This window comes from Bradyrhizobium sp. LA6.1 (genome assembly GCF_040547805.1).
Taxonomy (GTDB): domain Bacteria; phylum Pseudomonadota; class Alphaproteobacteria; order Rhizobiales; family Xanthobacteraceae; genus Bradyrhizobium; species Bradyrhizobium barranii.
Genome location: NZ_JBEPQK010000014.1, coordinates 1 through 223095 on the forward strand (window position 1 = coordinate 1; position 223095 = coordinate 223095).

Below are 223095 nucleotides of genomic sequence, written 5' to 3' on the forward strand. Positions count from 1 at the left end.
TGTGTTGTGGGGGGGGGGGGGGGGGGGGGCGGCGGGGGGCCCGCCCCCCCCCCCCCCCCCCCCCCCCCCCCCCCCCCACACCGGGTATTTGGCACGCATCTGTTTCCACATCGTCATTGCGAGCGAAGCGAAGCAATCCAGAATCTTTCCGCAGAGGGACTCTGGATTGCTTCGTCGCTTGCGCTCCTCGCAATGACGTGGAGAGAGCGGTACCTCAGCCGCGCCGCTTGGCATTCGCGGCGATGGCCATCAGCGTGCGCTGGGCTATGGCGGCGGCGAGGGTGGATTGCTTGCGGGTGTCGAGCGCGGCGGTCGCGAGCTGCTCGATGATTGCGGCGAGCCGCGCCACGCTGAAATTGCGCAGCGCCGTTTCCACCGCGGGCTTTCGCGAAAAATGCAGGCGCGGATAGCCGCCCTCGAGCACGGCGGAGGCAGGCTGGCCGTCGGCGATCGCGAGCGCAGATTTGTGCAGCCACGCGGCCTGGCGCTGCGCGGCGGAGATGATCACGCCGGGATAGGTGCCGGCGATCATGGCCTTTGCAAATTCGGTCTCGACGATGTCGGGCCGGCCGGCGAAGGCGCCGTCGACGATGGGATCGAGTTTCAGCTCGGACGCGTCGGCAACGACGGACATCACATCATCCAGCGTGATCTCGCCTTTGCCATGCGCATAGAGCGTCAGCTTGCGCAGCTCATTGCGCGAGGCCTGGCGGTCGCCGCCGAGGAATGACATCAGCGCCGCGCGGGCATCCTGCGCGATGCGCAGATTGGCGATGCGGAGCTCGTCGTCCATCAGCTTGGCAAGGTCGCGCTCGGTGTCGGGATAGCAGCCGATCGCCACGGCCGTCTTGGCCTTCTCGCAGGCCTTGCGCAGGGGCGATTCCGGGCGCAGCTCGCCGGCTTCGATCACGATGCGGCAATCCTTCACGCCCATCTCCGCCAGCGTATCGATACCGCTGGCAAAGCTGCGCGAGCCGGCGCGGACGCGGATGGCGCGGCGGCCGCCGAACAACGGCACCGTCATGGCTTCATCGACGAGCCGCGACGGCTCGGCGGAGAGTTCGTCGCCGTCGAGCTTGACGAGCGAGAAGGGATCGTTGGGGTCGTCGACGGCCGAGGCAATCAGCGCATCGGCGCGCTCGCGCACGAGGCCGGCATCGGGACCGTAGAGCAGGATGATCGGTCGGCCCCCGTCGGGACGGGCGAGGAAGGCGTCGATCTCTTTTCCGCGCAGCGCGACCATCGGACCTGACTGTCATTCCAGGGCGCACGAAGCGCGAACTACGGCGCGCAATTGCGCGCCTGAGAATCTCGATCAATAATCTCTGGATTCCGGATCCGCCCTGCGGGCGCTCCGGAATGACGGGGATGACTTAAGTGCCGGCGATGAAGAACGAGGCGAGGCGAGTGTTGATGTTCTCGGCGATCTCGTTGGCGGCACGATCCTCGGCATCGCGAAGGGCCCGGTTGCGGGCAAAGCGCTGGTAGGAGCCGGGCATGTCATAGGACACGCGCGCGAACGTCGTGCCGGTCATGACCGACTTGCCGCTGACGACCTCGATCAAATTGTACTGGGCGTCGATGCCGTAGTTTTCACTGTTCGGCAGGCCGGTATTGGGATCGACGATCAGCGACGTTTTGCTGCTCGCGAAGCGAATCTCCAGGCGATGGGTCGGCGGCATGCCCGTGGCCGTGCCGTAGAGCTTGAAGGCCAGGGCGTTGCGGACCTCGACGCCGACACGGGCCTCGCGGGAGGCATTGGCCTTGTTGATCGGCGGAAGGTCGACCCCCATCAGCTTCTCGCGCAGGCCGGGGGTGCCGTCACCACGCTCGGCATACATCGGCTGGAAGCAGCCAGCCGTCAGCGCCGCCAATGCGGCGACCGCCAGCAAGCGGGCAACGATCCGGATCCTAGCCGACAACATTCACGATCCTCTTGGGGACGATGATCACCTTGCGGACGGTCTTGCCGTCCAAGGCCAGTTTTACCGCATCGAGGGCCAAAACGGCAGCCTCGATTTCCGGATTCTGGGCCACTGTTGCAACTGTGACCTCACCCCGCTTCTTGCCATTGACCTGGACCACCAGGGTCACGGCGTCTTCAACCAGCAAATCGCGTTCGATTTGGGGCCAATCGGCCTCGGAAACCAGCCCGCTATGGCCCAGAACCTGCCAACACTCCTCGGCCAGATGCGGCATCATCGGGGAGAACAGCTGAACCAGGATCTGGCTGGCCTCCCGGACCGCCCAGGCGAGGTCAGGTGAGGACTGGCCGGGGCGCTGGAGCACCTCGGAGAACGCATTGGCGAATTCGCGGATATGGGCAAGGCAGACATTGAAGTGCAGCCGCTCGATGCCAGTGGTGACCTTGTCCAGCGCGCCATGGGCGGCCTTGCGCAAGGCGGTCGCATCCGGGCCGAACGAGCCCGGACGATCCGCCGGCGCGGCCTGGCCGAGTTCCACTGTATCGTTCACCAGCCGCCACAGCCGCTGCACGAAGCGCGAGGCGCCCTGAACGCGCTCGTCGCTCCAGATCACGTCGCGGTCGGGCGGGGAGTCCGACAGCATGAACCAGCGGGCGACATCGGCGCCGTAGGTCTCGATGATGTCGTCGGGGTCGACCGTGTTCTTCTTCGACTTCGACATCTTCTCGATCGGACCGATCTGGATGTCTTCGCCTGACGTCAGCAGCGTCGCGCGCCGGCCGTTGCCGCCGACCTCGATCTTCACCTCGGCCGGCTGCACATAGGTGCCGTCGGCCTTCTGGTAGGTCTCGTGCACCACCATGCCCTGCGTGAACATGCCGGCGAACGGCTCGTCCAGCGCGATGTGCCCGGTCGCCTTCATCGCGCGGGTGAAGAAGCGGCTGTAGAGCAGATGCAGGATCGCGTGCTCGACGCCGCCGATATACTGGTCGACCGGCAGCATCCGGTTGGCGACGGCTGGCGTCGTCGGCGCGTTCTCGTTCCAGGGATCGGTGAACCGCGCAAAATACCAGGACGAATCCACGAAGGTGTCCATGGTGTCGGTTTCGCGCTGGGCCTTGCCGCCGCATTTGGGGCAGGTGACGTGCTTCCAGGTCGGGTGATGGTCGAGCGCGTTGCCCGGTCTGTCGAAGGTCGCGTCATCAGGCAGCGTCACCGGCAGGTCGGCGTCCGGCACCGGCACCACATCGCACTTTGGACAATGGATGACGGGAATCGGGCAGCCCCAATAGCGCTGCCGTGAAATACCCCAGTCGCGCAGGCGGAAATTGACCTGACGCTCGCCGACCGGCGCGTTGCCGCGCAGTTCGCCTTCCAGGCGCTTTGCGACCTCGTCCTTGGCCTGCTCGATGGTCATGCCGTCGAGGAAGCGCGAATTGATCATGCGGCCATCACCGTCATAGGCGGTGTCGGTGATGACGAAGGTCTTCGGGTCCTGGCCCTCGGGGCAAACGACCGGCGTGTTGCCGAGATTGTACTTGTTGACGAAGTCGAGGTCGCGCTGGTCGTGCGCGGGGCAGCCGAAGATCGCGCCCGTGCCGTATTCCATCAGCACGAAGTTCGCGACATAGACCGGCAGCTTCCAGCTCGGGTCGAACGGGTGCACCGCGCGGATGCCGGTGTCAAAACCCTGCTTTTCCGCGGTGTCGATGATCTCTTGCGCGGTGCCGATCTTCTTGATGTCGGCGATGAACTGGGCAAGCTTCGGGTTCTTCGCGGCTGCCGCTTGAGCCAGCGGATGATCCGACGAGATCGCCATGAATTTGGCGCCGAACAGGGTGTCCGGGCGCGTCGTAAAGATCTTCAGCTCGCTCTCGCCGGCGGGCGTCGTCGCCTGATCCAGCGCGAAGCGGACCAGCAGGCCCTCGGAGCGGCCGATCCAGTTGCGCTGCATCAGCCGCACCTTGTCGGGCCAGCGGTCGAGCCCATCCAGCGCGGACAGCAGTTCCTGCGAGTACTTCGTGATCTTGAAGACCCACTGGCTCATTTCCCGTTGTTCGACAACGGCACCCGAGCGCCAGCCGCGGCCGTCGATCACCTGCTCGTTGGCGAGCACGGTCATGTCGACCGGATCCCAGTTGAGCTTGCGCTTCTCACGCTCGGCGAGGCCGGCGGCGAGCATGTCCAAAAACATCTTCTGCTGATGCTTGTAGTAGCTGGGGTCGCAGGTCGCGAATTCGCGCGACCAGTCCAGCGACAGCCCGATCGAGCGGAGCTGCTTCTTCATCGCGGCGATGTTGTCGTAGGTCCAAGCCTTCGGCGCGACCTTGCGCTCGATGGCGGCGTTCTCGGCCGGCAGGCCGAACGCGTCCCAGCCCATCGGGTGCAGCACGTTGAACCCCTTGGCGCGCATGAAGCGGGCCAGCACGTCGCCGAGCGTGTAATTGCGGACATGGCCGATATGGATGCGCCCGGACGGGTAGGGGAACATCTCCAGCACGTAGTATTTCGGCCGCGAATCGTCGTTCTTGGAGACGAAGATCGCCTGTTGGTCCCAGGCGGCTTGCCAGCGCGGTTCGGCGTCGCGGGCGTTGTAGCGTTCGGAGGTCATGGAATCGTTGGGTTTTCGTGGATTCGGCCGTCTAAAGACGGCGGACTAGGCCATAGAAGTCCTTAGGGGGTCAATGGGTTGCCGCTGGCGGCGGCCCCCCCGCAAGGCTGCTCCGCTAAAGTACGGACGGCCCATTGGGATCGGATTAAGGGGTCGGTGCGAGGTTGGCCGCCGACAGCACCCCGCCAGGCGATGGAATCAGGCTTCGACGATCTCGATTACGACTATGCCGCGTCCGTCGCCGGACGGGCGGTGCGGAGCATGGCCGAGCAGCGGATTCCGCCGACGCCGACCAATTTTGCCGTCTGGTTCCACTATTTCGCAGGCAGCCATGACGACCTGCGCAATGCCATCGATCTCCTGATCGACCACAATCGTCCCTTCGACGCCAGGACCAACCAGGATCTGTTCGAGACCTATGTCGCGCCCAGGGCGGGCGCCATCGCCTCCGAGACGTCCGATAGGCTGCATGCCCTCATGGGGACGGCGAAGGAGTTTCTGGCGACGGCCATGGCCGACAATCGTTCCCAGATGCAGGCGATCAGCGAGGTCGCGGATCGGGGCAGGGCCGGCGTCGATCCGAAGGCGCTGGTCGCCCAGCTCATGAATGAGCTGGCGCGGGCCGCCACGAGGGCGACCCGGCTCGAGGCCGGTTTTGCGGAAAAGACCCGCGAGCTCGACGTGATCCGCGACTCGCTCTCCAAGTCCGAAGAGCGCGCCCGGACCGATACGCTGACGGGGCTGGCAAACCGGCGGGCGCTCGATGAATTCCTGCGCAAGGCACAGACGACCGCGGATTGGGGCGAGCCGCTTGGCGTGCTGATGCTCGACATCGACCACTTCAAGACCTTCAACGACAATTTCGGCCATGGTGTCGGCGACCAGGTGCTGCGCCTGATTGCGAAAGTGCTGCGCGAAAAAGTTCGCGAGCAGGATCTGTCGGCCCGCTATGGCGGCGAGGAGCTGATCGCCGTGCTGCCGGATGCCGATCTCGCCACTTGCGCCGAGATCGCCGAGAGCATCAGGCGCGCGATCGCCGAATGCACGATCACGCGCCGCTCGACCGGGGAGACGCTGCCCGGCATCAGCGTGTCGATCGGCGTAGCGCAGTATCGTGCGGGCGAGACGATCACCGATCTCATCGAGCGCTGCGACCGCGCGCTCTATCTCGCCAAGGGCGGCGGCCGCAATCGCGTGGTGACGGAGGTCGAGCTCGATCGCGCCGCGGCTGCAGGCTAGGCGCTCGCCGCCAGCATCATGGCGGCCGCGCCGTTCTCGATCACCTGGATGCCGTGCTCCATGACATTGTTGCGGCCGCGGTGTTTTGCGGCGTAGAGCGCGGCGTCGGCAGCTTCGATGAGATCGCCGGGGCGCAGCGTCTCGTTCGGCTTCGTTGCGGCAACGCCGATCGAGACGGTGACGATCATGTGGGCGGAGGTGATGTGCGGCAGGCACAGCTTCAGCACCGCCGCGCGCACCTGTTCGCCGATCTCGACGGCGCGGTTCACGTCGGTGTTCGGCAGCAGCAGGCAGAACTCCTCGCCGCCATAGCGGGCCGCAAAGCCCATCGTGTCGGCGGCGATGCCGGACAACGATTCGCCGAGCCGGGTCAGGCAGGAATCGCCTTCGAGATGGCCATAGGTGTCGTTGAACAGCTTGAAGTGGTCGACGTCGATCATCAGCAGCGCAAGCTCGCTGTCATATTGCTGCGCGCGCATCCATTCGAAGTCGAGCCGGCTCTGGAAGCCGCGGCGATTGGCCAGCCCCGACAGCATGTCGATCGAGGCCATCACGGTGAGGCGGTCGTTGCTCGCGATCAGCTCGCGCTCGCGCTGGCTGAGCTGCGCGGCCATCGCGTTGAAGGCGCGGGCCAGCGGCACGAACTCGGCCGGCAGACGGTTGCGTGCGGCGCGGGCCGAGAGGTCGCCCTCGCCGAGGCGTTTGGCCATGTCGGCCAGCATCTCGATCGGCTTGATCACGAGCTTCTCGGCGGCGATCAGCGCGCCGAGCAGGACGAACAGGACGACGAACGCGAGCTGGAGATAGGCGGTGCGGATGTCGCGGCTGACCGCCGCGGACACCTTGTCCTCGTCGATGCTGGCAATCAGGCGGGCGTTAGTGCCGGCGATGCGGATATAGCTCACCGCGCGGCGGGAGCCGTCGGCGGCGAGGAAGGAGAGTGAGCCCTCGTCCTGGTCCGAACGCAGCGCCCTGTCGGCGATCGCCGACATCAGCGGCATGTTGTCGAGCGGACGGCCGATTGCGCTGTGCTGGTCAGCCGGCGCGGCGAGCACGGTGCCGGCGCTGTCGACCAGCACGGCAGTGATGCCGGCACGGCCGCCGAGATTGCTCATGACCTTCGACATCCAGTCGAGGTTCACGGTGGCGAGCACGACGGCATCCGCCACACCGCTGAAGGCCGACACCGGATAAACCGCCATGACGGTCGGCGACGGCACGGGCCGCGACAGGATGAAGTCGCTCAGCACGAAGCGGCCGGTTTCCTGCGCCTGCTGGAAGTAAGGCCGGTCGCTGAGGTCGAGGCCGACATACATGTTGTTGGTGGCGCACTGGATGCGTCCGTCCTGGCCGGCGATCAACAGCGTGCGGATCCAGGGAAGGTTCGACGGCAGGCTCGCGCGCAGCACGTCGCAGCTCTTGCTGATGCCGCCGGCGGAGGCGCGGATGAAGGCTTCAGATTTCAGGATGGTTTCGACCGACGAGATCACTTCGCGCTGCGCATCGGCGCTGTGTCTTGCAATGGTGGTGAATTCGGTCGCGGCCTGCGCGATCTGCCGCGCGCGCGTGTCCTCGAGCGAACGGATGCGCTCGAACATCAAGGGCGTCACCAGAATCACCGCGAGCAACGCAAGCCGTGCCCGGATTCCGAGAACCTGCTTGAGTTTCACTCGTTTGCGGTTGAAACTGACGTTTGCCATCTTCGCTGCCCACCCCATCGGCCAAGGTAAAGCGAAGGGTTCAAAAACTCTTTCTTGAACTCGGTAAAATTAGAACTAGCTCCGCAACAATCCAGTCCGAACCGACGTCATGACCGAAACCAACGCCACGCCGGTAACCGGCCATTCACCAAACGCGCTCGCTGCGGTCGAAGCCGAAATTGTCCGCGCCTGCAAGGAAGCGCGGCGCGATCGCGCCTCCGTGACGCTGATCGCGGTGTCCAAGACGTTCGCCGCGGATGCAATTATCCCGGTCATCGACGCCGGACAGCGCGTATTCGGCGAAAATCGGGTGCAGGAGGCCAAAGGCAAGTGGCCGGCGTTAACGTCCGCCTATTCCGGCATCGCGCTGCATCTGATCGGGCCGCTGCAGTCCAACAAGGCGAAGGAGGCGGTGGCGCTGTTCGATGCCATCCATTCGGTCGACCGCCCGAGCATTTGCCAGGCGTTAGCCAAGGAAATCGAATCCCAGAACAGGCACCCCGAACTGTTCGTCCAGATCAACATCGGCGAGGAGCCGCAGAAGGCCGGCATCGCTCCCGGCGAGGCCGATGCCTTCATAGCGAGCTGCCGCGACAGCTATGGGCTGACGATCTCCGGGCTGATGTGCATCCCGCCGGTCGACGAGCCGCCGGCGGCGCATTTCGCGCTGACCGCCAAGATCGCGGCGCGCAATGGATTGAAGAATCTCTCGATGGGCATGAGCGCGGATTTCGCCACCGCGATCATGCTCGGCGCCACCCATGTGCGCGTCGGGAGCGCGATCTTCGGGCACCGGTGAAGCCGGCAGCACTCGCAACGACGGCGGTGGTTACGCAAACCCCACCGACACCTGCCCCAGTACGCCGAAATCCACCGTGAAATGATCGCCGGCCTGGATCGGCAGCGGCGGATGGCACGTGCCTGTCGTCACCACCTCCCCTGCCCGCAAGGTGATGCCGAGCCCGCGCAGCTCGTTGGCAAGCCAGGCCAAGGCAACACGGGGATCGCCGAGCACGTTCTTGCCGTGGCCGAGATAGCGCTGGCCGCGCAGCGTGATCTGCGGCCGCTCCTCGACGAGATCCATGGCGCGCCAGTTCGCAGTCGTCGCTGCGCCCAGCACGAACAGATGTGCGCAGGCATTGTCGGCGATGAGCTGCGCCTCGCCGGCGCTGGCGAAATCGCCAAAGCGCGAGTCGGGAATCTCGATCGCGGGATGCAAGGTGTCGACGGTGGCGAGCACGTCGTCGACACTGTACGGCGTCGCGCGCGGCGACAGATCGCGGCCCATGACGAAGGCGAATTCCGGTTCGCCGACGCGCATCTCGTTGCCCTTCATCGACGCCGTGCCGCCGTCGGCGATCACGGTGTCGCTCATGATGCGGCCGGCCAGCGGTCCCGCGACGTTGATGTGCTTCTGTCCGGCCTCGCTTGTCGCCGCGATCTTCCAACCGAACAGCTTTCCAAGCGATTGGTTTTCGAGGACGGCCTGGATGGCATAGCCATCAGCGCGGCTCTGCGGCCGCAACCGCGGCTCCAGCGCGTCAAACTTGGTGCCGTCGCGCCAATGTTTGACCAGGACCTGCGATGCGGCGGCGATCTGATCCTTGTCGAGCATGTGCCCTCACCCGATGATGATTCTTGTTCTTGGTCCCAGTCGCTGCAGCAATTGCAGCATCGCCGCTTTGGTCATCGAAACGCAGCCCGCGGTCGGCCCGAAATTGTCGCGCGCCAGATGCAAAAACACCGCACTGCCGCGGCCGGCGATACGCGGTCTGGTGTTGTGGTCGATTTCGATGATGAAGTCATAGAGATGGTCGGTCCGCTTGAGACGGTCACCGCCCTGCTCCGGTCCGAGCCGGATCGCCTGATTGTAGTGGCGATCTCCGGCGTCCTCGCACCAGGCGTCCGTGTCGCCGATGGTCCGGGCCGGAAGAAAGGTCCGCGGACGGCTGTGTCGGTCGCCCCGCCACCATAATTGCCTGGGACGGAAGCTGCCCCTCGGGGTGCCGCCATCGCCCTCGCGCTTGTTTGCCAGGATTCCGCCCCGCCCCAGCGCCACCGGGATCGTCAGCGCGCCGGCCGTCAGCCAGCCCCGGCGCGGATTCCCGGCAGCAGGTTTAACGCGGATCGCTTGAAGCGGTCCGGAGCTTCGATTCTTTGGGTAACTAACTGAATTCGCTTTGTTTTTCATGTGAACGTGCGATGTCGAATTCATTACAGGACATTCATCAAAACGGCCTGAGATTTTGAGTTAGAGTGCTTCTGGCTTGTGAATCGGTAACAGCCCACTACTTCAACACGAACAACAATAATAACGGCGACCCCCCTAACTTTCCCTCGCGGCTGGGTGCAGCATGCATGCGCGCCGAGCCGGACTCCAAAAGGATGACCCCCTATGGCCAATGCCCGCAAGATCCTCATCGTGGATGACGATACCGATCTGCGCGATACGTTGGTGGAGCAATTATCGCTGCACGAAGAATTTGAGGCCTCCGCCGTCGATACCGGCGCCAAGGGTGCGAGCGCCGCGAAGGCCAATGCCCCCGATCTCGTCCTGATGGATGTCGGCCTGCCCGACACCGATGGCCGCGAGGTGGTTCGTTCCTTGCGCAAGGGCGGCTTCAAGGCCCCGATCATCATGCTCACCGGGCATGACACCGATTCCGACACGATTTTGGGGCTGGAATCCGGCGCCAACGACTACGTCGCAAAACCCTTCCGTTTCGCCGTGCTGCTGGCCCGGATCCGCGCCCAGCTCCGCCAGCACGAGGCGAGCGAGGACGCGGTGTTCTCGGTCGGCCCCTACTCCTTCCGCCCGGGCTCGAAGATGTTGACCGCGGCCAATGCCCGCAAGGTCCGGCTCACCGAGAAGGAAACCGCCATCCTCCGTTTCCTCTACCGGGCCGGCCAGATGCCAGTCTCGCGCGAGACCCTGCTCCAGGAGGTCTGGGGCTATAATTCCGGCGTCACCACCCACACGCTGGAAACCCACATCTACCGCCTCCGCCAGAAGATCGAGAAGGACGCCGCCAATCCGGAGATCCTGGTCACGGAAGCCGGTGGCTACAAGCTGGTGCCGTGATACGCTTTAGGGGCGTGCGAATCGTTTTAGATCGCATGCCCTTTGAGCCCCGGACCTGAATGTCAATCGACGACGACGTAGCGCTTCTCGAGCGTGTCCCGACACTGCGCTTGTTGGGAGACGCGTCGTTGCGCATGCTGGCGATCGGCTCCGAGCAGCGTAATTTCGTCCGCGGCGACGTCCTGTTCAATCTCGGCGACGACGCCGATGCCGGCTACGTGGTTCAACGCGGTGCCTTTCGGGTCGACGACGGCGCCGGCGCGGAGATGATCGCAGGTCCCGGCGCGCTGATCGGCGAGCTCGCGCTGGTGGTGCCGATGAAGCGCCCGTCGAGCGCGGTCGCGCTGGAGCACGCCTCCGTCATCCGCGTCGCGCGCAGCTTGTTTCAACGCGTGCTCGAGAGTGACCCGGCGGCTGCCGTTCGCCTCCGCGACGAATTCGCGGTGCGCTCCAGCCAGATCGCGAGCGATATCCTGATGGCGGGCGCGAAGCTGACGTCGTCGTAGCCCGGACGGCGCCGTCAAACCTCCAGCGTCACCGTCACCGGCACGTGGTCCGACGGGCGCTCCCAGCTCCGCGCGTCGCGCAGGATCTTGAAATCGCTGACCGCGTCCTTCAATGCGCGCGAGACCCAGATGTGGTCGAGCCTGCGGCCGCGATCACCGACGGTCCAGTCGGCGGAGCGATAGCTCCACCACGTATAGACCTTCTCCGACATCGGAAAACGCTCGCGCGCGACGTCGACCCACTCACCGGCTGCCAGCGCGGCTTGCAGCTTCTCGGTCTCCACAGGTGTATGCGAAACCACTTTCAGAAGCTGCTTGTGCGACCACACGTCGTTCTCGTGCGGCGCGACGTTGAGATCGCCGACCAGGATGTGGCGATCCTCCCCGCGCGGATGCAGCGGCTCGCAGGCCTTCATCTCGTCGAGGAAGCGAAGCTTGTGGTCGAATTTCTCGTTCAGCGCGGGATCGGGAATGTCGCCGCCGGCGGGCACGTAGAAATTATGCAGCACCAACGGCTTTGCGATGCTGGCTTTCTCGCCGAACGAGACCGAGATGTGGCGCGAATCCACCTTGTCGCAGAAGGTGCGGATGTCTTTCGATTCGAACGGGATCCTCGAGACGATGGCGACGCCGTGATAGCCCTTCTGCCCGTTCAGCGCGACATGCTCATAGCCCAGCCGCTTGAAACGCTTCAGCGGAAAGGCATCGTCGATGCACTTGGTTTCCTGGAGGCACAGCACGTCCGGCCGCGCGCTCTTGAGAAACTTCGCGACCAGGTCGATGCGCAGCCGCACCGAATTGATGTTCCAGGTTGTCAGGGAAAGACGCATGAGGGATGCGTCTTAGCAAGCTCTCGTAGGGTGGGCAAAGGCGCAAAGCGCCGTGCCCACGTCTTTTCGGGTTTGGGTGCAAGGTTCGTAGGGAGCCCTCGTAGGGTGGGCAAAGCGAAGCGCGCCCACCAATGCCTGCCGCAGGGAGAGATGGTGGGCACGGCGCTAATGCGCCTTTGCCCACCCTACGGCAGTAGAGCTTTCAACCCGGCGATGGGCCGTAATTGGTGAAATCGATCTTGAACATGGCAGGATCGAGCTTCTTGCCCGCATCGAGATTGTAGACCGCGATCGTGGTGTCGTAGCCCTGCGGGTCGGTGACGGTCCACTGCTTCAACTGGCCGTCCTTGGCGCCGAACATCAGCAGGAGGCGGCTGGTGCCGACCAGCGCCTGCTTCTCCTCGATGGTGACGCTGACGAAGACGTCATCAGCCGAGACGTTGACGACATTGGTGTCCTTCATCAGGTCGATGCGATCGGACAGCAGGAAGCGCAGCGGCGTCTGCGACAGCGGATAGACGTCCTGGGTCGCGAGCTTGCGGTCGCGCACCACCAGCGAGGATCCGTCGGCGACGATGTCGATCGGGCTCGGCGCGTCATATTCGAAGCGCACCTTGCCGGGCTTCTGGATGTAGAAGTCGCCCTGCGTCTTGCTGCCGTCGGGGCCGACCTGGACGAAATTTCCAACCAGCGTCGACAGCGAGGACAGATAGGCGCTGACCTTGGCCGCCTGCGCCTTCTGGTTGGCGTCGAAGGTCTGGAAGATGCTGGTCGGCACGTTGCGGCGCGGATCCGGGATGACCGGGTTCGGCGGCGTCTGGGTCGCGCCAGTGACAGCGGGGCCTCCGCCATCGCGGCCCTTCGGCGCGGGCTTCGGCACAGGCACGGTCTGCGCGAACGACGCCGCGGTCACCATCGCGGCGGTGACGAGAAGCACACCGGCCATGCGCGCGCTTCGCGCAGCGATGGTGGCAGCGAATCGAATGTCCGGATGTCTGATCAACGCGTCGTCCTGTGTGGCTGGGCGCCCTTTTAGCGTGATTTCGCTACTGCAGATATCGATTTTGCGTGAAATTATGTTCAGAGGCGGCTCGCCTCACATGTGGCTGTCTTCTTCCTCGACCAGAATCTCGCGCTTTCCGGCGTGGTTGGCGGGTCCGACGATGCCCTCGAGTTCCATGCGCTCCATCAGCGAAGCGGCGCGGTTATAGCCGATCTGGAGCCGACGCTGGATGTAGCTGGTCGAGGCCTTGCGGTCGCGTTTGACGATGGCCACGGCCTGTTGGAAGAGATCGCCGCCGCCATCCGCGCCCATGCCGCTGGCGTCGAACACGGCGCCACCGTCCTCGTCCTCGGTCGGCTCTTCGGCCGTGACGGCCTCGAGGTATTCGGGCTGGCCCTGCGTCTTGAGGTGACGCACCACCTTCTCGACTTCCTCGTCCGACGCGAAAGGTCCGTGCACGCGGCTGATGCGGCCGCCGCCCGCCATGTAGAGCATGTCGCCCTGCCCGAGCAGCTGCTCGGCGCCCATCTCGCCCAAAATGGTGCGGCTGTCGATCTTGGACGTCACCTGGAAGGCGATGCGGGTCGGGAAGTTCGCCTTGATGGTGCCGGTGATGACGTCGACCGACGGGCGCTGCGTCGCGAGGATCACATGCAGGCCGGCGGCGCGCGCCATCTGCGCGAGACGCTGCACCGCGCCTTCGATGTCCTTGCCGGCGACCATCATCAGGTCGGCCATTTCGTCGACGATGATGACGATGTAGGGCAGCGGGTCGAGCGAGAGCTTCTCTTCCTCGTAGATCGCCTTGCCGGTTTCCTTGTCGAAGCCGGTGTGCACAGTGCGCGTCGGTTCTTCGCCCTTGGCCTTCAATTCGAGCAGGCGCGTATTGTAGCCGTCGATGTTGCGCACACCGAGCTTGGCCATGTTCTTGTAGCGCTCTTCCATCTCGCGCACGGCCCATTTCAGCGCGACCACCGCCTTCTTCGGGTCGGTCACAACAGGCGTGAGCAGATGGGGAATGCCGTCATAGACGGAGAGTTCGAGCATCTTCGGATCGACCATGATCAGGCGGCACTGGTCCGGGCGCAGCCGGTAGACCAGGCTGAGGATCATGGTGTTGATGGCGACCGACTTGCCGGACCCGGTGGTGCCGGCGATCAGCATGTGCGGCGTGCGCGCGAGGTCGATGATCACGGGGTCGCCGCCGATGGTCTTGCCGAGGCAGAGCGGCAGCTTCGCAACCGAATCGACAGTCTCCTTGGCGACCAGCAGCTCGCGCAAATAGACCTTTTCGCGATGCGCATTCGGTAGCTCGATGCCGATGGCGTTACGGCCGGGTACGACGGCGACGCGTGCCGACAGCGCGCTCATCGAACGGGCGATATCGTCGGCGAGACCGATCACGCGCGATGACTTGATGCCGGGCGCCGGCTCCAGCTCGTACAGTGTGACCACGGGACCCGGATTGGCTTTCACGATCTCGCCGCGCACGCCGAAATCCTGCAGCACGCCTTCGAGCGAACGCGAATTGGCTTCCAGCTCAGCCTTGCTGAGCGGCTGGCGATCGCCAGCCTTGGGCGCGGCCAGCACGGACACGGACGGAAGCTCGAACTTGTCGGAGGATTTCTTGGAAGCGGCCTTTGGTGCAGCCTTCTTGCGCGGGGCGCGCGCGGCCGGCTCCTCCTCTTCCTCTTCCTCCTCCTCGTCTTCCTCTTCTTCGTGCTCGTCCTCGTCAATTTCGTCTTCGGACTGCGGCGAGATCGACGGCGCGGCGCGGCCGGCGCCGAGATTCGGCTCCTGGCGGCTGAACGCAACGGCTTTGGTCTTCGGTCCGCTCGAGACCAGCGAGCGGTAAGCGGTGCCGAGCAGCCAGATCAGCCGCGCCTTCGTGCTCATCAATGCGTGGAACAGCCACCCCAGCGACACCGAGCCGCGATCGCTCTCCTCGTCTTCGTCGAGCGGCTTGTCGTCGTCCTCGATCTCCGCGAACTCGTCGTCATGCGCGCGCGCGCCGAGGCCGCAGGCGATCAGGAAGGTCGCGCCCATCGCGGCGAACAGGATCGTGCCCAGCACCATGCGATAGATCGTGCCCGCCGGTCCGAAAATCACCGCGGGCGCGCGCACCAGCGCATCGCCGACCACGCCGCCGAGGCCGGTCGGCAGCGGCCAGGCGCCGCCATGCGGCCAGCAGCTGGCAAAGCCCGCAGCGATCACGGTGCAGAGAATCCAGGAACCGAGCCGCAGCGCCTCGCGGTCGAACGGGCGATGGGTCATCATGCGCCAACCCCAGACCGCGACCGTCAGGACCAGCATGATCGCGCCGAGCCCGAGGATCTGCATCGCAAGGTCGGCGCCGATCGCGCCGGCATAGCCGAGAATGTTGCGGATCGGCCGTGAGGTCGCGTGGCTGAGGCTTGGATCCTGCACCGACCAGGTCATCAGCGCGGCCGAGGCGACGCCGGACAATGCAATCAGGCCGAAACCGGTGAGCTCGCGCATACGCCGCGCCAGCCCCTCGCGGATCGAAGGTGGCAGATGGCCGACCAGTGGAATGACACGTTCGATTGCCGACATGCTCATGGGCCCCGCCTAACCCAGAGTCTCGACCAGGCGGTGCAGCGCCTGCGCCGTGGTCTCGCCATCCTGCACCAGCGCAAGGCGAATGAAACCTGCGCCCGGATTGAAGCCGTCGGGCTGGAGCCGCGCCAGATAGCTGCCGGGCACCACGCGTACGCCTGCTTCCTTGAAGAGCCTGAGCGTGATCGACACGTCGTCGCCGAGCGCGGACGTGTTGAGCCAGACGCAGAAGCCGGCGTCAGGCCGGCGATAGCCGTAACGATCGCCGATGATCTGGTCGGCGAGATCGAACTTGATCCGGTAGAGCCTGCGGTTCTCCTCGACATGCGCCTCGTCGCCGTAGGCAACGGTCGCGACATGCTGGAGCGGCACCGGCACCTGCGGCGCCGCGATGTTGCGCAGCTCGAGGAACATGCCGATGAATCGCTTGTCGCCGGCGGCGAAACCGACGCGCAGGCCCGGCAGGTTGGAGCGCTTCGACAGCGACTGGAACGCAACCACGCGGGTGAAATCAGGGCCGGCGCATTCGAGCGCGCTGCCCGGGGCCTCGCGGGTGTAGATCTCGGAGTAGCACTCGTCGCTGAGGATGACGAAGCCGTAGCGGTCGGCGAGCTGCTTCAACCGTCTGAAATAATCGGGCTTGGCGACCGAGCCCTGCGGATTAGCCGGTGAGGCCAGATAGAACGCCACCGTGCGCGCCAGCGTCGCTTCGTCGATGGCATCGAGATCGGGCAGAAAGCCGTTTTCGACGGTGGTCGGCAGGTAGACCGGCTCGCAGGCCGCGGCGCGGGCGCCGGCGCCATAGACCGGATAGAACGGGTTCGGCATCAGGATGGCGGGCTTGCCGGGGCGCGGGCCGACATAGCGCGCGGCCGCGATCGCGGCGAGGAACAGCCCCTCGCGGCTGCCATTGAGGACGAGAATCTCGTTCTCGGGGTCGAGCGGCCGCGGCAGCTTGAAGCGCGACGACAGCCAGGCGCCCGCTGCCGTGCGAAAGGGGTCGGTGCCCTTGTTCGCCGGGTAACGGCCAAAATCGGCGATGTGCTTGGCCAGCACCGGGCCGACGAAGTCAGGCACGGGATGCTGCGGCTCGCCGACTGCAAGCGTAATCAAGGGCTTACCCGGCTGATGGGGTGCCAGCAGCTCGTTCAGCCGGACGAAGGGCGAGCGTTCGCTATCGGAGCTTCCACTGTCCTGCGGCGTACGGGATGAAGCGGTTATAGCCATTCTGGACGCCAGCACTCTTGGAACAGCCGGTCGCACCAAGGCGCCGGCGGGAAGCGGTTCACTTCACCATAGATAGGGCGAGGTTAAGACGCGATTAACCATCGGCTTTCCGCGCCATCAAGAGTCATTTCCGTGACCCGGATTTGAGGCCCGGCCCGTTCAGAGCGGGAATAATGAGGCCGGATACAACGGGATGCGGGGCGGGCCTGGGTCTCGTCATGGCCGGGCTTGTCCCGGCCATCCACGGCCTTCCTGCCACGCCCCAGGAACGTTCATGCCCGGGCCTTCGCCTCGCCGAAGCGGGCTTCGGCCGCGCAGGCGGGGCAAGCCCGGGCATGACGAGTTTCCGGATATGGGCGCGCCTAGTGCCCCGGCAGCTTCTCGAATGTCTTCATGCCCACCGGGATCGCGTGGAACTCCTGCATGTCGCAGGTGTAGATCGCCATCTGCGGATGGAACTGCGCGGGCTCGTCTAAGGTGCCGACCTTCAGGATCGCCGCCGGCAGGCCCGGAACCTTGGTCACCAGATGGGTGCCGCATTCGGCGCAGAATTCGCGCGTGACGGCGCGCTCGAGATCCTTGCGCGTGAACTGCTTGGGCTGCCCGGTGATGTAGCTGAAGCCGGCCACCGGCATTGCGATGAAGGTGTTGGGCGCGCCGCCCGAGATGTACTGGCACTCGCGGCAATGACACTGGGCCTGCATCATCGGATCGCCTTCGGCCACGTAGCGCACTTCGCCGCAATAGCATCCGCCTTCCAAACGCATGACGACCTCCCGATTTGTTTTTCGTTGTGGTCGATATTTCTGCGCCGGCAATCTGAAATGGCAATCGCTTTCTTTGTCGCGCAGGACAAAAGAAGGCAAAAAGAAAGGGGCTCCAGCTTGCGCTGGAGCCCCTCAACGGTCGGGACATTGCCGGGTATGTGCCCCAAACCGTAGTTGTGGGCACGGCCCCCGCGGAGGCCGCGCCCGGGAGGAGAGTTACATGTTGTAGGCGCGCTCGGTGTGCTCGGTGATATCGAGGCCTTCACGCTCGGTCTCGACATTGGCGCGGAGGCCAACGATCACATCGACGACCTTGTAGAGGATCGCCGAACCGATGCCCGACCACACCAGCGTGGTGCAGACGCCCCAGAGCTGGGAGACCATCTGCGCCGCGAAGTCGTAATCGGCAACCTTCGGCGGGATCGCGGTGTAGTCGATGATGCCCGCACCACCCAGCGCCGGATTGACGAGGATGCCGGTGCCGAGGGCGCCGACGATGCCGCCGACGCAGTGCACGCCGAACACATCGAGGCTGTCGTCGTAGCCGAGCGCGTTCTTCACGACGGTGCAGAAGAACAGGCAGACCACGCCGACCACGAGGCCGAGGACGATCGCACCCATCACGCCGGCGAAGCCGGCGGCAGGCGTGACGGCCACGAGGCCCGCGACAGCGCCGGAGATGACGCCGAGCACCGACGGGTGACCCTTCACGATCCACTCCGCGAACATCCACGACAGCGCGGCGGCCGCGGTGGCGACGAAGGAGTTGGTCATGGCGAGGGCTGCGCCGCCGTTGGCTTCGAGGTTGGAGCCGGCGTTGAAGCCGAACCAGCCGACCCAGAGCAGCGAGGCGCCGATCATCGACATGGTCAGCGAGTGCGGAGCCATCAGCTCCTTGCCGTAGCCGACGCGCTTGCCGATCAGCAGAGCGCCGACGAGACCTGCGATGCCGGCGTTGATGTGCACCACGGTGCCGCCAGCGAAGTCGATCGCGCCCTTCTTGAAGATCCAGCCGGCGTCGGCGTTGATCTCGTCGAGCTTGGCCTGCGCCGCGGTCTTCGCAGCCGCATCAGTGGCAGCAGCGAGTGCCTTGGCAGCGTCCTGGATCATGTCCGGGCCGGGCCAGTACCAGACCATGTGCGCGATCGGGAAGTAGATCAGCGTGACCCAGAGCGGGATGAAGAGCGCGATTGCCGCGAACTTCATGCGCTCGGCGAAGGCGCCGACGATGAGGGCCGGCGTGATCGCCGCGAAGGTCATCTGGAAGCACATATAGATGAGCTCCGAGATGTTGGCGTCGACCGAGAAGGTCGCGGCCTTCGAATCGGTGGTGACGCCCATCATGAAGGCCTTGGAGAAGCCGCCGATGAAGTCGGAACCGCCGGTGAAGGTGAGACTGTAGCCGTACACGGCCCAGATTACGGTGACGACGCAGACGGTGTAGAACACCTGCATCAGCACGGAGAGCATGTTCTTGGAACGGACGAGACCGCCGTAGAACAGCGCGAGGCCGGGGATCGTCATCAACAGCACGAGCACTGTCGATGTCAGCATCCAGGCGTTGTCTCCCTTGTTGACCGTTGGCTCGGCATAGGCCGCGGTCGCAGCGAACATGCCGACTGCGAGAGCCGCCAATCCCGCGCCATAGGGACGCTTAAACGTCATTTTATTCACTCCTGATTGGTAAAGGTTGAGCGCGAAATCAAAGGGCCGCGGCATCGGCCTCGCCGGTGCGGATGCGAACCGCATGGTCGAGGTTGATGACGAAGATCTTGCCGTCGCCGATCTGCCCGGTTTTCGCGGCGGACGTGATGGCGTCGATGGTCTTGTCGACCTGGTCGGAGGCGACAGCGACCTCGATCTTGATCTTGGGCAGGAAGCTCACGGCGTATTCGGCACCGCGATAGATTTCCGTATGGCCTTTCTGGCGGCCATATCCCTTGACTTCCGTCACCGTGAGACCGTGAACGCCGATGGCGGTCAGGGCGTCACGGACTTCTTCCAGCTTGAATGGCTTGATAATCGCCATAACAATTTTCATGGGTCCTATCCCCGCTTGGCCCGGTCCGGACGTGGCCGGGCGTTTCTCGACTGGTTCGCCACGAGGGAGAAGTTCACTACGCGGGCACAGCCAGCACCCTTAGAATCAAATGCCGTGCCAGATCGGGCGCGTTGCCTAACGGACTATGAAAACGGGTGTTTTCGCGTTTGACGCGTGCTGCGGTGCAGTGCGCTAATACGTCGCGCTCAAAACGTGGTCACGCCTGATCAAAAAGCGGGCACGACAGGCTGTCGACACAATTGCTGCTCACGTGTCGGGCAGCAAGAAGGTATTTTATTACAGAAGGGGCCCGACAAAGGGCCCCGCCGCCCTGCGAAATATCGAACCGGCCCTCGGCGTGCTCACGGGATGCGCGCAACCGGCCTGAATCGTCAGGCGGCCTCGCGCTCCGCAAAGACCCGGTCGATCAATCCCCACTCGACCCCCTGCTGCGCGGTCATGAAGTGGTCGCGGTCCAGGGTCCGTTCCACCTCCGCCTCGGTGCGCCCGCAATGCTGCGCGTAGAGCCGGGTGATGCGCCGCTTGGTCTCCTGCATTTCGTTGGCATGGATCAGGATGTCGGACGCCTGGCCCTGGAAGCCGCCGAGCGGCTGATGCACGTGAAGGCTCGCATTGGGCAGCGCGGCGCGGTGACCTGGCTCGCCGGCCATCAGCAGGAACGAGCCCATCGAGCGCGCGGTGCCCATGCACAGCGTATGAACCGGCGCCTTGATGAACTGCATGGTGTCGTACATGGCGAGACCAGAGGTGACCACGCCGCCATAGGAGTTGATGTAGAGATTGATCGGCCTGTTCGGATTCTCCGCCTCCAGGAACAACAATTGCGCGCACACCAGTCCGGACATCGCATCATTGACCTCGCCGTTGAGGAAGATGATGCGCTCGCGCAGGAGCCGCGAATAGATGTCGAAGGATCGCTCGCCGCGGGCGGATTGCTCGACAACCATAGGGACGAGCTGAAGCATGTCGCGCATTGGCGACCTCCATGTTTGCAGGTGACGAAGTCTTGTTGGTGTTTAAGCCGCCGCGCGCATCAGGCAGCAATTGCTGTTGGCCGGCTGCGGCAGCTTTGTTCGCTCTTCGCAGGCTTGCTGGATGATGCGGAAGCGCGTGCCGCCGTCCTCGTTCGGCTCGATCCGGAAGATGACGTGGCTCTCGCGAAACGGCGGCTCTGAATCGCGAAGCCGGTAGCGCACCTCTTCGCCTGCGATCGTTGATTCAGGCTCGGCGCCTGCAAGGTCGCAATCCGGCAACCAGCGCTCGCGCAAGGCCGGAATGGTGACGGCGCGCCAGACCTTTGCTGGCGGCGCGTCGAATTCATATTCGAGCACCAGTTTTGCGTCGGAGGGATCAGGTTTCGCTGCGTCGCTCATTGATCCATGTCCTTGAGGAGATCGGCGAGTGCTTCCATGCGCTTCGGCCAGTAGGCACGGTAGCGCGCAAGCCATGTGCCGATGGCCACGATTCCGTCCGGGTCGACTTCGTAATTCACGAAGCGGCCCTGCCGCTGTTCGCGCACGAGGCCTGCCGCGCGCAGCACCGAAAGATGCTGCGACATCGCCGGCTGGCTGATCTCCAAACCGTCGCGCAAAGCGCTGGCATTCAGGCTTCCGCCAGCGAGCTTCTCAAAGACTTTTCGGCGCGTCGGGTCGGCCAGTGCCTTGAAGATGTCGGCTTCGATCATGCCAACACATAAGCATTTACTTATGTGTTGCGCAAGCCCCGATTACTGAAGCGCTTCTCCGTGCTGCGAAATATCCAGCCCCTCGAGCTCGTGCTCACGGGATACGCGCAGGGGCACGAACAGGGAGACGAGCTTGAGCAGGACGAAACTCACGCCGGCCGCCCAGACGAAGGTGACGGCGACCCCGTAGAGCTGGATCAGCAATTGCTGCGGATGGCCCTCGATCAGGCCGGCGGTGCCGCCGATCGCGCTGGTCGCGAACACACCGGCCAGCAGCGTGCCGGTCAGGCCGCCGATGCCGTGGACGCCGAACACGTCGAGGGAATCGTCATAGTTGAAGCGGTGCTTGAGCCAGGTGCAGGCCCAGTAGCAGACCGCGCCGGCGACGATGCCGATGACGATGCCATGCCAGGGCGCAACGAAGCCCGAGGCCGGCGTGATCGTGCCGAGCCCGGCGACCGCGCCGGAGATCATGCCGAGCACCGACGGCTTGCGGCGGGTCGACCATTCGATCGCGCCCCAGGTCAGCGCGCCGGAGCAGGCCGCAAGATGCGTCGCGATGATCGCCAGCACCGCGCGTGAATTGGCTGCGCCCGCCGAGCCGCCGTTGAAGCCGAACCAGCCGACCCACAACAGGCCGGTGCCCATCACCGCGAGCGACAGATCGAATGGCGACAGATTTTCGGTGCCGTAGCCGTGGCGGCGGCCCATCACCTTGGCGGCGACGAGGCCGGCGGTGCCGGCCGACAGATGCACGACGAGGCCGCCGGCGAAATCCAGCACGCCCATGCTGGCGAGGAAGCCGCCGCCCCACACCCAATGCGCCAGCGGAATGTAGACGAAGATGAACCAGGCGACCGAGAACACCAGATAGGCGGAGAATCGCATCCGGTCGGCGACCGAGCCCGCGACCAGCGCCACCGTGATGATGGCAAAGGTCATCTGGTACAGCATGAACAGCGCTTCCGGGATCGTCTTCGCCGCCGGGTTGACGCTGTCCATCGTCATGCCCGCGAGGAACCAGCGGTCGAGCGTTCCGATCCACGGCCCGTCGCCGACGAAGCACAGCGAATAGCCGAACGCCACCCAGAGGATCGAGATCATCGTCACCGCGGCGAGGCTCTGCGCCATGGTGGCGAGCACGTTCTTCTTGCGCACCATGCCGGAATAGAACAGCGCCAAGCCGGGGATCGTCATCATCAGCACCAGCGCGGTGGCGACGATCATCCAGGCGGTGTCGGCGGTGTTGATCTCGGAATTCGCGGCCTGCGCAGGCGCGGCAATGATCGACATAAATCCGGCCGGCGCAGCCATAGCAGCTGCGCGGCGCAACAATCCCGCCATGTCATTCCCCCCGGCATCAATTGGCGTCGCACGCTGTGGCGTCGTTGCCCGGTGCGATCGAAGAAGGATCAAAGCGTTTTCGAGCGAAGTGGATACCGTTTCGCGTGAAGAAAACGCGTCAAAACGAAAAGCCTTAAAGCGCGTCGCTGTCGGTTTCGCCGGTGCGGATGCGCAGCGCGTGGTCGATCGGCGTGACGAAGATCTTGCCGTCGCCGATCTGGCCGGTGCGCGCCGTCGCGGTGATCACGGCGACCGCCTTGTCGGCGACGTCGGAGGCGACCGCGATCTCGATCCGCAGCTTCGGCAGGAAGTTCACGACATATTCCGCGCCGCGATAGATCTCGGTATGACCCTTCTGGCGGCCGTAGCCTTTCACCTCGGTCACGGTCATGCCGTGGACGCCGATCGCGGTCAGCGCCTGGCGGACTTCATCGAGCTTGAAGGGTTTGATGATCGCGACGACGAGTTTCATGGTCAGGCCTATTCCCCGGGGATGCGCCACGCCGTATGTCCCCGGCGCAGCGTCAATCTGGCATCTTTCCGGGCAAATGGCATAAAAAACTTGCAGACTGAAGCGGAAAAACGTTTGGCCATGTGAACCGCCGCCTCTGTACAGGGCATCCGTTCATCCTTCACAATGCGTTTTTGGCATGGATGCGGTGAACCGAAGCGTCCCGGCCGGTACAAAAGTATGTTTGAGGGGGACGCTTCATGGCGAGTTGGTTCTACGCATCCGAGGGCAAGCAACAGGGACCCTATCCGGAAGGGCAATTCCGCGACCTGGTCGCGCAGGGAGTTGTGCGCCCGGATACGCTGGTGTGGTCCGAGGGCATGGCCGGCTGGCAGAAGGCCGCCGAAATTCCCGGCCTGATCGGCGGTGGCGGTGCGCCCCCGATGATGCCGGCCGGCGGTCCGCCGATGATGGGCTCCGGTGGTTACGCTGGCGCCGGCTACGCTGGTGGTGGCGGTGGCAGCGGAGGAGCGCTGTCGGTCGATTTCGGCATCCTCGAGTTCACCTGGCGCAGCATCGTGATGCTGATCGGCATGTGCCTCATCATTCCGGTGCCGTGGGTGTTCGTCTGGTACACGAAATGGATCGTGTCCTGCGTGAAGGTGCCCGGCCGGCCCAATCTCAGCTTCACCGGCAATGCGATGACGCTGGTGCCCTGGTTCTTCGGCTTCATCGTCCTGGCGATCGCGATCGGCGTCATCGGCAGTGCGCTGCTCAGCAATCTGCTGTTCATCGCGCAGATCGTGCTCTACTGGCTGCTGATCAAATGGATGGTCGCGAACCTCGCCTCCAACGAGCAGCCGCTCGGGCTCAGCTTCTCCGGCTCAGCTTGGGCCTATATCGGCTGGAATCTGTTGTTCGCGATCTCGATCATCACGATCATCGGCTGGGCCTGGGTCGCCGCGGCGCAGATGCGCTGGTTCTGCCGCAGCATCGAAGGCACGCGCCGTGAGATCGTGTTCAAGGGCAGCGGTCTCGGCATTCTCTGGCGCGGCATCGTCGCCGCGATCCTGTCCAGCCTCATCATCCCGATCCCGTGGGTGTATCGCTGGATCATGAACTGGTTCGCGTCGCAGACCGAGCTCGCTCCGCGCGGGTCGCTCGGAGCTTGATCGCAAATCCCAGGCGCGACGAACTCGCGCCTGGGCGCTAGGACTTCCGCTCGCGCACAGAACCTTCCTGCGCGACGGAGGCCACCAGCGTGCCGTCGGGCTTGAAGATCGAGCCGCGGGTCAAGCCGCGGCCGCCGCGTGCGTTCGGCGAATCCTGCGCGTAGAGCAGCCATTCGTCGGCGCGAAACGGGCGATGAAACCACATCGCGTGGTCGAGGCTCGCGGGCATCATGCGCTTGTCGAACAGCGTGCGGCCGTAGCGCGCCATGATCGCGTCGAGCAGCGAAAAATCCGAGGCATAGGCCAGCGCGCACATGTGCAGCGCCGGATCGTCCGGCAGCTTTGCCGCGGTCCTGATCCAGACGTGAATGCGGCCGTCCTCGATCTTCTGGCCGAAATAACGGCCGAGCTCGACCGGGCGCAGCTCGATCGGACGATCGGACTCGTAGTAGCGGCGGATGAACTCCGGCATCTCCTTGAACATCGGCTGCTTCGCCACCTCCTCCGCCGTCAGCTTTTCCGGCGGCGGCACGTCGGGCATCTTGTCCTGATGATCGAACGCGCTCTCCTCGTCGGTGTGGAACGACACCATGATCGAGAAGATCGCGTTGCCGTGCTGGATCGCGGTGACGCGGCGGGTCGAATAGCTCTTGCCGTCGCGCAGGCGCTCGACCTGGTAGATGATCGGGATCTGCGGATCGCCCGGCAGGATGAAATAGCAATGCAGCGAATGCGGCAGCCGGCCCTCGACCGTGCGGCAGGCCGCAACCATCGCCTGCCCGATCACCTGGCCGCCGAACACCCGCTGCCAGCCCGTCTTCGGGCTGTTGCCGCGGAACAGATTCACCTCGAGCTGTTCGAGGTCGAGAATCGAGATCAGGTCGATCAGGCCTTTGGACATGATGGTGCTTTCGAAGCATCTCGTCATTCCCGGGCATCGCGACAGCGATGACCCCGGAATCCCGAGCCGATAACCTCTGGATTCCGGGTTCGCGCTTTTGCGCGCCCCGGAATGACGGAATGAGGCAGTTCCGCCCTTGTTTCACCGCACTGTTTCGCCCACCTCAAGTCTGCTAGCAAGGCCTGGAAAAGCCGAAGTGTGAGCCAGGAATTTGGTATGCCGGTACAGGGTAGCATTGTCATTGGTGGCGGCGCGTTTGCCGGCCTCGCGCTGGCCCTGGCGCTGCGCCAGGGGCTCGGGCCCGAGATTCCCGTCATCGTCGCCGACCCCGCGCTCGCGACCCGTCCGAGCCGCGACCCGCGCGCGACCGCGATCGTGGCCGCCTGCCGCCGCCTGTTCGAGGCCATCGGCGCCTGGGACGCCGTCAGGGGCGAGGCGCAGCCGATCCTCGACATGGTCGTCACCGATTCAAAGCTGGAAGACGCCACCCGTCCGGTTTTTCTGAACTTTGCCGGCGATGTCGCGCCGGGCGAACCGTTTGCGCATATGGTCGAGAACCGCCGTTTGATCGACGCGCTGGTGGTGCGGGCCGAAGCCGAGGGCATCGATCTCCGCGCCACGACGGTCGCGTCTTATGACGCGCGCCCGGAAGGCGTCGACGTGACGCTTGGCGACGGCAGCGTGATTGCGGCAAGCCTGCTGGTCGCCGCCGATGGCGCGCGGTCGAAACTGCGCGAGCGCGCCGGTATCGTCACCCATGGCTGGGAGTACGATCAATCCGGCATCGTCGTCACCGTCGGCCATGAGCGCGATCACGACGGCCGCGCCGAGGAGCACTTCCTGCCCGCGGGTCCCTTCGCGATTCTGCCGCTCTCCGGAAAACGATCCTCGCTGGTGTGGACCGAGCGCCGCAGCGAGGCCGCGCGCATCATCGCGTTGAGCGACGAGGAGTTCCACGGCGAGCTCGAGCGCCGGTTCGGCCTGCATCTCGGCGAGGTCAAGGCGCTCGACAAGCCGCGTGCGTTCCCGCTGTCCTATTTCGTGGCGCGCTCCTTCATCGCCGAGCGTCTCGCGCTGGTCGGCGATTCCGCGCATGTCATCCATCCGATCGCGGGCCAGGGCCTCAACATGGGGCTGAAGGATGTCGCAGCACTGGCCGAAGTCGTGGTCGATGCCGCGCGGCTCGGCATGGATCTCGGCGGCGTCGACGTGCTCGAACGTTATCAGCGCTGGCGCCGCTTCGACACCATGGCGATGGGCGTTGCCACCAACTCGCTGAACTTCCTGTTCTCCAACCAGTCGACGCTGCTGCGCACGGTGCGCGACATCGGCCTCGGCCTCGTCGACCGCGCCCCGCCGCTGAAGAACCTCTTCATCCGCCAGGCCGCCGGTTTGACCGGTGAGATCCCGCGGTTGCTGAAGGGTGAGGCGTTGTAGCAATCGCGCAAGCTCTAACTCCTCATCCTGAGGAGCGCGCTTGCGCGCGTCTCGAAGGATGAAGGCCGAGGTGAGAGAGCCGGGCTTTCATGGTTCGAGACGGCGCTATCGCGCCTCCTCACCATGAGGGCCGCCTGATCAATCGATCTTGCGCGCCTCTTCCGGCAGCATGATCGGGATGCCGTCGCGGATCGGGTAGGCCAGCTTGGCGCTGCGCGAGATCAGCTCCTGCTTTGCGGAATCGAACTCCAGCGGACCCTTGGTCAGCGGGCAGACCAGGATCTCCAGCAATTTGGGATCGACGCTGGTTTCGGGGCGTTCGGTGGGAGCGTTCATTGGGGTCTCCGAAGATCGCTTGCCTCTAGCACAGAAAATCGCGGTCGCCCATTGCGCCAACAGAGCGTTTTCGAGCGAAGTGGGTACCGGTTCGCATAAAGAAAACGCGTCAAAACAAGAATCTAGGCAGAGACCATCCGCATGATCTCGTCGAGCAGGCCCTGGAGCCGTGCCGCCGGCACCGGCGTGCCCGACAAGGCAAAGCCCAGGAATGTCCAGTACAGGATCTGCGCGCGCGCCTGCGCCTTCGCCGGCTCAAGCCCCCGCATCGCAAGCAGCGTCTCGATATAGTCGATCCTGCGGCGGTCGATCGCGCGGACCGCGCCTTGCGCGGCCGCATCGAACGCCGCCCAGCTGCGCACGGCGCGCTCGAGGTCGAGCCGGGCGCCAAAGGATCTCCGCAGCAGCGCCTTCAGCGGCTCGTCGCCAGCGGCCTCGACGTCGGCGATGATCTGTTCGGCCGCGATCTCGCGCCAGCGCTGCAGGACATCGGCGTGGAACGCGCCGAGATCGGCGAAATGCCAATAGAAGCTGCCGCGCGAGACGCCCATGGCCCTTGCGAGCGGATCGGCTTTCAGGGCCGTGAAGCCGTTCTTGGCCAGCGCCTTCAGGCCCTGTTTGATCCAGTCGTCGGCGGAGAGTTGTTCGGTCATGACCGGTTCCGGAAAAGTGGCCATACACTAGTGTATTGACAGGCGGCGAGCCAGCGCCTATCTCACCATACATAACTGTATGGACGAAGCTTCAGGGAGCTGTTCCGATGCGTGATCTCTTGCTCCAGTGCTCCGGCGTCGTGGCCATTGCCGTGGCGCTCATCCATGGCGTTCTCGGCGAGACCAAGGTCTTTGCCCGCGCCCGCATCGAGCCGGAACGGCTCCGCACCCTGATTCGCCTGGTCTGGCAGGCCTCGACCGTCGCCTGGATCGGTGGTGGTGTGCTCCTGATCGCGGCGCCCTGGATGGAATCGGAGCTGGCGCGCCGCTGGATCGTCGTCACCATGGTCTGTGTGTTCGGTTTCTCGGCTGTCGCCAACGCGTGGGCCACGCGCGGCCGCCATTTCGGCTGGATGGCGCTCAGTGCCGTCGTTGCGATGGCGGTTGCCGGCTATTGAGGTGCCGCGCACAGAATGCCGGCCGTCAAACCGTGAGGCGTAAGGCCGCAGCGGCCGCTCAAATGCCAGCTGCCTACGGAGCCAACTGATCTTTTCCGGATCGTTAGAATAACTCTAAAGCCATCTCCGTCCAAACCGGATTGACTTCATTATCTCCTTTGCTTCCTTCGGTCCCGCTTCGCGGCTCCGCGCAGCGCCCACGACAGAGGAGGAGACGTTCGTGAAGGTCATTCGTGTAGTTGCCATTGCACTGACGATCGGAATTGGCATGGGATCGGCGGCCATGGCCGACGGGTTCAAGGACTGCACCAAGCTCGACAAGGCGTCGTGGAAGCCGGCCAGCGAAGCCGAAGCCAAGGCCAAGGCGCTCGGCTACGAGGTGCGGCGCTCCAAGATCGAAGGCTCGTGCTATGAGGTCTACGGCGTCAAGGAAGGCAAGCTCTACGAGCTGTTCTACAGCCCCGAAGATCTTAGCCTGAAGAAGACGGTTGCCAAGTAAGGTTTCAAGCAAGGTCTTGAGCAAGGCTTGAGGATAGTCACGGCTTGATCGACGAAGCGGTGCCAGAAACGCGCGGGGCGTCCGACGGGACCCCCGCGGATCGAACGGCTTCGCGGACGGTCGCAGTCTGGGACCTCCCGCTACGCCTCTGGCACTGGGCCCTCGCGGTCAGCATCTTGGCCGCGTGGTTCACGCCCACCGTCTACGATACCCTTCACCGCATCGTCGGCTATACGGTGCTCGGGCTTCTCGCCTTCCGCCTGGTCTGGGGTTTTTGGGGAAGCCGCTATTCGCGCTTCCGCATGGTCGGCGTCCGGCTTCGGGTCGCGCCACACTATCTCTGGAATCTACGCCGCGGCATGACCGGCCGCTATATCGGCCTCAATCCAGCCGGCACCTTGATGCTGGTAGCGCTGCTGCTGGCGATCGCCATCTCGGCCATCACGGGGGCGATGTCGGTGACCGTCACCTTCTTCGGCCTGTGGTGGGTCGAGGACACCCACGCGATAGCATCCGACGCCGTCATCGTGCTGGCCGTGGTACACGTGCTGGGCGTCGTGCTGATGGGGCTTCTCCAGCGCGAGAACCTGATCCGCGCGATGTTCACCGGACGCAAGCGCATCCGCCATCATCAATAGGGTTTTTGAGGCGGCGCTCTCTCCTGGTCATGGCCGGGCTTGTCCCGGCCATCCACGTTCTTTTGTGCCTCTCAGACGTGGATGCCCGGGTCATCGGCGAGCGAAGCGACGCCGTCCTTCGGACGGCTATGCCCGGGCATGACGGAGCGTGACGCGGCAGCGCGCCCCTTACTGCAACGGCGGATCGCCGCTGGTGCGCTTCTTGGCGAGATCCATCTCGGTCACCGCGATCAAGATTTCGGCGCGGGTCTTCAAATCCGGCGCCTCCAGCATGGCCTGCTTTTCCGCGGGGCCATAGGGCGACATCATCGCCAGCGCGTTGACGAGCGCTTCGTTGGGCGCGCTCTCGACGCCTTCCCAGTCGACCTTGAGATTGTTGGCCTTCAGGAAATCCGCCAGCACGGTCAGCAGCGCCTCGCGATCGACCTCGTCCTCGCCCATGCGCGCGGTGAAGTCGTCGAGGAAGGTGAAGAAGTCCACCTTGCACTGGCGGTAGGCGGTCAGCACTTCGAGCTCCTTGACCACCTTGAAGCGCGAGACGCCGGTGAGCTCGAGGAGGTAGCGGCCGTCGCCGGATTCGGCGAGCTGGGTGATGCGGCCGACGCAGCCGACGCGGAACAGCGCCGGCCTGTCGGAATTCTTCGGCGAGTGCGCGACGTCGGGCTGGATCATGCCGATCAGGCGATGGCCGTCGCGCAAGGAATCGTCGACCATCGAAAGGTAGCGCGGCTCGAAGATGTTGAGCGGCATCTGGCCGCGCGGCAGCAAAAGCGCGCCCGGCAGCGGAAATACCGGAATGATCTCCGGCAGGTCGGCGGGGCCGCGATATTCGATGTTGATCGGCATCTGGACCCCGCTAGACTCGCTAGAGCATGATCCGGAAAAGTGTGAAGCGGCTTTCCGACAAGATCATGCTCCAACAATAACCCTTACGAAAACAGGATCGTCGACAAGCGCTTTCGTCCCTCGACGGTAGCATCATCCGTGCCACCCCAGGCCTCGAAGAATTGCACGAGCTGCTTGCGAGCGCCGTCGTCGTTCCACTTGCGGTCGCGCTTGATGATCGCCAGCAACTGCTCGGTGGCCGCCGCCCGGTTGCCTTGCGCATTCAGCGCGGTCGCAAGGTCGAAGCGAGCCTGGTGATCGAGCGGGTTTGCGGCGACTTTCTGTTCCAGCTCGGCCACCGGCCCCAGCTGCTCCGCCTGCTCGGCGAGATCGATCGCGGTCTGCACGGCCTTCACGGCGGGGTCGTTGCGCTTGGATTCCGGCACCATCGCCAGCGTCTGCTTGGCCTGCTCCATCGCGCCCGAGACGGCGTAGCATTTCGCGAGTCCGGCGAGGGCCGCGATGTTGGTCGAATCGTGCTGCAGCACCTCGGCATAGATCTGCGCCGCGGCGGCGGCATCCCCCTCGGCGAGCACCGCCTCGGCCTCTTGCAGGATCTCGGCGATATTGGGCTCGCCCGGCGCCGTCACGCCTTTGGTCACCTTTTCGATGAAGGCATTGACCTGGCTCTCCGGCACGGCGCCCATGAAGCCGTCGGCCGGCTGGCCGTTGACGAAGGCGATCACAGCCGGGATCGACTGGATGCCCATCTGGCCCGGGATCGCCGGATGCTGGTCGATGTTCATCTTGACCAGCTTGACCTTGCCCTTGGCCGCCTTGACCGCCTTTTCCAGCACGGGCGTGAGCTGCTTGCAGGGGCCGCACCACTCCGCCCAGAAGTCGATCAGCACCGGCTGGCGCTTGGATTCCTCGATGACGTCCTTCACGAAGGTCTGGGTGGTGGTGTCCTTGATCAGATCGGCCGCGGCCGCGCCCGCCGCTCCGTTACCCTGGTCGATGATCGTCACGGGATCCCCTCGTCTGATGTCTGGAATGGCGGCTCTTTAGCACGTCGCCAAATCATATGCTTCGTTGTCGGCTCCTAGATTGGGCCGAATGGGCCGAATTTCAATCCATCAGGGCCGATTCGCCGGTTCCGGCGCGTTTTCGGACGATTTGGCCGCATTCGGGGTCCATATAGGGCCTTCGAAACCGAATCTATGCTGCCGGTAGCTGTTGCATTCGCCGCCCGCTTTTGGCATACGACAGCCGTTGCCGGCGCGTCATGCGACCGACACAGGATGCGGGTGTAGCTCAGTGGTAGAGCACGACCTTGCCAAGGTCGGGGTCGAGGGTTCGAGCCCCTTCGCCCGCTCCAATTTTTCCCAAAGCATCCAGCCAAACCGGGTCGGGCCGTGGTTTTCCACGCCGCTGGCGGCTGTATTGGGTCTCAAATGACATTTCTGGTCACGGGCAGCGCGGGCCACCTTGGGGAGGCCGTTCTCCATATGCTCCGGGGACGCAGTTTCCCCGCGCGTGGGATCGATCTGAAGCCATCGCCCTTCACCGATGCCGTCGGCTCGATCGTCGATTCCGACTTCGTGCGGCGCCAGATGGAGGGCGTCACCGCCGTGATCCACACCGCGACGCTGCACAAGCCGCATGTGGCGACCCACAGCAAACAGGATTTTGTCGACACCAACGTCACCGGCACGCTCAATCTGCTCGAGGCGGCCATAGCCGCCGGCGTGCGCAGCTTCGTCTTCACCAGCACCACCAGCGCATTCGGCTCGCAGCTTCGACCCGGAGCCGGACAGGCTGCGGTGTGGGTCACCGAGGATCTGGCGCCGGTGCCGAAGAACATCTACGGCACGACCAAGCTGATGGCCGAGACTCTGTGCGAGCTGTTCTTTCGCGAGCGCGGCCTGCCCGTCGTGATCTTGAGGACCTCGCGCTTCTTCCCTGAGAACGATGACGATCCCGCGATGCGCTCGGCTTACCCGCTGGACAACGCACAGGCCAACGAGCTGCTCTATAGACGGCTGGATATAGCGGACGCGGTGAGCGCCCATCTCCTCGCCGTCGAGCGCGCGCCGAAGATCGGTTTTGCCCGTTACATCATCTCCGCGACGAGCCCGTTCGAGCCCCGTCATCTCGCGGCACTCGCGCGCGACGCGGCCGGTGTCGTGCGCGAGCTCTACCCGGATTGCACGCAGCTCTATGCGGCGCGTGGATGGCGGCTATTCCCCGAGATCGACCGCGTCTATGTCAACGACCGTGCGCGGCACGAGCTAGGCTGGCGACCCGAATTCGACTTCGCGCATGTCCTGAGCAGCCTGCGCGATGGCCGCGATTTTCGCAGCACGCTGGCGCGCGAGATCGGGTCGAAAGGCTATCACGACACGGTATTCGACGACGGACCCTATCCCGTCGCCTCGTAATCGCCGTCTTTGCCGTTTTGCTCGACGCATCAAATGTCTGCCCGGCATCACCGGGAGCAGACCGGGCTGAGCCGTTCTACTGTGCATGGGGTTGTTTTCGCAATTTTGTGCGACCGCCCCTCCCGCTGCCTGCAAATCAGTCACGCGCCATTTTTTGATTCCGCGTTGCAGCGAGACCGTGATCGTCGCCGTGCAAATCTTCGTGGCATTCAGTCTCAATTTCTATTGAGTCTGACTGCAGTGCTCCCGACGCGCTTCTCACCGTCCGCAGATGTGCTAACCTTTTTGCGTCTGTCGTCCTGACAGAGTTCGAACTTCGCCTCTCGACTAGCAAAACAAAATAACGTGCAGCCCTGACGGCTGCCTTAGGGGAGTGACGCGATGAAATTCCATCGATCCGTCTTTCAATCCGTCCTGGCGCTTGCAGCGGTTGCCCTTCTTGCGGGGACAAGCGCCGGTCATGCGCAGGACAAGAGCAAACCGCTCAAGAAGTACGAATCCGGCACCAAGGAATTCTGGACCCATCCACCGGATGACTGGTTCCTCGGCGACGAGACCGAGGCGCAGAAGGGCCTCGCGCCGCCATCGGGGCCGCCGACCGGCGCGTCGGAGGCCGAGCTCGCCGCGATGATGAAGAAGATCAAGCTGCCGGCCGGCTTCAAGATCGAAGTCTATGCGCCCGGCGTTCTCGCCGCGCGGCAGATGGCCTGGGGTGACAAGGGCACGCTGTTCGTCGGCTCGTTCGGCCTCGGCAACGTCTATGCCATCAAGGACAACAACGGAAAGAAAGAGGTCAAGACCATCCTCAAAGGGCTGAACATGCCCACCGGTCTCGCCTTCAGGGATGGCGCGCTCTACGTCATCGCGGTCGACAAGCTGATCCGTTACGATAACGCCGAAGCCAATCTCGACAAGCTCGGCGACGGCAAGGTCGTCTATGATGACATGCCCTCCTATGCCGCGCATGGCTGGAAGTACATCGCGGTCGACAAGGAAGGCTGGTTCTACCTGCCGTTCGGACCGCCGTTCAACGTCGGCGTGCCCCCGACCAGCGTCTCGCAGATCCGGCGCGTCGATCCCAAGACCGGCAACGCCGAAATCTATGCGCTCGGCGTTCGCAACTCGGTCGGCGGCGACGTCGATCCGCGCACCGGCAAATACTGGTTCACCGAGAACGCGCGCGACTGGATCAGCGACGATCTGCCCTCAGACAAGCTGAACATGATCTCGAAGATCGGCGAGCATTTCGGCTATCCCTACTGCCACCAGGGCGACCTGCTGGATACGAAGTTCGCGATGGGTCACAAGTGCTCCGAGTTCACGCCGCCCGTGCTGAACCTCGGCGCGCATGTCGCTCCGCTTGGTATGAAGTTCTATACCGGCGATCAATTCCCCGCCGAGTACAAGAATAACATCCTGATCGCCGAGCATGGCTCGTGGAATCGTCACAAGTACCAGGGCGGCAATATCACGCGCGTGATCGTCGGCCCCGACGGCAAGAACGCCAAGAAAGAGGTGTTCGCCTCCGGCTGGATCGAGGGTGACCAGGGCTATCTCGGCCGTCCCAACGACATCATCCTCGCCAAGGATGGCTCGATCCTCGTCGCCGACGACTGGGCCGGCGCGATCTATCGCATCAGCTACAGCAAGAAGTAGCGTAAGACGACACGAGGCTGCGACCGGACGACGGTCGCAGCCTCTTTTGTTTGTGACAGGCTTGCAGCGGAACGCGTTCGTCATGCCCGGACTTGATCCGGGCATCCATCAAACGAGAAACCTCTTTGCAAACGGGATGGATTGCCGGGCCTACGCCAAGCAGGCGGGTCAAGCCCGGCAATGACAGTCGGAGAAATCAGCCATGCGAGTCGTTCGGTTTGGAATTCTGTCTGTGACGCTATCGCTCGCAGCACTTGCAATCGTCCGCGCTCAGGCCGCTGATAATGCCGCGATCCAGGAGAAGGCCGCCGTCTGCTCCGGCTGTCACGGCGAGAACGGCATTTCGCAGACGGAGAACATCCCCTCGCTGGCCGGCCAGCCCGATCAATTCATCCAGTGGCAGCTCGTGTTCTTCCGCGCCGGCTCGCGCAAGAACGACCAGATGCAGCCGATCGCCGAGGAGATCACCAACGAGGACATCCGCAATTTCGGCGCCTATTTCGCGCAGATGACGCCGCCGAAGGCAGCGGAAGACGCGGATCCGGACCTGTCGAAAAAGGGCGCGCAAGTTGCCGTCGGCCGCCGCTGCGCCTCGTGCCATACGGATAGCTTTGCCGGCACCAAGGCCGTCGCGCGGCTCGCGGGCCAGCGCGAGGAATACCTGGTCAAGGCGCTGCACGACTACAAAAGCAGCCAGCGCGTCGGCGGCGGCGGCGCTGCGATGGCCGATGTCGCCTATCACATGAGCGATGAGGAAATCACCGCCGTCTCGCACTATCTCGCGTATTTCAAGTAACGACGGAGTCGTTGCGGCAAACGCCGCTGTCGTCCCGGGGCGCGACGAAGTCGCGAGCTACGATGCGCAATTGCGCATCTGAGGACCCATAGCCACAGGATCAAGTTTGGCGAAGACTCGTGGTGACCAGCTCGCGTCATAACCACTCCCTGTGGTTATGGGTCCCGGGCTCGCGCTCTGCGCGCCCCGGGACGACAGCGAAGTTTGGAGCTACCCCGCCCGCTGCCTCTCATACGCCTTCAGATGCGTATACGCTATGCGCAGCTTCGGCACCGGCACCTTGGCGGCGTCGGCGCGCGCGATGAGGTCGCCGATGACGTGATCGGCCTCGACCGGCAGGCCCGCCTTGATGTCGCGGAACATGGATGCCGTCATCGGCGATCCCTCGGTGGTGAGGTTGCCCTTCACGCGCTCGAAGAACGGGCCGCCCGGCGTGTAGCCCGACGCGGTGGCGATCGCGCTGGTCTCGTCCAGCATGCCGAGCAAAAAGTCTCGGCCGCCGGGGGCTGCGAGGATGTTGCCGACGGAGGTGCGCATCAGGCTGGTGCTTGCGGCGAGCGAAGACAGGAACACCCACTTCTCCCACATGTCCTGCATGATGTTCTGGCTGGCGGCGGCGCCATTGATACCGCTCTTGAAGGCCTCGTCGATCGCCTTGACCCGGTCCGAGAGCTTGCCGTCGCGCTCGCCGTAACTGAGCGACTGCATCGGCTGGAGCTGCACCACTTCGCGCTTCTCGTTCAGGGTCGCCGCGATGGCGCAGAGGCCGCCGAGCACGCGCTCCTTGCCGAATTTTTCGTCGAGCGTGTCGAGATGCTTCATGCCGTTGAGCATGGGAATGATCGCTGTATCTGGCCCGACCGCCGCCGCGAACGATTTGATGGCGTCGTCGAGGTCGAATGCCTTGCAGCTCAAGAGCACGACGTCGAACTTTTCCTTGAGCGCGTCGGCCTGAACGGTCGGCGGATTCTTCAGCGTCACGTCGCCGTTCGGGCTCTTGATGACGAGGCCGGCGCTCGCGAGCTCGCTGGCGCGCCGCGGCCGGACCAGGAAGGTGACGTCGCGGCCGGCCTGTAACAGCCTGCCACCAAAATAGCCGCCGATGGCGCCGGCGCCGACCACGAGGATACGCATGGGAGAACTCCGTTTTTATTCTTGGCTTTGTACTTGGCTTTATTTTTGGCGGATGGCGAATAGGAAGTAGCGAATAGCAGGCGCGATTTCCAATCGCTATTCGCTACGCGCCATTCGCGCGCTTCACTTTCCCGACACCATCTCCTCGACCTCGCGCAGCTGCTCCTTGCCGAAGAACATCTCGTTACCGACGAAGAAGGTAGGCGAGCCGAACGCACCGCGGGCAACGGCGTCCTCGGTGTTCTTGATCAGCTTGCCCTTGACCTCGGGCTCCTGGGCGCGGGCGAACAGTTTTTGGGCATCGAGGCCGGAGGACGCCAACGCCTTCGCTGCGACTTCCGGGTCGTCCATCTTCTTCGGCTCGCGCCACATGTGGTGGAAGGCGGCCTCGACATATTTTTCGAACACGCCCTCGGCCTGTGCCGCGATCGCCGTGCGCATCAGGTTCAGCGTGTTGACCGGGAAGAACGGATTCATGACATAGGGCTGGACCTTGAAGCGCTTGACGAAGCGCTCGGTCTCGACCGCCTGGAATTCGCGCTTGTTCTTGATGCCGGCGAGCGTCTCGGCCGGCGACTTGTTGTTGGTCGACTTGAAGATGCCGCCGAGCAGGATCGGCACGTACTCGAATTTGACGCCGATGCGCTGCTCGATCGCCGGGATCGCGAGATGACTGAGATAGGCGTTCGGGCTGCCGAAATCGAACAGGAATTGCGGGGCTGTGCGGGTCAAAATCGTTCTCCCTGACCTGGCTTTTAATCTGGCTTTTCATGCATTGTGGCGCAGGGCGCGCCACGGGTCCACCGTTTAATGATGGTCATAATATCTTGATGATCCGGTCAGATCAGACGCCGAATCGCGCGCCTGCGCCACACCGCGAGGTAATAGCCCATCTGCAAAACGAACATGGCGCAGAACACGATCGGATAGGCGGCCCACACACCTTTCAGGCCGATCGTGCGGCTCAGGATCACAGCGGCCGGCAGCTCGATTGCGACAATGGCGAAGATCGAGAGCAGCATTGGCGTCAAGGCGACGCCGGCCGCGCGCATGGCTCCGGAAAACACGGTAGCCAGGCCGAACGGCACCGAGCTCCACAGCGCGATGTGAAGCAGTCCCCCGGCGAGGTCGAGCACGGCACTGTCGGTGATGAAGAGGCCGAGCACGGTCCGCGGCGCCAGATAGATCAGCCCCACCAGCCCGCCGGTCAGGACGATGTTGAACATGAGGCCGGTGCGCACGATGCCATCGAGCAGCGTCCTGTCGCCGCCGCCGATGGCCTGTGCGCCGAGGATCGAGACCGCGATCGAAATCGACATTGCCGTGAACTGCGTGTAGCCCATCACCTGGTTGACCGCGCCATACGCGGCGGTGGCATCCGATCCAAAGCCATTGACGAGCCCGAGCAGCACCAGCTCGGCGATCGCCATCACCACCATGCCGACCGCGCTCGGCAGTCCGATGCCGAGGATCTTTCCGAGCACGGCACGATTGAGCCGCAGATGACGCAGCAGCGCGCCATCCGGTGCCAGTGCATGCTTCGTCCGCAGCAGATAGACGGCCAGCGCGAGCAGCGTCAGCGCGTTGGCAATCGCGGCCGCCCAGGCCGGACTGGTGATTCCGGCGGCAGGCATCCCGAACGCGCCGCGGATCAGCATCGGCGTCAGGATCAGTCCGATGGTGGTCGACAAGGCCAGCGCCAGCAGCGGCGTCACGGCGTCACCGACGCCGCGGATCATCGCCGTCATCAGCAGGAAGACGAAGCCGAGCGGCATGGTGAGCAGCATGATGCGCGCATAGGCACTCGCCTGGTCGAGGATGTCCGGAGGCGTCGCGAGCATCGTCATTAATTGCCGGCTGAAGAAGCCGCCGGCCAATGCAACCGAAAGCGAGAGCAGCAGGCCGATCGCGAGCGTCGTGCCGACGACGATCCTGATCCTGCCGTGCTCGCCAGCGCCAAAGGCCTGGCCGATCAGCACAGTGGCTCCGGTGCTCAGGCCCATGACGAAGGCGAACAGGAAGAACATCACCGGGAAGAACGCCGACACCGCTGCGAGCGCGTCGACGCCGATCATCTGGCCGAGATAGACGTTGCTGACGGTCCCGAACAGCGATTGCAGCGCGTTGCTCAGCACCAGCGGCGCGAGGAAGCGGAGGAATGTCGTCCAGAGCGGTTTTGGCGCGGACATGGATTGGCCTTTCATCAGGGCGTGCGAAGCCGTTGCCGCGCGATGCACGCGCGGCTTGGCCGTCGATGGGGTGAGAGAAAGTGCTGCGCCTAAGCGCGGTCGCTGTAGGCGAGCTTGACGATGTGGTCGCGGACGTCGACCGGCCAGTCGGCGATCAGTCCGGTGAAGCGCCGCCGGTCATCGGCGAACAGGGCGCGCGAAGCTTCCTCGAACTGCGGCAGATTACCGGCCATGGTCGACATGAAGTGATAGGCCGCATCGCGGGCCTGCCGCTCGCGGTCCTTGTCGCCGCTGACGCGTCTTGCCTCGTCGACGAGCTTTCGCAGCGCGACCGAGGCGCCGCCCGGCTGGGCTCCGAGCCACTCCCAGTGCCGCGGGAGCAGCGTCACCTCGCGCGCGACCACGCCGAGCTTGGGCCGGCCGCGCCCGCGGGGCTCGCTCGGTGGCGCGGTCTCCTCGACCGGCGGCGGGACAAGCTTCGCCACCCGCGCCAGCACCTCGCGATCCCCGCCGCGCAGATCGAAGTCGATCGGTCGGCCCGTGCTGTCCTCGAAGATGATGATGGGCTCGTCCGGCGGTGACGTCATCCGCTTGACGACCAGCGCGACCTCTCCCGCTGGCCCGGACGCCAGGCGGCGATGACCCTGGAACGCCGTGAAAGTCCGTTGCATTGAAATCATTGCCATATTGATGACGTTGGCCTTTTAATATCCGGGTAAATTGCTGACGTCAATATACCCGGGTGAAATTATCCGTCTGGATGGCTCGACATTGTGTTCCCGGGCTGGCACGAACGGCGCGGCCGACCGACCACGCCTAGCCTGGGGACCTCAACGATGCTGACCGTTCACCACCTCAACAATTCCCGCTCGCAGCGGGTGCTGTGGCTGCTCGAGGAGTTGGGCGTGCCCTACGAGATCGTGCGCTATCAGCGCCAGCCGGATATGCGCGCGCCGAAGGAGCTGCGCGCCATCCATCCGCTCGGCAAGTCGCCCGTCATCACCGACAACGGCAACACCATCGCCGAGTCAGGCGCGATCATCGAATATCTCATTGCGACCTACGGCAACGGCCGGCTGATTCCGCCGCCGAACACGCCGGAGCGGCTGCGCTTCACTTATTGGCTGCACTATGCGGAGGGCTCGGCGATGCAGCCGCTGCTGCTCAAGCTGCTGTTCACGCTGATGCCGAAGCGCGCACCCGCGCTGCTTCGCCCACTGGTGCGCAAGGTCTCGAACCAGGCGCTCACCGCGCTGGTCAATCCGCAGCTCAAGCAGCACATGGATTATTGGGAAGGCGAGCTCGGCAAGAGCGAGTGGTTCGCCGGCAGCGAGTTCACCGCCGCCGATATCCAGATGAGCTTCCCGCTCGAAGCCGCGCAAGCGCGTGGCGGGCTCGAGCTCGGCCATCCCAAGGCGATGGCATTCCTGGAGCGCATCCACGCGCGGCCGGCCTACGCCAGAGCGCTGGAAAAGGGCGGGCCGTATCAGGTGGGACGGTAAGTTTCCTCACCGCCCCGGTATGACCTGCTAATCCGCGTGCAGCACGCGCCCGCGCGTCTCCGGCAGCGCGAAGGCGGCAATGAAGAACAGCACGTAAGCCACCACCGCGAACATCGCGATCGCATTCGCGAGCGACGTCGTCGCCGAGAGTGCGCCGACCAGGAATGGAAACAGCGCGCCGATGCCGCGGCCGAAATTGTAGCAGAAGCCCTGGCCGGAGCCGCGCAACCGCGTCGGATAGAGCTCGGTCAGGAACGCGCCGATCCCTGAGAAATAGCCCGAGGCGAAGAAGCCCAGCGGGAAGCCGAGCACCCACAGGATCTCGTTGGTCAGCGGCAGCTGCGTGTAGAGCAGCACCACGGCCATGGCGCCGATCGAGAAGATCAGGAACAGATTGCGCCTGCCGATGCGATCCGCGAGCCAGGCCCCGACGAGATAGCCGATGAAAGAGCCGATGATCAGCGTCGAGAGATAGCCGGTCGAACCGACGATCGACAGGTGCCGCTCCTTGGTCAGGAACTGCGGCACCCAGAAGGTGACGGCGTAGTAGCCGCCCTGGCAGCCGGTCGCCATCAGCGAGGCCAGGATCGTGGTCTTCAGGATCGGGCCGGCGAAGATTTCCCAGAGCGCCGGACGATCGCCGCTCGCGGCCTGTTTTGCGCGGGCCTCGGTAGCGATCTCGGGTTCGGTGACGGAGCGGCGGATGTAGAACACCAGCAGCGCCGGCAGTGCGCCGATCACGAACATCCAGCGCCACGCCGTCTCCGGCGGCAAAGCCGAGAACAGGATTGCCTGCGACAGCACGGCGAGACCCCAGCCGACCGCCCAGCCCGACTGCACCGAGCCGACTGCGCGTCCGCGATATTGCGGCCGGATCGCCTCGCCCATCAGCACGGCGCCCGCCGCCCACTCGCCGCCGAAGCCGAGGCCGAGCACGGCGCGTGCGATCAGGAGCTGGTCGAAATTCTGCACGACCGCGCAGACCAGCGAGAAGAACGAGAACCAGATGATGGTGATCTGGAGCGTCCTGACACGTCCGATATGATCGGAGAGATAGCCGCCGAGCCAGCCGCCGATCGCGGAGGCCAGCAGCGTCACGGTGCCGGCGAGTCCGGCCGAGGCCGCATCGACCTTCCACAGCGCGATGATGGTGCCGATCACCAGCGGATAGATCATGAAGTCCATGCCGTCGAGCGCCCAGCCCGCCGCGCAGGCCCAGAACGTCCGTCGCTCCGGCGCGTTCATGTCGCGATAGAAGGCGAGAAGGCTGGTGTCTTCGATCTCCGCGCGCTCAATGCGCTGGGTCGGATCGGCTGTGCTCATGTGCGTTTCCCCGGCGGTCCCTTAAAGCTGCGCGGTGGTAGCACGCACGGCAGCCCGCGCAAGCAGGCGCGCGCTGCCGTGCCATGCAACGGCAAGACTACTGTCCCGCGGCTTCCGCGCCGCGGGTACGCGGATCGGGCGCGCCGAGCGGCCCGTTCGGCGTCACCAGAATCGAATTGGCCGAGGTCTGTCCCATCGGCTCGACGATGAGGTGATCCATCGCCTTCAGCTCGAACAGCACATTGCCGGGAAAGCCGCTCTCGACGCGCACCTCGTCCGGCAGCCATTGATGGTGCAGCCGTGGCGCAGCGACGGCGGCGGCAACATCCATCTTGTAGTCGAGCACGTTGACGATGACCTGGAGCACGGTCGAGATGATGCGGCTGCCGCCGGGCGAGCCCGTCACCAGCACCGGCTTGCCGTCCTTGAGCACGATGGTCGGGGACATCGAGGACAACGGCCGCTTGCCGGGTCCGGGCAGATTGGGCTCGAAACCGACGAGGCCGTAGGCGTTGGAAGCGCCGACCGCGGCGGTGAAATCGTCGAGCTCGTTGTTGAGCAGCACGCCGGTTCCTTCGGCAACGAGGCCGACGCCATAGCTAAAATTCAGCGTGGTGGTGTTGCTGACGGCATTGCCGCCGGCGTCGACGACGGAAAAGTGCGTGGTGTTGGTGCCCTCGCGCGGCGCGGGAGGGGCAGAGACGAGCTGCTTCGACGGCGTGGCGCGCTCCGTGGAGATGCCGGCGCGCAGCTTGGCGGCGTAGTCCTTTGCAGTGAGCGTGTCGATCGGCGCATTGACGAAGGCGGGATCGCCGAGATAGCGCGCACGATCCGCATAGGCGCGCTTCATGGCTTCGATCAGCAGATGCAGCGAGGCCGGCGACCCCTGTTTCAGATCGGCCAGCTGAAAGCCCTCGAGGATGTTGAGCGTCTCCACCAGCACCACGCCGCCGGAGGACGGCAGCGGCATCGAGACAATGTCGTAGCCGCGATATGTGCCGCGCACCGGGGCACGGACCACGGCCTGATAGGATTTCAGATCGGCCGGCGTCATGATGCCGCCGGCGTCAGTCACGGCCTTGGCGAGCTTGTCCGCGACCGGTCCCTCATAGAAGCCGCGCGGCCCCTGTGCGGCGACGGCCGATAGCGTTTCGGCGAGATCACTCTGCACCAGCCTGTCGCCTTCGCCGAGCGGTGTGCCGTCGGGGCGCGAGAAGATCCTGGCCGACGACGGCCAGCGCGCCAGCCGCCGGTGCCAACCCGGCAGCGTGTCGGCAAGGTCGTCGGTGACAACAAAACCGTCGCGGGCGAGCCCAATCGCGGGCTCGAGCAGCTGTGCCAGCGTGAACCGGCCCGAGCCGTATTTTTCCAAGGCCAGCACAAGACCGGCGACGGTGCCGGGCACGCCGACGCCGAGCGCGGAATCCCGCGACTTCGCCGCATCGGGCTTGCCGTCAGCGCCGAGGAAGATCTGCGGGGTGGTCGCAGCCGGCGCGGTCTCGCGATAGTCGATCGTGATGTCCTCGTTGCGCTCGGCCGAATGGATCACCATGAATCCGCCGCCGCCGATATTGCCGGCGCGCGGATACGTCACGGCCATCGCAAAGCCGGTGGCGACCGCGGCATCGACCGCGTTGCCGCCGCGGCGCAGGATGTCGGCGCCGACTTGCGCCGATATCTTTTCCTGCGCCACCACCATGCCGTGCTCGGACGGAACGGCGTGCACCGTGTCGAGCGCGGGTGGGACATAGGCTCGCCGCGCATCCTGTGCGGTGGCAGACGAAAAACCAAACGCCAGAGTGGCAATGAAGGCGAAAAATGTCCGCCGTGTCGGATATGACGACATCATCAAGCTTCCGTCGCGGCCTCAGGCCAGTTCCCACGCGTCGCTTCAATGCTATACGCTTTGCCCCAACAGAGGCAAAACTGTTCGTGATGGGGACTGGAATATGACGACGATCGCCTCGGATGCGCGCTTGGCCGGCGCGCAGCGGACCTATCCGCCGCGCGCCGCCGTTATCAGCTGGATCTTCTTCGATTGGGCCGCGCAGCCTTACTTCACGCTGATCACGACCTTTGTTTTCGCACCCTATTTCGCCACCAGCATTGCGCCAGATGCCGCCACCGGCCAGTCGTTGTGGGGCTTTGCGATGGCGGCCGCAGGCCTCGCGATCGCGCTGATGTCGCCGGTGCTCGGCGCCATTGCCGATGCCTCGGGCCGCAGGAAGCCGTGGATCGCTGGATTCGGCGCACTGCTGGTGCTGGCGGCCTGCACGCTGTGGATCGGCAAGCCCGGCGATCCCGCCATCATTGCGCCGCTGCTCACGGCGGTCGCGCTCGCCAGCGTCGGCGCGGAATTCGCCACCGTCTTCAACAACGCGATGATGCCGACCCTGGTGCCGCCTGAGCGGATCGGCCGGCTCTCCGGCACCGGCTGGGCCACGGGTTACATCGGCGGCATCGTCAGCCTCGTCATCGTGCTCGGCTTCCTCGCCGCCAATCCCGAGACCGGCCGCACGCTGCTCGGCTTCAAGCCGCTGTTCGGGCTCGATCCGGTCAGCCACCAGGGCGATCGCATCGTGGGACCGCTGACCGGGCTGTGGTTCATCATCTTCGTGACGCCATTGTTCCTGTTCACGCCGGATTATCCGGCGAAGCATCCGGTGCGCGAGGCGCTGCGCGAGGGATTGTCGGATCTCAAGCAATCGATTAAGGGCCTGCCGCAGCGGAAATCGCTCGCGGCATTCCTGCTCGCCAACATGATCTACACCGACGGCCTGGTGTCGCTGTTCGCGTTCGGCGGCATCTATGCCGCCGGCACCTTCGGCTGGCACACGATCCAGATCGGCACCTTCGGCATCATGCTCGCGATTGCCGGCGCCCTTGGCGCATGGCTTGGCGGCAAGCTCGACGATGGTCTCGGGCCGAAGCGCGTCATCGCCGGCAGCCTGCTTGTTCTGTTGCTGGCGGTGGCGGCGATTCTTCTGGTCGACAAGGACAGCGTCCTGTTCGTCAAGGTTGCGCCGCCTCTTCCGGGCGCGCCCCTGTTCTCGAGCGCGGCCGAGCGCGCTTATCTCGTTTTGGGTTGTCTCATCGGCGCTGCCGGCGGCCCGCTTCAGGCCGCCTCGCGCACTCTGTTGATCCGTCTCGCGCCGAAGGATCGCATCGCGCAGTATTTCGGCCTGTTCGCGCTGACGGGGAAGGTAACGTCCTTCATCGGCCCGCTGCTGATCGGCATGATCACCGCGGTGACGGCGAGCCAGAAGGCCGGCATGGCCGTGCTGGTGGTGTTCTTCGTCGCGGGGCTGGGGTTGTTGATGCGGGTACGGGATTAGTGGCGTAGCCCGGATGGAGCGAAGCGCAATCCGGGGCCGCTGTCGCTGAGACGTGAAACCCGGATTTCGCTGCGCTCCATCCGGGCTACGCAAATCGCGTTAGTGCCGGAAGTGCCGCGTGCCCGTGAACACCATGGCGATGCCGTGCTCGTTGGCGGCCTTGATCACCTCGTCGTCGCGCATGGAGCCGCCGGGCTGCACCACGGCGGTGGCGCCGGCCTCGATGCAGGCGAGCATGCCGTCGGCGAACGGGAAGAACGCATCCGACGCCACCACCGAGCCCCTGGTGAGCGGCTCTGCGAGCTTGAGCTCATTCGCCGCGTCCTGCGCCTTGCGCGCCGCGATCCGCGCCGAATCCACCCGGCTCATCTGGCCCGCGCCGATGCCGACGGTGGCCAGATCCCTGGCGTAGATGATGGTGTTGGACTTGACGTGTTTTGCCACGCGGAACGCGAATTTAAGATCGCGCATCTCGGCGTCGGTGGGCGCACGTTTAGTCACGACCTTGAAGGTCATGTCGTCGACCACCGCGTTGTCGCGGCTTTGCACGAGGAGGCCGCCGGCGACCGTCTTGGCGGTGAGGCCAGGCGCGCGCGGATCGGGCAGGCTGCCGGCGAGCAGCAGGCGCAGATTCTTGCGCGCGCCGATGATGGCGATCGCCTCCTCGCTGGCATCGGGCGCGATGATCACCTCGGTGAAGATCTTTGTGATCTCGCGCGCGGTGTCGGCGTCGAGCGCGCGGTTCATTGCGATGATGCCGCCGAACGCCGAGGTGGAATCGCAGGCCAGCGCCTTGCGATAGGCGCTGACGAGATCGGAGCCTTCGGCGACGCCGCACGGATTGGCGTGCTTGACGATGACGCAGGCCGCGGTGCGCTTGGCGTCGAACTCGCCGATGCACTCATAGGCCGCATCGGTGTCGTTGATGTTGTTGTAGGAGAGCTCCTTGCCCTGGAGCTGGCGCGCGGTCGAGACGCCTGGCCGCTTGTCGGGCGTCGCATAGAACGCCGCGGTCTGGTGCGGGTTCTCGCCATAGCGCAGCGACTGGATCAGTCTGCCGCCGAAGGCGCGGAAGTCAGGCGCGTCGATTTCGAGCTGGCGGTTGAACCAGTTCGAGATTGCGGCGTCATAAGCTCCGGTGCGCGCATAGGCCTTTGCGGCAAGCCGCCGGCGCAGTTTCAACGTCGTCGATCCGTTGTTGGCGGCGAGCTCGTCGAGCACGGCCTTGTAGTCCTCGGCCTCGACCACGACGGCGACGTCGTCATGGTTCTTCGCCGCGGCGCGGATCATTGCGGGGCCGCCGATGTCGATGTTCTCGATGCAATCCTCGAAGCCCGCGCCTTTGTCGACGGTCGCCTCGAACGGATACAGGTTGACGACCAGGAGATCGATCGGCGCGATGCCGTGCGCCTTCATCGCCTCCGCATGTTCCTTGTTGTCGCGGATCGCGAGCAGGCCGCCATGCACCTTCGGATGCAGCGTCTTGACGCGGCCGTCCATCATCTCGGGGAAGCCGGTGAGGTCGGAAACGTCCTTCACCTTGAGGCCGGCCGCGGCGATCGCCTTGGCGGTGCCGCCGGTCGAGACCAGCTCGACATCGTGCGCGGCAAGCGCCTTTGCGAACTCGATCAGGCCGGTCTTGTCGGAGACGGAGAGAAGAGCACGGGTGACGCGGCGGGGATGGTCAGTCATGAGCAAGATCCTCTGTCTTAAGGAGTGTCTATGCCCAGGCGCGCGGCTTCTGTATCCCGCGCTTCCCGATGGTGCTCCATCCAAGGTCGCCAGTCGCGCGAGCGAGGGCTCGATAGCAGCTTTCGGCCGTTTTCACAACGATGAGATGGGGCCGAATCGTGCGCGTTTACAGCGGAAGTTCCGGCTCGCGCCGGGCGTTGCGGCGGGCATTGGTGACCGCAGGCGATGCAGTGGAGCGGACGAAGCTCCAGCGGATCGACGGCGCCTGCCGCGCATCCTGCCGGATCACGATCTGCGCGGTGCGGCGCGGGCCGTCATTGCCGGCCAGGAACACGCTGTCCTCGAGATCGACCTTGTCGTCGAGCGCCTCGAAGGTCCAGACGTCGCGGTTCGGCAGCACCAGCATGACGCCACGGGCATCCGACAGCCGGCTGGCCTTCACCGCCGGATGCAGATGGAAGCGTAGCGCGAAATCCGCGTCGGCGCCCTTAAAGCGTCCGCCCTGCGGCGGCGACAGCGTGTCCTCGCCGTCGATGCGTGCGCCGTCATTGGCGACCATCAGCACGCGGCGATGGATCGCGCCGAATTTCGCGAGATAGCCGTCGTGCGAGGTCGTGAGCAGCGTGCCGTTCTGCACGATCTCGCGATAGCTCTCGACCTCGACCGGGCCGCTGGTGACGGGCGAGCCGTGCAGGAGGCGCTTCATCGCCGACATCTCGACGAATTGGCATGAGGACGTCTCATGATAGGTCAGCGTCGAATGCGCCGCGGTGCCGCGTGCGAACGGCCGCCAATTGTCGCGTCCCGTGGTCGGCATGCCGCAATTGGTGACGATGCGGCTGATGCCGGAAGACAATTCGAACGACAGGCAGCCGGCATGGGCGTCGTGGCTGACGCCGGCCGGCGGCGGGGGGCCGGTGTCGATGATCAGCGTGGTCTGGCCGGCGTCGAGGCGCTGGAAGCCGGTATGCGGCATGTTCGCCATCGGCGCGCCGTGAGTGTCGTCATAGGCGAGCAGCGTGGCGAGCAGGTCCGAGGGCGTCGCGCTCATGCCGTTGAAGAGCGCGAAATTGCCGTCGCCGTGCCGGAAGAAGCGCAGCATCGGCATCATGCGGTCGATCGCGTTGAGCAGCGCCGGCGGCGGTGCGATGTTGCGCGCGGCAAAGGTCTGCCGCAGCGGCAACAGGTCGATCAAGAGCTCGATCAGCGCGCCCGGATTGCGGGAGATGTGGCCGCCGTCGGGCAGGATCTGCCGCTGCAACTCGTCCGAGAGCTTTTTCGAGGCACTGCGGATCTGTCGCGCCTGGTTGGCAAGGCACAGCGCCGCGTAGCACAGCGCGATCAGCACCTGGAGCTTCGGCACTCCGTCGGGCATGTTGACCATGGTGTAGCGCAGAAGGCGGATCTCCCGCGCCAGCGCCCGCAGATAGCGGCGGTAGAATTTGTTGTCGGTGTCGTTGAGCACCAGCGGCGCCTGCGACAGCAGCGAGATTACGCGCCGCGCCAGCACGTCGGCACGCCGCGCGACGGCGCGGCGCTTGTTGGCGGGGTTGGCGATCCAGTCCTCGACCAGCGCGCGCGCATTGGCGCGCGTCAGCGCGGTGTCGGCGGCGCGCAGATGGCGCAGCCAGCCGAAGCCGAGCAGCGCGACCTCCCAGTCTTCCGACGGCGGTTCGAGGTCGAAGATCGAGCGGCCGTGGCAATTGACGATCTTGCCGGCGAAGACGAAGCGGCCGGCATAGATCTCTGCCGCGCGGGTCGCATCCGCGGTGCGCAGGTCATGCGGCGCGATGATCAGCCGGTCGGTACGGCCGGGCCAGACCCGCGATAGCGCAACGGAACCGCCGCTCGCGCGCGCGAGCATGTTCCGCGCGAAGCGGTTCATCACCAGCGTCGAGATACGTCTGCGTTGAGCGACCGACACGCCTTGCCTTGAAGGGGGAGAGGATGAACGACGAATCCTTCTTAATCCCAAAATCGGACGTCTGACACCATCTTGAAGCGTCGCGAATCAGCGCCGGCGCAAAAACCGGTGCAAAATCAGGATTTAACGAGCCGGGCTGCGTAGAAACCGTCAAGCCCGCCGAGCTTGGGATCGGCGTTCGGCAGGTGGCTGGGCAGCGTGCGCAGATCGCCCTCCGTGGTGATGATCTCGCTGAGCCCCGAGACCTCGGAAGCTTCGATCGGCACGCGGCGCAGGCCGCCCTCCGTGGCCAGCAGCGCCGCGATCGCCTGCTCGCCCTCTTCGGGTTCCAGCGAACAGGTGCAGTAGACCAGCGTCCCGCCCGGCTTGAGCAGCGAGACGGATTTCTTCAGCAGCCGCTGCTGGAGCGCGGTCAGGGCGGCGACGTCGGATTCCTGCCGGAGCCAGGCGACGTCGGGATGGCGGCGGATCGTGCCGGTCGATGTGCAGGGCGCATCGATCAGGATGCCGTCAAAACCCTCGGCAGGGCCGGCCCATTCCACGGCGTCGGCGACGACAGTCTCGGCCTGGAGCGACAGCCGCGTCAGATTCTCGCGCAGGCGCGCCACCCGGGCGGGTGAGCGGTCGATCGCCGTGACATGCGCGCCGGCCTGGGCCAGTTGCGCGGTCTTGCCGCCCGGGGCGGCGCAGAGATCGGCAATGGACTTGCCTTTGATGTCGCCAAATAGCCGAGCCGGCAACGCGGCGGCGGCATCCTGCACCCACCATTGCCCCTCGGTGAAGCCGGGCAGCATGGTCACGGCGCCGTGCAGCACCGTGCGCACCGATCCGGTCGGCAGCACTTCACCGTGCAGCCGGCTCGCCCATTGCGCGGCGTCCGACTTCACGGTGAGATCGAGCGAGGGCTCGTGGCCGAGCGCCAGCGCCATGTCCCTCGCGGTCGCCTCGCCGTAATGCGCGCTCCAGCGCGCGAGCAGCCAGGGCGGCAGGTCCAGCGATTGCGTGGCAACTTCATCCACCAGCGCCTTGCCCTCGCGCGCGCAGCGGCGCAGCACGGCATTGACGAGGCCGGCATAACGCGCGGCACGCCGGTCGGATTGGACAAGGCGGACGGAGAGATCGACCGCGGCGTGATCGGGCACGTCCATCCAGAGGATCTGGGCGGCGCCGATCAGGAGTGCGCTCTGCGCGCGCGGCGCTTCGGAGGGAATGCCCTTGTCGAGCAGGCGGGACAGCACATGGCCGAGCGTGCCCAGCCGGCGCAGCACGGTCGCGACCAGTCGGCGCATCAGCGCGCGGTCGCGGTCGGCGAGCGTCTTCAATCCGGGATGGGCACCGCTGCCGTCGAGCTGATCGTCAAGCGTGCGGTGCTTGTGCAGCACGCCGTCGACGATGTCAGCGGCGATCCGCCGCGCCGCGAGACCGGGCACTTCGGACGGAGGAGCGAAACGTTGAGATGGCATGCGGCTTAAGGTTCTTGGCGAGCGGCAGTTCCGCCGCAATGGGCGCATGCCTCGAGAGACGTATCTCTGGCATGCGAATATGCCAAATGTAAGAATGGCCTCTCGCGTTTACAGCCCGCCATGACCATCTCAGCAATGCGTTATTGGACGTCGCACACCCCGTGATCCTGCGCTAGGAACCGCCGAGATGAGTGACCAGCCCCCCGTTCCCGATCGCAAGCCGCTCCCGCCGGCCGCCCAGCGCGCGCTGGCCGAGGCCGAAGCGCGCCGGCAGGCTGCTGCTGCCCACGCCGCGGCGGCGCCGAAGGAATTGCAGGGACCGAAGGGACCCGAGCCTACCCGCTACGGCGATTGGGAGCGCAAAGGTATTGCCTCGGACTTTTGAGGCTGTCGTTTGAGGCTGTCTCTTGAGGCTATCTTGCCGGATCGCCCGACTCAGCCCTAGCGTGCGCGGATGCCGCGTTTCGATCCCAGCCATCCATACCGGCCCTCATACAGTGGTTCGCCGTTCGGCCGTCACTTCTCGGGGCTGTTGCCGTGGATGTTCGTGGTCGCAATCGTGGTGGCCGTCGTGCTTACGTTCCGGCACGGGATGAACTGGCCCTTCCCGCATGCGATCGACGGTCAATCGCGAGATGCCCAGATCATTTTGCAGCAGGCCAATCCGGACATCCGTCAGCCGGTCGACGTCATTCGCACGATCGACGGCGATACTTTTCTTGCTCGCGTGCGCCAGCGCGACGGACGCGTTCTCGTTGCGCGCGTTCGCCTGCGCGGTATCGATGCGCCGGAGATGAAGGCATCCTGCCAGGATGAATTGGACAAGGCTCAAGCGGCAACCGGCGCGCTACGCGATCTGCTCGGCCAGGGCGGCGTGACGATCGCCAATCTCGGCCCCGACAAATACGGCCGTGTTCTCGCCAACGTTGCGACAAAACGAACTGCGGACGTATCTGCCGCGTTGCTCGCGGGCGGTTACGCGCGGAGCTACAACGGCGGCCATCGCGACGGCTGGTGCGCGCGCGGCTGGCGCTTCTGGTAACAAAAAGCCGCGTCGAAAGACGCGGCTCTTTCAATTCTGTTACGAGTTTGGAGATCAGCGCGTCACGACCACCGTCGTGCCGACCGAGACGCGGCTGTAGAGATCGGTGATGTCGTCGTTGAGCATGCGGATGCAGCCATAGGACACGAAGCCGCCGACCGAGCCCGGCACATTGGTGCCGTGGATGGCATATTCGCCGCCGGCCAGCGTCATCGCCGCAACGCCCATCGGGTTGCGCGGCGAGCCGCCTGGAATAACGTCGGGGATGCTGGGCTTGTCGCGCTTCACTTCCGCAGGCGGCGACCAGGCCGGGTTGAGGTATTTGCCGTCGATGCGGGTGGTGCCGGCCCATTGCTTGCCGGACTTGCCGACGCCGACCGGATAGCGCACGGCGTGGCCGTTATCGAGGATGAGATAGAGCCGCCGCTCGTTGGTTTTGACCACGATGGTGCCCGGCGAATAGTCGGCCAGATGCGCCCCCACCATTTCCGGCCGCGCCTGCGCCGCCGTCGACATCAAAACCCCTGCCCCGATGGTGGCGGCGAGCGCCACAGCAATCCTTACCGACATCAATTTTTCCTCTGCCCCGAACGGATCGTCCAAAACTACGCAGCACCGGCAATTGCCCGCTTGCCCGGATATTCTTAACCGCGCCTGTTAACCGGATGGTTTCCACGCGAGGCCGCCAAGGGCCCGCCAGCACGCGGAACAAAGAAAATGTTCGAAATAAAGTAAATGACAAGAAAACAACACTTGGCTGGAAAGATGCGGGCGCGACGGATCGCGCCCTGACAAGTGCGTGAGGGTGTGAATGGCTGTTATTTCGAGGGGGGCTCTGTGTCCCGGACGCGCTGCAGCGCCTTGGCGCTGCTGAGCAGAGCCGGGAGACAGGAGGCCACACGCTCTGCCGTTGGATCGGCCCCGACTCTGCAGCGCACCGCTGAAGAAGCGCTGCGCTGCGTCCGGGGCACGAGAACGTGCCTTACGCCGACTTCTTGTTCTGCCGGTTCTTGACGAGGTCGTCGACCACGGCCGGATCGGCGAGCGTCGAGGTATCGCCGAGGCTGCCCGGCTCGTCCTCGGCGATCTTGCGCAGGATGCGGCGCATGATCTTGCCGGAGCGGGTTTTGGGCAGGCCGGGCGAGAACTGGATCTGGTCGGGCGCGGCGATCGGGCCGATCTCCTTGCGCACCCAGGTGACGAGCTCCTTGCGCAATTCGTCGGTCGGCTCGACGCCGGCCATCAGGGTGACATAGGCGTAGATGCCCTGGCCCTTGATGTCGTGCGGGTAACCGACCACGGCGGCCTCAGACACCTTCTCGTGCGCGACCAGCGCGCTTTCGACTTCCGCGGTGCCCATGCGGTGGCCGGACACGTTGATGACGTCGTCGACGCGGCCGGTGATCCAGTAATAGCCATCGGCATCGCGCCGGCAGCCGTCGCCGGTGAAATACTTGCCCTTGTAGGTCGAGAAATAGGTTTGCTCGAAGCGGGCGTGATCGCCATAGACCGTGCGCATCTGGCCCGGCCATGACCGCGTCAGGCAGAGATTGCCTGATGTCTCGCCGTCCAGCACCTTACCGTCGGCATCGACGATCTCAGGCACGACGCCGAAGAACGGCTGCGTCGCCGAGCCCGGCTTCAGCTTGGTCGCGCCCGGCAGCGGGGTAATCAAGATGCCGCCGGTCTCGGTCTGCCACCAGGTGTCGACGATCGGGCAGCGGTCGTCGCCGATGACGCGGTGATACCACTCCCAGGCTTCCGGATTGATCGGCTCGCCGACCGAGCCGAGCAGCCGGAGGCTTGCACGCGACGTCTTCTTCACGGGCTCGTCGCCGCTCTGCATCAGCGCGCGGATCGCGGTCGGCGCGGTGTAGAAGATGTTGACCTTGTGCTTGTCGATGACGTTCCAGAAACGGGAATTGTCCGGATAATTCGGCACGCCTTCGAACATCAGCGTGGTCGCGCCGTTCGCCAGCGGCCCATAAAGGATGTAGCTGTGTCCGGTGACCCAGCCGACGTCGGCGGTGCACCAGTAGATGTCGCCGTCGTGATAGTCGAAGACGTATTGATGCGTCATCGCGGCGAACACGAGATAGCCGCCCGAGGTGTGCAACACCCCCTTGGGCTGGCCGGTCGAGCCCGACGTATAGAGGATGAACAGCGGATCCTCGGCGTGCATGTGCTCGGCCCGGCATTCCGTCGTCACCATCTTGGCGGCGTCGTGATACCAGAGATCGCGCGACGGATTCATCTCGACCGTGCCGCCGGTGCGCTTGACCACGACGACCCAGTCGACGCCGTCGGCCTTGGCGAGCGCGGCGTCGACATTGGCCTTCAGCGGCACCTTCTTGCCGCCGCGCAGACCTTCGTCCGCGGTGATGATCACCTTGGACTGGCAGTCGTTGATGCGCTGGGCGAGGCTGTCGGGCGAGAAGCCCGCGAACACCACGGAGTGGATCGCGCCGATCCGCGCGCAGGCCAGCATCGCGTAGGCCGCTTCGGGAATCATCGGCAGGTAGATGGTGACGCGGTCGCCCTTCTTGACGTTGCGGGTGCGCAGGATGTTGGCCATCCGGCAGACCTCGTCGTGCAGCTCCTTGTAGGTGATGTGCCGGGATTGCGAGGGATCGTCGCCTTCCCAGATGATCGCGGTCTGGTTGGCGCGCTTGTGCAGATGCCGGTCGATGCAATTATGGGCGACGTTGAGGATTCCGTCCTCGAACCATTTGATCGAGATGTTGCCGGGGGCAAAGGAGACGCTCTCGATCTTCGTCGGCGCGTGCATCCAGTCGATACGCTTGGCCTGCTCGGCCCAGAAGGCGTTCGGGTCCGAGATCGAGCGGGCGTACATGTCCTTGTACTTGGCTTGGTCGATCCAGGCGCGCTTGGCCCATTCCGCGGGGACGTCGTAGGTCTTCTCGGACATGCTTCCCTCCAGATACGGCAAGCCGAGCCCAGGCGACTGGCGAGCCGACGTCATCATTGAACCGATTATGCGTCCGCCTAACCGGACCCGACAAGGAGCACAAGCTGGACCTTCGGCGAGCGGGCGGCCATGCGGAAGATCAACGCCGCCTGGCGCGCCTGTCGCAGATCTGAAACAGGCCGGCGCTGCTTTCCAGGCCTTTACCAAGACGCCGGAATAGGCCTGTGCAGGGCGCCCATGCGCCGCAGGAGGTATTTAGAAACCGTCTGTCACTGATTCGGGACTCGCAATGCGGTTCGGAACACCCTAAATGGCCAACCCGGGTCCCGAGAGACCGTCCAAGAGACTGTTCAAGAGACCCTTGGAACAAAAATCAGAACAGCGGCATTGACCGATAACAGACAGGGCTAAGGCTTAAGACTATGATCGATCAGCAGAATCTCGGGACCATGCGGCTCGCTTCGGCCGATCCCTCTGCTGTCGCTCTGGCCAAAGCCCTCGGACAATGGCCGAAACCGGCCGGTTCCGCCCGTCTCAGCCCGAAAAAGGTCTTCGACACCGCGCCTGCGACCTCGGTTGAGGCGATCGCCAAGGAGCTGGGCCTGCGGCTCGGCGACCAGAACGAGCTGACCATCCGGCGCATCAAGCGCGGCAAGGGCTATTCCTTCGTCCGTCCCAACGGCGCGCATATCCGAGACGCCCGCACTATCCGCCGGCTGCACGCCATGGCGGTGCCGCCGGCCTATCGCCAGGTGCGCTACTCGGCCGATCCGAGCTCGCATCTCCAGGCGGTGGGACGCGATGCCGCGGGCCGGCTGCAATACCGCTACCACGCCGATTGGGAAAAGGTCCGCGAGCACCGCAAGGCGCACCGGCTGGAAAAGCTTGTCGGCGCGCTGCCAAAGATCCGGCGCAAGGTCTCCGCGTTCCTGTCGGGCGACGAGCCGACGCGTGAATTCGCACTCTCGGCCGTGATTGAGCTGATCGCGCGCACCGCGATCCGTCCCGGCAATGAATCCTATGCCCGCCTCAACGGCACCCGCGGTGCCACCACGATGCTGAAGTCGAACGTTACGCTCGAGGACGATTCCTTCGTGCTGACCTTCAAGGCCAAGGGCGGCAAGGCGGTGCGCAAGGAGTGCGACGCGGCCAAGCTGGTACGCGCCATCGGGATCCTGAACGGCGTTCCCGGCAAGCGCATGTTCCAGTATCGCGACGCCTACGGCATCGTGCGCGCGGTCAGCACCACGCAGGTGAACGCGTTTCTGCGCGAGATCGCCGGCATCAAGATTTCGCTGAAGGATTTTCGCACCCTGATGGCGTCCGCAGTCGTGGTGGAATCGCTGTCGCGGATCACGCCGGCGACCAGCCAGCGCGGCCGCAAGAAGCAGGTGCTGGACGCCATCCGCGCCGCAGCCGACAAGCTCTCCAACACGCCGGCGATCTGCCGCAAGAGCTACGTCCACGACACCATCGTCACCGCCTTCGAGGACGGTATCCTCGAACGCTTCGCCGCGACCATGAAGGGCCAGCGTTCGCAGGCCAGGCGCGAGCAACTTTTGCAGCAGGTGGTGGCGACCGCGGCGGTCTGATCCGCCCGACGTCGCTACATTTTGTCGGATACACCCTTGTCCGGACCGGGATCGCTGCCCGCGGCTGCGCTCGTGAGCCGGCCCAGATAATGCGCCCATCCTTTCGCGTGCGCGGCGGCCTGTTCCTCGGTCGGGAGCCCGCTATGGGTCATGCGCAGCAGCGTGCCGCCGTCGCGCTCGATCAGGTCGATCTCGATCAGGCTCGAGCCGGGCGGCACTTCCTGACCGCCCTCCCAGCCGAACGTGTAGGCCAGACGATGCACCGGCACGACCTCGCGGAAGGTGCCGCGGCCGACGCCGCCACGCGGGCCGATGCCCTTGAGGAGATAGAGCCCGCCGGGATGCGGCTCCGTGGTCGCGTCGGAGCCCATCCAGCTCAGGATTTTGTCGGGGTCGGTCAAATAGGCGAAGACGGTGGCGCGGGGGGCTGCGATCTGGGTTTCGCGTCGCACTACGAACGGCTCGGTCATCGGCGATCATCCCTGGGCTGACACTGGCCACATGGCGGCGGTGGCGCGGTGCGTCAAGGATTGCCCGTGACAAAGATGGCCGATCTTCGCCATCATCGGGCCATGCTACTCTCCCGGACCCTCGCCTGGCTCGTCGATGCCGCCTCGGATTGCCCCGGGGCCGACCGTCTGCTCGCGGAACTCGGCGCCCATCTGGTTGCCGACGGTGTGCCGCTTGCGGCAGGCAGCCTGACGTTGGAGGTGCCGCATCCGCTGATCGCGAAGCGGACTTGGCTGTGGCGCGCGGAGAACGGCCGGGTCATCGAGGCCCTCGGCTTCGCACCAAGTGGGCTGGCGCCTGACCCGCCCAATGATGCCGGTCGCCGCTGGCTGCGCGATATCGCGCGCGGTGAGGTGCACGAAGAGGTGGTCGGACGACCAGATGGGCCGCAGCTCGGCTGGATGGGGCCGCGTCCGTTCACCGCAGACGAGATCGAGCAATTGCGCCAGGCTGCGCGTTTCGCCGCGACGCCGCTGGCCGTGCTCGCCGCGCGCGCCACGTTGCGCGCGACGCTCGATGCCTATCTCGGCAAGCGCAGCGCGGAGCGCGTGCTGGCGGCGCCGCTGCGGCGTGATCTCGGCGAGACCATTCAAGCCGCGCTGCTCTATGCGGATCTGCGCAACTTCACGACCTTGTCGGAGACCACACCGCCGGCCGACGTCATCGCAGCGCTTGACGCCTGGTTCGATCGCATCGCCGGTGCTGTTCATGCCTTCGGCGGCGAGGTGCTGAAATTCATCGGCGACGGCGTGCTCGCGATCTTCCCGGTGGTCGAGGCCTCACCGCGCCGCGCCTGCGACGCCGCGCTGCGTGCCGCAGGCGCAGCCGAAGCTGGCATGGCGTATCTCAACGGGGAGCGCGGCGCTCAAGGACTGCCGCCGCTTGCGTTCGGCGCGGCCCTTCATCTCGGCGAAATACTCTGGGGCAATATCGGCGCCGCCAACAGGCTCGATTTCACGGCGATCGGTCCCGCAGTCAATCTCACCAGCCGGCTCGAGGGATTGTGCAAGCCCCTGGAACGGACCGTGCTGGTATCGGGGGCGCTTGCCGCGGAGACGGACACGCCTCTCGTCGCGCTCGGATCGCATCCGCTGCGCGGCATCGCTTCGCCATGCGAGGTGTTCGCGCTGCCGGAGGCGCAAGCCCGGATATCGTAGCCCCGACGGAGCGAAGCGCAGTGCGCTCTTGCGCGCCGTGCCCACCCTCTAACGGCAAGCTCCGGTCTCGATTGGTGGGCACGCTACGCTTTGCCCGCCCGACCGTTGAAGTCGCTTACATCCCGCCCATCTTGCAGACGAGCTTCCACTCTTCCGCCGTCACCGGCTGCACCGACAGGCGCGAATATTTCACCAGCGCCATATCAGCGAGCTTCTTGTCCGCCTTGATCGCGGCCATCGTCACCGGCGTCTTCAAGGGCTTGTCGGCCTTGATGTCGACGCAGACGAATTTTTCGGTCTTGTCGGTCGGGTCAGGGTAGGCCTCCTTGATGACCTCCGCGATGCCGACGATCTCTTTGCCCTCGTTGGAATGATAGAAGAACGCCTTGTCGCCCTTCTTCATGTTCACGAGGTTTATGCGCGCGGTGTAATTGCGCACGCCGGTCCAGGCCTCGCCCTTGGCACCTTTCGCCACCTGCTGGTCCCAGGACCATACCGACGGTTCGGATTTCACCAGCCAGTAGTTCATCGCGCGTCCTATCCGTTCGTCATGGCCGGGCTTGTCCCGGCCATCCACGTCTCTGCCACCAATTCAATATCAAGACGTGGATGCCCGCGACAAGCGCGGGCATGACGAGAAAGACGTCATTCCTCTGCCTTGAAGGGGCGCGTCAACAGCCCCGAGATCGCAGCGTCGATCGTGCTCCGGCCGCTCAGGATCGAAGCGACCGCTTCTGATACCGGCATCTCGATGTTGTGCGAAGCTGCGAGTTCGATCAACACAGGCGCGGTGAACTCGCCTTCGGCAAGCTTGCCCGCGGGCGGCTGCTCGCCGCGGCCCAGCGCAAGGCCGTGCGCGAGATTGCGCGATTGCGGGCTCGAGCAGGTCAGGATCAGATCGCCGAGGCCGGACAGGCCCGTGAGCGTCTCGCCGCGCGCGCCGAGGGCACGGCCGAGGCGTGTGAGTTCGGCAAAGCCGCGGGTCGTCAGCGCAGCCTGGGCGGAGGCGCCGAGCTTGCGCCCGACCGCGATGCCAACCGCGATCGCCAACACGTTCTTGGCCGCCCCGCCGATCTCGACGCCGCGGACATCTGTCGTGTGATAGGGCCGGAAGGTCGCCGAGCCCAGCGCCTGCACCAGCGCGCTCGCCAGCGCTTCATCCTTCGCCGCCAGCGTCACCGCGGTCGGCAAGCCGCGCGCGACGTCGTCGGCAAAGCTCGGGCCCGACAGGATCGCCGGCGGCGCGTGAGGTGCGGCTTCCGCGATGACGTCGGTCATGAATTTATGGGTGCCGTGCTCGATGCCTTTGGCGCAGGCGACGATCGGCACCGGCTTTGTCAGATGCGAGGCGAGCATGTTGACTGCGCCGCGCAAATGCTGTGCGGGCGTCGCGATCAGCACCATGTCCGCGCGCGCGGCCTCCGCAAGCTCGTGCGTCACGACGATCTCCGGCGCCAGCCGCACGCCGGGCAGCCGCGGATTGTCGCGGGTCGAGGCGATTCGCGCGGCATGTTCGCTGTTGCGCGCCCAGAGCGTCACGTTCCGCCCGGCGCGCGCCGCGACCGTCGCCAGTGCCGTGCCCCATGCGCCCGCACCAATCACCGCGACGGACCGGAACGCCGTCATGGCTAGAATCCCGCCCGCGTGTTGCCGTAACCGGCCGGCGCCGTGGCGTTGGCATCGAGCAGCCAGCGTGCGCGGGGGTGGGCGTCCATCGTGTCGATCATGCCGAGCGCCAGGCGCTCGGCGCCGGCCCAGGCGATCATCGCGCCGTTATCGGTGCAGAGCGCGGGCGGCGGCATGATCAGTTGCGTCCCGGCCTGCCGCGCGACGTCATGCAGGGCGCCGCGGATCGCCTGATTGGCCGCGACGCCGCCGGCGGCGACGAGGGCATGCGGAGCGCCGAACTGCTCGCGGAAAAGCCTCAGGCCGACGCTCAACCGGTCGGCCGTCGAGTCGAGCACGGCGGCTTGAAAACTCGCGCAGAGATCGCTGATATCCTGCGGCGCGATCTCGGTTAACCGGCTCGCCTCGTTGCGCACCGCCGTCTTCAATCCCGACAGCGAGAAATTGGCATCGGGCCGTCCCTGCATCGGGCGCGGGAAGGCGAAGCGCGTGGCATCGCCGCTTGCCGCGGCGCGTTCGACCTGCGGCCCGCCCGGATAGGGCAGGCCCAGCATCTTCGCGACCTTGTCGAAGGCTTCGCCCATCGCGTCGTCGACGGTGGTGCCGAGCCGCACATATTGGCCGACACCGGTGACGGCGACGATCTGGGTATGCCCGCCCGAGGCGAGGAACAGGCAGTACGGAAATTCAATTCCGTCGGTGAGGCGCGGCGTCAGTGCATGCGCCTCGAGGTGGTTGACCGCGACCAGCGGCGTGTCGTGCACCATCGCGATCGCCTTTGCGGTGGTGAGGCCGACGATGACGCCGCCGATCAGCCCCGGCCCCGCCGCGGCGGCGACACCGTTGAGCTGCGCATAGTCGATGCCGGCCTCGTGCATGGCCCGGTCGATGATGCCGTCGAGGACGTCGACATGCGCGCGCGCGGCGATCTCCGGCACTACGCCGCCGAAGCGGGCATGCTCCTCGATCTGGGACCGCACGATGTTGGACAGGATCTTGCCGCGGCCGTCGGGCGCGCGCTCGATCACGGCCGCGGCGGTCTCGTCGCAGGTGGTTTCGATGCCCAGTACCAGCATTGGCGAATTGTTATCCAATTTGCGCCCTTGCGCTCATCCGTAAAGCAGAGTTCTGGTACGTCCGGTAGCATTCCGGGGTCCACTTGCGCAATCGTCACGCGCAGCCGCCTTCGTGAATGCGTCACCGCCACGCGGTTCGGGAACACAAGCGATGTCCATTCTTGTCACACGGCCGCATCCCGACAATGAGGCGACGGCGGAAAATTTGCGGGCGCGGGGTCATGTGGTGCTGCTCGCCCCGATGCTCAAGTTCGAGCCGGTCGCCTTCCATGACGAGAGTGAGGCCGACTACGGCGCCATCATCGTCACGTCGGCCAATGCGATCCGCGCCGTCGCGCCGCAATTGCAGGATCTTGGCTTAAAGAATCTTGGCCTCCTGGATCTGCCGCTGTTTGCGGTCGGCGAGCACACGGCTGCCGCGGCGCGCGACGCCGGCTTCGCCGAGGTGATCGTCGCCGGCGGCAATGCCGCGGCCTTGCGCGACAAGGTGATGCAGAGCGCGCGCGACAAGCTGCTGAAGAAGAAAAGCACGCTGCTCTATCTCGCGGGCGCGGATCTGTCGCGCGACCTCGGCGGCGAGCTCGGCGCGGAGGGCTTCAGCGTGGTGACGCAGACCACCTATCGCATGACTCCAGTCAAGATCCTGCCGCGCGATGTCTGCGATGGCTTTGCCGCGCATGGGATCGAGGCGGTGCTGCACTACTCCCGTCGCAGCGCACGGGCCTTCCTGGATGCGGCACGGGACGAAGGCGTCGAAATCTCGGCGCTGGCGATCCCGCAATGCTGCCTGTCCGAGACGGTCGCCAGCGTGCTGCGCGATGCCGGCGCGTCGCAGGTTCTGGGGGCCGCGACGCCGGACGAAAATGCCCTATTTGATACCTTGGAGCGTGCTTTGCGGACCCGTTTGGCGTAAGAGGTCGGGCCGAATCCGACGCGATCGGGTCCGTTCAGGGCATTTGAGTGTGAGGAACCGTCACGATGGCCGACGACAAGCCTGAAGACGCAGGATTGGCTCCCGAGTCAGGCCGTGCCAAGCGCACCCCGCCCACCATCGAACTTGAGGCAACCGAAGTCTCGACCCAGCCGCAGCCAACGGCGGCCGCCGAACCGGAGGTTCAGCCGACGCTGGAGCAGGCCACGCCAGAGCAGGCCACGGTCGAAGAGTCCAAATCCGAAGAGGCCAGGCCCGACCCGGAGCCCGCGCACGCGGAGGCCGCGGTTGCTTCCGCTCCCGCGTCGGCGCCGATGTCGCCCTGGGTCATTGCGCCGCTCTCCGGCGCGGTCGCAGCCGCAATCGTGATTGCCGTCGGCTGGATGCTGGGCTGGCCCGCCGTGCAGGCGCCGCCGGCCGCGCCGCAGGTCACGAGCGCGACAGTCGACGCGCTCAGCGGACGTGTCGCCGCGGTCGAAGCCAAGGCGGGCAAGCCCGCCGCCGATCCGGCCACGGTGGCGCGGATCGATGCACTGGAGAAATCCGCAAATGCCTTGCGCAGTGACATCGCCAATCTGCGCGCACAGTCGGACAAGACCGCCAACGACGTGAAATCGGCACCGCGCGCTGCCGCGCCCGATCTTGCCGCGCTCAGCGACCGCGTTGCGCAGCTGGAGCGTGCCAGCAAGACGGAGCGCGCCGAGCTCGCACAGCAGGGCGAGAAGATTGCCGACAACAAGGCGACGAATGACAAGCCCCTGCGCCATGTCGTGGCGGCGGCTCTGCTCGACGTCGCGGTTCGGCATGGCGATCCTTACGAATCGCAATTGGCCACGGCGCGGTCGCTCGCGGCCAAGCCCGATATGCTGAAGCCGCTCGACACCTTTGCATCATCAGGCATTCCGACGCCGGTCGCGCTGAGCCGCGAGCTGCTCAACATCGTGCCAAAGCTGTCTCCGCCGGCGGAAGCCCCGGCTGCCGGTGCCGGCATCGTCGAGCGTCTCCAGGCGGGGGCCTCGAAACTCGTTCGTATCGAGCGCACCGACGGCGTCGGCAATGATCGCGGCGCCATCGTCGCACGGGTGACGGCGGCGGCGCTCCGCAACGATTTCGCGGAAGCGCGGCGCGAGCTGAAGACGCTGCCCGAGGCCGATCGTGCACCGGCACAGGCCTGGCTCGACAAGGCCGATGCGCGCGACGCCGCGCTCGGCGCCTCCCGCAAATTCGCCGACGATGCCATGGCGGATCTCGCCAAGCCCGATCTGGTCAAGCCTGCTCAGTAAAGGTTCGCGCAATAATCAGCGCGTAATAGGGATCGCCATGCTTCGCATCGTCCTCTTCCTCGTCCTGATCGCGCTGGCGGCGGCCGGCGCGGCCTGGGTTGCCGATCAGCCCGGTGATCTCGTCCTGACCGCGGGCGGTTTCCGCGCGTCAACGACGCTTCCGAGGTTCGTGTTTCTGCTCGGCGTCTTTGCGGCGGCGGTCGTGCTGGTCTGGAGCATCGTGACGATGATCTGGCGCGCGCCGGGACGCCTGCGCCGCCGCCGTCACGAGAAACGCCATGCGCGCGGCCGCCATGCCATCACCCACGGCCTGCTCGCGATCGGTCATGGCGATACCGCCCTCGCCCGCCGCCACGCCGATACCGCGCGGCGGCTGGCCGCGAACGATCCGCTCGCACTGCTGCTGCACGCGCAGTCGGCCCAGCTCGAAGGCAATCGCGACGAGGCCCAGCGCGTCTTCCGCGTCATGGCTGAGCGCGAGGATACCCGGCTGCTCGGCCTGCGCGGCCTGTTCATCGAGGCGCAGCGTGCCGACGATGCGGTCGGCGCCGTGATGATCGCGGAGGAGGCGATCAAGCTGTCGCCGTCCTCGACCTGGGCCTCGCACGCGGTGCTCGGCTTCCGCTGCGCGCGCGGCGATTGGAGCGGCGCACTCGCGATCCTCGATTCGAATCTGTCCGCGGGCCTGATCGACAAGGCGGCCTATCGTCGCCAGCGCGGCGTGCTGCTCACGGCCCGCGCGCTGGAATTGGAAACCATGGACCGCGACGTGGCGCGCGAGAGCGTGATGGAGGCCATCAAGCTCGCGCCGACGCTGGTGCCGGCCGCGGTACTTGCGGCGAAGTTCGAGAGCGAAGCGCATCAGGTGCGCCGCTCCATGAAGCTGGTCGAGGCCGCGTGGCTCGCCAATCCGCATCCGGATCTCGCTGACGCCTACGCGCATGTGAAGCTCGGCGATTCTGCGCGGCAGCGCTTGCAGCGGGTCGAGACGCTGGCGGCCAAGACGCCCGCCGACAAGGCGGGCCATGTCGAGGGCCAGCTCGCGATCGCGCGCGCCGCGATCGACGCCTCCGAGTTCGCGCGTGCGCGCGCGGTGCTGGCACCCTACGTCAATGATCCGACCCAGCGCGTCGCGCTGCTGATGGCCGAGCTCGAGCGCACCGAGCACGGCGACGGCGGCCGTGCCCGCGCCTGGACCTTGCGCGCGGTGCGCGCCCGTCACGATCCGGCCTGGACCGCGGACGGCTATGTCAGCGACCGCTGGCGTCCGGTCTCGCCGGTCACCGGCCGTCTCGATGCCTTCCAGTGGCAAACGCCGGTCGCGAGCCTGCCCTCCGACAAGGGCGCCACCATCGAATCCTCGGCCTTCGAGGAAGCCATGCTGGCCGCCCCGCCGCCGAAGCGGGTGACGGCAGCCCCGAGCGAAGCCCCGGTGGAACCGCCCGCGGCTGCACCGGATCCGGTCCCCGCCGCACAGGACAATTCGCCCCCTGAGGCCAAGGAAACGACCGGGGAGGCCGCCAAAGAAGAGCCTGCGGTCACGCCGGCTGCCGAGCCGGTCAATCCCGCCCCTGAGGCGGCCGAATCATCGCCGGAGGCGGCAACGCCGGTGTTCCGGACCCGCGCCGACCTCGGCAAGCCTGCGCCGGCCCCGATCCAGGCCGTCATCCCGATAGTCCGCGCCCCCGATGATCCCGGGATTGATGACGAGGGTCCGAGCGATGAATTTGCGGAACAAATCGGCACGCCCAGAACCCATGCAAAGGCCCAGGCCGGCGGCTGGCGCGGATTCTGGTCCCGCTGGGGCGCGTGAGGCACATTTCGAAGCCCGCTCCACCTTGCCAATTCGGGCCATGCCCGATATCAGGAGCGCGCGTATCGGGACCTGCATTGCGCGGGTCCCGGTAGGGTTCGCCGCAATAGCTCAGTTGGTAGAGCACGTCATTCGTAATGACGGGGTCGGGGGTTCGAATCCCTCTTGCGGCACCATTTATCACTCTGATTTTCCGTTGTTTTCCGCGCCGTTGTTTCATCCTCCGAAGCAGCCTCGCCGCGAGACGGCGTGCCATCGCCTCAGACTTTGCGCAGGCTTTCGATTTCCCACAGCGCCAGTTGCCGCCGGTCGAACGGTGGGGCGTAGTCGTCCAGCACCTTGATCGGCGGCGGGAAGTTGTAGGGCGGAGCGCTCAGATCGATGGAGAAGAAGTCACCCGTGCGGATCGCACGATTTCGGCCCGCCGGGTAAGTGGTCGTCAGGAGATACTTGATGTTGGATCGACGAATGTTGTCGATTGCTTGAAAAATCATCTCTTCGGAAAGATGAATGAAGCAATCGCGGCAGAGCAGCAGGTCAGCTTCCGGGAGCGGATCGTTGCAGAGATCGATCCGGAGGAACGTGCGATCTGGGCGACTGTATTGGTCAGCCGTTCGCGCAATCAGTTCCGGAACGATGTCTCCTCCAATGTAGCGAGAAATTGGAAGTTCGATCTTCGACAACCAATGAAAATCACCACAAGGCAAATCGAGCAGGGTACGGATCCCGAGGTCGCCAACCAGACCAGGAAGGCTTTCTCGCACCCTCTGGGTATTGTGCAGCGTGGATCCGCCGCCGGAAGCGGTTTCCTTTTAGCCCCAGACGTTGCGACGATAGATCTCGCCGAACACCTCGCCAGGCGTTCCACGGAGATTGCGCACCATCTGCGTGCGCAACCAGATCAGCGCGGGCTCCGGTAACGTCTGGCGCGCGATGTCGATAGCCGTCGAGAAAAAGGCCGTCTGACGTAACCAGTCTGCAAACTTGTCAAACACATCGCCCCCGTATTGTCGCAAGCTAGACCCGCGCGAACCTGAATTGTTGCGTGCCGCGCTCGGTGGGATCCGGGCTCCGCTCAGTGATGCGAAATCCCTCATGAGCCTGGATGAATGCTTGCTCGGAGATCCAGTTGCGCTCGTATCTGACGAGCTTCTCCTTGGAGGCGAGCGACGATCCTGGACCGTTGTCGCTCAGGTACGAGGTCTGAACCTCTCGCCGGGTCTCTTCGCTGATCGGAACGCGGTACCATGCCAACATTGCCGGCCGAACCGAGCACAGCGTTCTGACGGTTTCCAATGCATCCGGGACGTACTGTATGGTCCCATTCGAGTGGATGAGATCGACAGTGCCGAGCCAGTCGGCGGCCTGGTCGATGCGCTCGAAAAACATCAGCCTATCGGTGCCAAGCTCCTTGGCGCGCTGCACCATTGCTGGCGTCTCAACCATCGCCCATCGAATGTCCGGGCATTGCCGGCGCGCCACCTTGTAATGCAGGCCGGCGCCTCCGCCGAAATCCAGAACCGTGTTTATGCCCGCGACCAGCGGCCAGTCGCTGTCCGGGTTGTAGTTGATTGTCTTCAGGAAAATCGTTTCAACCAGTTCCGGGTTCTCGTACCCCTGAATAACCTCTCGCGGCGGCAGCAGCTTACGCTTCACTCGCTTGATGAAGGTCACAACGGGCGGACTCGGCACGCCTTTTGATAGGTGTCGAGCGTCTGCCACAATCAGAAATATTTGGAAACAATCGTCAAACGCGACATGACGTTGCGGGTTGATCGCCGCGGATGCTGATCGCGGGTTCAAGACCGAGCGCAGTCTACGTGATGACAGTCACATAACGCAGATCAGATCTCCCCTAATTTCCCGGTCACGCAAACACGGGGAGATTTCACATGCGCAAGATCATTCTGGTCGCCGCCATGGTCCTGGCTTCTGCATCTGCCCATGCTGCCGACCGCAGCCTGTCGCTGGCCACGGCAACGGCTGCTCCGCAGGCCACCACGACCGCCGCTCCGACGACGCAGGTCAGCGAAGTCGCGCAAGCCACGGAAGCTCCGAAATACGTCGATCGTCCGCCGGCAGTCTCGGCCCCTGCTCCCGCCGTGGCGACGGCTCCTGCCGTGACCGCGACAACGACGACCTCAGCGCCGGCGGCGACGAGCAAGCCCGCCACGAAGACCGCAAAGGCGGGCAAGCCAAAGCACAAGCGCAGCTGGACTGAAGGCCGCATCATCAGCGAGCTGTATCGCCACGGCATCTACTGGTAAGGCCGCTGCTCGCTCCAAAAGCAAATGGCCGGGCAAGAGCCCGGCCATGCGCGTATTGAGGAAGCGTTTCGGGCTTACTGCGACACCGTCTGCACCACGCTCGTTATCGGACGCGCGCTCGAGGTCGGCACCTTCAGGTCCTTCAGCAGCGCCTCGTCATATTCCGGCAGCGTCTGGAGCGTCGCCTTGGCCTTCATCTGCACGACCTTGTATCCGCCAGCCTTCAGCCGCGCGAGCAGCGCCGGCATCGCTTCGCCGGTGTGCTTCTGGAAGTCGTGCATCAGGATGATGCCCTTGCCGAGCTTGTCGAGCTTGGTCATCACGTTGTCGACGATCTTCTCCGGCGTGGCACCCTTCCTGAAGTCAAAGGAGTCGATGTCGGTCGAGAACATCGCGACATTGCGGGTGCCGAAATAGCTCACCATCGCCGGATTGTGCTGAAGCTGCGGGAAGCGGAAGAACGGTGCCGGATTGGTGCCGAGCGCGAACCTCACCGCGCTGAAGCCCTTCTCGACCTCGTCCTTGACCTGTTGCTCCGTCATCTTCTTGCTGTTCAGGTTGACATGCGACCAGGTGTGCGTGCCGACCGTGTGGCCCTGGGCCAGCACCTGGCGCAGGATTTCCGGATGATAGGTCGCGTGCTTGCCGACCGAGAAGAACAAGCCCTTGGTGCATTCATCCCCGAGCGCCTTCAGCACCGCGGGCGTGTTGACCGGCCACGGACCGTCGTCGAAGGTCAGCACGACCTCCTTGTCGGTGAGGAAGTCGAACTGCTTGAAATGCTCGAAGCCGAAGCCGGGTCCGCCGGTGGTGTCGATCTCGACCACGCGGGCAACGCCCAGCGCGTTCGGATTGGCACAGGTCGACCGCTGCTGCACCGGCATGGCCGGAGCGGGCGCAGGCGCCGCTGCCTGAGCAACTGCCGTCGGCCTGGCCGCGATCGCCGCGGTGGTCTCGACGTCATCCTTGGCGGCGAGCTTCGCCTGTGCCGGCAATTGATCGGCGGCACGGGCGGCCGTTGTTTTGGGGGCGCCCTGATCGGCGCGCGCGGAATAATAAAACCAACCGCCGGCGGCGATCACGACCGCCGCAACTACACTGGCCAGCATCAGGCCCAACGCATTACGCATCGCTATTCTTTCCAATTACGCAACCAACCCGGCGGAATCTCCCGCGCGACGAGCCATTAATGCGAAGGAACAGTTAACGTGACACCAACACGACGGCGTTTGCGCCGGATTTTCAGCGAGGTGCGCCATGTGACGAAGGTCACAGAGGGTGGGCCACCCGTGACCGTCATCACAGTGGAAACTGTTTTGCCGGAGCATCGTAGTTCCCATCAACAACGGGTCCCGCTTCCAGCGGCGCCCACGGGAACTTCAAATGACCAAGTCTTTTTCTGCCAAATCGCTGACGAGTAGGATCCGCGACACCAGCCTGGCTCTGGGCTTTGCCGCCATCGTCTCGATCGTCTCGACGACCTCGAGCTTCGCCTTCTCGGCCGAAGCGCAGCAGCAGTGCACCGGCGATGCCTTCCGTCTGTGCTCCTCGGAAATCCCCAACGTCCCGAAGATCACGGCGTGCATGATGAAGCATCGCTCTGATCTGAGCGCCGGCTGCCGCGCGGTGATGGACAAGGACCTCGCAAAGGGCGCCTCACGCAAGGTCGCTGACGCCCAGGACAAGCAGTAGGAAAACGCGCAACGGCGATCGTTGTTGGCTCCCCTCGCGATGTGCCCCCGGCGTCAAGCCGGGGCCACGCGCGCCAGTCCCGCTCGGCAATAAAGCCGTTGCGGCCCCGGGATCGTCGCACTAGCTTCGCCCGCACTTCCTTGGGGTAAGAGGCATTACGCGATGACCAGATTTCTTTTCATTGTTTCTTTGATTCTGTGCGCATCGAGCGCCTCAGCGCAACAGCAGCCTGGCCACGATGCCTGCGCGCGCGATGTGACGCGCTTCTGCCGTGCCGTGATGAACAATGGCGATGGCGCCGTGCTCGCTTGCCTCAAGCAGAACCGCACCCGCCTCAGCAAAGCCTGCGACAAGGTGCTGACGGATCACGGCCAGTAAGATGTGCCGTCGCAGCCCGGCTGAGCGAAATCCGGGGTCTGCCCGCGCGGTGAGATCGTCCCGGATTGCGCTTCGCGCCATCCGGGCTACAGGCCAAAAGCTAAGTGCTGCTTCCCGCCGCGCTCGCGACCACCGGCAGCACCTCGGCGCCGGCACGATCCGGCGTCTCTTCCTTCCAGCGCACCGAGCCGAACGGACGCTCCAGCATGCGGCGGATCCGCACCGGATCGGGGCCGATGTGGAAATCGATCGCCTGCTGATGCAACGCGCGTTCGGACTGTGTCGAGCGGTTGCGCTGGCGCAAGTAATCGAGCCAGGTCGGACAGTGGTAGCGCTCGGTCCACAATTCGGGGTCGGCGATGTCGCGCGCGATCGACCAGCCATAGGCGCCGTTGCGCTGCCGGGAGAGCTGCACGTCCTGCATCACATTGTGGAAGGCGCGCGCGTTCTCCTGGCTCACCCTGTATTCGATCTCGACCACCAGCGGCCCGCTGCGCGCGGTGAGCGACAGTTTGACTTCCGGATCGGCGAGCACGTCCGCGTCCTCGTTGCGGGCGCCGACGCGCGGCATCGCCAGCCAAATGCCCAGCACCGGCGAGATCAGCATCAGGCTGGCGGCCGTCAGCAGCGCGACCTCGACGCCGGCATAATCGGTGAGATGGCCCCAGCCCCAGGCGCCGATCGCGATGCCGCCGGATATCGAGGCCTGGAACGCCGCGAGCGAACGGCCCGCGACCCAGCGCGGCGCCGAGAGCTGCACGCCGATGTTGAACAGCGCGACAGCCGCCATCCAGACCGCACCGGCGAGCACAAGCGCCGCCGCCGCCAACACCGGCTCCGTGCTCACGGCAAGCGCGGCCATCGCGAATGCCATCGAGATGGTGCAGGCGCGGATCGCGGCTTCGCCGCTCATGCGCTTGCGCAATTCATGGATGTTGAGCGCACCGACGACGGCGCCCATGCCGAAGGCACCCAGCATGATGCCGTAGGTCTGCGCGCCGCCATGCAGCAGGTCGCGCGCGATCAGCGGCATCAGTGCCATGATGGCACCGCCGATCAGGCCCATCACCAATGTGCGCAGCAGCACGATCTTGATCGGCGGCGAATTGGTGATGTAGCGGAAGCCCGAGACCATCGCGCGATTGAGCTTCTCCCGCGGCAGGCGCGAGGGCTCGGTGTTGCGCCGCCAGAGCAGCAGCACCACCAGCAGCGGCAGATAGAGGATCGCGTTGCAGGCAAACGCGGCCACCGCGCCGAGCGAGGCGACGATGACGCCGCCGACCGCGGGACCGAAGCTGCGTGCAATATTGTAGCTGATGCCGTTCAGAGCGACGGCTGACGGCAGTGATTCGGGCGGGACCTGCTCGCTGACCGAGGATTGCCACGCCGGCCCGAACAGCGCATTGCCGCTGCCCACCACGAAGCAGAAGACGAGCAGCGTTTCCGGGGTGATCAGCTTGAGCCAGGCCAGCACCGTCAGCGCAGTCGCGCCGATCAGCGCGATCGCGAGCGAAATCAAGGTCACGATGCGGCGGTCATACATGTCGGCGATGGCGCCGGCCGGCATCGAGATCAGCATGATCGGCAGCATCAGCGCGGTCTGCACCAGCGCCACCTTGTCGGCCGATGCCGCCATCTGCGTCATCGCCCAGGCCGCGCCCACGCCCTGGATCAAGAGGCCAAGATTGGAGAGCAGGCTGGCGAGCCAGATGCGCCGGAACACGGTGTACCGCAGGGGTGCGGCGATGCCGTCGCCGGCGAATTTCTGACGGTTCGGCTGCTCGGTCATATCCCCTTCCATATGGGCTGGCAGAAGTGGTCTTGGAATGGTCTTTGGGTGATTCCGGCAGGTTCAGTGATGCCTGCGAAAGTCCTTCGCTGTCCAGTGGTTAGGCCGCTATAAGCGGCACAAAGACATGGTTTTTCCGGAGAAACATATGAAGCTGTCGCGACGGTCGATCCTGCTGGGGGCAGGCAGCTTGCCTTTCGCGGTTGCGAGCTTGCGGACAGGCGCGCTGGCCCAGACCGCGCCCACGGCTCAGAATGCCGAGGTACCGCCGATCCTGTTCGTCCACGGCAATGGCGAGTACGACGCGCTCTGGATGACGACCTTGTGGCGAATGGAATCCAACGGCGTCGCGCGCGATCGCATGATGGCGATCAACTTCACCGATCCCAATGCGCGGAGCGACGACAAGGTCGAGCAAGCGGGGCGCTCCTCGACCGAGGACCAGCGCCGCGAACTCGCGGCGGCCATCGCGGAATTGAAGCACCGCGCCGGCGCGGCCCGCGTGGCGCTGGTCGGCAGCTCGCGCGGTGGCTATGCGATTCGCAACGTCATCAGGAACGGCGGTGCCGGCGATGTCAGCCATGCTGTGCTGTGCGGCACACCCAATCACGGCGTGTTCGCGACCGATGACCAGCCGAACAACGAGTTCAACGGCCGCGGCACATTTCTGCGCGGTCTCAACGAGGGCGAGAGCGAGGTGACGCCGGGTGTTGCCTTCCTTACGCTGCGCAGCGACGGCATGGACAAATACGCCCAGGCGGATGGCCGCTTCATCGGCAAGCCCGGCACGCCGACCGGTGTTACCGTCGAAGGGCCGGAGTTGAAGGGCGCCACCAATCTCGTGCTCGGCGCGCTCGACCATCGCGAAGTGGCGTTTCACCCGCGCGCCTTCCGCGAGATCTACAAATTCATTGCCGGCCGCGAGCCCGCGCGCATCGCGATTGTGCCGGAGCAGAGCGTCAGTTTGAGCGGCCTTGTGACCGGTACGCCAGGCGGCGTGTCGACCAATCGCCCGGTGGCAGGTGCAACCGTCGATGTCTTCCGCGTCGATCCTGATACCGGGGAGCGCAAAGGCAGCGCGGTGCACAGCGCGAAGACCGGCGCCGACGGCCGCTGGGGTCCGGCGCAGGTCGAGCCTTCCTGGTTCCTCGAATTCGTCCTGACATCGCCGGACGCGCCGACGACGCATATCTACCGCACGCCCTTCCCGCGCTCGTCCGATGTCGTGCATCTGCGTGCCGCGCGCCCGCTCGGGCCGGCGGACAAGGATGCCGGCGCCGTCGTGATCATGTCGCGACCGCGCGGCTATCTCGGCCTGCCGCGGGACGTGGTGCTGCTCGACGGCAAGGAGCCGGCCGACGTCAAGCCGGGTGTGCCCACGGATTCGGCAGCAACCTTGCGGCTCCCGGCCGCGGAGGCCGGGCGTAACATCGTGGCCCAGTTCGCCGAAGAACGAATTGTGGCGCGCGCCTGGCCCGCCTCCGAGAACAGGATTGCGATTGCCGAGCTGACTTACTAGCTATTGGCCTGGGTTATATCTGCGGGAGAGAGCCATGAACATCGCCAGTGTGCGTCGGCCCATCATCCCTCCGACCCCGCCGCGTGCGCCCGACGACATGTCGTTTTTCGGCCGGGTCGCGGTCCTCAAGCAGAACATGATCGCGACCTGGGGGCAGCGTGCCTACGAAGAAGAGGTCATCAAGGGCCGCTTTTTCCTCCACAACAGCTTCATTCTGAATCAGCCGAATGCAATCCGGCATGTCCTGCTCAGCAATTATGAAAACTACACGCGCACGCCGGCGGGGATCCGCATGCTGCGTCCGGTGCTCGGCGAAGGAGTTCTGATCGCGGAAGGCCACGCCTGGGCGCATCAGCGCCGTACGCTCGCGCCGGCCTTCACGCCGCGTGCGACCGCAAATCTCGTCCCGCATATGACCGCGGTGCTCGACGAGACCACCACAAAGCTCGATGCGCGAACAAGCGAGCCGGTCGATCTGCGCGAGACGATGCAGCGCATGACGCTGGAGATCGCCGGGCGCACGATGTTCTCGTTCGGCATGGACCGTCACGGTCCGACTTTGCGCAACTTCGTCATGGAATACGGCGCGCGGCTCGGGCGACCCTATTTCCTCGACATGCTGCTGCCGGTGTCCTGGCCGACCCCGATGGATTTTGCCCGCGCGCGTTTCCGCAAACGCTGGACCGAATTCGTCGCGATGCTGATCGCTGAGCGGCGCACGATGGGCAAGAAGGATGGCGCGCCGCCGCGCGACCTGTTCGATCTCATGGACGCGGCGCGCGACCCCGAAACCGGCAAGGGCTTTTCGGACGCGCAACTCGTCGACGAGGTCGCGACCATGATCCTGGCAGGTCACGAGACCACGGCGACGGCGCTGTTCTGGGCGCTCTATCTGCTCGCGCTCGATCCGGAGACGCAAGAGGAAGTTGCCTCCGAGACCCACGGCGAGCATCTCGACAGCATGGCCGACATCGATCGCCAGAAGTTCACCCGCGCGGTGATCGAGGAGACCATGCGGCTCTATCCGCCGGCCTTCCTGGTCGCGCGCGCCGCGCGCGAGAAGGATAATGCGGCCGGCGTCGAGATCGGCAAGGGCGACATCATCATGATCGCGCCCTGGCTGCTGCACCGGCACGAGAAGCTGTGGGATCAGCCGAACGCCTTCATTCCAAAACGCTTCATGTCGAAAGAGGCGCCCGACCGTTTCGCTTACCTGCCGTTCGGCGCGGGTCCGCGCGTCTGCATCGGCGCGCCGTTCGCGCAAGCCGAATCCGTGCTGGCGCTGGCCCGGTTGATCGGCGCGTTCCGTATCGAGCTTGCCGACAGGGTTCCGGTGATCCCGCTCGGCGTCGTGACGACCCAGCCGGACCACTCACCTTTGTTCCGCATCACGCGTCGGTGACAGACATTCGTCTGCCCGATGGCGCGATCCACCCCAGATAGAGCCTCCGCCATGAGCGACATCCAGGCCCAGTTATCCGTTCTGAAGCAGACCGCCGATGCCAAGGTGGTCGACGCGATTGCGCGCCTCATCGAGGACGGCGAGGATCACGAGCTCAACCGCGTCAATGTCCTCGATTTCTCCAGGCAGCATGGCCTCGACGAAGAGCACACGATCTCCACCTTCCTGCATTCGGCGCGGCTCGGACTGTTCGATCTCGGCTGGAACGTGCTCTGTCCGGGCTGCGGCGGCGTGCTGGGCGCCCATTCGACGCTGAAGGCGCTCAAGCCGGACGATTATCACTGCGCGCTCTGCGCCTGCGGCTACAAGGCGTCGGTCGACGATCAGGTCGAGGTCTCCTTCACCGTGAATCCGCGCGTGCGGCGCATCGCGGCGCACGATCCCGATACGCTTCCGGTGTGGGAATATTTTAAGCAGGTGTTCTGGAGTTCCGGCGTCGACTTCAACAAGGAATCCTTCGCGACGCTCGCCAACGAGGTGACGCTCGATACGCTCGAGCTCCCGGCAGGCGAGAAAGCGACCATGTCGCTGCAACTGCCGGGCGACTTCATCATCATCTTCGAGCCGGTGACGCACGCCGCCCATTTCATCGACGTCCAGGGCGAGCCGACCAAGGAGCGCCAGCAGTTCGCGATCATGTACAACAAGGTGCAGGCTCCGACGGGGACCACGACCATGCGGCCGGGGCCGCTGCGGCTGTCGCTGGAGAACCAGGCCGGCGTGCGCGTGTTGCCGTCGGTGTTCATCGCGGCCGAGGCGCTCCATCATCTCATCGGCAAGCGCAAGCCGTTCCTTACCGCCAAGCGCATGCTGTCGAACCAGACGTTTCGCGATGTCTTCAAGGCGGACAATCTCAGCCTCGACCAGCGGCTCCAGATCACGTCGCTGACATTCCTGTTCACCGATTTGAAGGGCTCGACCACGCTCTACGAACGCGTCGGTGATCTCGCCGCCTTCGATCTCGTGCGCGCGCATTTCCATGCGCTGCTCGAGATCATCTCCTCCGAGAAGGGCGCGGTGGTGAAGACGATTGGCGACGCCGTGATGGCGACCTTCGTCCGCCCGGAGCACGCCATCGTCGCGGGCCTGCGGATGCGGGCCGCGATGGACGAGCTCAACAGGCAGCGCGGCACCGACGATCTCATCGTCAAGATCGGCATCCATGAAGGCCCGTGTCTTGCGGTGATGCTCAACGAACGCCAGGATTATTTCGGCCAGACCGTCAACATCGCCGCTCGCGTCCAGAGCCTGTCGACGGCGCGGGAGATCCACATCACGGGCCCCGTGCTCGATGCGCCCGCAGTCGCCGAGGTGCTCGAGCAGCGCGCGATCAAGCCGATCCAGAAGCAGGCGGCCCTGCGCGGCATCGCCGACAAGATGGTGGTGTACGAGATACCGTGAGGACGGCACTCCCGATCATTGCGAGCTTAGCGAGCATCCGGAGTCTTTCCAGTGAGGCAGTCTGGATTGCTTCGCTGCGCTCGCAATGACGATGTGGAGACAGGTGCGTGCCACACTCTCTGTCGTCATGCCCGGGCTAGTCCCGGGCATCCACGCCTTGCTTCGCTGTGGCGCGTGGATGGCCGGGACTAGCCCGGTCATGACGGTAACCAGCTCGTCCAGATTGCAGAAAGGTAATGCCCGCGCGGAGCTGACGCACGTTGCGGCGGTTGAGTTTCCTGCTCATATAATGCTGGTGGCGGCCGCACCCCCGCGGCTTCATCGTTTTCGGTAGGATCCTATGCTCGACGGCCTGCGCCAATTCATCGCTGACATTGTGGCTCCTCATGCCGCGGATCGTGCTTTCGGCGATAGCGATTACCGGCTTGCGGCGACCGCGCTGCTGGTTCACGTGGTCTCGCTGGACGGCCAGCCGACGGCAAACGAGCAGCGCAAGCTGCACAGCCTGATCGAAAACCATTTCGGGCTGGATCGCGGCACCGCGGATCGCCTGATCGCGGACGCCACCCAGGTCGAGGGCGAGGCCGTCGACCTCTATCACTTCACCAGTGTCATCATGCGCTCGCTCGACGAAGAGGGCCGCAAGCGCATCGTCCAGATGATGTGGGAGCTGGTCTATGCCGACGGCCAGGTTTCCGAGTTCGAGGACAACGTCGTCTGGCGCGCCTCCGACCTGCTCGGGATCGCCCAGCGCGACCGGATCGAGCTCAAGCATGCGGTCGCAAACCGCGCCGGTGGTCAGGTCAAGGACGGTGCCGTCGGCGGTTGAGCCGCGTCGATGCGGTATTATTGCCGGTTGTGCGGACCACATGACGAAACTTTAATATACCTTCGTCGGCCACCCCGGCCCCGGATTTCCCCGTAAAATCCGTAGTTTTCCTGCGTTCCTGCTGTCCGCTCAAGCAGCCATGCCGCCGGTGACGCTTGCCTGTCACGCTCGGCCTATGCTCTCGTTCCGCCATTGCGGGGCCAAAAAACTTCAATTCAAGAGACTTCGATCGTGACTGAGCGGGTAACATTGATCACCGGTGCCTCGGCGGGCATCGGCACGGAGCTGGCGCGTGTGTTCGCCGCCAACGGGCATCGCCTCGCGCTGACGGCGCGACGCGCGGACCGGCTGGAGGCGCTTGCGAACGAGCTCGCCGCCAAGGGCGGCAAGAAGCCGATCGTGATCGCCTGCGACCTGCAGGAGGCAGATGCGGGCGAGAAGATCGCCGCCGCGCTTGCCGCCGAAGGCGTCGAGCTCGACCATCTCGTCAACAATGCCGGCTTCGGCGTGTTCGGCGATGCGATCGAGCGCGACCGCGTCGAACAGGTCGGCATCGTCGATGTCAACGTCCGGGCTCTGACGGATCTGTCGCTACGCTTTGCCGATCAGCTGATCAGGAACAAGGGCGGTCTTCTCAATGTCGGATCGGTCGCGGGCTTTCTGCCCGGCCCCGGCATGGCCGTGTACTACGCGTCCAAGGCCTATGTGATTTCCCTCACCGAGGCCCTGCGGGCGGAGCTCGCGCCGCGCGGCGTTCGCGTCACCGTACTTTGCCCGGGTCCGGTGCCCACCGAATTCCAGGCGCGCGCCGGCGTCGGGGCTGGGCATGATACGGCTCTTCTCAACGTGTCTGCCGCCGAAGTTGCGCAACAAGCTTATCGCGGCCTGATGGCCAACAAGCGGGCAGTGCTGCCTGGTCTCGGCATCAAGATCGTGCCGTTCGCGCTGCGTTTCTTCCCGCGCGGCTTCATCCTGTCCGCCACCAGCCGGTTCCAGAGGCAGAGGCACTGATTTCTTGTTTTGACGCGTTTTCTTCACGCGAACCGGTATCCACTTCGCTCGAAAACGCTTTGAAGAAAGCTCAAAGCCCCGTAATGGCCCGGAGCTTGCTTCAATATCGGGACGCGTGTGCGCGAACTCACACGATGTTAACTACCGCTTAGCTATGCTGGCGGTCTGAACCGATAGCACTCGCAGAGGCCATGTCGTTCCGGACAGACAGGTTTGGTGGCGCAGAATTGGTGCCCTTCCCCAGAAGGACGCCGAGCGCCGCCGCCTCCGAAGCCCGGTTGCCGGTTCTGATCATCCTGCATCAGGAATCCTCAACACCCGGCCGCGTCGGCAATGCGCTGCGCGCGCTCGGCCATCGCCTCGACATTCGCTGGCCGCGCTTCGGCGATCCCCTGCCCGATACGCTCGATCAGCATGCCGGCGCTGTTTTTTTCGGCGGTCCGATGAGCGCCAACGATCCCGACGACTACATCCGTCGCGAGATCGACTGGATCGAAATTCCGCTCCGCGAACAGCGACCGTTCCTCGGCATCTGTCTCGGCGCGCAGATGCTGGCGATGCAGCTGGGGGCCCGCGTCGCACCGCATGCGCAGGCACTGACCCAGATCGGCTACTATCCGATCCGCCCGACCGCCGCGGGCCACGCGCTCTGCCCGAATTGGCCGGCACAGGTCTATCACTGGCATCGCGAAGGATTTGAACTGCCCGTCGGCACTGAGCTGCTTGCGGAAGGCGATGATTTTCCGATCCAGGCGTTCCGCACCGGCAACGCTTTCGGGGTGCAGTTTCATCCTGACGTGACCTGCGCGATGATGCATTGCTGGACCACGCGCGGCTATGACGGCCTCAGCGCGCCCGGCGCGCGCGAGCGGCATCATCATTTCGCGGACCGTGCAGTGTACGACGTTGCGGAACGGGCCTGGCTCGATCATTTCATCGACGGCTGGCTGGCGCGCCGGCAGGTGCTGGCGCAAGCCGCCGAGTGATCGCGCCTTCGCGCAGGTGCTTCACCTAAGGCCTTGGCGCAAGCCCTTGCCTCATCCCTGGATATGCTAGGCTCGTTCCTAACGAGCGCGCGCGAACGCGTGCCGGCAGACACAGGGAGAGCGTCATGGCCTATGAACACATTCTGTATGAGGTGAGCGACAAGGTCGCGACCATCACGCTCAATCGCCCTGATCGCATGAATGCGTGGACGCCGACGATGGAGCGCGACGTGCGCCATGCGATGGAAGCATCGAGCGCCGATGACAATGTCCGCGTCATCGTGCTCACCGGCGCGGGCCGCGCCTTCTGCGCCGGCGCCGACATGGATGCGCTGAAGGGGCTCGACCCCAACGACGTCAGGTGTGCCTCGAACCTGCCGCCCTTCGACATGAACCGCCGGCCGGACTGGCAGACGCGCTACGGCTTCTATCCGTCGATCGGAAAGCCCGTCATCGCCATGCTCAACGGCGCGACCGCCGGCATCGGCCTCGTCCACGCGCTTTATTGCGACCTGCGCTTTGCCGCCGACAATACCGTGTTCACGACAGCCTTCGCGCGGCGCGGACTGATCGCCGAGCATGGCATGTCCTGGATGCTGCCGCGCATCGTCGGCCACGCCAATGCGATGGATTTGCTGCTCTCGGCCCGGCGCGTGTCGAGCGAAGAGGCGCTGCGGATCGGCCTGGTCAACCGGCTCTGCTCGCCGGAAAAGCTGCGCGAGGAGACCTACGCCTATGCGCGCGACCTCGCCGATTTCGTCTCGCCGAGCGCGATGGCCGTGATCAAGCGGCAGCTCTACGAGGTGCCATTCCAGACCCTGGCGGAGGCGACGATCGAGGCGAACCGCGAGATGATGGTCGCGTTGAACGGCAGCGATTTCCGGGAGGGGGTCGCGAGCTTCATGGAGAAGCGGCCGCCGAGGTTTACGGGGAAGTAGGGGGGCTGGCTGAACTCGGGGAAAAGGTCCGCCGTCGCCCTTCGGGCTATGGCGGGACAGCCTTCGCTCACTTCGCTACGAGGGAGCTTGGCTGGCTTGCCTAGCGGTAGCTCGCGAATGTCAGTGATGGTGGATGGGGTCCGCCGTCGCCCTTCGGGCTATGGCGGGACAGCCTTCGCTCGCTTCGCTACGAGGGAGCTCGGCTGGCTTGCCTAGCCGTAGCTCGCGAATGTCAGTGAGGTGGATGGGGTCCGCCGTCGCCCTTCGGGCTATGGCGGGACAGCCTTCGCTCACTTCGCTACGAGAGAGCTTGGCTGGCTTGCCTAGCCGTAGCTCGCGAAGCGAGCGAAGGCTGGTGGAGCCAGGCGGGATCGAACCGCCGACCTCGTCATTGCGAACGACGCGCTCTCCCAGCTGAGCTATGGCCCCGTTTGGCGGCCGCTCTGGTGAATGCGGCCGACAACCGGGCGCCATTTAAGTCCCCGCCAAGGTCAAGTCAAGGACGGGTGTGACCCGGTTTTAACCATCCCCGGCACCAACTTCCCTTGTTTGGGCCGGGGGGAACCGATATCTAGCAAAAAGCGTCAATCCCGACCGAAAGCCAGAGTCTTCAAAAGCCATGCGTGCCGTTCTCGACATCGTCATCATCGTGCTCGACCTCTACGTCTGGCTGCTGATCGCCTCCGCGATCCTGTCCTGGCTGATCGCTTTCAACGTCGTGAACACCCGCAACCAGTTCGTTTCGGCGGTGGCGGAGTTCCTGTACCGGATCACCGAGCCGGTGCTGGCGCCGATTCGCAATTTCCTGCCCAGCCTTGGCGGCCTCGATATCTCGCCGATCATCCTGATCCTGCTCATCATGTTCATCGAGCGGGTGATCCTGTATTACATCTACCCGAACGTGATCTAAGCAGGCGGGAGCGCCTTGGTTGCGAAAGAGGCCTTCAAGGAACCCTGGCGCTATTCGGCCGCAGGAATCAGCATCGCGCTGCGGGCGACGCCGCGCGGCGGCCGCGACGACATCGACGGGATCGAGCAATTGGCCGATGGCCGCAGCGTGCTCAAGGTGCGGGTGCGCGCGATCGCCGATGGCGGCGAGGCCAACAAGGCCGTTCTGGTGCTATTGGCGAAATCGCTCGGCGTTCCCAAGGCCAGTGTAAAGCTGCTATCCGGTGCCACCTCGCGGCTGAAGCAGATCGCGGTCGACGGCGATCCGGCGCGGCTCGGCGAAGCCCTGCGCAAGCTCGCCCAGGCCAAATCGGCAGACGCCAAACCGACAGACCTAGGGAACTGACATGACGGCCAAGATCATCGATGGAAAAGTCATCGCTGCGGAACTCCGCGCGCGCGTCGCTGACGAGGTTGCCCGCGTCAAGCGCGAGCACAATCTGGTGCCGGGCCTTGCGGTGGTTCTGGTCGGCAACGACCCCGCCAGCGAGGTCTATGTCCGCTCCAAGCACACCCAGACCCAGGCGGCCGGCATGGCCTCGTTCGAGCACAAGCTGCCGGCCGACGTGTCGCAGGCCGATCTGCTGGCCGTCGTCGCAAAACTCAACCGCGATCCGGCCGTGCACGGCATTCTGGTGCAACTGCCGCTGCCGAAGGGCCTGAATACCGAGGCCGTGATCAACGCCATCGATCCCGCCAAGGACGTCGATGGCCTGCATCCGAACAATGCCGGCCGGCTCGCCGGCGGCTTTGAAGCGCTGTCGCCTTGCACGCCGCTCGGCTCGATCATCCTGACCAAGAGCGTCCACGCCTCGCTCGAAGGCATGAATGCCATCGTGATCGGCCGCTCCAATCTGGTCGGCCGTCCGCTGGTGCAATTGCTGCTCAACGAGAATGCCACGGTGACCATCGCGCATTCGCGCTCGCGCGATCTGCCCGGGCTCGTGAAGCGCGCCGACCTCGTCTATGCCGCGGTCGGCAAGCCCGAGATGGTGCGCGGCGACTGGCTCAAGCCGGGCGCGACCGTGATCGACATCGGCATCAACCGCATCCCCAGGGACGACGGCAAGACGCGCCTCGTCGGCGATGTCGCCTATCAGGAAGCACTCGCCGTTGCCGGCGCGATCACGCCGGTGCCGGGCGGCGTTGGCCAGATGACGGTCGCCTGCCTGCTGGTGAATACGCTGCGCGCGGCGTGCGCGATCGCGGGGCTGCCGAAGCCGGCGGTGTAGGTTTTCTTCACCTCTCCCCGCTTGCGGGGAGAGGTCGGAATTCAAGCGTAGCCTGAATTCCGGGTGTGGGGGACTGTCCGCGAATCTAAGTCTCACCGTCCTTGCGGAGACTCCCCCTCACCCCGACCCTCTCAGCGCGAGCGAAGCTCGTCGCGGCCCCGCAAGCGGGGCGAGGGAGCAGAGCTCACGCCTTCTTTTTCTTCTCGCGCTCGATGCCTTCGAGGATCAGCTTCTGGGCGTCTTCCGGGCCGCCCCAGCGCAGAATCTTCACCCACTTGCCCTTCTCGAGATCCTTGTAGTGCTCGAAGAAGTGCTGGATCTGCTGCAGCGTGATGTCGGGCAGGTCGGAGTACGACTTCACCTTGTCGTAGCGCTGCGTCAGCTTCGACGACGGCACAGCGAGAATCTTCTCGTCGCCGCCGGCTTCGTCTTCCATGAACAGCACGCCGACCGGGCGCACGCTCATGACGGCGCCGGGGATGATGGCGCGGGTGTTGATGATCAGCACGTCGCAGGGATCGCCATCATCGGACAGCGTGTGCGGGATGAAGCCGTAGTTACCGGGGTAACGCATCGGCGTGTAGAGGAAGCGGTCGACAACGAGCGTGCCGGCTTCCTTGTCCATCTCGTATTTGATCGGTTCGCCGCCCACGGGGACTTCGATGATGACGTTGACGTCGTGGGGGACGTTTTTTCCGATCGAGACCGCATCGATACGCATTCAAGGCTCCGTTGTTGCCGAGGTTAAATCGCGCCCGGCAGCGATTTTGGCGCTGTCATACGCGGGCTTGGCGCGCCAATCCATCGTGTTTTTGTGAAATAATGAATCCAGCGACTACCGGCTCAAAAGGCAACGGTATCGACGGATGGGAAGCGCTGCCGGCTAGACTTTCAGCAGCTCAATTGGTCCAAGCGAAGGCAACCTTGTCGAGCGACTTCGGCCCGAAACGCTCGGAGGAGCGCGCCACCATGCGGCCGCCCAAGGCGCGGTAGAACTCGGTCGCCGGATCGTTGTCCGAGAGCGCCCACACCACCATGCTCTTCAGGCCGCTCTGCATCAGGTCGCGGCGGGCTGCGGTGAACAGGCGGCGGCCGAAGCCGAGACCCTGGAATTCCGGACGCAGATAGAGCTCGTAGATCTCGCCGTCGAAGTGCAGGCTGCGGGCGCGGTTGCGGCCGTAATTGGCATAGCCGGCGATCTTGTCGCCGAACACGAGCACGCTGACGCGGCTGCCTTTGCGAATCGCACTGTCCCACCACTGCGGACCGCGGCGGTTGATCAGCTTTTCCAGTTCGCCGCCGGGAATGATGCCCTGATAGGCGGAGCGCCAGGCTTCGTCATGGGTGGACGCCACCGCAGTTGCATCTGCAGCTTTGGCCGGCCGGACCTCGATCAGGGTTGTGCTCATGGACACGATCAAACCAAGTCGCCGCGCCGGCGGCAAGACCTATCGTTAATTATCGGTTAACGTGTGGATTTTGTGCATCAGTATTTTAACCATGTTGTACCGAAAGAAGACAAGACGCCATTTCGAACGGCACCGGCCTGCCATTGCCGGTGCAAAACTGCCCTGCGGTAACCAATGAACCGCGATGGCAACGCAAAAAGCCCGCCGAAAATGATTCGTTCCTGCAGATCCGTCGCTGTCCGTGTTCGCCTGCGGCGATTCATGCGCCTCTTCAACATCTTCGCCGTCCTGCCTCTGCTGCCCTTGCTGCTGGCGTCGCCTCTGTGCGCACAGGTCACGTTTGGGTCATCGGGTGAGGAGGGCGAGCCGTTTCGCCGGCAACAATGGCGCGTGCCATCGCCGGATACCGACATTGCCGCGCATGCGCTGCTGTTTCGCCCCGTCGGCGCCGGTCCGTTCCGGCTTGCGGTGATCGCACATGCCTCGACGCAGAATGTGCTGCGCCGGGCGCAAATGCCGCAGCCTGAATACCGCGCGCTGGTCGCGTTTCTCGTCGCGCACGGCTTCGCCGTGCTGGTGCCGGAGCGGCTCGGCCATGGTGCGACCGGCGGCCGCTATGTCGAGGACCAGGGCGGCTGCGACGAGGCGGATTACGCGCGTTCCGGTCGCGCGACGGCCGCCGAAATTTCGCTCGCGCTGGATTTTTTGCGAAAGCAGGATTTCGTTCGCCAAGACTCGGCGGTCGTGCTCGGCCATTCCGCCGGCGGTTGGGGGGCGTTGGCGCTCGCGAATGCCGATCCGAACGCGATCTCCGCGATCATCGCGCTTGCGCCGGGGCGCGGTGGCCACGCCAATGACGAACCGAACCGGATCTGCGCGCCGCAGACGCTTCTCGCCGCGGCGGCCGAGTTCGGCAAGGCGGCGCGTATTCCCGTGACATGGCTCGTGGCGACCAATGACAGCTACTTCGCGCCGGCGTTCTCGCGGCAGTTGGCCGATGCGTTTCGCGGTGGAGGCGGCAAGGTGGACTTCCGCACATTGCCGGCCGTCGGCAGCGAGGGGCATTGGATGATCGAGAGCGAAGCCGGCGTCAAAGCCGCCAGCCGCGAGCTCGGGCTTGCGCTGAACCAGTCCAAACCGGCGGCGGCCAAGAAGCGATGACGCTGTATCTCCTGGTCAAATACCTCCATGTGCTGGGCGCCATCGTCATTCTCGGCACCGGCACCGGCATCGCCTTCTTCATGCTGATGGCGCATCGCACGAACGACGCCGAATTCATCGCGCGCACCGCTTCGGTGGTGGTGATTGCGGACGCGATCTTCACGCTGTCGGCCGTGATCCTCCAGCCGGTGACGGGCGGCGTGCTGATGATGCTTTCGGCCATGCCGATCACGGAACGCTGGCTGCTGGCCTCGCTTGGGCTCTACGTCTTTGCGGGCCTGTTCTGGGTCCCCGTCGTCTTCATGCAGATCGAGATGCGAGATCTCGCGCGCAAGGCGGCCGAGCAGCGCAGCGCGCGCCCGGAGCGCTACTTCTTGCTCTACCGCCGCTGGTTCGCGTTCGGTTTCCCCGGCTTCGGCGCGACGATGTTGATCCTGTGGCTGATGATCGCGAAACCGTTTTGAGAGATGCGATGACCCAGCCAACCGTTTTGGTGCTCGGCGCCTCCGGCCTGATCGGGCGCTTCGTCACCGACGATCTGCGCGCGCGGGGATTTTGCGTGGTCGGCGTGGCACGCAGCCTGTCGCCCGCGCAGAAGATGAGCGCGCTGGATATCGAGCAGCCGATCCTGTCGCTCGATGCAGCCGCGCTGATGCGCCTCTTCCGCGAGCACGCCGTCGACGTCGTCGTGAACTGTCTCGGCGTGCTCCAGGACGGTCCCGGCAGCGACACCGGCGCGGTGCATCGCGATTTCGTCGTGCGCCTGCTTGAGGCGATCGCCGACAGCGGCCGCGCGATCCGGCTGGTGCACATCTCGATCCCCGGGACCGCGGAGGCGGATCGCACCGCGTTCGCGACGACCAAGCGCGAGGCCGAACGCCTGATTGCAGCCTCCGGCATTCCCCACGCTGTCCTGCGGCCCGGCTTCGTCGTCGCACCGTCAGCCTATGGCGGCAGCGCCATGCTGCGTGCGCTCGCCGCCTTCCCGCTCGACCTGCCGCAGAAGGAGATGTCGACGCCATTCCAGTCCGTCGCCGTCGAGGACATTTCGGCCACCATCGCCTGGCTCGCCGCGCGCGATATCGATGACGCCTCAGTCAAAGCCGTGACGTGGGACCTGATGCAGGCCGAGCCACTCAGCATGGCCGGCGTGATCAAACAGTTCCGCCACGCCTTCGGCACGGCCGGCTGGCCGCGCCTCGCGATGCCATCCTTCATGCTCGATCTCGGCGCGAAAATCGGCGATCTCGCCAATTATCTCGGCTGGATGCCGCCGATGCGCTCCACCGCCGTCGCCGAGCTGCGCCGCGGCGTGACCGGCGATCCCTCCACCTGGATCGCCACCACGAGCATCGTGCCGAAGACGTTGACTGATACGATCGGGCGCCATCCCGCCACCATCCAGGACAAATGGTTCGCGCGGCTGTTCCTGATCAAGGCGCTGATCTTCGCCAGCCTCATTGCGTTCTGGCTCGTCTCCGGCTTCATCGCGCTGTTCGTCTCCTACCGCGCCGCCGCCGGCATCCTGACCGCGCACAATTTTTCGCCCGCGCTGGTCGATCCCATCACCATCGGCACCAGCCTGATGGACATGAGCATCGGCATGCTGATCGCCTTCCGCCGCACCGCGGCGATCGGTTTGATCGCAGGCATCGTCGCTTCGCTCGGCTATATGGTCGGCGCGGCAATCCTCACGCCCGACCTCTGGATCGAGCCGCTCGGCGCGCTGGTGAAGACAGGACCGGCGATCGTGCTGATGCTGGCCGCGCTTATGATGCTGGATAATCGATAGCGTTTTCACGCGAAGTGGATCCCGGTTCGCGCCCAGAAAACGCGTAAGATAGAGAGACTGATGAGCAAATGGCCCGACGATGACGTAATTCTGTTCGACGGCGTCTGCATCTTCTGCTCGCGCTGGGTCCGCTTCGTCGCCAAGCGCGACACGGCGAAGCGGTTTCGCTTCACGCCGATCCAGTCGGATTATGGGGCGCGGCTTGCCCGTACGTTTGGCATCGATCCTGACGATCCCGACACCAATGCCGTGGTCCATGACGGAAAGGTCTTTATGAAGTCCGACGCCGCGCTGACCGTGCTGTCGCATCTGCCGGGATGGGGTTGGGTGCGCGCGTTGTTTGCCGTGCCAAAGTCGCTGCGGGATCCAGTCTACAGCCTCATCGCGCGCAACCGCTATCGCATCTTCGGGAAGTATGACGCCTGCTTCGTTCCGGACGTGGACTTACGGGCAAGGGTAATCGAACAGGGAGGCCCCAAAAAATGGCAATGATTAGGAAGTTTTTAGAACGCTCTATGGAGCGGAATTCAATCCACGATGAAATCGAAGCGCGCTACTCGATATTCGAGCGCGATGGGCGAAGCTTCCTGCAAATCGATACCTATGGTCGTAAGTCACGCGAAATGCCGGAGAAGAAGAGTCAGTCCATTCAGCTAGATCGCAGCTCTGGACTGGAACTGCTTAAGATTTTGAAGCAGGCGTTCCACGTCGATTAGAGCTGCTCCTTAGCTCCTTCGCCGCGCGCTCCCCGCTGTCCCTGGCCCCGTGCGCCGTCGTGAAGAAGCTTGGCGACGTCGCTTCCCCCGCGAAGAACAGCCGCCCATCCACTGGCGCAGCCAGCACGGCCCGGTCACCAGCGTGCCCCGGCAGGGCATGCGAGTAGGAGCCTCTTGCGAAGGGATCGTGGGCCCAGCGCGACTCGTAGAGCGGCTTGAGCTTTCGCCTGATGTCGTTGCCGAGAAAGCCTGCGATCTCGTCGATGCTGTGCGCGGCGATGGCGCCGTCGCCGGCGTCTTCCAGCTCGCGGGCGAAGCTGCCGCCGAAAAAGCCCTCGATGCAGGGCTGGCCGAACGGGCGGATGTGGTAGGTGCCCATCTCGGTGCGCATGGTGGCGCCGCGCAAATTGCCCTCTTTCGGAAAGGCTTCTGCATCGTCGAGCGCCAGCGTCACCTTGTCGTCGACGCCGAGCGGCAGGCCGGCCGCCGCATCGACCTTGGCGGGCAGCGGCGGTGAGAAGCGGATCGCCTCATCGGCGATGAGATTGGTTGGAACGGTGACGATCGCCTTGTCGGTGGTCAGCGTACCCTGCGACGTCTCGATGCGGAGGCGCTGGCCGGAATGATCGATCAGCGTGACATTGCAGCCCAGGGCCACCGGGCAGGGGGCGCCATAGGCCGCGACCAGCGCGCCATAGCCACGGCGGACGCGCCAGTTGAGGTCGCTGTCCTCATAGGCGTCCCAGTCCAGCGTCGACATGTCCTTCAGTTCGCAGCCGTTGATGTAGGTCGAGACCGCGTCGATCATGGGATTCCAGCGATTGCCCGGATCGAGGCTCAGGCTTGCGGGCTCGTCCTTGCCCTTTTGCGCGGCCTGCCACAGCCGCTCGTAGAATGTGTCCATCGCGCGCATGAAATCGTCGCGCTCGGCCTGTGGAAACGCGTTGCCGAAGGCGCGCTCGCGCCAGGGTGGCAGGTCCTTGTTGACCTCGAAGCCGAACTGCTTCGCGATTCCGACGAAGGAATTCTTGTCGGCGGAGTGCAGCCAGCCGCAGCCGACGTCGAAGGTCACCTCAGGCGAGGCCTGCACGGTCCAGGCGCGTCCGCCAATCCGGTCACGCGCCTCCAGCACGATCACGGAGAGGCCGGAGTCAGCCAGCGCATGCGCCGCGCCGAGGCCGGCTGCGCCGGCGCCGATGATCGCGACGTTGACGGACGAGGGCAGGGAGGTCATGAGCGGGCTCTAGCACGTTCGCGAAGAGCGCTGAAGCCACCACAAAGTGAGCTGTCATCACCCGCCTTGTGCGCACGTTGTGCACTGGGGCGAGTGATCCACCTTCGTAGGGTGGGCAAAGGCGCTCTTGCGCCGTGCCCACCATTGCCGACCGGGATTTCAAGTGGTGGGCCCGCTACGCTTGGCCCACCCTACGGCACTACGGTGTGGAGCGGCTTACGCCACCGCTTCCTTGGACTTTTCCGCGCGCTTGCGCTCGTTCGGGTCGAGGTGCTTCTTGCGCAGGCGGATCGACTTCGGCGTGACCTCGACGAGCTCGTCGTCCTCGATATAGGCGAGCGCCTTTTCCAGCGTCATGCGGATCGGCGGGGTCAGGCGAACGGCTTCGTCCTTCGATGTCGTGCGGATGTTGGTGAGCTGCTTGCCCTTGAGCACGTTGATCTCGAGATCGTTGTCGCGGGTGTGCTCACCGACGATCATGCCCTTGTAGACCTTCCAGCCCGGCTCGATCATCATCGGGCCGCGGTCTTCCAGCTTGAACATGGCGTAGGCGACCGCCTCGCCCTGGTCGTTGGAGATCAGCACGCCGTTGCGGCGGCCCTGGATCTCGCCCTTGTAGGGCGCATAGCCGTGGAACAGGCGGTTCATGATCGCGGTGCCGCGGGTGTCGGTGAGCAGTTCGCCCTGATAGCCGATCAGGCCGCGGGTCGGCGAGTAGAACACCAGGCGCAGGCGGTTGCCGCCGGACGGCTTCATCTCGACCAGCTCGGACTTGCGCTCGCTCATCTTCTGCACGACGACGCCGGAATGCTCCTCGTCGACGTCGATCACGACTTCCTCGATCGGCTCCATGGTGGCGCCGGTCGCCTCGTCCTTCTGATAGACGACGCGCGGGCGCGACACCGAGAGCTCAAAACCTTCGCGGCGCATGGTCTCGATCAGGATCGCGAGCTGCAATTCGCCGCGGCCCGAGACTTCCATCGCGTCCTTGTCGGAGGCTTCGACGACGCGCAGCGCGACGTTGCCTTCGGCTTCACGCAGCAGACGGTCGCGGATCATGCGGCTCGTCACCTTGTCGCCTTCGGTGCCGGCGAGCGGGGAGTTGTTGACGATGAAGGACATCGACACCGTCGGCGGATCGATCGGCTGCGCCGGCAGCGGCACCTCGACGGTGGGATCGCAGAAGGTGTCGGCGACGGTGCCCTTGGTCAGGCCGGCAATGGCGACGATGTCGCCGGCTTCGGCTTCATCGAGCGGCGTGCGCTCGAGACCGCGGAATGCCAGGATCTTGGTGATGCGCCCGGACTCGACCAGCTTGCCGTCGGCATGCAGCACCTTGACCTGCTGGTTCGGCTTGAGCACGCCGGACGAGATGCGGCCGGTGATGATGCGGCCGAGATAGGGGTTGGCCTCCAGGATGGTCCCGATCATCCTGAACGGGCCTTCCTCGACCGTCGGCGGCGCGACGTGGCGCAGGATCAGGTCGAACAGCGGCTCCATGCCCTTGTCCTGCGGACCTTCGGGGCTTTCGGCCATCCAGCCCTGCTTGGCCGACCCGTACAGGATCGGGAAGTCGAGCTGCTCCTCGCTGGCGTCGAGCGCCGCGAACAGGTCGAACACCTCGTTGATGACTTCGGTCGGGCGCGCGTCGGGGCGGTCGACCTTGTTGATGACGACGATCGGCTTCAGGCCGACCTTGAGCGCCTTGGAGACTACGAACTTCGTCTGCGGCAGCGGGCCTTCGGCGGCGTCGACCAGCACCAGGGCGCCGTCCACCATGTTCAGGATGCGCTCGACCTCACCACCGAAATCGGCGTGGCCGGGGGTGTCGACGATGTTCACGCGGGTGTCCTTCCACTGCACCGAGGCCGCCTTGGCCAGGATGGTGATGCCGCGCTCACGCTCCAGATCGTTGGAGTCCATGGCGCGATCCGTCACCTTCTGGTTCTCGCGGAACGTACCGGATTGCTGGAGGAGTTTGTCGACCAGGGTCGTCTTGCCGTGGTCGACGTGGGCGATGATGGCGACGTTACGGAGGTTCATGAGTGAGCTTCTTTGCGGTCGGACAATGGGTTAAGCGCGATCTCGCCGGTCGGACCGGGACCTCTTCTCGAAACAACGCTGGAAGACTGGAAACGGGCGCTTTCCGCCCAAAAAGGGCCGCCCGGCCATCTCGACCAGGCACCCTACGCATTGCGGCGCAATATATGCAAAAACCGCCAAAAAACAATGTGTTCTTTGCTGGTTGGTTGACTGAATTTTGTCCGGGAATCTCCGGGGGTTAGGGTAAATCCAGCACCAAACCGGCCTTTGCTCGGGGACGGGGCCTCGATCAGCCCTGCACCGAGCCGGGGCTGGTCTCCTCGGTCGGATAGACCCCGCGCAGCACCTCCTCGAAGTGCATCTTCACCGCTTCGTTGCACAGGCAGGCGCGCAGGTGCAGGCCGTCGAGATTGCGGACCAGGATCGCGCCGCGTCTTGTATCGAGCACGCCCTCGGCCTTGAACGACTGGAGCACGCGGCTCGCATAGCTGCGGCCGACCCCGAGCAGCGTCGCGAGCTGCTCATGCGTCAGCGGCACGCTGCTCTCGTCGCCGGTCCGCTCCATCGCCGCGATGATCCACTTGGCCGTACGCTGTTCGATGGAGTGGATGGCGTTGCAGGCGGTGGACTGGAACATCTGCGCCAGCATGCAGTCGGCATAGCGGGCGAAAATGTTGCGCAGCGAGGCCGAGCGCATCTTGGCAGCGTCCAGCTTGGCGACGTGAATGCGCGCGAATGGTCCGCCGAATTTCACGCAGATGCGGGTATAGGCCGGCAAAAATCCCTCGCTGACGATGCCGCCCACTGCGCCTTCGCGGCCGACCAGGATGGTCTCGACGTCGCGGCCGTCCTCATTGGGAACGAGAAATGTCGCAAGCGACGGCCCGCAGGGGAAGTGCACGACCTGGACATCGTCGCCGGGACTGTAGAGCAGCTCGTTGGCCCCGGCGGTGTCCAGGGTGACGTGCGGTGCCAGCAGCGCGTAGTCAGCCGGACTCAAGCGTCGCAGCAGATTGTTGGCCGGCCGGCTGTCGACTTCGGTTGTCTTGCTGATACGCGCGTCCATCGTAAATCCCCTGCTCTCCTTTCAACACTAGCGAGGTCCGATCATGGGCTGTGTGCACAAGTGGACAGACGTGAAAACTGTTCTGTGGTGAGTTTCGTTCCGGGAACCCTCCGATGCGCTGGGCGTAGGCGTCGGGATGAGGCTGTCCTTGATCGGTAAGAACATGCAGCCCTCGATGTCCACCATCATGATACCTGCTCACCCGGACGACTCCGCCGGCATGCCTTCCGATGTTCTGATCGTTGAGGACGATCCGATCATTGCGATCGATTTCGAGGATCGCCTGCTCGGATTTGGCGTGAGCAGCGTGCGCACCGTGGGGTCGGTGGCGCAGGCGCTGGCGGCGATCGCAGCGCGCGCGCCGGATTTCGCGCTACTCGACGTCGAGCTCGGCCGCGAGAAAAGCTTTGCCGTCGCCGACCGGCTGGCGGCTGCGCAGATTCCCTTCGTCTTCGTGACGGGCTACGGCGCCGAGGATCGGATCGCTCCCGAATTCAAGACGCGGCCGCGGCTGCAAAAGCCGTGTTCGAGCGAAGCGCTGGAGGCCGCGCTGCGCTCGGGCGGCGCCTGATCGCCCGTCGGCGTTCTCCCGGCTTCAGGCAGATTTCGGATCGAGCGTGGTCGACCACAGCGCGACGTCGGCGCGGTCGCGCAAGGTCACCGTCATCTGGCCGGATGCGCCGTCGATCTTGACGTGACCGAAGAACTGCATGCCTGCGGACGGCGGCAGGTTCTGGTTGTCCTTGCCCGGCGCTTTGACGAAACGCACCTCGGGCCCAAAGGTGTTGTCGAGCTCATTTGGACCAAAGGTGCCCGCATGCAGCGGGCCCGAGACGAATTCCCAGAACGGCTCGAACTCCTGGAATTGCGCCTTGTTCGGATCGTAATAATGCGCGGCGGCGTAGTGCACGTCCGCGGTCAGCCAGACCGTGTTGTTGATCGGCGCCATCTTGATGAAGCGCAGGATGTCGGCGATCTCGAACTCGCGGCCGCGTACCGGGCCGTCGCCCTGCGCAATGGCTTCCGATCCGCCCTTCGGCGTGTCCGAGACGACGAGGCTGAGCGGCATGTCGGAGGCGATGACTTTCCATGTGGCGCGCGAGTTGAGGAGGCCGCGCTTGAGCCAGGCGATCTGGTCCGGGCCGAGGAAGTAGCTGGCGGGCCCGTAAGCGGTTTCGAGATTGGCGCCGTTCGGGCCGCGATAGCTGCGCTCGTCGAGCATGAACACGTCGAGATGCGGGCCGTAGGAGATCTGGCGATAGACGCGGCCCGGCTCAACGATGCTCTCCCGCATCGGATACATCTCGTGAAAGGCGCGGCCGGCGCGGGCTGCCAGCAGGGAGATGTCGCGCACCTTGTAGGACGCCGGCAACTCCTTCGACAGCGACCAGTTGTTGGTCACTTCATGGTCGTCCCACTGCACGAAGATCGGCACTTCGGCATTGAAGGCGCGGACGTTGTCGTCGGTGAGATTGTATTTGTGCGCGGCGCGGTACTCGTCCAGCGTCTCGGCGACCTTGGCCTTCTCGGGGATGGTGACGTTCCTCCAGGTCTTGCCGTCGGCGAGCTTCACCTCGGATTCGATCGGACCGTCGGCATAGATCGTGTCGCCGGAATGCAGGAAGAAATCCGGGCGATGCTTGCGCATCGCGGAGAAGGTGAACATGCCGCCATCATCGGGATTGATGCCCCAGCCCTGCCCTGCGACGTCGCCGCCCCAGACGAAGCTGACGTCGCGACGGTCGGCCGGAGCGGTGCGGAAGCGGCCGACCACTGGTTCGCCCTCGATCGCGGTATGCGAGAGATCGCGAAAGCGGACGCGATAGAAGATGTCCTGTCCGCCCGGCAGGTTCTCGATCAGCATCTTCGCGGTGAAGTCGCTCTCCGGCAGCGCCGCGATCGGCGGCAGCGCGCGGGCGTCCTTGAAGGACTCGGTCGTGGCCACCTCGACCAGCATCTGCGATGGCCGGTCAGTGCGCGCCCAGACCACGCCACCGTCGACCGTGACGTCGCCGGACTGCACGCCATGCGTAACTGCCGGCCGGTCGGCCGCGCGCGAGAGATGGGGCATCGCGATCACGCCGAGTGCGCCGGCGCCGGTGGTGAGGAAGCGGCGGCGGGAGAATTTGATGTTCATGGCGGCTTCGCTTTTTGTCTCGTGCGCATCTCGCGTCGTCATTCCGGGACGGTCCGAACGACCGGACCCGGAATCTCGAGATTCCGGACTCGCGCTGCAGGCGCTCCGGAATGACGGCGAAAGCTATACTGAGACAGTATGACGCAGCAATAACGCGGCAGGCGTTTACGCGTTGCCGGCGGCCCTGAATTGCGCGCCCGCGCGCTGCAGGCTTTGCGGCATGGCAAACAGCACGGCCTTGCGGTCGGCGACGGCGGCGTGGAACTGGTCGAGCACGATGTTGATGGCGGTGAGCCCGCCCTCTTCGATCGCGCCGTGATCGAAGCAGCGCAGCGTGTCGCGCAGGATTTCGTCAGCCTCGGTTTGCATCTGGTCGAGCTCGTCGGTCGTCTCGCTCTTGCGCGCCGCCGCGATCAGGTCGAACAGGCGGTCGCGCAAATGGCTGTTGTTGTCGCGCTCGTCCTTCTTGAGGTAGCCCGCGAACCAGGCGCCGATCGAGCCCATCGCCGAGAGCGCCATCAGGGTCCACCAGATGTAATCGCTGTACTTGTCGAGGAAGGTCTTTTCCTCGCCGTCGACGAAGGCGGCGGCGCCCGGATGCACGGGGATCACCGCATCCTTGTCGGTGTCGGGCGTCTCGATCTTCGCCGCCATCGGGAATTCCGCCACCAGTTGCTGGCGCACGGCGAAGAGCTGGCGCGTGAACGCTGCGATGGTGGTATCGGACACACCTTTGCGCGCCACGATGTGGTGCGAGAAGCTGATGGTCTTGACCTCGTCATCGGGGCGATCGGGCGAGCCGCCATAGGTGCCGGCGGGAATCTCCGATGCTTCGTAGACGGGATGGTTTTGCGCGATCGCGTCCGCGGAATCGATCGCGAGGAACGTCGGCGTGCCGCTGTCCTTGGCGGAAGCCGCGATCGCATCCGAGGTGATCTTGCTGTTGACGGGGCCGGCTGCGAGATAGGCATCGGCCTTCTGGGCCTTGATCGCCTCGGCGGCTTCATTGGCCGGGAACTGTATGACCTCGACCTTGGCGGGATCGACCCCGTATTGCTGGAGGATCACCTTGAGCAAATTGACGTTGGCCTGGGTTCGACCGATCACCCCGACACGATGGCCGGCGAGCTGCGCGATCTTGGTGATCTTCGCGCCCTTCTTCTTGCCCTTGCCGGGCACGGACCACAGCACCACGACGTTCTTGCGCAGGGTCGCAACGGCTTGCGCGTTCTTCGGCACGTCGACGTCGCCGCGCACGATGGCGAGATCGACCTTGTTTTCCGCGAGCGCATCGGCGCTGGCGGTGGCACCGTCGGTCTGGATCGGGCGTAGCCGCACAAAGCTCTTGTGCTGCGCGAAAGCCTGCGTCAGCGCCTGCACCACCTTGAGGTCGTCGCTATTGGCCGGACCGACCGCGATCTTCAACGTCACCGGCCGCATCGCGAAATAGTATCCGCCGACGAGCGCGCCGATGATCGCAAGCACCAGCGCCAGAGACACAAGCGCCGTCTTCCGCGCCGCTGATCGCGGCGAAGGCGGGGTGGGCGCTTCGGCCAGGTCCAATCCCCCGGTCATCGATCTCCCAAACAGGCGCTTGAGGCTCAGTTTCATCTTGGCCGGCGATTTACACCTGCAATCATAGCAAATTTCTTGTCCCGCGGGGTTACATCTCCGTCATGGTTAGCGGATGGACGAAATCCGGTCTGAACCAGGGCCATACGCACGGTGTTAGGGTAAAGTTCCCCTGAAAATGGAGGCGATCATGGCAGAGCGGCTGACGCCGGAAGCACGCAAGCAGGCACTGGGCGCCATACCGGGCTGGACCGAGGTTCAGGGCCGCGACGCCATCGGGAAGACCTTTGTCTTCAAGGATTTCAACGAGGCGTTCGGGTTCATGACCCGCGCGGCGCTGGTTGCCGAGAAAATGGATCACCACCCCGAATGGCGCAACGTCTACAAGACGGTGGAGGTGGTGCTGTCGACCCATGACGCCGGCGGCGTCACCAAGCTCGACATCGAGCTGGCCAGGACGATGAACACGATCGCCAAGCTGACAGCTACCTGACACCTTGCGAGGATCGGCTGCATCCCCATGTTGTGATCAGCAGGAGATGCGGCCATCTGCCGCCCCTGGCTGAATGGGGAGTTTGTCGAACATGGCTGCCGAACACAGCGTCGGCTTCGAGCCGGCCGATCGGCTCGCGGAGGATCATGAGAGCGTGCGCCGCCGTTTCTGGCGCAAGCTGAAGCGTGTCGCCGCGCAATTGCCGTTCGCGGAAGACCTGCTCGCGGCCTATTACTGTGCGTTCGACCGGCAGACGCCGCGCCATGTCCAGGCGTCGCTGCTCGGAGCGATCGCCTATTTCATCCTGCCGTTCGATTTCGTCCCCGACGTGATGCCGATCCTCGGCTTCACCGATGACGCCGCCGTGCTCGCCACCGCCATCCGCATGGTCGCCAGCCACATCACGACGGAGCACCGCGAAGCCGCCCGCGCCGTGCTGAAGCGTGGGGTGGATGGTGCGGAGGCGGCGCAGTAGGCGTTGTTGGCTACACGCCGTAGCCACGCCCACCGCTGTCATTCCCCGCGACCCGGCCACGCCAAGGCTTCGCCGGGGTTGCGGTCCAGGGCAGCCGAAGCTTTAGCGTAGGTGGCAGGCGGGGAATCCGGTAGGCCGCGGCCTCTCGATTCAATCACTGACGTCACGGAGTACTGGATCGCCCGGTCAAGCCGGGCGATGACAGCGAGTGTGTGGGTGCCGCTTGCGACACCATCGGCCGCAATGCCGCTCGTTACTTCTTCTCCGCCCGCGCGTTCCCCGCGTCCCACGCCTGGAATTGCTTGAACAGCGCTTCCCTGTCTGCGTCGGACACCTTCTGGGCCGCGGGGTTCTGCTTGAGGAACGCCTCGAAGCGCTCCCGGGTCACCGGTTCGACGCCGTGCTTGTCGAGCCATTGCTGCGCCACCGGCAATCTGTTCCAGCCCGTCAGAGGTGCCGGGAGCGAGACTTCCTTCCACTTGGGATGGAAAGGCGGGTTCTGCAGGGTCGGGAATTTCGTGAAGAACGCATCCACGAACAGCGCAAGCTTACGGTAACGGTCGGTGTTGGGCGCCCAGTTGTAGGCCGCGAGCACCGCCGGCACCGCGATGGTGTCCACGTTCTCGCCTTCCTTGATCAGGTTCGGATAGTCTTTGGCGGTCAGCGTCGCCGGCAGATAGTCGCTCTGGAGCGGCTTTGCATAGTCGACCCCCGCGAGGTGGAAGCGGCCGTCATTGCTGAAGGTCGACACTGACTTGTACGGCTTGCCGCCGACCACGATGACGGCGTCGATCTCGCCGGCTTTCAGCTTCTCCATCGCGATGCGCTGCTCGACATAGACGAAGTTCGCCTTGATCCCGAGCCGTTCGAACACCGTCAGCGCGGTGACGAAGGTCCCGCCATTGGGCAGATCGACGCTGACCTTCTTGCCCTCGAGATCCTTCAGCGTCGCGACCGATTTCGGCGCGATCACCTGCATCTCTTCATTGTAGAGCTTGGTCACATAGGTGAACTGCTTCTTGATGTCCTTGGCAAAGCCCTTGCGCTCGAGATAGTCGAGCGTGTCCGCCCGCACGATGCCGAGATCGACGCCTTGCAGGAACAGAATGTCGGCGACGCTCTGCACCGAGCCGCGGCCGACGATCGGTAGCACGCGGATCTTGTTGCCGTCGTCGAGCACGGAGGCGAGGTCGGCGCCGAACTGCACGTAGGTGCCGCCGATCGTGCCGGTGATCAGCGTGACCGTATTGGCGTTCAGCGACTGCTTGGTCGAGGTCGAGCCGAACTGGAAGATGGCCTTCAGGCCGTCCGAGACCTTGGCCGGATCGTACTCGGTCTGCTCGGCGCGTGCCGCGAAGGCGCAAATCGTCATGATGGCGGCAACCGCCATTCCCAAAGCGTTACGCATGATACCCTCTGAAAAGTTCTAGTTCTGAAGCTGAGCGAGGCGCTGCCGCGCCTCCGCCGATCCGAGTGCCGCGGCCTTCTGGTACCAGTCACGCGCGACGGTCGCGTCGCCGGCGATGCTCCGCGCGTCGCTGGTGCCCAGCACGGCCGGGTCATAGGTTTGCGCCAGCAGAAACGCGGCCGTTGCATCCTGTGCATTGGCCGCGCGCTCGAGCAGCAGGCGGGCTGCAACAATATCGCCGATCCTCAACAGGCTCTTCGCGCGTGTCATCAGCCCGGCCAGCGTGTCGGCATCGAGCGTCTTGGCTAGCGTCTTGGCGGGCGGAGTGGGCGCCGGCGGCGCCGCGACGGGTGCGGGCGCAGGTATGGGTGCCTGGGCTTGCAGCGCCGTCTGATAGGCGGTCGCGATCGCTTCGCGGCTCGGCGTTGACGGTGCAGGGGGAACCTGCGTGTCGGCGCTCGCCAGCGTCGTGTTGGTCGCGCGGTCCGAATCCTTCAGCGAGCTCTGCGTCATGGCCGGCGTGTTGGCCGACGCCATGGCTTGCTCCGGCGCGATGCCCATCCAGCTAACGGCATTGGCGGGGAAGAGGCCGCGAAAGTCGGACTGATACAGTGTGACCAGAATTGCCAGGGTGGATGCCGTCAGAACGGCCGCGAGAACGCGCGGGACAATTCTGGAGCGCACCTCAATGGGCGCATATTCGCCTGGGTCCGGCGCACCGAGCGGATCGGACAGGAAGAGTGGAATTGGATCGTCCTGCGAAAGATCGGCCCGCGCGGCGCGCGCACGGATAAAGGACGCGGTCGGCGGATGTGATGTGGCTCGATCGGAGTCGAACGCCTTCGACTCCTTCGACGGGCGATGTGCCGTCGTCTCCATGGTCATGCTCCCCATTACCAACGCAACGCAGGGGCAATTCGGCTTAAGTCTTCTTGCTTTTGTCCAAAGTGTCCCGCAAATGGAACCGGTAAAACGCAGTTGGAATCAGCCCAAAAAACGACGACGGTTTGCGCGAATTAGGAAATATTTGGGTTTGATTGAGGCGGAGCGGAGGAATGCACCACGATTTTGGCGGTGATGGTTGAGGAAGGTTTTCCTAGACTCCGCTGACTTTGACCCCGGGGCATCCAGTGGGCCGCGGCGTCTCGGCTGAAATCTCTGGCGTCTCTGAAATCTGGACCGCCCGCCTCACTACGCAATTGCGCAGAAGGCGGGCGACGACGGTCGCATATGTGGCGAGTGCGTGTGGCAGGCAAGCGCTGCGGCTCACACCATCACGGATGCAGGATCACCTTGCCCATGGCCTGGCGTCCCGCCAGAACCTTCAGTGCGTCGGCGGTTTGTGCCAGCGGGAAGGTGCGGTCGACATGCGAGGAAATCTTTCCTTCCGCGGTCCACTTCACGAGCTTCTCGAGATTGGCGCGGTTCTTGGCCGGGTTGAGCCGGGTCCATGCACCCCAGAACACGCCGCGGATGTCGCAGCCCTTCAGTAGCGCGAGGTTCAGCGGCATCTTCGGAATGTCGCCGGCGGCAAAACCGATCACCAGGAAGCGGCCTTCCCAGGCGATCGAGCGCAGTGCCTGCTCGGCATAGGCGCCACCAACCGGATCGAAGATGATGTCGACGCCCTTGCCGCCGGTGAGCTTGCGCAGGCCCTCTTTCAAATCTTCCTTGCCGTAGTTGAGCGTCAGCTCGGCGCCATGCGCTTTCGCGAATTCGAGCTTCTCGTCCGACGAGGCACAGGCGATCACCTTCAGGCCCATCAGCTTGCCGAGCTCGCAGGCAGCCAAGCCGGTGCCGCCGGCTGCTCCCAGCACCGCGAGCGTCTCGCCCGGCTTCGGGCTCGCGCGGTCTTCCAGCGCATGCAGCGCGGTGCCGTAGATGATGATGATGCCGGCCGCGCGGTCATAGTCGAGATTGTCGGGAATCTTCACGATCGATGCCGCCGGCAGCGCGATCTTTTCGCGCGCGCCGTTGTGGCCGCAGGACGCAACGACGCGATCGCCGACCTTCAGATCAGTCACGCCGGGACCGATGCTCTCGATCACGCCGGCGACTTCGGCGGCGGGCGAGAACGGGAACGGCGGCTTGATCTGGTACTTGCCCTGAATCATCAGGATGTCGAAGAAGTTCAGCGCCGCCGCCTTGATCGCGATCACCGCTTCGCCGGGACCTGCCACCGGATCCGGCACGTCGGCAAGCACGAGATCATCGGGCTGGCAATATTGCGAGCAGAGGATGGCTTTCATGGCGGCACCTTCTTGAGAATACTGGGCGTTTCGAGGCGGAATTATAGTTGGTCCGTTTCTGCCGGATTTAGTGCGGTCCGACAATCCGGTTTCTTTGTCTAGCGCAGCGTGAAGGCCTATCCTCGCGTCATTGCGAGCGCAGCGACGCAATCCAGAATCCGTCCTGCGGAAATAGTCTGGATTGCTTCGCTGCGCTCGCAATGACGAAGTAAGAAGAAAAAGAAGGATTCAAACGATGTTTGAAACGGGTCTGCTCAGGGATAAGCGCATCCTCGTCACCGGCGGCGGCTCCGGCCTTGGCGCCGCGATGGGACGTCGCTTTCTCGCGCTTGGCGCCGAGCTCGTGATCTGCGGCCGCAAGCTCGACCGGCTGGAAGCGACGGCGAGCGAGATGCGCGCGCAGACCGGCGGCAAGGTCACCACGATCGCCTGCGATGTCCGTGACGGTGGCGCCGTCGAGAGCATGATGGACGCGATCTGGCGCGAGGCGCCACTCGATATTCTCGTCAACAACGCTGCCGCAACCTTCATCGCGCAGAGCGAGCATCTGTCGTTTCGCGCCGCGGACGCGATCCTCGCGCCGACGCTGCATGGCGCGATGTATTGCACGCTCGCCGCCGGCAAGCGCTGGATCGACGGCAAGCACAACGGTGTCGTGCTCTCGATCCTCTCGACCTCGACCATCACCGGCCGCGCCTTCACGGTTCCCTCGGCGATGGCGAAGTCGGCGGTGCTGGCGATGACCAGGAGTCTCGCGGTCGAGTGGGGCCCGAAGGGCATCCGCACCGTCGCGATCGCCCCGGGCCCGTTCCCGACCGCAGGCGCCTCGGGGCAGCTCCGTCCCGAGGGCCGCGACGAAGGCTGGACCGCCCGGAACCCGATGGGGCGTACCGGCGAACACAGTGAGCTCGCCGACCTCGCCAGCTTCCTGGTCTCGGACCGTGCCGGCTATATCAATGGCGAGATGGTCGTGATCGACGGCGGCGCGCATTTGCGCAGTTCCGGCGCCGAGGATTTGTTGCGCTGGACCGACGCGCAATGGGCCGAGCAGCGGGCTGCGCGATCCAAAGGCTGAGCCGCTAACTGCCTTCCCAAATTGGACTTTCCCGGTTATCCCTGCCGGGGGACAAAGCGCGGCCGGGCCATCTTCCAGTCACAATATTGAGGGAACCACTCCAGCATGTGGCGGGTGCTGATTTTAGCCTTGATGACGGGCGTTATGGCCGTGGGAATCACCGATTCCGCGTGGGCGCAGACGACGCAACCGGCGCCCAAAGCCGCGCCAAAGGCGGCTGCACCGGCGGCCAATACAGCTCCAAAGACCGCAGCAAAGCCCGAGAGCAAGCCGGTGGCTCCAGCCACGGCGGTTGCGGGCGGCGCGGAGCCGACCCTGATCGGCCAGTTCGGCACCTGGGGCGCCTATTCGGCCACACCCAACGGCAAGAAGGTCTGCTTCGCGCTGGCCAAGCCGTCGTCGTCGAAGACCAACCCGCCGAACCGCCCGCGCGATCCCGCCTATGCCTTCGTTTCGACCCGGCCGGCGGAAAAGGTGAACAACGAAGTCTCGGTCATGATCGGCTATGCGCTGAAGCCGGGCTCGGAATCCTCGGTCGAGGTCGGGGGCGCCGCTTTCGCGATGTACACGCAGGGCGACGGCCTCTGGATCAAGAACGCGGCCGAGGAAGAGCGGATGGTCGAGGCCATGCGCAAATCCGCCGATCTCGTGGTCAAGGGCGTCTCGGCCAAGGGAACGGAGACAACCGATACGTTTTCGCTGAAGGGCCTCGCCCAGGCGCTCGACCGGATCGCCCAGGATTGCAGGCGGTAGGACTGCCGGCGTTAAGCCTGAGGGCGGCTTCACGGTCGCAATCGGCGGTTCCGGTTGCTATATAAGGGTATCCCAAAGGTGTAGCCGTCATGGCCGGGCTAAAGCGCGAAGCGCGTCTTCGCACCAGATGTCCCGGCCATCCACGCGCTAGCAACGGGTGGAACAGAACGCGGATGCCCGGGACAAGCCCGGGCACGACGAGAGATATCAGGCAACCAATGCAACCGACGACCGAGCCGCACAACGCAATCCTGGTGGAGAAGACTCCGCTCGAAACCTATGTGCCGCCGGCCAGGCCCTCGCTGATCGGCCTGTCGCGCAGCGAGCTTGCCGACCGCCTCGGCGAGATCGGCGTCGCGCCCGCGCAGCGCAAGATGCGCGTCCAGCAGCTGTGGCACTGGCTCTATTTCCGCGGCGCCCAAAGCTTCGACGATATGACGTCGATCTCGAAGGGCATTCGCGCCGAGCTCGCGCAGCATTTTACGGTCGATCGTCCCGAAGTCGTGGCCGAGCAGATCTCCAACGACGGCACCCGCAAATGGCTGCTGCGGCTGCCGAGCGGCGACAATGTCGAGCGTGCCCATGAAGTCGAGTGCGTCTACATCCCCGAGACCGATCGCGGCACGCTTTGCGTCTCCTCCCAGGTCGGCTGCACGCTGAACTGCTCCTTCTGTCACACCGGCACGCAACGGCTGGTGCGCAATCTTACCGCCGGCGAGATCGTCGGACAGGTGATGGTCGCGCGCGACCGCCTCAATGACTGGGCCGATCGCGAGGACGGCACGCGTCGCGTCACCAACATCGTGATGATGGGCATGGGCGAGCCGCTCTACAATTTCGACGCGGTGCGCGACGCGCTGCTCATCGTCGGCGACAATGAAGGCATCGGCATCTCCCGTCGCCGCATCACGCTGTCGACCTCGGGCGTGGTGCCGAACATCGTGCGCGCGGGCGACGAGATCGGCGTGATGCTCGCGATCTCGCTGCATGCGGTGCGCGACGAGCTGCGCAACGAGCTGGTGCCGCTCAACCGCAAATATCCGATCAAGGAGCTGCTGCAGGCCTGCCGCGACTATCCCGGCGCCTCCAACGCGCGCCGCATCACCTTCGAATATGTGATGCTCAAGGGCGTCAACGATTCGCTCGACGATGCGAAGCTGCTGGTGAAGCTGCTCAAGGGCATTCACGCCAAGATCAACCTGATCCCGTTCAATCCCTGGCCCGGCACGGCCTATGAATGCTCGGACTGGGACCAGATCGAGAAATTCTCCGAATACATTTTTAATGCCGGCTATTCTTCGCCGGTGCGCACCCCGCGCGGCCGCGACATCCTCGCCGCCTGCGGCCAGCTCAAGTCGGAGACCGAGAAGCTCTCGGCCCGCGAACGTCAGGCGCTGCGCGCCATGGCGATGACGGATTGATAGTTCATGCCTTCGCTCTCGCATCCTCGTCATTGCGAGCGCAGCGAAGCAATCCAGAATCTTTCCGTTGAGACAGTCTGGATTGCTTCGTCGTGGAGCCTGTCATCCGGCCCGCCGAAGGCGGGACCGGGTGGCTCCTCGCAATGACGGCGGAATTGGCATTTCTGTCATGTCCCTGATCGGCCGCCTCATCGTCATCTTCATCGGCTTTCTCGCTGCCTGCTTCGTCGGCGGCATGATCGTCGTCGTCGCGCTGTTGTTTCCGGAGTTTGCCGATCTCGGCGCCGGTCCGGTCGACCAGGGTGCGATCGACATTCTGCTCGGCTTCGGCTTCATCTTCGTCTCCGGCTTTGCGCTGGTTCCGGCGGCGGTGATCGTCGCGATCACCGAAGCGCTCTATATCCGCAGCGCGCTCGCTTATGCCGTGGGTGGCGGCGTAGTTGGCCTAGCCTGCTATCTCGGCCTCATTCCCTTTCATTCCGATACGCTCCAGTTCGAAGGCATCGTGCGGCGGCATCTGGAGATCATGACGGGCGCGGGCATCGTCTCAGGCGTGGTCTACTGGCTGATTGCCGGCTGCAACGCCGGCGCCTGGCGCAATCCGCCGCCCCCGCACAAGCCGCCTCCGCCGCTCCCGTCGAATTCGCGGCCGGATGCGCGATGAGTCGCGCCGCTTCCGGGGTTTTCATCTCCTCCCCACTCCGCTAAACCGCGCGCCATGAACCGGACTGGACTCTTCATCGCCCTGGCGCTGTGGCTTGTGATCGGCGTCGTTTTCGGCCTCTATCCCGAGCTCGATCTCAAGCTCGCCGCACTGTTCTTCGACCCCGAGACGAAGACGTTTCCGCTCAAGCTGAATGAGTGGGCGGGCGTCGCGCGCGACGCCGCCATGTGGGTCGCCTGGGCATTCGTGCTGCCGCCGCTGGTCGCGCTTGTGGTCAAGATGATCCGACCCGACCGGCCGCTGATGGTATCGGGGCGCGCGATCGTATTCCTGCTGGTCACCATCATCATGTCGGCAGGCATCCTCACCAATCTCACCTTCAAGACCTATTGGGGACGGCCGCGTCCGGTGGTGGTGACTGAGTTTGCCGGCGACCAGCAATTCGTGCCGTGGTGGGATCCGCGCGGCGATTGCGCGCGCAACTGCTCGTTCTTCTCGGGCGAGGGCGCGACCGCGTTCTGGACGCTGGCGCCGGCTGCGCTGGCGCCGCCGGCATGGCGGCCGCTCGCCTATGCCGGTGCGGTTGTGTTCGGCATGGTCACCAGCGGGCTGCGGATGGCCTTCGGCGGCCACTTCTTCACGGACGTCTCGATCGCCGGCCTCGTCACCTTCGTCGTGATCTGGTTCGCCTACGCGCTGATTTACCGCTGGCCGCGGACCCGGTTCTCGGACGAGGCGGTCGATGCCGCCCTGACCCGGCTGAACATGCCCGCCTACCGGCTCCGCCAGCGCCTGTTCGGCCGCAAGACAGGCCCCGAGCCGTCGATTTGAGCCATTAAATGCGTGCCGAGGCGCGCGAAATTTGATATTCGCGCGGTCAACCCACGAACGCCATCCGCCCCTTGAGACCCGATTGGAAGCCCCATGACCACGATCCTGAAAAGCCTGCCCAAGGGTGAGAAAGTCGGCATCGCTTTTTCGGGCGGTCTCGATACCAGCGCGGCGCTGCTCTGGATGAAGCAGAAGGGCGCGCGCTGCTACGCCTACACGGCCAATCTCGGCCAGCCCGATGAAGCCGACTACAACGAGATCCCGCGCAAGGCCGAGGCGTTCGGTGCCGAGAAGGCGGTGCTGGTCGACTGCCGCACCCAGCTGGTCCACGAGGGCATCGCCGCGATCCAGTCGGGCGCCTTCCACATCTCGACCGGCGGCATCACCTATTTCAACACCACGCCGCTCGGGCGCGCCGTCACCGGCACGATGCTGGTCGCGGCGATGAAGGAAGACGGCGTCAACATCTGGGGCGACGGCTCGACCTTCAAGGGCAACGACATCGAGCGCTTCTACCGCTACGGCCTGCTGACCAATCCATCCTTGCGCATCTACAAGCCCTGGCTCGACCAGCAGTTCATCGACGAGCTCGGCGGCCGCGCCGAAATGTCGGCGTTCATGACCGCGCAGGGCTTTGCCTACAAGATGAGCGCGGAGAAGGCGTACTCGACCGACAGCAACCTGCTCGGCGCCACGCATGAGGCCAAAGATCTCGAGAGCCTCGACAGCGGCATCAAGATCGTCAACCCCATCATGGGCGTGCCGTTCTGGCGTGACGACTGCAACGTCAAGGCCGAGAAGGTCGTCGTGCGTTTCGAGGAAGGCCATCCCACGGCGCTGAACGGCCAGACCTTCTCTGATCCCGTCGCATTGTTCCTCGAAGCCAATGCGATCGGCGGCCGCCACGGACTCGGCATGAGCGACCAGATCGAGAACCGCATCATCGAGGCGAAGAGCCGCGGCATCTACGAGGCGCCCGGTATGGCGCTGCTGCACATCGCCTATGAGCGCCTCGTCACCGGCATCCACAACGAGGACACCATCGAGCAGTACCGCATCAGCGGCATGCGCTTGGGACGCCTGCTGTATCAGGGGCGGTGGTTCGATTCGCAGGCCCTGATGCTGCGCGAGACCGCGCAGCGCTGGGTCGCGCGCGCCGTCACCGGCGAGGTGACGCTGGAATTGCGCCGCGGCAACGACTATTCGATCCTCAACACCGAGAGTCCCAACCTGACCTATGCGCCGGAACGGCTCAGCATGGAGAAGGTCGAAGACGCCGCATTCACGCCGGCCGACCGCATCGGCCAGCTCACCATGCGCAACCTCGACATCGCCGACACCCGTACCAAGCTGAAGCTCTACACGGATACGGGCCTGCTGTCGGGCAGCGAAGGCTCGCAGATCTTCCGGCTCGAGAGCGACAAGGGCTGAGGCCTTTTGTCGCCCGACCGGGCGACGCGCGACTTAATGACGGTGTCATTCTCGATCGCTAGTTTCCCGCTCCTGTTGGAAACGGGATTGCGGAGCATCGAGCATGGTCAAGGGATCGGCACTCGCCTCACTTATCGCCCTCTGTTGGACAACGTCGCTGTCGGCGCAGACGATCTATCCGATCGATCGTACCGAGATCCTGGCTGGCGCCCGGTTCGACTTCAAGGTCGAGTTTCCCGGGCCGGTCGATCCGGCCAGGCTGAAGGTGACCGTGAACGGCACGGACTATGCTGTCGCGTTCGGACGTAGCGGGACCTTCATCGATCGCGAGGACGGCAAGGACCAGTCGGCGCTGATTTTGCGCGACGTCACGCTGACCAAGCCCGGCACCGTCACGGTGGATGTCAGCGACGGCACGCAGCAGCGCAGCATCGCATGGACGGTTTACGACACCGGTCAGCGCAAGGCGAAGAACGTCATCCTGTTCATCGGCGACGGCATGTCGCCAGCGCATCGGGTCGCAGCGCGAATCCTCTCCAAGGGGATTGCGGAAGGCAAGAGCCGCGGCAAGCTCGCGATCGACGACATGCCCCATATGGCGCTGGTGGCGACCGCGGGCTCGGACTCGATCATCACGGACTCCGCGAACTCGGCCAGCGCCTATGCGACCGGCCACAAGAGCGCCGTCAACGCCCTGGGCGTCTATGCGGACCGCACCGCAAGCCCGTTCGACGATCCCCGCGTCGAAACCATCACGAGTCTTGCCAGGCGGCGGCACGGCATGGCGATCGGTGTCGTCACCAACACCGAGATCGAAGACGCGACGCCGGCCGCGATGGTTGCGCATACCCGCCGGCGCGCCGCCTATGACGAGATCGTCGAGCAGTTCTTCGCGGCGAAGCCGGATGTGCTGATGGGTGGCGGTAGCGCGAATTTTCTGCCGAAGTCCGCGGCGGGCTCCAAACGCAAGGACGAAGCCGACTACATCGCGAAGTTCCGCGACGCAGGCTATCAGGTTGCGACGACTGCGAGCGAGTTCGGCGCTTCTGCCGCAAAGCCGGAGACAAGCAAGCTGCTCGGCCTGTTCGCGACCGGCAACATGGACGGCGTGCTCGACCGCAAATTCCTCAAGGGCGGCGGCGTGAAGAAATTTCCTGAGCAGCCTGATTTGACCGAGCAGGTGCGGGCGGCGCTGAACATCCTCTCGAAGAACGAGACCGGCTTCTTCCTGATGGTCGAATCCGGACTGATCGACAAATATGCGCACCTGCTCGACATGGAGCGGGCGGTCTACGACACGATCATGCTCGACAACGCGGTGCGCCAGACGCGCGAATGGGCACGGGCGCGCGGCGACGACACCCTCATCCTGGTCCTGGCGGACCACAATCATCCCAACAGCCTTGTCGGCACGGTGAACGACGACATGGGCGCCACGCCCAACGTTCCCTTGCGCGAGCGCGTCGGCGTCTACGAGCAGGCCGGATTTCCCAATTATCCGGCGCCGGATGCGGAGGGCTATCCGTCACGCGTCGATGTGAGCCGCCGGCTCGCCATCTTCTCGGCCAGCCTGCCGGACCACTACGAGACGTTCCGCCCGAAGCTCGACAATCCCAACGAGCCGACCGTCAAGGCCGGCGACGACGGAACCTTCAAGGCCAACGACAAATACAAGGACGTCCCCGGCGCGGTGCTGCGCCCGGGCAATCTGTCGGCGATGATCGGTGCCAGCGTGCATTCGGGCGAGGACGTCATCCTGACGGCCACTGGCCCGGGCAGCGAGCGCGTGCACGGCTCGATGGACAACACCGAAGTGTTTCGCGTGATGGTCGATGCGCTTGGGCTCGCCGCAGGGCAATAGGAGCAGTCGCGTACCGCGCGACATTATGCGGCACCATCTCGCATGAGACCGGAAGGAGGTTGAAACGACCGAATGAGTGGGGCCTCGCAGCGACGGAGCGACCAATGGCGAAGTACAGAGACAATCTGCCTCAGCGCCGCGGCGGCATCTTCCTGACCGACGGCGGCATGGAGACGACCCTGATCTTTCACAAAGGTCTGGAGCTTCCTCACTTTGCTGCCTTCGTGTTGCTCGAGAGCGAGGCCGGCCGCTCGCATCTGAGGCAGTATTACGAGGCCTATCTTGCGATCGCGCGTCAGCATGGGCTCGGCTTCGTGCTCGACAGCCCGACCTGGCGCGCCAATCCTGATTGGGGTGCCAAGCTCGGCTACGATATGGACGCGCTCAGGGCCATCAACATGCGGGCAATTCGTTTTCTTGAGGAATTGCGCGGCACATGGGAGACCTCCGGCCTGCCCTGTGTGATCAACGGTGCGATCGGTCCGCGGGGCGACGGCTACAAGGCCGGCAACATGGATGCGACGGAGGCGATGGACTATCATTCGTCCCAGATCGCCTCCTTCGCCGAGGCCCGCGCCGACATGGTCACCGCGTTCACGCTGAACAGCGTCAATGAAGCCATCGGCGTGGTGCGCGCTGCAAAGGTGCACGCGATCCCGGTTGCCACTCCTTCACGGTCGCAACTGACGGTTGCCTGGTCAGGGGAGAGACCCTGCGGGAGGCGATCGAAATCGTCGATCGTGCAACGGAAAGCGCCTGCGAATATTTCCTGATCAACTGCGCTCATCCGACCCATTTCGAGAGTGCCCTCCAAGCCGGCGAGCCATGGGTCGAACGCATTCATGGCGTGAGGGCCAATGCGTCGGCCAAGAGTCATGCCGAGCTCGATGAGTCCGAGGTGCTCGACAGCGGCGATCCCGCCGATCTTGGCCGCCGTTATGTGGCGCTCAGGCGGGCATTCCCGCGCATGCAACTGCTCGGCGGTTGCTGCGGCACCGATCACAGGCATGCCGCAGCCATCTGCGCTGCCTGTGTGCCGCTTCAGGCAGCGGGCGCCTGATCCAAGCAAAAATGGCCGGGATTGCTCCCGGCCATTTTGCATTTGTGCTTCGCCTCAGCGCGGCGGCGCGGTGCCGGGGGGGGGCGGCGGCAGCGAGGCCTGGCCACCGTTGAGCAGCGGCGTGATGTTGCGGACCGTGACGCGCCGGTTGATCAGGCTCGGTCCTTGCGTCTGCTCCTTCAGATACTGCTCGCCATAGCCCTGCGAGGTCAGGTTCTCGGCGGGCACCCCGAACTGCTGGGTCAGCAATTCGGCCGCGGACTGCGCACGGCGATCCGACAATGACAGATTGTCGACCTCGTTGCCGACCGCGTCGGTGTGTCCCTCGATCAGGAACACCGCACGCGGGTTGCGCTGGATCGCACGGTTGAGACCGTCGGCGATCCCCTGCAGCCGGGCCGCCTGGTCCGGCGGGATGGTCCACGAGCCCGTCTCGAAGGTGATCGTGTTGACGTCGATGCTTGGCATCTGCATGCGAACATTGGGGCTGTAGCGGATCTCGTCGAGCGTGTAACGCCGATCGATCCGCTGTACCGGCGGTGCCTCCATGGTCTGGTAGATCACGTCCGGCGATGCTTCCTCGGCGTCGACGATGTAGCGATCGTAGGGCATGTTGACCACCGGCGGCGGCACGTCGACATAGAAGCCGCCGACCGACCGCGGATCGCGGTAGCTGTTGTCGATGATGATGATCTCGCGCCCGCCGGGGTCCCTGCGGATTCGCCGCAGCAGCGAACCGTCGGGACCGACCACGGTGATGACCTCGCTGCCATCAGGACGGATCACGACCGTGCGGGTCTCGCCGCCGACGGTGTCGGTGCGGATGTCGCGGGCGCCATAGCGGAAGCGATAGAGGTCGTTGCCGCGGACGTAGGCCTGCCCGCCTGGATCGCGGATGATGATGCGATCCGGTTCGGTGTAGACGGTGCGGCCGCCTTCGATGGCCTCGCGTCGCTGGTTGTGCAGGTCGGCAATGGTGGCTCCGATCACGGCACCGGCCACCACGCCCGCACCGATCGCGAGCGGTGTCAGGTCACGCTGCGGCGGGCGCGGCGGAGGTGGCAGCGGTGCGACGACTGTCGGCCTGGCCTGGAAGGCAGGCGTAACCGTCGGCGGAGCGAATTGCGCCCGGTTGGGCGGCGGCGTTGCGGCCGCTGAGCCCGGGACTGTGCTCGGCGCAGCGGCACCGGCGGGCGCCGCGGGCCGCGGCGGGAGGCCGCCGGCCTGGGGCGGCGCAGCCGGAGTTCCGGCTGCGGGCGCGCCAGCAGGAGGCGTTCCGCCCTGTTGACCAGGGGTCGGCGTCGCCGCCGGAGCTGTGCCGGGGGCGGGCGTCGGTCCTGCACCGGGACGGCCCGGCAGCGGCGTCGGAGCGCCACCGGGGGCCGGCGTGGCCGTTGGAGCGGGCGCGGCACCGGGGGCCGGTGTCGGTGATCCTGCAGCCGGAGGCGTGCCGGGACGTCCGCCGGGCGGCGGGGTGCCCGGGCGTCCAGTCGGCGGTGCGCCGGGCGTGGCGCCCGGTGCCGGCGTTGCCGTCGGCGCAGGTGTCGCCGTCGGAGCAGGCGTGGCGGTCGGTGCAGCCGCGCCAGGGCGGGCCGCAGGCGCGGCCGGTGAAGGCGACGGCGTAGCCGCAGGTGCCGGACGTGCGGGTGCTGCTGCGGGCGGCGTTGCTGCTGCCGGCGGAGTCGGAGCGGGACGCGCGGCAGGCGGAGCTGCGGCGGGAGGCGGCGTCGGCGTGTGCTGCTGCGCGGCCGGCGGCGGCGGAGTTGGCGCAGGCGCATGCTGCTGGGGTGCCGCAGCTGGAGGCGGCGACGGCTGCTTGGGCGCTGCCGGCGGTGGGGGTGGCGGCGGAGGCGGAGGTGCCGGACGTGCCGCAGGCGGAGGAGGCGGTGGTGGGGTCGGGCGCGATGGCGCGGCAGCCGGCGGCGGCGGAGCGGGAGGATGCGGAGGTGCAGCTGCGGGCGGCGGCGCCGTGGGGCGCGCAGGAGCTGCAGGCGGTGCCGCGGCAGGAGGAGGTGGTGCGGCAGGACGTGCGCCAGGCGGCGGTCCCTTCGGCGCTTCCTTCGGAGGCTGCTTCGATTTGTCGGTCTCTGGTGGTTGTGTCTGCGCCTGCGCGACCACGAGCGGCGGCGCGCTTTGCGCATGCGATGCGGAGCTTGCGAATTGCATCGCGGTCAGAGCCGTCGTTGCAAGCAGCACGAAACGAAGGTTGGTCATGATGGTGAACTTCCCCGGAAGGTTCTTTGACGAAGTGTCGGGATGAACAGCTACGCGTTAGGCCGGAATGTGGCGGGCGAAGAGGTCGCGGGCCGATTTATTTCTGCACGCAAATCACCTCACTATGGTGACGTTCATTGCGCATTCAGACGCAGGTTGCAATTGCCTCACATGTGATGCTTCGCCTCACATGTGATCGCGCAGCGAACTTGCATCTGTCGCGGGATTCGGCGTGAGCGGTCCGTTCGGTCCGCGCGATGGAATCTCTTCCGGCACGTGGCCCGGCAGTTCGTCGGGCCGCGGTGATTCGCCGGGCTCGCGCACCGGCGGCGCAATTTCAGGCTGCGGATTGCCCGGCGGAATTCCAGGCGGCGGCTCGGTGGGGGTGCCTGGTGTTGCCGGCGGAATCTCGGGCGGTTCGATCGGCATCGGCATCATCGAGGTCAGTTGTCTGGAGAATGACAACGATGATGCCGCGCCGATGTTCCTTGTCGTGTCGTGCCTGAACGCGCGCTATTCCGGCGCGTGGCAGACGGCCTCGATGTTGTGTCCGTCAGGGTCGAGCACGAACGCGCCGTAATAGTTCGCATGATAATGCGGGCGGATGCCGGGTGCGCCGTTGTCGCGACCGCCGGCCGCCATGGCCGCCTTGTAGAAGGCGTCGACCGTGGCGCGATCCTTCGCGAGAATCGCGATATGCACCGGCTTGTTCATCGCGCCTTCGGCACCGAACCAGAGGTCCGGCTTGCCGTTGGCGCCAAAGCCTGCCGCCGGAGCGTGGCCGGTCTGCTCCGCCGTCACTTCCATGATCAGGCTGTAATCGAGCGGTGCCAGCGCCTTGGCGTAGAACGCTTTCGCGCGCTCATAGTCGGAGACCGAAAAACCCAAATGGTCGATCATCGCAAATCTCCCTTGCTCACGGTTAGCGCGACAGGAACGTATTGCTCCGCGTCTTGCGCGCGATCGCAAAGCCGCGCGCGACCATGTCAGCGATACAATCCTGCTGCCATTCGTTTTGTGACAGATGCTCGATCACCACCGCGCGCGGCCACAGCGATTGCGGCGCGTCGCGGAAGAAGCCGATCAGCACGCGGTCCTCGAAGCCCTCGACGTCGATCTTGAGCGAATCGACTTGGCCGACGCCGGCCTCGTCCAGAATGCGTGTCAGCCGCAGTGATGGGACCTTGATGGCGTCCGCGCTGGCCGTGCCGGTGACGACGTGCGTGGCGCCGAGATTGCCGCCGCCGCTCTCGATCATGAGCTCGCCGTCGCTGTCACCGGCGGCAGCCTGCACCAGGCGCACCTGCATCGTCTTCGACGCGGCGTGATTGAACGAAAGCCGTCCAAACGTCATCGGATGCGGTTCGATCGCGACCACCTTGCCATTGGTGCCGACCTGCTGCGCCATCACCAGGGCAAAGGTCCCGACATTGGCGCCGACGTCGACGAACACGCCGCCTGCCGGGGTGTGCCGGCGCAGGAAGTCGAGTTCGTCGAGATTGTAGTCGGGATTGAACAGCGCGCCGCGCTCGGTCGCGCTGCCCTGGTGATAGAAGCGGAACGAGGCGCCCTGGTACTGCACATCGATCGGCCCGCCGCGCATCAGGTTGACCAGCCGCGACATCCACGGGCGGAACGCACCGCGCTTCAGCCCCGACTGTTGCGCAAGGCGGATGATCGCAGCCTGCGCCGCGTTCGGCGCAAACGCGCCGAACGGCGCGGACGAAGGGGCGTTGTCGGGCGTCAAGCAGGCGATCCTCGTTGCAAGCGGCGCATGCATAGCCGGTTTTGCCGGGGACTCCAACGCTCCATCACAGCTGTCGTCCCGGGGCGCGAAGCGAGCCCGGGACCCATAACCCCAGGGAGGAGTTGTGACATGGGACTGGCAACTACGAGTCCTCGCCAAACTCAATCCCGTGGCTATGGGTCCCGGGCTCGCGCTTCGCGCGCCCCGGGACGACAGCGTGTCACGCCGCCTTTTTTGGCGCCGCCTTCCGCTGCCTCAGGAATCGCCCGAGCAGCTTGCGCTTGCCCTTGCGCGGGATCAGGTCGATATCGCTGACGAGCTTGGCGCCGCCCTTGCGGCGTTCCAGCACGATCTTGCGGCTGTGGAAGGCTTCCAGCTCGACCCGATGGGCGACGCTGACGATGGTCGCCTTCGGCAACTCGTCGGTGACCATCTGCATCATCTTGTCCTGGCTCTTCTCGTCGAGCGCGGAGGTCGCTTCATCGAGCACGACGATGTCGGGGTTGTGCAGCAGCAGCCGCGCGAAGGCGAGGCGCTGCTTCTCGCCGCCTGACAGCGTCTGGTCCCACGGTCCCTCTTCCTCGATCTTCTCCTTGAGGTGGTCGAGGCCGACCTTGTGCAGGGCTTCGCCGATCTCCTCCACGGTCCAGTCGTCCTCGGCGCCGGGATAGGCGACGGCGCGGCGCAGGCTGCCGGACGGCACGTAAGGCCGCTGCGGCAGCATGAACAGGCGCCGGTCGGGATGGAAATTGACGCTGCCGCCGCCCCATGGCCAGAGCCCCGCGATGGCGCGCACCAGCGTGCTCTTGCCGGTGCCGGATTCACCGGCGACGAGCAGCCGCTCGCCCGGCTCGATCACCACCTCGGTCTCGCCGACCACGGCCGTGCCGTCGTCGAGCGTGACGGAGAGATCCTTCATCTCTAGCATGGCGTCGTTGCTGGTCTCGCCGCGCTTGATGCGGCCGAGGCCGTCGCCCTGCTCGGCGCGCTCGAGGCCGTCGAGCGACATCATCAGCGAGGCGATGCGACGCGCGCATGCGTTCCAGTCGGCGAGCCGCGGATAATTGTCGACCAGCCAGCCGAACGCGCTCTGCACGATGGTGAAGGCGGAGGCCGCCTGCATCACCTGTCCGAGCGTCATGCTGCCGTCGAGGAATTTTGGCGCGCAGAGCAGGAGAGGGACCACGGGAGCAACAAGGCTCGAGCCTTGCGACACCAGTGTTGTGCGCATGTGCTGGCCGGCCAAACGCGCCCACTGCCGCAGCACGTTGGTGAAATTCCGATCGATGCCGCCGCGCTCCTCCTCCTCGCCGCCGAGCAGCGCGATGCTCTCGCCGTTCTCGCGCACGCGCGTCAGCGTGTAGCGGAAATCCGCCTCGGCCTGGTTCTTGTCCTCGGAGACCTGCACGAAGCGCCCGCCGATCACCAGGATCGAACCGGAGGCGATTGCGGCGTACAGGATCGCGGCGATGACGAGGAAGCCGGGGATGGTGATGGTCGATCCCGCAAGCGTGACCGTGAGCGCGCCGCCGATGGTCCAGAGCACGATGATGAAAGTGACCGCCGACAACAGCGCTGAGGTCACGCCGGCGAGGAAATCGACCGGGGAATCGGTCGCCACGCGCAGATCCTCGGCGATGCGATATTCAGGGTTCTTGTGGTCGCCGCCGACCAGGTTGAGCTGATAATAGCGCCCATTGGCCAGCCAGCGCGTCAGCACGCTTGCCGTGAGCCAGGCGCGCCAGCGGCGCTGGATTCCCATGCGCGCGAACACCTGCGCGACGCCGAGCACGATGCTGCCGATCGCGAGCGGGAAGAACACCGCGGTGAGATGGAAGACGGTGCTCGCCTCGCGCTTCTCGATGGCGTCGAAGATCGCGCGATTCCAGACGTTGATGCCGTATTGAAAGCCGACGGTGAGGACGATCAGCACGACGAGGCCGATCGAGTAGAGCCACGCCAGCCGGTCGCCGTTGCGGCCCCAGAAGCCACGTGAGCTGATCCAGAAGCGCGTCAGCAGATAGTCCTTGCGAACCTGCTCTGCCTCCTCGGGCGAGAGTGCGGGATCGGGTTCAATAACCTCCGGCGGCGGCGGCGTGACCTCGTCGCCGTTCTCGCCCTTGATCTCGACAATGGGGGGCTTCCTGCCCTGTTCGCGCTTTGCGGCCAGCTTGTGCATGAGCGGATAACGCGAACCAAATCAATCGGTTCCCGTTGGTTCCATGCCAGCCTCACTCGGCGGCGCCGTCGCGGACCGGCCGGAGCCTCGCGGCCCGATGAAGAACGCGCGACAATTCCTCGATCGAATAGGGCTTTTGCACGAGATCGAAGCCGGCGGCGCCATCTTGTGACAGGGCCTGACTGTAGCCGGTGGTCAGCACGATCGGCACGCGGATGCCGCGCTCGCGGATCGCCTGCGCCAGATCGAGCCCGGTCATCCCGGGCATCACCACGTCGGAGAACACGACGTCGAAGCGATCTGTGTCCACGGTGAGCTCGGCAAGCGCGTCGGTGGCGTTGTCCACCAAAGTGATGCTGTAACCGAGCTCGGTGAGGCCGTCGGCCGCGAAATTGGCGAGCTCGATATTGTCCTCGACCAACAGCACCGACATGCCGCTGCCGGCCACTGCCGGTGCGGTGTTGGGCGCCTGCCGCTGCGGCAGCAGGTCTGCCGGCATGCGCGGCAGATAGAGGGAGAAGGTGCTGCCCTGGCCGACCTCGCTCTCGACAGTCACCTCGCCGCCGGATTGCCGGGCGAAGCCGAACACCTGCGACAGGCCGAGACCGGTGCCCTGGCCGACCTGCTTGGTGGTGAAGAACGGCTCGAAGATGCGGCCCAATCGTGCGGCGGGAATGCCGATGCCGGTGTCGCTGACGGCGACACTGACGAAGCCATCGCCGCCTGCAAGATCATGGCTGCCCGAAACGTGCACCAATGTATCGGGTATGGTCGCCGCCGCCTGCACGGCGAAGGTGATCCTGCCTTTGCCCTGCATGGCGTCGCGCGCATTGGTCGCCATGTTGATCAGAGCCGTCTCGAACTGGCCGGCATCAGCCTTGACGAGGCAGGGCTCGGTCGGCAGCCGGATTCCGATCTCGATCGCCGGCCCGAGCAACGTGGCGAGCATGTCGTGCAGCGACTGCATCCGTTCCCCGACGTCGAACACTTCCGGTTTCAGGGTCTGGCGCCGCGCGAACGCCAGCAGCTGCGAGGTCAGCTTGGCGGCGCGCGCGACCGCGTCCGCAATGGCATTGATGTAGCGCTGCCGCCGCTCCTCGCTCCGCTGCGGCCGGTTCAACAGGTCGACCGAGGCGCGGATCACGGTGAGGAGATTGTTGAAGTCGTGCGCGACACCGCCGGTGAGCTGGCCGAGCGCTTCCAGCCGCTGGCTGTGCTTGAGCGCCTCCTCGGCCTCGCGTCGCGCTGCGGCCTCGGCGTGGAGATGCTGGGTGCGCCGGAACGCGAGCGCAAGCAGCAGAAACAGCAGCGCCGTGGCGGGAATGCCGAACACCAGATGCTGGCCCATGGTGGCGAGCCAGCGCGCGCGGATCGCCGCGGTCTCGAGCCCGGCGCTGACATAGATCGGATATTCGGCGACGCGCCTGTAGCCGACGCGCCGCTCGATTCCGTCCGAGGGCCAGGCGATGGTGATGAGGCCGTGCTCGGGGTGAGCGGCGATCTGCTGCCCGACCGGCCCGGTCGGATCGAGCCGGAAGTCGCGGTCGAGCCGGGGAAAATGGGTGAGCACCACGCCGTCCGTGCGTCCCATGGCGAAGAAGCTGCCGGGATCGGAGCCGATCCTGGCATAAAAGCTCTCGAAATATTCCGGCAGGACGGAGGCCTGGATGACGCCGATGAAGCTGCCATCGTCGGTTTCGCGGCGCCGGCTCATGCCGAAGAAGCGTGCCCCCTGATAGGGCGGACGCGGCGTCAGGGCTGCGCCGACGAACGTGCCAATGTTCTGGTCGACATGGGCGTAGAAGTAATCGCGGTCCGCAAAACTCAGATCCTGCGGTGGCGAGGCGAGGCTGTTGACCAGCGATTTCCCGTTCGAGTCGAAGATCCAGGCCGATTTGAGCTGCGGCAGCGCATCGGTCAGCCGTTTCAGGCGGCGATGCAGCGCCGGTTCGCGCGAGCGGATGACCTCGTCGGGAAGGCCGCGCACGACTTCGTTGAGTTCGGCCAAGCTGCGGTCGATGGTCTCGAACACCTTGAGCGCGTGCTCATGGGCGACATCGAGCGTGCGCTCGATCTCGCGGTCGGCGATGTCCTTCGTCGATGTGTAGGAGATCGTGGAGGTGAAGACGAACAGTGCAATCGGCAGCGCCAGGGATGCCGCCATCATCCACTGCAACAGTCTCAGCGAGTTGCGTTGCGCACCCTGCACAGTCGCTCCGGTCCCTGACCGGAGAGCTTACTTGAAATTCCCGCTGGGAAGGAAGTGGCCTGTCGATGGAACCGGAGGTTGTAATCCGGACGTTCGCGCGTGGTGCGGGCTATGGCGTAGAATGCCCCGGCCGTCGCGGCCGGGGAGCCGTAGCATGAATGAGGCCTAGATCTGGCGCTCGACCATCTTGAGCTTGAGCTCGGCGATGGCTTCCGCCGGATTCAGGCCCTTCGGGCAGGCCTTGGCGCAGTTCATGATGGTATGGCAGCGGTAGAGGCGGAACGGGTCCTCGAGATTGTCGAGCCGCTCGCCGGTCGCCTCGTCGCGGGAGTCGGAGACCCAGCGGTTGGCCTGGAGCAGGGCGGCCGGGCCGAGATAGCGATCGCTGTTCCACCAATAGCTCGGGCACGAGGTCGAGCAGCAGGCGCAGAGGATGCACTCGTAGAGGCCGTCGAGCTTCTCGCGGTCCTCATGGCTCTGGCGCCATTCCTTCTGCGGCGTCGGCGAGGTCGTCTTCAGCCACGGTTCGACCGAGGCGTACTGCGCGTAGAAATTGGTGAGGTCAGGAACGAGGTCCTTCACGACCGGCTGGTGCGGCAGCGGGTTGATCTTGACCGCGCCGTCCTTGACGTCATGCATCGAGCGCGTACAGGCGAGCGTGTTCTGGCCGTCGATGTTCATCGCGCAGGAGCCGCAGACGCCTTCACGGCAGGAGCGGCGGAAGGTCAGCGACGGGTCGATGTTGTTCTTGATCCAGATCAGGCCGTCCAACACCATCGGACCGCAATCATGGGTGTCGACGTAATAAGTGTCGACGCTCGGATTCTTGCCGTCGTCCGGATTCCAGCGATAAACGCGGAATTCGCGAACGTCTGTCGCGCCCGCCGGCTTCGGCCAGGTCTTGCCGCCGGTGATCTTGGAGTTCTTCGGAAGTGCGAATTCAACCATTTCGATTAAGGCCTTCGCTGTTCGCTCAGTACACGCGCGCCTTGGGCGGGATGTACTGCACGTCGTTGGTCATGGTGTAGTCGTGAACGGGGCGGTACTCGATCTTGACCTTGCCGGCATCGTCCAGCCAGGCCAGCGTGTGCTTCATCCAGTTCTTGTCGTCGCGCGCGGAGAAGTCCTCGCGGGCGTGGGCGCCGCGGCTCTCGGTGCGGTTGGCGGCGGAGTCCATCGTCACCACCGCCTGCGAGATCAGATTGTCGAATTCGAGCGTCTCGATCAGGTCGGAATTCCACACCAACGAGCGGTCTGACACGGCGATGTCGGTGATGCCGCTGTGGACCTTCTCGATCAGGTTCTGGCCTTCGCTCAGGATGTCGCCGGTGCGGAACACCGCGCAGTTGTTCTGCATCACGTGCTGCATGCCTTCGCGCAGCTTCGCGGTCGGCGTGCCGCCGGAGGCGTAGCGGTAATGGTCGAGGCGGCCGAGGGCGAGTTCGGACGAGTTCGCCGGCAGCTCCGGCTGCTTGGCGTTGGGCGTGAGCTTTTCGGCAAGACGCAAAGCGGCGGCGCGGCCGAACACCACGAGGTCGATCAGCGAGTTGGAGCCAAGGCGGTTGGCGCCGTGCACGGAGACACAGGCGGCTTCGCCGATCGCCATCAGGCCGGGGATGATGGCGTTGTCGTCGCCATCCCGCTTGGTCAGCACTTCGCCATGATAGTTCGTGGGGATGCCGCCCATGTTGTAGTGCACGGTCGGCACGATCGGGATCGGCTCGCGCGTCACGTCGACATTGGCGAAGATTTTTGCGGATTCGGAGATGCCCGGCAGGCGCTCGGCCAGCACCGCGGGATCGAGATGGTCGAGATGCAGGAAGATGTGGTCCTTCTTCTTGCCGACGCCGCGGCCTTCGCGGATCTCGATGGTCATCGCGCGCGAGACGACGTCGCGCGAGGCGAGGTCCTTCGCGGACGGCGCATAGCGCTCCATGAAGCGCTCGCCCTCGGAATTGACGAGATAGCCGCCTTCGCCGCGCGCGCCTTCGGTGACGAGACAGCCCGAGCCGTAAATGCCGGTCGGGTGGAACTGCACGAACTCCATGTCCTGCATCGGCAGGCCGGCGCGCAGCACCATGCCGCCGCCGTCGCCCGTGCAGGTGTGCGCCGAGGTGCAGGAGGCGTAGGCGCGGCCGTAGCCGCCGGTCGCCAGGATCACGGTCTGGGCGCGGAAGCGGTGCAGCGTGCCGTCATCCAACTTGAGCGCGATGACGCCGCGGCAGGTGCCCTGGTCGTCCATGATCAGGTCGATGGCGAAGAACTCGATGAAGAACTCGGCCGCGTGGCGCAGCGACTGGCCATACATCGTGTGCAGCATGGCGTGGCCGGTGCGGTCGGCGGCGGCGCAGGTGCGCTGCGCCTGGCCCTTGCCGTAGTCCATGGTCATGCCGCCGAACGGGCGCTGGTAGATCTTGCCGTCCTCGGTGCGCGAGAACGGCACGCCCCAATGTTCGAGCTCGTAGACGGCCTCGGGCGCGTTGCGCACCATGTATTCGATCGCGTCCTGGTCGCCGAGCCAGTCCGACCCCTTCACGGTGTCGTACATGTGCCAGCGCCAATCGTCCTTGTGCATGTTGCCGAGGGAAGCCGAGATGCCGCCCTGGGCCGCAACCGTATGCGAGCGGGTCGGAAACACTTTGGTGATGCAGGCGGTGCGCAGACCGGCTTCGCTGCAGCCGACCACGGCGCGCAGGCCCGCGCCGCCGGCGCCGACCACGACGACGTCATAGGTGTGGTCTTCGATCGGATAGGCTTTGCCGTTGGTGGCGGGAGCGCCGTTGCCCTTGCCATTCGTCGCTGTGGCCATGGGTTACACTCCGGATGAAAGCTTGAGGATCGCGTAGGTCGAGGCGAGCGCCACGGCGATCGAGAAGAAATTGTTGAGCATGATCGAGATGAGCTTCAGCTTCTCGTTATGGATATAGTCCTCGATCACGACCTGCATGCCGATCTTCATGTGCCAGGCGCTGGCGGCGATGAAGAGCAGCAGGATCACCGCGATCGGCAGCGAGCCGAGGATCTGCGCGGCGCCGGCCTGATTGCGGCCGAGCAGCATCATGATGATCACGAGCACCGGGATCATCAGCAGCGTCATGGCGACGGCGGTGATGCGCTGGCGCCAGAAATCGGACGTACCCGAATGCGCCGCACCGAGATTGCGGACGCGGCCGAGCGGGGTGCGCATGCTGCGCTTGGGCGTATCGGTCGCGCTCATCGTCCGCCTCCGATCGCATAGGCGATGATCCAGATCAGGACCGTGAGCACGATGCCGCCGATCAGCGCGCCCCAGGTCAGGGCCTCGCGCTCATTGGGCTTGAAGCCGTAGCCGAGGTCCCACACGAAGTGCCGGATACCGCTCAGCATATGGTGCATCAGCGCCCAAGTGTAGCCGAACACGATCAGCCGGCCGATGATGCTGCCGGTGAAGGCCTGGACGTGGGAATAGGCGGCGGGGCCGGAAGCCGCCGCGATCAGCCACCAGGCCAGCAGCAGGGTTCCGACGTAGAGCGCGATACCGGTGGCGCGATGGACGATGGACAGCGCCATCGTCAGCGTCCAGCGGTAGACTTGCATGTGGGGGGAAAGCGGTCGTTCGATCCGTGCGGTCATGGGCTTTTGATGTTTATTGCGGCCCAGCAGGGGGCACGCGGGGATCGCGAAAGGTCGGCTCTATTTACGGAGTCGATTTCGCCTGCGCAATCACCAAATCGCCATAAATCGAACCGCGGTTCAGCTCTAGAGCGTTGATGATGCAAGGCCAATCAGTGGCTTGGTATACCAGCACTTCTGTCCGCCAACGAAAAACAGAATATAGATTCATTTGTTCTGAAGGGACCGATGCGCGTTGAAATTGCTATTGGAACGCCTCTAAACGGACCATGCCGTCCAAACCCGCCCGGGGCCGGTCTTTTGAGCCGCTAACGCCTTTCGGACGGCACCAAACAGCTCCCGCCCCGGCCCGTTTTGGCCCCTGTCCGGATATGCGCACCTTGCATTCCACCCCAGCCGCAAGATGTGGCGTGTCGACCGCGAGAATCAGATCGCCTAAAGCTCCGCACGCAGCTTTCCGAAGGCATGTTTCGGAGAAGTTGCGACCAGTCGCCGGGGCAGGTCAGGGGTGATTGCAGGTCTTGATATCAAGGAGATCGTCGAGCTCGCGCTGTTGCTGATCGCAACCGGCGCGCTCTCGGGATTCCTGGCCGGCGTGTTCGGCATTGGCGGGGGCGCGATTCTCGTGCCGGTGTTTTACGAATGCTTCCGGATCGCCGGCGTGCCGCTCGAAGTGCGCATGCCGCTCTGCATCGGCACCTCGCTCGCGGTGATCATTCCGACCTCGATCCGTTCGTTCCAGGCGCACTACAAGCGCGGCGCCGTCGATATGACGATCCTGCGCGTGTGGTGGCTGCCGATCGTGATCGGCGTCGTCGCCGGCAGCGTCATCGCGCGTTACGCGCCGGAGAAGCTGTTCAAGATCGTGTTCGTCTGCGTCGCCTATTCCGCGTCGGCGCGTCTCATCTTCGCGCGCGAGGGCTGGAAGTTCGGCGATGATCTGCCCAAAGGCCCGCTGATGCGCGTCTACGGCTTCTGCGTCGGTATCCTCTCGACGCTGATGGGCATCGGCGGCGGCTTGTTCTCGAACCTGCTGATGACGTTCTACGGCCGGCCCATCCACCAGGCAGTGGCGACCTCGTCGGCACTCGCGGTCCTGATCTCGATCCCCGGCGCGCTCGGCTACATTTATGCCGGCTGGCCGGCGGCGGCGACCTATCCGGCCGTCGCAGCGCTGCAAGTCCCGTTCGCGCTTGGCTACGTCTCGCTGATCGGCGCCGTGCTGGTGATGCCGATGAGCCTCGTGACAGCGCCGCTCGGCGTGAGAGCCGCGCATGCGATGTCGAAGCGAACGCTGGAGGTGGCGTTCGGCTGCTATCTGTTCATCGTCGGAAGCCGGTTTGTGATGAGCTTGGTGGGCGGACAGTGAACGGCTTCGGCTGAACTCCGCGCCACATCCTCCGCTGTCATCGCCCGCGAAGGCGGGCGATCCAGTATTCCACCAGCGCCGGTGATTGATCCGAGAGGCCGCGGCGTACTGGATGCCCCGCCTTCGCGGGGCATGACAGCGTACCGGGTAGAGGCTCCTCGCAATGACGGCGAGAGAGCAGAGCTCCCCCACTCATTTCTTCGCGTAAATATCCTTGTACGTATCCCGCAGCACGTTCTTCTGCACCTTGCCCATCGTATTCCGCGGCAATTCGTCGACGACGAACACGCGCTTGGGCATCTTGAACTTTGCCAGCCTTCCGTCGAGCGCCTTCAGCACCGCGGCCTCGGTGACGTCGGCGCCCTTGTTGCAGACCAGAACCGCCGTGACGCCTTCGCCGAAATCGGCATGCGGCACGCCGATCACGGCGGATTCGACCACGCCGGGCATGGCGTCGAGCTCACTCTCGATTTCCTTGGGGTAGACGTTGAAGCCACCGGAGATCACGAGATCCTTGCCGCGGCCGAGAATGTGGACGTAGCCCTTGTCGTCGATCTTGCCGAGGTCGCCAGTGATGAAGAAGCCGTCGGGCCGGAATTCGGACTTGGTCTTCTCCGGCATGCGCCAATAGCCCTTGAAGACGTTCGGGCCCTTCACCTCGATCATGCCGATCTCGTCGCGCGGCAGCTCCTTGCCGGTCTCGGGCTCGGTCACGCGCACGGCGACGCCGGGGAGGGGAAAGCCGACCGCGCCGGGCACGCGCTCGCCGTCATACGGGTTCGACGTGTTCATGTTGGTCTCGGTCATGCCGTAGCGCTCGAGCACCGCATGGCCCGTGCGCGCCGACCATTCGCGATGGGTTTCGGCGAGCAGCGGCGCCGAGCCCGAGATGAACAGCCGCATGTGCTTTGTGGTCTCGCGCGACAGCGCGGAGTTCTGGAGCAGCCGCGTGTAGAAGGTCGGCACGCCCATCAGCACCGTGGCGCGCGCCATCAGCTTGATGATGAGATCAGGGTCGAGCTTCGGCAGGAAGATCATCGACGCGCGCGAAAACAGCGTCACGTTGGTCGCCACGAACAGGCCGTGCGTATGGTAGATCGGCAGCGCGTGGATCAGCACGTCCTTGTCGGTGAAGCGCCAGTAGCCGACGAGCGAGAGCGAGTTCGACGCGAGATTGTCGTGCGTCAGCATCGCGCCCTTGGAGCGGCCGGTGGTGCCCGAGGTGTAGAGGATCGCGGCGAGATCGTCGTTTGCCCGCGAGACGGTTACGAATTCGCTGCTGGCCTTGTCGGCGGCTTCCGTCAGCGAGCCCTTGCCGTCGGGCCCGAGCGTCTCGACCCTGGCCTTCACCTTGGCGGCGATCGGGGCGAGGCCCTCGGCCTTGGAGGGATCGCAGACCACCAGCGACGGCTCGGCATCGCCGATGAAGTAATCGAGCTCGTTGAGGGTATAGGCCGTGTTCAGCGGCAAATAGACCGCGCCGGCCCGCACGGTGGCGAGATACAGCACGATATTGGCGACCGATTTCTCCACCTGCACCGCGACGCGGTCGCCGGGCTTCACGCCGCGCGCGACCAGCACGTTCGCCATCTGCCCGGCCCGCGCGATCAGATCGCCATAGCTGATACGGCCGCCGTCCTGCGTCTCGACCGCGAGGCGTTTGGGATCGTCCAGGCCGTCGAACAGGCGGGAAAACAGGTTGGCGTTGGCAGCTTGGTTCATGCAAGATTTCCTCGACCGCAAGGCAAACAAGGCCGGTCAAAACCGAGGGCTGGATTAGCAAAAACCGCCCCAATGAAGCAACGGAGACAGTTTGCATGACCAAAAACGGGAAACGCGTGGCCTGGGTGACGGGCGGCGGCAGCGGGATCGGGGAGGCCGGCGCCGAGGCGCTCGCGGCCGACGGCTGGATAGTCGTGGTCTCGGGCCGCCGCAAGGACGCCCTGGATACCGTGGTTGCCAGGATTGCCAAGGCGGGCGGGGCGGCCGAGGCAATTGCGCTGGACGTGTCCAACGCCGCCGAAGCCCAGAAGGCGGCCGATCAAATCGTCGCCAAGCACGGCCGCATCGACCTGCTCGTGAACAATGCCGGTATCAATGTCCCCAAGCGGAGCTGGAAGGACATGGAACTGGAGGGCTGGGACGAGCTCGTCCAGGTCAACCTCAACGGCGTGCTGTATTGCATGCGCGCAGTGTTGCCCACGATGCGCAAGCAGCAGGATGGCTCGATCATCAACGTCTCGTCCTGGGCCGGCCGCCAGGTCTCGAAGATGCCGGGCCCGGCCTACACCACCACCAAGCATGCGGTGCTGGCGCTGACTCATTCCTTCAACATGGACGAATGCGTCAACGGCCTGCGCGCCTGCTGCCTGATGCCGGGCGAGGTGGCTACTCCCATCCTGAAGCTGCGCCCGGTGGTGCCGAGCGAGGCGGAGCAGGCCAAGATGCTGCAATCGGAAGATCTCGGCCGCACCATCGCGTTCATCGCATCGATGCCGCCGCGCGTCTGCATCAACGAGCTCCTGATCAGCCCGACGCATAATCGCGGATTCATTCAGACGCCGAACAACAGGGATTGAGCCTTGTAGGGTGGGCAAAGCGAAGCGTGCCCACCATACCTATCCTCAATCGCGGAGAGATGGTGGGCACGGCGCATGCGCGCCTTTGCCCACCCTACGGCTCCTGAGATGTGTGGCGCGCTCGCTCACACACGAACGTGCCCCCGCTTAGTTTCACGCATCACGATAAATTATTTCCCGAAACCCCATCGCGAACCCTCCCGTAGTTCGGTCCAACGACGGCACTGCTGCTTCACGCCAAAAGGTCGCAGGCGCCGTTGTTGCCCCAACGCAAATGCCGGCAATTGCCGGTCACAATTCAATCGGGAGACTCTCCATGTCGAAGCGTATTGCCTATCTCGCTGCCGCCGCCTTCAGCGCCCTGGCCATCACCGCGACCGTCGTCGCGCCTGTCCGCGCCGAGGAGAAGACCGTCATGGTCGGCGGCGCCGCGATGTTCCCGTCCAAGAACATCGTCCAGAACGCCGTCAACTCCAAGGATCACACCACGCTGGTGGCGGCGGTGAAGGCGGCCGGCCTGGTGCCGACGCTGGAAAGCAAGGGCCCGTTCACGGTGTTCGCGCCCACCAATGCCGCCTTCGGCAAGCTGCCGGCCGGCACCGTCGACAACCTGGTCAAGCCCGAGAACAAGGCGACCTTGACCAAGATCCTCACCTACCATGTCGTGCCCGGCAAGCTCGAGGCCTCCGACCTCACCGACGGCAAGAAGATGAAGACCGCCGAAGGCGAGGAACTGACCGTGAAGAAGCAGGACGGCAAGGTCTGGATCGTCGATGCCAAGGGCGGCACCTCGATGGTGACGATCTCCAACGTCAACCAGTCGAACGGCGTGATCCATGTGGTCGATACCGTGCTGATGCCGGCGACGTAACACCGCGCGTCCCTGTTTCATCCCGCAAGCAGGATGCGACGAAACGGCGAGCCGGGGGCACCCGGCTCGCTTTATTGTGACCAAGGCCGCCCGCAGACTCGATTCGGCGTCGTGCGGGGGCGTAACGAAAGCGGAAGTATCGGCGTATATTCGGTGTCAGACGACCTTCAGGACGGAACCATCATGTCGAGCCTCACAGTCAGCGACGAGCAGGTCAGCGCCACCCCCGCCAAAGTGATCCAGCCGGCCTGGGTCCGTGTCATGCACTGGACCAACGCGGTCGCCATGATCCTGATGATCCTGTCGGGCTGGCAGATCTACAACGCCTCGCCGCTGTTCGGCTTCAGTTTTCCGCGCGAATATACGCTTGGCGGCTGGCTCGGCGGCGGCCTGCTCTGGCACTTTGCGGCCATGTGGCTCTTGATGATCAACGGCCTCGCCTATCTCATCACCGGCTTCGCCACCGGCCGCTTCCGCAAAAAATTGCTGCCGATCACGCCGTCCGGTGTGCTCCACGACGTCAGGGCTGCCCTGACCTTCAAGCTCGGCCATGACGATCTGAGCGTCTACAATTACGTGCAGCGGGCACTGTACGCCGGCATCATCGTGGTTGGCGTGCTGATCGTGCTGTCGGGCCTGTCGATGTGGAAGCCGGTACAACTGCATTGGCTCGTGATGCTGTTCGGCGACTACCCGACCGCGCGCTACGTCCATTTCTTCTGCATGGCCGCGATCTGCGCCTTCCTCGTCGTTCACGTCTTGCTCGCGCTGCTGGTGCCGAAGAGCCTGCGCGCGATGATCATTGGTCGCTGAGAGGGAGGAAGTCTTGGCGAAACGTTCATTCCTGATCCCCGGCGTCGACAAGCGGCTGCTGATCAAGGACTCCATCAAGTCCATGCCGGACTTCACCCGCCGCCGCTTCATCGCCGGCGGCGCCAGCCTCGGCGCGCTGACGCTGCTCACCGGCTGCGACGTCGTCGATTCCTCGTCGGCCGATACCCTGCTCGCGAAGGTCTCGAAGTTCAACGACGCCGTGCAGGCGTGGATGTTCAATCCCGACGCGCTGGCGCCGACCTTCCCCGAGAGCGCGATTACGAAACCGTTCCCGTTCAACGCCTATTACGATCTCGACGACGCGCCCGATGTCGACGGCGCCGACTGGAAGCTCGAGGTGCGCGGCCTCGTCGACAACAAGAAGTCCTGGACCCTGGACGAGCTCTACAAGCTGCCGCAGGTCACGCAGATCACCCGCCACATCTGTGTCGAGGGCTGGAGCGCGATCGGAAGCTGGACCGGCACGCCGCTCCGCGATTTCCTCAAGCTGATCGGCGCCGACACGCGTGCGAAATACGTTTGGTTCCAGTGCGCCGACAAGGACGGCTACAACTCGCCGCTGGACATGCGCAGCGCGCTGCATCCGCAAACCCAGATGACGTTCAAATACGCGAACGAGATTTTGCCGCGCGCCTACGGTTTCCCGATGAAGATCCGCGTGCCGACGAAACTCGGATTCAAGAACCCGAAATACGTGGTCTCGATGGAAGTCACCAACGACTACAAGGGCGGCTATTGGGAAGACCAGGGGTACAATTCGTTCAGCGGGAGCTAGGCACGCTGCCGTAGGGTGGATTAGCCCTACGGCTGCGCGAAGCGCGGTCGCACGGCGTAATCCACCTCTTTCGTTTCCGCAGTGGCAGAAGTGGTGGGTTACGCCTTCGGCCAACCCACCCTACGGCACCGATTGCTTGGCCGGCCCCACCTTGCGCTGGCACAACGCGGCCACCGCCCCCAGCGCCAGCAGCGCCGCTGACACATTCAATGCGTAACTCAGACTCCCCAGTGCATCCGTGATCGCGCCGACCACGATCGGGCCGAGCGTCTGCCCGACGCCGAACGAGATCGTCATTGCCGCGATCGCGGTAGGCCACATCTCGGGCGGATAGTTGAAGCGCACGAAGGCCGTGGTCGAGCCGACCACGGCGAAGAAGGCGACGCCGAACACCACCGCCGAGACCGCAAGCCACGCCGGCGAATGCCCAAGCATCGGCAGGGCCGCGCCGAGCGCGTTGGTGCCGAGGATGATGGCGGTGGCAAGTCCGCCGCGGTCGAGCGCCAGCACGCCGCGCCAGACCCAGGGTGTGACGAAGGCGCTGAGGCCGATCAGGCTCCAGAACGCGGCCTGCGCCGCGGCCCCGCCGCCGCCGTCGCGCACATACGCGATCATGAAGGTCATGTAGGCGATGTAGCCGGCGCCAAACAGGAAGTAGCCGGCGAGATAGATCAGCACGGGTAGAATCGCGAAGGCGGCGTGGCTGCCTTCCGAGAAGCGCACCCCACTCTCGATGCGGATCAGGAACAGCGGCACGGTCATCACGACGGACAGCAGCGTCAGCGCCCACCACACCAGCCACCACGAGCCCGGCCCAAAATATTGCAGCGTGAACGGGGCGATCAGCCCCGAGGCGAGAATCCCTATGCCGGGCCCGGCATAGAACAGGCTGAGCAGGAAATTGGCCCGTTCCGGGCGCGACTGCGCGATAGCCGCGGCCAGCGCGCCGCCGGCGACGAAGCCGGCCGCCGCACCCAAGCCCAGCACGAGGCGTGCGAGGCTCAGCGCAACGAAATTGCCTGTCAGCGCGCAGGTGGCGAGCGCGGCGACGCAGGCGAGGGTTCCGCCGCGGATCGCCGCCGACCAGCCGACGCGCTGGATCAGCCGGGACGCGACAAGCGCGCCCACGAGGTAGCCGACGGCATTGATGGTGTTCATGAAACCGGCCGCCGAGTAGGACCAGCCGAGGTCCTCCCGCATATCGGGCAGCACCAGCGCATAGGCAAAGCGGCCGATGCCGAGCCCGACCGTCGCCGCCAGCGACAGGGTCAGGATCAGCCGCGCGGGATGTGCGTCGGGCGGGGGACGATCAGGGGCGCGCAAGGGATACTCCGGCACGCCCAGTGTGGCAGGCCCTGCGGGCCTTGCACAGCCGCGAGGCGGCAATGGTGTCTTGCCAAGCGCGCAACGCCGCTCTAGCACTCCGGCCGAATTCGATCTCAGAGGAAACGACCATGGCGACCCACAAATTGCTGCTGCTCCCCGGCGACGGTATCGGCCCCGAGGTGATGGGCGAGGTGAAGCGGCTGATCGACTGGCTCAATTCGGCAGGGATCGCCAAATTCGAGACCGATACCGGACTCGTCGGCGGCTCCGCCTATGACGCCCACAAGGTGTCGATCTCCGAGGGCGACATGGCCAAGGCGCTGGCCGCCGACGCCATCATCTTCGGCGCGGTCGGCGGCCCGAAGTGGGATGCCGTTCCTTACGAGGTGCGCCCCGAAGCCGGCCTGCTCCGCCTGCGCAAGGATCTCGCCCTGTTCGCCAACCTCCGTCCCGCCGTCTGCTATCCGGCGCTGGCCGATGCCTCCAGCCTGAAGCGCGAGGCGGTCGAGGGTCTCGACATCGTCATCGTGCGCGAACTCACCGGCGGCGTCTATTTCGGCGAGCCCAAAACCATCACCGATCTCGGCAACGGCCAGAAGCGTGCCGTCGATACCCAGGTCTACGACACCTATGAGATCGAGCGCATCGGCCGCGTCGCCTTCGAGCTTGCCAGGAAGCGCAAGAACAAGGTGACGTCGATGGAGAAGCGCAACGTCATGAAGTCGGGCGTGCTCTGGAACGAGGTCATGACGGCGGTCCACAAGCGCGAATATCCTGACGTCACGCTCGAGCACCAGCTCGCCGATTCCGGCGGCATGATGCTGGTGAAGGCGCCGAAGCAGTTCGACGTCATCGTCACCGACAATCTGTTCGGCGACATGCTCTCCGACATCGCGGCAATGCTGACGGGGTCGCTCGGCATGCTGCCCTCGGCTTCGCTCGGTGAGGTCGATGTGAAGAGCAAGAAGCGCAAGGCGCTGTACGAGCCCGTGCACGGCTCGGCACCCGACATCGCCGGAAAGGGCCTCGCGAATCCCATCGCGATGATCTCGTCCTTTGGCATGGCGCTGCGCTATTCCTTCGACATGGGCGATCTCGCCGACAAGGTCGATGCCGCGATCGCCGCGGTGCTGGCGAGCGGCCTGCGCACCGCCGACATCAAGTCGGAAGGCACCACGGCCGCCTCGACCACGCAGATGGGCGAAGCGATCCTGAAGGAATTGCAGAAGCTGCACGCGTAGCCACAAACACCGCAATCGTAGGGTGGGCAAAGCGATAGCGAGCCCACCATTTCGATCGCGATTGCCGGGAGATGGTGGGCACGGCGCTACGCGCCTTTGCCCACCCTACGGCTCTGCCGACGACCTCAGGGAAGCCAACTCATGGATGCCTCGCCCCGCCCCAAGATCGCGGAAACCATCATCCATGAAACGGTCCGCCAGCGCGAGGCGCAGATCGGGCGCCGCTGCGAAATCCTCGCCAACACCCGCATCGAATATGCCGCGCTCGGCGACTACTCCTATCTCGGCGAGAACTGTGAGGTCGCCGACGCGGTGATCGGAAAATTCACCGCCATCGCCAATTCGGTGCGCATCGGCGCGCCCAATCATCCGATGGGCCGTCCGTCCCAGCATCGCTTCACCTATGTCCCGGAATATTACGAGGCGAGTGCGACGCGTGACCGCGACTTCTTTGCGGATCGTCGCGGAGATCGCGTCATCGTCGGCAACGATGTCTGGATCGGGCACGCCGCCATCCTGCTGCCGGGCGTCACGGTCGGCGACGGGGCGGTGATTGCCGCGGGCGCGGTCGTTAGCCGCGATGTCGAGCCCTACACGATCGTCGGTGGCGTTCCCGCGCGTGCCATCCGCAAACGCTTTGACGATTCGGTCGCGGCAAGCCTGCGCCGCATTGCCTGGTGGGATTGGCCGGACGAACTCATCTTCGAGCGCCTGGGCGATTTCCGCTCCGAGGCGATCGAAGAATTTTGCAGGCGCTACGACCCGGCAGCCAACGCCTGAAGCGGACGTATCTCTCACAAACAAAAATGGCCGGGCGTGAGCCCGGCCATTTTGATTCGGTCGATCATTCCGCTCAGTACAGCGGGAAATTCCGCGGATAACCGCCGACGTCGGCCGGCGTGCTCAGCGGCTGGCGATCGATCGGGCGGTTGTTGTTCTCGCGGGCGAAGGTCGGATAGCCGATCGCCGGCGGGAAAGCGTAGTCGGAGAACTTGCGGTCGCCCGGATTGACCTCGGTGCCGCCGTCGAGCCAGGAGCGCTTGCTCACATAAAGGCGGGTGCGGCCCTGCTGATAGACCGCGTTGGGGCCGCTCGGACCGTAATAGGGCCGGCTGTTGTCGTAACGTTGCTTCTTGGTGTCGGCCGAGGCGGGAGTCGCGAGGGCTGAGGACATGGCAACCACGGCGCCGGCCGCAAGCCATATCGCCAGTTTGTTCGCGGCGGAGAAATTCGAGCTCATCACGTCCCCTTCAGGCGGCAAGCCGCCAATCGATTTCATCCCCATACTAGCCCGGCAAGGGTGGCCGCAACTAGGTCTATTGGGTCACACCAGCTCGGAATAATCGTGCGCGCTGGCAAAAGTTGCATCAATACCAGCCACTTGACCTTGATGCCGGTTAGAGCGCCCCGCGCAATTGCGCGTTCGCCGCGCCCAGCAGCCAGTCCGACGAACCCTGGGGAGCGCAGGAGCGGCGCTTCAGCTCCGCATGGGCGAACAAGTCCGCCAGCTTCGGCTCGTTGCCCGAGGTCAGGAGCGTCAGCCGGTTCAGCGTGCAGGCGATCGCCGCGCGCCGGGCGGGCAGGGTGTCGCCCTGGCAGGAGAAGCCGGAGATCTGGAGCGCCGGCTCCTCGCTGCGCTTGAGGTAGCCGAGGCACGCCCGCGCGGCCTCCGCCGTGCCGGTGGGCCGGAACAGGGCGACGGGACCGAATTTCGTGTCGATCAGGCCGGCCTGCTCGAGCGGCGTTGCTTCCCCCAGGCCCATGTGGACCGCCAGGTCCGCTGTCGCCGGGCGGGTCACGTCGAATTCGCCGCCTTCGCGGTAGATCTCGAGCTCCGCCACGGGCTTGTCCGCCTCGCCGGTCCAGCGCATCACGTCCCTACGGCCGCCTTCGGGATGCCTGAGAATGACGTAAGAGGCTGTTTTTTCTGATGAATCGAGCCGACTGAGGGCGAACGCCGGTTGCGAGCGATCGGCCACGCTCCACCCCGGCTTCTCGGCCGGCTCATCGTCACGCAGGCTGGGCAGCTGGTCGAGCGCGGCGAGGGCGAGGATGGCAAACAGGACCAGCGTCCCCACATAGGCGAACAGGCGCGCCAGCGTGCCGACGATTTCGTCGGCGAGGGCTGCGAGCGCCAGATGGATCTGGGTAGGGGTTGCGGCCGTGCTGGCCTCTGGCGACTGCATCCACGGCCTTCAGGCATGGTCCAACGTTGTCTTGAGGCCGGTTCTCGCATAGAAGCGCTGCTCTTCCTGTTTAAGCGTCAGCTTCAGGAACGGGCTTTTTCATCGGAGAGTGAACGATGGGTTACAAAGTCGCAGTCGTCGGCGCGACCGGCAATGTCGGACGGGAAATGCTCAACATCCTCGATGAGCGCAAATTCCCCGCGGACGAGGTCGTGGCCCTGGCGTCACGCCGCAGCGTCGGCGTCGAGGTCTCCTATGGCGACCGCACCCTGAAGGTCAAAGCGCTCGAGCACTACGACTTCTCCGATGTCGATATCTGCCTGATGTCGGCGGGCGGCTCGGTGTCGAAGGAATGGTCGCCGAAGATCGGCGCCGCCGGCACGGTCGTGATCGACAATTCCTCCGCCTGGCGCATGGATCCGGACGTGCCGCTGATCGTGCCCGAGGTGAACGCGGACGCGACGGCGGGCTTCAAGAAGAAGAACATCATCGCCAACCCGAACTGCTCGACCGCGCAGCTCGTGGTCGCGCTGAAGCCGCTGCACGACAAGGCGACGATCAAGCGCGTCGTGGTCTCGACCTATCAATCGGTCTCGGGCGCCGGCAAGGATGCGATGGACGAATTGTTCTCGCAGACCAAGGCCGTCTACACCAACAGCGAGCTGATCGCGAAGAAATTCCCCAAGCGCATCGCCTTCAACGTCATCCCCCAGATCGACGTCTTCATGGAGGACGGCTACACCAAGGAAGAGTGGAAGATGATGGCGGAGACCAAGAAGATTCTTGATCCCAAGATCAGGCTCTCCGCGACCTGCGTGCGCGTGCCGGTGTTCGTCGGCCACTCCGAGGCCGTCAACATCGAGTTCGAGAATCCGATCACGGCCGACGAAGCGCGCGATATCCTGCGCAAGGCGCCGGGTTGCCTCGTCATCGACAAGCAGGAGCCCGGCGGCTACGCCACGCCGTATGAAGCGGCCGGCGAGGACGCCACCTATATCAGCCGCATCCGCGAGGACGCGACGGTGGAGAACGGCCTCGTGCTGTGGTGCGTGTCCGACAATCTGCGCAAGGGCGCGGCGCTCAACGCCATTCAGATCGCGGAAGTGCTGATCAACCGCAAGCTGATCAGCGCGAAGAAGAAGGCGGCGTAACGAGCGGGATCTCGTAGGGTGGGCAAAGCGAAGCGTGCCCACCAAGGTCTCAATCGGGAAAGATGGTGGGCACGGCGCGTTGCGCCTTTGCCCATCCTACGAATTCAAGCCGCGTTGCGCACGCTCTTGAATTCCTTCGCGACCTTGTCCAGCACGAACAGCGATCCCTCCGCCACGCCGAAATAGGCGCCGTGGGTCTGCATCTGGCCTGAGTCCACCGCCTTCTGCACGAACGGAAACGTCATCAGGTTTTCCAGGCTGCGGAACACCGCGGCCTTCTCGATGCGCTCGACGAACTGCGCCATGGTCTCGTGGTCGCGCTGCTCGACCACTTCGCCCGGCTTGATGAACATCTGCATCCATTTGCCGATGAAGTCGCCCGGCGTGAGCGGCTCGATCTTGTCGACGAAGGCGCGGATGCCGCCGCATTGCGCGTGCCCGAGCACGACGATGTGCTTCACCTTCAGCACCGTCACGGCATATTCGAGCGCCGCGGAGACGCCGTGCGCATTGCCGTCGGGCTGATATACCGGCACCAGATTGGCGATGTTGCGGACGACGAACAGTTCGCCCGGGCCGACGTCGAAGATCACCTCGGGCGAGACGCGGCTGTCGCAGCAGCCGATCACCATCACTTCCGGGAACTGCCCCTTCACCGACAGCTCGCGATAGCGGCTCTGCTCGGTCGGCAGCCGCTGGGTGGCGAAGGCCTTGTAGCCTTCCAGCAAATGCTTCGGGAATGTGATCATGGCCTATGCCTAACCATAGACCAGAGGGGCGAACAAGCCTTTCGAATAGGCAGGCCAGATGCTATCGGCTTGGCTTGTTGTTTGAGCATGATCCTTTCGGAAAACCGCCGCACATTTTTCCGGGATCATGCTCCAGAATACACCCGAGGAAACTGGAAGGAATGCTCGCATGACCCGCCCGCGCCGCAGCCATTTGTTCATGCCCGGCTCCAACCCCCGCGCGCTGGAAAAGGCGCGAAATCTCGCCGCTGACGGCTTGATCCTCGATCTGGAAGATTCCGTCGCCCCCGACCTCAAGGGGGTGGCGCGTGACGGCATCGCCGCTGCGATCGCGGACAAGGGGTTCGGCAAGCGCGAGATTCTGATCCGGACCAACGGCCTCGACACGCCCTGGTGGGCCGATGACGTCGCGATGGCCGCCAAGGCCTCGCCTGATGGCATTCTGGTTCCAAAAGTTTCAAGCATCGAGGATCTCCAGGCGATCGGCGCTCGCCTTGCCGAGCTCGGCGCCGCGCCGACGGTGAAGGTCTGGGCGATGATCGAGACCGCGCGCGCCGTGCTTCACGCCGAGGAGCTGGCCGCCGCGGGCCGCGATCCCAGGACGCGCCTCTCCGGTTTCGTGTTCGGCCCGAACGACATCTCGCGCGAGACGCGCATCAGGATGCTGCCGGGCCGCGCGGCGATGATCCCGATGATCACCCATTGCATCCTGGCGACGCGCGCCCATGGCCTCGAGATCCTCGACGGCCCCTATAGCGACATCGCCAATTCCGACGGTTTTGCCACCGAATGCGCACAGGGCCGCGACCTCGGCTTCGACGGCAAGACACTGATCCATCCGTCGCAGATCGAGGCCTGCAACGCGATCTTCACGCCGCCCGAAGAGGAAGTCGCGCGCGCGCGAAAGATCATCGCGGCGTTCGAGCTGCCTGAGAACGTCTCGCGCGGCGCGATCCGGCTCGATGGCGCAATGGTGGAGCGTCTCCACGCCGACATGGCGCGGCGCACGATCGAAATCGCGGACGCAATCGCAGCGATGAGCAAGGGCTGAGGCGTCAACTCGAAGAAGCGATATCCGCTTTTCCCGGCCAGGCGGACATCTTCTCGACGTCAAGAGGACTGCCGCTTGTGACCCAAACGGTCATCGCGGCGGTCAGTCCCAATCGCCTATTTTCCCGCCCGTGAAGCAGCTCTGGATTCGTCACCCGCGACGATGGCGCTTTCGCGGGACGGCGCATCGACAGGCTGCGGCGCCGCCAATTCCTGGCAATACATCTGATCGATCTTGCGCTGCATGAGCGCATAGCAATCGCATGCGACCTTCTCGAGCCGCGCCCGATGGATCTCGACAAACCCGCGCCGGTCGGACGGGACGGCGCCGGCATCGCGCAGCTTGCTCATCGTCAGGGTCACTGTCGTCCGTCGCACCCCAAGCAATTGCGCAAGCGCCTCGTGCGTCATCGGAAGCCGGTCATCGGGAACGCGGTCGTGAAGCTGCAGGAGCCACCGCGCCATGCGGCCATCCACCCGGTGCAGCGCGTTGCAGGCGGCGACGTGCTGGAGCTGCAACAACACCGCGCGGGCGTGGACTTGCACGACGTTCCTGATGGCGGCGCTTTGCGCAAAGGCCGCGCGAAACTTGGCGGCGGAAATCAGCGATGCTGTGCCGGCGATCCGAGCAATCGCGGTCACGGATGACAGCGACGGGCCGAGCACGGAGAACGAGGCCAAAGCGCCTTCCCGTCCCATCAAGGTGGTTGCGACCGTTTGCCCGTCCGGCATATCGATCATGAAGGCGATGGCGCCGCTATGGGGAAAATAAACCGGGTCGAGCTCATCGCCCGACCGCACCAGGATGGCATCGGGTTCGAACGAGACCTTCTGGAAGTAGGGCGTGAGCAAACCGAGATCCGCCGGCGGCAACGCCGCCAATAGTCGATTCCCGATGCCCGTGCGGTGGACGGTCACGGCGCTTTCCGGTGAACGAGCACCCAACGAACGACGGTAACCATCTATTTCGTTTGCCATGATTGTCCGGAATTCGAATTGCCGAAGGGCAACCATCCAAACAGAGCCATTCGTCGAGATCAAGCACGGACAATTGCGGAGACCTTGCCAGCATCCTCGCCGCGCAAACAGGGCCTTGCATACATCATACTATTGAAGCCCTTTGCTACTGGGCGAGGTGCCACACGTGGTGATCGACCAGTGATTGTTGCGGCAGCGCGTGAGTTTGCCCTGGCCCGGGCGCTTCCGCGCCGATGCCGAGCTGCACCGGCATCGTCGGCAGCTTGTCGTCGGCTCGTCCCGACGACGGCCGTTTCGCCGAAGTCCACGATCTCGGCTTTTCCCGTTGCGGTGGTGAACAGGGGTGCTACCCTCGAAGCCATTGGTGGGTTCGGGCAATCTATTGATGCGTTTTTTTGGGGCAGCTGTCTTTCTCGTCATGTCGCTTTTGTCCGCTCAGCCCGCCCTTGCGCAGGCGCGGGTTGCGCTTGTCATTGGCAATGGCGCCTACGAGAAGGTGCCCGAGTTGCCGAACCCGACTCGCGACGCGGCCGACATCGGCCGCGCGCTGGAGCGGCTGGATTTCAAGGTCACCCAAGTCAGGAACGCCACCGCGCAAGAGATGAGGAAGGCCGTCGTTGAGTTCGGTCGATCCGCCGAAATGTCCGACATCGCCGTCGTGTTCTACGCCGGGCACGGCATGGAAGTCGGCGGCGAGAATTGGCTGATCCCAATCAGCGCCGAGCTGCGCAGCGATACCGACGCCGAAAGCGAGGCGATCAGCCTGCGTTCGGTGAGCCTTCAGGTTTCGAAGGCACGGAAGTTGGGCCTCGTGATACTTGACGCGTGCCGCAACAACCCTTTTGCCGCGAAGATGAAGCGCTCGTTGAGCACCCGGGCCGTGGCTCGCGGGCTCGCGCCGACGGAGCCGTCCGACAACGTCCTGATTGCGTATGCCGCCCGGGACGGCACCACGGCGAGCGACGGCGATGGGCGGAATAGCCCCTTCACGACGTCGCTGCTTCGCCACATCGAAACACCCGGCCTGGAAATATCGTTTCTGTTTCGCCGGGTTCGTGACGACGTGATGGCGGCAACCAGGCGCGAACAGCAGCCTTTCGTGTATGGCTCCTTGTCGAAGGAAGAGATTTACCTCAAGGCCCCTGCCGTCGCCGCTCAGGCGCCAGGAGCATCGACTCCGGCGCTTGCAGCTCCTGCGGAAGACGAGAAATTCTGGCAGGCTGTCCGAACGTCGACGGTGGCAGCTCTCTTTGAGGAGTTTCTCGCCAGATACCCCCGCAGCGACCACGCCGTCGAAGCCCGCCAGCGAATCAAGGATCTCAAGGCCAGCGAAGTTGCGGCGCTATCATCTCCGGCTGCTGCTCCGAAATCCGATGCGAGCGGACGCCAGGAGGCTGATGCCAAGCGCGCCGTACGAAATCTATTTACGCCCGACGACAACAAAAAAATCTCTGTCATCGCGGCAGCTCAGCAACTCGAATTGCCGAGCTTCACCATCTCGTCCGATCAGAACGATCCACTCAACGCCAATTCCAGGTTTGTCGGCGTGTGGTCCAACAAGCGTGGGTGGACCGATGGCAAGGGGCGCTACGCCATGCTGATCGTCACGGAGGTCTCCGCGACGGGCTTGGCCAAGGGATACTACCTCTGGGGGCCGCCCACGAAACAATCATGGGTGAAGGATGTGGCGGGATACAAATCGTTCGCCGAGTTCATTGCGAACGATAAATTCTCTATCAATGGAACGCCGGTTACGGCCAAGCTGGACAAGAACGTCCTTGCCCTGACTTCCGTCAATAAGGAGAATCCGTCGGAGACCGCGAATATCGAGCTTCGTCCAGTCTGGCAGCTTATGCCGGTGCCCGAGGATGCCGAACCTCCGACCAAGCGCGATAAAACGTCGCGAGCTCATGCAGTCAAGAAAGAGAGCGCGGCCGAACCTGGCCCTCCGGGTCATGCCGGCGGAGCGAGTATGGAAGAGCGCTATCGAGCGTGCAGAAAGCTCGTGAAAGGATTTGCCCAGCGCGACGCATGCGCGCGTAACGGCACGATCTGATCTTTTCGATCCCGACGACGCGTCAGCGCGGGGCGACGTCGGCCCGATCGAGCGACTCCAGCGTCGATGCATTGCCACAATAGCCGTGGTAGTTCTCCGCGGCGGTGCCCTCGGCGAGATCGCGGTCGCATTGTCCCTTCTGATTGCAGAGCGAGCAGACGCGCTCCATGTCGCGGAGCAGCAGCGGCTGCGCACGACCGAGCCTGTCTGCGCTGATGCCGAGCTGCTCGAGCATTTTCGGCAGCTCGTCGGCAGCGTGCTTGCCGTGACGGACCAGCTCCTCCAGATCGTCAGGCGCGATCCTGAGATCTTGCGCGATCCGGTCGAAATCGGCGCGATCGAGCTGCCGCATCTCGTTCATCTCGCGGCGATGCTTCAGCCAGGCGGCAAAGGACTCGATGAGGTCCTGAACGATGGGATAAGGCCTGCTTGCGGTGCTCATGGAAAGCTCCATTCGGGCGGCGGAATTGGAGCGAGATTAGGCACAATGGTGCAGAGGCGCGTTGCGCTGGATCAAATTTGGAAGCGTTGGAGTGTGGCGCGTTGGTGGTTGGTTTCGTGTTCCGGACGCGGTGCGGCGCGAAGTGCCGCTCCGCAGAGCCGGGACCCATCTCGCCGCATCTCTGGGCCCCGGCTCAGCAGCGCATCACCATAGCGCGTCGAAGACGCGCGTGAACGCGCTTATGGTGCTGCGCTACGTCCGGGGCAGGAGAGCGCCGCGTAGCGGACTGAGTTACGCGAACCGCTCCGTCGCCCACGCATACAGGCTGCCCGGGATCGGCTTTTCGCCGCCGCGGCCCTTGGGGGAGATGTGCAGGCCGATGATCTCGGGGTCGGTGACGAGGCCGAGATAGCTTGAGGGATCGAAGAACAGCTTTGGCTCGGCATGCACGGCGTAGAACGATTGCTTCGGCAGTGCGTTCTGTATTTCACCGGTGCGGCGCGCGAGCGCGGTGAGCGCCGCCGGTCCGAAGATTGCGACGCGAATGTCCGAGAGACGGTTCGAGCCCCCGCGCAGGCGACGCATCATGAAGGTGATGCGATGGCGCACCGACAGCCAGTTCGGCGTCAGCTCCTCCTGCTCCATCAGCTCCTCGAAGGCGGAAACGATGCCGTGCTCCGCCGGCAGATAGATCACGGAATTGCCGAGCTGGCGCGGCCGTTCCCAGGCGAAGTAGGGTTTTGCCGGATCGATCTCGACGGGTTTCAGCAGCAGCACGTCGGCATCGAGCCAGAGGCCGAGGTTCTTCGCCATCAGCTTCATGCGGAAGAAGTCGCTGAACTGCAGCGTGGTCCAGTCGCGCCAGCTTCCGTCCGGCTGCGGCGGTCGCAATCGTTCGGAGAACGCGTGCGGCAGGATCGCCTCGGCGTCCGCGTTCCCGATGCCCGCGGGCAGGCCGGGAATGGTGTCAAAACTGTAGACCGTGACCTTGTGGCCGGCCGCGAGCTGCGAGCGCAGACAGGTCTGGCGCAGTGCGTCCATCGGGCCGTGCCAGAAGGTGACGATGTCGGGCAGCATGCGCGTCAGTCTAGGGGTTAATCAGGACAAAGAAAAAGCCCCGGCGCTATCAGCACCGGGGCTCGAACTGGAGCTCGATCTCAGGCCCAGGCGCGTTCGCGCTTGAGCTTTTCCTCGTAGGTGTCGATCGAGGCCTTCTTCTCCATCGTCAGGCCGATGTCGTCGAGGCCGTTGATCAGGCAGTGCTTGCGGAACGGGTCGATCTCGAACTTGACCTTGCCGCCGTCGGGGCCGCGGATCTCCTGATTCGGCAGGTCGATCGTCAGCGTCGCATTGGCGCCGCGCTCGGCGTCGTCGAACAGCTTGTCGAGGTCTTCCTGCGAGACGCGGATCGGCAGAATGCCGTTCTTGAAGCAGTTGTTGTAGAAGATGTCGCCGAACGAGGTCGAGATCACGCAGCGGATGCCGAAGTCGAGCAGCGCCCAGGGCGCGTGCTCGCGGCTCGAGCCGCAGCCGAAATTGTCGCCGGCGACCAGCACCTTCGAATTGCGATAAGCGGGCTGGTTGAGGACGAAATCCGGATTCTCGCTGCCATCGTCCTTGTAGCGCTGCTCGGAGAAGAGCCCCTTGCCGAGGCCGGTGCGCTTGATGGTCTTGAGGTACTGCTTCGGAATGATCATGTCGGTGTCGACATTGATGATCTTCAGCGGCGCCGCGACGCCTTCCAGCGTGGTGAACTTGTCCATTTCAGGCTTCCCGGTTTGAAGTCAGGGGAGGGCTATTTAGCCCGGTTGGCACACAAATCCTAGGCCGGATTCGGCAGGCCTAAGGGGCGTAAATCGAGGTTCGTCTTCAGCCTGGCGGAGCCATGCTGTCAGGGGCAAAGCCGGTCGGCAGGCCGTCGATGCTCTTCATGTTCTTCAGACCCCAGTATTTTCGCAAATTGTTGACACCCTGCGCCGTCCAGTAGCGCACGAGGCTGCCGCGTTCTTGTCTGTAGTCGAACAGCGGCACGCCCATACCGCATGACGTCTGCACGAGGTCGACCGAGAGGCGCACGATTTGGCGGGCGCCTGCCATGTCCTCGAAGTCAGGAACGAGATCGGAATATTCCGGCGTGCCGCGCATGAGCGATCGAGCCTGGCCATAGAGCCGCAGGATCATCGGGGCGCCGTCGAAGGCGCAAAACATGATGGTCATCCGCTTGTCGTCGGAGGCGGTCAGATGCGCACGGGTCTCGCTGCCGCTGCCGGTGCAATCGAGGTAGGCGACGTCGCTCTCTCCCAGCACCCGGAATGACGACAGGCCCTTGGGAGACACGTTGATGCGTCCCTTCGGTGGGGCGCTCGCGACGAAGAAGATCTTCTGCCGTTCGATGAAAGCCCTGTGCTCGGGTTCGATCCTTGCGAATTGCTTGCCCATACCCGTTCGTCCTTTCCGCAGCGACGCCGCAGCGGCAAAGAGTTAGCATGCCGATTATACCCGTTTAAGAATGTTCTTTATGCTGGTATAAAAATCACCATGAAGGGACCAGACCCGATCGCTCCAGCTCTCTCGCTCAGCGCGTTCCTGCGCGCGCTCCGGGAGCGCCAGTCTCCGGCAGAATTCGGCCTCGCCGCCGGAGCACGGCGGCGCACGCCCGGCCTCCGGCGCGAGGAGGTCGCTCAGCTCTGCGGATTGAGCGTCACCTGGTACACGTGGATCGAGCAGGGTCGCGATGTCTCCGTCTCGGCTTCGACACTTGCGCGCCTCGCACGCGGATTGCGCCTGTCACGAGCGGAGCGCAGCTATCTGTTCGAAGTTGGGGGCAAGCGCGATCCCGAGCGTCCCGGCCACAGCGATGATCCGCCTGAGGAGGTGCTGGCCTGCGTCGATGCGATCGATGGGCCGGCCTACATTCTCGATCGCACATGGGGCGCGCGCCGTTGGAATGCGAAAGCGTCCCGGTTGTTTGCCGGATGGCTCGATGCTGACGGCGAAAAAAATCTTCTGCGCTACATCTTCCTCAGGCCCGAGGCGCGAACACTGATCCTCGACTGGACCTCACGCGCGCAACGCGTCGTCGCAGAATTCCGCGCCGCTGTTACAGCCTATTCCGACGATCCGGACATTCGCCGGCTCGTCGAGGAACTGAGAGTTGGAAGCCCCGACTTCGAACGCTGCTGGGAGACGCAGGGGGTCCTGGCACGCGAAGGCGGCGAGCGTGCGTTCGATCATCCGACCATGGGACTGCTGCACTATCAGCAGGTGTCGCTGTCTCTCGCGGGCTGGTCCGACTATCGACTGACGATGCTTCTCGCTGCGCCAACCATACGCAACCGATGACGTCCTACTCCGGCTGAGCCTCAATCGCGGCCATATCGTCGTCCGAGAGGCCGAAATGGTGGCCGATCTCGTGGATCAGGACGTGGCGGACGATGTGGCCGAGGCTCTCGTCGTGCTCGGCCCAGTAATCCAGGATCGGCCGGCGGTAGAGCCAGACCATGTTGGGCAGCCGCGCCACATCGCCCAGGCTCTGCTGGGGCAGGCCGACGCCCTGGAACAGGCCGAGCAGGTCGAACTCGCTCTCGCAATCCATCTCGTCCATCACTTCCTCGGTCGGGAAGTCGTCGACACGGAGGATCACGCCCTCACAGAGGCCGCGAAATTCCGCCGGCAGGCGCTCGAAGATGTCATGCGCCGTCGTTTCCATCTCGGCCAGCGAGGGGGCTTTCAATTCCGTCCACATGGGCTTTTCTTAGCGCGGGTTCCGTGGCGATGCATCCGGCTTTATAGAAGGCTACGAAGAGTTGACGCCGCGCGCGAAAACGGGGAGCGTACGGCGCCTCAAGGGGATAGCTCAGGTGGGTGGTGGTGCGATGCGGGCGGGAACAGCAATACTGGTTCTACTTTGCATGGGGTTGTTTTCGCAATTTTGCGTTGGTGCGGAAGCCCAGACGGCCGGCGCCGGTGTCAGGCTGGCCCAGGCGGCCTCGCCAGACGACGTTCCTCCGCCGCGCAGGCGCCCGCCCGCCCGGCTGCGCGTCACGCCCTACTACGCTCCGGACGGCGTCTATCCGCGCTACTATCCGGGTCCCGATGCGGTCCGCGAGTGCAACGCCACCTATGTGCAGGAATATCGGCCGAGCGGCACGGTGATCGTGCCGCATATGAGCTGCTACTGGCGGCGGGGCTGACGCGCCTCAACGGCCGCGTGATGCCCGCATCTTGAGGGCGGAGTTCGTCATGACGAGATGGATTGCATTGGCCGTTGTCGCCGGGCTCGCAGCGGGTTTGCCTCGCGCTTCAACCGCGCAGAGTGTGACGAAGTCGGATGCCTCGGCCGGGACAGCGATTTTCGATGCGAGACGGCACGCAAGACACCATGACGTTGCGCGGCGCTCAGCGCCCCATGATCCGCATTATTACGCGCGGCCCGTCTACTACCGTCCCTATCCCTACGGCGTGCCGGCACCCTTCGTGTTCGGCTACGGGCCGTGGTGGTGACGCCGTCGCGTTAGCCCGCCGTCGCGAATCCCCTGACCAGCAGCACGGTTGCCTGCGCGCCCGCCTTGCGATCGCGCGAGATCTCTTCGTAGTCCGGTGAATTCGAGAAGGCGAGGAATGCGGCCTCGTCGGGAAACGACATCATGACGAGCTTGTCGAATGGCCACGGGCCCTCGAGCACGCGCGGCTGCTCGTCGGCGGCGAGCAGCCGTCCATTGTACTTTCTGAACACGTCGAAAAACCGCGCCTGATAGCGGTCATAGGCCGCGCGGTCCGTCATCTTCAATTGCGCGATCGCGTAGACGGTCATCTTTCGAATTCCTTTTGTCGTGGCACGGCGCCTCGGCAGGAAGCTTGTTCATTCACAAGGCGTTCACGTCGCTGTCCCTAATTTAATCTTGGGAGCGACTGCAATTGAACAGCGATGCGAGCGACGCTGCGCCGCAATGCTGCCGTTCAGATTCAGGGAGAATTCCATGCTGCGGGTCTTGGATGCTCGGACAAGCCCGATACGCTTGCTCGGGCTTGCGGCCGTTGCCACGCTGATGCTGTCGGCCGGGACTGCACAACGTGCCGAAGCGATGACACCGATCAATCCGACGCCGTTGCCGGCGGCGAAGGCTGCAAGCGACGACATGATCACGCAGGTCCGTCATGGTGGTGGCGGCGGTGGACATGGTGGCGGCTTCCATGGCGGCGGCGGTTTCCGCGGCGGTGGCTTTCACGGCGGCCATATCGGCGGCTTCCGCGCCGCACCCGCCTTTCATGGTGGCGGCTATCGCTACGGCGGATTTCGCCACTATGGCGGGTTTCATCGCTACGGGATCTATCGCCCGCATTACGGCTATCGCCACTTCCACCGGCGCTATTATTACGGCGGCTACTATCCCTACTACAACTATCCGCGCCGCTGCCGGGTGATCTGGACCTATTACGGTCCGCGCCGCGTCTGCCGGTGGCATCGCTGGCACTATCCGTACCGCTATTGGTAATCGCGATCGAAATGAAAAGGGCGCCGCGACGGCGCCCTTTGTTCGTGTGGCCTAGAGCCAATCCTTCAGCTTCCACGACGCCGGCGTCCACCGCGTCAGGTTCTCGAGCTTCCACTGCTTGATCATCGCCGGCGGCCAGCGGCTGAGCTTCGAGGTCTCCTCGACCTCGGGCTTGGCGACGATGGGCAAGGGCGTTGCGCGCCGCCGGTGCTGGCGCGTCGCAGCGCTGATCAGATCGACATATTCAGGCTTGTTGGCCATGGCGCGCGTCCTCGCGAAACCGTCGCGAGGACGCAGTGTCGGCGATGCCGATTAACGGCCGTTTGCCGCTTTAGCTCAAATTGCAGGGAGCGGCTTACCGCCACTCCCTGACGTCGACGAAGTGACCCGCGATCGCGGCGGCTGCCGCCATCGCCGGCGACACCAGATGCGTGCGGCCCTTGAAACCCTGGCGGCCCTCGAAGTTGCGGTTCGAGGTCGAGGCGCAGCGCTCTTCCGGAGCCAGCTTGTCCGGGTTCATCGCGAGGCACATCGAGCAACCGGGCTCGCGCCATTCGAAGCCGGCCTTGATGAAGATCTTGTCCAGACCCTCAGCCTCGGCCTGCTCCTTCACGAGGCCGGAGCCCGGCACGACCATGGCGTTGACATGCGCTGAAACGGTCTTGCCTTCGGCAATCTTCGCCGCCGCGCGCAGATCCTCGATGCGGCCGTTGGTGCAGGAGCCGATGAAGATGCGGTCGAGCTTGATGTCGGTGATCTTCGTGCCCGCCGTCAGGCCCATGTATTTCAGCGCGCGGTGCTTGGAGAGACGCTTGGCCTCGTCCGCGATCTGATCCGGATCGGGCACGATGCCGGTCACCGAGATGACGTCCTCAGGCGAGGTGCCCCAGGTCACGATCGGCGGCAGCTTGGCAGCGTCGAGGCGCAGCTCGTGGTCGAAATGCGCGCCGTCGTCGGAGCGCAGCTTCTCCCAGTAGCGCATCGCCGCGTCCCAGTCCGCGCCCTTCGGCGCCTTCGGGCGGCCGCGCAGGAAGTCGAACGCCTTCTGGTCGGGCGCAACCAGGCCGGCGCGGGCGCCGCCTTCGATCGACATGTTGCAGACCGTCATGCGGCCTTCCATGCTGAGCGCGCGGATCGCATCGCCGGCGTATTCCAGCACGTAGCCGGTGCCGCCGGCAGTGCCGATCTCGCCGATGATGGCGAGGATGATGTCCTTGCCCGTCACGCCTTCAGGCAATTTGCCGTCGACGGTCACGCGCATGTTCTTCGCCTTCTTCTGGATCAGCGTCTGCGTCGCCAGCACGTGCTCGACCTCGGAGGTGCCGATGCCGTGTGCGAGCGCGCCGAACGCGCCATGCGTCGAGGTGTGGCTGTCACCGCAGACGATGGTGGTGCCGGGCAGGGTAAAGCCCTGCTCGGGGCCGATGACGTGGACGACGCCCTGGCGCTTGTCGAACTCGTCGTAATATTCGATGCCGAATTGCTTGGCGTTCTCGGCCAGCGCCTTGATCTGCTCGATGCTCTCCGGATCGGGATTCGGCTTGGTGCGATCGGTGGTCGGCACGTTGTGGTCGACGACGGCGAGCGTCTTTTCCGGCGAGTGCACCTTGCGGCCGGTGGCGCGCAGACCCTCGAACGCCTGCGGCGAGGTCACTTCGTGCACCAGATGGCGGTCGATATAGAGCAGGCAGGTGCCGTCGTCGGCTTCGTGCACCAGATGGTCGTTCCAGATCTTGTCGTACAATGTGGTCGGCTTGGACATGAGCTTCAGCTCCAGGAATGTTGTGGTGCGGATATGCGCGGTCACGCGCGGGCAACAAAATCGTCAGCGCAGCTTTTAGGCTGCGCGCGTAAGCTCTGACGTTGCCGAGGTCGCGAAGCGTCCGAAGAACCGGCCAGGCAGCCGCGAGCGATCGTCGATGACGATGCGCGTGACGGGGGCAAGGCTGGTCTGATCTGGAAACATTCCAAGAATATATAGCAGGCCGATTTGGAAGCGCGAGTGCTTTGACGCGCACGGCTGACGCAACAAAAAAGCGCGGGGTTTTGCCCTGCGCTCTCTAGAACTCGTCTGTAAACGGAGCTTACTCGTTGACGGCCTTGGCGTGCTCAGTCTTCTCGACGATGCGGGCCGACTTGCCGCGAAGGTTGCGGAGGTAATAGAGCTTGGCACGACGCACCTTGCCGCGGCGCACCACCTTGATCGAGTCGATCATCGGGGAGAGCAGCGGGAACACGCGCTCGACACCCTCGCCATAGGAGATCTTGCGGACGGTGAAGCTCTCGTTGAGGCCGCCGCCGGAACGGCCGATGCAGACGCCTTCATAGGCCTGCACGCGGGTACGGTCGCCTTCGACGACCTTCACGTTGACGATCACGGTGTCACCGGGACCGAATTCCGGAATCTCCTTGCTGGCGGAGAGCTTGTCGAATTGCTCTTTTTCGAGCTGTTGGATCAGGTTCATGGGTAAATCTCCATCGGCGCGCCCAGCCGCAGAACGGGGGCTGCGCGAAATTCGTTGATCCAGCTATTGCGGATGTGGCCGCTCCTATAAGGCAAGCCGGAGCGTTTGTCACCCGTCTGTCTTGTTTTTTGGCGTTTTTTGGCGTCCGGCCCGATTCGGGGCTTTGGCCGGGATTTGCGCCCATAAATCAGGCCGCCGGGCCGCGGTCAGGGCCTCGGATTGTGCCCGCCGCCAGGCTGCAACCTTGGCGTGGTCGCCGGAGGTCAGGGTCTCCGGGATCGGAGCGCCCTCGAACAGCTGCGGGCGGGTGTATTGGGGGTATTCGAGCAGGCCCTCCGAAAAGCTTTCCTCGGTTCCCGAGACCTCCTTGCCCATCACGCCGGGCAGCAGCCGGACGCAGGCGTCGATCAGGGCCAGCGCGGCGATTTCGCCCCCGGACAGCACGTAGTCGCCGATCGAGACCTCCTCCAGGGCCCGTCCGTCGATCACCCGCTGGTCCACCCCCTCGAACCGTCCGCAGACGATCAGGGGGCCTGGACCCTCGGCCAGCTCCATCACCCGGGCCTGGGTCAATGGCCGACCCCTCGGGCTCATCAGCAGTTTCGGCCGGTCCGGGCTGATCCCGGCGGCATCGATCGCCACCGCCAGAACATCGGCCCGCAGCACCATGCCCGGTCCGCCGCCCGCGGGGGTGTCGTCGACGCTGCGGTGCCGGTCGGTGGCCGAGGCCCGGATGTCCCGCGCCTCGAGCTCCCAGAGCCCGCCAGCCAGCGCCCGGCCGGCCAGGCTCACGCCGAGCGGCCCCGGAAACATCTCCGGAAACAGCGTCAGCACCGTCGCGCGCCAGGGTGAGGAGGTCGTCATGGCCGCTGGTTAGGGCATTGCGGCCGACAGGTCGAGGCCCGGCCGGCCGAGTTGGTTATTGCTTGCGGCCGTACTCGACGAGCTCGATGACGTTATTGGTCAGCAGATGGCCGTTGCCGCGCGCCACGTAGGTCCGTTTCGCCCAGTGGTCGATGGCCGGCGCGTACCAGGTCATGGCCGTGATCTCGTGCTTGCGGCTCGGATCGTTGGTCGGGCGCCTCAGGAGCGTCGTTTCGATCTTGTACGTCTCGAATGTGCCGGCCTTGGTGGTGATGGTCTCCTGGCCGACGACCTTCGAATGGCCCGAGCGCTTCCAGATGAAGCCCTTGCTGCTGTTGACGTCATCGGCGGAGAAGCTCCAGCTATCGCCGATTTTCAGTGGCGCATGGATGCCGCTGCCGTCGCCGGGCTGATATTTCCACTCACCCGCGTTCTTCAGATTCCACGACCGATCGTAGATATTCAGGCCCTCGGCCTCCTTGCCGTCGGTCGTGACCCGAACGCTGATCTCGGCAGGCGTGACCTCGGTGACGATGTTCCTGCGGACCGCGCTGACCTTGCCGCTGATTTCGTCCCGCACCTCGTAGGTCCAGAAGTCGCCTTGCAGGGGTGCCTCCATCGCGATGACCGGCTTTGCGGCAGCGGGCGGATCGCTCGCCGCCGATGCCAGGGTGGTGCCGGCAAGCAGACAAGCCATCATCGTGGCCGCGTAACGAGACATCTTCATGCTCCCCGGAAGGCTTCGGTCATCGACGGTCGCTTTTGCGCCGGCCGCTAGCGGCGGCCGTATTCGATCATTTCGAGCGCGCCCCGCTCGCGAACCCTGCCGTCCGCCCTGCTGACGTAAGTGCGCTTCACCCAATGGTTGATCTCGGGCACGTACCAGGCCTGCTGCTCGGCCTGGGATTTTTTGGTGGGATCGTTGGCGTTTCGCATCTCGATCGAGGTTTCGATCTTGTAGGCCTCGAATGTGCCGGCGCGGGTGGTGATGGTCTCCCTCGCCGTGACCTTCGAGGTACCAGTGCGCTTCAGGTTGACACCCGCCGTGCTGTTGGAGTCGCTGGACTTGAACGTCCAGGTCTTGCCGATCGCGAGCGGCATGCGGATGCCCGTGCCGTCATTCGGCGTGAACCGCCATGCACCATTGTTGATGATGTCCCACGACCGGTCATAGGTCTGGTAGCCGAAACCGGGCTTGCCGAGGATCTCGAACCGGACGCTGATCTCGGTGGCCGACACGTCGGTGATGGTATGCGTCATGGTCGATTTGAGGTCGCCCGTGATCTCGTCGCGCATCTCGTAGGTCCAGTGGTCACCGACCTGCGGCTCCTCCATCGGGGCGAGCGAGGTGGCTTGCTCGGCTGCAGCCGGCGGGGGGCTCGGTGGCGTCTGCGCACTGACGAGGCCCGCGGATGCGAGCAGGCTGATCGTTGCCGGAAGACAGCGGCGCAGCATTTGGGACTCCGGTGTTCGGGAGACGCGCGGGAGGGCGATGCAACCAAAGCGTGAACGAGCCGGATGCCCGATGCAAGTGAAGATTTCGCGAGATTTGTTAGCGAGCCGTTACCGCGCCGTCATGATGACGAAGCCTCGCTGTCATCATCACCCTCGATCTCCTGCGGCAGCGCGATCACGACGCGGCCGCCTGTGAGATCGACTTCCGGCACCACCGCGTTTGTGAACGGCAGCAGCATCGTCGTGCCTTTTGGCGGCGCGATCTCGATAATGTCGCCGGCGCCGAAATTGTGGATCGCGAGCACGCGGCCGAGCGCGTCGCCGTCGGTGGTGACGGCGGCGAGCCCGATCAGGTCGGTGTGGTAATATTCGTCCTCGTCGGTCGCGGGCAGCTTTTCGCGCGCGACGTAGAGCTCGATGCCGTTGAGGCGCTCGGCCTCATCGCGGGTCGTGACGCCCTTGAACGTCGCGACCAGATGATCCCTGGCCTCGCGCGCCTGCGCGACCTCGAACTGGCGCTTGCCGTCCTTGGACAGAAGTGGCCCGTAGCGTTTGATGGCAAAGGGATCTTCGGTGAAGGTCCACAGCTTGACCGCACCGCGCACACCATGGGCGGCGCCGATCCGCGCGACGCAGACCAGCGCCGACATGATCTGACCTTAACCCTTCGCGGCGGCTTCGGCCTGCGCCTTGCGCTCCTTGCGCGGCACGGCCTTCTCAGGGTTGTTGCGCGCTTCGCGCTTCTTGACGCCGGCGGCGTCGAGGAAACGCGCCACGCGGTCCGACGGCTGCGCACCCTTGGCGACCCAAGCCTTCACCTTGTCCATGTCGAGCTTGAGGCGGGCCTCGTTGTCCTTCGGCAGCAGCGGGTTGAAATAACCGAGACGCTCGATGAAGCGGCCATCGCGGGGAAAGCGCGAATCGGCGACGACGACGTGATAGACGGGGCGCTTCTTGGTGCCTGCGCGAGCGAGGCGGATAACGACGGACATCTGGTTCTCCTTCAAAGTACAGTTTGTTCGGTTGATTGGTATTCCGCGTCGCGCGAGATGCTTAGGATCCCTCGCGACGAATTCCTCATTTCTTTTTGCCCGGAAATCCGCCGAGGCCCGGCAGCGTCGGCTTGCCGCTCAGCCCGGTCAGGCCGGGAACGTTGGGCAGGCCGGTGCGCAGACCAGCGGGCAAATCCTTCGGCAGGCTGGGCAGACCTTGTCCGCCGCCTTGCATCTTCTCCTGCAACGCCTTCATCTCTTCCGGTGAGGGCGGCTTCATGCCACCGCCAAAGCCCATCGCCTGTGCGATGCCGGCGAGCGGGCCGCGCTTGCCCGAGCCCATGGCCTTCATCACGTCGGCCATGTTCCGGTGCATCTTGAGCAGCTTGTTGACCTGCTCGACGCTCTGGCCGCTTCCTGCGGCGATGCGCTTCTTGCGGCTGGCCTTGAGCAGGTCGGGATGACGGCGCTCGTCGCGCGTCATGGAATCGATCACCGCGACCTGCCGCTTCAGGATCCTGTCGTCGATGCCGGCGGCCGCGATCTGGTTCTTCATCTTGGCGATGCCGGGCATCATGCCCATCAGCCCGCTGATGCCGCCCATGTTCGCCATCTGCAACAGCTGCTCGCGCATGTCGTTGAGGTCGAACTGACCCTTGCGCATGCGCTCGGCGGTGCGCGCGGCCTTTTCGGCGTCGATGTTGGCGGCGGCACGTTCGACCAGCGACACCACGTCGCCCATGCCGAGGATGCGGCCGGCGATACGATCGGGGTGGAAATCTTCCAGCGCGTCGGTCTTTTCACCGGTGCCGATCAGCTTGATCGGCTTGCCGGTGACGGCGCGCATCGACAGCGCGGCGCCGCCGCGGCCGTCGCCGTCGACTCGTGTGAGCACGATGCCGGTGAGGCCGACGCGCTGATCGAAGGCGCGCGCAAGATTCACGGCGTCCTGGCCGGTGAGGCTGTCTGCTACCAGCAGCACTTCATGCGGATTGGCAGCGGCTTTGATCGCAGCCGCTTCCGCCATCATGTCTTCGTCGAGCGTGGTGCGGCCGGCGGTGTCGAGCAGCACGATGTCGTAACCGCCGAGCTTGCCGGCTTCGAGTGCGCGCTTCGCGATCTGCGGCGGCTGCTGGCCCGCCACGATCGGCAAGGTCGGAATGTCGAGGTCGCGGCCGAGCACGGCCAGCTGCTCCATCGCCGCCGGGCGATAGACGTCGAGCGAGGCCATCAGCACCTTGCGCTTGTCACGCTGGACCAGGCGGCGGGCGAGCTTCGCGGTGGTGGTGGTCTTACCGGAGCCTTGCAGACCGACCATCATGATCGGCACCGGCGGCACGGAATTGACGTCGATGGTCTGGCTTTCGGCACCGAGCGTGTTGATCAGCTCGTCATGGACGATCTTAACCACCATCTGGCCGGGCGTGACCGACTTGACGACGGTGGCGCCGATCGCCTGCTCGCGGACGCGCTCGGTGAAGCTGCGGACCACTTCGAGCGCGACGTCGGCTTCCAGCAGCGCGCGGCGCACCTCGCGCATCGCGGCGTCGACGTCCTTTTCGGTCAGCGCACCGCGCCCCGTCAGACGATCGAGAATGCCACCAAGCCGTTCCGACAGATTGTCGAACAATGCCGTTGTCCCTTGTCCTGCTCGCGCAGGGTTGCCGCGTTCACCATCGTCATGCCCCGGCTTGACCGGGGCATCCAGTACGCCCCGGCACCTCGGTTCAGCCGAGCTGCCTCTGGGATACTGGATCGCCCGATCAAGTCGGGCGATGACCACTTCCTAAGCAAGCGATCTTCCAAACACCTTTGCGCCCGAGGGCGCACAGCGCTGTCGGGCGTTGGCCTCTGGCCTCCAGGGCCAGTGGGCGGGTCGAAAAGAAAGCCTTTCCGAGAAAGTGGCGGGGTTAAACGCCGCTCCCGCCCAAAAGTCAAGGAAAGTTAGGGTGCCGGGGTGCCTTTGCCAGGCCAAGACTCTGAAAATACGGAACTTTCGGCGGCCGGTTCCTTTTGCCTAGGCTCCGCCCATATACAAGATGATGACTTACCACCGCTACCATCCCTGAAGCCCGCTTGTGCCAATCACCCGCCGCCGCCTCTTTGGATTGCTCGCCGGTGGTGCCGCGCTGGTCGGTGTTCCGCCCCTCTGGATGTCCCGCATGAAAACCTATGACGGCCCCGCCTCCGACCATTTTGACGGCCTGACCTTCTTCGATCCCGACGGGGCGCCGCCGAGATCGCTCGGCGAGGTGCTGCGGTGGCAATTAGGTGGCCGGGGGCAGCGCGCGGACTGGCCCGACTGGGTGCCCAACCCCTATGCCGACACGCCGCCGCAGCGCGTCGAGGGCGACAAGGTGCGGCTCTCCTTCGTCGGCCACGTCAGCTGGCTGGTCCAGGCCGGCGGCCTCAACATCCTCGTCGATCCCGTCTGGTCCTCGCGGGTCTCGCCCGTCAGCTTTGCCGGACCGAAGCGGCACAACGACCCCGGTATCGCGTTCGAGAAGTTGCCGAAGATCGACGTCGTGCTGGTCTCGCACGGTCATTACGATCATCTGGACATCGCGACGCTGTCGCGGCTTGCCAAGAACTTTGCGCCGCGCGTGGTGACGCCACTCGGCAACGACGTAACGATGCGCAGCGCCGACTCCTCCATCAAGGTGGAGGCCTTCGACTGGCACGATCGCGTCGAGCTCGGCGGCGGCATCGCCGTGACGCTGGTGCCGACCCGGCACTGGTCGGCGCGCGGCATGTTCGATCGCAACAAGGCACTGTGGGCGAGTTTCGTGCTGGAGACGCCGGCGGGGAAAATCTACGTGGTCTGCGATTCCGGCTATGGCGACGGCGGGCACTTTCGCCGCGTCGCAGAGAAGCACGGGCCGCTGCGTCTGGCGATCCTCCCGATCGGCGCCTACGAACCGCGCTGGTTCATGCGCGACCAGCACATGAATCCGGAAGACGCCGTGAAGGCGCTGGCCGATTGCGGCGCGCAAGCCGCGCTCGGGCATCATCACGGCACGTTCCAGCTGACCGATGAAGCGATCGACGCGCCGGCCAAGGCGCTGGTCGAAGCGTTGGATGCCGCGAAGCTTCCGCAGGAACGGTTCGTGGCGATGCAGCCGGGACAGGTGGTGGAGATCTAAATCCATCCACGTACACAACTTGCCCCGGACGCAGCGCAGCGTCTCTTCGACGGTGCGCTGCAGAGCCGGGGCCCATGCAGCAGCACGTGCCGTTGGCTTTCTGGGTCCCGGCCCTGCGCAGCGGCGTTTCACGCTGCAGCGCGTCCGGGACAAGAGACTTATTTGCCTTCAGGGCGAATAATCGCCCAGCTGACATTCACCGTCACCGACAGCGTTTCCTCGCCCGGCGCGACTGCCGCGGGCGCCGCCATCGGCGCGGTCGCCATTCTTGCCTTGAACAGCGGCACCGGAGCGCCGCCCTCGGATACGCTGAGCGGCGAGCCGAGCGTGACGCCGGTGGCCTTGGCATAGATCTCGGCCTTGCGGCGGGCGTCCACGACCGCCTGTTCGCGGGCGTCGTCGAGCAGCTTTGAGGCCTGCGTCACCTCGAAGGAGATGTTGCCGATGTCGTTGGCGCCGGCGCCGACCAGCGTGTCGATGATGCCAGCGACCTTGGTCACGTCGCGGATCTTCACGGTAACGCGGTTAGAGGCGCGGAACCCGACCACGGGCGAAGCGCCGGTGGATTTGTTCTGCCCGTATTGCGGCTGCAAGGACAGGCGCGAGGTCTGATAGTCCTTCTCGGCGATGCCAGCGCCCTTCAGCGCCAGCAGTACCTTGCCCATCGCGGCGTTGTTGGCGTCGGAGGCTTCCTTCGCCGACTTGGCGTCGTTGGCGACGCCGGCGTCGATCTGCGCGAGATCGGGCGCCGCGGAGATCGTGGCTTCGCCGCTCACCGAGATCGCGGAGGGAAAATCGTCCGCGCGTGCGGGCGTCGCCAGCAGCGTGGCGGCGAAAGCGGCGGCAAGGGACGTAAAAAGGACGGCAGGCTTCTTCATCTCTCTCACTTCAATGGCACGAACACGTTGATCACGAGCTTGTCCTCCGCCGTCTTCAGGGGATCGGTGAGGTACTCCTCGATAAAGGTGTCCTTGGCTTCCAGCTTCTTGTCGTCGAGGTGATTGGTGATCGCCTCATAGGTGTTGTCCATGTTGTCGTAGGAGCCGCGATGAACGAATTTCAGCGCCTTGCCTTCGGGCGATTTGCCGATGCTCATGTCCTTGGGCAGGTTCTTCGGGTCCTGCTCGACCGGGATCTCGGCCAGGAAGGTGAAGCCGGTGTCGTCGGTCGAGGTGTAGACGATCATCGAATTGCCGGCGGGCTTGATGCCCTGCTTGTCCAGCAGCGTGTTCAGCGCCTTGAAAGCGTCGATCAGCGTGTCGAAGGCCGAATCCCAATTGGCAGTGCCCTTGACCATCACGACCTTCTTCGGCTCGAGCGTGGTCTCCAGGCCAAAGGGATCGGCGGTCTGCACCGGGGCGGGCGTCGCGGCCGCAGCGGGCGGCGGGGCCGCCGGAGCGGGTGAGGGCGAAGCGCTGGCCGCAGGCGATGGCGCCGGAGAGGGCGCCGCCGCGGGCGCAGGTGCCGCACTTGCGGCCGGGGAGGGCGAGGCCGACGGAGCCGGCGAAGGGCTGGCCGACGCGGCGGGCGCCGGGCTCGGGGTCTGCGCCAGAGCGCCGGGCACGCCAAACGACATGGTCGCTGCCGGGATCAGCGCGAGCAGTGCGAGGCGACAAAAACGATTCATTCTATTCTCCCCAAGGGCTTATGCGCCAAGGCCTTACATCCCCAAGGCCTTGAGCCGGCCGCGCGTCCCGGATTGCGCGAACCGTGCCGTTCTAACACGCGAGTGCCGAATTCGTCCCATGACAGATGCGTCATGGCTATGGCGGCAAATCACTGGCCAAGCCGCCAAGGATCGCCATATAAGGCAGGCGAAATTCGGGACATTTCATGAGCGCTCTGGCCAACCACGCATTTGCCAAGATGAACGGCATCGGCAACGAGATCGTCGTTGTCGACATGCGTGATTCCGCCGCGCCGGTGACGCCGGACGACGTCCGCGCGGTCGCGTCCGCGCCGGGCGGCGTGCCCTACGACCAGCTCATGGTGCTCCGGAAGCCGCGGTTCGACGGGACCGAGGCGTTCATCAGCATCTACAACAATGACGGCTCCGAGGCCGGCGCCTGCGGCAACGGCATGCGCTGCGTGGTGCGGCGCATCTTCGAGAAGACCGGGCAGACCACGGCAACGTTCGAGACCGCTGCGGGCTTGCTCAATTGCTGGCAGGGCCCGGCACCCGATCTCTACACCGTCGATATGGGCGCGCCAAAATTCGGCTGGCAGGACATTCCGCTGGCGGAAGAGTTTCGCGACACCCGTTACATCGAATTGCAGATCGGGCCGATCGACAATCCGATCCTGCATTCGCCCTCGGTGGTGAGCATGGGCAATCCGCATGCGATCTTCTGGGTCGAGGACGTCAACGCCTATGATCTCGAGCGTTTCGGTCCGCTGCTGGAAAATCACCCGATCTTCCCCGAACGCGCCAACATCACGCTCGCCCACATCGTCGATCGCGACCACGTCACGATCCGCACCTGGGAGCGTGGCGCGGGCCTGACCAGAGCTTGTGGTTCGGCGGCCTGCGCGACCGCGGTCGCTGCCGCGCGGCTGAAGCGCACCGAGCGCAATGTCGAGATCACGCTGCCCGGCGGCAAGCTCGGGATCGAATGGCGTGAAAGCGACGACCACGTGCTGATGACGGGCCCCGCGACCTTCGAATATGAGGGCTCCTTCGATCCGGCGCTGTTCGCGCCGGTCGGCTGATGGCCGTCGACGTCGTCACCTTCGGCTGCCGCCTCAATGCCTTCGAGGCCGAATTGATCCGCCGCGAGGCTGAAGGCGCTGGCCTTTCCGATACCATCGTCATCAACAGCTGCGCCGTCACCAACGAAGCGGTGGCGCAGGCGCGCCAGTCGATCCGTAAATTGAAGCGCGAACGGCCGGGTGCGCGCATCGTCGTCACCGGCTGTGCGGCGCAGACGCAGAGCCGGATGTTCGCAGACATGGCCGAGGTCGATCGCGTCCTCGGCAATGACGACAAGATGCGCAGCGAAGCCTGGCGCGATGCGCGTGCCGCGTTCGATCTCGGTGCGAGCGAAAAGATCGCCGTCAGCGACATCATGGCGGTGAAGGAGATGGCGCCGCATCTGATCGACGGCTTTGCGAGCGGCCTGCCGCGCGTGTTCGTGCAGGTGCAGAACGGCTGCGACCATCGCTGCACGTTCTGCATCATCCCCTATGGCCGCGGCAATTCACGCTCGGTGCCGATGGGCGCGGTGGTCGATCAGGTGCGGGCGCTTGTTGCGCGCGGCCATGCCGAGATCGTGCTGACCGGTGTGGACCTCACCAGCTATGGCGCCGACCTGCCGGGTGCACCAAGACTCGGCATGCTGACGAAGCAGATCTTGCGGCACGTGCCGGAGCTCAAGCGCCTGCGCATCTCCTCGATCGATTCGATCGAGGCCGATGCCGATCTGCTGGATGCCATCGGCGACGATGCGCGCCTGATGCCGCATCTGCACCTGTCGCTGCAATCCGGCGACGACATGATTTTGAAGCGCATGAAACGGCGGCATTCGCGCAACGACGCGATCGCGTTCTGCGACCAGGTCCGCCGCCTGCGCCCGGACATCGCGTTCGGAGCCGACATCATCGCGGGCTTTCCGACCGAGACCGAGGAGATGTTTTCGCGCTCGCTGGATCTCGTGGAGGAGTGCGGTCTGACGTTCCTGCACGTCTTCCCGTATTCGCCACGCCCCGGCACGCCGGCCGCGCGGATGCCGCAGGTCGCGGGCGGTGCGATCAAGGAGCGTGCGAAGCGGCTGCGTGCGGCGGGCGAAGTGGCATTACGACGGCGGCTGCAAGAGGAAGTGGGTACGACGCGCGATGTGCTGATCGAGAGCGACAGCCAGGGCCGCACGGAGCATTATCTGCCGGTGGCGATCGCGGGTGAACGTATTGGCCGTGTGGTGCCGCTGATGATCGCCGGCAGCGATGGCGAGCGGCTAACCACGTAATCAGTGTCGTCGCCCGGCTTGACCGGGCGACCCAGTACGCCGCGGCTCCTCGGTTCTATCGCTGCCGTCTCTGGAATACTGGATTGCCCGCTTTCGCGGGCAATGACAGCGGAGTGTGTGATGAGCAGCAGGCCTACAACGCCCGCACCTGCCAGAATCGCAGCGTCCGCCGCGCGTTCTCCGACGTCATTCGCGCGTAATTGCTTTTCGCCCTCGCGATATCAGCGGGTTTCATCGCGCCGGTGGCAAAGCGACTCTCGAGCACGGCGGCTGTGGTTTCCCAGCTGAGCTGGGCCGCCTTGCACGGCACCAGCAAGCCGTCCTCGCGCAGGCTCTGCATCAGCGGGCGAATCACCTCGACGGTCGATCCGGACAGGGCCGCTAATGCAGCCACGGTTTCCTCGTAGCGCCGCTGCGTGGCGAAGCCGAGCAGCGTCGCCTCGGTCAGCTGGCCCGTCGCCTTGAGATTTGCGATGGCCCGCTTGGCGCCTTCGAAATCGCGGACGGCCGACATCTCGCGCTCGACACCGACGGTCACGGCGGCGATCGCGCCCTGGATCTCCTCGAACAGATGCGGCGGTGCGCGCGACAGCAGACGGGTCCGCACGGTATCCGTGGCCGAGCGCAGCAACCGGCGGCGCAAGTCGGACGGCAGGTCGACGCGGACGCCGACGCTCACGGCGAGCTCGGGATCGGCCTCCGCCTGCCCGACGATGACGGCAAATCCGTTTCCGGAAACGCGCGCGCCGGGATTGGCGGCAAGCCGCCGGCTGACGCTGGGATAGCGCCGCGCCAGCAGCGCGTCGGTGACGATCTCCTTGAGCCACCAGCGACCGGCGACCGCGAGCAGATGCGATTCGCCCTTGCTGGAGGCGATCTTCACCAGCTCGCCATCGTCGAGGCGCGCGGATTCCTGGAGCACGGGGCCGGCGATGCGAATTTCGTCATTATTGGCGAGGCGGCGGATCACGGAGGGCGGCGCCTGCGCGATCGGCGCAAGCTGCGCGCTGATCTCGGCCAGCGCAACGCGTGCCCCCATGTCGGCGATGGCGCGCAGCTCGATGGTGCCGATCAGGCGCTCGAGCACGTCGTCGAACAGCGCGATCTGCTCGTTGCCAAAACTTCCGGCGGAGGAGAGAAACAGGTCGGTGACGCGGCGGGCCGTTTCCAGGCCCTTTTCCGCCGAGCCGAGCCGAATCGCTGATTCGACTTCATCGATGATCGAAAACTCGGCCGTGGACATGACGCGTTGCTCGTCCTGAGCGAATGACGGAAGCTTGTTCTAAGCAATCGCAATCATTAGAGACGAGCACTGAACGTTTCGTAAACCACGGGGCGGAAGGCGAGCACTGCTTTGCTCCCCGACCGGCCACTGCTCCTCATCCTGAGGAGCCCGCGAAGCGGGCGTCTCGAAGGATGGCCGCGGGCGACAGTCGGGCCTTCATGGTTCGAGACGGCCGCTACGCGGCCTCCTCACCATGAGGGTCTGGCAACGTCATTCCCCATTCCACCCGCAGGCGCGGAGCTTGTCGTGCATGTGGGGCGGGGCCGGCGCGACCACGCGGATCGGCTCCTTGTTCCGGGAGATCGGCACCACGATCTCGCGGGAATGCAGGTGCAGCCGCGGCTCGCCGAAGCGCGGGCCGTTGCCGTAAATGTTATCGCCGAAAATCGGCCAGCCGGTCGCGGCCGAATGCACCCGCAATTGATGGGTTCGGCCGGTCACCGGTTCCATGGCGAGCCAGGTCAGCCCGTCGCCCCGGCCCATCACTTTCCAGTTGGTGATCGCCTTCTGGCCCTCGGGATCGGGTTTCTGCCACCAGCCGCGCTCGGCATTGAGCCGGCCGAGCGGCATGTCGATGGTGCCTTCGTCTTCGGCAGGGCCGCCCTCGACCACGGTCCAGTAGGTCTTGCCGATCTTGCCGTGCTTGAAGAGGAGGCCGAGCGAGGCGGTCGCCTTGCGATGGCGGCCGAGCACGAGGCAGCCGGAGGTGTCTTTGTCCAGCCGGTGGGCCAGCACCGGCGGCCGCGGCAGGCCGAAACGAAGCGCCTCGAACGATGTTTCCAGATTGGCCCCGCCCTTGGGGCCGCGGTGCACCGGCAGGCCGGCGGGCTTGTCGATGACCAGCATCAGCCCGTCGCGATGGAGCACGCGCGCCAGGATCTCGTCGGCGGTCAATTCGGGAACATCGAGCAATTGCAAGACTTTCGGTCAACACTTTCGTTTGGGAGCCGGAACGGCTAACACACCGCCACCATGAACGATACCACGTCAGATCCCCCCAAGCTGAGCTGGTGGCGCCGCCTGTCCAACGGGCTGAAGCGCACCTCGTCCTCGCTCGGGACCGCGGTCGCCGACCTCGTCACCAAGCGCAAGCTCGACCGCGCCATGCTCGACGACATCGAGGACGTGCTGCTGCGCGCCGACCTCGGCACGTCGGTCGCGGTGCGGATCGCGGACGCCGTCGGCACGGGCCGCTACGACAAGGCGATCTCGGCGGACGAGGTCAAGGACGTCGTCGCCACCGAGGTCGAGAAGGTGCTGGCGCCGGTGGCAAAGCCGCTCGAGATCGACGCGGGCAGGAAGCCGTTCGTCATTCTCGTCGTCGGCGTCAACGGCTCCGGCAAGACCACGACCATCGGAAAGCTCTCGCAAAAATTCGCATCCGAGGGCCGCAAGGTGATGCTGGCCGCCGGCGACACGTTTCGCGCGGCCGCGATCGAGCAGCTCAAGGTCTGGGGCGAGCGCACCAGGACGCCGGTCATCGCTGGCACCCAGGGCTCGGATTCGGCAAGCCTCGCCTTCAACGCGCTGACGGCAGCGAAGGAGCAGGCCATCGACGTGCTCCTGATCGACACCGCCGGCCGCCTGCAGAACAAGGCCGAGCTGATGAACGAGCTCGAAAAGGTCGTGCGCGTGATCCGCAAGGTGGACGACACTGCGCCGCATGCCGTCTTGCTGGTGCTTGATGCTACGGTCGGCCAGAACGCGCTGTCGCAGGTCGAGGCCTTCCATCGCACGGCGGGGGTCACCGGCCTCGTGATGACGAAGCTCGACGGCACCGCGCGCGGCGGCATTCTGGTGGCGCTCGCGGAGAAATTCAAACTGCCGGTGCATTTCATCGGCGTCGGCGAAGGCGTCGACGATCTCGCGCCGTTCACCGCGCGCGATTTCGCCCGTGCGATCGCCGGAATCGAAAGCTGAGAATGGACAAGACCCAGCCGCATCCGCTGTTCAAGCTCGCGACCGAGCTCGGTCCGCTGCTCGTGTTCTTCTTCGTGAATGCGAAGTTCAATCTGTTCGCCGCGACCGGCGCCTTCATGGTCGCGATCGTCGCGGCGATGATCGCGTCCTATGTGGTGACGCGCCACATCCCGATCATGGCGATCGTGACAGGCGTGATCGTGCTGGTGTTCGGCACGCTGACGCTGGTGCTGCACGACGAGACCTTCATCAAGGTCAAGCCGACCATCATCTACGGCCTGTTCGCGGCGATCCTCGGCGGCGGGCTGTTGTTCGGCCGCTCCTTCATCGCCGTGATGTTCGACCAGATGTTCAACCTGACCCCGCAGGGCTGGCGCATCCTCACGCTGCGCTGGGCGCTGTTCTTCGCCGGCATGGCCATCCTGAACGAGATCGTCTGGCGCACCCAGAGCACGGACTTCTGGGTGAACTTCAAGGTGTTCGGCGTCACCCCGATCACGATGATCTTCGCCATCGCCCAGATGCCGCTGACCAAGCGCTACGGGATCGAGCCGGCGTCGCTGGAGGCGAGCGAGGCCGAGGCGGGGGATGTAAGGAAAAGGTGACGGTCTCTCAGCTCGTCATTGCGAGCTGAAATGCGGCCATACACTCAACTGTCATCGCCCGGCTTGACCGGGCGATCCAGTATTCCAGAGACAGTCGTGAGATACGGTGAGGCCGCGGCGTACTGGATGCCCCGGTCAAGCCGGGGCATGACAGCGGTGCGTGGTGCTGGCCCCTGCGCTCGCGCGAGAGCGGAGCTCAGCTCCCCGCCTTCAACGCCTTCTCCATCTGCGGGAGCAGCACCGTCCGCAGATTGTCCGGCGTGATCGGTCCCACCAGCTTGTAGACGATGGTGCCTTCGCGCCCGACCACGAACGTTTCCGGCACGCCATAGACGCCCCATTCGATCGAGGCGCGGCCGTTGGCATCCACGCCGACGCGGCCGAACGGGTTGCCGTAGCGGCCGAGGAAACGGCGCGCGTTGTCGGCCGCGTCCTTGTAGTTGATGCCGACGAGCTGGAAGCGCTTGTCCTTGGCGAGCTCGGTCAGGAGCGGCGCCTCGTCATGGCAGGGCACGCACCAGGACGCCCAGACATTGACGAGGCTGACCTTGCCCTTGAACGCGGCGGGATCGAGGCCCGGCACCTGCGAATTGTCGGCCTGCAATCCCTCGAGCGGCGGCAGCGCGGTCTGCGGCGCCGGCCGGCCGATCAGCGCGGACGGAATCCGCGAGGGATCGCCGCTGCCGAGCCGGAACCAGAACAGCAGCGCCAGGGCGATGAAGGCGATCAGCGGCAGCACCATCAGGAAGGTGCGGCGCTGCGGCGGAGCGGAAGTCGGTTGATCGCTCATGATTGATCTCTCATGGCGTGTCCGTTGCGCTGCGTCCGGAGCGGCGCGTGACGCCGCTGCGGTCGAGCTCGCGCAGGCGCTCGGTCTGGCTGCGATAGTCGAGCACGATCCAGCCGATCAGGATCACGATGACGAGCGCGGCCGCGGCATAGGACGTCACGATGAAGGACGCGTAGGGACCAAGTGACATCGTCATGCGGCCTTCTGGCTCGCTTGCATCATCTGCAAGGAGCGGACGCGGCGGCGCAGGATCTCATTGCGCATCGCCGCGATATGCAACGTGACGAACAGCAGCGTGAACGCGATGGCCATCAGCAGCAGCGGGATCAGGAACGATTTGTCGAGCGTCGAGCCGCCCATGCGCATCACCGACGCCGGCTGGTGCAGCGTGTTCCACCAATCGACCGAGAATTTGATGATGGGCAGGTTGATCGCGCCGACCAGCGTCAGCACGGCGGCGGCGCGCGCCGCGCGCGAGGGATCCTCGACCGCGCGCCACAGCGCCATCAGGCCGAGATACATCAGGAAGAGAATCAGCACCGAGGTCAGCCGCGCGTCCCATTCCCAATAGGTGCCCCACATCGGCCGGCCCCACAGCGATCCCGTGAGCAGCGCGAGGAAGGTGAAGGCGGCGCCGATCGGCGCGGCGGCCTTGGCGGCGACGTCGGCGAGCGGATGCCGCCACACCAGCGTGCCCAATGAGGCGATGCTCATCACGCCCCAGACGAACATCGACAGCCAGGCGTTGGGCACGTGGATGAACATGATCTTCACCGTCGCGCCCTGCTGGTAGTCGTCGGGCGCGAGAGCGGACTGGTAGAGGCCGATGGTGAGCAGGATGACGGTCGCGGCCACAAGCCACGGCAGCACCCGCGCCGTCAGCGCGAGGAACCGTGTCGGATTGGCGAGATCGATCAGCGTCATGGTATTCTGATAATCACAGGTCAGCACTCACGCAATCAGCATAAAAGCGCGCAGCGAAAGTTGATCGGGGTCAAGGGCAATTCGGCCCATTTCAATCGAGACCATGGCGCAGGCTCGCCGCCGCCGCGAAAGGGCCGATGACGAGGCTGACCAGCGACAGCGCGCACAGGATCGAGAACGGCGCGCCGAACGTCATAGGACCGACGATCACGGCCTGCGAGGCCGCGACGCCGAAAATCAGCACCGGGATCGACAGCGGCAGCACCAGCACGGCCATCAACAGTCCGCCCCGGTGCAGCGTCACCGCCAGCGCCGCGCCGATCATGCCGGTGAAGGTCAGCGCCGGCGTACCGGCCAGGAGCGTCAGCGCCACCGCCCCGGTCGCGACCATGTCGAGGTTGAGCAGCAGGCCGAGCACCGGGGTTGCGACAATCAGTGGCAGGCCCGCCGCCAGCCAATGCGCCAGCGCCTTGGCGGCGCAGGCGAGTTCCAGCGGCGTCCGGCTCATCGTGATCAGGTCGAGCGAGCCGTCCTCGTGGTCGGCCATGAACAGCCGGTCCAGGGTGAGCAGGCTCGCCAGCAGCGCGCCTAGCCACAGGATCGCCGGCCCGAGCCGCGACAGCAGCGCCAGATCCGGCCCCACCGCGAACGGCATCAGGACGACGACGGTCAGGAAGAACAGCACGCCGATCAATGCCCCACCGCCGACGCGGAGCGCGATCCGGATATCCCGGCGGATGAGGGCGGACAGGGCGGTCATGCCACGGCTCCCATGGGTGAGGAGACGACCCCCGCCGGTTGCCCCGGGCGAGCTGCGCTCCCTCCCCCCTCTTGTCCGCCGAAGCCTTGGCGAAGGCGGATGCGGGGGAGGGCGGGGGAGAGGGGTAGCCGCGGGAGGAATGGTTGTTGGGGATGAGCTGCCGGCAACAGATCACCCACTTTTCCAGCGCTTGAACCGAGAGATTGTCGCCCGTGGCACCCCTCTCCCTGACCCTCCCCCGCATCCGCCTTCGCCAAGGCTTCGGCGGACAAGAGGGGGGAGGGAACGGAGAGGGCGGAGCCCAGCCGCTTAGAAAGCTGAGGGTCCGTCGGAATCATGCCATTTCCCCAATCCTCAGCTCCCGCGAATCGATGCCCAGCGGCGCATGCGTCGCCGCGATGATCAGGCCGCCTCGGCCGAGATGCTCCCGCATCAGGCCCTCGAACATGCCCTGGCCGGCCACGTCCAGCGCCGTGGTCGGCTCGTCCAGTAGCCAGACCGGGCGGCGCACCGTCAGCAGCCGGGCCAGCGACAGGCGGCGGCGCTGGCCGGCGGACAGGAAGGCGGCCGGCAATTGGGTGGCGTGATCGAGCCCGACGATGGCGAGGCTCTTGGCCGCATCACTGCGCTCGCCGCCCAGAAAATCAGCCCAGAATGACAGGTTTTCCGCCACGCTCAGCGCCGGCTTCAGGGCGTCGCGATGGCCGAGATAGTGGCACTGCTCCGGCAGCGTCAGCTCGGCATCGCCGCCGTCGAGCGCGATTGTCCCGCCGGCCGGAATCAGCAGGCCCGCGATCAGCCTCAGCAGCGAGGTCTTGCCCGAGCCGTTGCGGCCCACGACTGCCACGGCCTCGCCCGAGACCGCCTCGAAATCGAGCCCGGAAAACACCTCGCGGCCGCCGCGCACGCAGACAACCCCGCGTCCGGATAGCTGCATCTTGCCTTGGTTCAATCCGCTCAAAGCCTGGCCTCAGGAAATCTTGGGGTAGCGCATGGGAATTTTTGGCTCGCGGATTGCTGCGGCACGATTGTGGCTGTGGCGGCGCGGTTAGAAAGCTTCTATAAGCCCGGAACTACTTGATGCAGCAACTCAACCTGCCCCTGCAAGCGACCCAGCCGGACTCGCTGACGGTGTTAAAATACCCCTTGCCGGGTATAACTAACAATTGGGATTTCCTACATGACCTCGCTCGACAGCTTCAAATGCAAAAAGACCCTCAAGGTCGGCGCCAAGACCTATGTCTATTACAGCCTGCCCACGGCCGAGAAGAATGGTCTCAAGGGAATTTCGAAACTCCCCTATTCGATGAAGGTTCTGCTCGAGAACCTCCTGCGCAACGAGGACGGCCGCACGGTCAAGAAGGAAGACATCGTGGCGGTGTCGAAGTGGCTGCGCAAGAAGTCGCTGGAGCATGAGATCGCATTCCGCCCGGCCCGCGTGCTGATGCAGGATTTCACCGGCGTGCCGGCCGTGGTCGATCTCGCCGCGATGCGCAACGCGATGCAGAAGCTCGGCGGCGATGCCGAGAAGATCAACCCGCTGGTTCCGGTCGACCTCGTCATCGACCACTCCGTGATCGTTAACTTCTTCGGCGACAACAAGGCCTTCGGCAAGAACGTCACCGAGGAATACAAGCAGAACCAGGAACGCTACGAGTTCCTGAAGTGGGGCCAGAAGGCGTTCTCGAACTTCTCCGTCGTGCCGCCCGGCACCGGCATTTGCCATCAGGTCAATCTCGAATATCTTTCCCAGACGGTCTGGACCAAGAAGGAGAAGATGACGGTCGGCAAGAAGACCGGCACCTTCGAGGTCGCCTATCCCGACTCGCTGGTCGGCACCGACTCCCACACCACCATGGTCAACGGTCTCGCCGTGCTCGGCTGGGGCGTCGGCGGCATCGAGGCGGAAGCCTGCATGCTCGGTCAGCCGCTGTCGATGCTGCTGCCCACCGTCGTCGGCTTCAAGCTGAAGGGCGCGATGAAGGAAGGCGTCACCGCGACCGACCTCGTGCTGACCGTGACGCAGATGCTGCGCAAGCTCGGCGTGGTTGGCAAGTTCGTCGAGTTCTTCGGCCCCGGCCTTGATCACCTGTCCGTCGCCGACAAGGCGACCATCGCCAACATGGCGCCGGAATATGGCGCGACCTGCGGCTTCTTCCCGGTCGACGCTGCTGCGCTCGATTACCTCAAGACCTCCGGCCGCGCTCCGGCGCGCGTCGCGCTGGTGCAGGCCTATGCCAAGGCGCAGGGCCTGTTCCGCACCGCCAAGTCGGCCGATCCGGTGTTCACGGAAACGCTGACCCTCGACCTCGGCGACGTCGTTCCCTCGATGGCCGGTCCGAAGCGTCCCGAAGGCCGCATCGCGCTGCCGTCGGTCGCCGAAGGCTTTTCGCTCGCGCTCGGCACCGAGTACAAGAAGACCGACGAGCCCGGGAAGCGCTTTGCCGTCGACGGCAAGAACTTCGAGATCGGTCATGGCGACGTCGTGATCGCCGCCATCACCTCCTGCACCAACACCTCGAATCCGAGCGTCTTGATCGGCGCCGGCCTGCTTGCCCGTAACGCTGCCGCGAAGGGCCTCAAGGCAAAACCGTGGGTGAAGACGTCGCTCGCCCCGGGCAGCCAGGTGGTCGCGGCCTATCTCGCCGATTCAGGTCTGCAGGCCGATCTCGACAAGGTCGGCTTCAACCTGGTCGGCTTCGGCTGCACCACCTGCATCGGCAATTCCGGTCCGCTGCCCGAGGAGATCTCGAAGTCGATCAACGACAACGGCATCGTCGCGGCCGCCGTGCTCTCCGGCAACCGCAACTTCGAAGGCCGCGTCTCGCCGGACGTGCAGGCAAACTATCTCGCTTCGCCGCCGCTGGTCGTCGCCCACGCGCTCGCGGGCAGCGTCACCAAGAACCTCGCCGTCGAGCCGCTCGGTGAAGGCAAGGACGGCAAGCCGGTGTACCTCAAGGACATCTGGCCGACGACGAAGGAGATCAACGCCTTCATGAAGAAGTTCGTGACCGCGTCGATCTTCAAGAAGAAGTATGCCGACGTGTTCAAGGGCGACACCAACTGGCGCAAGATCAAGACGGTCGAGAGCGAGACCTATCGCTGGAACATGAGCTCGACCTATGTGCAGAACCCGCCCTATTTCGACGGCATGAAGAAGGAGCCGGAGCCGGTCACCGACATCATCGAGGCGCGCATCCTCGCCATGTTCGGCGACAAGATCACCACCGACCACATCTCGCCGGCCGGTTCGATCAAGCTCACCTCGCCCGCCGGCAAATATCTCAGCGAACACCAGGTGCGTCCGGCCGACTTCAACCAGTACGGCACGCGTCGCGGGAACCATGAAGTGATGATGCGCGGCACCTTCGCCAACATCCGCATCAAGAACTTCATGCTGAAGGGCGCTGACGGAAATATCCCGGAAGGCGGTCTCACCAAGCACTGGCCCGACGGCGAGCAGATGTCGATCTACGACGCCGCGATGAAGTACCAGCAGGAGCAGGTGCCGCTGGTGGTGTTCGCCGGTGCCGAATACGGCAACGGTTCCTCGCGCGACTGGGCTGCGAAGGGCACGCGCCTGCTCGGCGTCCGCGCCGTGATCTGCCAGAGCTTCGAGCGTATCCACCGCTCCAACCTGGTCGGCATGGGCGTGCTGCCGCTGACCTTCGAAGAGGGCACCTCCTGGTCGTCGCTCGGCCTGAAGGGCGACGAGAAGGTCACGCTGCGCGGCCTGGTCGGCGACCTGAAGCCGCGTCAGAAGCTGACCGCGGAGATCGTCTCCGGCGACGGTTCGTTGCAGCGGGTTTCGCTGCTTTGCCGCATCGATACGCTGGACGAGCTCGATTACTACCGGAACGGCGGCATTCTGCACTACGTGTTGCGCAAGCTCGCGGCCTAAGCGCGAATTTGTGAACGGTGGCTCACCGCGACGTGAGTAGAAGGTTAAACGAGGGCGGCCTATCACAAGGCCGCCTTCGTGCGTTAGAACACGCGTCCGATGGTCCCGCCCGGCGGAAAACCTCGCCCTGGACGGTTGAATGTACGATGCCCGTAAGACTACGGTGACCATCAGGCGATAGGATCTTCCCCCACGCGTGCGAGGTGTGACGTTCAAAATGACTGCAATGATGGCTTCTAATCTGGTTTCGCGCTGGTCCGGTGCACTCTGGTCGGGAGCACTTGGTATCTGCGCCATCGTCGCCGTCATCCGTCCCGCCGAGGCTGATCCTCGCGCCGTAGTCGAGCTCTTCACATCGCAGGGCTGCTCCTCCTGCCCGCCCGCCGACCAGGTCATCGGCGATCTCTCCAACGACCCGTCGATCATCGCGCTGAGCATGCCGATCGACTATTGGGATTATCTCGGCTGGAAGGACACGCTTGCGGATTCGCGCTTCTCGGCGCGGCAGCGCGCCTATTCGCGCATGCGCGGCGACCGCGAGGTCTATACGCCGCAAGTCGTGGTCAACGGTTCGACGCATGTCATCGGCAGCGATCGCGCCGGCATCGAGAGCGCGATCGGCAAGACCGACAACGGCGCAGGCGTAATGAGCGTGCCGGTGACGATGTCGCTTGCAGGCAAGCAGATCAACGTGTCGGTGGCGGCGAGCAAGGAGTCGGCGGTCTCGCACGGTGAGGTCTGGATCTGCTCGATCACGAAATCGGTGCCGATCGCAATCAGCCGCGGCGAAAATCGCGGACAGCAGATCACCTATCACAACGTCGTGCGCAACCTGCTCAAGGTCGGCGACTGGAACGGGCGTCCGGAAAGCTGGACGGTGCCGTTGGAAAATCTCACGCGCGACGGCGTCGACGGCGCTGTGGTCTATGTCCAGGACGGCAGCCGTGAGAAGCCGGGTGCGATGCTCGGCGCAGCCTACACGTCGCTGCACTAGATCAGATTTCTCTCGCCAGCGTCGTACTCGCTCTCACGCCTCATGGTGAGGAGCGCCCTTGCGCGCGAGGCGGACGATGCTACGCGTCGCCGCGAGAACCATGCAGTCACCGCTTCGCGGCTCCCCAGGATGAGGGGTGAGAGTTGTCTTCGCGTTAATCAGAGAGAAGTTGGTCGTGCCGGAAACATCTCGGCACAAACCAAAAAGGACCAACTTGCGTTGGCCCTCCTTGTCGCGCGTACAGACCCGATCCTGACGGCCCCGGGGGGCTGGGGGCTGAGGAATCCGGAACCGAAAGGACCGGGTCAACGCACACAGGTCTTTTCGCAATGCAGGGCGGCAGGCGCTTGGCGGAAAAGCGGCGATATCAAGATTCCTTCTAACGATCCCGTGACGGTTTGCCGCGACAGAATTCCACTCCTGCGTGTGCTCCGATTCGCACCCGATTCAATCAGTTGAGTGAAGAGCCCCTTGCGGCGGGGAACAGTTGGCGCGATCATGCAATTGTCATGATCCGCGGTTCCGGGGACGGTCCTTCGCGGATGCGATCATGCCGCGAGATGAGGAGGCGCTCGATGAGTCTGACGCCGGAGGATGCCGATCCGAGCGAGCAGCGCGCCGTGGCGCGCCCCACCGCTGCGAATGCCCAACCCAACCGGGTGACATTCAACCGGCTGGAACTGAACCGCATCCTCAACCTGTACGGCCGCATGGTCGCCGACGGCGAGTGGCGCGACTATGCCATCGACTTCCTGAAGGACCGCGCGGTGTTCTCGGTCTTCCGCCGCGCCTCGGAGGTGCCGATCTATCGGATCGAGAAGGACCCGCGGCTGGCGCGCAAGCAGGGCATGTACAGCGTGATCTCGGCGACCGGCCTGATCCTGCGCCGCGGCCACGAGCTCGAGCGCGTGCTGCTGGTGATCGATCGAAAATTGGCGGTGGTTTAGCCTTACGGACGGTGCCGTAGGGTGGGCAAAGGCGCACCGCGCCGTGCCCACCATCTTTCCTCAATCACCGGGCATGCTGGGCACGCTTCCGCCTTCGCTCTCCGAGCTACGGCGGACAAGTCGCTTTGCCCACCCTACGAGACCGAGGTTATTTCGGCACCGTACTCGCGCCCTCGCCCAGATCCCGCTGCATCATCACCGTGTCGAGCCAGCGGCCGAATTTCAGGCCAACATTGGGATGCGTGCCGATCATCTTGAAACCGCCGCGCGTGTGCACGCCGATCGAGCCGGCATTGGCGGAATCGCCGATCACCGCGATCATCTGGCGGAAGCCGCGCGCCTCGCATTCAGCGATCAGCCGGTCCAGCAGCAATGAGCCGATGCCGCGGCGGTGGAACGCGGGATCGAGATAGATCGAGTTCTCGACCGTGAAGCGGTAGGCCGGCCGCGGTCGGTAGGCGCCGGCATAGGCATAGCCGGCGACGCTACGATCGAGGATGGCGACGAAATAGGGATAGCCGCCGTCGATCAGCGCGCGGTAGCGGCGCGTCATCTCGGCCAGATCCGGCGGCGCCAGCTCGAATGTCGCGGTGCCCTCGCGGACGGCCTGCTTGTAGATGGCGGTGATGGCGGGAAGGTCGGCCTCAATGGCGGGCCTGATCTCAGGTGCGGACATGGCGGCGAGATTAGAGCCTTCCCGCGGTCACTGGAAGGGGCAACGCCGCTTCCCCATGCTCCGTCATTGCCAGCGCAGCAGCCCTCCAATCTTCTCCGCTGTCATGCCCCGCGCAGGGGGGCATCCAGTACTCCGAGACAGCGCGGCTAGAACCGAGCCGCTGCGGCGTACTGGATCGCCCGCCCCAGTGCGCAATTGCGCACAAGGCGGGCGATGACAAGCGGGGGGGGCGTCGCGCATCCCGGCCCAAACAAAAACCCCGGCCTCTCGGCCGGGGTTCGTATCCGTTCTCTCGTCGAAGCGCTTAGTCGCGCTGGCCAAGGAGCTGCAGGAGCAGCGTGAACAGGTTGATGAAGTTCAGGTACAGCGACAGTGCGCCGGTGATGGCCGCACGCTCTGCGATGTCACCGCCGGCCGAGGCGTAGCCGTAGATGTAGTCGTTCTTCAGCCGCTGGGTGTCCCAGGCGGTGAGGCCCGCGAACACCAGCACGCCCACCACCGAGACGATGAACTGCAGCATCGTGCTGGCCAGGAACAGGTTGACCAGGCTCGCGATGATGATGCCGATCAGGCCCATGAACAGGAACGAGCCCATCCCGGTCAGATCACGCTTGGTGGTGTAGCCGTAGAGGCTCAGCGCGCCAAACGTGGCCGCGGTGATGAAGAACACCCGCACGATCGAGGTGTGCGTGAACACCAGGAAGATCGAGGACAGCGAGATGCCCATCAGCGCCGCGAACACCCAGAACAGGATCTGCGCGGTCGAGGGGGCGAGACGGTTGATGCCCGCCGAGATCACGAACACCATCGCGAGCGGCGCGAGCATGAACAGCCACTTCAGGGGGCTGACGAACATCGCGTAGCCGAACGGCGTCAGGAACAGCTTGCCGACGCGGACGGCTTCCGGGGTCGGAACGTCGGTCACGGCGGCCATATAGACGCCGAGCGCGGCCAGGCCGGTGATGGCGAGGCCGATGCTCATGTAATTGTAGATGCGCAGCATATAGGCGCGCAGGCCGGCATCGACCGTCGCGGCGTCAACACGCCCGGCGGCCCTGCCGAAAGGAGAAGCGTAGTTACGGTCTAGGTCCGACATGGTCGAATTCCCGTTGGTTAGCCCGGTCCGGCATGAGGGTCGCCATGCCGCCGGTTCGTCAAATTCTATCTCGGATACCGATCTGTGCCGACTAAATTCTGGCTCATAATCGGGGGTCCGAACCCATTGGATATGTGGGAAACTAACACATTCGCTGCAACCGTCCACGCGCGGCTGAATGTCGCCCTCGCCCGCAATCCTGGCGAGCAGACGTGGTTAATCGCTGGAATCGTGCGATTCCGACATCGCGGGCTCGCCCGCTACCATTTGTCACAAATTCCGCAACACCGTGGCGGGCTTTTTGTTCAATGCCAGCAGCGTCCCGGCGAGCCCAAGTCCGACCGTGACGACCAGGGCCGCCGCGACCACGCCGGCCGCGCTGCCGGCCTGCCAGACGAAACTCAGCGTCATCAGCCGCGTCACGATCATCCAGGCCGCGACGCTGCCGGCGATCACGCCGAACACCGCGGTGGCAAGCCCGATCAGCAGGTATTCGAGGGCATAGGCGCCGAGCAGCCGCAGCCGGGTCGCGCCGAGGGTCTTGAGGATCACGGCATCGTAGACCCGGTGGCGGTGGCCGGCGGCGAGCGCGCCGCCCAGCACCAGGATCGCCGAGATCAGGGTCACCGCGCTGGCGCCGCGGATCGCGAGCGCAAGATTGGTCACGACCGAGCCGACCGTCTCCATCACCTCGCGCACGCGCACGCTCGTCACCATCGGATAGGTGTCGGCGACTTGCCTGATAATCTTGCCGTCGCCGGCCGCAGTGCCGCCGGCCTCGGTGAGCGTCGCGATATGGGTATGCGGCGCGCCCTTGAAGGCGTTGGGCGAGAACACCAGCACGAAATTGATGCCCATGCCCTGCCAGTCGATGGTGCGCAGATTGCCGATTTTGGCCGGGATGTCGCGGCCGAGCACGTTGACCACGATCTCGTCGCCGAGCTTGAGACCGAGCCCGTCGGCGATCTTCTTCTCCATCGAGACCAGCAGCGGGCCGGAATAGTCGGCGCTCCACCATTCGCCCTCGACCACCTTGGAACCCTTTGGCAGCTCGGCGGTATAGGTCAGGCCGCGGTCGCTTTGCAGCACCCATTCGGAATCGGTGGTGGGCTTGAGGTCCTCGGCACGCACCCCGCGCGCGGCAACGATGCGGCCGCGCAGCATCGGCACGTCCTCGACCTTTGCGCCCGGCGCGATCCGGCGCAGATAGCCGTCGAACTGCTCGGCCTGCGTGCTCGGGATGTCGATGAAGAAGAACGACGGCGCGTGTTCGGGGAGGGCCGCAAGGAACTGCCGGCGCAGATTGCCGTCGATCTGGGTGATGGTGACGAGCACGGCGAGCCCGAGCCCGAGCGACAGCACGACGGAGGGCGTCAGCGCGCCCGGCCGGTGGATGTTGGCGATCGCCAGCCGCAGCATCGGCAGGCGCGTGCGCGGCAGCCGGCGCGCGATCGTCATCAGCAGGGCGGCGATGCCGCGGAGCAGGGCGAACACGACGACGGAGGAGGCCACGAACACCGCGGCGATGCGCTTGTCGAAGGACAATCCGATCACGACCGCGATCAGCAGCGCGATCACGACGGCCATGAACACGAGATAACTCCAGCGCGGCCGGTGCCATTCGGAGCTGATGGTGTCGCGGAACAGCGCGGCGACCGGCACGTCGTGCACCCGCCCGAGCGGCCACAGGCCGAAGGCGAGCGCCGTGAGCAGGCCATAGACGAAGGACAGCGCGAGCTCGTCGGCATGCACGGCCGGCACCACCGGCAGCGGCAGCAGTTTTCCGAATAGGCCGACGATGGCGAACGGCATGGCGGCGCCGAGCGCGAGGCCGATCACCGAGCCAATTCCCGCCAGCAGGAGGACCTGCGCCAGATAGATGCCGAACACGTCGCGGCCGGTGGCGCCGACCGCCTTGAAGGCCGCGATGACCTCGAGCCGGCGGTCGATATGGCTCTTGACGGCATTGGCGACGCCGACGCCGCCGACCAGGAGCGCGGCGAGGCCGACCAGCGTCAAGAATTGCGTGAAGCGGTTGATGTTGCGCTCGAGCTGCGGCGAGGCATTGGAGCGGCTGCGGATCTCCCAGCCGGCCTGCGGCGCAGCGTTGCGCGCGTCCGCGATGAAGGTGTCGGTGGCGCGCTCGCTGTTGCCGGTGTCAGGCAGCTTCACCCGGTAGACCCAGCGCACCAGGCTGCCGGGCTGGATCAGGCCGGTGGCGCGCAGGCCCGCCTCGCTGATCAGGAAGCGCGGCCCGAAACCGATGCCGCCGGCGAGCTTGTCGGGCTCGGCTTCGACGGTGCTGCGGATCTGGAACGTTGCGCTCCCGATGGTGACGCGGTCGCCGGTCTTCAGCGACAGCCGCGCCAGCAGCGTCGGATCGGCGGCGGCACCGAACGCGCCGTCGCGCTCCGCGAGCAGGTCGGACATCGGCAGCGGCGGCGCCAGCGTCAGCTGACCCAGCATCGGATAGGTGTCGTCGACCGCCTTCATCTCGACCAGCGCGAGCTGGCCGTCGGCGGAGCGCGCCATCCCGCGCAAGGTCGCTGCGGTGGAGACGGTGCCGCGCGAGCGCAGGAAGGAGACTTCCTCGGGCTTCGCCTCGCGCTGGAACAGCACGAAGGAGACGTCGCCGCCGAGCAGCGTGCGGCCCTCGCGCGCGAGACCGTCGCTCAGGCTCGCCGAGACCGAGCCGACGCCGGCGATGGCCATCACGCCGAGCGCGATGCAGGCGATGAAGACATAGAAGCCGCGCAGGCCTCCGCGCAATTCGCGCAGCGCGTAGCGCAGCGACAGCGCGACGCCGTTGGGTTTCGCGAACGGTTCGGCCGCGATGCTCATGCTGGCGCAGACTGGGTGTCGATGCGGCCGGAGCGCAGCCGGATCACGCGATCGCAGCGCTGCGCGAGCGAGGAATCGTGCGTGACCAGCACCAGCGTCATGCCGCGCTCGGCATGTTTGTTGAACAGAAGATCGACGATCTGCTTTCCGGTGGCCTCGTCGAGATTGCCGGTCGGCTCGTCCGCGACGAGGATGGCGGGATCGGGCGCCAGCGCGCGGGCGAGCGCGACGCGCTGCTGCTCGCCGCCGGACAGCTGCGTCGGATAGTGATGCAGGCGATCGCCGAGCCCGACCGATTGCAGCTCCTGCGCCGCGCGTCTTGCAGCGTCAGGGTTGCCGGCGAGTTCGAGCGGCACGGCGACGTTCTCGAGCGCCGTCATGGTCGGGATCAGATGGAAGGACTGGAAGACGATGCCGACCTGGCGGCCGCGGAAGCGGGCGAGCGCGTCCTCGTCGAGGGCATTGAAAGGCGTGCCTGACACCACCACCTCTCCGCTATCAGGACGCTCCAGCCCCGCCATCACCATCAGCAGCGTGGATTTGCCCGAGCCTGACGGGCCGATCAGGCCGATCGTCTCGCCCGAGGCGACCCGCAGGCTGATATCCTTGAGGATGTGAACGCGTGCCGCGCCCGTACCCAATGAAAGATTGACGTTGGAGATGGCGATGGTGTCCGGCGCGGTGCCGGCGAGCGAAGAGGTTTCGATGCGACTGTCCATGGTCCGGTCATATGGCAACTCCGCATACGCGGTCGAGAGGCGTTACGGATTCTTCATGCACATAGCCGTGTTGATGTTCGCTTTGATGACGGCGGTGGATCCGGCATTGGCCGAAGCGGCAAAGCCGGTCAAGCTTGTCGTTCTCGGCGATTCCCTCAGCGCCGGCCTCGGCCTCCCGGCCCAGGATGCATTCCCCAAAAAACTTCAAAAAGCCTTGCAAGCCAAAGGCATAGCGGTCGAGATGACCAATGCCGGGGTGTCCGGCGACACCTCGTCCGGCGGCCGTGACCGGCTCGACTGGTCGGTCCCGGACGGAACCGAGGGCGTGATCATCGAGCTCGGCGCCAACGACGCGCTGCGCGGCATCGACCCCGATTTGACGCGTACCGCGTTGACCGACATTGTCCAGCGATTGAAGGCACGCAAGATCGCGGTGATGCTGTGCGGCATGCTGGCGCCGCCGAATTACGGCGCGGAATACGCCGCGCGCTTCAATTCGATTTATCCGGATCTTGCGAAAAAATTCGACGTGCCGCTCTATCCGTTCTTCCTCGACGGTGTCGCGGCCGACGCCAAGCTCAACCAGGCCGACGGCATTCATCCGACCGCGGCCGGCGTCGACATTATCGTTAACAACATCATGCCCACCGTGGAGGCATTTTTGCGCAACATAAGCGAGCAGCGCCGCTGAAAAGCGGGCAGCGCTAACCGTAATTCCCAGGGTTTTACCGGGGTGAGGCGCGCGATGCTTCGCAGAGTCACACAACTGCGATAGGAATCAGGGTACCGGTGATTCGTCGCCGGCTCTACAATTTGGATATGATCCTTCCCAGGGATCATGCCCAAGCATCGGGAGTGCGAAACGATGCCGCGTTTGTTCACAGGTCTGGAAATTCCGGCCGAGATCGGCCAGACGCTTTCCAATTTACGGGGCGGCCTTCCAGGCGCCCGCTGGGTCGATCCCGAAAATTATCATGTTACCCTGCGCTTCATCGGCGATATCGACGGCATGTCCGCCAACGAGATCGCATCGATGCTGTTTCGCGTTGATCGCAAGCCCTTCGAGGTGAAGGTGCAGGGGCTCACGAGCTTCGGCGGCCGCAAGCCGCGCGCGGTGGTCGCGACCATCGCGCCGAGCAAGCCGCTGATGGAATTGCAGGCCGAGCTCGAACGCATGATGCAGCGGATCGGCCTCGATCCCGAAGGCCGCAAGTTCACCCCGCATGTCACGCTGGCCCGGCTGCACGACGCGTCCGACCGCGACGTCGCCGACTATCTCTCGCTGCGCGGTTACTTCCCGAGCAAGGCGTTCATGGCCGAACGTTTTGTCTTGTTCTCGTCCCGCGCATCGACCGGCGGCGGCCCCTATGTGGTCGAGGACGCCTACGAGCTGTGTGAGTGAGCTAGCTCGCGTGCCCCAGACGCGGCGCAGCGCCATCAGCGCGTTTACGCGCGTCTCCGACACGCTATGGCGGTGCGCTGCTGAGCCGGGGCCCATTGCTCCACAATCGATGTACGAAATAGTGGGTCCCCGCTCTGCGCGGCAGCGTTGCACGCTGCAGCGCGTCCGGGACGCGGAACGCATACCCCGCCCACCAATTCACGGCTTGCAATTTCCGCGCATCTCTGGCGGTAAAGAGCCATGCTCTCCACCCCCAGTTCCTCATTCCGCGAGGCATACCAGGCCCAGATCGCGTCCGGCGCGATCGAGCCCGATGCTGCGCAGGCCGAAATCGCCGAAGCCTATGCGGCGCTCGACCAGCGGCTCGCGAACTACAAGCCGCAGCGCAAGCAGGGCCTGCTCAGCCGTTTGTTCAGCGGCGACAAGGACGAGGCGCCGCGCGGGCTCTACGTCCATGGCGAGGTCGGCCGCGGCAAGACCATGCTGATGGATCTGTTCTTCCAGCACAGCACCGTCGAGCACAAGCGCCGCGCGCATTTCCACGAGTTCATGGCGGAAGCGCATGAGCGCATCTACGATTATCGCCAGGGCATCTCGCGCGGCGAGATCGCCGATGGCGACGTCATCACGCTGACCGCGAACGCGATCTTCGAGGAAAGCTGGCTGCTTTGCTTCGACGAATTCCACGTCACCGACATCGCGGACGCGATGATCCTCGGCCGCCTGTTCGCAAAGCTGTTCGAGCTCGGCACCGTGGTGGTCGCCACCTCCAACGTCGCACCCGACGATCTCTACAAGGGCGGCCTGAACCGTTCGCTGTTCCTGCCCTTCATCAAGCAGATCACCGACCACATGGACGTGCTGCGGCTCGATGCGCGCACGGATTTCCGCCTGGAAAAGCTTCAGGGCGTGCCAATGTGGCTGACGCCGGCCGACGGCGACGCCGGCGCGGCCCTCGACCGCGCCTGGTCGAAGATGACCGGCGGCGCCAAATGCAAGTCGCGCGATATTTCGTTCAAGGGCCGCATCCTGCACGTGCCGTGCTCGGCCCATGGCGTGGCGCGGTTCGGATTTGCGGATCTCTGCGAAAAACCGCTCGGCGCGTCCGACTACCTCCGCCTCGCGCACGACTATCACACCATCCTGGTCGACCATATTCCAGTGATGGATTTTTCCCAGCGCAACGCCGCCAAGCGTTTCATCACGCTGATCGATACGCTCTATGACAATGCCGTGAAGCTGATGGCCTCGGCCGATGCCAATCCGATCTCGCTCTACCTCGCCCACGAGGGCAACGAGGCCATGGAGTTCAAGCGGACGGCGTCGCGCCTGATCGAGATGAGCTCGGAATCCTATTTGGCGCTGCCTCACGGCCGCAAGGATTCCACCGCCAGCGGCTCCACCAAGGGTCTGGTGGAGACTTAAGTCCTATTTGCCAGCGCTGTCATTCCGGGGCGTCGCAAAGCGACGAGCCCGGAATCCATACTCCCGCTGGTGGTTATGGATTCCCAGATGCGCAATTGCGCATCGTAGCTCGCGACTTTCGTCGCGCCCCGGAATGACAGGGATGCGCTTCAATGTTCGCCAAGCCCGACAATTGGGCATCCACCGACTTGAACGGGGGGAGCGAAAGGGATAACCACCCGTCTCAGTTTTCCCCTCCTTAACGTGTCTAAAGGACAGGTTCACATGGCGCGCGACAAGATTGCTTTGATTGGCTCCGGTCAGATCGGCGGAACGTTGGCTCATCTCATCGGCCTGAAAGAACTGGGCGACGTGGTGATGTTCGACATCGCCGAGGGCGTGCCGCAGGGCAAGGCGCTCGACATCGCCCAGTCCTCGCCGGTCGACGGCTTTGACGCGCACTACACCGGCGCGAATTCGTACGAAGCCCTCGACAACGCCAAAGTCTGCATCGTCACCGCCGGCGTGCCGCGCAAGCCCGGCATGAGCCGCGACGATCTCCTCTCCATCAACCTCAAGGTCATGGAGCAGGTCGGCGCCGGCATCAAGAAATACGCCCCCGACGCCTTCGTCATCTGCATCACCAACCCGCTCGACGCGATGGTGTGGGCGCTGCAGAAGGCTTCGGGCCTGCCGCACAAGAAGGTCGTCGGCATGGCCGGCGTGCTGGATTCCTCGCGCTTCCGCTACTTCCTGGCCGACGAGTTCAACGTCTCGGTCGAGGACGTCACCGCCTTCGTGCTCGGCGGTCATGGCGACACCATGGTGCCGCTGGTGAAGTACTCCACCGTCGCCGGCATTCCGCTGCCCGACCTCGTCAAGATGGGCTGGACCTCGCAGGCGCGCCTCGACGAGATCGTCGACCGCACCCGCAACGGCGGCGCCGAGATCGTCAATCTGCTCAAGACCGGCTCGGCCTTCTACGCGCCTGCTGCTTCCGCGATCGCGATGGCCGAGAGCTATCTGCGGGACAAGAAGCGCGTGCTGGCCAGCGCCGCCTACCTCAACGGCGAATACGGCGTGAAGGACATGTATGTCGGCGTGCCCGTCGTGATCGGCGCCAAGGGTGTCGAGCGCGTCGTCGAGATCGAGCTCACCGGCAAGGACCGCGAGGCGTTCGACAAGTCGGTCGGTGCCGTACAGGGCCTGGTCGATGCCTGCAAGAAGATCGCACCCGATCTTCTCGGCCGCTAAGCGCAAAAATCCCCGCCGAAGACCGAAATCCGGTCTTCGGCGGTTTCACTTCCGGGGGCCGCTTGACTGGGTAGGCGCCCGGTTCGGCAGTCCAGAGATCTCGATGTCAAAGAATCCGGGTTGCAGTTCCTGTGGTATATGGTATGCCAGCCACAAGACTGAGGTGGGCCCTAGAGGTCACCGCCCGCGGGTTCAGGGAGCGACCATATGAATATCCATGAATATCAGGCCAAAGCGCTGCTGAACGAGTTCGGCGTCGCGATCTCAAAGGGCGTCCCCGTCCTGAAGCCCGCGGACGCGGAAGCCGCCGCCAAGGCGCTGCCGGGCCCGGTCTGGGTGGTGAAGAGCCAGATCCACGCTGGTGGCCGCGGCAAGGGCAAGTTCAAGGAAGCCTCGGCCGGCGACAAGGGCGGCGTCCGCATCGCCAAGTCGGCCGCTGAGGTCACCGAATTCGCCAAGCAGATGCTGGGCGCGACCCTCGTGACGATCCAGACCGGCCCCGCTGGCAAGCAGGTCAACCGCCTCTACATCGAGGACGGCTCGGACATCGACAAGGAGTTCTACCTCTCGATCCTGGTCGACCGCGAAACCTCGCGCGTCTCCTTCGTCGTCTCGACCGAAGGCGGCGTCAACATCGAGGACGTCGCGCACAACACCCCTGAGAAGATCGTCACCTTCTCGATCGATCCCGCGACCGGCATCATGGGCCATCACGGCCGCACCGTCGCCAACGCGCTGAAACTCTCCGGTGATCTCGCCAAGCAGGCCGAGAAGCTCACCGCGCAGCTCTACACCGCCTTCGTCGCCAAGGACATGTCGATGCTGGAGATCAACCCGCTGGTCGTGACCAAGCAGGGCCAGCTCCGCGTGCTCGACGCCAAGGTGTCGTTCGACGACAACGCGCTGTTCCGTCATCCCGAGGTGCTCGCGCTGCGCGACGAGACCGAGGAAGACGCCAAGGAAATCGAGGCGTCCAAGTACGACCTCAACTACGTCACCCTCGACGGCAATATCGGCTGCATGGTCAACGGCGCCGGCCTCGCCATGGCGACGATGGACATCATCAAGCTCTACGGCATGGCGCCGGCGAACTTCCTCGACGTCGGCGGCAGCGCCAGCAAGGAGAAGGTCGCAGCCGCCTTTAAGATCATCACCGCCGATCCCAACGTGAAGGGCATTCTGGTCAACATCTTCGGTGGCATCATGAAGTGCGACGTGATCGCCGAAGGCGTCACCGCCGCCGTGCGCGAGGTCGGCCTCAGCGTGCCGCTGGTGGTCCGCCTCGAAGGCACCAATGTCGAGCTCGGCAAGAAGATCATCCGTGAATCCGGCCTGAACGTGGTGCCGGCCGACAATCTCGACGACGCCGCGCAGAAGATCGTGAAGGCCGTCAAGGGAGGCTGAGGCCATGACCCAGGACCATCTCGCCGCATCATCTCCGCTTGCAGAGCACACGCGCCTCGCCGCGTTCGCCGGCGAATGGAATGGCGAAGAGGTGGTCTTCCCGTCTCGCTGGACGGAGGGTGGGCCGGCAACTTCGCATGTCGTCGCGCGCATGGACCTGAACGGATTCTACCTGATCCAAGATGCTGTCCAGATCCGCGACGGCAAGCAGGTCTTCGCCACCCACGGCCTCTTCACCTACGATCGTGAGGACCGGACCTACAAATTGTTCTGGTACGACTCGCTCGGCTATACGCCGCCCTCGCCCGCCTCCGGCGGCTGGGTCGGCAAGACCCTGACGCTGGTGCGCGGCTCGCTCCGCGGCAATGCGCGCCACGTCTACGAAATCATCGACGACAATTCCTACTCGTTGAAGATCCAGTTCTCGCCGGACGCGGAAGGCTGGGCCGACGTGCTCACCGGCATCTACCGCCGCATCCACTGACCTCTCACTCGTTAGTTCGCGAAAGCAGACCTCATGTCCATCCTGATCGACAAGAACACCAAGGTCATCTGCCAGGGCTTCACCGGCAAGAACGGCACCTTCCACTCGGAGGCCGCGCTCGCCTACGGCACCAAGATGGTCGGCGGCACCTCGCCGGGCAAAGGCGGCGCCACGCATCTGGGCCTGCCGGTGTTCGACACGGTGCGCGAGGCGCGTGAGAAGACCGGTGCCGATGCGTCGGTGATCTACGTGCCGCCGCCGGGCGCGGCCGATGCGATCTGCGAAGCCATCGACGCGGAGATCCCGCTGATCGTCTGCATCACCGAAGGCATTCCTGTTATCGACATGGTGCGCGTGAAGCGCTCGCTGGCCGGTTCCAAGTCGCGCCTGATCGGGCCGAACTGCCCGGGCGTCATGACCGCCGGCGAGTGCAAGATCGGCATTATGCCCGCCAACATCTTCAAGACCGGCAGCGTCGGCATCGTCTCCCGCTCCGGCACGCTGACCTATGAAGCCGTGTTCCAGACCTCGCAGGAAGGCCTCGGCCAGACCACCGCGGTCGGCATCGGCGGCGACCCGGTCAAGGGCACCGAGTTCATCGACGTGCTGGAAATGCTGCTCGCCGACCCCAAGACCGAATCGATCATCATGATCGGCGAGATCGGCGGTTCCGCCGAGGAAGACGCCGCCCAGTTCCTCAAGGACGAGGCCAAGCGCGGCCGCAAGAAGCCGATGGTCGGTTTCATTGCCGGTGTCACCGCGCCTCCCGGCCGCCGCATGGGCCATGCCGGCGCGATCATCTCCGGCGGCAAGGGCGACGCCGGTTCCAAGACCGATGCGATGAAATCGGCTGGGATTACAGTGTCTCCGTCTCCCGCCCGCCTCGGCCACACGCTTGCCGAAAAGTTGAAAGGCTAATTCACTTCTTCGTACTTTTCCGGGCGAAGTTTCGTAGCAAATAGGATAAATGGTGCCTGTCGCGCTGGGCCTCTGCCGGGGAGCTCAGCGCCAGCGCCGTTTGTTATGCGCGAACCGAAATCGCCAGGAACTTAAGCATGTCTCGCCAGGACGCGAACGCAGCCTTTGCCCTCTCTTCCTTTTTGCAGGGCACCAACGCCACCTACATCGACGAAATCTACGCCCGCTACGAGAAGGACCCGTCCTCGGTCGACGCCGAGTGGCAGGAGTTCTTCAAGAGCCTCAACGACCAGCCCGGCGATATCAGCAAGAATGCCGAAGGCCCGTCCTGGGAGCGCGCCAACTGGCCGCTGACCCCGCAGGACGACCTCACCTCCGCCCTCGACGGCAACTGGGCCCAGGTCGAGAAGGCGGTCGGTGCCAAGATCGCCGCCAAGGCGCAGGCCCAGGCGGGCAACAAGGGCGCTGATTTCTCGTCCGCCGACCTGCTCCAGGCCACGCGCGACTCGGTCCGCGCGCTGATGCTGATCCGCTCCTACCGCATGCGCGGCCACTTCCACGCCAAGCTCGATCCGCTCGGCATCGAAGCCCCGCGCAACCGCGAAGAGCTCGATCCGCGCACCTACGGCTTCAGCGAAGCCGATTTCGACCGCAAGATCTTCCTCGATCACGTGCTCGGTCTCGAATACGCCACGCTGCGCGAGATCACCGCGATCTGCGAGCGCACCTACTGCCAGACGCTCGGCGTCGAGTTCATGCACATCAGCAACGCCGCGCAGAAGGCGTGGATCCAGGAGCGCATCGAGGGGCCGGACAAGGAAATCTCGTTCACCCGCGAAGGCCGGCGCGCCATCCTGACGAAGCTGGTCGAAGCCGAAGGCTTCGAGAAGTTCTGCGACACCAAGTTCACCGGCACCAAGCGCTTCGGCCTCGACGGCGGTGAATCGCTGATTCCCGCGCTCGAGCAGATCATCAAGCGCGGCGGCAATCTCGGCGTGAAGGAAGTCGTGCTCGGCATGCCGCATCGCGGCCGCCTCAACGTGCTGACCCAGGTGATGGGCAAGGCGCACCGCGCCCTGTTCCATGAATTCAAGGGCGGCTCGGCCAACCCTGATGCTGTCGAAGGCTCCGGCGACGTCAAATATCACCTCGGCGCCTCCTCGGACCGCGAGTTCGACGGCAACCGCATCCATCTGTCGCTGACCGCCAACCCCTCGCATCTCGAGATCGTCGATCCCGTGGTGCTCGGCAAGGTCCGCGCCAAGCAGGACCAGCACGGCGATCCGCCGGACCAGCGCATCTCGGTGATGCCGCTCCTGATGCATGGCGACGCGGCGTTCGCCGGCCAGGGCGTGGTCGCGGAATGCTTCGGCCTGTCTGACCTGAAGGGCTACCGCACCGGCGGCTCCGTGCACTTCATCGTCAACAACCAGATCGGCTTCACCACCTATCCGCGCTACTCGCGCTCGTCGCCCTATCCGTCGGATGTGGCGAAGATGATCGACGCGCCGATCTTCCACGTGAACGGCGACGATCCGGAAGCAGTGGTTTTCGCGGCCAAGGTCGCGACCGAATTCCGGCAGAAATTCCACAAGCCCGTCGTCATCGACATGTTCTGCTACCGCAGGCATGGCCATAACGAAGGCGACGAGCCGGCTTTCACCCAACCGGTGATGTACAAGAGGATCGCGGCCCATCCGTCGACGCTCGAGCTCTACGCCCGCCGCCTGATCAGCGAAGGCGTGATGACCGAGGGCGAGGTCGACAAGGCCAAGGCCGATTGGCGCGCGCGGCTCGACGCCGAGTTCGAGGCCGGCACCTCCTACAAGCCGAACAAGGCCGACTGGCTCGATGGCAAGTGGTCCGGCTTCAAGATCGCCGACCAGGAAGAGGATGCGCGCCGCGGCGTCACCGGCGTCGACACCGCCGAGCTGAAGGAAATCGGCCGCAAGATCACCAAGGTGCCGGATGGCTTCCGCGTCCACCGCACCATCCAGCGCTTCCTCGACAATCGCGCCAAGGCAATCGACACCGGCGCCGGCATCGATTGGGCGACCGGTGAAGCACTGGCGTTCTGCACGCTGCTCAACGAGAACCACCATGTCCGCCTGTCGGGCCAGGATTCCGAGCGTGGCACCTTCTCGCAGCGCCATTCGGTCCTGATCGACCAGGAAGACGAGAGCCGCTACACGCCGTTCAACCATCTCGGCCACGAGCAGGGCCATTACGAGGTCATCAACTCGCTGCTGTCGGAAGAAGCCGTGCTCGGCTTCGAATACGGCTACTCGCTCGCCGAGCCGAACACGCTGACCCTGTGGGAAGCCCAGTTCGGCGACTTCGCCAACGGTGCGCAGGTCGTGTTCGACCAGTTCATCTCCTCGGGCGAACGCAAATGGCTGCGCATGTCCGGCCTCGTCTGCCTCTTGCCGCACGGCTATGAGGGCCAGGGACCGGAGCACTCCTCGGCGCGTCTGGAGCGTTATCTGCAGATGTGCGCCGAAGACAACATGCAGGTGGTCTACCCGACCACGCCGGCGAACTACTTCCACGTGCTGCGTCGCCAGCTTCATCGCGAGATCCGCAAGCCGCTGATCCTGATGACGCCGAAGTCGCTGCTGCGCCACAAGCGGGCGGTGTCGCGCCTCGAGGAGCTCGCGAAGGGAACGACCTTCCACCGCATCCTCTATGATGACGCCCAGATGCTGCCGAACGAGGCGATCAAGCTCGTCCCCGACGAGAAGGTCCGCCGCATCGTGCTCTGCTCCGGCAAGGTCTATTACGACCTCTACGAGGAGCGCGAGAAGCGCGGCATCGACGACATCTACCTGATGCGCGTCGAGCAGCTTTATCCGGTGCCGCTGAAGGCGCTGGTGGCCGAGCTGTCGCGCTTCAAGAAGGCTGAAGTGGTGTGGTGCCAGGAAGAGCCCCGCAACATGGGCGCCTGGCACTTCATCGAGCCCTATCTGGAATGGGTGCTGAACCAGGTGCACGGTGTGAGCCGGCGTCCGCGTTATGTCGGCCGCGCCGCTTCCGCCGCGACCGCCACTGGTCTGATGTCCAAGCATCAGGCGCAGTTGAAGGCGTTGCTGGACGAAGCACTGAGCTGATCTTTCTGAACTGCGTCATGCCCCGCCTCGTGCGCAATCGCGCACTGGAGCGGGGCACCAGTACGCCGCGGCGTCCGTGCAGAATACGAACGTCCGGCTTGCTGGATGGCTTGCCTTTCGCGGGCCGATGACGACCGAATTTTTGACCGCACCGGCGATCCCTTAAGGAAAAGACCATGACTGAAATTCGTGTGCCGACGCTCGGCGAATCCGTCACCGAGGCCACCATCGGCCGCTGGTTCAAGAAGGCCGGCGATCCCGTCGCCGTCGACGAGCCCTTGGTGGAGCTCGAGACCGACAAGGTCACCATCGAAGTCCCGGCGCCCTCCGCCGGCACGCTGAGCGAGATCGTCGCTGCCGATGGCGCAACCGTTGCGGTCGGTGCGCTGCTCGGCCAGATCACCGACGGTGCCGGCGCTGCGAAGCCCGCCGCTGCTCCCGCGAAGCCCGCCGCCGCTGCTGCTCCGGCCGCCGTGGCTGCTGCTCCTGCGCCGGCTCCGGCCGCGAAAGCGCCGCCGGCCGACGCCCCGCTCGCCCCGTCCGTGCGAAAGCTCTCGGCCGAGACCGGCATCGACGCTTCGACCGTTCCGGGCTCCGGCAAGGACGGCCGCGTCACCAAGGGCGACATGCTCGCCGCGATCGAGCGTGCGGCCTCCGCGCCGACCCCGGTCAACCAGCCCGCCGCCGCCGTCCAGGTCCGCGCGCCGTCGCCCGCCGATGACGCCGCCCGCGAAGAGCGCGTCAAGATGACCCGTCTGCGCCAGACCATCGCGCGCCGCCTCAAGGACGTGCAGAACACCGCGGCCATGCTGACGACCTTCAACGAGGTCGACATGACCAACGTGATGGCGCTACGCGCCCACTACAAGGATGCGTTCGAGAAGAAGCACGGCTCGAAGCTCGGCTTCATGGGCTTCTTCACCAAGGCCGTCGTGCAGGCGCTGAAGGACATCCCGGCGGTCAACGCCGAGATCGACGGCACCGATCTGATCTACAAGAACTACTACCACATCGGCGTCGCCGTCGGCACCGACAAGGGTCTGGTCGTGCCGGTCGTGCGCGACTGCGACAACAAGTCGATCGCCGACATCGAGAAGGGCATCGCCGATTTCGGTCGCCGCGCCCGTGACGGCCAGCTCAAGATCGACGAGATGCAGGGCGGCACCTTCACCATCACCAATGGCGGCATCTACGGCTCGTTGATGTCGACCCCGATCCTGAACGCGCCGCAGTCCGGCATCCTCGGCATGCACAAGATCCAGGAGCGGCCGATGGTCGTCGCCGGCAAGATCGAGGTCCGCCCGATGATGTACCTGGCACTGTCCTACGATCACCGCGTCATCGACGGCAAGGAAGCCGTCACCTTCCTGGTCCGCGTCAAGGAGAGCCTGGAAGATCCGGCGCGCCTGGTGCTCGATCTCTGATCCCTGAAGCTCTGCGAGCGCCGTCGCCTTAATCGTGCGACGGCGCGGGTCGAACCATGGAGGCGCGCGTGACGGATAAAGTCGTTGTCATCACCGGCGGCAGCCGCGGCATCGGGCGGGCGACCGCGATTGCGGCGGCCGCGCGCGGCTTCCGTGTCGTCGTCGGCTACGCCAGCAACAAAACGGCTGCTGACGAGGTGGTCGCCCAGATCGCGGCCAGCAACGGCAAGGCCATCGCGGTGAAATGCGATGTCGCCGAGGAAAGCGACATCATCGAGCTGTTCAAGGCTGCCGACAAGTTCGGCACGCTCGGTGCACTCGTCAACAATGGCGGCATCGTCGGCCAGAGCGGCGTGCGCGTCGACGAGATGTCGGCGGAGCGCATCCGGCGCGTGATGGCCGTCAACGTCACCGGCTCCATCCTCTGCGCGCGCGAAGCGGTGAAGCGGATGTCGACCAAGCACGGCGGCCAGGGCGGCGTCATCGTCAATCTGTCATCGGTCGCTGCCAGACTTGGTGCGCCGAATACCTATGTCGACTATGCCGCGTCCAAGGGCGCGATCGATTCCTTCACCGTCGGTCTCGGCTATGAGGTCGCAGGCGAAGGCATTCGTGTCGCGGGCATCCGCCCCGGCCTGATCGACACCGAAATCCACGCCGCCGGCGGCGAGCCCGATCGCGCCCATCGTCTGGCCCATATGGTGCCGATGAAGCGCGTCGGTACCGCCGACGAAATCGCCAACGCCATCGTCTGGCTGATGTCGGACGAAGCCTCCTACGTCACCTCGGCCATTCTCGATGTGTCCGGCGGACGCTGACACATCCTCATCACGCTAAACTTACGGGACTTTCTCTCATGGCTACCTACGATCTCGTCGTCATCGGCACCGGACCTGGCGGTTATGTCTGCGCGGTGCGCGCGGCCCAGCTCGGCATGAAAGTCGCCGTGGTCGAAAAGGACGCCACGCTCGGCGGCACCTGCCTGAACGTCGGCTGCATGCCGTCGAAGGCGCTGCTGCACGCGTCCGAAATGTTCGAGGAAGCCGCGCACTCCTTCGCCAAGATGGGCGTTTCCGTTTCCGCGCCGAAGCTCGAGCTTCCGGCGATGATGAACTTCAAGCAGCAGGGCATCGACGGCAACGTCAAGGGTGTCGAGTTCCTGATGAAGAAGAACAAGATCGACGTGCTCAAGGGCACCGGCAAGATCCTGGGCACCGGCAAGGTGGAAGTGTCCGCCGACGGCAAGTCGCAAGTGGTCGAGACCAAGAACATCGTCATCGCGACCGGCTCCGACATCGCGCGCCTCAAGGGCATCGAGATCGACGAGAAGCGCATCGTGTCGTCCACCGGCGCGCTGTCGCTGGACAAGGTCCCCGGCAAGCTCTTGATCGTCGGCGCCGGCGTGATCGGCCTCGAACTCGGCTCGGTGTGGAAGCGGCTCGGCGCTGAAGTCGTCGTCGTCGAATTCCTCGATCGCATCCTGCCCGGCATGGATGGCGAGATCGCCAAGCAATTCCAGCGCATCCTGGAGAAGCAGGGCTTTGCATTCAAGCTCGGCGCCAAGGTCACCGCCGTCGACACCTCCGGCAAGTCGCTGAAGGCGACCATCGAGCCTGCGGCCGGCGGCGCTGCCGAGACGCTGGAAGCCGACGTCGTTCTCGTCTGCATCGGTCGCGTGCCGTACACGGATGGGCTCGGCCTGAAGGAAGCCGGCGTGGCGCTGGACAATCGCGGCCGCGTGCAGATCGATCCGCATTTCGCGACCAGCGTGAAGGGCGTCTATGCCATCGGCGACGTCGTCGCGGGCCCGATGCTCGCGCACAAGGCCGAGGATGAAGGCGTAGCCGTTGCGGAGATCATCGCAGGGCAGGCCGGCCACGTGAACTACGACGTTATCCCAGGCGTCGTGTATACCACGCCAGAAGTGTCCTCCGTCGGCAAGACCGAGGAGGAGCTGAAGCAGGCGGGTCAAGCGTATACCGTTGGGAAGTTTCCCTTTACCGCCAACGGCCGCTCCAAGGTCAACCAGACCACCGACGGCTTCGTGAAGATTCTCGCAGATGCGAAGACCGATCGCGTGCTCGGCGTGCACATTATCGGCCGTGAAGCCGGCGAAATGATCCATGAGGCCTGCGTTCTCATGGAGTTTGGCGGCAGCGCGGAAGATCTTGCGCGCACCTGCCACGCGCATCCGACCCGTTCAGAGGCCATCAAGGAAGCCGCGCTTGCGGTGGGCAAGCGGGCCATCCATATGTAGGCGACGCGCCTAGCGTCGAATCGGGCGGGAAACACATGCTGCGCCGCCTACTTCAACCGGTCTGGGTCCTGCTGGCGATCATCTTCCTGATCGAAGCCTGGCTGTGGGACCATCTCGAGCCGATCGTCGCGCGGGTTGTCGCAGCCATCCCGCTCGCACGCTTCAAGCAATGGCTGACGGAGCGCGTCGATGCGCTGCCGCCGGCCATGACACTGATCGTGTTCGCGGTGCCGATCATCCCGCTGTTTCCGCTCAAGCTGATGGGCCTGTATCTGCTCACGCATGAATACTGGCTGAGCGGCGTATCCACGTTTCTGTTCGCAAAGCTGCTCGGCGTCGGCGTCACCGCCTTCGTGTTCGACGTGACGCGCGACAAGCTGATGGAGATGCACTGGTTCGAGCGGCTCTACGATCTCGTGATGAAGCTGCGCGCCAAGGCCGCCGAGCTGGTCGACCCGATCAAGCAGCGCATCCGCGAGCTGATCGCCGGCAACGGCGAAGGCTGGTCCGCCCGTACGCTCCGCCTGATCCAGCGCTTTCGCAAGAGCGTGCACCAGGCGCGCTAGCTGCTCGCGACATACACACTGTCATCGTCACATACTCGGTGTCATAGCCCGCGAAGGCGGGCAATCCAGTATTCCAGCGACGGTAAGGCTAGAACCGAGAAGCTGCGGCGTACTGGATGCCCCGCTTTCGCGGGGCATGACACCCAAGATGTGACGGCTGCGCGCGCCTCAACGCCGCTAATGCAAATGCACCAGATGCGGCCACCACAGGCCGAGCGCGGTCATGAGGAGGCCGGCCAGGGTCAGGACGCCGGCGACATAAGCGAGCGCGATCATGCCGGTGATGATGGTGGCCGAGGCCAGAACGATGCCGATCTGGAAGGCGGCGGAGGCCAGCTCGAAGTGATGATATTTCGCGGTCGCCTCGTCGCGCTCGTGCTCGGCGTGCTTGGCCTTCTCGGCGAGCTGCTCGGTGCCTTCGCCGGTCTCGGGCTCTGAGCGATAGCGCTGCGCGGTCTTGGTCCAGTCGTCGACCTGCTTCTGCACCGCCGGCTTCTGAGCCTCGTCGGCGGCGGCGAGCGTGAGCTTGCCCTGCTCGGATGCGGTCAGCACCACGGTGCGGCGGATGGTCTTGGCCTGGAAGAACGCCCAGAGATTGGCGGACTCGACGTTCTTGCTGATCGATTCAGTCTGGGCGCCCTTGCCGAGCGTCTCGGAGATCGCCAGGAACAGCGCCAGCACGGCGATCAGAAGAGCGATCTTCTTGTTCGATCCGGACGCGTGCTCGGCGTGTTCGGCATGCTCCATGCTTTCGTGTGCGCTCATGATTCCCTCCAGTCGCGGTTCCCCACGATTGACCGAACCGCGGGCGCCGCGCAAGAGGCACGCGCGCTATGACAGCTTCATGTCAGGTTCATCGCCGCGGATGGGCGCTCGCATAGACTTCGAGCAGCCGCTCCGAATCGATGCCGGTGTAGATCTGCGTGGTCGAGAGCGAGGAGTGACCCAACAGCTCCTGGATCGCGCGCAGGTCGCCGCCACGCGACAGCAGATGCGTCGCGAAGGAATGCCGGAGCGCGTGAGGCGTCGCGCTGTCGGGCAGGCCGAGCGCGCCGCGCAGCCGCTCCATCGCGAGCTGGATGATGCGCGGGCTCAAGGGCCCGCCGCGCGCGCCGAGGAAGATCGGGCCTTCCGCCGGCAGCGGATAGGGGCACATCGCAACGTATTCCTGCACGAGCGCGAGCACGTTCTGCAGCACCGGCACCATGCGGGTCTTGTTGCCTTTGCCTGTCACGATCAGCACGTCGCCTTCGCCGGGACGCGGCACCTCGCGGCGCTTCAACCCCAGCGCTTCGGAGATGCGCAGGCCCGAGCCATACAAGAGCGCCATCACCGCGGCGTCGCGGGCCAGAACCCACGTCTCGCGTTCCTCGCCGGCGCGCTCGTCGGCATCGGCGAGACGTTTTGCGGATGCCATCGGCAGCGGCTTCGGCAAAGTCTTGGCCACCTTGGGCGCGCGGATAGCCGAGAGTGCGCCGACCTTGCCCTTGCCTTCGCGTTCGAGGAAACGGCCGAACGAGCGCAAGCCCGCCAGCGCGCGCATCAGCGAGCGGCCGGCAATGTCGTCGGCGCGGCGCATCGCCATGAAGGCGCGGATGTCGGTGGCTTCCAGCGCGGCAAAGCGCGCCAGCGTCACGCGCTCGCCCCAATGGGCGCAAAGGAAATCCAGGCATTGCCGCAGGTCGCGGCCATAGGCCTCCAGCGTCTTCGGCGACAGCCGCCGCTCGGCGCCAAGATGCGACAGCCAGCGCGTCATCTCCTGCGCGATCGAGGGATCGGCGCTGGCGAGCTCGATTGGGGGGGCGGCCGCTTTGCTCATGCGCTCTGGACGTAATGATTCCACTCAGTATATCGCATCACACCCGTTTACTGTTCGCTAAGGCCGCCCCTGGGCGCTAGCCTCAAGGCCCCAAGGTTCCGATTCTCCCTCCAAAGATCTTTGATGGATCATTCGTCGCGCAGCACGACCACCCCCGCCAACGCGACCCGCATGGTCGACGTGCTGGTGCCGGTCGCGCTCGACCAGACCTATTCCTACAAGGTGCCGCGGGGGATGGAGCTGAAGGCGGGCGATCTCGTCGGCGTGCCGCTCGGCCCGCGCGAGGTGCTGGCCGTGGTCTGGGCGGAGAACGCCAATCCCGACCCGCGCCTGCACAACCGGCTCAAGGAGGTCAGCGAAAAGCTCGATCTTCCTCCGCTGAAGCCTGAGCTGCGCTCGGTCGTCGACTGGGTCGCCAATTACACGCTGAGCCCGCGCGGCATGGTGCTGCGGATGTGCCTGCGCATGGGCGAGAATCTCGGCCCGGAGCGGGTGCGCGCCGGTGTGCGCCTGGTCGGCGATCCGCCGCGACGGCTGACGCCGGCGCGGCAGCGCGTGATCGAGCTGCTGTCGGATCGCCTGCTGCACGGCAAGTCCGAGGCCGCCAAGGAAGCAGGGGTCTCGGCCGGCGTGATCGACGGCCTCGTCGACGAAGGCACGCTCACGGTCGAGCCGATGCCGCCGCCTCCGCCGCCGCCGGCACCCGATCCGGATTTTGGCCAGCCGGATTTTTCACCGCTCCAGCGCGCCGGGGTGGATGCAATGCGCGCGCTCGCCGCCAACGGCACCTTTCACGTTGCGCTGCTCGACGGCGTCACCGGCTCCGGCAAAACCGAGGTCTATTTCGAGGCGATTGCAGAGACCATCCGCCGCGGCAAGCAGACTCTGATCCTGATGCCGGAGATCGCGCTGACCGGCCAGTTCCTCGACCGCTTCGCGCAGCGCTTTGGCGTGCGTCCGATCGAATGGCACTCCGAGCTGACGCCGCGCACCCGCGCACGCAACTGGGCCGCGATCTCCGATGGCAGTGCGCCGGTCGTGGTCGGCGCGCGCTCGGCGCTGTTTCTGCCGTACGCCAATCTCGGCCTCATCGTGGTCGATGAAGAGCACGACCAGGCCTACAAGCAGGACGAGGGCGTGCATTATCACGCCCGCGACATGGCGGTGGTCCGCGCGCATATCGCCAAGATCCCGATCGTGCTGGCCTCCGCCACGCCGTCGGTCGAATCCGAGGTCAATGCGCGCAAGAGCCGCTATCAGCGCATCGCGCTGCCCTCGCGCTTCGGCGGCCAGCACATGCCGCATATCGAGGCGATCGACATGCGCCGCGAGCCGCCCGCGCGCGGCCGCTATATCTCGCCGCGGCTGGCTTCCGAGATCAGAAAAGCGGTCGAAAAGCGCGAGCAGGCGCTGCTGTTCCTCAATCGCCGCGGCTATGCGCCGCTGACCTTGTGCCGTGCCTGCGGCCATCGCTTCGCCTGCACCATCTGCGATGCCTGGCTGGTCGATCACCGCTTTCGCCAGCGGCTGGTCTGCCACCATTGCGGCTTCTCGATGCCGCGCCCGCAGACCTGCCCGCATTGCGCGGCGGAGGAATCGCTGGTCGCGGTCGGACCGGGCGTCGAACGCTTGCAGGAAGAGGCGGCCGCGCTGTTCCCCGACGCGCGCACCATGGTGCTGTCGAGCGATCTCATCACCTCGATCGAGACAATGCGCTCCGAGCTTACCGAGATCGCGGAGGGCCGCGTCGACATCATCATCGGCACGCAGCTCGTCGCCAAGGGCCACAACTTTCCACGGCTCAATCTCGTCGGCGTGGTCGACGCGGATCTGGGCCTGTCCAACGGCGATCCGCGCGCGTCGGAACGCACCTGGCAGCTGCTCAACCAGGTGATCGGCCGTGCCGGGCGCGAGCAGGGCCGCGGCGTCGGCTATCTCCAGACCCACCAGCCCGATCATCCCGTGATGAAGGCGCTGATCGCCTGCGACCGCGAGGCCTTCTACGACAGCGAGATCGATCTGCGCGAGCGCACGCTCTATCCGCCGTTCGGCCGGCTCGCGAGCCTGATCATTTCGGCCGGCGACCGCCCGAGCGCCGAAGGTTTGGGTCGCCGCCTCGTTGCGCTCGCACCGCGCGACGAGCGCGTCGTGGTGCTGGGACCGGCGGAGGCCCCGCTCGCCGTGATCAAGGGTCGCTACCGTTTCCGCATCCTGGTGAAATCGGCGCGTGGTTTCGATCTGTCGGACTATTTGCGCAACTGGCTGGCGGTGTGTCCGAAGCCGAAGGGCAACCAAAAGCTCGAGGTCGACGTCGACCCGCAGAGCTTTTTGTAAGGCTGCGATCCATCCCCGTCATTGCGAGCGCAGCGAAGCAATCCAGAATCCCTCCGCGGAGGCAGTCTGGATTGCTTCGTCGCTGCGCTCCTCGCAATGACGAAAGAATCAAAAAGCCCGCCGTCCCCCAAGACGGCGGGCTTGTTTCGCCCGAACTGGTCTCGCCGCTCACACGTCCGCGGACGATGGCGAGATTTGCGCTTTGTCGGTGAGGCGCTGGTGGCGCCTTAGGAGACGACTTCCGCGGTGACGCGGCCGACGCCGGCGCCGGTGAGGCCGATGGCGCGGGCAGCGCCCGTGGAGAGGTCGAGGACGCGGCCGCGAATGAACGGGCCACGGTCATTGATGGTGACGATGACGCTCGAACCGCCATGGGTGACGCGCAGCTTGGTGCCGAACGGCAGCGAACGGTGCGCTGCGGTCATGGCGTTCTGGTTGAAGCGCTGGCCCGATGCAGTCCGGCTGCCGGATTCGTTGCCATAATAGGAGGCCATGCCGGAGAAGCTGCGGCCCGTGCCCGACGACGGCGTCATCGACGCGTTGGCGTTGCGCCAATCGGAGGTCGTGTTGGCATCGCTCTGGGCGTGGTGGCGGTGATGATGGTGAGAGTACCGGTGGTGATGCCGGGATTTGGCAGAAGCTTCGGTGGCGGTTCCACCGACGAGGAGAGTGGCGGCAACGAAAGCGATCGCCGTGCGCGGCCGGGGCACGGAGCCCAGCGTCTTCAAAGACAGCATTTAGTGGTCCCTAATCTAGTATTGCCACATATGTGGCAAGTGGAGCCCCCGTAAGTCTGTGAGCGGGATCGCGTTTCGATTCCTAATGAGGCGTGAATTGGGCAGTAAATCCGTTCTGTGTCGTCATGAAATATTCTGTGATTGGCATCAATGTTGCAGCCGATGTTCTGGAATCTTTCGCTTTAACAATTATTTAACTATTTTATTACTCATTAATACTGTAAAACGAGGTCATTATACTTCATGTTTAGAATTAGGAAAGTATTCAGGGGAGGCCGCTCGTCACGTCCGACTCACGCCTCAGCGATTCGTGTTCATGGCCGCTATGCGCTGAGGGCAGGAACGAATGGCCGCGATGCCGCCGAGGGGGCGCGTCATTCCGCGACGTGGCAGGCCGCTGTCGCGGTGCCGTCGGCTGCGACGAACTGGCGACAGAAGGTCGTGCCTTTAATTTGGCGTCATGTTGCACGTGCGCGCCTGCTATGTTAGCAAAGCCGCGATTTTAACGGACCCGGCACCTCCCGTGTCGGCCGAAAATCGAAGTCCCGCTTGAATTCCAAGGGCTTGGATCGCTTGGCGCCGCTTTGTGGCGACGGTTTTTCCCTTGCGAGTTTGACAGCAAAAAGAGCGCGTCTGTGGCTGCAGAAGATACGTCCGTTTCCGGTGTGTCGGGCCGTTATGCAACGGCCTTGTTTGAACTGGCCCGCGACCAGAATGTGGTCGACGAGGTCAAAGCCGATCTCGATAAATTCGAGGGCTTGCTGAGCGAAAGCGCCGATCTGACGCGCCTCGTCCGCAGCCCGGTGTTTGCGGCCGATACCCAGTCCAGGGCCCTCTCGGCCGTGCTGGACAAGGCGGGCATCGCCGGCATCTCCGCCAATTTCCTGAAAGTCCTGACCGCCAACCGCCGCCTGTTCGCGGTGGCTGACGTCATTCGCGCCTATCGCGCCCTCGTCGCCAGGTTCAAGGGCGAGACGACGGCCGACGTCACCGTGGCGGAGGCGCTTTCGGACAAGAATCTCGACGCCCTCAAGGTTGCCCTGAAGTCGGTGACCGGCAAGGACGTCGCGCTCAACGTGAAGGTCGATCCCTCGATCATCGGTGGCCTCGTGGTCAAGCTTGGCAGCCGCATGATCGATAGTTCGCTTCGCACCAAACTCAATTCGATCAAGCACGCGATGAAAGAGGCAGGCTGATGGACATCCGCGCCGCGGAAATTTCCGCGATCCTGAAGGACCAGATCAAGAATTTCGGCCAGGAAGCTGAAGTCTCCGAAGTCGGACAGGTGCTGTCCGTCGGCGACGGTATTGCCCGCGTCTATGGTCTGGACAACGTCCAGGCCGGCGAAATGGTCGAATTCGAGAACGGCACCCGCGGCATGGCGCTGAACCTCGAAACCGACAACGTCGGTATCGTTATTTTCGGCGCCGACCGCGAGATCAAGGAAGGCCAGACCGTCAAGCGCACCCGCGCCATCGTGGACGCGCCGGTCGGCAAGGGCCTGCTCGGCCGCGTCGTCGACGCGCTCGGCAACCCGATCGACGGCAAGGGCCCGATCCAGGCCGACAAGCGCATGCGCGTCGACGTCAAGGCGCCCGGCATCATTCCGCGCAAGTCGGTGAGCGAGCCGATGGCGACCGGCCTCAAGGCGATCGACGCCCTGATCCCGATCGGCCGTGGCCAGCGCGAGCTGATCATCGGCGACCGTCAGACCGGCAAGACCGCGATCGCGCTCGACACCATCCTGAACCAGAAGCCGCTCAACGCGCAGCCGGACGAGAACATCAAGCTGTATTGCGTCTACGTCGCGATCGGCCAGAAGCGTTCGACCGTCGCCCAGTTCGTGAAGGTGCTGGAAGAGCAGGGCGCGCTCGAATACTCGATCATCGTCGCCGCCACCGCTTCGGATCCGGCTCCGATGCAGTACATCGCGCCGTTCACCGGCTGCACCATGGGCGAGTACTTCCGCGATAACGGCATGCACGCCGTCATCATCTATGACGATCTGTCCAAGCAGGCCGTCGCCTACCGTCAGATGTCGCTGCTGCTGCGCCGCCCGCCGGGCCGCGAAGCCTATCCGGGCGACGTGTTCTATCTGCACTCCCGCCTGCTCGAGCGCGCGGCGAAGCTGAACAAGGACCAGGGCTCGGGCTCGCTGACGGCGCTGCCGGTCATCGAAACCCAGGCCAACGACGTGTCGGCCTACATTCCGACCAACGTCATCTCGATCACCGACGGCCAGATCTTCCTGGAAACCGACCTGTTCTTCCAGGGCATCCGTCCCGCGGTGAACGTCGGTCTGTCGGTGTCGCGCGTCGGTTCGTCCGCGCAGACCAAGGCCACCAAGAAGGTCGCCGGCAAGATCAAGGGCGAGCTCGCGCAGTACCGCGAAATGGCGGCGTTCGCGCAGTTCGGCTCCGATCTCGACGCCTCGACCCAGCGCCTGCTCAACCGCGGTTCGCGCCTGACCGAGCTGCTCAAGCAGCCGCAGTTCGCGCCGCTGAAGATGGAAGAGCAGGTCTGCGTGATCTGGGCCGGCACCAACGGCTATCTCGATCCGCTCCCGCTCAACAAGGTGCGCGCGTTCGAGGACGGTCTGCTGTCGCTGCTGCGCGGCAAGAACGCCGAGATCCTCAACGCGATCCGCGACAGCCGCGATCTCTCCGACGACACCGCCGCCAAGCTGAAGTCGGTGGTCGAAGGCTTCGCGAAGAGCTTCGCGTAAATGCCGTCATGGCCGGGCTTGTCCCGGCCATCCACGTCTAACGGCGTGTGAGGCACCGCGTGGATGCCCGGGGCGAGCCCGGGCATGACGACTGGATAGGTTTGCGATCAGGCCAAAGGGTCGGATCGTCGGGGACGAAGAATGGCGTCACTTAAAGACATGCGCGTCCGCATCGCCTCCACCAAGGCGACGCAGAAGATCACCAAGGCGATGCAGATGGTCGCGGCGTCGAGGTTGCGCCGTGCCCAGCAAGCGGCCGAGGCGGCGCGGCCCTATGCCGACAAGATGAGCGCGGTGATCTCCAACATCGCCAGCGCCGCTGCGGGTTCGCCCGGCGCGCCGGCGCTGCTGGCCGGCACCGGCAGGGACCAGGTCCACCTGCTGCTGGTCTGCACCGGCGAGCGCGGTCTGTCCGGCGCCTTCAACTCCTCGATCGTGCGCCTCGCCCGCGAGCGCGCCCAGGCGCTGATCGCGCAGGGCAAGGAAGTGAAATTCTTCTGTGTCGGCCGCAAGGGCTATGAGCAGCTCCGCCGCCTGTTCGACAAGCAGATCGTCGAGCACCTCGACCTGCGTAGCGTTCGTCAGCTCGGCTTCGTCAACGCCGAGGACATCGCCAAGAAGGTGCTGGCCCGTTTCGACAACGGTGAGTTCGACGTCTGCACGCTGTTCTACGCGCAGTTCAAGTCGGTGATCGCCCAGATCCCGACCGCGCAGCAGATCATCCCGCTGGTCGTCGAGGAAAAGGCGGCGAACGCGCCGACGACGTCCTACGATTACGAGCCGGAGGAGGACGAACTGCTGTCCGGCCTGTTGCCGCGCAACATCGCGGTGCAGATCTTCCGCGCGCTGCTGGAAAACAACGCTTCGTTCTATGGCGCGCAGATGAGTTCGATGGACAACGCCACCCGCAATGCCGGCGAAATGATCCGCAAGCAAACCCAGATCTACAACCGAACCCGTCAAGCCCAGATCACCAAGGAGCTGATCGAGATCATCTCCGGCGCCGAGGCGGTCTGACGCACGAACCAAACGACGGTCGTTCAAGTCCAGAATTTCGAAGGAGAGCTATTCATGGCTACAGCAGCTAACCAGGTCGGTCGCGTCACCCAGGTCATGGGCGCCGTCGTCGACGTGCAGTTCGAGGGCCACCTGCCCGCCATTCTCAATTCGCTGGAAACCCGGAACGGCAACATCCGCCTCGTGCTGGAAGTTGCGCAGCATCTCGGTGAGTCCACCGTCCGCACGATCGCGATGGACGTGACCGAAGGTCTGGTGCGCGGCCAGGAAGTGACCGACACCGGCCAGCCGATCGCGGTTCCGGTGGGTGACGGCACGCTCGGCCGCATCATGAACGTGATCGGCGAGCCGATCGACGAAGCCGGCCCGATCAAGTCCGAAGGTCTCCGCGCCATCCACCAGGAAGCGCCGAGCTACACCGACCAGTCGACCGAAGCTGAAATTCTCGTCACCGGCATCAAGGTCGTCGATCTTCTTGCTCCGTATGCGAAGGGCGGCAAGATCGGCCTGTTCGGCGGCGCCGGCGTCGGCAAGACCGTGCTGATTCAGGAGCTGATCAACAACGTCGCGAAGGCGCACGGTGGTTACTCCGTGTTCGCCGGCGTCGGCGAGCGTACCCGCGAAGGCAACGACCTCTATCACGAGTTCATCGAGTCCAAGGTCAACGCCGATCCGCACAATCCGGATCCGAGCGTGAAATCCAAGTGCGCGCTGGTGTTCGGCCAGATGAACGAGCCGCCGGGCGCCCGCGCCCGCGTCGGCCTCACCGGTCTCACCGTCGCCGAGCACTTCCGCGATCAGGGCCAGGACGTGCTGTTCTTCGTCGACAACATCTTCCGCTTCACCCAGGCCGGCTCGGAAGTGTCGGCGCTGCTCGGCCGTATTCCTTCGGCGGTGGGTTATCAGCCGACGCTCGCCACCGACATGGGCGCGCTGCAGGAGCGCATCACCACCACGCAGAAGGGCTCGATCACCTCGGTGCAGGCCATCTACGTTCCGGCCGACGACTTGACCGACCCGGCGCCCGCGACCTCGTTCGCGCATCTGGACGCGACCACGGTGTTGAACCGCGCGATCTCGGAAAAGGGCATCTACCCCGCGGTGGACCCGCTCGACTCGACCTCGCGCATGCTCTCGCCGCTCGTCGTCGGTCAGGAGCACTACGACACCGCGCGTCAGGTCCAGCAGGTGCTGCAGCGCTACAAGTCGCTCCAGGACATCATCGCCATTCTCGGCATGGACGAGCTTTCGGAAGAGGACAAGCTGACGGTGGCCCGCGCCCGCAAGATCGAGCGCTTCCTGTCGCAGCCGTTCCACGTCGCCGAAATCTTCACCGGCTCGCCCGGCAAGTTCGTCGACCTCGCGGACACCATCAAGGGCTTCCGCGGCCTCTGCGAAGGCAAGTATGACCACCTGCCGGAAGCCGCCTTCTACATGGTCGGTACCATCGAAGAGGCAGTCGAGAAGGGCAAGAAGCTGGCGGCGGAAGCCGCCTAAGCTGGCGAATAGGGAGTGGCGAGTAGAATCTATTCGCCATTCGCTGCTCGCCACTCGCGCGTTCGCTACTCACCATTCGCAGGTTTCCAATGGCCACCATCCACTTCGATCTCGTCTCGCCGGAAAAGCTCGCATTCTCGGGCCAGGTCGACCAGGTCGACATCCCCGGCGTCGAGGGTGACTTCGGCGTGCTGGCGGGACATGCGCCGGTCGTTGCTGCGATCCGGCCCGGCATCCTCACCGTGACCACGGGCGGCAGGCACGTGAAGATCATCGTGCTCGGCGGTCTCGCCGAAGTCTCCGAAAAGGGCCTCACCGTGCTCGCCGACGTCGCGACGTCGCTCGACGAACTCGACCGTGCCCAGTTCGCCGCGACCATCTCCGAGATGGAAGACGGCCTGAAGGAGCACGAAGGCGGCGAGCTCGATCAGGCCATCGAGCGGCTCGACCACTTCAAGAGCATCCAGCAGCAGCTCAACAGTACGGCTATGCACTAAGCCCCGGTGCACTGCTCCGGGGCTCAAGCTACAAGTTCCTGAACAGGTTCAGCGCTCGTCACGGAAGTGGCGGGCGCTGAAACTTTGTTGCACCGCGCCGCCGATAGCGGCATTCTGCGCCCGCGAATTTGTTTCGGGGCTGGCAGCAGATGAAACGCAAGATCGCAGCGATTTTCGCAGCCGATATTGCCGGTTACTCAAGACTGGTCGCGGAAGACGAAGAGGAGACGCTGCGGCGTCTCGCCTCCTATCGCGAGGTCGTCGACGACTTCATTGCGAAGGCCAACGGACGCATCTTCAACACGGCGGGCGACGCCGTGCTCGCGGAATTTCCGAGCGCGGTCGATGCGGTGCGCTGCGCGATCGACATCCAGGAATCCCTGCGAACCCGCAACATGGCCTATCCGCCGAGCCGGCAGATGTCGTTCCGCATCGGCATCACCATCGGTGACGTGGTCGAGCGCGACGGCGATCTGCTCGGTGACGGCGTCAATATCGCCGCCCGGCTCGAAGGCCTCGCCGAGGTCGGCGGCATCTGCGTTTCCCGCGCCGTGCACGAGCAGGTCGCCAACAAGCTGTCGGTGCACTTTGCCGACATCGGCGCGCAAGAGGTCAAGAACATCCCGACGCCGGTGCATGCCTACATGGTGGCGATGCGGCGCGAGGACGGCACCTACGCCACGCCGAAACTGAAGAAGCCCGCCTCCAAGCTGGCCGCGGCACCCGCGTGGATGTGGCCGCTGGTGGTCGCCGTCGTCTCGGTCGTCGCCATCCTTGTCACCGGCTTCCTTTACAACACCAAGCTCAAGCAGACGGTCACCGCCGCAGTCGCGCCGGCCGCGACGCCAAGTGCTGCAATGCCAAGTGCAGCGCCAGCGGCAGATGCCGTGGCGCCGAGCCCGATGCCGACCCAGATGGCAAAGGCGCCGATGGCTCCGATGAGCCCAGCCGGCGCTGCGATGGCGCCGATGCCCGCGTCCTCACCATCCGCCGCGCCGCTATCGGGCAAGCTGGCCGCCGACAGCGTGCCCTTCATCAACGAGCGCATCCGCAACTATCTGGCTGGCGACTATTCCGCCTCCGGCGACTACAAGGCCTTCGCGCTCAATGTCGGCGGCTTCACAGGCGCGGCGTTGAACCAGCCGACCGAGGAAGCCGCGCGCAACATGGCGCTCGAGCAGTGCCAGAAGCGCGCCGATGCCGCGCAATCGCCGCGGCGCTGCGAGCTCTATGCGGTCGGCAACGACGTCGTCTACACGCACGGCAAGCCGCCGATGCCGCCGCAGCCCTGGGTGCGCCACGACGCCATGACCGAGCGGGCCTTCGCGCCGAAGGATTTTCCGATGGTGCGCGATCCGGCAAAAGTCCGGCTCGAGAACATGTTCGTGCCGGCGGCGAAATCCCGCGCAATCGCGCTTGGCCCGGGCGGTCAATATTTTATGGTGCTGGGCGCGTCATCCGTCGACGATTCGGCGCGGCGTTCGCTGGAATCGTGCGGCGCCATCGCCGGCGTGGCCTGTCTGATCGTCGCGGTCGACGACAATTTCGTCGTGCCGATCCCGACCCTGCTCAGGATCACCGGCTTCTTCCATGCCGCGTCCAACGCCTCGATCGCCGCCGACGCGCGGGCCGAGGTCGTACGCAAGCTCGCCGATGGCATGGGCTGGAACGCGGTCGCGGTCGGAACCGCGGGCCGGCCGGGCCTCGGCCTGAAGGCGGCGGACGAGCAGACCGCCGTCAACTCCGCGCTCGCCGACTGCGCCAAGCGCGACAGCGATTGCCACGTCATCGCGATTGGCCCGTTCACGGTCGGACCGACCAATTAGAGCTTGCTGGACATAGGCCGCCACGACGATTGCGCCGCGCGGCCGATTCTCTCCGACGCTTCAAAAGCTTCGCAACGACCACCGCGCATCGCGCCGGCAATCGCCGGCTACTGTGCATGGGGTTGTTTTCGCAGTTTTAGTTTGCGAAGGGCGCAAACTGCCGCGCGACTGCGCGGTAGACCTCGCGGCGGAACGGCACCACGAGATCGGCGACGCGGTCGAGCCGCTCCCAACGCCAGGCGTCGAACTCCGCGGGCTGTTCGTTGCGCGGCGTCAGCGGATCGATCTCGTCATCGCGACCGGTGAAGCGCAGCGCGAACCATTTCTGGCGCTGCCCGCGGAACTTCGCCAGCCGGTGCGTCTGCGGCCCGTCGTAGGGCGGGAACTCGTAAGTCAGCCAGTCTGTCTCGCCGAGATAGTCCGCACTCTTGACGCTGGTCTCTTCCCAAAGCTCGCGCAGCGCCGCATCGCGCAGGTTCTCGCCCTCATCGACACCACCTTGCGGCATCTGCCAGTCGAGGCCCGGCAGGATGATTTCGGGGCCGTCGCCCTTGAAGCGGTGGCCGATCAGCACGCGGCCATCGGCATTGAAGAGGGCGATCCCCACGTTGGGACGGTAGGGTTTTTGATTGGTCACGCGCGCGTCTTTCATCGTCATTCCGGCGATGCATTAGCACCGAACCCGGGATGACGATTTGATTTATTCATCCGCCAGCGCGGAAAATTCCTTCACCACGCGCTCATAGACCGGGCGCTTGAACGGGATGATCAGCCCGGTCAGGTTCTTCATCGGCTCCCAGCGCCAGCTCACGAACTCGGCCTTGTGGCCGCCGCCGGGTTTTTCGACGTTGATCTCGCTGTCCTTGCCGGTGAACCGGACCGCGAACCATTTCTGGCGCTGGCCGCGATAGCGGCCCTTCCAGGCGCGTCCCGCAACCGTGCGCGGGATGTCGTAGACGAGCCAGTCCGGGACCTCGCCGAGCCGCTCGACCGAGCGCACGCTGGTCTCCTCATAGAGCTCGCGCTTGGCGGCATCCCAGGTGTCCTCACCGGGATCGACGCCGCCCTGCGGCATCTGCCAGACATGGGCGTCGTCGACATGCTCGATGCCACCGGCGCGGCGGCCGATGAACACCAGACCCTTCATGTTGATCAGCATCACACCGACGCAGGTACGGTAGGGCAGATCCTCGTAACGTGCCATTCCGCCAGACCTCTCGCGTGCTTTTGGTGGGTATGCCGGTCCCGAGGGCCCGTAACGTACCAATCCGTTGATTTAGCTAGATTTTGATTTCAGCATCGCGGTTGTCAACGGCACCAAAAGGATACCACGGTCGCTCAATGTCTTGGTCCAGCTGCTGATGCGCTCGATCGAGACCGGCAGGGCGGAGGCGGTGCCGATTGCGACGCCGCGCTCGCGCGCCATCGATTCGAGCTTGTTCAGGGCGCGGTCGATCTCCGCGGGGGTCGGCACCACGTCGATCGCGATATCGCCCTTGCCGAACGGCATCGCCTGGCTGCCCGCGGCCTGGGGCGCGATGCTGCGCGGCGAGGAGCCGTCGTCGAAGAAGCCGAGGCCGCGCTTGGCCGCCTCGCGGATGATCGGCTGCATCGCGGCGTCGGTCGCCACGAAGCGGGCGCCCATGAAATTGGTGAGGCCGGCATAGCCCTGCATCCGGCTCAGGTGCCAGTACAGGCGGTCCATGTTCTGGTCGGTGGTGAGCGAGGTCAGCAGCGTCTGCGGGCCCGGGTCGTTGTCCGGGAAGTCGTAGGGCTCCATCGGGATCTGGAGGAAGATCTCGTGGCGCTGGGCGCGGGCCCGCTCGGCGAGCTTGCCGGGGTCGGCACCATAGGGCGTGAAGGCCAGCGTCACCGCCGGCGGCAGCCGCATGATCGCGTCGGTGGTCTTGGCCGCGCCGACGCCGAGGCCGCCGATCAGGATCGCGACCACGGGCATCTTTGCCGCCTTGGCGCGGTCGGCATCCGCCGCGTAGACGTTGAACGGCTTCGCGCCCTCGGCCGTCACGGGGATCATGCCGTAGCGCGATTTTTCCAGCAGTTTTGGGTCGATCCCGGTCATGACGGGCGGTGGGGCGGAGGCGGCCGCCGCGTCGCCTTTGTCGGCGGCATCGCCGCCACCGATCACCACGTCGTGGCGCGTGCCGGTGGAACCGTCGATCATGGTGACGGTCTTCTGCTCGCCCGCCTGCTTCGGCGCCTCCTTGGCCTCGTGCTTGCTCTCCGGCTTGCTCTCCTGGCCAGGGCTCGCGGCGGCCGGCTTCTCGTCGGTGGCCCTGGGCTCGCGGATCGCAATTCGCGTCATCGGCTCGCCGCCGAGCGGATCCTTGTTGAAGATGGCGAAGGCGGCGAAGACGACCAGGAACAGGCCGAGCATGACCGCGAGGGCCTGCATGGCTGTGAACGGCAGCCGCAGCCGCCGCTTCCGGCGCGGCTTGTCCTGTCCGAGCGGGGCGCTCAGATCATCGGCCGTTTCAGTCATGCGAGATCCCGAATCACTCCCGCCGACGATACCACGCCGAGGTCAAGCGGCGTCAGGCCGGGATAGGCCGGGGTTAGCAGGAGCCCCAAGCAAAAAGGGCGGCTCCCGGAGCCGCCCTTTTCGCGAGATGAGGTGACGCGCCGACTTAGTTCGCCGCTTTGGGCTTGTCGGTCGTGGCCTTGTTGTCGCCCGGCGTCGGCGCCGCGGAGGCGCTGTTCTTGATGCCGTGGAGCAGATCGTCCGCGAGCTTGAGCGCCTTGTCGTCCTTGGCGTCCGGCGGGACGTAGGACTGCGAGCCGGTCTTCTCGTCGCCGTCGTTCTTGAGATGGCCGCGCAGCGAAGCCTCGCCCTTGGTGTCGGTGCGCGACTTCAGCTCGTCCGGCACATCCTGGAGCACTTCGATGTCGGGCACGATGCCCTTCGCCTGGATCGACTTGCCCGACGGCGTGTAGTAGCGCGCCGTGGTCAGCCGCAGCGCGCCGTTGCCCGAGCCGAGCGGAATGATGGTCTGCACCGAGCCCTTGCCGAACGAGCGCGTGCCGACGATGGTCGCGCGCTTGTGGTCCTGGAGCGCGCCGGCGACGATTTCCGACGCCGAGGCCGAACCGCCGTTGACCAGCACGATGACAGGCTTGCCCTTGGTGAGGTCGCCCGCATGCGCGGTGCGGCGCTGGGTCTCCTCGGCATTGCGGCCGCGGGTCGAGACGATCTCGCCCTTCTCGAGGAACGAGTCGGAGACCGTGACCGCTTCCTCGAGCAGGCCGCCCGGGTTGTTGCGAAGGTCGATGATGTAGCCCTTGAGCTTGTCGCCGATCTGATTCGAGAGGTTGGCGACCTCGCGCTTCAGGCCTTCGGTGGTCTGCTCGTTGAAGGTGGTGATGCGGATATAGGCGATGTCGTCGGCCTCGATGCGCGCGCGCACCGAGCGGACGCGAATGTTGTCGCGCACCAGGGTGACGTCGATCGGATTGTCCTGGCCCTTGCGGATGATCTTGAGCTTGATCTTGGTGTTGACCGGACCGCGCATCTTCTCGACCGCCTGGTTCAGGGTCAGGCCCTGCACGGCTTCGTCGTCGAGATTGGTGATGATGTCGTTGGCCATGACGCCGGCGCGCGAAGCGGGGGTGTCGTCGATCGGCGAGACCACCTTGATCAGGCCGTCCTCCATCGTGACTTCGATGCCGAGACCGCCGAACTCACCGCGGGTTTGCACCTGCATGTCGCGGAAGCTCTTGGCGTCCATGTAGCTCGAATGCGGATCGAGGCCGGTGAGCATGCCGCTGATGGCGGATTCGATCAGCTTCGTGTCATCGGGCTTCTCGACATAGTCCGAGCGCACGCGCTCGAACACATCGCCGAACAGATTGAGCTGGCGATAGGTGTCTGCAGTTGCGGCTCGCGCGCTGGAGCCCATGAAGACCGCGCGCGGCTGGGTCACGAACAGCGTCAGCGCAGCACCGGTGGCCGCGCTGAGGAGGATAACTGAAGTCTTGCGCATCATCCGCGAACCTTCTCGCCTTCATTTGCGGCCCACCATGGGCCTGGATCGATTGGAGTGCCGTCCTTACGGAACTCGACATACAGCACAGGTTGACTCGCGTTCGTGGCGAGAATGGAGGCGACTTGAGAGGTCGACCCCATGGTCGCGACCGGTTCCCCCGTGAGCACAAACTGACCGATGTTAACCGAAATGCGCTCCATCCCGGCGATCAGGACATGATACCCGCCCCCGGCGTTGAGGATCAAGAGTTGTCCATAGCTGCGGAACGGGCCGGAATAGACAACCCAGCCATCACACGGCGTCGTGACCTGGGAGCCGGGCCTGGTTGCCAGCGAAATGCCCTTCTGGACACCGCCGACCCCATCGGAACCGCCAAAATCCCTGATCTTGTTACCGTTAACCGGCAGAGGCAGGAGCCCCTTGGCCGCGGCGAAGGCGATCGCCGGGGTGGTCCGGGACCGGTCCTTGAAAGTGCCCGGACCGGGCTTGGCACTGGCGGCCGCCTTGGCCTCGGCCTGCTTGGCGGCCTCGGCCGCCTTCTCGGCGGCCTTGGCGGCGCTCTGCAGATCCTGCTCCATCTTGGTGATCAGCCCCTGGAGATCGCCGACCTGCCTGGAGAGCGCGATGGCGCGCGAGTTCTCGGCGTCGAGATCCTTTTCACGCGACGCCTGCTGGCGCTGGCGCTCGTCGACCAGGGCGGTAAGCCGGGTCTGGTCGTTGCGGACCTTGTCGCGGTCGATGGCAAGCTGGTCGCGTTCGGCGGCGATGTTCTTGCGCAAGGCCACGAGCTCGCCGAGGTCGCCGGCGAGCTTCTCGGCGCGGCCGCGCAATTCCGGCACCACGGCGCCGAGCAGCATGGCGGTGCGCAGTGATTGCAGCGCATCTTCTGGCCGCACCAACAGCGCCGGCGGCGTGCGCCGGCCGGCGCGCTGCAGGGCCGCCAGCACCTCGACGATGTCGGCGCGGCGCGACTCCAGCGAGGTGCGCATCTGCTGCTCGCGGCCGTTGAGCGAGCGCAGCCGCGCTTCGGCTTCGTCGATCTTGGTCTCGACGGTCCGCACATTGGCTGCGGTATCGATCAGCTGCTGATTGAGCTGGGTGCGGTCCTGGCCGAGCGAGGTGATCTCGGCCTTGAGCTTGGCCTGCGCTTCCTCGGCGCTCTTCTGCCTCGCGCGGGCGGCCTCGAGCTCCTGCTCGCGCTGCTTGATTGCATCGGGCGAGACAGCCGCCGTCTGTGGCGCGGGCGCAATTGTCTGACCTTGCGTCTGAGCTTGCGCGAGGCTTGCGCCCGTGACGCCGGCGATCAGCAGCAGGTTGAGGATCGGCGCTCGCATCGCTTTACGCAAAGGTGCTCGTTGTGCGCGCATCACGCGCGGTGATAGGGGTGGCCGGCCAGAATGGTGGCGGCCCGATAAAGCTGTTCCAGAAGCATGACGCGGACCATTTGGTGCGGCCAGGTCGCAGAGCCGAACGCGATCGCGAGCTTGGCCTTACGGCGCAATTCGGGCGAAAGTCCGTCCGCCCCTCCGATCACGAAGATAGTATGTCCGGCACCCTCGTCGCGCCAGCGCCCGAGGTGCCGTGCGAATACGGTGGAGTCGAGATTCTGGCCGCGCTCGTCCATCGCCACCAGGATCGATTTTTCCGGGATGTGCGCACCGATCGCCGCGGCCTCTTCGGCCATCCGAGTCGCGGTGTCGCGCGCGCGGCTTTCGGGGATTTCGTGGATGCTGAGCTCGCGGAATCCGAGCTTGCGGCCGGCTTCGTCGAACCGCTCGAAATAGCGGTCGGCAAGCTCCCGTTCGGGGCCCTGCTTCAGCCGGCCCACCGCAATGACAGCAACGCGCATGATATCTTCAGGTCGTGTTTCAAGACCGCGCGCAATATGCGCGCGCACGACGCTAGCATGCGCGTCAGCCGATTCGAAATCGGCTCGATGAGCCTAGATCGCCTTCGCCGCCCCAGGGCCCTGGGTGTACAATCTCTCGAGATTGTAGAACTCGCGGACCTCGGGTCTGAACACGTGCACGATCACATCGCCGGAATCGATCAGCACCCAGTCGCAATTGGGCAAGCCCTCGACGTGGATGTTCTTGATACCGTTTTCCTTGAGGCCCTTGGCGACGTTGTCCGCGATCGCGCCGACGTGCCGGTTCACCCGGCCGGTGGTGACGATCATATAGTCGGAGTACGCCGATTTGCCGCGAAGGTCGATGGTGACCGTCTCTTCCGCCTTCATGTCGTCGAGGCGGGAGAGGATCAGGCTCAGCGTCTTGTCGGCGTCGGGTTGCGCCTTCAAGGCCGCAGCTTTGGTCGATGTTTTACGCGCCGGTTTCGCTACCTTGGGTAAAACAGACTTGGACAATACAGATGTGGTCAGGGACCATTCCTTTCACTGTATCGCGAACGCCGAATCCGACGCTCACTGGTTACACTACATCATGTGGGGTTAAGGGTTTCAATATGCCAGAGAGTCTGAAATCCCCACAACGTCCACACACTCCGTCTCACTTCGGACCTTTCCAGCTCCCGTCCGGGTTCCGCAAGCCGGTCGAGGACAGGTTCAGTTTCAACCCCGTCAGAAAGACCCAGGCCGGCGCTGGCCGATCCGGCAGCAATGCCGCGTCCGTCTCGGGCACGCGGTAGCGTGCAAGGGCCTGGGCAGCGGGCGAGGCGAGGGCGCGAAAACTCTGCGGCGGGCGATCGATGACCGCAATCGGCACCTGGTCGGCGATGCGCCGCCAGTGCTGCCAACGATGGAATTGAGCGAGATTGTCGGCGCCCATGATCCAGACAAAGCGCAGGCCGCTGAGGCGGCGGCGCAAGGTGTTGATCGTGTCGATAGTATAGCGGGTACGAATGACGGATTCGAGACAGGTCACCTCGATCCTGGGATCGTCGGCGACGTCGCGCGCGGCTTGCATGCGCGCGCCGAGCTCATGCAGCGTGCCGTTCTCCTTCAGCGGATTGCCCGGCGTCACGAGCCACCACACGCGGTCGAGTCGGAGGCGTTTCAGCGCGAACTGGCTGATGGCGCGATGGGCCTCGTGCGGTGGATTGAACGAGCCGCCGAGCAGGCCGACGCGCATGCCTTCGGTGTAGGGCGGAATGGCCTGCGCGAAGAAACGTGGCGCGACGAAATTGTTACTCAATGCCCCACGCCTCGCGACATGACTTACGGCCGCGTCTGACCTGTGCCGTGGACGCGATATTTGAAGCTCGTGAGCTGCTCGGCGCCGACAGGACCACGGGCGTGGAATCGGCCAGTGGCGATGCCGATCTCGGCGCCGAAACCGAACTCGCCGCCGTCGGCGAATTGCGTCGAGGCATTGTGCAGCACGATCGCGGAATCGACCTCGCTCAGGAATTTCTTCGCAGCAGCCTCATCCGCGCTCACGATCGCATCGGTGTGGTGCGAGCCGTGGTTCTGGATATGCGCGATTGCGCCGTCGACACCGTCCACCACCTTCGCCGCGATGATCGCGTCGAGATATTCGGTGTCCCAATCGTCTTCGCTGGCAGCCTTGACGCGCGCATCGGTCTTCTGCACGGCGTCGTCGCCGCGCACTTCGCAGCCGGCCTCGATCAGCATCTCGACCAGCGGCCTCAGGTTCTTGGCGGCCGCGGCGCGATCGACCAGCAGCGTCTCGGCCGCGCCGCAGACGCCGGTGCGGCGCATCTTGGCGTTGAGCACGATCGACTTCGCCATGGCGAGGTCGGCGCTGGCATCGATATAGACGTGGTTGACGCCTTCGAGATGCGCGAACACGGGCACGCGGGCCTCCTGCTCGACGCGCGCGACGAGGCTCTTGCCTCCGCGCGGAACGATCACGTCGATGGCGCCGTTCAACCCCGACAGCATCATGCCGACCGCCGCGCGGTCGCGCGTCGGCACCAGCGTGATCGCAGCTTCGGGGAGCCCGGCGTCACGCAGGCCCTGGACGAGACATTCATGGATCGCGCGGCACGAACGAAAACTGTCGGAGCCGCCGCGCAGGATCACGGCATTGCCGGATTTCAGGCACAGCACGCCGGCATCCGCCGCAACGTTCGGCCGGCTCTCGAAGATCACGCCGACGACGCCGAGCGGAACGCGCACGCGCTCGATGGTCATGCCGTTCGGCCGCTGCCAGCTCTCGGTGACGATGCCGATCGGATCGGCGATGCCGCGCACGATACCGATGCCCTCGGCCATCGACTCGACGCGCGCAGGTGTCAGCGTCAGGCGGTCGATGAATGAGGCGATCATGGTGCCCGAGGCCCGGGCCTCCGCGACGTCCTCGGCATTGGCGGCAAGGATCGCGGCAGAGTTCGCGCGGATCGCCCGCTCCATGGCCCCGAGCGCCCTGTTCTTCTGCTCCGGCGGCGCCAGCGCCAGCACGCGCGCGGCAGCGCGGGCACGGGCGGCGAGATCGGACATCAGCGCCTGGAGATCGGCATTGCCGTCGACGGCTTTGAGGGGGGCGGCCATGGAGAGTTCAACCTTCTGCTAAGGCAGTGTCCTAGCACGGAAATCCCGCGTCTGCGAAGGGTCGGGAGGGTATGGCTGGGGCCCGGTTCGCGCCGCCCGGTCGGCCAATGGCCTGGTTGCCCCCGAGGCCGGACGGATCCTTGCGAGGCGCTCAAATATCAATAAATATCATTACTTGATAACGGAGCCGTTCCATGGCGAGCAGCTACAGCATTGGAAAGCATTTCGAGGACCTGATCGACGATCTGGTCGAGAGCGGCCGCTATGCCACCGCGAGCGAGGTCATGCGCGAAGGCCTTCGCCTAGTCGAGGAGCGTGAAGAGCGGCGCAGGGTCAAGCTGGAGGCGCTGCGGGAGGAAATCCAGAAGGGGTTTGACAGCGGACCAATGGAAGAGGTCGATGTCCAGGAATGGATGAACGACATCAAGGCGCGGGGACGGCAGCGACTGGCCGCGCGCAAACGTGGCGAATAGATTCCGCAAGGCCCCACAAGCCGACCAAGATCTAGATTCGATCTGGGATTTCATCGCGTCGGACAGCGTTCGGGCGGCCGACAAGCAGATCGCGCGCATCGGCGAGATTTTCGAGATGCTCGTGGAAAATCCCTTGGCTGGCCGCGAACGGCGAGAATTGCGCGACAGCCTGCGCAGCTTCTCCGTTGGCAATTACGTGATCTTCTATGTCCCGCTGCCCGATGGAGTCGAGATCGTCCGCGTGATGCACGGCCGCCAGGATATCGGCTCTGACGACATGCAATAGTTGGCGGACTTGCTCGTCCTTACCCACCCACCACCAGATCGTCGCGGTGGATCATCTCGGACCTCCCGCTGATGCCCAGGATGGCCATCACGTCCGGGGACGAGCGGCCCTTGATCCGCTCGGCGACCTCGGCATCGTAGGCGATCAGGCCGCGGCCGACCTCGCTGGTATCAGGACCGCGCACGATCACGGCATCGCCGCGGGCGAACTGGCCTTCGACCTTGATCACACCGGCCGGCAGCAGGCTGGCGCCGGCACGCAGCGCCGTCACGGCACCGGCATCGATGGTCAGCGTGCCCTTCGGCTCCAGCGTGCCCGCGATCCACCGCTTGCGCGAGGTGATGGGGTTGGCCGGCGTCAGGAACCAGGTGCAGCGGCCGCCGTCGGCGATCGCCTGCAGGGGATGCTCGATCTTGCCCGAGGCGATCAGCATATGCGTGCCGCCTGTGGTCGCGATCTTGGCTGCCTCGACCTTGGTGCGCATGCCGCCGCGCGACAGCTCGGACTCGGCGTCGCCTGCCACGGCCTCGATCTCGGAGGAGATGCTGTCGACCACGGGAATGAGTTTTGCGTTCGGATTGTTCTTCGGCGGGGCGTCGTAGAGCCCGTCGATATCGGACAGCAGCACCAGCAAATCGGCGCTCGCCATGGTGGCGACGCGCGCGGCGAGGCGGTCATTGTCGCCGTAGCGGATCTCGTTGGTGGCGACCGTATCGTTCTCGTTGATGACGGGGATCGCGCGCCATTCCAGCAGCTTGCCGATGGTGGAGCGAGCGTTGAGATAGCGGCGGCGCTCCTCGGTGTCCTGGAGCGTGACCAGGATCTGCCCCGCGCCGATGCCGTGGGCGCCGAGCACCTCCGACCAGATCCGCGCCAGCGCGATCTGGCCGACGGCGGCGGCCGCCTGGCTCTCCTCCAGCTTCAGCGGGCCGCGCGGCAGCTTGAGGCGGCTGCGGCCGAGTGCGATCGAGCCCGAGGACACCACGAGCACATCGCGGCCCTCGCGATGCAGCTTGGCCATGTCGTCGGCGAGCGCGGCGAGCCAGGAGGCGCGCACCTCGCCCTTGTCGGAATCGACCAGCAGGGCGGAGCCGACCTTGACGACGATGCGGCGGAATTGACTGAGTTCGGGGCTGGCCATGTGTGTATGCGTTGGCGCGTGTGACGGATTGCTCTGCATCGGAAACGGCGGAGCGACAGGCGGCGCCGGTTAAGGCCTGCTTTTGCAGCAGGACGATGGCCGGCGCAAGGCGGCTAAAATGGTAAACGGCGCTTGTCCGGGACACGCGTCTGGCTCTAATTGTCGCCAACCATAATGGGCTCAAAGAGGAAACCGATGGATCGCCGCAACTTCATCGCCGGATGTCTCGGGTTGCCGCTGTTGGCGCAGGCGGGCGGATCGCAAGCGCAGGCCGGGCTGACAAAGATGATCTTCCCGTTCGCGGCGGGAGCGGGCGGCGACACGCTGTGCCGGCTGATCGCGCAGGAGATGGCGCCGGCGCTGCAACGGACCATCGTCGTCGAGAACCGTACCGGCGGCGACGGCCTGATCGGCATCAAGGCGGTGAAGGGCGCGAGTGCCGACGGCAGCATGGTGCTGGTGACGACGGGCCCCACCATGTACCTGCTGCCGATGGTGGAGACGACGCCGAGCTTCGACACGGCCAGGGATTTCATGCCGGTGTCGCTGTTGGCGCGGTTCGAATTCGCAGTCGTGATCGGCCCGGCGATTGACGCTGCCGATTTCAAGTCATTCGTGGCGTGGCTGAAGGCGCATCCGGACAAGACGTCGTTCGGGGTGCCGAGCAACGGCACCATTCCGCATTTCATGGGCTCCAAGCTCGAGAAGGATCTCGGCATTCCCTTGACCCGCGTGCCCTATCGCGGGAGCGCGCCTATCCTCAACGATCTCATCGGCGGCCATCTGTCGTTCGGCATCGTGACATTGGCCGATGCGCTGCCGCAGCACCGCGCCAAGGGCGTGAAGATCATCGCGGTCGCGAGCGCGGAACGTTCGCCGTTCGCACCTGAGGTTCCGACGCTGAAGGAGAGCGGCATCGATCTCGTCGCGGATGCCTGGTACGGCATGTGGCTTCCCGCCGGCAGCCCGCCGGACTTCGCCAGCAAGCTCGGCGCCGCCGCGAGTGCGGCGCTCGCCAGGCCCGAGGTGAAGGAGAAGCTCACCGCGATCGGGCTGATCCCGGTCGGCAGCACCGCGGATGGCCTGACCAAGGAGCTCGCCGCCAACACGGCGTTCTGGCAGCCGATCGTGAAGGCGACGGGGTACAAGATCGAGAATTGAATGCCGCGCGCTACTCTATCCCCTCATCCTGAGGAGCCGCGGAGCGGCATCTCGAAGGATGAAAGGCCCGGCTGTAGCAGCGGGGCCTGCATGGTTCGAGACGGCGCTTCGCGCCTCCTCACCATGAGGGTTTTAGAGCTTCGCGCGTTGCGCGATCCCGTCCTTGATCGACGCAAGCTCCGCCTCATCCCAGACGCCGATCAAAATGCCGCCCTTCACCTGGAGCTGGTTGTCGGCATAGTTCGCGATCTTCTCGCGCGGCGTGGTGATGTGGTCGTTGGGATGCAGGGCCCAGTCGAACAGCTCGGCCTGTAGCCTCGCGATGATCGCGGCGCATTCCGGATCGTCGCCGCGATCGACGTATTCCTCCGGATCGGTTTCGAGATCATACAGCATCGGGCGGAAGCCGGAGGCGTGGATGTATTTCCAGCGGCCGTCGAACACCATGAACAGGCGGCAGCGTTCGATCGGCTGGTTCAGCTTCAGCCGCACATCCTGCATGGCGTAGTCGTATTCGGAGAACGCCACCTTGCGCCAATCGCTCGGCGTTGGCCCGCGCAGCAGTGGCAGCAGCGAGCGTCCTTCGAGGATGTGGCCCGGCACCTTGCCGCCGAAATAATCGACGAAGGTCGGCGCGAGATCGATGCCTTCCACCAGCGCGTCGCTGCGCGTGCCACGCGTGGCGTCGGCTTCCTTCGACGGATCGATGATGATCAACGGAATCTTCGCCGACTGTTCGTGGAACAGATCCTTCTCGCCCATCCAGTGATCGCCGAGATAATCGCCATGATCGGAGGTGAACACGATCATGGTGGTGTCCAGCAGACCGCGCGCCTCCAAAAACTTCATCAGCACGCCCATCTGGTCGTCGATCTGGGTGATCAGGCCCATATAGGTCGGGATCACCTTCTCGCGGGCCTCGTCGCGCGCCATGTTGCGGGAGTAGCGCATGTCCATGTAGGCGCCGAACACCGGATGCGGGTTCTGGCGTTCGCGCTCGGAGCGGATCGCCGGGATCATGTCATCGGTCGAATACATGCTCGCATAGGGCTCGGGCGCGATATAGGGCCAGTGCGGCTTGATGTAGGACAGATGCAGGCACCACGGCCTGCCGTCGGTCTCGGCCTCGCTGATGAAGTCCATCGCGCGCCGCGTCATGTAGGGCGTCTCGGAGTGCTCGTCCGGCACGCGCGCGGCCTTGTCGGCATGCACCAGGAGCCAGCCGTTCTGCAAGGAGCCGTCGTCCGCTGCGCCGGAATTCGCCCAATGCTCCCAGGGATTGGGCGCCTCGAATCCTTGGCTGCGCAGGTACTCATCGTATTTCGGGCGCGGCCGTCCGGTCGGATGCAGGCCGTCGTCACGCTCATAAGGCTCGAACCCACATTCGGCGACGTGCACGCCGATCATCGATTCCGGCGGGATGCCGAGCGCCTTCATGCCCTCGAGATCGGGCGCCATGTGGGTCTTGCCGACCAGCACGTTGCGCACGCCGATCTTCTTGAGGTGGTCGCCGAGCGTGGGCTCGCCGACGCGCAGCGGCCAGCCGTTCCAGTGCGAGCCGTGCGAGCGCATGTAGCGCCCGGTGTAGAACGACATCCGCGACGGGCCGCAGATCGGCGACTGCACATACGCCTTGCTGAAGAGCACGCCACGCTCGGCCATGGCGTCGATGTTGGGCGTTTTCAGCGTGGGATGGCCGGTGCAGCCGAGATAGTCGTAGCGAAGCTGGTCGCACATGATCCAGAGAACGTTCTTCGCGCGCGCCATGCTTCGCCCCTGCCGTTTCTTGATCTTTTGATGCTGCGCTATCGCGCCAGCGAAGACAAGCGGGCCGCTTGAGCCGGTCGGATTACGCCGACCACGGCTCCGCTTCCGCCGCGCTCTTCGCCTTGGCCGATACCGGGGCCTCGCCGATCACTTCGACAAGCGCGCGCAACGCTTCCTTCACGCCGTCGCCGGTGATGCCGGAGAGCAGCAGAGGCGTCTTCTTGGCGGCGCGCTTCAGCCGGTCTTTCTGCTTCTTCAACTCGTCCGGCCCGACCGCGTCGATCTTGTTCAGCGCGACGATCTCGATCTTGTCGGTGAGCAGGCCGCCATAGGCGTTGAGCTCGTTGCGCACCGTCTTGTAGGCCTTGCCGGCATGCTCGCAGGTCGCATCGACGAGATGCAGCAGCACGCGGCAGCGCTCGACATGGCCGAGGAAGCGGTCGCCGAGGCCGGCGCCTTCATGCGCGCCTTCGATCAGGCCGGGAATGTCCGCCAGCACGAATTCGCGGCCGTCGGAATTCACGACGCCGAGCTGCGGATGCAGCGTGGTGAAGGGATAGTCGGCGATCTTCGGCTTCGCCGCGCTGACCTTGGAGAGGAAGGTCGACTTGCCGGCATTGGGCAGGCCGACCAGGCCGGCATCCGCGATCAGTTTCAGCCGCAGCCAAATCCAGCGCTCCTCGCCGGGCTGGCCGGGATTGGCGTTGCGCGGCGCGCGGTTGGTCGACGATTTGAAATGCGCGTTGCCGAAGCCGCCATTGCCGCCCTCGGCCAGCACGAACTTCTCGCCGACATCGGTGAAGTCGTGGATCAGGGTCTCGCGGTCCTCGTCGAAGATCTGCGTGCCCACGGGGACCTTCAGCACGATCGCCTTGCCGTTGGCGCCATGACGGTCCGAGCCCGAACCGTTCTCGCCCTTCTGGGCCTTGAAATGCTGCTGGTAGCGGTAGTCGATCAGCGTGTTGAGGCCGTCGGCGACCTCGATGACCACGTTGCCGCCGCGGCCGCCATTGCCGCCGGAAGGACCGCCGAATTCGATGAACTTCTCGCGGCGGAACGCCACGCAGCCGTTCCCGCCGTCACCGGAGCGGATATAGACCTTTGCTTCGTCGAGGAATTTCATGGGCCATAGGTAGGGCAGGCGGTCCCGCGCGGCAACCCGGACTTATCCCTGAATCGGCCGAATTTCGGCGAATTTGGCCCCGTGCTTAACCTGCAGGCCGTCTCCGGATCAGGAATTTCTGCATCCCCTCCAGCACCAGCTCCTTGCGCTGGTTGAATACGGTGCTTTTGAGCGTCACCGCGCCGGTCGTGCGACCCGGCACCAGCTCCGTGACCTCGAGCGCGGGATAGATGGTGTCGTCGGCGAACACCGGTTTGAGGAACCGGCTCGATTGCTCGAGGAAGCCGACCAGGGAGTCCTCGACCATGAACGGAAACAGGCCTGCGCCGGGCGCGGTGTGGATCAAGGTCTGGAAGCCGTGGGCGAGCAGATGCGGCATGCCGCGGCTGCGGCAATATTCCACGTCGTAATGCACGGGATGGGTGTCGCCGCTCGCGGTCTGGAAGGCGGCGAACACCGCCGAGGTCTGGGTGCGGCTCGGCAGTACGAAGCGCTCGCCGACCACGAAATCCTCAAACCAGCGTTGCGCGGGGATCATGCGATGCCGGGTCGGGTCGAAGTCGGTCATGTCCATGCTCTCTAGTTGGGGAGGCATCTATCGCTATCGCGCCGCGAAGAGTGCGACAATCCGTTCAATCAGCAGATGCGGGCTTGTCCGGCGCGCCCACGTGATTAAAACGGCGCCAATGCCCTTCTTCAAGAATCTCTCCGCCTATGACGACCGCTCCGCACGCCTGGCCGGCATTGCGCTGATGGTGCTGTCGATCTTCATGTTCTCGTTCGGTGACGCCATGGGCAAGTTCCTGGTCGGGACCTATTCGGTGGGGCAGCTCTTGTTCCTGCGCGCCTGCGCGGCGCTACTGCTGCTGTCGCCGCTGGTCTGGCGGCAGCGTCACCAGTTCCTGCATCTGGAGCGGCCGCGCCTGCAGCTGTTTCGCGTCGTGCTGTCGACGCTGGAAGTGGCCGCTTTCTTCCTCGCGACGGTCTATCTGCCGCTCGCCGACGTCATCACCTATTATCTCGCGGGCCCCATCTTCGTCACAGCGATGTCGGCGATCTTTCTGGGCGAGAAGGTCGGCTGGCGGCGCTGGACGGCGATCCTGATCGGCTTCTGCGGCGTGCTGATCGCGTTGCGGCCGTCGGCGCAGACGGTCAGCCTGCCGGCGCTGATCGCGCTCGGCGGCAGCCTGTCGTTTGCGACCCTGATGCTGATCACGCGCAGCCTGCGCAAGACGCCCGACATCGTGATGGCGTCGTCGCAATTCATCGGCACGTTCTCGCTGGGTGCCGTGCTGTCGGCATTCCACTGGGTGCCGCCGACACCGGGCAGCCTCGCGATCTTCGCACTGGCGGGTTGCGTCTCGGTGACGGCGCTGTTCTGCGTCAACCGCTCGCTCAAGCTGGCACCGGCGAGCGTCGTGGTGCCCTATCAATATTCGATGATCGTCTGGGCCGTAATCTTCGGCTTCGTCGTGTTCGGCGACGTGCCGTCGATTGCCACCATCATCGGCGCCGCCATCATCATCGGCGCCGGGTTCTACATTTACTTGCGGGAGCGGGATCTCGGCCGCCCGAGCAACGAGGTGAATCCGCCGGCGTAGCTGTGGTCACACTGTCGTCCCGGGGCGCGCGAAGCGCGAGCCCGGGACCCATACCCACAGGACGTCGTTTTGCGATAACTCGGAGTGGGAGCTTTGCGCCACACTTCTCCCTGGGATTATGGGTCCCGGGCTCGCGACTTCGTCGCGCCCCGGGACGACAGCGGAGAATGAGCAGCTCTCCGCCCTACCTCATCCGTCTCGCACTGCTCCAGTTCTTCAGCGACGACCACACGCCGCGTGACAGGCGGAAGCAATCGACGGGCGTGGACGAGCCCAGCGCGAGGAAGCGATGCAGCTGGACGCCGCTCCACTGGAAGCCGCACTTCTCCAGCACGTTGCGCGAGGCCGGATTGGTGACGCGCGCACCCGCATAGAGATGATCGTCCTCGAACTCCTCGAAGAAGAAATCGATCGCGCCGCGCGCCGCCTCGGTGGCAAAGCCCTGGCCCCAATGCTCGACGCCGAGCCAGTAGCCGAGCTCGGCATTGTCGGGCGTGGAGCGGTCGACGCCGACCATGCCGACCGGCCCGGTGTCGTGCTCGATCAGGAACACGGTCTCGCTGCCGAGCGCGGCGGTGGCGCGGACGAATTCGACGGCGTCGTCCTGCGAATAGGGGTGTGGAAGGCGACGGGTGTTTTCCGCGACGCGGCGGTCGTTGGCGAGGTGGGCGATGGTCCTGACGTCGGCGAGAGTCGGGCGCCGCAACGTCAGCCGCTCGGTGGCGACGACACTCGGTCTCGCCTCCCGCAAGGTCACGCTCGAGAAATCCTGCAACATGTCCGGCTCCGTCAAAGTCACTAAGTGAAAAGTGAGCAAGTCAAACGAAAGGGGAGGCCGGTTTCCCTGCCTCCCCTGGAGCCGTCTTGTGGACTCCGCCGGTTCGGTCAAGGACCCGGCGGACTCCAAATTTGGTCCACCGTCTATTCAGCCGCCTCGGCGATCGGGAGTACCGATACGAATGTGCGGCCGTTGGCTTTGGCTTGGAACGTGACGCGACCCTCGATCTTGGCGAACAGAGTGTGGTCCGTGCCCATGCCGACATTAAGGCCGGGATGCCAGGTGGTGCCGCGCTGACGCGCAATGATGTTGCCGGGAATCACGACCTCGCCGCCGAACGCCTTGATGCCGAGGCGCTTGCCCTTCGAATCGCGACCGTTGCGCGATGATCCGCCTGCTTTTTTGTGAGCCATGGCTCGTCTCCAAAATCCTGCGTATTTCTAGATCAATTCCTTGACGGAATCATTTCACAATTTCTCACGCATCAATTCGTGATTGCGCGTGATCAAATTATGCGGCGGCTTCTTCGGTGGTCGCTTCCTTGGCGACCTTCTCCCGCTTCGGACGCGGCCCCTTGGTGGGCTTGGCGCCGTCCGTCAGGATCTCGGAGATACGGAGGACCGTGATCTCGTCGCGATAGCCGCGCTTGCGGCGCGAATTCTTGCGGCGGCGCTTCTTGAACGCGATGACCTTCGGCCCGCGCTTGTGGTCGAGCACCTCGACCGCAACGGACGCGCCTGCGACCGTCGGGACGCCCAGGACCGGCGTGTCACCGCCGAGCACCAGCACTTCATTCAGCTGTATGATCGAGCCGACTTCGCCTTCGATCTTGCCTACTTCGAGAACATCATCCGGCACGACGCGGTATTGCTTGCCGCCGGTTTTGATGACTGCGAACATCGTTTTTTCTCCGTGTTCAAATCCCGGCCTCGCGACGAGAATCGTCCGGGCCGGCTTTTTGTCAGTCGCTATGGGTTTATGCGCGTTTTGTGCGGGCGGGAGTTATCCCTTTGAAAACCCACGCAAAAATAAGCGGCGCAAGAAACGCCCCGCGCCGGTTGTGGGACTTATAGCCGCCGGACGCGGCAAGTCAAGGAAAACCGCCGGAAACGGCCCGGATTTGAAGGATTTGGCATCCTTCGCGGCTCTCCGGCGAATCTGCAGCCGGCTTGCAACTTACGGGTTCCCGCGCCGTTGTCCCGGCCGGAACAGGTAACCGGGCAGGGCTTTCATGGCAACGGACGAACTGGTCAAGACGACGACGGGCATCGCCGCCCACGGCGCGGCACGGCTGCCGTCGGTGGACATCGACAGCTTCAACATCGAGATGAAGGACGAGGATGGTTTCCTCGGCGACCGCGCCAGCAAGGGCGCGTTCCGCGAAATCCTCGAGCGCTGGCGCAAGCCGCTGCGCAAGTCCGGCGAGGACCCGTTCGGCAAGGAGCCATCGGATGAGATCAGCAAGAAGACGCTGGACGCCATCCTGATCGGCGATGACACCGAGGCCTGGGCCGTGGTGCACAGCGCCATCGAGGACTTTGCCCAGGAGCTCGCTTACGTCACCCGTCGCTTCCTCAAGAGCAAGGCCTGGGCGAAGACCGAGCGCATCGTCGTCGGCGGCGGCTTCCGCGATTCACGGCTCGGGGAGCTTGCGATCGCGCGCACCGGGATCATCCTCAAGGCCGAGGATTTCAAGATCGACATGGTGCCGATCCGCGCCCATCCCGATGAAGCGGGCCTGATAGGCGCGCTGCATCTGGCGCCGTCATGGATCTTCGAGGCCCATGACAGCATCCTCGCCGTCGACATCGGCGGCACCAACATCCGCTGCGGCCTGGTGGAGACCGGCTGGAAGAAGGCCAAGGACCTCTCGAAGGCCAAGGTCGTGAAATCCGAGCTGTGGCGTCATGCCGATGACGAGCCGACCCGCGAGGGCGCGGTGAAGCGGCTCATCAAGATGCTGAAGGGGCTGATCACCGAGGCCGGGAAAGACGGCTACAAGCTCGCGCCGTTCATCGGCATCGCCTGTCCCGGCGTGATCAACGCGGATGGCTCGATCGAGAAGGGCGCGCAGAACCTGCCGGGCAATTGGGAGAGCAGCAAGTTCAACCTGCCGGCGAGCCTGATCGAGGGCATCCCTGTGATCGGCGAGCACGACACCGCGATCCTGATGCACAATGACGGCGTGGTTCAGGGCCTCTCCGAGGTGCCGTTCATGCAGGATGTCGATCGCTGGGGCGTGCTCACCATCGGCACCGGGCTCGGCAATGCCCGCTTCACCAACCGCCGCAAGGACAACGGCAACGGAAAAGACCGGGATTCTACTGAGAACGGCAAGAAAAAGAGTAAGGCGGACAAGGAGTAACCTTGACTGGTTAGGTTAAGGACCGGATTGCGTTGCGGCGCACAGGACACTCGCTACGGTCGAATCGTCGCCTCACCCTGGCCGGCGAAGCCGCCCTTCCCAGCCAGTATTTCAATGAGCGGCACGGGACCGCCAGTGTTTACCGCGTCTGGCGGTCCCACCCCTGTCTTCAGCTCCAGCCAATCCGCTGAAAGAACGCCGCGATCTCCGCGGCCGCGCGATCCGGATCTTCCCGATGCGGGAAGTGTCCGACGCCCGGAAACATCGCGAGATCGAGATCGCCAAACGTCTCGCCCAGACGATCGGTCCAGGCATAGGGAAACAGCGGATCGTGCTCGGCCCAGCGCACGCAGGTCGGCGCGTTGATCGGCGGAAGCGATAGGGCTTCGCCCTTCATCATCGCGACCCGCCCGGCATGCGAGGCGCGATAATGCGCAAAGCCGCCGGCGAGGTTGCCTTCTCTGAAGAAATTGTCGGCGAAGGCGTCGAGAACATCGTCGAAGGCGTTCTTCCGATGCGCCCAGCCCTTGAGGAAGTGACCGATATAGAGCCGGCAGCTCTCGCGGCTCGCGCCGACGAGCGCGGGCGCCATCTCCATCTGGTGGAAGGATTGATACCAGATGTGGTTGAGTCGATCAGGCGCCGCCATGCGCGGCCCGATGCCGGGATAGACGAAGTCGAAGAAGAACAGCCCCGCGAGCCGCTCGCCCGCCTGCCGGGCCAAAGGCTGCATCACGGCGCCGCCGACATCGTGGCCGACCACGGCGAATCGGTCGATGCCGAGCCCCTCCATCAGCGCCAGCATGTCGTCCGCATGGCCGTCCGGCCCAAAAGGCCCAATAGGCTTGTCGCTGTCGCCGAAGCCGCGCAGATCGGGCGCGATCAGCATGAAACGGTCCGAAAGCCTTGATATCACCGGCTCCCAGGTCAGCCAGAATTCCGGCCAACCATGCAACAAAAGCAGCGGTTTGCCCCGTCCCGCGCGGACCAGGTGGAAATCGGCACCATTGGCCTTGATCGTGAGATGCTCCACGGCAGTTCCTCCCGAGGGCTGGGGCGGGGGGCGAAAGAGGCAGCGGATTTTCCCCTTTCGCGCCTTGTCTGGCCCGCCATCCTCGCCTATTAACGCCCCCAACCACAGGGGCCCTGCTCCTTACTTGGCGCCTTCAGGAGAGGTGGCAGAGTGGTTGAATGCACCGCACTCGAAATGCGGCATAGGTGCAAGCCTATCGGGGGTTCGAATCCCTCCCTCTCCGCCATATCAAAACGGCTTTGAGAAAGCCCCGTCAAAGACAGCCTCTCTGCGTCGCGGCAGCCTCTGGTGTCGTCCCCGGGGGACCATAATCTGACACCGCACTTGCGACCGGCCGCCGAGCTTCTCCACAATGGCCCCCTCGCGAGGGCCCGGTCGAGGATCTGACGGATGACGGCTAAAATCGATCTGCTGACGCTGCAATTGTTCGTGGCGATCGTCGAGGAGCAGAGTATCGCGAAGGCGGCGGAGAAGAAGAACATCGCGGCGTCCGCGGTCAGCCGCCGCATCTCGGATATCGAGGACCTGTTTCAGGTCGAGCTGCTGCATCGTCATTCGAAAGGGATCGAGCCGACACCTGCCGGCTTCGCCCTGCTCGAGCACGCGCGCATCATCCTGGGAAATTTGAGCAAGCTCGAGAGCGAGCTGACGGGATACCGGCAGGGCAAGCGCGGGCTGATCCGGATCTGTGCCAACAAGTCCGCGATCCTCGAAGCCCTGGCGGATGAGCTCAGCCTGTTCCTGGAGCGGCATCCGCTGGTCCACATCGACATCGAGGAGGATCTCAGCCCCGCGATCGTGCGCGCGGTGGTGGAGAACCGGGCCGACATCGGCATTTTCGGCGGCAACATCGACGGGCAGGATCTGGAGCTGCTGTCCTATCGCAGCGACAGCCTGGTCGCGCTGGTCACGCGCGACCACCCGCTGGCGGGCCGTAACAGCGTTCGCTTCCGCGAGCTGGTTGATTTCGACTTCGTCAGCCTGGAGAAGGGCAGTTCGATCGAGACGCTGTGTGTCCGGGCCGCCGCGGCGCTCGGGCAGCACCTCAAGGTGCGCATCCGCGTCAGCAGCTTCGATGCGCTGTTTCGCGTCGTCGATGCCAGGATGGGGGTTGGTGTCGTGCCGCTGGAGATCGTTCGCGACCGCTACGGCGTCGACAGTCTCGTCACCGTCCCGCTCGATGAGTCCTGGGCGCGCCGCGACCTGGTCATCGGCGTGCGCGATTACAAGTCGTTGCCCTCGGTGACGAAGCTGCTGGTGGAGCATTTGCGGACCCATGACGATGCGCGTCTCACCGCGAGCGGCGTCTCCGACCGGCTGACGGTCGTGCGCGGCCGAAGCTAGCCTCTCTCGTGCGAGAGGCCCGCCATCGCCGGCCGCGATGGCGGGTTGCCCAACCGTCACTGCACATTTCCGCGACGGACTTCTATCCTGCTTTCCAAGGTCGCTGCCGGTCGGCATGATCGGCGGCAACACGGCACATCAGATGCCGAACAGGGGAGGACGGATCGTGGACACGCGTGGCCGCACGCTGCTGGCCAAAATCTGGGACCAGCATGTCATCGCCCGGATCAGCGATGATACCGATCTGCTTCATGTGGATCGCCACTTGTTGCATGACCTCGGCGGCTCCGCCGGCCTGATCAACCTCAAAAGCCGCAACATTCCGGTCCACAATCCCGAACTGACCTTCGCGACGCCGGATCATGCGATTTCGACGGCGTCCGGGCGTGCGGGCACGATCAAGACCGGGTGGGAGCTGCTGGCGGCGCTGCGGACCGAGACATCCGCCAGCGGCATCCGGCTGTTCGACCTCGACCAGCCGGGGCAGGGCATCGTCCATGTCATTGGGCCGGAGCTCGGCCTCAGTCTGCCCGGCTGCCTGATCGTCTGCGGCGACAGCCATACCTGCACCCATGGCGGGCTCGGCGCGCTCGCCTTCGGCATCGGCTCCAGCGAGCTCACGCATGTGCTGGCGACCCAGACCATCATCCAGCGCCGGCCGAAAACCATGCGGGTGACGTTCGACGGCCGGTTGCCGTTCGGCGTGACGGCGAAGGACCTCATCCTCGCTTTGATCGGCCATGTCGGCGCCGCCGGCGGCACCGGCTATGCCGTCGAATATGCCGGCAGTGCGATCAGGGACATGCCGATCGAAGGGCGGCTCACCATCTGCAATCTGTCGGTCGAGCTCGGCGCCAAGATGGGTCTGATCGCGCCGGATGAGACGACGTTCGATTATATCCGCGGCCGTCCCTATGCGCCGCAAGGCGAGATGTGGGAGCAGGCCGTCGCGGCGTGGCGGACGCTGCGGAGCGACAGCGACGCAATGTTCGATCGCGAGGTGTCGATCGACGTCGGAACCATCATCCCCCAGATCACCTGGGGCACCAGTCCCGAACACGTCCTCGGTGTCGATGGCCGCATTCCGGATCCCGCGGACATTGCCGATCCCGCGCGCCGCGGCGCGATCGAGATCGCGCTCGACTATATGGGCCTGAAGCCCGGTGCGCCGATCGCCGGCACGCCGGTGGATTGGGTCTTTATTGGCTCCTGCACCAACAGCCGCCTCAGCGATCTGCGCGCCGCGGCCGAAGTCGCGCGCGGCCGCAAGGTTGCGCCGGGCGTGCGCGCCTGGGTCGTGCCGGGGTCGGAGACCATCAGGCGCGATGCGATGGCCGAGGGGCTCGACAAGATCTTCATCGACGCGGGCTTTGAATGGCGCGAGCCCGGATGCTCGATGTGCCTTGCCGCAAACGGTGAAACCGTGCCGCCCGGCCAGCGTTCGGTGTCGACATCGAACCGGAATTTCATTGGCCGGCAAGGGCCGCGTGCCCGCACTCATCTGGCAAGTCCGGCCATGGCCGTGGCGGCGGCGGTGTCCGGCGCCATCGCCGACGTCCGAACGATGGAGCGCTAGATGCCGCAAGCCTTCACCAAACTGACCGCGACGGCCGCGCCGATCATGCGCACCAATGTCGATACGGACGTCATCATCAGCATCAACCGCATGATCGGAAATTCCGTCCGCGGCACTCTCGGCAAATGGGCGTTCGGATCGCTCCGCTATTTGCCCGATGGCTCGGACAATCCGGAGTTCATCCTGAATCGCGAGCCTTATCGCGCGGCGGAGATCCTGGTCACGGGTCCGAATTTCGGCTGCGGCTCGTCGCGGGAGGCGGCGGTGTGGTCGCTGCAGGAAATGGGCATCCGCGCCATCATCGGATCCGGCTTCGGCGACATCTTCTTCGCCAACTGCTTCCAGAACGGCATCCTGCCTGTCGTGCTGGACAAGGCCGTCATCGATGGCCTCGCCGCGGAGATCGAAGCGAGCCAGGGCGCGGGGCGCGTCAGTGTCGACCTGCAGGAGCAGACCGTCACCTCGCCATCGGGCGTGCGGCACGTCTTCGAGATCGATCCGCGCCGGCGCGCGGGTCTGCTCGAAGGCTTAGATGAGATTTCGCTGACGTTGCGGCGCGACCACGAGATCCGCGCATTCCAGGCATCCGACCGCGACGCGCGGCCGTGGATTCACTTTGCAGGACATCAGGCAGGACAATTGGCATGAACACGCTCTCGAACATGATCAAGGTCGCCGTGGTCGGCGGTGAAGGCATTGGTCCTGAAGTGACCGACCAGTCCCACCGCATTCTCAAATGGTTTTCGGCGAGGCGCGCCATTCCCGTGGCTCTGCGCGAAGCGCAATACGGACTCATCCCGTATCTGGCGACGGGCAAGGTGTTGCCCGATGACACCGTCGAGGCGATGGAGGAGGCCGACGCGATACTCTGGGGCGCGACGGGCGGCCCCGAAACCACTGAGGTCCCTCCGGCAGCGCGCAAGGCGGGGAGCCTGCTATCGCTGCGCAGCAAATACGACCTCTATGCCAATCTCCGGCCCATCGTCGCCAACCCGGCGCTGGCGGATTCCGCGCCGCTCAAGGCCGCGGTGCTGAAGGATGTCGACTTCATCATCATCCGCGAGCTCACCAGCGGCATCTATTTCGGCGAGCCGCGCGGCATCGAAACGCTACCCGATGGCCAGCGCCGCGGTTTCAATACCCAGCAATACACCACCAGCCAGATTCGCCGGGTGGCGCGAACCGCGTTCGAACTGGCACGGACCCGCAAGGGCCGGGTCTGCTCCGTCGACAAGGCCAATGTGCTGGAAACCAGCG

216 protein-coding genes, 4 tRNA genes, 1 pseudogene and 1 riboswitch (1 of these 222 only partly in view) are annotated in these 223095 nt (G+C 64.9%); of the genes and pseudogenes, 103 read left to right on the forward strand and 118 right to left on the reverse strand.

Features of this window, described 5'->3' with window-relative positions; genetic code table 11:
• Positions 1-214 precede the first annotated feature (214 nt).
• The 3 genes from holA to leuS form a co-directional block, all read right to left on the reverse strand.
• Positions 215-1243 (reverse strand): DNA polymerase III subunit delta, encoded by a 1029-nt coding sequence (holA, locus tag ABIB99_RS29000; protein WP_135214099.1) that lies wholly within the window; start codon positions 1241-1243, stop codon positions 215-217.
• 130 nt (positions 1244-1373) lie between these two features.
• Positions 1374-1925, reverse strand: a complete 552-nt coding sequence (gene lptE / locus ABIB99_RS29005) for an LPS assembly lipoprotein LptE (protein ID WP_354178747.1) — start codon at positions 1923-1925, stop codon at positions 1374-1376.
• Positions 1912-4536, reverse strand: a complete 2625-nt coding sequence (gene leuS, locus ABIB99_RS29010; protein WP_354178749.1) for a leucine--tRNA ligase — start codon at positions 4534-4536, stop codon at positions 1912-1914. Before leuS ends, lptE begins: the two co-directional genes overlap by 14 nt.
• 192 nt (positions 4537-4728) lie before the next feature.
• Between leuS and ABIB99_RS29015 the strand changes: the two genes are divergently transcribed.
• On the forward strand, positions 4729-5775 hold the full coding sequence (locus ABIB99_RS29015; protein ID WP_354178751.1) for a GGDEF domain-containing protein: 1047 nt from the start codon (positions 4729-4731) through the stop codon (positions 5773-5775).
• Here the strand turns inward: ABIB99_RS29015 and ABIB99_RS29020 are convergent.
• Positions 5772-7475, reverse strand: coding sequence for a diguanylate cyclase domain-containing protein (locus ABIB99_RS29020; RefSeq protein ID WP_085403080.1), 1704 nt, complete (start codon positions 7473-7475; stop codon positions 5772-5774). The two genes, ABIB99_RS29015 and ABIB99_RS29020, sit on opposite strands and share 4 nt — an antisense overlap.
• Before the next feature lie 109 nt (positions 7476-7584).
• Between ABIB99_RS29020 and ABIB99_RS29025 the strand changes: the two genes are divergently transcribed.
• A complete protein-coding gene (locus ABIB99_RS29025) occupies positions 7585-8274 on the forward strand; it encodes a YggS family pyridoxal phosphate-dependent enzyme (RefSeq protein ID WP_354077141.1) in 690 nt (229 codons plus the stop codon).
• A gap of 30 nt (positions 8275-8304) precedes the next feature.
• Here ABIB99_RS29025 and ABIB99_RS29030 read toward each other — a convergent pair whose 3' ends face one another.
• The gene (locus tag ABIB99_RS29030) at positions 8305-9090 is read right to left on the reverse strand and encodes a 2-keto-4-pentenoate hydratase (protein WP_085403077.1); all 786 of its coding nucleotides are present in this window, start codon (positions 9088-9090) and stop codon (positions 8305-8307) included.
• Between the two features lie 6 nt (positions 9091-9096).
• Positions 9097-9666 carry a L,D-transpeptidase family protein gene (locus tag ABIB99_RS29035; protein ID WP_354178755.1) on the reverse strand — a complete coding sequence of 190 codons (570 nt, stop codon included), beginning with the start codon at positions 9664-9666 and terminating at the stop codon, positions 9097-9099.
• Positions 9667-9870: 204 nt separating this feature from the next.
• Between ABIB99_RS29035 and ABIB99_RS29040 the strand changes: the two genes are divergently transcribed.
• Positions 9871-10557, forward strand: coding sequence for a response regulator transcription factor (locus ABIB99_RS29040; protein ID WP_007598630.1), 687 nt, complete (start codon positions 9871-9873; stop codon positions 10555-10557).
• 59 nt (positions 10558-10616) lie between these two features.
• On the forward strand, positions 10617-11063 hold the full coding sequence (locus tag ABIB99_RS29045; RefSeq protein WP_063980289.1) for a cyclic nucleotide-binding domain-containing protein: 447 nt from the start codon (positions 10617-10619) through the stop codon (positions 11061-11063).
• A gap of 14 nt (positions 11064-11077) precedes the next feature.
• On the opposite strand, the gene xth is transcribed toward ABIB99_RS29045, so the two are convergent.
• From xth to ABIB99_RS29105, 12 genes are all read right to left on the reverse strand, one after another.
• Positions 11078-11893, reverse strand: coding sequence for an exodeoxyribonuclease III (gene xth / locus ABIB99_RS29050; RefSeq protein WP_354178757.1), 816 nt, complete (start codon positions 11891-11893; stop codon positions 11078-11080).
• A gap of 202 nt (positions 11894-12095) precedes the next feature.
• On the reverse strand, positions 12096-12839 hold the full coding sequence (locus ABIB99_RS29055) for an outer membrane lipoprotein carrier protein LolA (RefSeq protein WP_028150187.1): 744 nt from the start codon (positions 12837-12839) through the stop codon (positions 12096-12098).
• A gap of 150 nt (positions 12840-12989) precedes the next feature.
• Positions 12990-15476, reverse strand: coding sequence for a DNA translocase FtsK (locus ABIB99_RS29060; RefSeq protein ID WP_354178760.1), 2487 nt, complete (start codon positions 15474-15476; stop codon positions 12990-12992).
• A 9-nt stretch (positions 15477-15485) separates the two neighbouring features.
• Complete coding sequence (locus tag ABIB99_RS29065; protein ID WP_354178762.1) at positions 15486-16700, reverse strand: aminotransferase class I/II-fold pyridoxal phosphate-dependent enzyme; 1215 nt, start codon at positions 16698-16700, stop codon at positions 15486-15488.
• Between the two features lie 362 nt (positions 16701-17062).
• The gene (locus tag ABIB99_RS29070; protein WP_354178764.1) at positions 17063-17467 is read right to left on the reverse strand and encodes a GFA family protein; all 405 of its coding nucleotides are present in this window, start codon (positions 17465-17467) and stop codon (positions 17063-17065) included.
• Positions 17468-17683: 216 nt separating this feature from the next.
• A complete protein-coding gene (locus tag ABIB99_RS29075; RefSeq protein WP_063980294.1) occupies positions 17684-19132 on the reverse strand; it encodes an ammonium transporter in 1449 nt (482 codons plus the stop codon).
• Positions 19133-19169: 37 nt separating this feature from the next.
• Entirely contained in the window at positions 19170-19508 is a 339-nt protein-coding gene (locus tag ABIB99_RS29080; protein WP_008142813.1) for a P-II family nitrogen regulator, read from the reverse strand.
• A 392-nt stretch (positions 19509-19900) separates the two neighbouring features.
• Positions 19901-20503, reverse strand: a complete 603-nt coding sequence (locus ABIB99_RS29085; RefSeq protein ID WP_038932646.1) for an ATP-dependent Clp protease proteolytic subunit — start codon at positions 20501-20503, stop codon at positions 19901-19903.
• Between the two features lie 42 nt (positions 20504-20545).
• Positions 20546-20902, reverse strand: coding sequence for an SRPBCC family protein (locus ABIB99_RS29090; protein WP_063980295.1), 357 nt, complete (start codon positions 20900-20902; stop codon positions 20546-20548).
• Positions 20899-21213, reverse strand: a complete 315-nt coding sequence (locus ABIB99_RS29095; protein WP_014490770.1) for an ArsR/SmtB family transcription factor — start codon at positions 21211-21213, stop codon at positions 20899-20901. The genes ABIB99_RS29090 and ABIB99_RS29095 overlap by 4 nt, the downstream gene beginning before the upstream one ends.
• Positions 21214-21255: 42 nt before the next feature.
• Positions 21256-22557 (reverse strand): ammonium transporter, encoded by a 1302-nt coding sequence (locus tag ABIB99_RS29100; protein ID WP_135213951.1) that lies wholly within the window; start codon positions 22555-22557, stop codon positions 21256-21258.
• 133 nt (positions 22558-22690) lie between these two features.
• A complete protein-coding gene (locus ABIB99_RS29105; protein WP_008142802.1) occupies positions 22691-23029 on the reverse strand; it encodes a P-II family nitrogen regulator in 339 nt (112 codons plus the stop codon).
• Between the two features lie 239 nt (positions 23030-23268).
• On the opposite strand from ABIB99_RS29105, the gene ABIB99_RS29110 reads away from it, so the two are divergent.
• The gene (locus ABIB99_RS29110; RefSeq protein WP_063980297.1) at positions 23269-24180 is read left to right on the forward strand and encodes a DUF4339 domain-containing protein; all 912 of its coding nucleotides are present in this window, start codon (positions 23269-23271) and stop codon (positions 24178-24180) included.
• Between the two features lie 37 nt (positions 24181-24217).
• Here ABIB99_RS29110 and tesB read toward each other — a convergent pair whose 3' ends face one another.
• On the reverse strand, positions 24218-25081 hold the full coding sequence (tesB, locus tag ABIB99_RS29115) for an acyl-CoA thioesterase II (RefSeq protein WP_063985977.1): 864 nt from the start codon (positions 25079-25081) through the stop codon (positions 24218-24220).
• 216 nt (positions 25082-25297) lie between these two features.
• Between tesB and ABIB99_RS29120 the strand changes: the two genes are divergently transcribed.
• Entirely contained in the window at positions 25298-26518 is a 1221-nt protein-coding gene (locus ABIB99_RS29120; RefSeq protein WP_063980298.1) for a ubiquinone biosynthesis hydroxylase, read from the forward strand.
• 138 nt (positions 26519-26656) lie between these two features.
• On the opposite strand, the gene ABIB99_RS29125 is transcribed toward ABIB99_RS29120, so the two are convergent.
• Both ABIB99_RS29125 and ABIB99_RS29130 read right to left on the reverse strand, forming a co-directional pair.
• A complete protein-coding gene (locus tag ABIB99_RS29125; protein ID WP_011083431.1) occupies positions 26657-26854 on the reverse strand; it encodes a Trm112 family protein in 198 nt (65 codons plus the stop codon).
• A 122-nt stretch (positions 26855-26976) separates the two neighbouring features.
• Positions 26977-27507, reverse strand: coding sequence for a TetR/AcrR family transcriptional regulator (locus ABIB99_RS29130; RefSeq protein WP_354113544.1), 531 nt, complete (start codon positions 27505-27507; stop codon positions 26977-26979).
• 107 nt (positions 27508-27614) lie between these two features.
• Between ABIB99_RS29130 and ABIB99_RS29135 the strand changes: the two genes are divergently transcribed.
• From ABIB99_RS29135 to ABIB99_RS29145, 3 genes are all read left to right on the forward strand, one after another.
• Positions 27615-27965: a hypothetical protein gene (locus ABIB99_RS29135; protein ID WP_085403062.1), complete on the forward strand. Its 351-nt coding sequence runs from the start codon at positions 27615-27617 to the stop codon at positions 27963-27965.
• Between the two features lie 220 nt (positions 27966-28185).
• Positions 28186-28464, forward strand: coding sequence for a PepSY domain-containing protein (locus ABIB99_RS29140; RefSeq protein ID WP_354178771.1), 279 nt, complete (start codon positions 28186-28188; stop codon positions 28462-28464).
• A gap of 44 nt (positions 28465-28508) precedes the next feature.
• Positions 28509-29102: a cytochrome b/b6 domain-containing protein gene (locus ABIB99_RS29145; protein WP_085403061.1), complete on the forward strand. Its 594-nt coding sequence runs from the start codon at positions 28509-28511 to the stop codon at positions 29100-29102.
• A 168-nt stretch (positions 29103-29270) separates the two neighbouring features.
• Here the strand turns inward: ABIB99_RS29145 and ABIB99_RS29150 are convergent, their stop codons facing one another.
• Entirely contained in the window at positions 29271-29948 is a 678-nt protein-coding gene (locus ABIB99_RS29150; protein ID WP_028150201.1) for an LON peptidase substrate-binding domain-containing protein, read from the reverse strand.
• 83 nt (positions 29949-30031) lie between these two features.
• Positions 30032-30955 carry a thioredoxin gene (gene trxA, locus ABIB99_RS29155; RefSeq protein ID WP_063980302.1) on the reverse strand — a complete coding sequence of 308 codons (924 nt, stop codon included), beginning with the start codon at positions 30953-30955 and terminating at the stop codon, positions 30032-30034.
• A 275-nt stretch (positions 30956-31230) separates the two neighbouring features.
• On the opposite strand from trxA, the gene ABIB99_RS29160 reads away from it, so the two are divergent.
• The 4 genes from ABIB99_RS29160 (at position 31231) to ABIB99_RS29175 (ending at position 34820) form a co-directional block, all read left to right on the forward strand.
• A tRNA-Gly gene (locus ABIB99_RS29160) sits at positions 31231-31305 on the forward strand.
• Between the two features lie 76 nt (positions 31306-31381).
• Complete coding sequence (locus tag ABIB99_RS29165; RefSeq protein WP_354178775.1) at positions 31382-32368, forward strand: NAD-dependent epimerase/dehydratase family protein; 987 nt, start codon at positions 31382-31384, stop codon at positions 32366-32368.
• A gap of 381 nt (positions 32369-32749) precedes the next feature.
• Positions 32750-34024, forward strand: a complete 1275-nt coding sequence (locus tag ABIB99_RS29170; protein ID WP_071908734.1) for a PQQ-dependent sugar dehydrogenase — start codon at positions 32750-32752, stop codon at positions 34022-34024.
• A 202-nt stretch (positions 34025-34226) separates the two neighbouring features.
• Positions 34227-34820 (forward strand): c-type cytochrome, encoded by a 594-nt coding sequence (locus ABIB99_RS29175; RefSeq protein ID WP_135213942.1) that lies wholly within the window; start codon positions 34227-34229, stop codon positions 34818-34820.
• 210 nt (positions 34821-35030) lie between these two features.
• Here ABIB99_RS29175 and panE read toward each other — a convergent pair whose 3' ends face one another.
• From panE to ABIB99_RS29195, 4 genes are all read right to left on the reverse strand, one after another.
• On the reverse strand, positions 35031-35954 hold the full coding sequence (gene panE / locus ABIB99_RS29180; protein WP_166104984.1) for a 2-dehydropantoate 2-reductase: 924 nt from the start codon (positions 35952-35954) through the stop codon (positions 35031-35033).
• Positions 35955-36077: 123 nt separating this feature from the next.
• Positions 36078-36686 (reverse strand): 2-hydroxychromene-2-carboxylate isomerase, encoded by a 609-nt coding sequence (locus ABIB99_RS29185; RefSeq protein ID WP_063980307.1) that lies wholly within the window; start codon positions 36684-36686, stop codon positions 36078-36080.
• 107 nt (positions 36687-36793) lie between these two features.
• Positions 36794-38143 carry an MATE family efflux transporter gene (locus tag ABIB99_RS29190; RefSeq protein WP_354178778.1) on the reverse strand — a complete coding sequence of 450 codons (1350 nt, stop codon included), beginning with the start codon at positions 38141-38143 and terminating at the stop codon, positions 36794-36796.
• 89 nt (positions 38144-38232) lie between these two features.
• Positions 38233-38829: a DUF2239 family protein gene (locus ABIB99_RS29195; RefSeq protein ID WP_354178780.1), complete on the reverse strand. Its 597-nt coding sequence runs from the start codon at positions 38827-38829 to the stop codon at positions 38233-38235.
• 150 nt (positions 38830-38979) lie between these two features.
• Between ABIB99_RS29195 and ABIB99_RS29200 the strand changes: the two genes are divergently transcribed.
• Entirely contained in the window at positions 38980-39645 is a 666-nt protein-coding gene (locus tag ABIB99_RS29200) for a glutathione S-transferase family protein (protein WP_028151097.1), read from the forward strand.
• Positions 39646-39672: 27 nt separating this feature from the next.
• Here ABIB99_RS29200 and ABIB99_RS29205 read toward each other — a convergent pair whose 3' ends face one another.
• Positions 39673-40968 (reverse strand): MFS transporter, encoded by a 1296-nt coding sequence (locus ABIB99_RS29205; RefSeq protein WP_354178782.1) that lies wholly within the window; start codon positions 40966-40968, stop codon positions 39673-39675.
• 97 nt (positions 40969-41065) lie between these two features.
• A complete protein-coding gene (gene ggt, locus ABIB99_RS29210; RefSeq protein WP_354178784.1) occupies positions 41066-42817 on the reverse strand; it encodes a gamma-glutamyltransferase in 1752 nt (583 codons plus the stop codon).
• Positions 42818-42917: 100 nt separating this feature from the next.
• On the opposite strand from ggt, the gene ABIB99_RS29215 reads away from it, so the two are divergent.
• A complete protein-coding gene (locus ABIB99_RS29215; RefSeq protein WP_166105012.1) occupies positions 42918-44303 on the forward strand; it encodes an MFS transporter in 1386 nt (461 codons plus the stop codon).
• Positions 44304-44402: 99 nt separating this feature from the next.
• On the opposite strand, the gene purH is transcribed toward ABIB99_RS29215, so the two are convergent.
• The 3 genes from purH to ABIB99_RS29230 all read right to left on the reverse strand — a co-directional run bounded on the left by purH (position 44403) and on the right by ABIB99_RS29230 (position 49382).
• Positions 44403-45995, reverse strand: coding sequence for a bifunctional phosphoribosylaminoimidazolecarboxamide formyltransferase/IMP cyclohydrolase (gene purH, locus ABIB99_RS29220; RefSeq protein ID WP_354178787.1), 1593 nt, complete (start codon positions 45993-45995; stop codon positions 44403-44405).
• Positions 45996-46020: 25 nt separating this feature from the next.
• A riboswitch (ZMP/ZTP riboswitch) is annotated at positions 46021-46102 on the reverse strand.
• 59 nt (positions 46103-46161) lie between these two features.
• Positions 46162-47880, reverse strand: a complete 1719-nt coding sequence (locus ABIB99_RS29225; protein ID WP_354179003.1) for a heparinase II/III family protein — start codon at positions 47878-47880, stop codon at positions 46162-46164.
• A gap of 155 nt (positions 47881-48035) precedes the next feature.
• Positions 48036-49382 carry an RsmB/NOP family class I SAM-dependent RNA methyltransferase gene (locus tag ABIB99_RS29230; protein ID WP_063980316.1) on the reverse strand — a complete coding sequence of 449 codons (1347 nt, stop codon included), beginning with the start codon at positions 49380-49382 and terminating at the stop codon, positions 48036-48038.
• 187 nt (positions 49383-49569) lie between these two features.
• On the opposite strand from ABIB99_RS29230, the gene ABIB99_RS29235 reads away from it, so the two are divergent.
• Together ABIB99_RS29235 and ABIB99_RS29240 are read left to right on the forward strand one after the other, a co-directional pair.
• On the forward strand, positions 49570-49767 hold the full coding sequence (locus tag ABIB99_RS29235) for a DUF1674 domain-containing protein (protein ID WP_028151091.1): 198 nt from the start codon (positions 49570-49572) through the stop codon (positions 49765-49767).
• A gap of 69 nt (positions 49768-49836) precedes the next feature.
• On the forward strand, positions 49837-50424 hold the full coding sequence (locus tag ABIB99_RS29240; RefSeq protein WP_354178789.1) for a thermonuclease family protein: 588 nt from the start codon (positions 49837-49839) through the stop codon (positions 50422-50424).
• A gap of 54 nt (positions 50425-50478) precedes the next feature.
• On the opposite strand, the gene ABIB99_RS29245 is transcribed toward ABIB99_RS29240, so the two are convergent.
• Together ABIB99_RS29245 and acs are read right to left on the reverse strand one after the other, a co-directional pair.
• A complete protein-coding gene (locus tag ABIB99_RS29245; RefSeq protein ID WP_014490740.1) occupies positions 50479-50994 on the reverse strand; it encodes a L,D-transpeptidase in 516 nt (171 codons plus the stop codon).
• Between the two features lie 412 nt (positions 50995-51406).
• A complete protein-coding gene (gene acs, locus ABIB99_RS29250) occupies positions 51407-53353 on the reverse strand; it encodes an acetate--CoA ligase (protein ID WP_354178792.1) in 1947 nt (648 codons plus the stop codon).
• 422 nt (positions 53354-53775) lie between these two features.
• On the opposite strand from acs, the gene ABIB99_RS29255 reads away from it, so the two are divergent.
• A complete protein-coding gene (locus ABIB99_RS29255) occupies positions 53776-54945 on the forward strand; it encodes a DNA topoisomerase IB (protein ID WP_354178794.1) in 1170 nt (389 codons plus the stop codon).
• A gap of 14 nt (positions 54946-54959) precedes the next feature.
• Here the strand turns inward: ABIB99_RS29255 and ABIB99_RS29260 are convergent, their stop codons facing one another.
• Positions 54960-55415, reverse strand: coding sequence for an SRPBCC family protein (locus tag ABIB99_RS29260; protein ID WP_354178796.1), 456 nt, complete (start codon positions 55413-55415; stop codon positions 54960-54962).
• A 102-nt stretch (positions 55416-55517) separates the two neighbouring features.
• Between ABIB99_RS29260 and ABIB99_RS29265 the strand changes: the two genes are divergently transcribed.
• Complete coding sequence (locus tag ABIB99_RS29265) at positions 55518-56612, forward strand: adenylate/guanylate cyclase domain-containing protein (RefSeq protein ID WP_354179005.1); 1095 nt, start codon at positions 55518-55520, stop codon at positions 56610-56612.
• A gap of 115 nt (positions 56613-56727) precedes the next feature.
• On the opposite strand, the gene ABIB99_RS29270 is transcribed toward ABIB99_RS29265, so the two are convergent.
• The 3 genes from ABIB99_RS29270 to tsaD form a co-directional block, all read right to left on the reverse strand.
• Positions 56728-57141 carry an EVE domain-containing protein gene (locus ABIB99_RS29270; protein ID WP_208089227.1) on the reverse strand — a complete coding sequence of 138 codons (414 nt, stop codon included), beginning with the start codon at positions 57139-57141 and terminating at the stop codon, positions 56728-56730.
• 116 nt (positions 57142-57257) lie between these two features.
• The gene (locus tag ABIB99_RS29275) at positions 57258-58238 is read right to left on the reverse strand and encodes an NAD(P)H-dependent glycerol-3-phosphate dehydrogenase (protein ID WP_063980323.1); all 981 of its coding nucleotides are present in this window, start codon (positions 58236-58238) and stop codon (positions 57258-57260) included.
• A gap of 2 nt (positions 58239-58240) precedes the next feature.
• Positions 58241-59314, reverse strand: a complete 1074-nt coding sequence (gene tsaD / locus ABIB99_RS29280; protein ID WP_354178798.1) for a tRNA (adenosine(37)-N6)-threonylcarbamoyltransferase complex transferase subunit TsaD — start codon at positions 59312-59314, stop codon at positions 58241-58243.
• Positions 59315-59465: 151 nt separating this feature from the next.
• On the opposite strand from tsaD, the gene ABIB99_RS29285 reads away from it, so the two are divergent.
• The 4 genes from ABIB99_RS29285 to ABIB99_RS29300 all read left to right on the forward strand — a co-directional run bounded on the left by ABIB99_RS29285 (position 59466) and on the right by ABIB99_RS29300 (position 63517).
• A complete protein-coding gene (locus tag ABIB99_RS29285) occupies positions 59466-60227 on the forward strand; it encodes a uroporphyrinogen-III synthase (protein WP_354178800.1) in 762 nt (253 codons plus the stop codon).
• A gap of 65 nt (positions 60228-60292) precedes the next feature.
• Positions 60293-61528, forward strand: coding sequence for a COG4223 family protein (locus ABIB99_RS29290; RefSeq protein ID WP_354178802.1), 1236 nt, complete (start codon positions 60293-60295; stop codon positions 61526-61528).
• A gap of 37 nt (positions 61529-61565) precedes the next feature.
• Positions 61566-63341 (forward strand): heme biosynthesis HemY N-terminal domain-containing protein, encoded by a 1776-nt coding sequence (locus tag ABIB99_RS29295; protein WP_063980327.1) that lies wholly within the window; start codon positions 61566-61568, stop codon positions 63339-63341.
• A 100-nt stretch (positions 63342-63441) separates the two neighbouring features.
• A tRNA-Thr gene (locus tag ABIB99_RS29300) sits at positions 63442-63517 on the forward strand.
• 84 nt (positions 63518-63601) lie between these two features.
• Here the strand turns inward: ABIB99_RS29300 and ABIB99_RS29305 are convergent.
• From ABIB99_RS29305 to ABIB99_RS29315, 3 genes are all read right to left on the reverse strand, one after another.
• Positions 63602-64024 carry a class I SAM-dependent methyltransferase gene (locus tag ABIB99_RS29305; RefSeq protein ID WP_063980328.1) on the reverse strand — a complete coding sequence of 141 codons (423 nt, stop codon included), beginning with the start codon at positions 64022-64024 and terminating at the stop codon, positions 63602-63604.
• Positions 64025-64153: 129 nt separating this feature from the next.
• Positions 64154-64336 carry a hypothetical protein gene (locus tag ABIB99_RS29310; RefSeq protein ID WP_187387858.1) on the reverse strand — a complete coding sequence of 61 codons (183 nt, stop codon included), beginning with the start codon at positions 64334-64336 and terminating at the stop codon, positions 64154-64156.
• Between the two features lie 22 nt (positions 64337-64358).
• On the reverse strand, positions 64359-65015 hold the full coding sequence (locus ABIB99_RS29315) for a class I SAM-dependent methyltransferase (RefSeq protein ID WP_354178803.1): 657 nt from the start codon (positions 65013-65015) through the stop codon (positions 64359-64361).
• 218 nt (positions 65016-65233) lie between these two features.
• Between ABIB99_RS29315 and ABIB99_RS29320 the strand changes: the two genes are divergently transcribed.
• Complete coding sequence (locus tag ABIB99_RS29320; RefSeq protein ID WP_354178804.1) at positions 65234-65608, forward strand: hypothetical protein; 375 nt, start codon at positions 65234-65236, stop codon at positions 65606-65608.
• A gap of 74 nt (positions 65609-65682) precedes the next feature.
• Here the strand turns inward: ABIB99_RS29320 and ABIB99_RS29325 are convergent, their stop codons facing one another.
• Complete coding sequence (locus tag ABIB99_RS29325; protein WP_354178806.1) at positions 65683-66738, reverse strand: polysaccharide deacetylase family protein; 1056 nt, start codon at positions 66736-66738, stop codon at positions 65683-65685.
• 253 nt (positions 66739-66991) lie between these two features.
• Between ABIB99_RS29325 and ABIB99_RS29330 the strand changes: the two genes are divergently transcribed.
• Positions 66992-67300 (forward strand): hypothetical protein, encoded by a 309-nt coding sequence (locus tag ABIB99_RS29330; protein ID WP_354178808.1) that lies wholly within the window; start codon positions 66992-66994, stop codon positions 67298-67300.
• Positions 67301-67462: 162 nt separating this feature from the next.
• On the forward strand, positions 67463-67678 hold the full coding sequence (locus ABIB99_RS29335) for a hypothetical protein (protein WP_063980334.1): 216 nt from the start codon (positions 67463-67465) through the stop codon (positions 67676-67678).
• Between the two features lie 100 nt (positions 67679-67778).
• On the opposite strand, the gene ABIB99_RS29340 is transcribed toward ABIB99_RS29335, so the two are convergent.
• Positions 67779-69467 carry an MFS transporter gene (locus ABIB99_RS29340; protein ID WP_354178810.1) on the reverse strand — a complete coding sequence of 563 codons (1689 nt, stop codon included), beginning with the start codon at positions 69465-69467 and terminating at the stop codon, positions 67779-67781.
• Positions 69468-69615: 148 nt separating this feature from the next.
• Here ABIB99_RS29340 and ABIB99_RS29345 point away from each other — a divergent pair, with 148 nt between their 5' ends.
• The 7 genes from ABIB99_RS29345 to ABIB99_RS29375 all read left to right on the forward strand — a co-directional run bounded on the left by ABIB99_RS29345 (position 69616) and on the right by ABIB99_RS29375 (position 77613).
• Positions 69616-70986 carry a hydrolase gene (locus tag ABIB99_RS29345; protein ID WP_354178812.1) on the forward strand — a complete coding sequence of 457 codons (1371 nt, stop codon included), beginning with the start codon at positions 69616-69618 and terminating at the stop codon, positions 70984-70986.
• Positions 70987-71020: 34 nt separating this feature from the next.
• The gene (locus tag ABIB99_RS29350) at positions 71021-72388 is read left to right on the forward strand and encodes a cytochrome P450 (RefSeq protein WP_354178814.1); all 1368 of its coding nucleotides are present in this window, start codon (positions 71021-71023) and stop codon (positions 72386-72388) included.
• A gap of 51 nt (positions 72389-72439) precedes the next feature.
• On the forward strand, positions 72440-73849 hold the full coding sequence (locus ABIB99_RS29355; protein ID WP_354178816.1) for an adenylate/guanylate cyclase domain-containing protein: 1410 nt from the start codon (positions 72440-72442) through the stop codon (positions 73847-73849).
• 340 nt (positions 73850-74189) lie between these two features.
• Positions 74190-74678, forward strand: a complete 489-nt coding sequence (locus ABIB99_RS29360; protein WP_354178818.1) for a tellurite resistance TerB family protein — start codon at positions 74190-74192, stop codon at positions 74676-74678.
• A 231-nt stretch (positions 74679-74909) separates the two neighbouring features.
• Positions 74910-75689, forward strand: a complete 780-nt coding sequence (locus ABIB99_RS29365) for an SDR family NAD(P)-dependent oxidoreductase (protein ID WP_354178820.1) — start codon at positions 74910-74912, stop codon at positions 75687-75689.
• A gap of 191 nt (positions 75690-75880) precedes the next feature.
• On the forward strand, positions 75881-76675 hold the full coding sequence (locus ABIB99_RS29370; RefSeq protein ID WP_354178822.1) for a glutamine amidotransferase: 795 nt from the start codon (positions 75881-75883) through the stop codon (positions 76673-76675).
• Between the two features lie 125 nt (positions 76676-76800).
• On the forward strand, positions 76801-77613 hold the full coding sequence (locus ABIB99_RS29375) for an enoyl-CoA hydratase (protein ID WP_354178824.1): 813 nt from the start codon (positions 76801-76803) through the stop codon (positions 77611-77613).
• 353 nt (positions 77614-77966) lie between these two features.
• Here the strand turns inward: ABIB99_RS29375 and ABIB99_RS29380 are convergent.
• Positions 77967-78042: transfer RNA gene (locus ABIB99_RS29380), tRNA-Ala, on the reverse strand.
• Between the two features lie 190 nt (positions 78043-78232).
• Between ABIB99_RS29380 and ABIB99_RS29385 the strand changes: the two genes are divergently transcribed.
• From ABIB99_RS29385 to folD, 3 genes are read left to right on the forward strand one after another with little or no spacing between them, the layout of a single operon-like run.
• Positions 78233-78523: a YggT family protein gene (locus ABIB99_RS29385; RefSeq protein ID WP_007598721.1), complete on the forward strand. Its 291-nt coding sequence runs from the start codon at positions 78233-78235 to the stop codon at positions 78521-78523.
• Between the two features lie 15 nt (positions 78524-78538).
• Positions 78539-78907 (forward strand): DUF167 domain-containing protein, encoded by a 369-nt coding sequence (locus ABIB99_RS29390; RefSeq protein WP_354178826.1) that lies wholly within the window; start codon positions 78539-78541, stop codon positions 78905-78907.
• Position 78908: 1 nt separating this feature from the next.
• The gene (gene folD, locus ABIB99_RS29395; protein ID WP_354178828.1) at positions 78909-79793 is read left to right on the forward strand and encodes a bifunctional methylenetetrahydrofolate dehydrogenase/methenyltetrahydrofolate cyclohydrolase FolD; all 885 of its coding nucleotides are present in this window, start codon (positions 78909-78911) and stop codon (positions 79791-79793) included.
• A gap of 184 nt (positions 79794-79977) precedes the next feature.
• On the opposite strand, the gene ppa is transcribed toward folD, so the two are convergent.
• The gene (ppa, locus tag ABIB99_RS29400) at positions 79978-80514 is read right to left on the reverse strand and encodes an inorganic diphosphatase (RefSeq protein WP_014490715.1); all 537 of its coding nucleotides are present in this window, start codon (positions 80512-80514) and stop codon (positions 79978-79980) included.
• Between the two features lie 178 nt (positions 80515-80692).
• Positions 80693-81202 (reverse strand): GNAT family N-acetyltransferase, encoded by a 510-nt coding sequence (locus ABIB99_RS29405; protein ID WP_014490714.1) that lies wholly within the window; start codon positions 81200-81202, stop codon positions 80693-80695.
• Between the two features lie 261 nt (positions 81203-81463).
• Between ABIB99_RS29405 and ABIB99_RS29410 the strand changes: the two genes are divergently transcribed.
• Genes ABIB99_RS29410 through ABIB99_RS29430 form a run of 5 tightly spaced genes read left to right on the forward strand, consistent with a single transcriptional unit; the run spans position 81464 to position 84871 of the window.
• Entirely contained in the window at positions 81464-82363 is a 900-nt protein-coding gene (locus tag ABIB99_RS29410) for an alpha/beta hydrolase family protein (RefSeq protein ID WP_354178831.1), read from the forward strand.
• Positions 82360-82827 (forward strand): DUF2269 family protein, encoded by a 468-nt coding sequence (locus tag ABIB99_RS29415; RefSeq protein ID WP_354178833.1) that lies wholly within the window; start codon positions 82360-82362, stop codon positions 82825-82827. The genes ABIB99_RS29410 and ABIB99_RS29415 overlap by 4 nt, the downstream gene beginning before the upstream one ends.
• A gap of 8 nt (positions 82828-82835) precedes the next feature.
• On the forward strand, positions 82836-84155 hold the full coding sequence (locus ABIB99_RS29420; RefSeq protein ID WP_354178835.1) for an SDR family oxidoreductase: 1320 nt from the start codon (positions 82836-82838) through the stop codon (positions 84153-84155).
• Positions 84156-84215: 60 nt separating this feature from the next.
• Entirely contained in the window at positions 84216-84647 is a 432-nt protein-coding gene (locus ABIB99_RS29425; RefSeq protein ID WP_354178837.1) for a thiol-disulfide oxidoreductase DCC family protein, read from the forward strand.
• Positions 84638-84871, forward strand: coding sequence for a methionyl-tRNA formyltransferase (locus ABIB99_RS29430; RefSeq protein WP_354178839.1), 234 nt, complete (start codon positions 84638-84640; stop codon positions 84869-84871). Before ABIB99_RS29425 ends, ABIB99_RS29430 begins: the two co-directional genes overlap by 10 nt.
• Here the strand turns inward: ABIB99_RS29430 and ABIB99_RS29435 are convergent.
• From ABIB99_RS29435 to ABIB99_RS29445, 3 genes are all read right to left on the reverse strand, one after another.
• Positions 84837-86105 (reverse strand): flavin monoamine oxidase family protein, encoded by a 1269-nt coding sequence (locus tag ABIB99_RS29435; protein ID WP_354178841.1) that lies wholly within the window; start codon positions 86103-86105, stop codon positions 84837-84839. The genes ABIB99_RS29430 and ABIB99_RS29435 overlap by 35 nt on opposite strands.
• A gap of 216 nt (positions 86106-86321) precedes the next feature.
• Positions 86322-88148, reverse strand: coding sequence for a translational GTPase TypA (gene typA / locus ABIB99_RS29440; protein WP_354178843.1), 1827 nt, complete (start codon positions 88146-88148; stop codon positions 86322-86324).
• Between the two features lie 289 nt (positions 88149-88437).
• Complete coding sequence (locus tag ABIB99_RS29445) at positions 88438-89214, reverse strand: Crp/Fnr family transcriptional regulator (RefSeq protein WP_354178845.1); 777 nt, start codon at positions 89212-89214, stop codon at positions 88438-88440.
• A 187-nt stretch (positions 89215-89401) separates the two neighbouring features.
• Between ABIB99_RS29445 and ABIB99_RS29450 the strand changes: the two genes are divergently transcribed.
• Positions 89402-89785, forward strand: a complete 384-nt coding sequence (locus ABIB99_RS29450; protein WP_354179008.1) for a response regulator — start codon at positions 89402-89404, stop codon at positions 89783-89785.
• Between the two features lie 24 nt (positions 89786-89809).
• Here the strand turns inward: ABIB99_RS29450 and ABIB99_RS29455 are convergent, their stop codons facing one another.
• Both ABIB99_RS29455 and ABIB99_RS29460 read right to left on the reverse strand, forming a co-directional pair.
• The gene (locus ABIB99_RS29455; protein ID WP_354178847.1) at positions 89810-91351 is read right to left on the reverse strand and encodes an alkaline phosphatase D family protein; all 1542 of its coding nucleotides are present in this window, start codon (positions 91349-91351) and stop codon (positions 89810-89812) included.
• A gap of 165 nt (positions 91352-91516) precedes the next feature.
• Positions 91517-92962 (reverse strand): TAXI family TRAP transporter solute-binding subunit, encoded by a 1446-nt coding sequence (locus ABIB99_RS29460; RefSeq protein WP_085402976.1) that lies wholly within the window; start codon positions 92960-92962, stop codon positions 91517-91519.
• A gap of 151 nt (positions 92963-93113) precedes the next feature.
• Here ABIB99_RS29460 and ABIB99_RS29465 point away from each other — a divergent pair, with 151 nt between their 5' ends.
• Both ABIB99_RS29465 and ABIB99_RS29470 read left to right on the forward strand, forming a co-directional pair.
• Positions 93114-93416, forward strand: a complete 303-nt coding sequence (locus ABIB99_RS29465) for a 4a-hydroxytetrahydrobiopterin dehydratase (protein ID WP_028152804.1) — start codon at positions 93114-93116, stop codon at positions 93414-93416.
• 91 nt (positions 93417-93507) lie between these two features.
• The gene (locus ABIB99_RS29470) at positions 93508-93891 is read left to right on the forward strand and encodes a YkvA family protein (RefSeq protein ID WP_085402974.1); all 384 of its coding nucleotides are present in this window, start codon (positions 93508-93510) and stop codon (positions 93889-93891) included.
• A gap of 253 nt (positions 93892-94144) precedes the next feature.
• Here the strand turns inward: ABIB99_RS29470 and ABIB99_RS29475 are convergent, their stop codons facing one another.
• The 3 genes from ABIB99_RS29475 to ABIB99_RS29485 all read right to left on the reverse strand — a co-directional run bounded on the left by ABIB99_RS29475 (position 94145) and on the right by ABIB99_RS29485 (position 97548).
• Positions 94145-95299, reverse strand: a complete 1155-nt coding sequence (locus ABIB99_RS29475) for a TAXI family TRAP transporter solute-binding subunit (protein ID WP_028152802.1) — start codon at positions 95297-95299, stop codon at positions 94145-94147.
• Between the two features lie 18 nt (positions 95300-95317).
• A complete protein-coding gene (locus tag ABIB99_RS29480) occupies positions 95318-96178 on the reverse strand; it encodes a hypothetical protein (protein WP_063985984.1) in 861 nt (286 codons plus the stop codon).
• A 395-nt stretch (positions 96179-96573) separates the two neighbouring features.
• Complete coding sequence (locus ABIB99_RS29485; RefSeq protein ID WP_014490699.1) at positions 96574-97548, reverse strand: NADPH:quinone oxidoreductase family protein; 975 nt, start codon at positions 97546-97548, stop codon at positions 96574-96576.
• 235 nt (positions 97549-97783) lie between these two features.
• Here ABIB99_RS29485 and ABIB99_RS29490 point away from each other — a divergent pair, with 235 nt between their 5' ends.
• From ABIB99_RS29490 to ABIB99_RS29525, 8 genes and pseudogenes are all read left to right on the forward strand, one after another.
• Positions 97784-98623: an SDR family oxidoreductase gene (locus tag ABIB99_RS29490; RefSeq protein WP_354178852.1), complete on the forward strand. Its 840-nt coding sequence runs from the start codon at positions 97784-97786 to the stop codon at positions 98621-98623.
• Between the two features lie 105 nt (positions 98624-98728).
• Positions 98729-99376, forward strand: a complete 648-nt coding sequence (locus tag ABIB99_RS29495; RefSeq protein WP_354178854.1) for an invasion associated locus B family protein — start codon at positions 98729-98731, stop codon at positions 99374-99376.
• Between the two features lie 218 nt (positions 99377-99594).
• On the forward strand, positions 99595-100797 hold the full coding sequence (gene rlmN, locus ABIB99_RS29500) for a dual-specificity RNA methyltransferase RlmN (protein WP_071908693.1): 1203 nt from the start codon (positions 99595-99597) through the stop codon (positions 100795-100797).
• Between the two features lie 169 nt (positions 100798-100966).
• Entirely contained in the window at positions 100967-101461 is a 495-nt protein-coding gene (locus tag ABIB99_RS29505) for a hypothetical protein (protein WP_354178856.1), read from the forward strand.
• 54 nt (positions 101462-101515) lie between these two features.
• On the forward strand, positions 101516-102292 hold the full coding sequence (locus ABIB99_RS29510; protein ID WP_085402964.1) for a phosphatase PAP2 family protein: 777 nt from the start codon (positions 101516-101518) through the stop codon (positions 102290-102292).
• A 93-nt stretch (positions 102293-102385) separates the two neighbouring features.
• Positions 102386-103723, forward strand: a complete 1338-nt coding sequence (gene argG, locus ABIB99_RS29515; RefSeq protein WP_354178859.1) for an argininosuccinate synthase — start codon at positions 102386-102388, stop codon at positions 103721-103723.
• 103 nt (positions 103724-103826) lie between these two features.
• Complete coding sequence (locus ABIB99_RS29520) at positions 103827-105584, forward strand: alkaline phosphatase (RefSeq protein ID WP_354178861.1); 1758 nt, start codon at positions 103827-103829, stop codon at positions 105582-105584.
• 104 nt (positions 105585-105688) lie between these two features.
• Positions 105689-106644 (forward strand): annotated as a pseudogene (locus ABIB99_RS29525) (homocysteine S-methyltransferase family protein).
• A gap of 54 nt (positions 106645-106698) precedes the next feature.
• Here ABIB99_RS29525 and ABIB99_RS29530 read toward each other — a convergent pair.
• From ABIB99_RS29530 to sdhC, 10 genes are all read right to left on the reverse strand, one after another.
• Complete coding sequence (locus ABIB99_RS29530; protein WP_354178863.1) at positions 106699-108858, reverse strand: OmpA family protein; 2160 nt, start codon at positions 108856-108858, stop codon at positions 106699-106701.
• Between the two features lie 186 nt (positions 108859-109044).
• Positions 109045-109287: a hypothetical protein gene (locus tag ABIB99_RS29535; protein WP_085403099.1), complete on the reverse strand. Its 243-nt coding sequence runs from the start codon at positions 109285-109287 to the stop codon at positions 109045-109047.
• 84 nt (positions 109288-109371) lie between these two features.
• Positions 109372-109758 carry a VOC family protein gene (locus ABIB99_RS29540; RefSeq protein ID WP_208083890.1) on the reverse strand — a complete coding sequence of 129 codons (387 nt, stop codon included), beginning with the start codon at positions 109756-109758 and terminating at the stop codon, positions 109372-109374.
• A gap of 22 nt (positions 109759-109780) precedes the next feature.
• On the reverse strand, positions 109781-110605 hold the full coding sequence (locus tag ABIB99_RS29545) for an FkbM family methyltransferase (protein ID WP_354178865.1): 825 nt from the start codon (positions 110603-110605) through the stop codon (positions 109781-109783).
• Between the two features lie 220 nt (positions 110606-110825).
• The gene (locus ABIB99_RS29550) at positions 110826-112784 is read right to left on the reverse strand and encodes an ABC transporter ATP-binding protein/permease (protein WP_354178867.1); all 1959 of its coding nucleotides are present in this window, start codon (positions 112782-112784) and stop codon (positions 110826-110828) included.
• Positions 112785-112836: 52 nt separating this feature from the next.
• Entirely contained in the window at positions 112837-114993 is a 2157-nt protein-coding gene (locus ABIB99_RS29555) for a hybrid sensor histidine kinase/response regulator family protein (RefSeq protein ID WP_354178869.1), read from the reverse strand.
• Between the two features lie 165 nt (positions 114994-115158).
• Complete coding sequence (locus tag ABIB99_RS29560) at positions 115159-115941, reverse strand: succinate dehydrogenase iron-sulfur subunit (protein ID WP_028151918.1); 783 nt, start codon at positions 115939-115941, stop codon at positions 115159-115161.
• Positions 115942-115966: 25 nt separating this feature from the next.
• Positions 115967-117802, reverse strand: a complete 1836-nt coding sequence (sdhA, locus tag ABIB99_RS29565; protein WP_354178871.1) for a succinate dehydrogenase flavoprotein subunit — start codon at positions 117800-117802, stop codon at positions 115967-115969.
• 3 nt (positions 117803-117805) lie between these two features.
• Positions 117806-118210 carry a succinate dehydrogenase, hydrophobic membrane anchor protein gene (gene sdhD, locus ABIB99_RS29570; protein ID WP_063980369.1) on the reverse strand — a complete coding sequence of 135 codons (405 nt, stop codon included), beginning with the start codon at positions 118208-118210 and terminating at the stop codon, positions 117806-117808.
• Positions 118207-118605 (reverse strand): succinate dehydrogenase, cytochrome b556 subunit, encoded by a 399-nt coding sequence (gene sdhC / locus ABIB99_RS29575; protein WP_028151914.1) that lies wholly within the window; start codon positions 118603-118605, stop codon positions 118207-118209. Before sdhC ends, sdhD begins: the two co-directional genes overlap by 4 nt.
• A gap of 508 nt (positions 118606-119113) precedes the next feature.
• On the opposite strand from sdhC, the gene ABIB99_RS29580 reads away from it, so the two are divergent.
• Entirely contained in the window at positions 119114-119974 is an 861-nt protein-coding gene (locus ABIB99_RS29580) for a sulfite exporter TauE/SafE family protein (protein ID WP_063980370.1), read from the forward strand.
• Between the two features lie 192 nt (positions 119975-120166).
• Here the strand turns inward: ABIB99_RS29580 and ABIB99_RS29585 are convergent, their stop codons facing one another.
• The gene (locus ABIB99_RS29585) at positions 120167-121696 is read right to left on the reverse strand and encodes a malonate--CoA ligase (RefSeq protein ID WP_354178874.1); all 1530 of its coding nucleotides are present in this window, start codon (positions 121694-121696) and stop codon (positions 120167-120169) included.
• A 95-nt stretch (positions 121697-121791) separates the two neighbouring features.
• Here ABIB99_RS29585 and ABIB99_RS29590 point away from each other — a divergent pair, with 95 nt between their 5' ends.
• From ABIB99_RS29590 to ABIB99_RS29605, 4 genes are all read left to right on the forward strand, one after another.
• The gene (locus ABIB99_RS29590) at positions 121792-122553 is read left to right on the forward strand and encodes an SDR family oxidoreductase (RefSeq protein WP_354178876.1); all 762 of its coding nucleotides are present in this window, start codon (positions 121792-121794) and stop codon (positions 122551-122553) included.
• Positions 122554-122869: 316 nt separating this feature from the next.
• Positions 122870-123424 (forward strand): fasciclin domain-containing protein, encoded by a 555-nt coding sequence (locus tag ABIB99_RS29595; RefSeq protein ID WP_014490676.1) that lies wholly within the window; start codon positions 122870-122872, stop codon positions 123422-123424.
• A 183-nt stretch (positions 123425-123607) separates the two neighbouring features.
• Entirely contained in the window at positions 123608-124237 is a 630-nt protein-coding gene (locus ABIB99_RS29600) for a cytochrome b/b6 domain-containing protein (RefSeq protein WP_071908680.1), read from the forward strand.
• A gap of 13 nt (positions 124238-124250) precedes the next feature.
• A complete protein-coding gene (locus ABIB99_RS29605) occupies positions 124251-125033 on the forward strand; it encodes a molybdopterin-binding protein (RefSeq protein ID WP_063980374.1) in 783 nt (260 codons plus the stop codon).
• A 120-nt stretch (positions 125034-125153) separates the two neighbouring features.
• On the opposite strand, the gene ABIB99_RS29610 is transcribed toward ABIB99_RS29605, so the two are convergent.
• Positions 125154-126356, reverse strand: a complete 1203-nt coding sequence (locus ABIB99_RS29610) for a YbfB/YjiJ family MFS transporter (protein ID WP_354178879.1) — start codon at positions 126354-126356, stop codon at positions 125154-125156.
• Positions 126357-126487: 131 nt separating this feature from the next.
• Between ABIB99_RS29610 and leuB (ABIB99_RS29615) the strand changes: the two genes are divergently transcribed.
• A complete protein-coding gene (gene leuB / locus ABIB99_RS29615) occupies positions 126488-127600 on the forward strand; it encodes a 3-isopropylmalate dehydrogenase (RefSeq protein ID WP_071908678.1) in 1113 nt (370 codons plus the stop codon).
• Between the two features lie 141 nt (positions 127601-127741).
• Positions 127742-128380, forward strand: coding sequence for a DapH/DapD/GlmU-related protein (locus ABIB99_RS29620; protein WP_135213887.1), 639 nt, complete (start codon positions 127742-127744; stop codon positions 128378-128380).
• A gap of 73 nt (positions 128381-128453) precedes the next feature.
• On the opposite strand, the gene ABIB99_RS29625 is transcribed toward ABIB99_RS29620, so the two are convergent.
• Together ABIB99_RS29625 and ABIB99_RS29630 are read right to left on the reverse strand one after the other, a co-directional pair.
• Complete coding sequence (locus ABIB99_RS29625; RefSeq protein ID WP_193560867.1) at positions 128454-128840, reverse strand: hypothetical protein; 387 nt, start codon at positions 128838-128840, stop codon at positions 128454-128456.
• A gap of 157 nt (positions 128841-128997) precedes the next feature.
• Complete coding sequence (locus ABIB99_RS29630) at positions 128998-129786, reverse strand: hypothetical protein (protein WP_135213885.1); 789 nt, start codon at positions 129784-129786, stop codon at positions 128998-129000.
• A 116-nt stretch (positions 129787-129902) separates the two neighbouring features.
• Between ABIB99_RS29630 and ABIB99_RS29635 the strand changes: the two genes are divergently transcribed.
• Positions 129903-130937 (forward strand): aspartate-semialdehyde dehydrogenase, encoded by a 1035-nt coding sequence (locus tag ABIB99_RS29635; RefSeq protein WP_354178883.1) that lies wholly within the window; start codon positions 129903-129905, stop codon positions 130935-130937.
• Positions 130938-131041: 104 nt separating this feature from the next.
• Here ABIB99_RS29635 and ABIB99_RS29640 read toward each other — a convergent pair whose 3' ends face one another.
• A complete protein-coding gene (locus ABIB99_RS29640) occupies positions 131042-131686 on the reverse strand; it encodes a carbonic anhydrase (RefSeq protein ID WP_063980379.1) in 645 nt (214 codons plus the stop codon).
• Positions 131687-131855: 169 nt separating this feature from the next.
• Here ABIB99_RS29640 and ABIB99_RS29645 point away from each other — a divergent pair, with 169 nt between their 5' ends.
• Positions 131856-132737 (forward strand): HpcH/HpaI aldolase/citrate lyase family protein, encoded by an 882-nt coding sequence (locus tag ABIB99_RS29645; protein WP_354178886.1) that lies wholly within the window; start codon positions 131856-131858, stop codon positions 132735-132737.
• Between the two features lie 116 nt (positions 132738-132853).
• Here the strand turns inward: ABIB99_RS29645 and ABIB99_RS29650 are convergent, their stop codons facing one another.
• Positions 132854-133654 carry a Crp/Fnr family transcriptional regulator gene (locus ABIB99_RS29650; protein ID WP_354179010.1) on the reverse strand — a complete coding sequence of 267 codons (801 nt, stop codon included), beginning with the start codon at positions 133652-133654 and terminating at the stop codon, positions 132854-132856.
• A gap of 424 nt (positions 133655-134078) precedes the next feature.
• Between ABIB99_RS29650 and ABIB99_RS29655 the strand changes: the two genes are divergently transcribed.
• On the forward strand, positions 134079-135770 hold the full coding sequence (locus tag ABIB99_RS29655) for a caspase family protein (protein WP_354178888.1): 1692 nt from the start codon (positions 134079-134081) through the stop codon (positions 135768-135770).
• Between the two features lie 22 nt (positions 135771-135792).
• Here ABIB99_RS29655 and ABIB99_RS29660 read toward each other — a convergent pair whose 3' ends face one another.
• From ABIB99_RS29660 to ABIB99_RS29675, 4 genes are all read right to left on the reverse strand, one after another.
• The gene (locus ABIB99_RS29660; RefSeq protein ID WP_354178890.1) at positions 135793-136212 is read right to left on the reverse strand and encodes a hypothetical protein; all 420 of its coding nucleotides are present in this window, start codon (positions 136210-136212) and stop codon (positions 135793-135795) included.
• A gap of 291 nt (positions 136213-136503) precedes the next feature.
• A complete protein-coding gene (locus ABIB99_RS29665) occupies positions 136504-137289 on the reverse strand; it encodes a glycosyltransferase family 32 protein (protein ID WP_354113492.1) in 786 nt (261 codons plus the stop codon).
• Between the two features lie 80 nt (positions 137290-137369).
• The gene (gene leuD / locus ABIB99_RS29670; protein ID WP_014490662.1) at positions 137370-137975 is read right to left on the reverse strand and encodes a 3-isopropylmalate dehydratase small subunit; all 606 of its coding nucleotides are present in this window, start codon (positions 137973-137975) and stop codon (positions 137370-137372) included.
• Between the two features lie 106 nt (positions 137976-138081).
• Positions 138082-138651, reverse strand: a complete 570-nt coding sequence (locus ABIB99_RS29675; RefSeq protein WP_354178893.1) for a pyridoxamine 5'-phosphate oxidase family protein — start codon at positions 138649-138651, stop codon at positions 138082-138084.
• A 99-nt stretch (positions 138652-138750) separates the two neighbouring features.
• On the opposite strand from ABIB99_RS29675, the gene ABIB99_RS29680 reads away from it, so the two are divergent.
• Complete coding sequence (locus tag ABIB99_RS29680; RefSeq protein WP_354179012.1) at positions 138751-139554, forward strand: helix-turn-helix transcriptional regulator; 804 nt, start codon at positions 138751-138753, stop codon at positions 139552-139554.
• Positions 139555-139558: 4 nt separating this feature from the next.
• Here ABIB99_RS29680 and ABIB99_RS29685 read toward each other — a convergent pair whose 3' ends face one another.
• Complete coding sequence (locus ABIB99_RS29685) at positions 139559-139957, reverse strand: metallopeptidase family protein (RefSeq protein ID WP_354178895.1); 399 nt, start codon at positions 139955-139957, stop codon at positions 139559-139561.
• 166 nt (positions 139958-140123) lie between these two features.
• Here ABIB99_RS29685 and ABIB99_RS29690 point away from each other — a divergent pair, with 166 nt between their 5' ends.
• Positions 140124-140405, forward strand: coding sequence for a hypothetical protein (locus ABIB99_RS29690; protein WP_063980388.1), 282 nt, complete (start codon positions 140124-140126; stop codon positions 140403-140405).
• Between the two features lie 49 nt (positions 140406-140454).
• The gene (locus ABIB99_RS29695) at positions 140455-140715 is read left to right on the forward strand and encodes a hypothetical protein (protein ID WP_085402929.1); all 261 of its coding nucleotides are present in this window, start codon (positions 140455-140457) and stop codon (positions 140713-140715) included.
• Positions 140716-140725: 10 nt separating this feature from the next.
• Here the strand turns inward: ABIB99_RS29695 and ABIB99_RS29700 are convergent, their stop codons facing one another.
• The gene (locus tag ABIB99_RS29700) at positions 140726-141025 is read right to left on the reverse strand and encodes a DUF1330 domain-containing protein (protein WP_354178898.1); all 300 of its coding nucleotides are present in this window, start codon (positions 141023-141025) and stop codon (positions 140726-140728) included.
• A 166-nt stretch (positions 141026-141191) separates the two neighbouring features.
• Between ABIB99_RS29700 and ABIB99_RS29705 the strand changes: the two genes are divergently transcribed.
• On the forward strand, positions 141192-141707 hold the full coding sequence (locus tag ABIB99_RS29705; RefSeq protein WP_354178900.1) for a hypothetical protein: 516 nt from the start codon (positions 141192-141194) through the stop codon (positions 141705-141707).
• 51 nt (positions 141708-141758) lie between these two features.
• On the opposite strand, the gene ABIB99_RS29710 is transcribed toward ABIB99_RS29705, so the two are convergent.
• From ABIB99_RS29710 to ffh, 9 genes are all read right to left on the reverse strand, one after another.
• On the reverse strand, positions 141759-141968 hold the full coding sequence (locus ABIB99_RS29710) for a hypothetical protein (protein ID WP_354178902.1): 210 nt from the start codon (positions 141966-141968) through the stop codon (positions 141759-141761).
• 94 nt (positions 141969-142062) lie between these two features.
• Positions 142063-143469: a 3-isopropylmalate dehydratase large subunit gene (gene leuC, locus ABIB99_RS29715; RefSeq protein WP_063985988.1), complete on the reverse strand. Its 1407-nt coding sequence runs from the start codon at positions 143467-143469 to the stop codon at positions 142063-142065.
• A gap of 322 nt (positions 143470-143791) precedes the next feature.
• The gene (rplS, locus tag ABIB99_RS29720; RefSeq protein ID WP_063980390.1) at positions 143792-144172 is read right to left on the reverse strand and encodes a 50S ribosomal protein L19; all 381 of its coding nucleotides are present in this window, start codon (positions 144170-144172) and stop codon (positions 143792-143794) included.
• A 108-nt stretch (positions 144173-144280) separates the two neighbouring features.
• Positions 144281-145036: a tRNA (guanosine(37)-N1)-methyltransferase TrmD gene (gene trmD, locus ABIB99_RS29725; protein ID WP_354178905.1), complete on the reverse strand. Its 756-nt coding sequence runs from the start codon at positions 145034-145036 to the stop codon at positions 144281-144283.
• A gap of 55 nt (positions 145037-145091) precedes the next feature.
• On the reverse strand, positions 145092-145757 hold the full coding sequence (locus ABIB99_RS29730; protein ID WP_354178907.1) for a hypothetical protein: 666 nt from the start codon (positions 145755-145757) through the stop codon (positions 145092-145094).
• Between the two features lie 53 nt (positions 145758-145810).
• Positions 145811-146491: a TapB family protein gene (locus ABIB99_RS29735; RefSeq protein WP_354178909.1), complete on the reverse strand. Its 681-nt coding sequence runs from the start codon at positions 146489-146491 to the stop codon at positions 145811-145813.
• Positions 146492-146610: 119 nt separating this feature from the next.
• The gene (rimM, locus tag ABIB99_RS29740) at positions 146611-147141 is read right to left on the reverse strand and encodes a ribosome maturation factor RimM (RefSeq protein WP_354178911.1); all 531 of its coding nucleotides are present in this window, start codon (positions 147139-147141) and stop codon (positions 146611-146613) included.
• A 9-nt stretch (positions 147142-147150) separates the two neighbouring features.
• Positions 147151-147483, reverse strand: a complete 333-nt coding sequence (gene rpsP / locus ABIB99_RS29745; protein ID WP_063980395.1) for a 30S ribosomal protein S16 — start codon at positions 147481-147483, stop codon at positions 147151-147153.
• Between the two features lie 85 nt (positions 147484-147568).
• On the reverse strand, positions 147569-149113 hold the full coding sequence (gene ffh, locus ABIB99_RS29750; RefSeq protein ID WP_354178913.1) for a signal recognition particle protein: 1545 nt from the start codon (positions 149111-149113) through the stop codon (positions 147569-147571).
• A 448-nt stretch (positions 149114-149561) separates the two neighbouring features.
• Here ffh and ABIB99_RS29755 point away from each other — a divergent pair, with 448 nt between their 5' ends.
• Positions 149562-150626, forward strand: a complete 1065-nt coding sequence (locus ABIB99_RS29755; protein ID WP_354178915.1) for an MBL fold metallo-hydrolase — start codon at positions 149562-149564, stop codon at positions 150624-150626.
• Positions 150627-150784: 158 nt separating this feature from the next.
• Here ABIB99_RS29755 and ABIB99_RS29760 read toward each other — a convergent pair whose 3' ends face one another.
• Entirely contained in the window at positions 150785-151504 is a 720-nt protein-coding gene (locus tag ABIB99_RS29760; protein WP_063980398.1) for an SIMPL domain-containing protein, read from the reverse strand.
• A 5-nt stretch (positions 151505-151509) separates the two neighbouring features.
• The gene (locus ABIB99_RS29765; RefSeq protein WP_071908659.1) at positions 151510-152253 is read right to left on the reverse strand and encodes a GyrI-like domain-containing protein; all 744 of its coding nucleotides are present in this window, start codon (positions 152251-152253) and stop codon (positions 151510-151512) included.
• Positions 152254-152459: 206 nt separating this feature from the next.
• Between ABIB99_RS29765 and dapF the strand changes: the two genes are divergently transcribed.
• Entirely contained in the window at positions 152460-153335 is an 876-nt protein-coding gene (dapF, locus tag ABIB99_RS29770) for a diaminopimelate epimerase (protein WP_354178918.1), read from the forward strand.
• The gene (mtaB, locus tag ABIB99_RS29775) at positions 153335-154588 is read left to right on the forward strand and encodes a tRNA (N(6)-L-threonylcarbamoyladenosine(37)-C(2))-methylthiotransferase MtaB (RefSeq protein WP_063980400.1); all 1254 of its coding nucleotides are present in this window, start codon (positions 153335-153337) and stop codon (positions 154586-154588) included. Before dapF ends, mtaB begins: the two co-directional genes overlap by 1 nt.
• A 133-nt stretch (positions 154589-154721) precedes the next feature.
• Here mtaB and ABIB99_RS29780 read toward each other — a convergent pair whose 3' ends face one another.
• Both ABIB99_RS29780 and ABIB99_RS29785 read right to left on the reverse strand, forming a co-directional pair.
• Positions 154722-155831, reverse strand: a complete 1110-nt coding sequence (locus tag ABIB99_RS29780; RefSeq protein WP_354178920.1) for a DUF2336 domain-containing protein — start codon at positions 155829-155831, stop codon at positions 154722-154724.
• 252 nt (positions 155832-156083) lie between these two features.
• Entirely contained in the window at positions 156084-156785 is a 702-nt protein-coding gene (locus tag ABIB99_RS29785) for an RluA family pseudouridine synthase (RefSeq protein ID WP_354179014.1), read from the reverse strand.
• A 60-nt stretch (positions 156786-156845) separates the two neighbouring features.
• Here ABIB99_RS29785 and ftsY point away from each other — a divergent pair, with 60 nt between their 5' ends.
• The gene (gene ftsY, locus ABIB99_RS29790) at positions 156846-157793 is read left to right on the forward strand and encodes a signal recognition particle-docking protein FtsY (RefSeq protein ID WP_071908655.1); all 948 of its coding nucleotides are present in this window, start codon (positions 156846-156848) and stop codon (positions 157791-157793) included.
• Between the two features lie 2 nt (positions 157794-157795).
• A complete protein-coding gene (locus tag ABIB99_RS29795) occupies positions 157796-158398 on the forward strand; it encodes a septation protein A (protein ID WP_071908654.1) in 603 nt (200 codons plus the stop codon).
• Positions 158399-158594: 196 nt separating this feature from the next.
• Here ABIB99_RS29795 and ABIB99_RS29800 read toward each other — a convergent pair whose 3' ends face one another.
• The 5 genes from ABIB99_RS29800 to ccmA all read right to left on the reverse strand — a co-directional run bounded on the left by ABIB99_RS29800 (position 158595) and on the right by ccmA (position 161809).
• Positions 158595-159188 carry a DsbE family thiol:disulfide interchange protein gene (locus tag ABIB99_RS29800; RefSeq protein WP_282524166.1) on the reverse strand — a complete coding sequence of 198 codons (594 nt, stop codon included), beginning with the start codon at positions 159186-159188 and terminating at the stop codon, positions 158595-158597.
• 10 nt (positions 159189-159198) lie between these two features.
• Positions 159199-159384, reverse strand: a complete 186-nt coding sequence (gene ccmD / locus ABIB99_RS29805; RefSeq protein ID WP_354178923.1) for a heme exporter protein CcmD — start codon at positions 159382-159384, stop codon at positions 159199-159201.
• Entirely contained in the window at positions 159381-160112 is a 732-nt protein-coding gene (locus ABIB99_RS29810) for a heme ABC transporter permease (protein WP_354178925.1), read from the reverse strand. The genes ccmD and ABIB99_RS29810 overlap by 4 nt, the downstream gene beginning before the upstream one ends.
• 91 nt (positions 160113-160203) lie before the next feature.
• Positions 160204-160872 carry a heme exporter protein CcmB gene (ccmB, locus tag ABIB99_RS29815; protein ID WP_028150494.1) on the reverse strand — a complete coding sequence of 223 codons (669 nt, stop codon included), beginning with the start codon at positions 160870-160872 and terminating at the stop codon, positions 160204-160206.
• Between the two features lie 334 nt (positions 160873-161206).
• Positions 161207-161809 (reverse strand): heme ABC exporter ATP-binding protein CcmA, encoded by a 603-nt coding sequence (gene ccmA, locus ABIB99_RS29820; protein WP_354179016.1) that lies wholly within the window; start codon positions 161807-161809, stop codon positions 161207-161209.
• Positions 161810-162052: 243 nt separating this feature from the next.
• Here ccmA and acnA point away from each other — a divergent pair, with 243 nt between their 5' ends.
• The 3 genes from acnA to ABIB99_RS29835 all read left to right on the forward strand — a co-directional run bounded on the left by acnA (position 162053) and on the right by ABIB99_RS29835 (position 166714).
• The gene (gene acnA / locus ABIB99_RS29825) at positions 162053-164773 is read left to right on the forward strand and encodes an aconitate hydratase AcnA (RefSeq protein ID WP_063980406.1); all 2721 of its coding nucleotides are present in this window, start codon (positions 162053-162055) and stop codon (positions 164771-164773) included.
• A 217-nt stretch (positions 164774-164990) separates the two neighbouring features.
• Positions 164991-165767, forward strand: coding sequence for a DUF1223 domain-containing protein (locus ABIB99_RS29830; protein WP_135215832.1), 777 nt, complete (start codon positions 164991-164993; stop codon positions 165765-165767).
• A 575-nt stretch (positions 165768-166342) separates the two neighbouring features.
• Positions 166343-166714, forward strand: a complete 372-nt coding sequence (locus ABIB99_RS29835) for a DUF2794 domain-containing protein (protein WP_063980407.1) — start codon at positions 166343-166345, stop codon at positions 166712-166714.
• A gap of 148 nt (positions 166715-166862) precedes the next feature.
• Here ABIB99_RS29835 and ABIB99_RS29840 read toward each other — a convergent pair whose 3' ends face one another.
• The 4 genes from ABIB99_RS29840 to ABIB99_RS29855 form a co-directional block, all read right to left on the reverse strand.
• Positions 166863-167390, reverse strand: coding sequence for a GNAT family N-acetyltransferase (locus ABIB99_RS29840; RefSeq protein WP_063980408.1), 528 nt, complete (start codon positions 167388-167390; stop codon positions 166863-166865).
• Between the two features lie 304 nt (positions 167391-167694).
• On the reverse strand, positions 167695-168486 hold the full coding sequence (locus tag ABIB99_RS29845; protein ID WP_014490629.1) for a Bax inhibitor-1/YccA family protein: 792 nt from the start codon (positions 168484-168486) through the stop codon (positions 167695-167697).
• A gap of 270 nt (positions 168487-168756) precedes the next feature.
• A complete protein-coding gene (locus ABIB99_RS29850; RefSeq protein WP_354178930.1) occupies positions 168757-171327 on the reverse strand; it encodes an ABC transporter permease in 2571 nt (856 codons plus the stop codon).
• Positions 171324-172046 (reverse strand): ABC transporter ATP-binding protein, encoded by a 723-nt coding sequence (locus ABIB99_RS29855; protein WP_071908649.1) that lies wholly within the window; start codon positions 172044-172046, stop codon positions 171324-171326. The genes ABIB99_RS29850 and ABIB99_RS29855 overlap by 4 nt, the downstream gene beginning before the upstream one ends.
• Positions 172047-172101: 55 nt before the next feature.
• Here ABIB99_RS29855 and ABIB99_RS29860 point away from each other — a divergent pair, with 55 nt between their 5' ends.
• From ABIB99_RS29860 to ABIB99_RS29915, 12 genes are all read left to right on the forward strand, one after another.
• Positions 172102-172737: an arylesterase gene (locus tag ABIB99_RS29860; protein ID WP_354179018.1), complete on the forward strand. Its 636-nt coding sequence runs from the start codon at positions 172102-172104 to the stop codon at positions 172735-172737.
• A gap of 174 nt (positions 172738-172911) precedes the next feature.
• Complete coding sequence (gene thpR / locus ABIB99_RS29865; protein WP_028150485.1) at positions 172912-173448, forward strand: RNA 2',3'-cyclic phosphodiesterase; 537 nt, start codon at positions 172912-172914, stop codon at positions 173446-173448.
• Positions 173449-173688: 240 nt separating this feature from the next.
• Positions 173689-174873, forward strand: coding sequence for a cell division protein ZapE (gene zapE, locus ABIB99_RS29870; protein ID WP_166053392.1), 1185 nt, complete (start codon positions 173689-173691; stop codon positions 174871-174873).
• Between the two features lie 264 nt (positions 174874-175137).
• Positions 175138-176106: a malate dehydrogenase gene (mdh, locus tag ABIB99_RS29875; protein WP_063980412.1), complete on the forward strand. Its 969-nt coding sequence runs from the start codon at positions 175138-175140 to the stop codon at positions 176104-176106.
• 207 nt (positions 176107-176313) lie between these two features.
• Positions 176314-177510 (forward strand): ADP-forming succinate--CoA ligase subunit beta, encoded by a 1197-nt coding sequence (gene sucC, locus ABIB99_RS29880; protein WP_085398660.1) that lies wholly within the window; start codon positions 176314-176316, stop codon positions 177508-177510.
• 4 nt (positions 177511-177514) lie between these two features.
• Positions 177515-177994 carry a DUF1579 family protein gene (locus ABIB99_RS29885; RefSeq protein WP_063980414.1) on the forward strand — a complete coding sequence of 160 codons (480 nt, stop codon included), beginning with the start codon at positions 177515-177517 and terminating at the stop codon, positions 177992-177994.
• A gap of 33 nt (positions 177995-178027) precedes the next feature.
• Positions 178028-178912: a succinate--CoA ligase subunit alpha gene (sucD, locus tag ABIB99_RS29890; RefSeq protein WP_025575976.1), complete on the forward strand. Its 885-nt coding sequence runs from the start codon at positions 178028-178030 to the stop codon at positions 178910-178912.
• Positions 178913-179049: 137 nt separating this feature from the next.
• Entirely contained in the window at positions 179050-182019 is a 2970-nt protein-coding gene (locus ABIB99_RS29895) for a 2-oxoglutarate dehydrogenase E1 component (RefSeq protein WP_354178934.1), read from the forward strand.
• A 176-nt stretch (positions 182020-182195) separates the two neighbouring features.
• Positions 182196-183443: a 2-oxoglutarate dehydrogenase complex dihydrolipoyllysine-residue succinyltransferase gene (gene odhB / locus ABIB99_RS29900; protein WP_028150479.1), complete on the forward strand. Its 1248-nt coding sequence runs from the start codon at positions 182196-182198 to the stop codon at positions 183441-183443.
• 56 nt (positions 183444-183499) lie between these two features.
• On the forward strand, positions 183500-184261 hold the full coding sequence (locus ABIB99_RS29905) for an SDR family oxidoreductase (RefSeq protein WP_094183824.1): 762 nt from the start codon (positions 183500-183502) through the stop codon (positions 184259-184261).
• A 38-nt stretch (positions 184262-184299) separates the two neighbouring features.
• Positions 184300-185700, forward strand: a complete 1401-nt coding sequence (gene lpdA, locus ABIB99_RS29910) for a dihydrolipoyl dehydrogenase (protein ID WP_063980416.1) — start codon at positions 184300-184302, stop codon at positions 185698-185700.
• A 35-nt stretch (positions 185701-185735) separates the two neighbouring features.
• Positions 185736-186266, forward strand: a complete 531-nt coding sequence (locus ABIB99_RS29915; protein ID WP_063980417.1) for a hypothetical protein — start codon at positions 185736-185738, stop codon at positions 186264-186266.
• A gap of 177 nt (positions 186267-186443) precedes the next feature.
• On the opposite strand, the gene ABIB99_RS29920 is transcribed toward ABIB99_RS29915, so the two are convergent.
• Together ABIB99_RS29920 and ABIB99_RS29925 are read right to left on the reverse strand one after the other, a co-directional pair.
• Positions 186444-187031 (reverse strand): DUF4337 domain-containing protein, encoded by a 588-nt coding sequence (locus ABIB99_RS29920; protein WP_063980418.1) that lies wholly within the window; start codon positions 187029-187031, stop codon positions 186444-186446.
• Between the two features lie 88 nt (positions 187032-187119).
• Positions 187120-188085 (reverse strand): tyrosine recombinase XerC, encoded by a 966-nt coding sequence (locus ABIB99_RS29925; protein WP_063980419.1) that lies wholly within the window; start codon positions 188083-188085, stop codon positions 187120-187122.
• A 123-nt stretch (positions 188086-188208) separates the two neighbouring features.
• Between ABIB99_RS29925 and ABIB99_RS29930 the strand changes: the two genes are divergently transcribed.
• Positions 188209-190419 carry a primosomal protein N' gene (locus tag ABIB99_RS29930; protein WP_063980420.1) on the forward strand — a complete coding sequence of 737 codons (2211 nt, stop codon included), beginning with the start codon at positions 188209-188211 and terminating at the stop codon, positions 190417-190419.
• 227 nt (positions 190420-190646) lie between these two features.
• Here the strand turns inward: ABIB99_RS29930 and ABIB99_RS29935 are convergent, their stop codons facing one another.
• On the reverse strand, positions 190647-191156 hold the full coding sequence (locus ABIB99_RS29935) for a septal ring lytic transglycosylase RlpA family protein (protein WP_028150468.1): 510 nt from the start codon (positions 191154-191156) through the stop codon (positions 190647-190649).
• Positions 191157-191791: 635 nt separating this feature from the next.
• Between ABIB99_RS29935 and ABIB99_RS29940 the strand changes: the two genes are divergently transcribed.
• The 6 genes from ABIB99_RS29940 (at position 191792) to ABIB99_RS29965 (ending at position 198718) form a co-directional block, all read left to right on the forward strand.
• Positions 191792-192352, forward strand: a complete 561-nt coding sequence (locus ABIB99_RS29940) for a F0F1 ATP synthase subunit delta (protein ID WP_063980421.1) — start codon at positions 191792-191794, stop codon at positions 192350-192352.
• A complete protein-coding gene (atpA, locus tag ABIB99_RS29945) occupies positions 192352-193881 on the forward strand; it encodes a F0F1 ATP synthase subunit alpha (protein WP_063980422.1) in 1530 nt (509 codons plus the stop codon). The genes ABIB99_RS29940 and atpA overlap by 1 nt, the downstream gene beginning before the upstream one ends.
• A 141-nt stretch (positions 193882-194022) precedes the next feature.
• Positions 194023-194898, forward strand: a complete 876-nt coding sequence (locus ABIB99_RS29950; protein ID WP_063980423.1) for a F0F1 ATP synthase subunit gamma — start codon at positions 194023-194025, stop codon at positions 194896-194898.
• Positions 194899-194952: 54 nt separating this feature from the next.
• On the forward strand, positions 194953-196395 hold the full coding sequence (gene atpD, locus ABIB99_RS29955; RefSeq protein WP_063980424.1) for a F0F1 ATP synthase subunit beta: 1443 nt from the start codon (positions 194953-194955) through the stop codon (positions 196393-196395).
• Between the two features lie 89 nt (positions 196396-196484).
• Positions 196485-196892: a F0F1 ATP synthase subunit epsilon gene (locus tag ABIB99_RS29960; protein ID WP_063980425.1), complete on the forward strand. Its 408-nt coding sequence runs from the start codon at positions 196485-196487 to the stop codon at positions 196890-196892.
• Between the two features lie 149 nt (positions 196893-197041).
• Positions 197042-198718, forward strand: a complete 1677-nt coding sequence (locus tag ABIB99_RS29965; RefSeq protein WP_354178941.1) for an adenylate/guanylate cyclase domain-containing protein — start codon at positions 197042-197044, stop codon at positions 198716-198718.
• Between the two features lie 136 nt (positions 198719-198854).
• On the opposite strand, the gene ABIB99_RS29970 is transcribed toward ABIB99_RS29965, so the two are convergent.
• From ABIB99_RS29970 to ABIB99_RS30010, 9 genes are all read right to left on the reverse strand, one after another.
• The gene (locus ABIB99_RS29970; protein WP_354178943.1) at positions 198855-199355 is read right to left on the reverse strand and encodes an RNA pyrophosphohydrolase; all 501 of its coding nucleotides are present in this window, start codon (positions 199353-199355) and stop codon (positions 198855-198857) included.
• A gap of 63 nt (positions 199356-199418) precedes the next feature.
• Complete coding sequence (locus tag ABIB99_RS29975; RefSeq protein WP_063980427.1) at positions 199419-199922, reverse strand: RNA pyrophosphohydrolase; 504 nt, start codon at positions 199920-199922, stop codon at positions 199419-199421.
• Between the two features lie 72 nt (positions 199923-199994).
• Positions 199995-201218: a divergent polysaccharide deacetylase family protein gene (locus ABIB99_RS29980; protein WP_354178947.1), complete on the reverse strand. Its 1224-nt coding sequence runs from the start codon at positions 201216-201218 to the stop codon at positions 199995-199997.
• Between the two features lie 145 nt (positions 201219-201363).
• Positions 201364-202719 (reverse strand): S41 family peptidase, encoded by a 1356-nt coding sequence (locus tag ABIB99_RS29985; protein WP_014490597.1) that lies wholly within the window; start codon positions 202717-202719, stop codon positions 201364-201366.
• Positions 202716-204053 carry a murein hydrolase activator EnvC family protein gene (locus ABIB99_RS29990; RefSeq protein ID WP_085399705.1) on the reverse strand — a complete coding sequence of 446 codons (1338 nt, stop codon included), beginning with the start codon at positions 204051-204053 and terminating at the stop codon, positions 202716-202718. Before ABIB99_RS29990 ends, ABIB99_RS29985 begins: the two co-directional genes overlap by 4 nt.
• 32 nt (positions 204054-204085) lie before the next feature.
• The gene (rlmH, locus tag ABIB99_RS29995) at positions 204086-204568 is read right to left on the reverse strand and encodes a 23S rRNA (pseudouridine(1915)-N(3))-methyltransferase RlmH (protein ID WP_135215820.1); all 483 of its coding nucleotides are present in this window, start codon (positions 204566-204568) and stop codon (positions 204086-204088) included.
• A gap of 93 nt (positions 204569-204661) precedes the next feature.
• The gene (gene rsfS / locus ABIB99_RS30000; RefSeq protein ID WP_282524195.1) at positions 204662-205018 is read right to left on the reverse strand and encodes a ribosome silencing factor; all 357 of its coding nucleotides are present in this window, start codon (positions 205016-205018) and stop codon (positions 204662-204664) included.
• 208 nt (positions 205019-205226) lie between these two features.
• On the reverse strand, positions 205227-205871 hold the full coding sequence (locus ABIB99_RS30005; RefSeq protein WP_063980431.1) for a nicotinate-nucleotide adenylyltransferase: 645 nt from the start codon (positions 205869-205871) through the stop codon (positions 205227-205229).
• Positions 205872-205894: 23 nt separating this feature from the next.
• Positions 205895-207190, reverse strand: a complete 1296-nt coding sequence (locus ABIB99_RS30010; protein WP_063980432.1) for a glutamate-5-semialdehyde dehydrogenase — start codon at positions 207188-207190, stop codon at positions 205895-205897.
• 194 nt (positions 207191-207384) lie between these two features.
• On the opposite strand from ABIB99_RS30010, the gene ABIB99_RS30015 reads away from it, so the two are divergent.
• The gene (locus ABIB99_RS30015; protein ID WP_063980433.1) at positions 207385-207663 is read left to right on the forward strand and encodes a type II toxin-antitoxin system ParD family antitoxin; all 279 of its coding nucleotides are present in this window, start codon (positions 207385-207387) and stop codon (positions 207661-207663) included.
• Positions 207653-207949, forward strand: a complete 297-nt coding sequence (locus ABIB99_RS30020) for a type II toxin-antitoxin system RelE/ParE family toxin (RefSeq protein WP_354178953.1) — start codon at positions 207653-207655, stop codon at positions 207947-207949. The genes ABIB99_RS30015 and ABIB99_RS30020 overlap by 11 nt, the downstream gene beginning before the upstream one ends.
• Positions 207950-207968: 19 nt before the next feature.
• Here the strand turns inward: ABIB99_RS30020 and proB are convergent, their stop codons facing one another.
• Positions 207969-209090 (reverse strand): glutamate 5-kinase, encoded by a 1122-nt coding sequence (gene proB, locus ABIB99_RS30025; protein ID WP_028149988.1) that lies wholly within the window; start codon positions 209088-209090, stop codon positions 207969-207971.
• 195 nt (positions 209091-209285) lie between these two features.
• Here proB and ABIB99_RS30030 point away from each other — a divergent pair, with 195 nt between their 5' ends.
• Entirely contained in the window at positions 209286-210251 is a 966-nt protein-coding gene (locus ABIB99_RS30030) for a Bug family tripartite tricarboxylate transporter substrate binding protein (protein ID WP_063980435.1), read from the forward strand.
• A 132-nt stretch (positions 210252-210383) separates the two neighbouring features.
• On the opposite strand, the gene ABIB99_RS30035 is transcribed toward ABIB99_RS30030, so the two are convergent.
• The 3 genes from ABIB99_RS30035 to ABIB99_RS30045 form a co-directional block, all read right to left on the reverse strand.
• On the reverse strand, positions 210384-212018 hold the full coding sequence (locus ABIB99_RS30035; RefSeq protein WP_354178956.1) for an alkaline phosphatase family protein: 1635 nt from the start codon (positions 212016-212018) through the stop codon (positions 210384-210386).
• Between the two features lie 82 nt (positions 212019-212100).
• On the reverse strand, positions 212101-213141 hold the full coding sequence (gene obgE / locus ABIB99_RS30040) for a GTPase ObgE (protein ID WP_063980437.1): 1041 nt from the start codon (positions 213139-213141) through the stop codon (positions 212101-212103).
• A gap of 85 nt (positions 213142-213226) precedes the next feature.
• Positions 213227-213709 carry a MaoC family dehydratase gene (locus tag ABIB99_RS30045; RefSeq protein ID WP_014490587.1) on the reverse strand — a complete coding sequence of 161 codons (483 nt, stop codon included), beginning with the start codon at positions 213707-213709 and terminating at the stop codon, positions 213227-213229.
• Between the two features lie 118 nt (positions 213710-213827).
• Between ABIB99_RS30045 and ABIB99_RS30050 the strand changes: the two genes are divergently transcribed.
• Positions 213828-214742, forward strand: a complete 915-nt coding sequence (locus ABIB99_RS30050) for a DMT family transporter (protein ID WP_041960617.1) — start codon at positions 213828-213830, stop codon at positions 214740-214742.
• Between the two features lie 184 nt (positions 214743-214926).
• On the opposite strand, the gene ABIB99_RS30055 is transcribed toward ABIB99_RS30050, so the two are convergent.
• The 3 genes from ABIB99_RS30055 to rplU form a co-directional block, all read right to left on the reverse strand.
• Positions 214927-215520 carry a GNAT family N-acetyltransferase gene (locus ABIB99_RS30055; RefSeq protein WP_071908626.1) on the reverse strand — a complete coding sequence of 198 codons (594 nt, stop codon included), beginning with the start codon at positions 215518-215520 and terminating at the stop codon, positions 214927-214929.
• A gap of 143 nt (positions 215521-215663) precedes the next feature.
• Positions 215664-215933 carry a 50S ribosomal protein L27 gene (gene rpmA, locus ABIB99_RS30060; protein ID WP_011083253.1) on the reverse strand — a complete coding sequence of 90 codons (270 nt, stop codon included), beginning with the start codon at positions 215931-215933 and terminating at the stop codon, positions 215664-215666.
• 97 nt (positions 215934-216030) lie between these two features.
• On the reverse strand, positions 216031-216420 hold the full coding sequence (gene rplU / locus ABIB99_RS30065; RefSeq protein WP_063980440.1) for a 50S ribosomal protein L21: 390 nt from the start codon (positions 216418-216420) through the stop codon (positions 216031-216033).
• A 331-nt stretch (positions 216421-216751) separates the two neighbouring features.
• Between rplU and ABIB99_RS30070 the strand changes: the two genes are divergently transcribed.
• The gene (locus ABIB99_RS30070; RefSeq protein WP_354178961.1) at positions 216752-217885 is read left to right on the forward strand and encodes an ROK family protein; all 1134 of its coding nucleotides are present in this window, start codon (positions 216752-216754) and stop codon (positions 217883-217885) included.
• Positions 217886-218054: 169 nt separating this feature from the next.
• Here ABIB99_RS30070 and ABIB99_RS30075 read toward each other — a convergent pair whose 3' ends face one another.
• A complete protein-coding gene (locus tag ABIB99_RS30075) occupies positions 218055-218918 on the reverse strand; it encodes an alpha/beta fold hydrolase (protein WP_354178963.1) in 864 nt (287 codons plus the stop codon).
• A 136-nt stretch (positions 218919-219054) separates the two neighbouring features.
• On the opposite strand from ABIB99_RS30075, the gene ABIB99_RS30080 reads away from it, so the two are divergent.
• From ABIB99_RS30080 to leuB (ABIB99_RS30100), 5 genes are all read left to right on the forward strand, one after another.
• Positions 219055-219144: transfer RNA gene (locus ABIB99_RS30080), tRNA-Ser, on the forward strand.
• Positions 219145-219308: 164 nt separating this feature from the next.
• Positions 219309-220262: a LysR family transcriptional regulator gene (locus ABIB99_RS30085; RefSeq protein WP_354178965.1), complete on the forward strand. Its 954-nt coding sequence runs from the start codon at positions 219309-219311 to the stop codon at positions 220260-220262.
• 142 nt (positions 220263-220404) lie between these two features.
• A complete protein-coding gene (leuC, locus tag ABIB99_RS30090) occupies positions 220405-221838 on the forward strand; it encodes a 3-isopropylmalate dehydratase large subunit (protein WP_477007336.1) in 1434 nt (477 codons plus the stop codon).
• The gene (leuD, locus tag ABIB99_RS30095) at positions 221839-222486 is read left to right on the forward strand and encodes a 3-isopropylmalate dehydratase small subunit (protein WP_354178968.1); all 648 of its coding nucleotides are present in this window, start codon (positions 221839-221841) and stop codon (positions 222484-222486) included.
• Positions 222483-223095: the 5' portion of a 3-isopropylmalate dehydrogenase gene (gene leuB, locus ABIB99_RS30100; protein WP_354178970.1), read on the forward strand. Its footprint extends 527 nt past the window's final position; the window shows 613 of its 1140 coding nt (coding positions 1-613); it begins with the start codon at positions 222483-222485; its stop codon lies beyond the right edge, outside the window. Before leuD (ABIB99_RS30095) ends, leuB (ABIB99_RS30100) begins: the two co-directional genes overlap by 4 nt.

Excerpts from the sequence above, each read along its gene's own strand:
- ABIB99_RS29530 (WP_354178863.1), bottom strand. The coding sequence starts at position 108,858 with ATGACCAACCTTCGTTTCGTGCTGCTTGCAACGACGGCTCTGACCGCG.
- mtaB (WP_063980400.1), top strand. The coding sequence starts at position 153,335 with ATGGCCGTCGACGTCGTCACCTTCGGCTGCCGCCTCAATGCCTTCGAG.
- purH (WP_354178787.1), bottom strand. The coding sequence starts at position 45,995 with ATGACTGACCATCCCCGCCGCGTCACCCGTGCTCTTCTCTCCGTCTCC.
- tesB (WP_063985977.1), bottom strand. The coding sequence starts at position 25,081 with ATGTCCAAAGGCCTGATCGACCTGATCTCGATTCTCGACCTCGAACAG.
- ABIB99_RS29855 (WP_071908649.1), bottom strand. The coding sequence starts at position 172,046 with ATGGACAGTCGCATCGAAACCTCTTCGCTCGCCGGCACCGCGCCGGAC.
- trmD (WP_354178905.1), bottom strand. The coding sequence starts at position 145,036 with ATGACGACCTCCTCACCCTGGCGCGCGACGGTGCTGACGCTGTTTCCG.
- ABIB99_RS29325 (WP_354178806.1), bottom strand. The coding sequence starts at position 66,738 with ATGCGTAATGCGTTGGGCCTGATGCTGGCCAGTGTAGTTGCGGCGGTC.
- panE (WP_166104984.1), bottom strand. The coding sequence starts at position 35,954 with ATGCGTATCCTCGTGGTCGGCGCCGGCGCCATCGGCGGCTATTTTGGT.
- ABIB99_RS29430 (WP_354178839.1), top strand. The coding sequence starts at position 84,638 with ATGGCAATGATTAGGAAGTTTTTAGAACGCTCTATGGAGCGGAATTCA.
- rpmA (WP_011083253.1), bottom strand. The coding sequence starts at position 215,933 with ATGGCTCACAAAAAAGCAGGCGGATCATCGCGCAACGGTCGCGATTCG.
- ccmD (WP_354178923.1), bottom strand. The coding sequence starts at position 159,384 with ATGACGATGTCACTTGGTCCCTACGCGTCCTTCATCGTGACGTCCTAT.
- argG (WP_354178859.1), top strand. The coding sequence starts at position 102,386 with ATGACCACGATCCTGAAAAGCCTGCCCAAGGGTGAGAAAGTCGGCATC.
- odhB (WP_028150479.1), top strand. The coding sequence starts at position 182,196 with ATGACTGAAATTCGTGTGCCGACGCTCGGCGAATCCGTCACCGAGGCC.
- ABIB99_RS29030 (WP_085403077.1), bottom strand. The coding sequence starts at position 9,090 with ATGCTCGACAAGGATCAGATCGCCGCCGCATCGCAGGTCCTGGTCAAA.
- ABIB99_RS29475 (WP_028152802.1), bottom strand. The coding sequence starts at position 95,299 with ATGCGTAACGCTTTGGGAATGGCGGTTGCCGCCATCATGACGATTTGC.
- ABIB99_RS29445 (WP_354178845.1), bottom strand. The coding sequence starts at position 89,214 with ATGGACGCGCGTATCAGCAAGACAACCGAAGTCGACAGCCGGCCGGCC.
- ABIB99_RS30030 (WP_063980435.1), top strand. The coding sequence starts at position 209,286 with ATGGATCGCCGCAACTTCATCGCCGGATGTCTCGGGTTGCCGCTGTTG.
- ABIB99_RS29190 (WP_354178778.1), bottom strand. The coding sequence starts at position 38,143 with ATGTCCGCGCCAAAACCGCTCTGGACGACATTCCTCCGCTTCCTCGCG.
- ABIB99_RS29045 (WP_063980289.1), top strand. The coding sequence starts at position 10,617 with ATGTCAATCGACGACGACGTAGCGCTTCTCGAGCGTGTCCCGACACTG.
- leuC (WP_477007336.1), top strand. The coding sequence starts at position 220,405 with ATGCCGAACAGGGGAGGACGGATCGTGGACACGCGTGGCCGCACGCTG.
- sucC (WP_085398660.1), top strand. The coding sequence starts at position 176,314 with ATGAATATCCATGAATATCAGGCCAAAGCGCTGCTGAACGAGTTCGGC.
- ABIB99_RS29930 (WP_063980420.1), top strand. The coding sequence starts at position 188,209 with ATGGATCATTCGTCGCGCAGCACGACCACCCCCGCCAACGCGACCCGC.
- ABIB99_RS29640 (WP_063980379.1), bottom strand. The coding sequence starts at position 131,686 with ATGATCACATTCCCGAAGCATTTGCTGGAAGGCTACAAGGCCTTCGCC.
- ABIB99_RS29690 (WP_063980388.1), top strand. The coding sequence starts at position 140,124 with ATGGGGTTGTTTTCGCAATTTTGCGTTGGTGCGGAAGCCCAGACGGCC.
- ABIB99_RS29265 (WP_354179005.1), top strand. The coding sequence starts at position 55,518 with ATGCTACTCTCCCGGACCCTCGCCTGGCTCGTCGATGCCGCCTCGGAT.
- ABIB99_RS29705 (WP_354178900.1), top strand. The coding sequence starts at position 141,192 with ATGCTGCGGGTCTTGGATGCTCGGACAAGCCCGATACGCTTGCTCGGG.
- ABIB99_RS29935 (WP_028150468.1), bottom strand. The coding sequence starts at position 191,156 with ATGCTGTCTTTGAAGACGCTGGGCTCCGTGCCCCGGCCGCGCACGGCG.
- ABIB99_RS29270 (WP_208089227.1), bottom strand. The coding sequence starts at position 57,141 with ATGAACTACTGGCTGGTGAAATCCGAACCGTCGGTATGGTCCTGGGAC.
- ABIB99_RS29470 (WP_085402974.1), top strand. The coding sequence starts at position 93,508 with ATGGCTGCCGAACACAGCGTCGGCTTCGAGCCGGCCGATCGGCTCGCG.
- ABIB99_RS29810 (WP_354178925.1), bottom strand. The coding sequence starts at position 160,112 with ATGACGCTGATCGATCTCGCCAATCCGACACGGTTCCTCGCGCTGACG.
- ABIB99_RS29425 (WP_354178837.1), top strand. The coding sequence starts at position 84,216 with ATGAGCAAATGGCCCGACGATGACGTAATTCTGTTCGACGGCGTCTGC.
- ABIB99_RS29135 (WP_085403062.1), top strand. The coding sequence starts at position 27,615 with ATGCGTGATCTCTTGCTCCAGTGCTCCGGCGTCGTGGCCATTGCCGTG.
- ABIB99_RS29455 (WP_354178847.1), bottom strand. The coding sequence starts at position 91,351 with ATGAACATCAAATTCTCCCGCCGCCGCTTCCTCACCACCGGCGCCGGC.
- ABIB99_RS29685 (WP_354178895.1), bottom strand. The coding sequence starts at position 139,957 with ATGTGGACGGAATTGAAAGCCCCCTCGCTGGCCGAGATGGAAACGACG.
- folD (WP_354178828.1), top strand. The coding sequence starts at position 78,909 with ATGACGGCCAAGATCATCGATGGAAAAGTCATCGCTGCGGAACTCCGC.
- ccmB (WP_028150494.1), bottom strand. The coding sequence starts at position 160,872 with ATGACCGCCCTGTCCGCCCTCATCCGCCGGGATATCCGGATCGCGCTC.
- ABIB99_RS29075 (WP_063980294.1), bottom strand. The coding sequence starts at position 19,132 with ATGACGTTTAAGCGTCCCTATGGCGCGGGATTGGCGGCTCTCGCAGTC.
- ABIB99_RS29410 (WP_354178831.1), top strand. The coding sequence starts at position 81,464 with ATGCGCCTCTTCAACATCTTCGCCGTCCTGCCTCTGCTGCCCTTGCTG.
- ABIB99_RS29070 (WP_354178764.1), bottom strand. The coding sequence starts at position 17,467 with ATGCGTTTGGAAGGCGGATGCTATTGCGGCGAAGTGCGCTACGTGGCC.
- ABIB99_RS29760 (WP_063980398.1), bottom strand. The coding sequence starts at position 151,504 with ATGAAGAAGCCTGCCGTCCTTTTTACGTCCCTTGCCGCCGCTTTCGCC.
- ABIB99_RS29225 (WP_354179003.1), bottom strand. The coding sequence starts at position 47,880 with ATGAACCGCTTCGCGCGGAACATGCTCGCGCGCGCGAGCGGCGGTTCC.
- ABIB99_RS29620 (WP_135213887.1), top strand. The coding sequence starts at position 127,742 with ATGGATGCCTCGCCCCGCCCCAAGATCGCGGAAACCATCATCCATGAA.
- ABIB99_RS29415 (WP_354178833.1), top strand. The coding sequence starts at position 82,360 with ATGACGCTGTATCTCCTGGTCAAATACCTCCATGTGCTGGGCGCCATC.
- ABIB99_RS29175 (WP_135213942.1), top strand. The coding sequence starts at position 34,227 with ATGCGAGTCGTTCGGTTTGGAATTCTGTCTGTGACGCTATCGCTCGCA.
- leuC (WP_063985988.1), bottom strand. The coding sequence starts at position 143,469 with ATGTCCAAGCCGACCACATTGTACGACAAGATCTGGAACGACCATCTG.
- ABIB99_RS29560 (WP_028151918.1), bottom strand. The coding sequence starts at position 115,941 with ATGGTTGAATTCGCACTTCCGAAGAACTCCAAGATCACCGGCGGCAAG.
- ABIB99_RS29435 (WP_354178841.1), bottom strand. The coding sequence starts at position 86,105 with ATGACCTCCCTGCCCTCGTCCGTCAACGTCGCGATCATCGGCGCCGGC.
- ABIB99_RS29800 (WP_282524166.1), bottom strand. The coding sequence starts at position 159,188 with ATGAGCGATCAACCGACTTCCGCTCCGCCGCAGCGCCGCACCTTCCTG.
- ABIB99_RS29710 (WP_354178902.1), bottom strand. The coding sequence starts at position 141,968 with ATGGCCAACAAGCCTGAATATGTCGATCTGATCAGCGCTGCGACGCGC.
- ABIB99_RS29260 (WP_354178796.1), bottom strand. The coding sequence starts at position 55,415 with ATGACCGAGCCGTTCGTAGTGCGACGCGAAACCCAGATCGCAGCCCCC.
- ABIB99_RS29290 (WP_354178802.1), top strand. The coding sequence starts at position 60,293 with ATGGCCGACGACAAGCCTGAAGACGCAGGATTGGCTCCCGAGTCAGGC.
- ABIB99_RS29360 (WP_354178818.1), top strand. The coding sequence starts at position 74,190 with ATGCTCGACGGCCTGCGCCAATTCATCGCTGACATTGTGGCTCCTCAT.
- sdhD (WP_063980369.1), bottom strand. The coding sequence starts at position 118,210 with ATGAGCGCGACCGATACGCCCAAGCGCAGCATGCGCACCCCGCTCGGC.
- ABIB99_RS29660 (WP_354178890.1), bottom strand. The coding sequence starts at position 136,212 with ATGAGCACCGCAAGCAGGCCTTATCCCATCGTTCAGGACCTCATCGAG.
- rlmH (WP_135215820.1), bottom strand. The coding sequence starts at position 204,568 with ATGCGCGTTGCTGTCATTGCGGTGGGCCGGCTGAAGCAGGGCCCCGAA.
- ABIB99_RS29590 (WP_354178876.1), top strand. The coding sequence starts at position 121,792 with ATGACCAAAAACGGGAAACGCGTGGCCTGGGTGACGGGCGGCGGCAGC.
- ABIB99_RS29125 (WP_011083431.1), bottom strand. The coding sequence starts at position 26,854 with ATGAACGCTCCCACCGAACGCCCCGAAACCAGCGTCGATCCCAAATTG.
- ABIB99_RS29255 (WP_354178794.1), top strand. The coding sequence starts at position 53,776 with ATGATCGATCAGCAGAATCTCGGGACCATGCGGCTCGCTTCGGCCGAT.
- ABIB99_RS29110 (WP_063980297.1), top strand. The coding sequence starts at position 23,269 with ATGGCGAGTTGGTTCTACGCATCCGAGGGCAAGCAACAGGGACCCTAT.
- ABIB99_RS29195 (WP_354178780.1), bottom strand. The coding sequence starts at position 38,829 with ATGGCAATGATTTCAATGCAACGGACTTTCACGGCGTTCCAGGGTCAT.
- ABIB99_RS29205 (WP_354178782.1), bottom strand. The coding sequence starts at position 40,968 with ATGAGCACAGCCGATCCGACCCAGCGCATTGAGCGCGCGGAGATCGAA.
- ABIB99_RS29495 (WP_354178854.1), top strand. The coding sequence starts at position 98,729 with ATGTGGCGGGTGCTGATTTTAGCCTTGATGACGGGCGTTATGGCCGTG.
- ABIB99_RS29340 (WP_354178810.1), bottom strand. The coding sequence starts at position 69,467 with ATGACCGAGCAGCCGAACCGTCAGAAATTCGCCGGCGACGGCATCGCC.
- zapE (WP_166053392.1), top strand. The coding sequence starts at position 173,689 with ATGCTCTCCACCCCCAGTTCCTCATTCCGCGAGGCATACCAGGCCCAG.
- ppa (WP_014490715.1), bottom strand. The coding sequence starts at position 80,514 with ATGCGTATCGATGCGGTCTCGATCGGAAAAAACGTCCCCCACGACGTC.
- ABIB99_RS29420 (WP_354178835.1), top strand. The coding sequence starts at position 82,836 with ATGACCCAGCCAACCGTTTTGGTGCTCGGCGCCTCCGGCCTGATCGGG.
- ABIB99_RS29405 (WP_014490714.1), bottom strand. The coding sequence starts at position 81,202 with ATGAGCACAACCCTGATCGAGGTCCGGCCGGCCAAAGCTGCAGATGCA.
- ABIB99_RS29350 (WP_354178814.1), top strand. The coding sequence starts at position 71,021 with ATGAACATCGCCAGTGTGCGTCGGCCCATCATCCCTCCGACCCCGCCG.
- ABIB99_RS29600 (WP_071908680.1), top strand. The coding sequence starts at position 123,608 with ATGTCGAGCCTCACAGTCAGCGACGAGCAGGTCAGCGCCACCCCCGCC.
- ABIB99_RS29980 (WP_354178947.1), bottom strand. The coding sequence starts at position 201,218 with ATGACTGAAACGGCCGATGATCTGAGCGCCCCGCTCGGACAGGACAAG.
- ccmA (WP_354179016.1), bottom strand. The coding sequence starts at position 161,809 with ATGCAGCTATCCGGACGCGGGGTTGTCTGCGTGCGCGGCGGCCGCGAG.
- rplS (WP_063980390.1), bottom strand. The coding sequence starts at position 144,172 with ATGAACCTGATCCAACAGCTCGAAAAAGAGCAATTCGACAAGCTCTCC.
- ABIB99_RS29835 (WP_063980407.1), top strand. The coding sequence starts at position 166,343 with ATGAGTCTGACGCCGGAGGATGCCGATCCGAGCGAGCAGCGCGCCGTG.
- ABIB99_RS29150 (WP_028150201.1), bottom strand. The coding sequence starts at position 29,948 with ATGCCGATCAACATCGAATATCGCGGCCCCGCCGACCTGCCGGAGATC.
- rpsP (WP_063980395.1), bottom strand. The coding sequence starts at position 147,483 with ATGTCCGTCGTTATCCGCCTCGCTCGCGCAGGCACCAAGAAGCGCCCC.
- ABIB99_RS29595 (WP_014490676.1), top strand. The coding sequence starts at position 122,870 with ATGTCGAAGCGTATTGCCTATCTCGCTGCCGCCGCCTTCAGCGCCCTG.
- ABIB99_RS29735 (WP_354178909.1), bottom strand. The coding sequence starts at position 146,491 with ATGCTGCGCCGCTGTCTTCCGGCAACGATCAGCCTGCTCGCATCCGCG.
- ABIB99_RS30015 (WP_063980433.1), top strand. The coding sequence starts at position 207,385 with ATGGCGAGCAGCTACAGCATTGGAAAGCATTTCGAGGACCTGATCGAC.
- ABIB99_RS29170 (WP_071908734.1), top strand. The coding sequence starts at position 32,750 with ATGAAATTCCATCGATCCGTCTTTCAATCCGTCCTGGCGCTTGCAGCG.
- ABIB99_RS29635 (WP_354178883.1), top strand. The coding sequence starts at position 129,903 with ATGGGTTACAAAGTCGCAGTCGTCGGCGCGACCGGCAATGTCGGACGG.
- ABIB99_RS29990 (WP_085399705.1), bottom strand. The coding sequence starts at position 204,053 with ATGCGAGCGCCGATCCTCAACCTGCTGCTGATCGCCGGCGTCACGGGC.
- ABIB99_RS29200 (WP_028151097.1), top strand. The coding sequence starts at position 38,980 with ATGCTGACCGTTCACCACCTCAACAATTCCCGCTCGCAGCGGGTGCTG.
- ggt (WP_354178784.1), bottom strand. The coding sequence starts at position 42,817 with ATGATGTCGTCATATCCGACACGGCGGACATTTTTCGCCTTCATTGCC.
- leuS (WP_354178749.1), bottom strand. The coding sequence starts at position 4,536 with ATGACCTCCGAACGCTACAACGCCCGCGACGCCGAACCGCGCTGGCAA.
- ABIB99_RS29235 (WP_028151091.1), top strand. The coding sequence starts at position 49,570 with ATGAGTGACCAGCCCCCCGTTCCCGATCGCAAGCCGCTCCCGCCGGCC.
- ABIB99_RS29885 (WP_063980414.1), top strand. The coding sequence starts at position 177,515 with ATGACCCAGGACCATCTCGCCGCATCATCTCCGCTTGCAGAGCACACG.
- xth (WP_354178757.1), bottom strand. The coding sequence starts at position 11,893 with ATGCGTCTTTCCCTGACAACCTGGAACATCAATTCGGTGCGGCTGCGC.
- lptE (WP_354178747.1), bottom strand. The coding sequence starts at position 1,925 with ATGTTGTCGGCTAGGATCCGGATCGTTGCCCGCTTGCTGGCGGTCGCC.
- ABIB99_RS29245 (WP_014490740.1), bottom strand. The coding sequence starts at position 50,994 with ATGTCGGTAAGGATTGCTGTGGCGCTCGCCGCCACCATCGGGGCAGGG.
- ABIB99_RS29550 (WP_354178867.1), bottom strand. The coding sequence starts at position 112,784 with ATGCACAAGCTGGCCGCAAAGCGCGAACAGGGCAGGAAGCCCCCCATT.
- ABIB99_RS29665 (WP_354113492.1), bottom strand. The coding sequence starts at position 137,289 with ATGCTGCCCGACATCGTCACCTTCTGGCACGGCCCGATGGACGCACTG.
- ABIB99_RS30085 (WP_354178965.1), top strand. The coding sequence starts at position 219,309 with ATGACGGCTAAAATCGATCTGCTGACGCTGCAATTGTTCGTGGCGATC.
- holA (WP_135214099.1), bottom strand. The coding sequence starts at position 1,243 with ATGGTCGCGCTGCGCGGAAAAGAGATCGACGCCTTCCTCGCCCGTCCC.
- ABIB99_RS29085 (WP_038932646.1), bottom strand. The coding sequence starts at position 20,503 with ATGCGCGACATGCTTCAGCTCGTCCCTATGGTTGTCGAGCAATCCGCC.
- obgE (WP_063980437.1), bottom strand. The coding sequence starts at position 213,141 with ATGAAATTCCTCGACGAAGCAAAGGTCTATATCCGCTCCGGTGACGGC.
- ABIB99_RS29505 (WP_354178856.1), top strand. The coding sequence starts at position 100,967 with ATGTCCCTGATCGGCCGCCTCATCGTCATCTTCATCGGCTTTCTCGCT.
- ABIB99_RS29065 (WP_354178762.1), bottom strand. The coding sequence starts at position 16,700 with ATGGCTATAACCGCTTCATCCCGTACGCCGCAGGACAGTGGAAGCTCC.
- ABIB99_RS29375 (WP_354178824.1), top strand. The coding sequence starts at position 76,801 with ATGGCCTATGAACACATTCTGTATGAGGTGAGCGACAAGGTCGCGACC.
- ABIB99_RS29975 (WP_063980427.1), bottom strand. The coding sequence starts at position 199,922 with ATGGCACGTTACGAGGATCTGCCCTACCGTACCTGCGTCGGTGTGATG.
- ABIB99_RS29535 (WP_085403099.1), bottom strand. The coding sequence starts at position 109,287 with ATGCCGATCGAACCGCCCGAGATTCCGCCGGCAACACCAGGCACCCCC.
- thpR (WP_028150485.1), top strand. The coding sequence starts at position 172,912 with ATGCCGCGTTTGTTCACAGGTCTGGAAATTCCGGCCGAGATCGGCCAG.
- ABIB99_RS29100 (WP_135213951.1), bottom strand. The coding sequence starts at position 22,557 with ATGGCGGGATTGTTGCGCCGCGCAGCTGCTATGGCTGCGCCGGCCGGA.
- ABIB99_RS29830 (WP_135215832.1), top strand. The coding sequence starts at position 164,991 with ATGACTGCAATGATGGCTTCTAATCTGGTTTCGCGCTGGTCCGGTGCA.
- ABIB99_RS29895 (WP_354178934.1), top strand. The coding sequence starts at position 179,050 with ATGTCTCGCCAGGACGCGAACGCAGCCTTTGCCCTCTCTTCCTTTTTG.
- ABIB99_RS29795 (WP_071908654.1), top strand. The coding sequence starts at position 157,796 with ATGGACAAGACCCAGCCGCATCCGCTGTTCAAGCTCGCGACCGAGCTC.
- ABIB99_RS30035 (WP_354178956.1), bottom strand. The coding sequence starts at position 212,018 with ATGGCGCGCGCGAAGAACGTTCTCTGGATCATGTGCGACCAGCTTCGC.
- ABIB99_RS29015 (WP_354178751.1), top strand. The coding sequence starts at position 4,729 with ATGGAATCAGGCTTCGACGATCTCGATTACGACTATGCCGCGTCCGTC.
- dapF (WP_354178918.1), top strand. The coding sequence starts at position 152,460 with ATGAGCGCTCTGGCCAACCACGCATTTGCCAAGATGAACGGCATCGGC.
- ABIB99_RS29460 (WP_085402976.1), bottom strand. The coding sequence starts at position 92,962 with ATGAAACTGAGCCTCAAGCGCCTGTTTGGGAGATCGATGACCGGGGGA.
- leuD (WP_354178968.1), top strand. The coding sequence starts at position 221,839 with ATGCCGCAAGCCTTCACCAAACTGACCGCGACGGCCGCGCCGATCATG.
- ABIB99_RS29105 (WP_008142802.1), bottom strand. The coding sequence starts at position 23,029 with ATGAAACTCGTCGTCGCGATCATCAAACCCTTCAAGCTCGATGAAGTC.
- ABIB99_RS29540 (WP_208083890.1), bottom strand. The coding sequence starts at position 109,758 with ATGATCGACCATTTGGGTTTTTCGGTCTCCGACTATGAGCGCGCGAAA.
- ABIB99_RS29915 (WP_063980417.1), top strand. The coding sequence starts at position 185,736 with ATGCTGCGCCGCCTACTTCAACCGGTCTGGGTCCTGCTGGCGATCATC.
- ABIB99_RS29920 (WP_063980418.1), bottom strand. The coding sequence starts at position 187,031 with ATGAGCGCACACGAAAGCATGGAGCATGCCGAACACGCCGAGCACGCG.
- ABIB99_RS29330 (WP_354178808.1), top strand. The coding sequence starts at position 66,992 with ATGACCAAGTCTTTTTCTGCCAAATCGCTGACGAGTAGGATCCGCGAC.
- ABIB99_RS29950 (WP_063980423.1), top strand. The coding sequence starts at position 194,023 with ATGGCGTCACTTAAAGACATGCGCGTCCGCATCGCCTCCACCAAGGCG.
- ABIB99_RS29095 (WP_014490770.1), bottom strand. The coding sequence starts at position 21,213 with ATGATCGAAGCCGACATCTTCAAGGCACTGGCCGACCCGACGCGCCGA.
- ABIB99_RS29780 (WP_354178920.1), bottom strand. The coding sequence starts at position 155,831 with ATGTCCACGGCCGAGTTTTCGATCATCGATGAAGTCGAATCAGCGATT.
- typA (WP_354178843.1), bottom strand. The coding sequence starts at position 88,148 with ATGAACCTCCGTAACGTCGCCATCATCGCCCACGTCGACCACGGCAAG.
- ABIB99_RS29355 (WP_354178816.1), top strand. The coding sequence starts at position 72,440 with ATGAGCGACATCCAGGCCCAGTTATCCGTTCTGAAGCAGACCGCCGAT.
- ABIB99_RS29275 (WP_063980323.1), bottom strand. The coding sequence starts at position 58,238 with ATGACGGCGTTCCGGTCCGTCGCGGTGATTGGTGCGGGCGCATGGGGC.
- ABIB99_RS29240 (WP_354178789.1), top strand. The coding sequence starts at position 49,837 with ATGCCGCGTTTCGATCCCAGCCATCCATACCGGCCCTCATACAGTGGT.
- ABIB99_RS29850 (WP_354178930.1), bottom strand. The coding sequence starts at position 171,327 with ATGAGCATCGCGGCCGAACCGTTCGCGAAACCCAACGGCGTCGCGCTG.
- ABIB99_RS29965 (WP_354178941.1), top strand. The coding sequence starts at position 197,042 with ATGAAACGCAAGATCGCAGCGATTTTCGCAGCCGATATTGCCGGTTAC.
- acs (WP_354178792.1), bottom strand. The coding sequence starts at position 53,353 with ATGTCCGAGAAGACCTACGACGTCCCCGCGGAATGGGCCAAGCGCGCC.
- sdhA (WP_354178871.1), bottom strand. The coding sequence starts at position 117,802 with ATGGCCACAGCGACGAATGGCAAGGGCAACGGCGCTCCCGCCACCAAC.
- ABIB99_RS29675 (WP_354178893.1), bottom strand. The coding sequence starts at position 138,651 with ATGGGCAAGCAATTCGCAAGGATCGAACCCGAGCACAGGGCTTTCATC.
- rplU (WP_063980440.1), bottom strand. The coding sequence starts at position 216,420 with ATGTTCGCAGTCATCAAAACCGGCGGCAAGCAATACCGCGTCGTGCCG.
- ABIB99_RS30070 (WP_354178961.1), top strand. The coding sequence starts at position 216,752 with ATGGCAACGGACGAACTGGTCAAGACGACGACGGGCATCGCCGCCCAC.
- ABIB99_RS29370 (WP_354178822.1), top strand. The coding sequence starts at position 75,881 with ATGTCGTTCCGGACAGACAGGTTTGGTGGCGCAGAATTGGTGCCCTTC.
- ABIB99_RS29120 (WP_063980298.1), top strand. The coding sequence starts at position 25,298 with ATGCCGGTACAGGGTAGCATTGTCATTGGTGGCGGCGCGTTTGCCGGC.
- rimM (WP_354178911.1), bottom strand. The coding sequence starts at position 147,141 with ATGTCGGCGCTGGTCTGCGTCGCGCGGATCGGCGCCGCCCATGGTGTG.
- ABIB99_RS30010 (WP_063980432.1), bottom strand. The coding sequence starts at position 207,190 with ATGGCCGCCCCCCTCAAAGCCGTCGACGGCAATGCCGATCTCCAGGCG.
- ABIB99_RS29055 (WP_028150187.1), bottom strand. The coding sequence starts at position 12,839 with ATGGCCGGTGTGCTTCTCGTCACCGCCGCGATGGTGACCGCGGCGTCG.
- ABIB99_RS29345 (WP_354178812.1), top strand. The coding sequence starts at position 69,616 with ATGAAGCTGTCGCGACGGTCGATCCTGCTGGGGGCAGGCAGCTTGCCT.
- ABIB99_RS29695 (WP_085402929.1), top strand. The coding sequence starts at position 140,455 with ATGACGAGATGGATTGCATTGGCCGTTGTCGCCGGGCTCGCAGCGGGT.
- ABIB99_RS29230 (WP_063980316.1), bottom strand. The coding sequence starts at position 49,382 with ATGCCATCTCAACGTTTCGCTCCTCCGTCCGAAGTGCCCGGTCTCGCG.
- ABIB99_RS29700 (WP_354178898.1), bottom strand. The coding sequence starts at position 141,025 with ATGACCGTCTACGCGATCGCGCAATTGAAGATGACGGACCGCGCGGCC.
- ABIB99_RS29925 (WP_063980419.1), bottom strand. The coding sequence starts at position 188,085 with ATGAGCAAAGCGGCCGCCCCCCCAATCGAGCTCGCCAGCGCCGATCCC.
- ABIB99_RS30055 (WP_071908626.1), bottom strand. The coding sequence starts at position 215,520 with ATGTTGCAGGATTTCTCGAGCGTGACCTTGCGGGAGGCGAGACCGAGT.
- ABIB99_RS29510 (WP_085402964.1), top strand. The coding sequence starts at position 101,516 with ATGAACCGGACTGGACTCTTCATCGCCCTGGCGCTGTGGCTTGTGATC.
- sdhC (WP_028151914.1), bottom strand. The coding sequence starts at position 118,605 with ATGACCGCACGGATCGAACGACCGCTTTCCCCCCACATGCAAGTCTAC.
- ABIB99_RS29215 (WP_166105012.1), top strand. The coding sequence starts at position 42,918 with ATGACGACGATCGCCTCGGATGCGCGCTTGGCCGGCGCGCAGCGGACC.
- ABIB99_RS29985 (WP_014490597.1), bottom strand. The coding sequence starts at position 202,719 with ATGATGCGCAAGACTTCAGTTATCCTCCTCAGCGCGGCCACCGGTGCT.
- ABIB99_RS29730 (WP_354178907.1), bottom strand. The coding sequence starts at position 145,757 with ATGTCTCGTTACGCGGCCACGATGATGGCTTGTCTGCTTGCCGGCACC.
- ABIB99_RS29840 (WP_063980408.1), bottom strand. The coding sequence starts at position 167,390 with ATGTCCGCACCTGAGATCAGGCCCGCCATTGAGGCCGACCTTCCCGCC.
- ABIB99_RS30045 (WP_014490587.1), bottom strand. The coding sequence starts at position 213,709 with ATGACCGACTTCGACCCGACCCGGCATCGCATGATCCCCGCGCAACGC.
- ABIB99_RS29485 (WP_014490699.1), bottom strand. The coding sequence starts at position 97,548 with ATGAAAGCCATCCTCTGCTCGCAATATTGCCAGCCCGATGATCTCGTG.
- ABIB99_RS29845 (WP_014490629.1), bottom strand. The coding sequence starts at position 168,486 with ATGTCGGACCTAGACCGTAACTACGCTTCTCCTTTCGGCAGGGCCGCC.
- ABIB99_RS29465 (WP_028152804.1), top strand. The coding sequence starts at position 93,114 with ATGGCAGAGCGGCTGACGCCGGAAGCACGCAAGCAGGCACTGGGCGCC.
- rlmN (WP_071908693.1), top strand. The coding sequence starts at position 99,595 with ATGCAACCGACGACCGAGCCGCACAACGCAATCCTGGTGGAGAAGACT.
- ABIB99_RS30050 (WP_041960617.1), top strand. The coding sequence starts at position 213,828 with ATGCCCTTCTTCAAGAATCTCTCCGCCTATGACGACCGCTCCGCACGC.
- ABIB99_RS29165 (WP_354178775.1), top strand. The coding sequence starts at position 31,382 with ATGACATTTCTGGTCACGGGCAGCGCGGGCCACCTTGGGGAGGCCGTT.
- ABIB99_RS29320 (WP_354178804.1), top strand. The coding sequence starts at position 65,234 with ATGCGCAAGATCATTCTGGTCGCCGCCATGGTCCTGGCTTCTGCATCT.
- atpA (WP_063980422.1), top strand. The coding sequence starts at position 192,352 with ATGGACATCCGCGCCGCGGAAATTTCCGCGATCCTGAAGGACCAGATC.
- ABIB99_RS29630 (WP_135213885.1), bottom strand. The coding sequence starts at position 129,786 with ATGCAGTCGCCAGAGGCCAGCACGGCCGCAACCCCTACCCAGATCCAT.
- lpdA (WP_063980416.1), top strand. The coding sequence starts at position 184,300 with ATGGCTACCTACGATCTCGTCGTCATCGGCACCGGACCTGGCGGTTAT.
- sucD (WP_025575976.1), top strand. The coding sequence starts at position 178,028 with ATGTCCATCCTGATCGACAAGAACACCAAGGTCATCTGCCAGGGCTTC.
- ABIB99_RS29520 (WP_354178861.1), top strand. The coding sequence starts at position 103,827 with ATGGTCAAGGGATCGGCACTCGCCTCACTTATCGCCCTCTGTTGGACA.
- ABIB99_RS29680 (WP_354179012.1), top strand. The coding sequence starts at position 138,751 with ATGAAGGGACCAGACCCGATCGCTCCAGCTCTCTCGCTCAGCGCGTTC.
- ABIB99_RS29960 (WP_063980425.1), top strand. The coding sequence starts at position 196,485 with ATGGCCACCATCCACTTCGATCTCGTCTCGCCGGAAAAGCTCGCATTC.
- acnA (WP_063980406.1), top strand. The coding sequence starts at position 162,053 with ATGACCTCGCTCGACAGCTTCAAATGCAAAAAGACCCTCAAGGTCGGC.
- leuB (WP_071908678.1), top strand. The coding sequence starts at position 126,488 with ATGGCGACCCACAAATTGCTGCTGCTCCCCGGCGACGGTATCGGCCCC.
- ABIB99_RS29585 (WP_354178874.1), bottom strand. The coding sequence starts at position 121,696 with ATGAACCAAGCTGCCAACGCCAACCTGTTTTCCCGCCTGTTCGACGGC.
- ABIB99_RS29860 (WP_354179018.1), top strand. The coding sequence starts at position 172,102 with ATGCACATAGCCGTGTTGATGTTCGCTTTGATGACGGCGGTGGATCCG.
- ftsY (WP_071908655.1), top strand. The coding sequence starts at position 156,846 with ATGAACGATACCACGTCAGATCCCCCCAAGCTGAGCTGGTGGCGCCGC.
- ABIB99_RS29490 (WP_354178852.1), top strand. The coding sequence starts at position 97,784 with ATGTTTGAAACGGGTCTGCTCAGGGATAAGCGCATCCTCGTCACCGGC.
- proB (WP_028149988.1), bottom strand. The coding sequence starts at position 209,090 with ATGGCCAGCCCCGAACTCAGTCAATTCCGCCGCATCGTCGTCAAGGTC.
- tsaD (WP_354178798.1), bottom strand. The coding sequence starts at position 59,314 with ATGCTGGTACTGGGCATCGAAACCACCTGCGACGAGACCGCCGCGGCC.
- ABIB99_RS29130 (WP_354113544.1), bottom strand. The coding sequence starts at position 27,507 with ATGACCGAACAACTCTCCGCCGACGACTGGATCAAACAGGGCCTGAAG.
- ABIB99_RS29035 (WP_354178755.1), bottom strand. The coding sequence starts at position 9,666 with ATGAAAAACAAAGCGAATTCAGTTAGTTACCCAAAGAATCGAAGCTCC.
- mdh (WP_063980412.1), top strand. The coding sequence starts at position 175,138 with ATGGCGCGCGACAAGATTGCTTTGATTGGCTCCGGTCAGATCGGCGGA.
- atpD (WP_063980424.1), top strand. The coding sequence starts at position 194,953 with ATGGCTACAGCAGCTAACCAGGTCGGTCGCGTCACCCAGGTCATGGGC.
- ABIB99_RS29450 (WP_354179008.1), top strand. The coding sequence starts at position 89,402 with ATGATACCTGCTCACCCGGACGACTCCGCCGGCATGCCTTCCGATGTT.
- ABIB99_RS29335 (WP_063980334.1), top strand. The coding sequence starts at position 67,463 with ATGACCAGATTTCTTTTCATTGTTTCTTTGATTCTGTGCGCATCGAGC.
- ABIB99_RS29020 (WP_085403080.1), bottom strand. The coding sequence starts at position 7,475 with ATGGCAAACGTCAGTTTCAACCGCAAACGAGTGAAACTCAAGCAGGTT.
- ABIB99_RS29905 (WP_094183824.1), top strand. The coding sequence starts at position 183,500 with ATGGAGGCGCGCGTGACGGATAAAGTCGTTGTCATCACCGGCGGCAGC.
- ABIB99_RS29765 (WP_071908659.1), bottom strand. The coding sequence starts at position 152,253 with ATGAATCGTTTTTGTCGCCTCGCACTGCTCGCGCTGATCCCGGCAGCG.
- ABIB99_RS29385 (WP_007598721.1), top strand. The coding sequence starts at position 78,233 with ATGCGTGCCGTTCTCGACATCGTCATCATCGTGCTCGACCTCTACGTC.
- ABIB99_RS29625 (WP_193560867.1), bottom strand. The coding sequence starts at position 128,840 with ATGAGCTCGAATTTCTCCGCCGCGAACAAACTGGCGATATGGCTTGCG.
- ABIB99_RS29295 (WP_063980327.1), top strand. The coding sequence starts at position 61,566 with ATGCTTCGCATCGTCCTCTTCCTCGTCCTGATCGCGCTGGCGGCGGCC.
- ABIB99_RS29480 (WP_063985984.1), bottom strand. The coding sequence starts at position 96,178 with ATGGAGACGACGGCACATCGCCCGTCGAAGGAGTCGAAGGCGTTCGAC.
- leuD (WP_014490662.1), bottom strand. The coding sequence starts at position 137,975 with ATGGACAAGTTCACCACGCTGGAAGGCGTCGCGGCGCCGCTGAAGATC.
- ABIB99_RS29285 (WP_354178800.1), top strand. The coding sequence starts at position 59,466 with ATGTCCATTCTTGTCACACGGCCGCATCCCGACAATGAGGCGACGGCG.
- ABIB99_RS29040 (WP_007598630.1), top strand. The coding sequence starts at position 9,871 with ATGGCCAATGCCCGCAAGATCCTCATCGTGGATGACGATACCGATCTG.
- ABIB99_RS29080 (WP_008142813.1), bottom strand. The coding sequence starts at position 19,508 with ATGAAAATTGTTATGGCGATTATCAAGCCATTCAAGCTGGAAGAAGTC.
- ABIB99_RS29025 (WP_354077141.1), top strand. The coding sequence starts at position 7,585 with ATGACCGAAACCAACGCCACGCCGGTAACCGGCCATTCACCAAACGCG.
- ABIB99_RS29090 (WP_063980295.1), bottom strand. The coding sequence starts at position 20,902 with ATGAGCGACGCAGCGAAACCTGATCCCTCCGACGCAAAACTGGTGCTC.
- ABIB99_RS29645 (WP_354178886.1), top strand. The coding sequence starts at position 131,856 with ATGACCCGCCCGCGCCGCAGCCATTTGTTCATGCCCGGCTCCAACCCC.
- ABIB99_RS29060 (WP_354178760.1), bottom strand. The coding sequence starts at position 15,476 with ATGAGCATGTCGGCAATCGAACGTGTCATTCCACTGGTCGGCCATCTG.